The sequence below is a fragment of the Lysinibacillus sp. fkY74-1 genome (genome assembly GCF_053165895.1).
This window is the reverse complement of record NZ_CP170173.1, coordinates 4,265,539-4,496,224: the sequence shown is the minus strand read 5'-3', so window position 1 is coordinate 4,496,224 and position 230,686 is coordinate 4,265,539. Positions and strand designations below refer to the sequence as shown.

The 230,686-nt window shown below is 37.7% G+C and carries 237 protein-coding genes, 6 tRNA genes, 3 rRNA genes, 6 pseudogenes, 1 riboswitch and 2 other annotated features (1 of these 255 cut by a window edge); of the genes and pseudogenes, 196 read left to right on the top strand and 56 right to left on the bottom strand.

All coding sequences use genetic code 11. The features are described 5' to 3' along the window. Positions 1 to 188 precede the first annotated feature (188 nt). Entirely contained in the window at positions 189 to 413 is a 225-nt protein-coding gene (locus tag ACE1MS_RS22335) for a hypothetical protein (RefSeq protein WP_008177853.1), read from the top strand. Between the two features lie 57 nt (positions 414 to 470). Here ACE1MS_RS22335 and ACE1MS_RS22330 read toward each other — a convergent pair whose 3' ends face one another. Both ACE1MS_RS22330 and guaC read right to left on the bottom strand, forming a co-directional pair. Beyond that, positions 471 to 2,204 carry a cache domain-containing protein gene (locus ACE1MS_RS22330; RefSeq protein ID WP_447402624.1) on the bottom strand — a complete coding sequence of 578 codons (1,734 nt, stop codon included), beginning with the start codon at positions 2,202 to 2,204 and terminating at the stop codon, positions 471 to 473. A 192-nt stretch (positions 2,205 to 2,396) separates the two neighbouring features. Then, a complete protein-coding gene (gene guaC, locus ACE1MS_RS22325; protein ID WP_012296139.1) occupies positions 2,397 to 3,380 on the bottom strand; it encodes a GMP reductase in 984 nt (327 codons plus the stop codon). Between the two features lie 236 nt (positions 3,381 to 3,616). Between guaC and ACE1MS_RS22320 the strand changes: the two genes are divergently transcribed. Continuing rightward, the gene (locus ACE1MS_RS22320; protein WP_031416763.1) at positions 3,617 to 4,036 is read left to right on the top strand and encodes a VOC family protein; all 420 of its coding nucleotides are present in this window, start codon (positions 3,617 to 3,619) and stop codon (positions 4,034 to 4,036) included. A gap of 44 nt (positions 4,037 to 4,080) precedes the next feature. Here the strand turns inward: ACE1MS_RS22320 and ACE1MS_RS22315 are convergent, their stop codons facing one another. After that, positions 4,081 to 6,030: a methyl-accepting chemotaxis protein gene (locus tag ACE1MS_RS22315; RefSeq protein WP_447402623.1), complete on the bottom strand. Its 1,950-nt coding sequence runs from the start codon at positions 6,028 to 6,030 to the stop codon at positions 4,081 to 4,083. Positions 6,031 to 6,285: 255 nt separating this feature from the next. Then, on the bottom strand, positions 6,286 to 8,235 hold the full coding sequence (locus ACE1MS_RS22310; RefSeq protein ID WP_036165103.1) for a methyl-accepting chemotaxis protein: 1,950 nt from the start codon (positions 8,233 to 8,235) through the stop codon (positions 6,286 to 6,288). Positions 8,236 to 8,439: 204 nt separating this feature from the next. Between ACE1MS_RS22310 and ACE1MS_RS22305 the strand changes: the two genes are divergently transcribed. Then, positions 8,440 to 8,814, top strand: coding sequence for a VOC family protein (locus ACE1MS_RS22305; protein ID WP_012296135.1), 375 nt, complete (start codon positions 8,440 to 8,442; stop codon positions 8,812 to 8,814). 96 nt (positions 8,815 to 8,910) lie between these two features. Here the strand turns inward: ACE1MS_RS22305 and ACE1MS_RS22300 are convergent, their stop codons facing one another. After that, the gene (locus tag ACE1MS_RS22300; RefSeq protein ID WP_099805444.1) at positions 8,911 to 9,657 is read right to left on the bottom strand and encodes a hypothetical protein; all 747 of its coding nucleotides are present in this window, start codon (positions 9,655 to 9,657) and stop codon (positions 8,911 to 8,913) included. A 269-nt stretch (positions 9,658 to 9,926) separates the two neighbouring features. Between ACE1MS_RS22300 and ACE1MS_RS22295 the strand changes: the two genes are divergently transcribed. From ACE1MS_RS22295 to ACE1MS_RS22275, 5 genes are all read left to right on the top strand, one after another. Further along, positions 9,927 to 11,093, top strand: coding sequence for an acyl-CoA dehydrogenase family protein (locus tag ACE1MS_RS22295; RefSeq protein ID WP_197223665.1), 1,167 nt, complete (start codon positions 9,927 to 9,929; stop codon positions 11,091 to 11,093). Between the two features lie 31 nt (positions 11,094 to 11,124). After that, a complete protein-coding gene (locus ACE1MS_RS22290; protein WP_012296132.1) occupies positions 11,125 to 11,988 on the top strand; it encodes a transporter substrate-binding domain-containing protein in 864 nt (287 codons plus the stop codon). Between the two features lie 84 nt (positions 11,989 to 12,072). Further along, positions 12,073 to 12,780, top strand: a complete 708-nt coding sequence (locus ACE1MS_RS22285) for an amino acid ABC transporter permease (RefSeq protein ID WP_036165095.1) — start codon at positions 12,073 to 12,075, stop codon at positions 12,778 to 12,780. A gap of 12 nt (positions 12,781 to 12,792) precedes the next feature. Next, the gene (locus tag ACE1MS_RS22280) at positions 12,793 to 13,494 is read left to right on the top strand and encodes an amino acid ABC transporter permease (RefSeq protein WP_012296130.1); all 702 of its coding nucleotides are present in this window, start codon (positions 12,793 to 12,795) and stop codon (positions 13,492 to 13,494) included. 13 nt (positions 13,495 to 13,507) lie between these two features. Then, a complete protein-coding gene (locus ACE1MS_RS22275; RefSeq protein WP_012296129.1) occupies positions 13,508 to 14,263 on the top strand; it encodes an amino acid ABC transporter ATP-binding protein in 756 nt (251 codons plus the stop codon). Between the two features lie 118 nt (positions 14,264 to 14,381). Here ACE1MS_RS22275 and helD read toward each other — a convergent pair whose 3' ends face one another. Next, the gene (gene helD / locus ACE1MS_RS22270) at positions 14,382 to 16,688 is read right to left on the bottom strand and encodes an RNA polymerase recycling motor HelD (protein WP_200990766.1); all 2,307 of its coding nucleotides are present in this window, start codon (positions 16,686 to 16,688) and stop codon (positions 14,382 to 14,384) included. Between the two features lie 579 nt (positions 16,689 to 17,267). Between helD and ACE1MS_RS22265 the strand changes: the two genes are divergently transcribed. From ACE1MS_RS22265 to ACE1MS_RS22250, 4 genes are all read left to right on the top strand, one after another. Further along, positions 17,268 to 18,680 carry a YfcC family protein gene (locus ACE1MS_RS22265; protein WP_012296126.1) on the top strand — a complete coding sequence of 471 codons (1,413 nt, stop codon included), beginning with the start codon at positions 17,268 to 17,270 and terminating at the stop codon, positions 18,678 to 18,680. 31 nt (positions 18,681 to 18,711) lie between these two features. Beyond that, on the top strand, positions 18,712 to 19,881 hold the full coding sequence (locus ACE1MS_RS22260) for a M20 metallopeptidase family protein (protein ID WP_332292052.1): 1,170 nt from the start codon (positions 18,712 to 18,714) through the stop codon (positions 19,879 to 19,881). Positions 19,882 to 20,037: 156 nt separating this feature from the next. After that, entirely contained in the window at positions 20,038 to 20,994 is a 957-nt protein-coding gene (locus tag ACE1MS_RS22255; RefSeq protein ID WP_197223666.1) for an AAA family ATPase, read from the top strand. A gap of 23 nt (positions 20,995 to 21,017) precedes the next feature. Further along, on the top strand, positions 21,018 to 21,653 hold the full coding sequence (locus ACE1MS_RS22250; protein WP_332292049.1) for an RNA ligase family protein: 636 nt from the start codon (positions 21,018 to 21,020) through the stop codon (positions 21,651 to 21,653). Between the two features lie 187 nt (positions 21,654 to 21,840). On the opposite strand, the gene ACE1MS_RS22245 is transcribed toward ACE1MS_RS22250, so the two are convergent. Then, entirely contained in the window at positions 21,841 to 23,031 is a 1,191-nt protein-coding gene (locus ACE1MS_RS22245) for a coenzyme F420-0:L-glutamate ligase (protein WP_012296122.1), read from the bottom strand. Positions 23,032 to 23,144: 113 nt separating this feature from the next. Between ACE1MS_RS22245 and ACE1MS_RS22240 the strand changes: the two genes are divergently transcribed. Next, positions 23,145 to 24,062, top strand: a complete 918-nt coding sequence (locus tag ACE1MS_RS22240) for a LysR family transcriptional regulator (RefSeq protein ID WP_332292047.1) — start codon at positions 23,145 to 23,147, stop codon at positions 24,060 to 24,062. Between the two features lie 15 nt (positions 24,063 to 24,077). Here ACE1MS_RS22240 and ACE1MS_RS22235 read toward each other — a convergent pair whose 3' ends face one another. After that, complete coding sequence (locus ACE1MS_RS22235; protein ID WP_031416752.1) at positions 24,078 to 24,959, bottom strand: LysR family transcriptional regulator; 882 nt, start codon at positions 24,957 to 24,959, stop codon at positions 24,078 to 24,080. Positions 24,960 to 25,072: 113 nt separating this feature from the next. Between ACE1MS_RS22235 and ACE1MS_RS22230 the strand changes: the two genes are divergently transcribed. Then, positions 25,073 to 26,092 carry a YeiH family protein gene (locus tag ACE1MS_RS22230; protein WP_289450043.1) on the top strand — a complete coding sequence of 340 codons (1,020 nt, stop codon included), beginning with the start codon at positions 25,073 to 25,075 and terminating at the stop codon, positions 26,090 to 26,092. Positions 26,093 to 26,240: 148 nt separating this feature from the next. Here ACE1MS_RS22230 and ACE1MS_RS22225 read toward each other — a convergent pair whose 3' ends face one another. After that, positions 26,241 to 26,576 (bottom strand): heme oxygenase, encoded by a 336-nt coding sequence (locus ACE1MS_RS22225; protein WP_012296118.1) that lies wholly within the window; start codon positions 26,574 to 26,576, stop codon positions 26,241 to 26,243. 215 nt (positions 26,577 to 26,791) lie between these two features. On the opposite strand from ACE1MS_RS22225, the gene ACE1MS_RS22220 reads away from it, so the two are divergent. The 12 genes from ACE1MS_RS22220 to ACE1MS_RS22165 all read left to right on the top strand — a co-directional run bounded on the left by ACE1MS_RS22220 (position 26,792) and on the right by ACE1MS_RS22165 (position 38,677). Beyond that, a complete protein-coding gene (locus ACE1MS_RS22220; RefSeq protein WP_036165088.1) occupies positions 26,792 to 27,478 on the top strand; it encodes a response regulator transcription factor in 687 nt (228 codons plus the stop codon). Beyond that, complete coding sequence (locus ACE1MS_RS22215; RefSeq protein WP_036217770.1) at positions 27,462 to 28,880, top strand: sensor histidine kinase; 1,419 nt, start codon at positions 27,462 to 27,464, stop codon at positions 28,878 to 28,880. Before ACE1MS_RS22220 ends, ACE1MS_RS22215 begins: the two co-directional genes overlap by 17 nt. A gap of 213 nt (positions 28,881 to 29,093) precedes the next feature. After that, entirely contained in the window at positions 29,094 to 29,795 is a 702-nt protein-coding gene (locus ACE1MS_RS22210) for a polyphosphate polymerase domain-containing protein (protein WP_031416747.1), read from the top strand. A gap of 17 nt (positions 29,796 to 29,812) precedes the next feature. Beyond that, on the top strand, positions 29,813 to 30,496 hold the full coding sequence (locus ACE1MS_RS22205; protein WP_447402622.1) for a DUF4956 domain-containing protein: 684 nt from the start codon (positions 29,813 to 29,815) through the stop codon (positions 30,494 to 30,496). Positions 30,497 to 30,538: 42 nt separating this feature from the next. Continuing rightward, positions 30,539 to 32,320 (top strand): CotH kinase family protein, encoded by a 1,782-nt coding sequence (locus ACE1MS_RS22200; protein ID WP_447402621.1) that lies wholly within the window; start codon positions 30,539 to 30,541, stop codon positions 32,318 to 32,320. Positions 32,321 to 32,407: 87 nt separating this feature from the next. After that, positions 32,408 to 33,010 carry an SAM-dependent methyltransferase gene (locus ACE1MS_RS22195; protein WP_031416744.1) on the top strand — a complete coding sequence of 201 codons (603 nt, stop codon included), beginning with the start codon at positions 32,408 to 32,410 and terminating at the stop codon, positions 33,008 to 33,010. A gap of 374 nt (positions 33,011 to 33,384) precedes the next feature. Continuing rightward, complete coding sequence (locus ACE1MS_RS22190; protein ID WP_012296115.1) at positions 33,385 to 34,605, top strand: ABC transporter substrate-binding protein; 1,221 nt, start codon at positions 33,385 to 33,387, stop codon at positions 34,603 to 34,605. 150 nt (positions 34,606 to 34,755) lie between these two features. Further along, positions 34,756 to 35,631 carry a branched-chain amino acid ABC transporter permease gene (locus tag ACE1MS_RS22185; protein ID WP_012296114.1) on the top strand — a complete coding sequence of 292 codons (876 nt, stop codon included), beginning with the start codon at positions 34,756 to 34,758 and terminating at the stop codon, positions 35,629 to 35,631. A 12-nt stretch (positions 35,632 to 35,643) separates the two neighbouring features. Next, complete coding sequence (locus ACE1MS_RS22180) at positions 35,644 to 36,579, top strand: branched-chain amino acid ABC transporter permease (protein WP_031416743.1); 936 nt, start codon at positions 35,644 to 35,646, stop codon at positions 36,577 to 36,579. Continuing rightward, positions 36,579 to 37,358: an ABC transporter ATP-binding protein gene (locus tag ACE1MS_RS22175; protein WP_012296112.1), complete on the top strand. Its 780-nt coding sequence runs from the start codon at positions 36,579 to 36,581 to the stop codon at positions 37,356 to 37,358. Before ACE1MS_RS22180 ends, ACE1MS_RS22175 begins: the two co-directional genes overlap by 1 nt. Continuing rightward, on the top strand, positions 37,358 to 38,065 hold the full coding sequence (locus ACE1MS_RS22170) for an ABC transporter ATP-binding protein (RefSeq protein WP_012296111.1): 708 nt from the start codon (positions 37,358 to 37,360) through the stop codon (positions 38,063 to 38,065). Before ACE1MS_RS22175 ends, ACE1MS_RS22170 begins: the two co-directional genes overlap by 1 nt. Positions 38,066 to 38,179: 114 nt before the next feature. Then, complete coding sequence (locus ACE1MS_RS22165; RefSeq protein ID WP_036165074.1) at positions 38,180 to 38,677, top strand: cupin domain-containing protein; 498 nt, start codon at positions 38,180 to 38,182, stop codon at positions 38,675 to 38,677. 43 nt (positions 38,678 to 38,720) lie between these two features. On the opposite strand, the gene ACE1MS_RS22160 is transcribed toward ACE1MS_RS22165, so the two are convergent. Next, positions 38,721 to 39,440 carry a DUF6904 family protein gene (locus tag ACE1MS_RS22160; RefSeq protein ID WP_012296109.1) on the bottom strand — a complete coding sequence of 240 codons (720 nt, stop codon included), beginning with the start codon at positions 39,438 to 39,440 and terminating at the stop codon, positions 38,721 to 38,723. Positions 39,441 to 39,462: 22 nt separating this feature from the next. After that, positions 39,463 to 40,164, bottom strand: a complete 702-nt coding sequence (gene rluF / locus ACE1MS_RS22155) for a 23S rRNA pseudouridine(2604) synthase RluF (protein ID WP_012296108.1) — start codon at positions 40,162 to 40,164, stop codon at positions 39,463 to 39,465. 239 nt (positions 40,165 to 40,403) lie between these two features. Between rluF and adh the strand changes: the two genes are divergently transcribed. From adh to ACE1MS_RS22130, 5 genes are all read left to right on the top strand, one after another. Then, positions 40,404 to 41,924 carry an aldehyde dehydrogenase gene (gene adh / locus ACE1MS_RS22150; protein ID WP_426388855.1) on the top strand — a complete coding sequence of 507 codons (1,521 nt, stop codon included), beginning with the start codon at positions 40,404 to 40,406 and terminating at the stop codon, positions 41,922 to 41,924. 21 nt (positions 41,925 to 41,945) lie between these two features. Beyond that, positions 41,946 to 42,305, top strand: a complete 360-nt coding sequence (locus tag ACE1MS_RS22145) for a DUF779 domain-containing protein (RefSeq protein ID WP_031416741.1) — start codon at positions 41,946 to 41,948, stop codon at positions 42,303 to 42,305. 332 nt (positions 42,306 to 42,637) lie between these two features. Further along, entirely contained in the window at positions 42,638 to 43,606 is a 969-nt protein-coding gene (locus tag ACE1MS_RS22140; protein ID WP_447402620.1) for a DUF4003 family protein, read from the top strand. Between the two features lie 41 nt (positions 43,607 to 43,647). After that, on the top strand, positions 43,648 to 45,075 hold the full coding sequence (locus ACE1MS_RS22135; RefSeq protein WP_012296104.1) for an aldehyde dehydrogenase family protein: 1,428 nt from the start codon (positions 43,648 to 43,650) through the stop codon (positions 45,073 to 45,075). Positions 45,076 to 45,143: 68 nt separating this feature from the next. Beyond that, positions 45,144 to 45,623 carry an acyl-CoA thioesterase gene (locus ACE1MS_RS22130; protein WP_025116473.1) on the top strand — a complete coding sequence of 160 codons (480 nt, stop codon included), beginning with the start codon at positions 45,144 to 45,146 and terminating at the stop codon, positions 45,621 to 45,623. 46 nt (positions 45,624 to 45,669) lie between these two features. On the opposite strand, the gene ACE1MS_RS22125 is transcribed toward ACE1MS_RS22130, so the two are convergent. Together ACE1MS_RS22125 and ACE1MS_RS22120 are read right to left on the bottom strand one after the other, a co-directional pair. After that, positions 45,670 to 46,158, bottom strand: coding sequence for a methyl-accepting chemotaxis protein (locus ACE1MS_RS22125; protein ID WP_373561627.1), 489 nt, complete (start codon positions 46,156 to 46,158; stop codon positions 45,670 to 45,672). Between the two features lie 276 nt (positions 46,159 to 46,434). Then, positions 46,435 to 46,980 (bottom strand): annotated as a pseudogene (locus tag ACE1MS_RS22120) (protoglobin domain-containing protein); the annotation flags it as partial. A 280-nt stretch (positions 46,981 to 47,260) separates the two neighbouring features. Between ACE1MS_RS22120 and ACE1MS_RS22115 the strand changes: the two are divergent. After that, entirely contained in the window at positions 47,261 to 47,470 is a 210-nt protein-coding gene (locus ACE1MS_RS22115) for a hypothetical protein (RefSeq protein WP_031416738.1), read from the top strand. A 54-nt stretch (positions 47,471 to 47,524) separates the two neighbouring features. Here ACE1MS_RS22115 and corA read toward each other — a convergent pair whose 3' ends face one another. Then, positions 47,525 to 48,487 (bottom strand): magnesium/cobalt transporter CorA, encoded by a 963-nt coding sequence (corA, locus tag ACE1MS_RS22110; RefSeq protein WP_031416737.1) that lies wholly within the window; start codon positions 48,485 to 48,487, stop codon positions 47,525 to 47,527. Positions 48,488 to 48,524: 37 nt separating this feature from the next. Next, entirely contained in the window at positions 48,525 to 49,211 is a 687-nt protein-coding gene (locus tag ACE1MS_RS22105; protein WP_281486816.1) for a class I SAM-dependent methyltransferase, read from the bottom strand. A gap of 126 nt (positions 49,212 to 49,337) precedes the next feature. On the opposite strand from ACE1MS_RS22105, the gene ACE1MS_RS22100 reads away from it, so the two are divergent. The 72 genes and pseudogenes from ACE1MS_RS22100 to rpsI all read left to right on the top strand — a co-directional run bounded on the left by ACE1MS_RS22100 (position 49,338) and on the right by rpsI (position 108,111). After that, the gene (locus ACE1MS_RS22100; protein WP_031416735.1) at positions 49,338 to 49,643 is read left to right on the top strand and encodes a DUF4870 domain-containing protein; all 306 of its coding nucleotides are present in this window, start codon (positions 49,338 to 49,340) and stop codon (positions 49,641 to 49,643) included. A 267-nt stretch (positions 49,644 to 49,910) separates the two neighbouring features. After that, a complete protein-coding gene (locus tag ACE1MS_RS22095; RefSeq protein ID WP_031416734.1) occupies positions 49,911 to 50,381 on the top strand; it encodes a CtsR family transcriptional regulator in 471 nt (156 codons plus the stop codon). Positions 50,382 to 50,394: 13 nt separating this feature from the next. Continuing rightward, positions 50,395 to 50,937: a UvrB/UvrC motif-containing protein gene (locus tag ACE1MS_RS22090; protein ID WP_031416733.1), complete on the top strand. Its 543-nt coding sequence runs from the start codon at positions 50,395 to 50,397 to the stop codon at positions 50,935 to 50,937. Next, positions 50,934 to 52,043, top strand: coding sequence for a protein arginine kinase (locus ACE1MS_RS22085; RefSeq protein WP_012296095.1), 1,110 nt, complete (start codon positions 50,934 to 50,936; stop codon positions 52,041 to 52,043). The genes ACE1MS_RS22090 and ACE1MS_RS22085 overlap by 4 nt, the downstream gene beginning before the upstream one ends. Beyond that, positions 52,033 to 54,477 (top strand): ATP-dependent Clp protease ATP-binding subunit, encoded by a 2,445-nt coding sequence (locus ACE1MS_RS22080; protein ID WP_031416732.1) that lies wholly within the window; start codon positions 52,033 to 52,035, stop codon positions 54,475 to 54,477. The genes ACE1MS_RS22085 and ACE1MS_RS22080 overlap by 11 nt, the downstream gene beginning before the upstream one ends. Positions 54,478 to 54,568: 91 nt before the next feature. Continuing rightward, complete coding sequence (gene radA, locus ACE1MS_RS22075; RefSeq protein ID WP_012296093.1) at positions 54,569 to 55,945, top strand: DNA repair protein RadA; 1,377 nt, start codon at positions 54,569 to 54,571, stop codon at positions 55,943 to 55,945. 216 nt (positions 55,946 to 56,161) lie between these two features. Next, positions 56,162 to 57,247 (top strand): PIN/TRAM domain-containing protein, encoded by a 1,086-nt coding sequence (locus tag ACE1MS_RS22070; RefSeq protein ID WP_012296092.1) that lies wholly within the window; start codon positions 56,162 to 56,164, stop codon positions 57,245 to 57,247. Positions 57,248 to 57,258: 11 nt separating this feature from the next. Then, entirely contained in the window at positions 57,259 to 57,954 is a 696-nt protein-coding gene (ispD, locus tag ACE1MS_RS22065; RefSeq protein ID WP_289449943.1) for a 2-C-methyl-D-erythritol 4-phosphate cytidylyltransferase, read from the top strand. A 342-nt stretch (positions 57,955 to 58,296) separates the two neighbouring features. Further along, the gene (gene ispF / locus ACE1MS_RS22060; RefSeq protein ID WP_008180601.1) at positions 58,297 to 58,773 is read left to right on the top strand and encodes a 2-C-methyl-D-erythritol 2,4-cyclodiphosphate synthase; all 477 of its coding nucleotides are present in this window, start codon (positions 58,297 to 58,299) and stop codon (positions 58,771 to 58,773) included. Positions 58,774 to 58,862: 89 nt separating this feature from the next. Then, complete coding sequence (gene gltX, locus ACE1MS_RS22055) at positions 58,863 to 60,323, top strand: glutamate--tRNA ligase (protein WP_012296090.1); 1,461 nt, start codon at positions 58,863 to 58,865, stop codon at positions 60,321 to 60,323. A 50-nt stretch (positions 60,324 to 60,373) separates the two neighbouring features. Further along, positions 60,374 to 60,593, top strand: a binding site (T-box leader). A 189-nt stretch (positions 60,594 to 60,782) separates the two neighbouring features. Next, complete coding sequence (epsC, locus tag ACE1MS_RS22050; protein WP_036162451.1) at positions 60,783 to 61,433, top strand: serine O-acetyltransferase EpsC; 651 nt, start codon at positions 60,783 to 60,785, stop codon at positions 61,431 to 61,433. Next, a complete protein-coding gene (gene cysS, locus ACE1MS_RS22045; RefSeq protein WP_031416730.1) occupies positions 61,430 to 62,830 on the top strand; it encodes a cysteine--tRNA ligase in 1,401 nt (466 codons plus the stop codon). The genes epsC and cysS overlap by 4 nt, the downstream gene beginning before the upstream one ends. 5 nt (positions 62,831 to 62,835) lie before the next feature. Continuing rightward, positions 62,836 to 63,249 carry a Mini-ribonuclease 3 gene (locus ACE1MS_RS22040; protein ID WP_012296087.1) on the top strand — a complete coding sequence of 138 codons (414 nt, stop codon included), beginning with the start codon at positions 62,836 to 62,838 and terminating at the stop codon, positions 63,247 to 63,249. A 5-nt stretch (positions 63,250 to 63,254) separates the two neighbouring features. Then, positions 63,255 to 64,007 carry a 23S rRNA (guanosine(2251)-2'-O)-methyltransferase RlmB gene (rlmB, locus tag ACE1MS_RS22035; RefSeq protein ID WP_012296086.1) on the top strand — a complete coding sequence of 251 codons (753 nt, stop codon included), beginning with the start codon at positions 63,255 to 63,257 and terminating at the stop codon, positions 64,005 to 64,007. A 2-nt stretch (positions 64,008 to 64,009) separates the two neighbouring features. Next, complete coding sequence (locus ACE1MS_RS22030) at positions 64,010 to 64,522, top strand: NYN domain-containing protein (RefSeq protein ID WP_012296085.1); 513 nt, start codon at positions 64,010 to 64,012, stop codon at positions 64,520 to 64,522. Between the two features lie 68 nt (positions 64,523 to 64,590). Next, entirely contained in the window at positions 64,591 to 65,238 is a 648-nt protein-coding gene (gene sigH, locus ACE1MS_RS22025; protein ID WP_031416729.1) for an RNA polymerase sporulation sigma factor SigH, read from the top strand. Positions 65,239 to 65,314: 76 nt separating this feature from the next. After that, positions 65,315 to 65,461, top strand: a complete 147-nt coding sequence (rpmG, locus tag ACE1MS_RS22020) for a 50S ribosomal protein L33 (RefSeq protein WP_075807303.1) — start codon at positions 65,315 to 65,317, stop codon at positions 65,459 to 65,461. 49 nt (positions 65,462 to 65,510) lie between these two features. Continuing rightward, complete coding sequence (gene secE, locus ACE1MS_RS22015) at positions 65,511 to 65,696, top strand: preprotein translocase subunit SecE (RefSeq protein ID WP_025116455.1); 186 nt, start codon at positions 65,511 to 65,513, stop codon at positions 65,694 to 65,696. Positions 65,697 to 66,031: 335 nt separating this feature from the next. Continuing rightward, a complete protein-coding gene (gene nusG / locus ACE1MS_RS22010) occupies positions 66,032 to 66,565 on the top strand; it encodes a transcription termination/antitermination protein NusG (RefSeq protein ID WP_031416728.1) in 534 nt (177 codons plus the stop codon). A 230-nt stretch (positions 66,566 to 66,795) separates the two neighbouring features. Then, complete coding sequence (gene rplK, locus ACE1MS_RS22005) at positions 66,796 to 67,221, top strand: 50S ribosomal protein L11 (RefSeq protein WP_004233593.1); 426 nt, start codon at positions 66,796 to 66,798, stop codon at positions 67,219 to 67,221. Between the two features lie 116 nt (positions 67,222 to 67,337). Beyond that, positions 67,338 to 68,036 (top strand): 50S ribosomal protein L1, encoded by a 699-nt coding sequence (gene rplA / locus ACE1MS_RS22000; protein ID WP_031416727.1) that lies wholly within the window; start codon positions 67,338 to 67,340, stop codon positions 68,034 to 68,036. 54 nt (positions 68,037 to 68,090) lie between these two features. Then, positions 68,091 to 68,236 (top strand) — a sequence feature (ribosomal protein L10 leader region). Between the two features lie 32 nt (positions 68,237 to 68,268). Next, positions 68,269 to 68,769, top strand: coding sequence for a 50S ribosomal protein L10 (gene rplJ, locus ACE1MS_RS21995; RefSeq protein WP_012296080.1), 501 nt, complete (start codon positions 68,269 to 68,271; stop codon positions 68,767 to 68,769). 73 nt (positions 68,770 to 68,842) lie between these two features. Next, positions 68,843 to 69,202, top strand: a complete 360-nt coding sequence (gene rplL, locus ACE1MS_RS21990) for a 50S ribosomal protein L7/L12 (protein ID WP_012296079.1) — start codon at positions 68,843 to 68,845, stop codon at positions 69,200 to 69,202. 76 nt (positions 69,203 to 69,278) lie between these two features. Beyond that, entirely contained in the window at positions 69,279 to 69,881 is a 603-nt protein-coding gene (locus ACE1MS_RS21985; protein WP_031416726.1) for a class I SAM-dependent methyltransferase, read from the top strand. Positions 69,882 to 70,123: 242 nt separating this feature from the next. Then, positions 70,124 to 73,699 (top strand): DNA-directed RNA polymerase subunit beta, encoded by a 3,576-nt coding sequence (gene rpoB, locus ACE1MS_RS21980; RefSeq protein WP_012296077.1) that lies wholly within the window; start codon positions 70,124 to 70,126, stop codon positions 73,697 to 73,699. Positions 73,700 to 73,901: 202 nt separating this feature from the next. Then, entirely contained in the window at positions 73,902 to 77,585 is a 3,684-nt protein-coding gene (gene rpoC, locus ACE1MS_RS21975; protein WP_031416724.1) for a DNA-directed RNA polymerase subunit beta', read from the top strand. Positions 77,586 to 77,723: 138 nt separating this feature from the next. Next, positions 77,724 to 77,972: a ribosomal L7Ae/L30e/S12e/Gadd45 family protein gene (locus ACE1MS_RS21970; RefSeq protein WP_036165052.1), complete on the top strand. Its 249-nt coding sequence runs from the start codon at positions 77,724 to 77,726 to the stop codon at positions 77,970 to 77,972. Positions 77,973 to 78,070: 98 nt separating this feature from the next. Next, the gene (gene rpsL / locus ACE1MS_RS21965) at positions 78,071 to 78,490 is read left to right on the top strand and encodes a 30S ribosomal protein S12 (protein WP_010860613.1); all 420 of its coding nucleotides are present in this window, start codon (positions 78,071 to 78,073) and stop codon (positions 78,488 to 78,490) included. A 147-nt stretch (positions 78,491 to 78,637) separates the two neighbouring features. Continuing rightward, the gene (rpsG, locus tag ACE1MS_RS21960) at positions 78,638 to 79,108 is read left to right on the top strand and encodes a 30S ribosomal protein S7 (protein ID WP_025116448.1); all 471 of its coding nucleotides are present in this window, start codon (positions 78,638 to 78,640) and stop codon (positions 79,106 to 79,108) included. Positions 79,109 to 79,188: 80 nt separating this feature from the next. Continuing rightward, positions 79,189 to 81,267: an elongation factor G gene (gene fusA, locus ACE1MS_RS21955; RefSeq protein WP_012296073.1), complete on the top strand. Its 2,079-nt coding sequence runs from the start codon at positions 79,189 to 79,191 to the stop codon at positions 81,265 to 81,267. A gap of 136 nt (positions 81,268 to 81,403) precedes the next feature. Further along, positions 81,404 to 82,591 carry an elongation factor Tu gene (gene tuf / locus ACE1MS_RS21950; RefSeq protein ID WP_004233614.1) on the top strand — a complete coding sequence of 396 codons (1,188 nt, stop codon included), beginning with the start codon at positions 81,404 to 81,406 and terminating at the stop codon, positions 82,589 to 82,591. 158 nt (positions 82,592 to 82,749) lie between these two features. Continuing rightward, entirely contained in the window at positions 82,750 to 83,439 is a 690-nt protein-coding gene (locus tag ACE1MS_RS21945; RefSeq protein ID WP_031416722.1) for a response regulator transcription factor, read from the top strand. Positions 83,440 to 83,499: 60 nt separating this feature from the next. Then, positions 83,500 to 84,462, top strand: a complete 963-nt coding sequence (locus ACE1MS_RS21940) for a sensor histidine kinase (RefSeq protein WP_447402619.1) — start codon at positions 83,500 to 83,502, stop codon at positions 84,460 to 84,462. Between the two features lie 96 nt (positions 84,463 to 84,558). Then, entirely contained in the window at positions 84,559 to 85,323 is a 765-nt protein-coding gene (locus ACE1MS_RS21935; protein WP_012296070.1) for an ABC transporter ATP-binding protein, read from the top strand. Beyond that, entirely contained in the window at positions 85,310 to 87,289 is a 1,980-nt protein-coding gene (locus ACE1MS_RS21930) for an FtsX-like permease family protein (RefSeq protein ID WP_031416719.1), read from the top strand. The genes ACE1MS_RS21935 and ACE1MS_RS21930 overlap by 14 nt, the downstream gene beginning before the upstream one ends. A 153-nt stretch (positions 87,290 to 87,442) precedes the next feature. Next, on the top strand, positions 87,443 to 88,753 hold the full coding sequence (locus ACE1MS_RS21925) for a Na+/H+ antiporter family protein (RefSeq protein WP_207889537.1): 1,311 nt from the start codon (positions 87,443 to 87,445) through the stop codon (positions 88,751 to 88,753). Between the two features lie 342 nt (positions 88,754 to 89,095). Continuing rightward, complete coding sequence (rpsJ, locus tag ACE1MS_RS21920; RefSeq protein ID WP_004233624.1) at positions 89,096 to 89,404, top strand: 30S ribosomal protein S10; 309 nt, start codon at positions 89,096 to 89,098, stop codon at positions 89,402 to 89,404. A gap of 46 nt (positions 89,405 to 89,450) precedes the next feature. Next, positions 89,451 to 90,080: a 50S ribosomal protein L3 gene (rplC, locus tag ACE1MS_RS21915; protein WP_031416717.1), complete on the top strand. Its 630-nt coding sequence runs from the start codon at positions 89,451 to 89,453 to the stop codon at positions 90,078 to 90,080. 26 nt (positions 90,081 to 90,106) lie between these two features. Then, on the top strand, positions 90,107 to 90,730 hold the full coding sequence (gene rplD, locus ACE1MS_RS21910) for a 50S ribosomal protein L4 (protein ID WP_012296062.1): 624 nt from the start codon (positions 90,107 to 90,109) through the stop codon (positions 90,728 to 90,730). Continuing rightward, positions 90,730 to 91,014: a 50S ribosomal protein L23 gene (gene rplW, locus ACE1MS_RS21905; RefSeq protein WP_004233628.1), complete on the top strand. Its 285-nt coding sequence runs from the start codon at positions 90,730 to 90,732 to the stop codon at positions 91,012 to 91,014. Before rplD ends, rplW begins: the two co-directional genes overlap by 1 nt. 47 nt (positions 91,015 to 91,061) lie before the next feature. After that, positions 91,062 to 91,892 carry a 50S ribosomal protein L2 gene (gene rplB / locus ACE1MS_RS21900; RefSeq protein WP_008181913.1) on the top strand — a complete coding sequence of 277 codons (831 nt, stop codon included), beginning with the start codon at positions 91,062 to 91,064 and terminating at the stop codon, positions 91,890 to 91,892. Between the two features lie 60 nt (positions 91,893 to 91,952). Next, positions 91,953 to 92,231 (top strand): 30S ribosomal protein S19, encoded by a 279-nt coding sequence (gene rpsS / locus ACE1MS_RS21895; RefSeq protein ID WP_008181911.1) that lies wholly within the window; start codon positions 91,953 to 91,955, stop codon positions 92,229 to 92,231. A gap of 22 nt (positions 92,232 to 92,253) precedes the next feature. Next, entirely contained in the window at positions 92,254 to 92,598 is a 345-nt protein-coding gene (gene rplV / locus ACE1MS_RS21890) for a 50S ribosomal protein L22 (protein ID WP_004233639.1), read from the top strand. A 3-nt stretch (positions 92,599 to 92,601) separates the two neighbouring features. Further along, positions 92,602 to 93,255 (top strand): 30S ribosomal protein S3, encoded by a 654-nt coding sequence (gene rpsC, locus ACE1MS_RS21885; protein WP_025116438.1) that lies wholly within the window; start codon positions 92,602 to 92,604, stop codon positions 93,253 to 93,255. Position 93,256: 1 nt separating this feature from the next. Further along, complete coding sequence (gene rplP, locus ACE1MS_RS21880) at positions 93,257 to 93,691, top strand: 50S ribosomal protein L16 (protein ID WP_012296060.1); 435 nt, start codon at positions 93,257 to 93,259, stop codon at positions 93,689 to 93,691. Beyond that, the gene (gene rpmC, locus ACE1MS_RS21875) at positions 93,681 to 93,881 is read left to right on the top strand and encodes a 50S ribosomal protein L29 (protein ID WP_004233646.1); all 201 of its coding nucleotides are present in this window, start codon (positions 93,681 to 93,683) and stop codon (positions 93,879 to 93,881) included. Before rplP ends, rpmC begins: the two co-directional genes overlap by 11 nt. Positions 93,882 to 93,899: 18 nt before the next feature. After that, positions 93,900 to 94,163 (top strand): 30S ribosomal protein S17, encoded by a 264-nt coding sequence (gene rpsQ / locus ACE1MS_RS21870; protein ID WP_008181723.1) that lies wholly within the window; start codon positions 93,900 to 93,902, stop codon positions 94,161 to 94,163. A gap of 42 nt (positions 94,164 to 94,205) precedes the next feature. Beyond that, positions 94,206 to 94,574 carry a 50S ribosomal protein L14 gene (gene rplN / locus ACE1MS_RS21865; RefSeq protein WP_004233650.1) on the top strand — a complete coding sequence of 123 codons (369 nt, stop codon included), beginning with the start codon at positions 94,206 to 94,208 and terminating at the stop codon, positions 94,572 to 94,574. A 35-nt stretch (positions 94,575 to 94,609) separates the two neighbouring features. After that, positions 94,610 to 94,918 carry a 50S ribosomal protein L24 gene (gene rplX, locus ACE1MS_RS21860; RefSeq protein WP_004233652.1) on the top strand — a complete coding sequence of 103 codons (309 nt, stop codon included), beginning with the start codon at positions 94,610 to 94,612 and terminating at the stop codon, positions 94,916 to 94,918. A gap of 29 nt (positions 94,919 to 94,947) precedes the next feature. Beyond that, positions 94,948 to 95,487: a 50S ribosomal protein L5 gene (rplE, locus tag ACE1MS_RS21855; protein WP_004233654.1), complete on the top strand. Its 540-nt coding sequence runs from the start codon at positions 94,948 to 94,950 to the stop codon at positions 95,485 to 95,487. Between the two features lie 21 nt (positions 95,488 to 95,508). Beyond that, the gene (locus ACE1MS_RS21850) at positions 95,509 to 95,694 is read left to right on the top strand and encodes a type Z 30S ribosomal protein S14 (RefSeq protein ID WP_004233656.1); all 186 of its coding nucleotides are present in this window, start codon (positions 95,509 to 95,511) and stop codon (positions 95,692 to 95,694) included. A 29-nt stretch (positions 95,695 to 95,723) separates the two neighbouring features. Further along, a complete protein-coding gene (rpsH, locus tag ACE1MS_RS21845; protein ID WP_008181717.1) occupies positions 95,724 to 96,122 on the top strand; it encodes a 30S ribosomal protein S8 in 399 nt (132 codons plus the stop codon). Between the two features lie 30 nt (positions 96,123 to 96,152). Continuing rightward, a complete protein-coding gene (gene rplF / locus ACE1MS_RS21840) occupies positions 96,153 to 96,692 on the top strand; it encodes a 50S ribosomal protein L6 (RefSeq protein WP_031416716.1) in 540 nt (179 codons plus the stop codon). A 32-nt stretch (positions 96,693 to 96,724) separates the two neighbouring features. Beyond that, a complete protein-coding gene (gene rplR / locus ACE1MS_RS21835; RefSeq protein WP_012296055.1) occupies positions 96,725 to 97,084 on the top strand; it encodes a 50S ribosomal protein L18 in 360 nt (119 codons plus the stop codon). 21 nt (positions 97,085 to 97,105) lie between these two features. Further along, on the top strand, positions 97,106 to 97,609 hold the full coding sequence (gene rpsE, locus ACE1MS_RS21830) for a 30S ribosomal protein S5 (RefSeq protein WP_008181711.1): 504 nt from the start codon (positions 97,106 to 97,108) through the stop codon (positions 97,607 to 97,609). A 15-nt stretch (positions 97,610 to 97,624) separates the two neighbouring features. Further along, a complete protein-coding gene (rpmD, locus tag ACE1MS_RS21825; protein ID WP_004233668.1) occupies positions 97,625 to 97,807 on the top strand; it encodes a 50S ribosomal protein L30 in 183 nt (60 codons plus the stop codon). Between the two features lie 34 nt (positions 97,808 to 97,841). Further along, on the top strand, positions 97,842 to 98,282 hold the full coding sequence (rplO, locus tag ACE1MS_RS21820; protein WP_008181708.1) for a 50S ribosomal protein L15: 441 nt from the start codon (positions 97,842 to 97,844) through the stop codon (positions 98,280 to 98,282). After that, positions 98,282 to 99,577 carry a preprotein translocase subunit SecY gene (secY, locus tag ACE1MS_RS21815; protein ID WP_031416715.1) on the top strand — a complete coding sequence of 432 codons (1,296 nt, stop codon included), beginning with the start codon at positions 98,282 to 98,284 and terminating at the stop codon, positions 99,575 to 99,577. The genes rplO and secY overlap by 1 nt, the downstream gene beginning before the upstream one ends. 70 nt (positions 99,578 to 99,647) lie before the next feature. Further along, positions 99,648 to 100,301 (top strand): adenylate kinase, encoded by a 654-nt coding sequence (locus tag ACE1MS_RS21810; RefSeq protein WP_012296052.1) that lies wholly within the window; start codon positions 99,648 to 99,650, stop codon positions 100,299 to 100,301. A gap of 249 nt (positions 100,302 to 100,550) precedes the next feature. Then, a pseudogene (locus tag ACE1MS_RS21805) lies at positions 100,551 to 100,628 on the top strand (type I methionyl aminopeptidase); the annotation flags it as partial. A gap of 86 nt (positions 100,629 to 100,714) precedes the next feature. Beyond that, positions 100,715 to 100,933 (top strand): translation initiation factor IF-1, encoded by a 219-nt coding sequence (infA, locus tag ACE1MS_RS21800; protein ID WP_004233690.1) that lies wholly within the window; start codon positions 100,715 to 100,717, stop codon positions 100,931 to 100,933. A 37-nt stretch (positions 100,934 to 100,970) separates the two neighbouring features. Beyond that, the gene (rpmJ, locus tag ACE1MS_RS21795; protein WP_000868344.1) at positions 100,971 to 101,084 is read left to right on the top strand and encodes a 50S ribosomal protein L36; all 114 of its coding nucleotides are present in this window, start codon (positions 100,971 to 100,973) and stop codon (positions 101,082 to 101,084) included. 24 nt (positions 101,085 to 101,108) lie between these two features. Continuing rightward, positions 101,109 to 101,474, top strand: a complete 366-nt coding sequence (gene rpsM, locus ACE1MS_RS21790) for a 30S ribosomal protein S13 (protein WP_004233729.1) — start codon at positions 101,109 to 101,111, stop codon at positions 101,472 to 101,474. A gap of 25 nt (positions 101,475 to 101,499) precedes the next feature. Then, positions 101,500 to 101,889 carry a 30S ribosomal protein S11 gene (gene rpsK / locus ACE1MS_RS21785; RefSeq protein ID WP_004233731.1) on the top strand — a complete coding sequence of 130 codons (390 nt, stop codon included), beginning with the start codon at positions 101,500 to 101,502 and terminating at the stop codon, positions 101,887 to 101,889. Positions 101,890 to 102,028: 139 nt separating this feature from the next. Next, complete coding sequence (locus ACE1MS_RS21780) at positions 102,029 to 102,973, top strand: DNA-directed RNA polymerase subunit alpha (RefSeq protein ID WP_004233733.1); 945 nt, start codon at positions 102,029 to 102,031, stop codon at positions 102,971 to 102,973. A gap of 56 nt (positions 102,974 to 103,029) precedes the next feature. Next, positions 103,030 to 103,410, top strand: a complete 381-nt coding sequence (rplQ, locus tag ACE1MS_RS21775) for a 50S ribosomal protein L17 (RefSeq protein ID WP_012296051.1) — start codon at positions 103,030 to 103,032, stop codon at positions 103,408 to 103,410. A gap of 424 nt (positions 103,411 to 103,834) precedes the next feature. Further along, a complete protein-coding gene (locus tag ACE1MS_RS21770) occupies positions 103,835 to 104,680 on the top strand; it encodes an energy-coupling factor ABC transporter ATP-binding protein (protein WP_012296050.1) in 846 nt (281 codons plus the stop codon). Next, on the top strand, positions 104,656 to 105,528 hold the full coding sequence (locus tag ACE1MS_RS21765) for an energy-coupling factor ABC transporter ATP-binding protein (protein WP_012296049.1): 873 nt from the start codon (positions 104,656 to 104,658) through the stop codon (positions 105,526 to 105,528). The genes ACE1MS_RS21770 and ACE1MS_RS21765 overlap by 25 nt, the downstream gene beginning before the upstream one ends. Further along, positions 105,525 to 106,322, top strand: coding sequence for an energy-coupling factor transporter transmembrane component T family protein (locus ACE1MS_RS21760; RefSeq protein ID WP_012296048.1), 798 nt, complete (start codon positions 105,525 to 105,527; stop codon positions 106,320 to 106,322). Before ACE1MS_RS21765 ends, ACE1MS_RS21760 begins: the two co-directional genes overlap by 4 nt. 13 nt (positions 106,323 to 106,335) lie before the next feature. Beyond that, a complete protein-coding gene (truA, locus tag ACE1MS_RS21755; RefSeq protein ID WP_012296047.1) occupies positions 106,336 to 107,076 on the top strand; it encodes a tRNA pseudouridine(38-40) synthase TruA in 741 nt (246 codons plus the stop codon). Positions 107,077 to 107,255: 179 nt separating this feature from the next. Next, positions 107,256 to 107,693 (top strand): 50S ribosomal protein L13, encoded by a 438-nt coding sequence (gene rplM / locus ACE1MS_RS21750; RefSeq protein ID WP_004233742.1) that lies wholly within the window; start codon positions 107,256 to 107,258, stop codon positions 107,691 to 107,693. A 25-nt stretch (positions 107,694 to 107,718) separates the two neighbouring features. Further along, a complete protein-coding gene (rpsI, locus tag ACE1MS_RS21745; protein ID WP_004233744.1) occupies positions 107,719 to 108,111 on the top strand; it encodes a 30S ribosomal protein S9 in 393 nt (130 codons plus the stop codon). A 201-nt stretch (positions 108,112 to 108,312) separates the two neighbouring features. Here rpsI and ACE1MS_RS21740 read toward each other — a convergent pair. Next, positions 108,313 to 108,596, bottom strand: a pseudogene (locus tag ACE1MS_RS21740) (nucleoside deaminase); the annotation flags it as partial. A gap of 446 nt (positions 108,597 to 109,042) precedes the next feature. Here ACE1MS_RS21740 and ACE1MS_RS21735 point away from each other — a divergent pair. The 3 genes from ACE1MS_RS21735 to ACE1MS_RS21725 all read left to right on the top strand — a co-directional run bounded on the left by ACE1MS_RS21735 (position 109,043) and on the right by ACE1MS_RS21725 (position 111,963). Further along, the gene (locus ACE1MS_RS21735) at positions 109,043 to 109,990 is read left to right on the top strand and encodes a DUF4822 domain-containing protein (RefSeq protein ID WP_051800309.1); all 948 of its coding nucleotides are present in this window, start codon (positions 109,043 to 109,045) and stop codon (positions 109,988 to 109,990) included. A 131-nt stretch (positions 109,991 to 110,121) separates the two neighbouring features. Beyond that, positions 110,122 to 110,835, top strand: coding sequence for an N-acetylmuramoyl-L-alanine amidase (locus ACE1MS_RS21730; protein WP_012296043.1), 714 nt, complete (start codon positions 110,122 to 110,124; stop codon positions 110,833 to 110,835). Between the two features lie 72 nt (positions 110,836 to 110,907). Then, positions 110,908 to 111,963 carry a P-loop NTPase gene (locus ACE1MS_RS21725; protein ID WP_447402618.1) on the top strand — a complete coding sequence of 352 codons (1,056 nt, stop codon included), beginning with the start codon at positions 110,908 to 110,910 and terminating at the stop codon, positions 111,961 to 111,963. Positions 111,964 to 112,018: 55 nt separating this feature from the next. On the opposite strand, the gene gerD is transcribed toward ACE1MS_RS21725, so the two are convergent. Next, positions 112,019 to 112,633, bottom strand: a complete 615-nt coding sequence (gerD, locus tag ACE1MS_RS21720; protein ID WP_031416707.1) for a spore germination lipoprotein GerD — start codon at positions 112,631 to 112,633, stop codon at positions 112,019 to 112,021. A 151-nt stretch (positions 112,634 to 112,784) separates the two neighbouring features. Between gerD and ACE1MS_RS21715 the strand changes: the two genes are divergently transcribed. Further along, positions 112,785 to 113,459, top strand: a complete 675-nt coding sequence (locus ACE1MS_RS21715; protein ID WP_012296040.1) for a KinB-signaling pathway activation protein — start codon at positions 112,785 to 112,787, stop codon at positions 113,457 to 113,459. Between the two features lie 39 nt (positions 113,460 to 113,498). Here ACE1MS_RS21715 and ACE1MS_RS21710 read toward each other — a convergent pair whose 3' ends face one another. Then, positions 113,499 to 114,155, bottom strand: a complete 657-nt coding sequence (locus tag ACE1MS_RS21710) for a hypothetical protein (protein WP_036217758.1) — start codon at positions 114,153 to 114,155, stop codon at positions 113,499 to 113,501. Positions 114,156 to 114,422: 267 nt separating this feature from the next. Between ACE1MS_RS21710 and ACE1MS_RS21705 the strand changes: the two genes are divergently transcribed. The 3 genes from ACE1MS_RS21705 (at position 114,423) to rrf (ending at position 119,512) form a co-directional block, all read left to right on the top strand. Next, positions 114,423 to 115,974 (top strand): 16S ribosomal RNA (locus ACE1MS_RS21705). Between the two features lie 308 nt (positions 115,975 to 116,282). After that, positions 116,283 to 119,210 (top strand): 23S ribosomal RNA (locus tag ACE1MS_RS21700). Positions 119,211 to 119,396: 186 nt separating this feature from the next. Continuing rightward, positions 119,397 to 119,512: ribosomal RNA gene (gene rrf / locus ACE1MS_RS21695) — 5S ribosomal RNA — on the top strand. The 16S, 23S and 5S rRNA genes sit together here, the layout of an rRNA operon. 104 nt (positions 119,513 to 119,616) lie before the next feature. Here the strand turns inward: rrf and mbcS are convergent. Further along, positions 119,617 to 121,194, bottom strand: coding sequence for an acyl-CoA synthetase MbcS (gene mbcS, locus ACE1MS_RS21690; protein WP_012296038.1), 1,578 nt, complete (start codon positions 121,192 to 121,194; stop codon positions 119,617 to 119,619). Between the two features lie 263 nt (positions 121,195 to 121,457). On the opposite strand from mbcS, the gene ACE1MS_RS21685 reads away from it, so the two are divergent. From ACE1MS_RS21685 to glmS, 14 genes are all read left to right on the top strand, one after another. Further along, a tRNA-Asn gene (locus ACE1MS_RS21685) sits at positions 121,458 to 121,534 on the top strand. A gap of 112 nt (positions 121,535 to 121,646) precedes the next feature. Next, a tRNA-Glu gene (locus ACE1MS_RS21680) sits at positions 121,647 to 121,721 on the top strand. A 70-nt stretch (positions 121,722 to 121,791) separates the two neighbouring features. Further along, positions 121,792 to 121,867, top strand: a tRNA-Val gene (locus tag ACE1MS_RS21675). 18 nt (positions 121,868 to 121,885) lie between these two features. Beyond that, positions 121,886 to 121,969: transfer RNA gene (locus ACE1MS_RS21670), tRNA-Tyr, on the top strand. 14 nt (positions 121,970 to 121,983) lie between these two features. Further along, positions 121,984 to 122,058: transfer RNA gene (locus ACE1MS_RS21665), tRNA-Gln, on the top strand. 12 nt (positions 122,059 to 122,070) lie between these two features. Then, positions 122,071 to 122,143, top strand: a tRNA-Lys gene (locus tag ACE1MS_RS21660). 185 nt (positions 122,144 to 122,328) lie between these two features. Continuing rightward, positions 122,329 to 123,234: an arginase gene (gene rocF / locus ACE1MS_RS21655; RefSeq protein ID WP_012296037.1), complete on the top strand. Its 906-nt coding sequence runs from the start codon at positions 122,329 to 122,331 to the stop codon at positions 123,232 to 123,234. A 133-nt stretch (positions 123,235 to 123,367) separates the two neighbouring features. Beyond that, positions 123,368 to 123,931: an RNA polymerase sigma factor SigW gene (sigW, locus tag ACE1MS_RS21650; RefSeq protein WP_004225410.1), complete on the top strand. Its 564-nt coding sequence runs from the start codon at positions 123,368 to 123,370 to the stop codon at positions 123,929 to 123,931. A 13-nt stretch (positions 123,932 to 123,944) separates the two neighbouring features. Further along, the gene (locus ACE1MS_RS21645; RefSeq protein WP_012296036.1) at positions 123,945 to 124,571 is read left to right on the top strand and encodes an anti-sigma factor family protein; all 627 of its coding nucleotides are present in this window, start codon (positions 123,945 to 123,947) and stop codon (positions 124,569 to 124,571) included. Positions 124,572 to 124,720: 149 nt separating this feature from the next. Beyond that, complete coding sequence (gene cdaA / locus ACE1MS_RS21640) at positions 124,721 to 125,557, top strand: diadenylate cyclase CdaA (RefSeq protein WP_012296035.1); 837 nt, start codon at positions 124,721 to 124,723, stop codon at positions 125,555 to 125,557. Next, the gene (locus ACE1MS_RS21635; RefSeq protein WP_012296034.1) at positions 125,550 to 126,626 is read left to right on the top strand and encodes a CdaR family protein; all 1,077 of its coding nucleotides are present in this window, start codon (positions 125,550 to 125,552) and stop codon (positions 126,624 to 126,626) included. The genes cdaA and ACE1MS_RS21635 overlap by 8 nt, the downstream gene beginning before the upstream one ends. Before the next feature lie 217 nt (positions 126,627 to 126,843). Then, complete coding sequence (glmM, locus tag ACE1MS_RS21630) at positions 126,844 to 128,196, top strand: phosphoglucosamine mutase (RefSeq protein WP_031416705.1); 1,353 nt, start codon at positions 126,844 to 126,846, stop codon at positions 128,194 to 128,196. A gap of 129 nt (positions 128,197 to 128,325) precedes the next feature. Further along, positions 128,326 to 128,841 (top strand): type 1 glutamine amidotransferase domain-containing protein, encoded by a 516-nt coding sequence (locus ACE1MS_RS21625; RefSeq protein WP_197150636.1) that lies wholly within the window; start codon positions 128,326 to 128,328, stop codon positions 128,839 to 128,841. A gap of 822 nt (positions 128,842 to 129,663) precedes the next feature. Continuing rightward, positions 129,664 to 131,466: a glutamine--fructose-6-phosphate transaminase (isomerizing) gene (gene glmS, locus ACE1MS_RS21620; RefSeq protein ID WP_012296030.1), complete on the top strand. Its 1,803-nt coding sequence runs from the start codon at positions 129,664 to 129,666 to the stop codon at positions 131,464 to 131,466. A gap of 373 nt (positions 131,467 to 131,839) precedes the next feature. On the opposite strand, the gene ACE1MS_RS21615 is transcribed toward glmS, so the two are convergent. Then, positions 131,840 to 132,148 carry a hypothetical protein gene (locus ACE1MS_RS21615; protein ID WP_447402617.1) on the bottom strand — a complete coding sequence of 103 codons (309 nt, stop codon included), beginning with the start codon at positions 132,146 to 132,148 and terminating at the stop codon, positions 131,840 to 131,842. A gap of 608 nt (positions 132,149 to 132,756) precedes the next feature. Here ACE1MS_RS21615 and ACE1MS_RS21610 point away from each other — a divergent pair. Then, a complete protein-coding gene (locus ACE1MS_RS21610) occupies positions 132,757 to 133,521 on the top strand; it encodes an SDR family oxidoreductase (RefSeq protein ID WP_197224203.1) in 765 nt (254 codons plus the stop codon). A 68-nt stretch (positions 133,522 to 133,589) separates the two neighbouring features. Here ACE1MS_RS21610 and ACE1MS_RS21605 read toward each other — a convergent pair whose 3' ends face one another. Next, entirely contained in the window at positions 133,590 to 133,712 is a 123-nt protein-coding gene (locus tag ACE1MS_RS21605; protein WP_197150551.1) for an IS3 family transposase, read from the bottom strand. Between the two features lie 598 nt (positions 133,713 to 134,310). On the opposite strand from ACE1MS_RS21605, the gene ACE1MS_RS21600 reads away from it, so the two are divergent. From ACE1MS_RS21600 to ACE1MS_RS21585, 4 genes are read left to right on the top strand one after another with little or no spacing between them, the layout of a single operon-like run. After that, positions 134,311 to 134,964 carry a copper amine oxidase N-terminal domain-containing protein gene (locus ACE1MS_RS21600; protein ID WP_080717382.1) on the top strand — a complete coding sequence of 218 codons (654 nt, stop codon included), beginning with the start codon at positions 134,311 to 134,313 and terminating at the stop codon, positions 134,962 to 134,964. Between the two features lie 16 nt (positions 134,965 to 134,980). Beyond that, the gene (locus ACE1MS_RS21595) at positions 134,981 to 135,235 is read left to right on the top strand and encodes a hypothetical protein (protein ID WP_012296022.1); all 255 of its coding nucleotides are present in this window, start codon (positions 134,981 to 134,983) and stop codon (positions 135,233 to 135,235) included. A 14-nt stretch (positions 135,236 to 135,249) separates the two neighbouring features. Further along, on the top strand, positions 135,250 to 136,158 hold the full coding sequence (locus tag ACE1MS_RS21590; protein WP_036164735.1) for an FAD:protein FMN transferase: 909 nt from the start codon (positions 135,250 to 135,252) through the stop codon (positions 136,156 to 136,158). Further along, the gene (locus ACE1MS_RS21585; RefSeq protein ID WP_012296020.1) at positions 136,148 to 136,708 is read left to right on the top strand and encodes a ferric reductase-like transmembrane domain-containing protein; all 561 of its coding nucleotides are present in this window, start codon (positions 136,148 to 136,150) and stop codon (positions 136,706 to 136,708) included. The genes ACE1MS_RS21590 and ACE1MS_RS21585 overlap by 11 nt, the downstream gene beginning before the upstream one ends. A gap of 56 nt (positions 136,709 to 136,764) precedes the next feature. Here ACE1MS_RS21585 and ACE1MS_RS21580 read toward each other — a convergent pair whose 3' ends face one another. Beyond that, positions 136,765 to 138,000: a sensor histidine kinase gene (locus tag ACE1MS_RS21580; protein ID WP_012296019.1), complete on the bottom strand. Its 1,236-nt coding sequence runs from the start codon at positions 137,998 to 138,000 to the stop codon at positions 136,765 to 136,767. After that, positions 137,993 to 138,670, bottom strand: a complete 678-nt coding sequence (locus ACE1MS_RS21575; RefSeq protein WP_012296018.1) for a response regulator transcription factor — start codon at positions 138,668 to 138,670, stop codon at positions 137,993 to 137,995. The genes ACE1MS_RS21580 and ACE1MS_RS21575 overlap by 8 nt, the downstream gene beginning before the upstream one ends. A gap of 1,770 nt (positions 138,671 to 140,440) precedes the next feature. Here ACE1MS_RS21575 and ACE1MS_RS21570 point away from each other — a divergent pair. From ACE1MS_RS21570 to ACE1MS_RS21555, 4 genes are read left to right on the top strand one after another with little or no spacing between them, the layout of a single operon-like run. Continuing rightward, the gene (locus ACE1MS_RS21570) at positions 140,441 to 141,340 is read left to right on the top strand and encodes a polyprenyl synthetase family protein (protein ID WP_416277812.1); all 900 of its coding nucleotides are present in this window, start codon (positions 140,441 to 140,443) and stop codon (positions 141,338 to 141,340) included. A gap of 10 nt (positions 141,341 to 141,350) precedes the next feature. Then, the gene (gene comX / locus ACE1MS_RS21565) at positions 141,351 to 141,533 is read left to right on the top strand and encodes a competence pheromone ComX (protein WP_036164729.1); all 183 of its coding nucleotides are present in this window, start codon (positions 141,351 to 141,353) and stop codon (positions 141,531 to 141,533) included. Continuing rightward, on the top strand, positions 141,517 to 143,787 hold the full coding sequence (locus ACE1MS_RS21560; RefSeq protein WP_416277813.1) for a sensor histidine kinase: 2,271 nt from the start codon (positions 141,517 to 141,519) through the stop codon (positions 143,785 to 143,787). The genes comX and ACE1MS_RS21560 overlap by 17 nt, the downstream gene beginning before the upstream one ends. Further along, positions 143,780 to 144,403 (top strand): response regulator transcription factor, encoded by a 624-nt coding sequence (locus ACE1MS_RS21555; protein WP_036162429.1) that lies wholly within the window; start codon positions 143,780 to 143,782, stop codon positions 144,401 to 144,403. The genes ACE1MS_RS21560 and ACE1MS_RS21555 overlap by 8 nt, the downstream gene beginning before the upstream one ends. A 468-nt stretch (positions 144,404 to 144,871) precedes the next feature. Here ACE1MS_RS21555 and ACE1MS_RS21550 read toward each other — a convergent pair whose 3' ends face one another. Beyond that, positions 144,872 to 145,210, bottom strand: a complete 339-nt coding sequence (locus tag ACE1MS_RS21550) for a winged helix-turn-helix transcriptional regulator (protein ID WP_012296009.1) — start codon at positions 145,208 to 145,210, stop codon at positions 144,872 to 144,874. Positions 145,211 to 145,464: 254 nt separating this feature from the next. Here ACE1MS_RS21550 and ACE1MS_RS21545 point away from each other — a divergent pair, with 254 nt between their 5' ends. From ACE1MS_RS21545 to ACE1MS_RS21500, 10 genes are all read left to right on the top strand, one after another. Next, positions 145,465 to 146,178 carry an SDR family oxidoreductase gene (locus tag ACE1MS_RS21545; protein WP_031416686.1) on the top strand — a complete coding sequence of 238 codons (714 nt, stop codon included), beginning with the start codon at positions 145,465 to 145,467 and terminating at the stop codon, positions 146,176 to 146,178. A 285-nt stretch (positions 146,179 to 146,463) separates the two neighbouring features. Beyond that, positions 146,464 to 147,156 carry a stalk domain-containing protein gene (locus ACE1MS_RS21540; protein WP_012296007.1) on the top strand — a complete coding sequence of 231 codons (693 nt, stop codon included), beginning with the start codon at positions 146,464 to 146,466 and terminating at the stop codon, positions 147,154 to 147,156. Between the two features lie 215 nt (positions 147,157 to 147,371). After that, complete coding sequence (locus ACE1MS_RS21535) at positions 147,372 to 148,733, top strand: TraB/GumN family protein (protein ID WP_012296006.1); 1,362 nt, start codon at positions 147,372 to 147,374, stop codon at positions 148,731 to 148,733. Positions 148,734 to 148,991: 258 nt separating this feature from the next. Beyond that, a complete protein-coding gene (locus ACE1MS_RS21530; protein ID WP_031416685.1) occupies positions 148,992 to 149,525 on the top strand; it encodes an RNA polymerase sigma factor in 534 nt (177 codons plus the stop codon). Then, positions 149,512 to 151,149 (top strand): DUF4179 domain-containing protein, encoded by a 1,638-nt coding sequence (locus ACE1MS_RS21525; RefSeq protein WP_447402616.1) that lies wholly within the window; start codon positions 149,512 to 149,514, stop codon positions 151,147 to 151,149. Before ACE1MS_RS21530 ends, ACE1MS_RS21525 begins: the two co-directional genes overlap by 14 nt. A 149-nt stretch (positions 151,150 to 151,298) precedes the next feature. Further along, positions 151,299 to 151,577, top strand: coding sequence for a transporter suffix domain-containing protein (locus tag ACE1MS_RS21520; protein WP_012296003.1), 279 nt, complete (start codon positions 151,299 to 151,301; stop codon positions 151,575 to 151,577). After that, positions 151,567 to 151,992: a MarR family winged helix-turn-helix transcriptional regulator gene (locus ACE1MS_RS21515; RefSeq protein ID WP_332291129.1), complete on the top strand. Its 426-nt coding sequence runs from the start codon at positions 151,567 to 151,569 to the stop codon at positions 151,990 to 151,992. The genes ACE1MS_RS21520 and ACE1MS_RS21515 overlap by 11 nt, the downstream gene beginning before the upstream one ends. Before the next feature lie 538 nt (positions 151,993 to 152,530). Continuing rightward, positions 152,531 to 152,908 (top strand): GntR family transcriptional regulator, encoded by a 378-nt coding sequence (locus ACE1MS_RS21510; RefSeq protein ID WP_031416681.1) that lies wholly within the window; start codon positions 152,531 to 152,533, stop codon positions 152,906 to 152,908. Then, entirely contained in the window at positions 152,909 to 153,766 is an 858-nt protein-coding gene (locus ACE1MS_RS21505) for an ABC transporter ATP-binding protein (protein WP_012296000.1), read from the top strand. 4 nt (positions 153,767 to 153,770) lie between these two features. After that, positions 153,771 to 154,385, top strand: coding sequence for an ABC-2 transporter permease (locus ACE1MS_RS21500; protein WP_031416679.1), 615 nt, complete (start codon positions 153,771 to 153,773; stop codon positions 154,383 to 154,385). A 46-nt stretch (positions 154,386 to 154,431) separates the two neighbouring features. Here the strand turns inward: ACE1MS_RS21500 and ACE1MS_RS21495 are convergent, their stop codons facing one another. Together ACE1MS_RS21495 and ACE1MS_RS21490 are read right to left on the bottom strand one after the other, a co-directional pair. Continuing rightward, on the bottom strand, positions 154,432 to 156,045 hold the full coding sequence (locus ACE1MS_RS21495; RefSeq protein WP_447402615.1) for a hypothetical protein: 1,614 nt from the start codon (positions 156,043 to 156,045) through the stop codon (positions 154,432 to 154,434). Further along, positions 156,042 to 156,824: an ABC transporter ATP-binding protein gene (locus ACE1MS_RS21490; RefSeq protein ID WP_036164988.1), complete on the bottom strand. Its 783-nt coding sequence runs from the start codon at positions 156,822 to 156,824 to the stop codon at positions 156,042 to 156,044. Before ACE1MS_RS21490 ends, ACE1MS_RS21495 begins: the two co-directional genes overlap by 4 nt. A gap of 309 nt (positions 156,825 to 157,133) precedes the next feature. Here ACE1MS_RS21490 and pdxR point away from each other — a divergent pair, with 309 nt between their 5' ends. Continuing rightward, positions 157,134 to 158,603 carry a MocR-like pyridoxine biosynthesis transcription factor PdxR gene (gene pdxR, locus ACE1MS_RS21485; RefSeq protein ID WP_012295996.1) on the top strand — a complete coding sequence of 490 codons (1,470 nt, stop codon included), beginning with the start codon at positions 157,134 to 157,136 and terminating at the stop codon, positions 158,601 to 158,603. Positions 158,604 to 158,607: 4 nt separating this feature from the next. Next, positions 158,608 to 159,513 carry a D-alanine--D-alanine ligase gene (locus ACE1MS_RS21480; protein ID WP_036162422.1) on the top strand — a complete coding sequence of 302 codons (906 nt, stop codon included), beginning with the start codon at positions 158,608 to 158,610 and terminating at the stop codon, positions 159,511 to 159,513. A gap of 50 nt (positions 159,514 to 159,563) precedes the next feature. Here the strand turns inward: ACE1MS_RS21480 and ACE1MS_RS21475 are convergent, their stop codons facing one another. Further along, on the bottom strand, positions 159,564 to 160,403 hold the full coding sequence (locus tag ACE1MS_RS21475) for a YitT family protein (protein ID WP_012295994.1): 840 nt from the start codon (positions 160,401 to 160,403) through the stop codon (positions 159,564 to 159,566). Between the two features lie 542 nt (positions 160,404 to 160,945). On the opposite strand from ACE1MS_RS21475, the gene ACE1MS_RS21470 reads away from it, so the two are divergent. The 7 genes from ACE1MS_RS21470 to ACE1MS_RS21440 all read left to right on the top strand — a co-directional run bounded on the left by ACE1MS_RS21470 (position 160,946) and on the right by ACE1MS_RS21440 (position 166,910). Continuing rightward, positions 160,946 to 162,394, top strand: coding sequence for an Msr family ABC-F type ribosomal protection protein (locus ACE1MS_RS21470; protein WP_447402614.1), 1,449 nt, complete (start codon positions 160,946 to 160,948; stop codon positions 162,392 to 162,394). 124 nt (positions 162,395 to 162,518) lie between these two features. Next, a complete protein-coding gene (locus ACE1MS_RS21465; RefSeq protein WP_025113581.1) occupies positions 162,519 to 162,962 on the top strand; it encodes an SRPBCC family protein in 444 nt (147 codons plus the stop codon). Positions 162,963 to 163,248: 286 nt separating this feature from the next. Beyond that, positions 163,249 to 163,425: a hypothetical protein gene (locus ACE1MS_RS21460; protein ID WP_012295988.1), complete on the top strand. Its 177-nt coding sequence runs from the start codon at positions 163,249 to 163,251 to the stop codon at positions 163,423 to 163,425. A 68-nt stretch (positions 163,426 to 163,493) separates the two neighbouring features. Next, positions 163,494 to 163,715 (top strand): hypothetical protein, encoded by a 222-nt coding sequence (locus ACE1MS_RS21455; RefSeq protein ID WP_036162419.1) that lies wholly within the window; start codon positions 163,494 to 163,496, stop codon positions 163,713 to 163,715. An 800-nt stretch (positions 163,716 to 164,515) separates the two neighbouring features. After that, positions 164,516 to 165,634, top strand: coding sequence for a serine hydrolase (locus tag ACE1MS_RS21450; protein WP_036164976.1), 1,119 nt, complete (start codon positions 164,516 to 164,518; stop codon positions 165,632 to 165,634). A 228-nt stretch (positions 165,635 to 165,862) separates the two neighbouring features. Then, a complete protein-coding gene (locus ACE1MS_RS21445) occupies positions 165,863 to 166,387 on the top strand; it encodes a cupin domain-containing protein (RefSeq protein WP_031416663.1) in 525 nt (174 codons plus the stop codon). Between the two features lie 106 nt (positions 166,388 to 166,493). Further along, positions 166,494 to 166,910 carry an Rrf2 family transcriptional regulator gene (locus tag ACE1MS_RS21440; protein ID WP_012295985.1) on the top strand — a complete coding sequence of 139 codons (417 nt, stop codon included), beginning with the start codon at positions 166,494 to 166,496 and terminating at the stop codon, positions 166,908 to 166,910. A 60-nt stretch (positions 166,911 to 166,970) separates the two neighbouring features. Here ACE1MS_RS21440 and ACE1MS_RS21435 read toward each other — a convergent pair whose 3' ends face one another. Next, entirely contained in the window at positions 166,971 to 167,375 is a 405-nt protein-coding gene (locus ACE1MS_RS21435) for an alkylhydroperoxidase (protein ID WP_012295984.1), read from the bottom strand. Positions 167,376 to 167,482: 107 nt separating this feature from the next. Here ACE1MS_RS21435 and ACE1MS_RS21430 point away from each other — a divergent pair, with 107 nt between their 5' ends. The 5 genes from ACE1MS_RS21430 to ACE1MS_RS21410 all read left to right on the top strand — a co-directional run bounded on the left by ACE1MS_RS21430 (position 167,483) and on the right by ACE1MS_RS21410 (position 170,544). Next, the gene (locus ACE1MS_RS21430; protein ID WP_099805390.1) at positions 167,483 to 167,902 is read left to right on the top strand and encodes an Lrp/AsnC family transcriptional regulator; all 420 of its coding nucleotides are present in this window, start codon (positions 167,483 to 167,485) and stop codon (positions 167,900 to 167,902) included. 80 nt (positions 167,903 to 167,982) lie between these two features. Next, positions 167,983 to 168,441, top strand: a complete 459-nt coding sequence (locus ACE1MS_RS21425; RefSeq protein WP_012295982.1) for a GNAT family N-acetyltransferase — start codon at positions 167,983 to 167,985, stop codon at positions 168,439 to 168,441. 10 nt (positions 168,442 to 168,451) lie between these two features. Next, the gene (locus ACE1MS_RS21420; protein WP_012295981.1) at positions 168,452 to 168,796 is read left to right on the top strand and encodes a YunG family protein; all 345 of its coding nucleotides are present in this window, start codon (positions 168,452 to 168,454) and stop codon (positions 168,794 to 168,796) included. A gap of 140 nt (positions 168,797 to 168,936) precedes the next feature. After that, positions 168,937 to 169,530, top strand: coding sequence for an NADPH-dependent FMN reductase (locus ACE1MS_RS21415; protein ID WP_012295980.1), 594 nt, complete (start codon positions 168,937 to 168,939; stop codon positions 169,528 to 169,530). Positions 169,531 to 169,605: 75 nt separating this feature from the next. Then, positions 169,606 to 170,544 (top strand): ring-cleaving dioxygenase, encoded by a 939-nt coding sequence (locus ACE1MS_RS21410; protein WP_031416660.1) that lies wholly within the window; start codon positions 169,606 to 169,608, stop codon positions 170,542 to 170,544. Positions 170,545 to 170,620: 76 nt separating this feature from the next. Here ACE1MS_RS21410 and ACE1MS_RS21405 read toward each other — a convergent pair. From ACE1MS_RS21405 to ACE1MS_RS21395, 3 genes and pseudogenes are all read right to left on the bottom strand, one after another. Then, positions 170,621 to 171,369, bottom strand: a pseudogene (locus ACE1MS_RS21405) (alpha/beta hydrolase fold domain-containing protein). 29 nt (positions 171,370 to 171,398) lie between these two features. Beyond that, the gene (locus ACE1MS_RS21400; RefSeq protein ID WP_031416658.1) at positions 171,399 to 172,472 is read right to left on the bottom strand and encodes an LLM class flavin-dependent oxidoreductase; all 1,074 of its coding nucleotides are present in this window, start codon (positions 172,470 to 172,472) and stop codon (positions 171,399 to 171,401) included. 20 nt (positions 172,473 to 172,492) lie between these two features. Then, positions 172,493 to 173,707 (bottom strand): MFS transporter, encoded by a 1,215-nt coding sequence (locus ACE1MS_RS21395; protein WP_198696153.1) that lies wholly within the window; start codon positions 173,705 to 173,707, stop codon positions 172,493 to 172,495. Positions 173,708 to 173,958: 251 nt separating this feature from the next. On the opposite strand from ACE1MS_RS21395, the gene ACE1MS_RS21390 reads away from it, so the two are divergent. Further along, entirely contained in the window at positions 173,959 to 174,540 is a 582-nt protein-coding gene (locus ACE1MS_RS21390) for a TetR/AcrR family transcriptional regulator (RefSeq protein WP_031416655.1), read from the top strand. A 319-nt stretch (positions 174,541 to 174,859) separates the two neighbouring features. On the opposite strand, the gene ACE1MS_RS21385 is transcribed toward ACE1MS_RS21390, so the two are convergent. Next, complete coding sequence (locus ACE1MS_RS21385; protein ID WP_012295979.1) at positions 174,860 to 175,249, bottom strand: RidA family protein; 390 nt, start codon at positions 175,247 to 175,249, stop codon at positions 174,860 to 174,862. Positions 175,250 to 175,685: 436 nt separating this feature from the next. Between ACE1MS_RS21385 and ACE1MS_RS21380 the strand changes: the two genes are divergently transcribed. From ACE1MS_RS21380 to ACE1MS_RS21370, 3 genes are all read left to right on the top strand, one after another. Continuing rightward, the gene (locus tag ACE1MS_RS21380) at positions 175,686 to 176,738 is read left to right on the top strand and encodes an AI-2E family transporter (RefSeq protein WP_012295978.1); all 1,053 of its coding nucleotides are present in this window, start codon (positions 175,686 to 175,688) and stop codon (positions 176,736 to 176,738) included. Positions 176,739 to 176,829: 91 nt separating this feature from the next. Next, complete coding sequence (locus ACE1MS_RS21375; protein WP_196243928.1) at positions 176,830 to 177,366, top strand: GNAT family N-acetyltransferase; 537 nt, start codon at positions 176,830 to 176,832, stop codon at positions 177,364 to 177,366. A 219-nt stretch (positions 177,367 to 177,585) separates the two neighbouring features. Continuing rightward, positions 177,586 to 178,041: a GNAT family N-acetyltransferase gene (locus tag ACE1MS_RS21370; protein ID WP_012295975.1), complete on the top strand. Its 456-nt coding sequence runs from the start codon at positions 177,586 to 177,588 to the stop codon at positions 178,039 to 178,041. A gap of 44 nt (positions 178,042 to 178,085) precedes the next feature. On the opposite strand, the gene ACE1MS_RS21365 is transcribed toward ACE1MS_RS21370, so the two are convergent. After that, positions 178,086 to 179,429 (bottom strand): MATE family efflux transporter, encoded by a 1,344-nt coding sequence (locus ACE1MS_RS21365; protein ID WP_036162418.1) that lies wholly within the window; start codon positions 179,427 to 179,429, stop codon positions 178,086 to 178,088. Beyond that, entirely contained in the window at positions 179,416 to 179,883 is a 468-nt protein-coding gene (locus tag ACE1MS_RS21360; protein ID WP_447402613.1) for a GNAT family N-acetyltransferase, read from the bottom strand. Before ACE1MS_RS21360 ends, ACE1MS_RS21365 begins: the two co-directional genes overlap by 14 nt. Positions 179,884 to 179,969: 86 nt before the next feature. On the opposite strand from ACE1MS_RS21360, the gene ACE1MS_RS21355 reads away from it, so the two are divergent. Beyond that, complete coding sequence (locus ACE1MS_RS21355) at positions 179,970 to 180,800, top strand: MerR family transcriptional regulator (protein ID WP_012295972.1); 831 nt, start codon at positions 179,970 to 179,972, stop codon at positions 180,798 to 180,800. 33 nt (positions 180,801 to 180,833) lie between these two features. Here the strand turns inward: ACE1MS_RS21355 and ACE1MS_RS21350 are convergent, their stop codons facing one another. Together ACE1MS_RS21350 and ACE1MS_RS21345 are read right to left on the bottom strand one after the other, a co-directional pair. Then, entirely contained in the window at positions 180,834 to 182,243 is a 1,410-nt protein-coding gene (locus ACE1MS_RS21350; RefSeq protein ID WP_447402612.1) for an alpha/beta hydrolase family protein, read from the bottom strand. 117 nt (positions 182,244 to 182,360) lie between these two features. Further along, positions 182,361 to 183,002, bottom strand: coding sequence for a TetR/AcrR family transcriptional regulator (locus ACE1MS_RS21345; protein WP_447402611.1), 642 nt, complete (start codon positions 183,000 to 183,002; stop codon positions 182,361 to 182,363). A 285-nt stretch (positions 183,003 to 183,287) separates the two neighbouring features. On the opposite strand from ACE1MS_RS21345, the gene ACE1MS_RS21340 reads away from it, so the two are divergent. Next, on the top strand, positions 183,288 to 184,565 hold the full coding sequence (locus ACE1MS_RS21340) for an SMI1/KNR4 family protein (RefSeq protein ID WP_447402610.1): 1,278 nt from the start codon (positions 183,288 to 183,290) through the stop codon (positions 184,563 to 184,565). Between the two features lie 29 nt (positions 184,566 to 184,594). Beyond that, positions 184,595 to 185,770, top strand: coding sequence for a DUF4272 domain-containing protein (locus ACE1MS_RS21335; protein WP_447402609.1), 1,176 nt, complete (start codon positions 184,595 to 184,597; stop codon positions 185,768 to 185,770). A 44-nt stretch (positions 185,771 to 185,814) separates the two neighbouring features. Here the strand turns inward: ACE1MS_RS21335 and ACE1MS_RS21330 are convergent, their stop codons facing one another. The 3 genes from ACE1MS_RS21330 to ACE1MS_RS21320 all read right to left on the bottom strand — a co-directional run bounded on the left by ACE1MS_RS21330 (position 185,815) and on the right by ACE1MS_RS21320 (position 188,445). Then, the gene (locus ACE1MS_RS21330) at positions 185,815 to 187,224 is read right to left on the bottom strand and encodes an erythromycin esterase family protein (protein WP_447402608.1); all 1,410 of its coding nucleotides are present in this window, start codon (positions 187,222 to 187,224) and stop codon (positions 185,815 to 185,817) included. Positions 187,225 to 187,385: 161 nt separating this feature from the next. Next, positions 187,386 to 187,739, bottom strand: a complete 354-nt coding sequence (locus ACE1MS_RS21325) for a hypothetical protein (protein ID WP_012295965.1) — start codon at positions 187,737 to 187,739, stop codon at positions 187,386 to 187,388. 22 nt (positions 187,740 to 187,761) lie between these two features. Further along, positions 187,762 to 188,445: a DUF2225 domain-containing protein gene (locus ACE1MS_RS21320; RefSeq protein WP_012295964.1), complete on the bottom strand. Its 684-nt coding sequence runs from the start codon at positions 188,443 to 188,445 to the stop codon at positions 187,762 to 187,764. A 324-nt stretch (positions 188,446 to 188,769) separates the two neighbouring features. Between ACE1MS_RS21320 and ACE1MS_RS21315 the strand changes: the two genes are divergently transcribed. Next, positions 188,770 to 189,543, top strand: coding sequence for a Cof-type HAD-IIB family hydrolase (locus tag ACE1MS_RS21315; protein WP_031416644.1), 774 nt, complete (start codon positions 188,770 to 188,772; stop codon positions 189,541 to 189,543). Positions 189,544 to 189,634: 91 nt separating this feature from the next. Next, on the top strand, positions 189,635 to 190,231 hold the full coding sequence (locus tag ACE1MS_RS21310) for a DedA family protein (protein ID WP_031416642.1): 597 nt from the start codon (positions 189,635 to 189,637) through the stop codon (positions 190,229 to 190,231). A gap of 29 nt (positions 190,232 to 190,260) precedes the next feature. Here the strand turns inward: ACE1MS_RS21310 and ACE1MS_RS21305 are convergent, their stop codons facing one another. The 5 genes from ACE1MS_RS21305 to ACE1MS_RS21285 form a co-directional block, all read right to left on the bottom strand. Beyond that, complete coding sequence (locus ACE1MS_RS21305; RefSeq protein WP_031416641.1) at positions 190,261 to 190,998, bottom strand: cyclase family protein; 738 nt, start codon at positions 190,996 to 190,998, stop codon at positions 190,261 to 190,263. 88 nt (positions 190,999 to 191,086) lie between these two features. Continuing rightward, a riboswitch (SAM riboswitch) is annotated at positions 191,087 to 191,193 on the bottom strand. Between the two features lie 100 nt (positions 191,194 to 191,293). Next, the gene (locus ACE1MS_RS21300) at positions 191,294 to 191,695 is read right to left on the bottom strand and encodes a hypothetical protein (RefSeq protein WP_031416640.1); all 402 of its coding nucleotides are present in this window, start codon (positions 191,693 to 191,695) and stop codon (positions 191,294 to 191,296) included. A 162-nt stretch (positions 191,696 to 191,857) separates the two neighbouring features. Next, positions 191,858 to 193,429 carry an AraC family transcriptional regulator gene (locus tag ACE1MS_RS21295; protein WP_447402607.1) on the bottom strand — a complete coding sequence of 524 codons (1,572 nt, stop codon included), beginning with the start codon at positions 193,427 to 193,429 and terminating at the stop codon, positions 191,858 to 191,860. A 78-nt stretch (positions 193,430 to 193,507) separates the two neighbouring features. Further along, entirely contained in the window at positions 193,508 to 194,458 is a 951-nt protein-coding gene (locus tag ACE1MS_RS21290; protein WP_447402606.1) for an ABC transporter substrate-binding protein, read from the bottom strand. Positions 194,459 to 194,620: 162 nt separating this feature from the next. Continuing rightward, a complete protein-coding gene (locus ACE1MS_RS21285) occupies positions 194,621 to 195,805 on the bottom strand; it encodes an MFS transporter (protein WP_447402605.1) in 1,185 nt (394 codons plus the stop codon). 110 nt (positions 195,806 to 195,915) lie between these two features. Here ACE1MS_RS21285 and ACE1MS_RS21280 point away from each other — a divergent pair, with 110 nt between their 5' ends. Next, a complete protein-coding gene (locus tag ACE1MS_RS21280) occupies positions 195,916 to 196,299 on the top strand; it encodes a winged helix-turn-helix transcriptional regulator (RefSeq protein WP_012295955.1) in 384 nt (127 codons plus the stop codon). Positions 196,300 to 196,352: 53 nt separating this feature from the next. On the opposite strand, the gene ACE1MS_RS21275 is transcribed toward ACE1MS_RS21280, so the two are convergent. Beyond that, positions 196,353 to 197,198 (bottom strand): aldo/keto reductase, encoded by an 846-nt coding sequence (locus tag ACE1MS_RS21275; RefSeq protein WP_036164948.1) that lies wholly within the window; start codon positions 197,196 to 197,198, stop codon positions 196,353 to 196,355. A gap of 349 nt (positions 197,199 to 197,547) precedes the next feature. Here ACE1MS_RS21275 and ACE1MS_RS21270 point away from each other — a divergent pair, with 349 nt between their 5' ends. After that, on the top strand, positions 197,548 to 197,988 hold the full coding sequence (locus ACE1MS_RS21270) for a VOC family protein (RefSeq protein ID WP_012295953.1): 441 nt from the start codon (positions 197,548 to 197,550) through the stop codon (positions 197,986 to 197,988). A 283-nt stretch (positions 197,989 to 198,271) separates the two neighbouring features. Here the strand turns inward: ACE1MS_RS21270 and ACE1MS_RS21265 are convergent. Then, a pseudogene (locus ACE1MS_RS21265) lies at positions 198,272 to 198,516 on the bottom strand (transposase); the annotation flags it as partial. 420 nt (positions 198,517 to 198,936) lie between these two features. On the opposite strand from ACE1MS_RS21265, the gene ACE1MS_RS21260 reads away from it, so the two are divergent. From ACE1MS_RS21260 to ACE1MS_RS21225, 8 genes are all read left to right on the top strand, one after another. Further along, a complete protein-coding gene (locus ACE1MS_RS21260; RefSeq protein WP_036164918.1) occupies positions 198,937 to 199,605 on the top strand; it encodes a response regulator transcription factor in 669 nt (222 codons plus the stop codon). Continuing rightward, positions 199,602 to 200,984, top strand: a complete 1,383-nt coding sequence (locus ACE1MS_RS21255) for a histidine kinase dimerization/phospho-acceptor domain-containing protein (protein ID WP_447402604.1) — start codon at positions 199,602 to 199,604, stop codon at positions 200,982 to 200,984. Before ACE1MS_RS21260 ends, ACE1MS_RS21255 begins: the two co-directional genes overlap by 4 nt. Positions 200,985 to 201,084: 100 nt before the next feature. Further along, entirely contained in the window at positions 201,085 to 201,996 is a 912-nt protein-coding gene (locus ACE1MS_RS21250) for an ABC transporter ATP-binding protein (RefSeq protein WP_031416626.1), read from the top strand. Next, the gene (locus tag ACE1MS_RS21245; RefSeq protein WP_031416625.1) at positions 201,993 to 202,703 is read left to right on the top strand and encodes an ABC transporter permease; all 711 of its coding nucleotides are present in this window, start codon (positions 201,993 to 201,995) and stop codon (positions 202,701 to 202,703) included. The genes ACE1MS_RS21250 and ACE1MS_RS21245 overlap by 4 nt, the downstream gene beginning before the upstream one ends. Further along, positions 202,703 to 203,440: an ABC transporter permease gene (locus ACE1MS_RS21240; RefSeq protein ID WP_031416624.1), complete on the top strand. Its 738-nt coding sequence runs from the start codon at positions 202,703 to 202,705 to the stop codon at positions 203,438 to 203,440. The genes ACE1MS_RS21245 and ACE1MS_RS21240 overlap by 1 nt, the downstream gene beginning before the upstream one ends. Positions 203,441 to 203,459: 19 nt before the next feature. Beyond that, a complete protein-coding gene (locus tag ACE1MS_RS21235; protein WP_031416623.1) occupies positions 203,460 to 204,719 on the top strand; it encodes an erythromycin esterase family protein in 1,260 nt (419 codons plus the stop codon). 68 nt (positions 204,720 to 204,787) lie between these two features. Beyond that, positions 204,788 to 205,672, top strand: coding sequence for a helix-turn-helix domain-containing protein (locus ACE1MS_RS21230; protein WP_012295945.1), 885 nt, complete (start codon positions 204,788 to 204,790; stop codon positions 205,670 to 205,672). 103 nt (positions 205,673 to 205,775) lie between these two features. Beyond that, on the top strand, positions 205,776 to 205,934 hold the full coding sequence (locus tag ACE1MS_RS21225) for a DUF1540 domain-containing protein (RefSeq protein ID WP_004231699.1): 159 nt from the start codon (positions 205,776 to 205,778) through the stop codon (positions 205,932 to 205,934). 49 nt (positions 205,935 to 205,983) lie between these two features. Here ACE1MS_RS21225 and ACE1MS_RS21220 read toward each other — a convergent pair whose 3' ends face one another. Beyond that, entirely contained in the window at positions 205,984 to 206,226 is a 243-nt protein-coding gene (locus ACE1MS_RS21220) for a hypothetical protein (RefSeq protein ID WP_031416620.1), read from the bottom strand. A gap of 74 nt (positions 206,227 to 206,300) precedes the next feature. Continuing rightward, positions 206,301 to 207,638, bottom strand: a complete 1,338-nt coding sequence (locus tag ACE1MS_RS21215; RefSeq protein WP_447402603.1) for an aminotransferase-like domain-containing protein — start codon at positions 207,636 to 207,638, stop codon at positions 206,301 to 206,303. A gap of 118 nt (positions 207,639 to 207,756) precedes the next feature. Between ACE1MS_RS21215 and ACE1MS_RS21210 the strand changes: the two genes are divergently transcribed. The 3 genes and pseudogenes from ACE1MS_RS21210 to ACE1MS_RS21200 all read left to right on the top strand — a co-directional run bounded on the left by ACE1MS_RS21210 (position 207,757) and on the right by ACE1MS_RS21200 (position 210,059). Next, positions 207,757 to 208,680, top strand: a complete 924-nt coding sequence (locus tag ACE1MS_RS21210) for a DMT family transporter (RefSeq protein WP_036162410.1) — start codon at positions 207,757 to 207,759, stop codon at positions 208,678 to 208,680. Continuing rightward, positions 208,667 to 209,545, top strand: a complete 879-nt coding sequence (locus ACE1MS_RS21205; protein WP_200990718.1) for a DMT family transporter — start codon at positions 208,667 to 208,669, stop codon at positions 209,543 to 209,545. Before ACE1MS_RS21210 ends, ACE1MS_RS21205 begins: the two co-directional genes overlap by 14 nt. After that, positions 209,545 to 210,059: pseudogene (locus ACE1MS_RS21200) on the top strand (histidine phosphatase family protein). The gene ACE1MS_RS21205 and the pseudogene ACE1MS_RS21200 overlap by 1 nt, the downstream one beginning before the upstream one ends. Positions 210,060 to 210,173: 114 nt before the next feature. Here ACE1MS_RS21200 and ACE1MS_RS21195 read toward each other — a convergent pair. From ACE1MS_RS21195 to ACE1MS_RS21180, 4 genes are all read right to left on the bottom strand, one after another. Next, on the bottom strand, positions 210,174 to 210,818 hold the full coding sequence (locus tag ACE1MS_RS21195) for an SIMPL domain-containing protein (protein ID WP_012295939.1): 645 nt from the start codon (positions 210,816 to 210,818) through the stop codon (positions 210,174 to 210,176). 54 nt (positions 210,819 to 210,872) lie between these two features. Next, positions 210,873 to 211,496 carry a DUF2238 domain-containing protein gene (locus tag ACE1MS_RS21190; RefSeq protein ID WP_036162408.1) on the bottom strand — a complete coding sequence of 208 codons (624 nt, stop codon included), beginning with the start codon at positions 211,494 to 211,496 and terminating at the stop codon, positions 210,873 to 210,875. Between the two features lie 121 nt (positions 211,497 to 211,617). Next, complete coding sequence (locus tag ACE1MS_RS21185) at positions 211,618 to 211,920, bottom strand: YunC family protein (RefSeq protein ID WP_008175342.1); 303 nt, start codon at positions 211,918 to 211,920, stop codon at positions 211,618 to 211,620. Positions 211,921 to 212,068: 148 nt separating this feature from the next. Next, positions 212,069 to 212,191: a hypothetical protein gene (locus ACE1MS_RS21180; RefSeq protein WP_012295936.1), complete on the bottom strand. Its 123-nt coding sequence runs from the start codon at positions 212,189 to 212,191 to the stop codon at positions 212,069 to 212,071. A gap of 258 nt (positions 212,192 to 212,449) precedes the next feature. On the opposite strand from ACE1MS_RS21180, the gene ACE1MS_RS21175 reads away from it, so the two are divergent. Next, the gene (locus ACE1MS_RS21175; protein ID WP_031416614.1) at positions 212,450 to 213,187 is read left to right on the top strand and encodes a polysaccharide deacetylase family protein; all 738 of its coding nucleotides are present in this window, start codon (positions 212,450 to 212,452) and stop codon (positions 213,185 to 213,187) included. A 66-nt stretch (positions 213,188 to 213,253) separates the two neighbouring features. Here the strand turns inward: ACE1MS_RS21175 and ACE1MS_RS21170 are convergent, their stop codons facing one another. Beyond that, positions 213,254 to 213,505 (bottom strand): hypothetical protein, encoded by a 252-nt coding sequence (locus ACE1MS_RS21170; RefSeq protein WP_012295934.1) that lies wholly within the window; start codon positions 213,503 to 213,505, stop codon positions 213,254 to 213,256. Between the two features lie 105 nt (positions 213,506 to 213,610). On the opposite strand from ACE1MS_RS21170, the gene ACE1MS_RS21165 reads away from it, so the two are divergent. The 5 genes from ACE1MS_RS21165 (at position 213,611) to ACE1MS_RS21145 (ending at position 219,276) form a co-directional block, all read left to right on the top strand. Beyond that, positions 213,611 to 214,405, top strand: a complete 795-nt coding sequence (locus ACE1MS_RS21165) for a DUF2268 domain-containing protein (protein ID WP_012295933.1) — start codon at positions 213,611 to 213,613, stop codon at positions 214,403 to 214,405. Between the two features lie 18 nt (positions 214,406 to 214,423). Beyond that, entirely contained in the window at positions 214,424 to 214,936 is a 513-nt protein-coding gene (locus ACE1MS_RS21160; RefSeq protein ID WP_281486844.1) for a DNA-deoxyinosine glycosylase, read from the top strand. 1,155 nt (positions 214,937 to 216,091) lie between these two features. Continuing rightward, positions 216,092 to 216,454 (top strand): hypothetical protein, encoded by a 363-nt coding sequence (locus tag ACE1MS_RS21155; RefSeq protein WP_036162402.1) that lies wholly within the window; start codon positions 216,092 to 216,094, stop codon positions 216,452 to 216,454. 360 nt (positions 216,455 to 216,814) lie between these two features. Beyond that, positions 216,815 to 218,443: a ribosomal protection-like ABC-F family protein gene (gene abc-f / locus ACE1MS_RS21150; protein WP_447402602.1), complete on the top strand. Its 1,629-nt coding sequence runs from the start codon at positions 216,815 to 216,817 to the stop codon at positions 218,441 to 218,443. A 71-nt stretch (positions 218,444 to 218,514) separates the two neighbouring features. Next, the gene (locus ACE1MS_RS21145) at positions 218,515 to 219,276 is read left to right on the top strand and encodes a hypothetical protein (RefSeq protein WP_036164885.1); all 762 of its coding nucleotides are present in this window, start codon (positions 218,515 to 218,517) and stop codon (positions 219,274 to 219,276) included. 44 nt (positions 219,277 to 219,320) lie between these two features. On the opposite strand, the gene ACE1MS_RS21140 is transcribed toward ACE1MS_RS21145, so the two are convergent. Continuing rightward, on the bottom strand, positions 219,321 to 219,806 hold the full coding sequence (locus ACE1MS_RS21140; protein WP_447402601.1) for an SRPBCC family protein: 486 nt from the start codon (positions 219,804 to 219,806) through the stop codon (positions 219,321 to 219,323). Between the two features lie 137 nt (positions 219,807 to 219,943). On the opposite strand from ACE1MS_RS21140, the gene ACE1MS_RS21135 reads away from it, so the two are divergent. Then, on the top strand, positions 219,944 to 220,312 hold the full coding sequence (locus tag ACE1MS_RS21135; protein ID WP_012295925.1) for a YybH family protein: 369 nt from the start codon (positions 219,944 to 219,946) through the stop codon (positions 220,310 to 220,312). Here ACE1MS_RS21135 and ACE1MS_RS21130 read toward each other — a convergent pair. After that, the gene (locus ACE1MS_RS21130; protein WP_447402600.1) at positions 220,305 to 221,096 is read right to left on the bottom strand and encodes a sulfite exporter TauE/SafE family protein; all 792 of its coding nucleotides are present in this window, start codon (positions 221,094 to 221,096) and stop codon (positions 220,305 to 220,307) included. The two genes, ACE1MS_RS21135 and ACE1MS_RS21130, sit on opposite strands and share 8 nt — an antisense overlap. 149 nt (positions 221,097 to 221,245) lie before the next feature. Between ACE1MS_RS21130 and ACE1MS_RS21125 the strand changes: the two genes are divergently transcribed. From ACE1MS_RS21125 to ACE1MS_RS21085, 9 genes are all read left to right on the top strand, one after another. Further along, complete coding sequence (locus tag ACE1MS_RS21125; protein WP_031416603.1) at positions 221,246 to 221,710, top strand: DinB family protein; 465 nt, start codon at positions 221,246 to 221,248, stop codon at positions 221,708 to 221,710. A gap of 10 nt (positions 221,711 to 221,720) precedes the next feature. Then, positions 221,721 to 222,551, top strand: coding sequence for a helix-turn-helix domain-containing protein (locus ACE1MS_RS21120; RefSeq protein WP_012295922.1), 831 nt, complete (start codon positions 221,721 to 221,723; stop codon positions 222,549 to 222,551). A 204-nt stretch (positions 222,552 to 222,755) separates the two neighbouring features. Then, a complete protein-coding gene (locus ACE1MS_RS21115; RefSeq protein ID WP_031416602.1) occupies positions 222,756 to 223,736 on the top strand; it encodes an ABC transporter substrate-binding protein in 981 nt (326 codons plus the stop codon). A 104-nt stretch (positions 223,737 to 223,840) separates the two neighbouring features. After that, complete coding sequence (locus tag ACE1MS_RS21110; RefSeq protein WP_036162397.1) at positions 223,841 to 224,848, top strand: FecCD family ABC transporter permease; 1,008 nt, start codon at positions 223,841 to 223,843, stop codon at positions 224,846 to 224,848. Positions 224,849 to 224,876: 28 nt separating this feature from the next. Beyond that, positions 224,877 to 225,872: a FecCD family ABC transporter permease gene (locus ACE1MS_RS21105; protein ID WP_012295919.1), complete on the top strand. Its 996-nt coding sequence runs from the start codon at positions 224,877 to 224,879 to the stop codon at positions 225,870 to 225,872. Between the two features lie 29 nt (positions 225,873 to 225,901). Continuing rightward, the gene (locus ACE1MS_RS21100; protein WP_012295918.1) at positions 225,902 to 226,684 is read left to right on the top strand and encodes an ABC transporter ATP-binding protein; all 783 of its coding nucleotides are present in this window, start codon (positions 225,902 to 225,904) and stop codon (positions 226,682 to 226,684) included. Next, positions 226,681 to 227,451 carry an alpha/beta hydrolase gene (locus tag ACE1MS_RS21095; RefSeq protein ID WP_036164871.1) on the top strand — a complete coding sequence of 257 codons (771 nt, stop codon included), beginning with the start codon at positions 226,681 to 226,683 and terminating at the stop codon, positions 227,449 to 227,451. Before ACE1MS_RS21100 ends, ACE1MS_RS21095 begins: the two co-directional genes overlap by 4 nt. Positions 227,452 to 227,579: 128 nt before the next feature. After that, on the top strand, positions 227,580 to 229,148 hold the full coding sequence (locus tag ACE1MS_RS21090) for a BCCT family transporter (protein ID WP_447402599.1): 1,569 nt from the start codon (positions 227,580 to 227,582) through the stop codon (positions 229,146 to 229,148). Between the two features lie 645 nt (positions 229,149 to 229,793). After that, positions 229,794 to 230,321, top strand: coding sequence for a YfiT family bacillithiol transferase (locus ACE1MS_RS21085; protein WP_012295914.1), 528 nt, complete (start codon positions 229,794 to 229,796; stop codon positions 230,319 to 230,321). Between the two features lie 98 nt (positions 230,322 to 230,419). Here the strand turns inward: ACE1MS_RS21085 and ACE1MS_RS21080 are convergent, their stop codons facing one another. Next, positions 230,420 to 230,686, bottom strand: partial view of an exosporium glycoprotein BclB-related protein gene (locus ACE1MS_RS21080; protein WP_031416594.1) — the end only. It continues 348 nt past the right edge of the window; the window shows 267 of its 615 coding nt (coding positions 349-615); its start codon lies off the right edge, out of view — the gene reads right to left on this strand; the stop codon is at positions 230,420 to 230,422.

The window sequence follows — 230,686 nt, the reverse complement described above, 5'->3', positions numbered from 1 at the left end:
GCATAAACACATTTATCATATGGCAAAATACGAAAGTATTATGATATGAATATAACAATATGTCGTAAATCTTTCTTTTAGTATTTGTAAAGTTTTGGTATATTTTTGCGAAAGAAAGTTTTCAAAATAATTTAGTGGTATGCTAAAATAGATGTGCATGAATATAAAATTAAAAAGGGGTTTTGAAGATGGCAAAATCTGCAAAAACGGATGCTAAAATTACACCAGAGCGTTTAGAAGAAGCGTTAGTTGTTCGTGATCGTCTTATTATCGAACTACTTGTACAAGTTCTTGATGAGAAGCTAGTAATTGAGCGCCCAGTATTACGTGAGCGTGTAGGAAACCTTGTTGATCTTTCTAGCTATGATGCAGAACTAAAGGAAACAATCCACGCAGTTATTAACAAACTATAAGGAAAAGAAGAATGCTATGACCTATTCGTAGCATTCTTTTTTATAGGCTGTTACATGTCACGTAAAGCGTTCTACTAATTCATACATGCGCTCTGCCTCTGTATGGAGCTCCTGTGAGGAGTGCATGATAGACGTAACGGCTGACTTTTGCTCATCAATGGATGCATTAATTTGTTCGGTTGCTGCAGCAGATTCTGTGGCTACGCTTGCTATTTCGTTGATAGCATGAATAACGACTACCCGGTTTTGTGCCATTTCGTTCATACCCTCATTAAGAGAAACAAGGTGCTCTGTTATGTCCTGAATGGAGTCGGCTAGGAAAGTAAAAGCTCCTTTTACTTCTGTAATCGACTGTGCCTGACTTTGTGAAAGCTGAAGGGTGTTTATCATTTTTGTATCTGAATTGACCGTATCGATCTCGATGCGCTGTAATAGATTTCTGACACGATTAGTCGCTTCATTTGTATCCTCTGATAAATTTCGTACTTCTTCGGCAACTACAGCAAACCCTTTACCTTGATCACCTGCACGAGCTGCTTCAATACTTGCATTTAGCGCTAATAAATTAGTTTGCTCTGAAATGGAAGTAATCGTTTGTACTACTTGATGAATTTCTTTCATCTGGCTTGTTAAACTTGAAAAATTAGTTCTTAACTCTTCGATTACTTGCGTGAATTCATGAGAATTTTGCAGTAATAATTCAACTTTTTGTCTACCATTTTCTTGTGATTGATTAATAGTATTCATATTTTCGGTAATTTCACTGTATTGACTTGTAGCATTAGAAATCAGTGTTGATAATGTTTCCACTTTACTAATGGCCAATTCAGCCTCCTCTGCCTGCACAACAGCTCCTTTAGAAATGTCATTGATAGCTTGGTGGATTTCATCAGCAGAGGCGGTAGTTTCCTCCGTAATCGCACTTAGCATTTCTGAAGAAACTCTCATTTGGGATGCACTATTCTTTGTATTGTTGACCATCTCATGTAAGCTTCTTTTCATATTATTGACATTATTCGCTAGTGTGCCAAGCTCATCCTTTGTCGTAACGGGGATGTCCTCCCCTGTTAGCTGACCTTTAGCAATATCTGATGTAATCACCATAATTTTTCGTATGTAGGCAGTCATCTGTCCAGTGAAGAACCAAAAAAGCATGACACCGATGATAGTAGCTAGGATGGTTGTACCAAGTGTGTAATATAAAACATTTTTAGTACCAGCATTAAAATCCATTTCATATGTACCAGCCGCGATAATCCACCCCCAATGCTTGTCCATTTCCACATAAGTAATTTTAGGAGCAACTATATCAGGATTGGAGGGTAGTGCCCAGTCATACCGCACATATCCGCCACCTGCTTGTGCAGTTTCAATCATTTCCCTCACAAAATAACGACCATCACTTGTTTGTAAGTCGGAGATATCTTGACCTTCGAGAGAGGGATGAGTTTCAACCAACCCATTGTCCTTAAAGGCATAGAAATAAAAATTATCACCGTATTTTACAGGGTTATCGATAGATCGCTTATGATCTTCAATTTTATTACCAACAATCTGTGTTCTAGCACTTTCTTGTGCTTCTTCTATCGTTAATTTCCCATTTCGAACTTGTTCATCCAATTGTGCAATTAATTCAAGTATGCCAAGTGTACCATTCTTAAGACTTTGTCTACCTACCTGATCCATCTCGCTTTTTGCTACAAAATAATTAACTGTTCCAACGAGTGCTGTAGATATGAGAATAACAATAATGGCTAGAGCGACTAACTTATTACGTACTGATTTAATCATAGAAAAGACCTCCGTTCCCTCAAAGTAATGCAGTATAATGATAGTATAATACAAAATTTTCTAATAAAATAGAAAATTCTGATAATAAAGGAGGTATTTTATATTGCAGGCTGGGTGTCTGTAGAGGAATTGGGTGATGGAAAAATAGAAAACTCCCACTCCAGAATGTTCAGAAGTGGGAGTTGTAACTTATTAGTACACTTTATCTCCATTGAAGATAGAGTTTTTCACGATAACATAATCAACATTTCGAATAGCATCCAGCTTTGTGCCACCAGCATAAGAAATAGATGATTGTAAGTCTTGTTGCATTTCAATTAATGTATCTTTTATACTTCCTTTATGCTCAACAAACATTTTCTTTCCTTCGACGTTTTTACGTTCGCCTTTTTGGAATTCTGAAGCAGAGCCGAAGTATTCTTTTACCTTTTTACCCTCGACTTCGATTGTTTGACCAGGTGACTCTTCATGACCCGCGAATAAAGAACCGATCATCACCATTGAAGCGCCAAAACGTACAGACTTAGCGATATCGCCGTGTGTACGAATACCACCATCAGCAATGATTGGCTTTGTAGCAGCTTTTGCACACCAGCGAAGTGCAGCTAACTGCCAGCCACCTGTACCAAATCCTGTTTTAATTTTAGTAATACATACTTTACCTGGACCAATTCCAACCTTTGTCGCATCAGCCCCAGCGTTTTCAAGCTCACGAACAGCCTCTGGTGTTCCTACATTACCAGCAATAACAAAGCTATTTGGTAAGTGTTTTTTAATATGCTGAATCATACGAATAACAGCATTAGAATGGCCATGTGCAATATCGATTGTAATGAATTCAGGTACTAAATTTGTCGCTGCTAATTCTTCAATAAACGCGTATTCTTCTTCTTTTACACCAACGCTAATTGAAGCAATTAAACCACTGCCATGCATATCTTGGATGAAATTTACGCGTGCTTCTGGTTGGAAGCGGTGCATGATATAAAAGTAACCGTTTTCAGCAAGTTTCTTAGCAAGAGTTTCATCAATAATTGTTTGCATATTAGCAGGTACTACAGGAAGTTTAAAAGTATGCCCTCCTAAAGTAACGGAAGTATCACATTCTGAACGGCTTTCTACGATACATTTTGCGGGAATTAGTTGAATATCTTCATAGTCAAATACGTTATCCATTATATACACTCCTAAAATACGAATATTTTTAAAGATTTATTTTAAATTGTTCGCCATTTGGTAATTTACATGATTTTTAAGAAAAAGTCAAAGCTTTTGCTAAAATAAATGAAAAAATGGAAAACAAGGCTACAATTCTTATGTGATAGATGAAATCTTTATCATTTAGTTTGTGTTATGATTTATAATCCATGTACAATATAATTGTTTCAAAAAATGTTAAGGGAGTGTTGGAAATGGCGGTAGAGGTATATTTAATTTTTAACGGAAATTGTCGAGAAGCAGTAGCGTTTTACGAAGATGCTTTTAGTACGGACAAGGCTGAAATTATGACATTTGGGGATTCACCACAGAACCCTGATTATCCATTACCAGAGGAAGCAAAAGATCTTGTTATGCATACACGACTTTCCGTATTCGGTAGTAGAATTATGTTCTCAGATACATTTCCAGGCTCACCATTTACGGTTGGAAACAATGTTACATTAGCTGTTGTTTCTGATGATGAAGAGCAGATGCGAAAAGCATTTGATAAGCTTAAAGATGGTGGGAAAGTTGTTATGGAGCTTCAAGAAACTTTTTGGAGTAAATGTTACGGCTCCCTTACAGATAAATTTGGTGTAGAGTGGCAGTTTAGCCATGAGGTAATTGAATAATTAATACAATTAAAAGCACGGTGATAGATCACCGTGCTTTATATTTAGTAATGGAAACGATTGACATAGCCCTGTAATTCATCCGCCATATCGAGTAATGCTTTTGATGATGATGCGATTTCCTGCATGGATGATAATGTTTGTTCGGTTGAAGCAGCTACTTCTTCAGATGCTGCTGCATTGAGTTTAGCATGATCTGACAGTTCAATGGCTGTTGCCGAAACTTCTTCTACGACAGCAGACATTTCCTGAGCAGAAGCCGATATATCCTCCATTTTAGGAGCGATGTTACGTAAACTCTCAATAATACTTATAAACTTCTTTTTTGTGTCCTCAGACAGCTGCAAGCCTTGTTGGACATCTGCAGAAGCCTGCATCATTGTTTGAACAGATTTAGCTGTATCTTGTTGAATGCCTGTAATTAGTGAGGCAATTTGCTTCGCTGATTGATGAGATTGTTCTGCCAATTTACGTACTTCATCTGCCACAACTGCAAAGCCTTTGCCATTTTCGCCAGCTCGTGCTGCTTCAATAGCTGCATTCAAAGCAAGAAGATTTGTCTGATCTGAAATGTTACTAATAATTTCGATGATGGAGCCTATTTCTTTTGTACGATCGAATAGTGATTTAATCGTGCTATCAGACTGTGCTACAGATTCATGGATGGATACCATTTGATTCACCGCTTGCTCGACAGATTGCCCACCCTCCACTGCTAAATGGATAGCCTGGCTGGATAAATCAGATACTTGTAGTGCACTATCTGCTACCTCTACAACCCCTTTCGCAATTTCCTCAATGGAGATTGCATTTTGATCGATGCCCGTTGTTTGTTTTTCCGTACTCATAGCTACTTGCTGCATAGCCTCTGTCACTTGTTCAGAGGTAGCGATATTCTGCTCAGCATTTGCTGAAAGACCTTGTGCAGCAGTTTGAACATGCTGAGAGCTTTGATCAACATTGCGAATTAGCTTTTTTAAGTTTACTTTCATGGAGACAAATGCCTCACCAAGCTGTCCAATTTCATCCTTCGTATGAATATCAATATATTCCGTCAAATCTCCCTCACTAATTTTTAATGCGCTCTGCTGTAATCGTTTAATAGGGTTAACAATGGATTTAATCATAGCAAGCATAAAGATAATGCCAACAATAATGGAAGCTGCAATGATTAGTAAGGTGATAGTAAATGTTGCAGAGGCAGCATCTGTAGCCTCTACGGTAAACATTGTTCCGATAACCTTCCATCCTGTCAGTTCATTTGTCTCAAAGCGTAAATGACGGTTTTTTTCAATAATGATTCCTTCCTGTTGTTCATAAACCTTTGATATATATTTTTCTGTAGCTTCGGTTCCGCTTTCCTTATCCCTTTGTGCTACATATAGTTGACTACTATCCAGTATGGCCGCAAAGCCAGTTTCCCCAATACGTGTTTCATCTGTTAGTGCACTTAAAACAGAGATATTTAAATCTAAGGCAATGACACCTGAATCATCGGGAAGAGCTTGCATAACCGTCACTACAATGTTATTTGTAGATTTTGATAGATAAGGAGAAGTGATCGATGCATGTCCCTTGTTTTCCATAGCCTTCGTATACCAAGGTCGAACACGCGGATCATAATCACTAGCATACTCATGGACAGGTGCATCAAACATACTTCCATCTGCAGTACCTATATAAAGCAATTCTACCTCTGGATGTGTATGGATGTATTCTTGAAAAAGATTATTCAATTCATCACGATTCTCTGGCTGTAAATAAGATAGATTTAACTTTTTTGCAAAATATTCAATATCGTGTATTTTAGGTGCAATCAAATTTGTAATATTGGTATTAAGCATTCTGACACTTTCCGTAGCACTTGCTTCTTGCTCCTTTAAAATTTGACTTTTAGTACTTTTAAAGGAGGTATAGCCGATTAAAAGTGCAGGAATGAGAAGGATGACTAAAAAGGCAAAGATGAGTTTCTTTCTTAAACTAAGTTGTTTCATAGGTTATTCCCCCTTAAATATCATGATAAGTTTGTAGATAATGGACGAAGTCTAATAATCATTAATTAGTCTTTCCTGTTGTAATATGATTCTAAGAGGAAAAGGGAGAATAATCAACATAATTTTCTGAAAAATCTGGAAAATAAAGTTATGTTTTGGTGATATTTAAAGAAAAATGTCCTATTTTGTAGTTCTTTACAAAAGAAAAATCTGAGTTCCATGAAGTTCTGAACTCAGATTTTAAAATGAAGCACCTTAATAGTGAAAACGATTTACATGACCCTGTAGTTCATCCGCCATATCAAGTAACGTTTTAGCAGCGGAAGCTATGTCCTGCATGGAAGATAGGGTTTGTTCAGTTGAAGCCGCAACTTCCTCTGTAGAAGCTGCATTTAATTTAGCATGGTCTGATAGTTCAATGGCTGTTGCAGAAACTTCTTCCACGACTGCTGACATTTCTTGAGAGGAGGCTGAGATATCCTCCATCTTGGGTGCAATGTTTCGAAGACTTGCAATAATACTCGCAAACTTTTTATTCGTTTCCTCCGTTAGTTGTAAGCCATCTTGGACATCTGCAGAAGCTTTTACCATTGTTTGTACAGATTTAGCTGTATCTTGCTGAATAGTTGTAATGAGTGCAGAAATTTGTTCTGCTGAGTGATGTGATTGCTCTGCTAATTTTCGAACTTCATCAGCCACTACGGCAAAACCTTTTCCATGTTCTCCTGCTCTTGCTGCCTCTATAGCGGCGTTCAGGGCAAGTAAATTTGTTTGGTCTGAAATCGCACTAATCATTTCCAAAATGGAGCCAATTTCTTTTGTGCGATCATAAAGAGTTTTAATCATTGTATCGGATTGTGTAACAGACTCATGAATCGAGTTCATCTGCTTAACAGTTTGTTCTACCGCCTGACCGCCTTCCTCTGCCAATTGGATAGCGTGGCTAGAAAGATCAGATACCTGCATAGAGCTATCTGCAACTTCCACAACTCCTTTAGCAATTTCCTCCACTGACATAGCATTTTGGTCAATAGCAGTAGTCTGCTTCTCTGTACTGATAGCCATCTGCTGTACAGCGTCAGCAACCTGCTCAGAGGCAGCAATATTTTGCTCAGCATTAGCAGATAAATCTTGAGCTGATGTTTGGACATGCTGCGAGCTTTGGTCAACGTTGCGAATCAGTTTTTTTAAGCTCACCTTCATAGAGATAAAGGCTTCTCCAAGTTGTCCAATTTCATCCTTAGAATGAATGTCTATAAACTCAGTTAAATCACCTTCGCTAATTTTTAACGCGCTATGTTTCAGCTTATTTATTGGATTGACAACAGATTTAATCATCAAGAGCATGAAGATTACACCAACTAAAATGGAGACAACAATGATCATTAAGTTGATATTTAATGTGGAGGCAGCCGCCTTTGCGGCTTCTGCGGTAAACATTGTACCAATAACCTTCCAACCTGTAAGTTCATTAGTGACAAACTGTAAATGACGATCTCTTTCAATAATCGTCCCGCTTGGTTGTTCATAAACTTTTGCGATATAGTTTTCTGTTGCCTCAGTCCCACTTTCCTTCTCAGGCTGAGCAATATAGATTTTATTGTTATCTAAAAGAGAGGCGTAGCCCGTTTCACCGATGCGTATTTCATTGGTAATGTCACTTATTGTAGAAATATTTAAATCTATTCCTATTACCCCTGAACCATCCGGTAAAGCTTGAGTGATGGTAATGACAATGTCATCTGTAGATTTTGTAACATAAGGTGCCGTTATTGAGACTTGGCCATTATTTTCTAAAGCCTGCTTATACCAGGGTCTTGTACGAGGGTCAAAGTCTTCAGCATACACTTGAGCAGGCTCATCCAGTAGTCTGCCATCTGCAGTTCCCAAATAAATAAGCTCTACTTCAGGATGCATATTAACGTATTCCTGTAGCAGTGATTTAAGCTCAGGAATTTTATTTTCCTGCAAATAAGATTCATTGAACTTTTTTGAGAAATATTGTACATCTTTTAATTTTGGTTCAATCGTGTTCGTAATATTAGTATTAAGTATGCGTACGCTTTCAGTTGCACTAGCCTGCTGTTCTTCAGAAATTTGCTTTTCAGCGCTTTGGTACGACACTATTCCAATTAAGAGTGTTGGAATGAGAAGCATTGCTAAAAACGAAAATATAAGCTTTTTTCTTACACTTAGTTGTTTCACTTGTATTATCCTCACATAATATTTTTTATTCTATACTTTTCCCTATAAGGTAAATAATTCTCATTCTAACAGAAATAAAGTAAAAGGTAAGCCCTAATAGATATTATTATCAATTTTTAGAAATTTCGCTAAACAATTCGTTAGAAGCTATATAATGCCTTGTTTTGTTGTATACTAATGCATAAATGAGGAGGGAGTAAAGTCATGATTCATCAAATTGGACAAGTCATGTTATATGTTAACGACCAAGATGCTGCAGTTAAATTTTGGACAGAAAAAGTAGGATTTATTATTATAAATGAGCAGGAGGAGGCTGGAATGCGTTGGATTGAAATTGCACCAGCGAGGGAAGCTCAAACATCCTTTGTGCTACACAATAAAGAAATTATTGCTAAAATGCAGCCAGAATTAAATTTGGGAACACCCTCTATTATGTTTTACGCTGACCAAATTGAAGAGATGTACCAGGATTTTCAGGCAAAGGGCATTAAGGTGGGCGATTTAGTCATGATGCCGATGGGTAGAGTCTTTAATTTTGCGGATCCAGAAAACAATTACTTTGCATTAGTTGAAAAATAATAATAAATGAGGAAATCTGCTTATTTTTGTTGTGAATTAATTAAAAATAAGCAGATTCTTGTTTGGTTTCTTCTTATATAAATGTTAGTTAGTCCTCTATGCTAAATCTTCTCCGAAAATACTAACTGTTTGTCGATCTACTACAAATTCATGGCCATCCCATTTTAAAATATTTTCCACATACCCTAAGCCATCTGCATGGTACCTACCTGCAATCTCTTGATAAGCTAAAATTTCATATGTCCCATCCCGATCATAATCAACAGGATATAATCCGCTAATGGGGTCAACCCAACCCTCAATCGGTTGCTTTAATGTTCCATCCGGATGATAGATTTCTGCTAAATATTCAGGCCCTTTATAGTGTAGATCAATTATATATTTTTTTGCAGGTGTCTTACTTTGAACAATTGCCTTATAGTTGTTGGCATAATTGACAGTATAGTGGAGCTTATTATTAAATGATTCTGTGTCAAAAATGGAGTGTACTTGATTATTGGTAGAGGAGAATATTTCCCCGTTAATAATTCCTCCGCTACCTCCTGTATCAGAAATAACCAAAATATCTTCTATATGATTACCAGTAAAATCTCCTAGAAAAATGGTTGGGTTATAACCCACATTTTCTTTTAGCGGGATTTGTTCAATTCGCCCTGTTTGCCCATAAAAAATGGTTAAGGTTAGGTTTTCCCATAAAGGGCTACCAGTCTTTTGAGTCCCCATTAAAAAAATCGTTTCAAAGAAGCCATCCCCATTAATATCTCCAAATTTAGTTTGAATAACCTGTGGTGCTAAATGGGATGCGTAGCCTGCCCCTTGCGCAGAATTTATGTTATTAGTCATATATACACCTCTTTCATAGTCTTAGCATATGTTGTAAAAAAAGCTTGGTGCATAAAAATTCGAAGAGGTCTAAATCATATTAAACAGACAAAAAAACTTAAATTTAACCCATTGACATTTTTAAAGGTGAAAAGTAATATAAATGTCAACGTATCAGAAAATTCAGTACCAGATGCTATCTCACTACAAATTTGTAGCGCGGGATTTTTTTTATTATTAATTCTTAGTAAATATATAAGATTTATATATATTGGGAAGAAGGAGATTTTTTGAAGAATTTATTTGTTAAAACGGAGCAACAACGATTTTGGTTAGATAAGTTAGAAGCCATCTCAAATCCTATTAAGGCTGAGGCAGCTGAGGTAGATGAACAATCTCGTTTCCCGTTCGAAGCGCATCGACTACTCAAGGAAATTGGTTATCCGCAGCTTACTTTACCGAAACAATATGGAGGAGAGGGCCTATCAGTCTATGACATGGTACTTGTACAAGAAACATTAGCAAGCTATGACGAGAATGCCTCGCTCTCCCTCGGATGGACATTAGGTGTTGTTGGCGAGATATATGATACTAAATTATGGAAAAAGGATGCATTAACGGCATTCGCGGAGGAAATAAAGAAAGGCGCCATGATTAATAGGGCTGTAAGTGAAGCAGCAACTGGGAGCCCAACACGTGGGGGAAAACCAGGAACAAATGCTGTTTCTATAAAAGACGGATGGCGCATAAATGGACGCAAAATTTTTACAACAGCTTCTCCAGTGTTAGATTATTTCCTCACTTCTGCTTGGATTGAAGAAAAGCAACAAATTGGTTTCTTCCTCATCCATAAAGATTCAATAGGATTAACGATTGAAGAGAATTGGGAAATGTCTGCAATGCGAGGCACTAGCAGCCATGATCTTGTATTAAAAGATGTCGTTGTGGCTAAAGAGCATTTAGTCGAATTACCAAGTCATCCTAGTGGCGGTAAGATAAATGGCTGGATATTACATATACCAGCCACATACCTAGGCATTGCACAAGCTGCCCGTGACTATGCTGTACATTTTGCCAATCATCATCAACCTAATAGCTTGAATGCTCCAATTAGTACATTACCGAATGTACAACAGCTTTTAGGGGACATAGAGTTGAAGCTTCATCAAGCACGCTTTGTTTTATATGGGGTAGCTGAGGCATACGATGATCCAGCAAGACGCGTCATTTTAACAAATGAAATGGCTGTTGCTAAACATACCGTAACGAATATCGCAATTGACATTGTTGATAAGGCGATGCGTGTAGTCGGGGCGAAAAGCTTACAATTGTCAAACCCGCTACAGCGCTATTATCGAAATGTACGTGCAGGGCTTCATAATCCGCCAATGGATGATATGACCATAATTAAATTAGCAACGGCTGCTATTGAACAGCAGAAATTAAATGACCATTAATAATAATGTGGATAATAAGGAGAAATGTTATATGAAGAAGAATAAGATATTACAATTTGCCATGATTGGATTAGCTTCTATCGCACTTTTAGCGGGCTGTAATTCTGGAGAATCAGCTGATAAGAATGCAGATGATGGTGGCAAAGTTCGTACAGTCAAAGTTGCCTACGATCAGGCCTCAAAGCCTATTAGTTATATAGATGATAATGGAAATCCAACAGGTTATGACGTAGAGGTAATGAAATTAGTAGATGAATTATTACCTGACTATAAATTTGAATATGTAGGAACGACAAGTGATGATTTATTAATTGGTGTAGAGCAAGGAAAATATCAAGTTGGGGTGAAAAACGCATTCTTTACACAGGAACGCACAGAGAAATTTATTTTCCCAAAGGAATTTTTGGGATTAAGTAGTGCAGGACTAGTATTACGTAAAGAAGATGAAGGGATAAAGACGTTAGCTGATTTTGCGAAAAAGGGCTATTCGTTGGCACCTATTGCAGCTAATAACGCGCAATACACAATTATTGATGAGTATAATACTGCCAACCCTGACAATAAAGTAAAACTTCAAGCTGGTGACGCATTTACGGTTGACGTTGTGCAGTGGGTAAATGAAGGGCGCGTCGATGGTGGCGTGATGATTGAGGGGCCTTTTAAACAGCAAGTACTTGCAGAAGATGGACCATATAATAACTTGAAAGATGAAGTAGTCTATAATGAGTTTTCTGTTATTAAAACGTGGCCTCTTTTCAATAAAAAAGAACAAGAATTTGCTGATGCCTACGATAAAGCCATCGCTCAAATTAAAGAACAGAAGAAAACAAACGAATTGAGCACGAAATTCTATGGCCGTGATTTATTTGAAGTGTTGGAATCTGTTAATCGTTAATTTAATGCATATTGACCATTATTAAGGCTGTTGAGGCTGGCACGCTCAGCAGTCTTTATTCATAAAACAAAAGTTGGTGAGGAAATGGATAAATACTTTGACGCGACCTATATTTGGAGCGCGATCCCCGTCTTATTACCGTTTTTAAAAATCACGTTTTTAGTTGCAGGGTCCTCTATTGTCTTAGGCACAATATTTGGCTTATTACTAGCAGCCGCTAAGCTCTCTTCTGTTAAGCTATTACGAAAATTAGCGAACCTGTATACAACAATTATGCGATGTACACCATCCATTGTTTTATTATTCCTTGTTTATTATGGTGTACCAGCATTAGCTGAAAACTTTGGTCTCAATCTCCATTCCATTGAAACGGCTATTTTCGTGGTAGTAACATTCACATTACAATTTGCAGCAATTATGTCAGAGGTGATGCGATCGGCTTATTTAGCCATTCCAAAAGGGCAGTTTGAAGCAGCTGTTAGTGTAGGGTTAACACCTATACAAGCTTACCGAAGAATCATTTTCCCACAGGCGCTTGTCGTTGCATTACCGAACTTTGGAAATGGCATGATTGCTTTATTACAGGAAGGTGCCTTGGCCTATACAATCGGATTAATTGATATTGTGGGGAAGGCCAATTTAATTATAGCTAGTAATATTAATGCTCATGCCTTAGAGATTTATATTGCCTTGGCTATTATTTATTGGGTACTATCTATTATTATTGAAAAAATATTTTCTATATTAGAAAAGTTATTTGGTAGGGGTAAAAAGACCTTAGAAACAACGTAAGGAGGCGTAACCATGAATTATCAATTTTTATTTGAAACATTTTTTGTTGCATTATCAGGTGTTCCCATCGCACTCCTTGTCACAGTTGTAGCTTTGCTCATTGCTCTGCCACTAGGATTTTTGCTGGCGTTAACAAGGATAAATAAAATTCCAGTTATACATCATATAGCAAAAATTTATGTATCTTTTGTGAGAGGAACACCTATTATTATACAAATTTTTATTATTTATAGTAGTATTCCGCTTATGCTAAAAGTTATTTTTGAAAAATATCATATTACGTATGATATATATAAAATCAATCCAATCTGGTATGCATTTATCGTGTTCGCATTTAGTTCAACAGCCATATTAATAGAAGTATTTCGTTCTGCGTTAAGTACCATTGAAAAGGGACAACTGGAGGCAGCATATTCAATAGGTTTGACAACATTCCAAGCGTATACCCGAATCATTATTCCTCAAGCATTAGTTGTTGCGCTACCGAATATATGTACAGCGACAGTCAATTTGATTAAAGCAACTTCCTTAGGGTACGCAATGTCTTTACCTGAAATCACACTGAAGGCAAAGGTTGCTGCAAATGTCGGCTACAATTACGTGGAAGCCTATCTTGATATCTTTATTGTGTATTTAATTTTATGTAGCACCGTCGAATACTTGTTCAAGCGATATGAAAAATATTTAAGCAAATATAAAGCGGCAAATGCCTAAGGGGTGAATGAGGATGTTAGAAATTAAAAATATTCATAAATCATTTGGTGAAAATGAAATTCTAAAGGGTGTAGATTTAGCTATTGATCAAGGTGATGTAGTCGTTATTCTAGGTCCTAGTGGCTCAGGAAAAACAACATTATTACGTTGTATCAATTTTTTAGAGAAAGCAGATCAAGGACATGCGACATTTGGAGACATTGAAGTGGATTTTCAACATGTAAAGAAAAAAGACGTACATGCAATTCGCCAGCGTGTAGCATTTGTTTTCCAAAATTATAATCTTTTCACGAATAAAACAGCATTAGAAAATGTCACAGAGGGACTAATTATTGGACGGAAAGTTCCTAAGGCAGAGGCAGTAGAAATTGGCAAAAAGGCTCTTGATAAAGTAGGCTTATCTGAAAAATATGACGCATATCCAAGTCAGTTATCCGGAGGTCAGCAACAACGGGTAGGGATTGCGCGGGCGGTAGCGTTGAATCCGGATATTATTTTATTCGATGAACCAACGTCTGCACTTGACCCTGAATTAGTCGGTGAGGTCCTACAGGTCATGAAAAATATTGCAGCTGAGGGGACAACAATGCTTGTGGTGACACATGAAATGGGTTTTGCAAAAGATGTAGCAAATCGTGTGATTTTCATGGACGGAGGCGTTGTCGTAGAGGAAGGTAGCCCTCATGATATTTTTGTTAGCCCGAAAGAGGAACGGACGAAGAGATTTTTAAAACGTGTCATTCCAGAAGACTATACGTTCTATATATAACGAGGATAATTTCCATTCAGACTCAGCTCCAATGTATGCTCAAAGAGATGGTTGAGAGCGGGAGATATAGACCTGAATGGAAATCCCTTCGTTTATTCAGCAATAATGAAACACCTTTCTATGATTGAAGGAAGTACGTTAATTTGTTAATAGAATAAATGTGCAGCTCATGCATAGCTCTTGTGCAGGCTGTATAGAAATAATTACGCTCTGTTTCACGTGAATAGTTGGCGGCGGATGCATTATAGATAAGAACTGCATCAAATTCAATCCCCTTTGCCATATAGGCAGGGAGTAATAATATCCCTTTTTTAAATTGCTTAGTATTGTGAGTAATGAGTTGAATATCAACGTGATTGCTTAATTGTTCAAAAACCGCAGAACATTCCGCTGCGGTTTTACAAATAACAGCAATTGTTTCAAATTTATGAGCTAGCGTGTTAATGCTCTGGATAATCTGTTGGTTTAACTCCAATTCATTTGGCAAAATTGTAATCGTAGGTTCTAGCCCATTTCGGTTAAAGGCCTCTACTTCACTACCATCATTTAAAATTTTAGCCGTGAGCCGAATGATTTGCTTTGTCGAACGATAGCTTTTTGTTAAAATCATCTTTTCTGCATGCTCACCATATAATTGAGGGTCGAGCAGAGAAGGATTATCAAAAGTATGCGGATGAATGGTTTGATGTCCATCGCCTAAAATGGTCATACGAGCTTTAGGGAATAACTGCTGTAAGACAGTTAGTTGGAATGGTGAATAATCTTGGGCTTCATCAATTAATACATGGCGAATGGTCGTATTTGTCTGCTGTCCTTCAATTTTATCCTGTAAATATAAAAATGGAGCTGCATCTTCATAAGAAATCCATCGTTTTGCTAAATTAGGAAGAGTGTTTTGGCAGATGTCCTCCCAATTGTCTGGCACAAGCCGCTGAAATTCTTGATAGAGAGTATTAGACATATCAAAGAGTTGACGATAGGTACCTAATATATGGACGAATCTTAATTGATTGACAGAGTTTCGTAATGGTTTAAAATGCTTTTTTACAATTTGTCTCGCTAATTTTTTGCGTTCATGATCAAAATCATCAAATGAGTTTTCTGTATAGCGTCCCTCATATAAGAGCTCACTGTAAGACTTGGAGTAGTCTTCCTTTTCTAATAGCTCAGTAGCTTCTTCTACCCAATCCTTCATACGTTCAGTTCTTTCAATTTTGGTTAATTGCTGTAATAACCATTCCTTCACTAATTGTAGGCGATTTGGTATCGACATGGAGGATGGGAAAGAATAAAAGTATTCCGTAATTTCCTGTGCAGTAATAATTCGTTCCCCACGAAAAACAATATTTTTAAATAATAAGCCTTTGTTTGACAAATAGCTTACATATTGGTCGATCAATTGTTTGTAAGTCAGGCTGGCTTTAAAAGATATACTATTTAATTTTGTTAAATATTGTGCCTCATCTTTTTCTGTTAAAAGATCTTCCAGTTGCTCATAAGGATATTCTAATTGGAATTGACGACCTAAACGCTTTTCAGCATACTCAATAAATGTTAGTTGTTGCATATTATCTTCACCTAAATCAGGTAACACAGTGTGAACATATTGATTAAAAAGCTGATTAGGTGTAATCAGTAGAATTTGATCTGCCGTCATTTCATTACGATATCGGTATAATAAATAAGCAACCCGTTGGAGAGCAACGGCCGTTTTACCACTTCCTGCAACACCCTCTACTATGAGGTAACGTGAGTGGATATGGCGAATAATTTTATTTTGTTCGGCTTGAATAGTTGCAACGATACTGCGAATATGCTCGTTTGCATTTTGTGCAAGGATATCAAGCAATAAGTCATCACCAATGGTAAGACCTGTATTAAACATCGATTGTAGCTGTCCGTTTTTAATAATAAATTGCCGTTTAAGTAGCATCTCTCCGTGAATGTTTTCCGTCGTAGTTTCGTAGGAAGCCTCACCAGGTGTGCAATCATAATACATACTAGAAATGGGTGCACGCCAGTCATAAATGATGATGTTTTCATCTAGCTCATCCAAAAGTGTGGCAACACCTATATAAATTTTTAGAGGTTCAGAATGCTCGCTTTGTAAAAAATCAATTCGTGCAAAATAGGGTGACTGCTGTAAACGTTCATAAACCTTCGCATTTCGAATCGCCCTTTGCTGTGCAAGTTCTGAATCTGAAAGAAGCTCTACTTGTTGCTTAATGGCAAAAAAGGTTTCATCAACATCCTCAGCAGTATCTAAATTGACTCTGACATCGTTCCAGAAAGTTTTTTTGATGGAGACAGCATTTTCTTTAAACCCTTTTTCTTTAAGCAGTAATTCCTTCATTTTGTCATCAATGATAGTTAAACAATGCTCAAGGTGCTGCTTTTCTTCAATCCATTCATTTTGATTTTCCAACGTTTACTCACATTCCTTTCCATAGTTTTTATTTTCGTTCGGCATGAACCCTTACCTATATAGATGGTGGGATGTAGGTAATTGTGATTCCTTTTCAATGGTTGAACACTGATTCTTTGAATAAATAGAAAATTCTTCCAATGTAATTATCTCAAGGAGATTTGGTATGGTGATTGAATCAGGAAATTTATCATACATCTACTTCAGTAAGAAGTATAGTCTAGTAATTTTTGTAAATTTGTGATACAATAATGGTATAAGTTGATAAAATATTGATATGCATAGACTGCTCTACGAAAAGGTGGAGCAGTCTTTTTTATATGTAGAAAAGTCCCCAATTATTCCTCCTTTTAAAGAAATGATTATTAATTATGTTTCCTATTCATCAAAATATATTTATTTGAATTATCAAAATATATTGACATTTTGTATTCTATTTTTTATTCTTGTGTATAAAGTTTCCGTTATTCGGAACGTGTTTCCGTTAAACGGAAAATGATGGGTGTATAAACCCTTGCTTAATTGCTACGTTGTCTATGTCTCGGTTCAAAGAATAATAAATAGTAGGGGGAGACAGTTATGGTAAACCTGCATCAAGAAAAAAAAGAAGATGAACCACGTATAAAGGGAATTAATGCATTTGTATTAATGTTTATTATTATTTTGGTTATGTCGTTATTGACCTATATTTTACCGGCAGGACAGTATGAAAGAGTTGAGAGTAATGGGAGAATGGTTGTTGATCCTGAGTCCTTTCAATATATAAGCTCAAATCCCGTTGGTTTTCTAGAAATATTTAATAGTGTGCATTTGGGGATGCTTGAAGGGGCTCCTATTATTTTGTTCGTCTTTTTATTTGGTGGAGCTTTAGGGATCATGCAAAAAACTGGTGCTATTGATTCGTTTATTAAAGTAATGGCTTCTAAGTTTGGGAAGAAAGAGTACGTATTAATCCCTATTCTCGTATTAATATTTGCAAGTTTAGGAACATTAATTGGCTCTGCGGAGGATACGCTTGTATATATAGCCATTATTATCCCTTTAACGATGGCGCTAGGGATGGATGCGATGACAGGTTTTGCGATTGTCATGCTCGGTACACTAGCAACAGGCTTTACATCGGGCATTACAAACCCTTTTAACATTGGTGTTGCTCAAACGATTGCCGAGCTTCCGATGTATTCAGGGATGTCCTATCGAATAGTCGTGTTTGTTGTATTTTATATGTTGACAGTCCTTTTTATATATAAACATGCAAAAAAAGTAAAAGTTGATCCATCCCAAGGGATTTATGGCAAGTTTAATCCGGAGGAAAGTATAAAAATAGATTTGGACTTTAAGATAAGTACACGACATTTACTAGCATTATTCGTACTACTAGGTAATTTTGTTGCACTAATTGTAGGGGTAATAAAATTCCAATGGTATATAAGTGAAATTGGCGGAATTTTTCTACTAAGCAGTATTATTATGTCTATTATATGTAAGATTGGACCGAATAAAATGGCTGAAGGATTTATTACTGGCGCCCGAGATATGGTAGAAGGGGCTTTAATCATCGGATTTGCCCAAACCATTTTAGTGATTACGACGAATGGAGGGTTAATTGATACTATTCTGCATTTTGTTTCTAATGCAGTAAGTGTTCTACCAGCTTCTATAAATGCAGTAGGGATGTTTTTACTTCAGCTCTGCTTGAATTTCTTAGTGCCTTCTGGAAGTGGACAAGCGGCGTTAACAATGCCAATCATGACACCTTTAGCAGACTTAATTGGTGTAACTAGGCAGACAGCTGTACTGGCTTTCCAATTTGGTGATGGTATTTCCAATATGGTTATTCCAACGAGTGGGGTTTTATTAGCAGGATTAGCAATAGCGGGTATCCCATTTTCAAAATGGGTCAGATGGGTATTTCCTTATTTCCTTATACAGACAAGCTTAGCAATTATCTTATTAGTTATTGCACATCTCATAAACTATGGACCATTTTAATCATATAAATTATATAGTAGGAGTGATTAGATTGATAGAAGCAGTGGATTTAAAACAACAAGTAATTAAATGGCGTCGTCATTTGCATATGTATCCAGAATTATCACATCAGGAGCATGGGACAGCCCAATATATTTATAATCAACTAGTAACGTTTCCACATTTAGAGGTGAAGCGTTTAACAGAGACGAGTGTCTGTGCATTTTTAAAGGGTACGAAAAAGGATAATAAGGGGCATACCATTTTACTACGAGCTGATATTGATGCATTGCCGATTGAAGAAGAAACGGATTTATTTTTTAAATCAACCAATCCGGGAGTCATGCATGCGTGTGGCCATGATGCCCATCCAGCGATGCTCCTTGGTGCAGCAAAAGCATTGGCTGAGCGTGGGACTGATTTTTGTGGAGAAATTCGTTTTGTTTTTCAGCATGCTGAAGAGGTGACGCCTGGAGGAGCTGCTCAACTAGTAGCCCTAGGAATTGTAGAACATGTCGATTATGCCTTTGCACTACATGTGAGCCCTGATTATGAGGTAGGACAATTTGCTATGAAAGACGGTAAATTTACTGCAGCAGCAGATGATTTTGAAATTAAAATCTACGGTAGGGGTGGCCATGCTTCTACACCTGAGGTCGCTATAGATCCTTTACTTATTGGTTCTGAAATAGTTGTAGCTCTGCAAACCATTGTGTCACGTAAAGTACCGAGTACACATGCGCCTGTTTTAACGGTGGCAAAATTTCATTGTGGAACGGCATTAAATATTATTGCAGATACAGCAGAGCTAGGTGGAACGATTCGTTCACTAGATCCTACGATTCGTGTAGATGCGCGAAAACATTTAGAAAAGATCGCTACAAGTATCGCTTCTATGCATGGTGCAAAGGTTGAAATTACATGGGAGCTAGGGTGTCCCTCTGTAACAAATGATACAGAATTAACAGCATTATCCCGCCGTATAGCTGGAGAAATAGTTGGAGATACAGGTGTGAAGGAATTATCTGGACCAATGTTTGGAACAGAGGATTTCGCCGATTTTTCAGAAGTTGTTCCTTCATCGATGCAATTTATAGGGGTACATAACGTAGAGTTTGGAGATGCGTACCCATTACACCATCCTCGTTTTAAAATTGATGAAGAAGCTCTTATGTATGGTGTTCGTTACTTTGAAAATATTGCACGAACACTATGTCCATAAAGGGAAAAGTAAGCTAAAAATAATTTGTTTAAAAGGCATGAGTGCGGTATAGTACATGACTCATGCCTTTTAAAATGCTTATAAGGATGTATTGAAAAGCACTAAAGGATTGTTTATCTTATACGATATAGAAACTTGAAGGGAGGTGAAAAAGAGATGAAGGTAATTTTCACAGTTGGATTACCTGGAAGTGGAAAAAGCACATTTGTGAAGCAGCTAGCAAAAAAAGAAAATGCCGTTGTCCTTTCGAGTGATGCTATACGTCAGGAGCTATTTGGTGACGCAACAAAACAGAAATCACGTCAGGTTTTTCGTACACTATATGAGCGTCTTAATGACCTTGTGGCAAAGGGTTATACGGTCATTGTAGATGCTACCAATATTGAACGGGAACGGAGGATATTTGCACTACGTAAATTGCCAACCTCGGTTAGGAAGGAATGCTATTATTTTGACACCCCCTACTCCATATGTGTAGCTAGAAACCAACAACGAAAGAGAAATGTACCGTTAGTGGTGATGGAGAAAATAAGCAAGCATTTAGAATTTCCGACGGTGGGAGAAGGATTTGATGAAGTGCATATCGTACATGAATCAAGCCCCTATGCAATTTCCCGACAACAATTTATTTCGCTTATTCAACGTGAGCCCAATTATGAGGAGCTTTTTCAAACACTTCGAGTAATTCCACTTTTTAAAGAGATTTATCAATTCAATCAAGAAAATCCACATCACCAATTTCTATTATGTCAGCATACTTATTTTGTCTTTTCCTATATCAATGAATACTATTCGGAAAGTGATAAGCTGGCATTACAAATAGCAGCATTATTCCATGATGTTGGTAAACCATTTTGTAAAAAATATAAGCCGCTGCAACAACGATATGGCTATTATGGTCATGAAAACGTATCAGCACAAATCGTTTGTCATTTTTTATTAGAATTGGGCTTTGAAGTGGATTTTGTATTAAAGGTCGTCTATTTAGTTCAATTTCATATGCTAATCCAGTATGGTGGCGATAGAGGGGGAAGTGAAATATATCATTTATTAGATGGGGATTTATTAACAAGGCTTTACTTTTTCCGTGAGGCTGACCAGTTTGCGAAATAAACAATAGAGAAAGGAGTGTAAATATGACGAAATTAATGAAATACCCAAGAAGCTTTCATTTACCATGGAGCAGAGGCTATACCCATGATGACAAGGTTGCTAAAAATGTGAATCATTTTATTGGGAAAGAGGTTGTTGTCACTGAAAAGCTAGATGGAGAAGGAACAACGCTGTACAAGGACTATATGCATGCTAGAAGCATCCATTCAGCTAACCATCCTTCTAGACATTGGGTTAAAACATTCCATGCTAGTTTTTCTTATCAGATCCCAGATAGTTGGCGACTATGTGGAGAAAATATGTATGCTAAGCATTCTATATATTATCAGGCACTAACAAGTTATTTTTATTTATTTAGTATTTGGAATGAAGATAATATTTGTTTAAGTTGGGATGAGACGGTTGCCTTTGCGGAAAAATTAGGTGTTGAAACGGTGCCTGTTTTATACAGAGGGATTTTCGACGAGAATAAAATAAAACGATTGTTTACTGGGAAATCAATGTTTGATGGTGAACAAGAGGGTTATGTCATTCGAAATGCCGAATCCTTTCATTATGATGATTTTCAGTATAATTTGGGCAAATTTGTGAGACCTCACCATGTTCAAACAAGTGAACACTGGCTACAAGAAAAAGTAATACCTAACCGTTTAAAATAAAAGTAATTTCATTCATTTATGAAAAGGACTGAGAAAAATGTAATACTTCATAGAATCAATCAACCATAGTATTTTATGAGGAAGTTGCTAGGCTGCATATCCCTTTCATCTAGGGATTACAGGTTCGATCCCTGTCATCCTCCATCCAAAAAAGAACTCTCGTCACTAGTACGAGAGTTCTTTTGTATTATTTAGTGTAATTATCGAAATAGCCTTGAATGTAAATCATAGGCGTTCCTTTGTCTCCTGAACCTGATGTTAAATCAGATAGGGAGCCGATAAGGTCAGTTAAGCGGCGAGGTGTTGTTCCTTGTGCAGCCATTTGACCTGTTAAATCTTCATCTTTATTTTGAATATATTCAGAAATAGCAGCTTTTAACTCTTCTCCTCGAAGATCAGCAAAGTCATTGTCTGCTAAATATTTTAATTTAACCTCGTTAGGAGTTCCGTTTAATCCGGCTGTGAAGGCTGGAGAAACAACAGGATCTGCTAACTCCCAAATCTTACCCACAGGATCTTTGAATGCACCATCTCCGTAAATCATAACTTCTACAGTTTTTCCTGTAGCTTCTTTGATTTTAGCTTGGATACCGTCAACAATCGGCTGGCAAGTATGTGGGAACAACTTAATACTATCTTCTGTAGCCTTGTTAGAGCCAAGTAGACCATATTCAGCATTGAAACCAGAACCATTGATGGATTCAGCTAAAATATTATCAAGGCTATAAACTTTTTCAGCACCGTTTGCTGTTAAAATGCGCTTTGTGCGGAAACGTGAGTGAATATCACATGTTAGGACACTCTTTGTATAGTCTAAAATGGTTTTTGGATTATTGGAGAAGATGACCTCACATGTAGCCCCTTCTGCTTCAATTAACTCTTTATAGTATTCAATATAATCTACACCAGTAAATGTGTGCTTTTTAAAGCCGAAATGCTCACGGAATTCCACTTCATTTAATGTATCTGTCCAAGGATTAATGCCTTTTACATCTAACTCATCGATATCGACAAGATGATTGCCAACTTCATCAGATGGGTAGCTTAGCATTAAGACAACCTTTTTAACGCCTTTAGCAATACCTCGTAAGCAGTTAGCAAAACGATTTCGACTTAAAATAGGGAAAATAACTCCTACAGTATCATTGCCGAATTTCGCTGCTACGTCCACAGCGATATCATCAATTGTTGCGTAGTTCCCTTGTGCACGTGCTACTACTGACTCAGTTACGGTCACAATATCTCGATCTTCAATAGTGTAACCCTCTATTTTCGCAGCATTTAACACCGTATCTACAACAATTTGTTCAATATGATCGCCTTCGTTAATAATAGGACCACGAAGACCTCTTACAACTGTACCGATTACACGTTCCAACTTAATCTCTCCTCATTTAACTTTGATGTAAAATCCATATGATTTTACTATACGCCTCACTCATGATATAAGTAAAATTAATAGTTCATATACTAGCTATAAGGGGTGCTTATATGATAGGGAAATTAGATTTATACCGTGTTTTTAGTGTTGTAGCTAAAAATAATAGCTTTTCAAGAGCAGCCAAGGTTTTATATATGACTCAGCCTGCTGTTAGCCAAGCTATGATGCAACTGGAAAAAGAGCTGGGTACACGTCTTTTTAATCGAACGCCTAAGGGTGTAACTTTGACAACAGAGGGCAGTCTGCTATTTGAATATACGAATTCGGCTTTAGGACTTTTAGATGCGGGTGAAGAAAAGTTATTAGAATTTAAAAATTTAACAACCGGGCAACTAAAGATTGGCGTAGGAGATACGATTTCACGTTTTTTCCTTATGCCTTATTTAGAAGCATTCCATACGATGTACCCGAATATTAAGTTGGAAATGTTAAATGGTACTACCACTGAAATTTGCAATTTTATTAAATCGGGTGAGGTGGACATTGGTTTTTGTAATTTTCCCATAGAGGACTCGACATTACAGTTAACGGTATGTACGGATATTCAAGATATTTTTGTCTGTGGCGAGAAATATAAGACACTGGCTTCTAAAAGTTTAAACTATGAGGATCTGTTAAAATTCCCGCTTATTTTCCTAGAGAAAAAATCGAATTCACGAAAATATGTAGAGGATTTTTTATTATCACGAGGGGTCCATATTGAACCTGAGTTTGAGTTAGGTTCACATGATCTTGTATTAGAATTTGCCCGTAGTAATTTAGGAATCGCATGTGTTACAAAGGAGTTTTCGAAGGATTATCTACACAGAGGACTTCTATACGAATTATCTTTAAATGGAAATATTCCACCCAGGAGTATAGGGATGTGCTTTTTAAAGACAGTACCCCTTTCTAGAGCGGCGACCAAATTTGTCGAAATCATTGAACATAAACGTTTTAATACTAGAAGAAGCATCAAAAAAGCTTAGCGACGGGAAGCGTCACTAAGCTTTTTTTGATAATACCTCAATTAATATATCAACATTCCGCTTATTTTTCATAGTTGGCGAACAAAGATAAGAAAATGTCCGCATAAAATGCTGTTCTTCAAGGGTCAGAATCGCCATATCGCCATTTTTTAACTCACGCTCAATGACACACGCAGACAGTAAGGAAAGCCCAAGTCCTTGCATAACGCTTTCTTTAACTCCCTGATTACTACTAATAGTTAACAATGATTGAATCTGTAAACCATTGGCTCTAAATAAATGATCTAAATAATAACGCGTGCCAGAGCCTTCCTCACGCGCAACCCAGCTTTGCTGTTGAAGATTGTCTGCAGTAATGGGCTGTTGCTTTGTTAGAGGATGATTGCTAGCACTGACAATAAATAACTCATCCTGCATAAATGGCTTTATTAAAAGTTCATTGTCATGAGCCTGTCCTTCTATCAGGCCAATATCAACTTGCAATAATTTTGTATATTGAATGATTTCTTTCGTATTACCAATAATAATTTGAAGCTCAAGTTGTGGGAAGCGTTGTTGCAAGCTAGCGATAATAGGAGGCAGTATGTATTCTCCTATAGTAAAACTGGCACCTATGACAAGTGTCCCTTGTACTTCTTGATGATAGGCTGCAATGTCTTCCTTAGCAGCCTCAGTTATCGCCATAATCTGCTTAGCCCGTTTATAGAGAATTTCACCAGTTGGTGTAATTTGTACAGATTTTGGCGATCGAATAAATAAAGTAGTTTGTAATTCCTGTTCAAGGTTTTTAATGTGTAAGCTGACACTTGGCTGTGAAATATGAAGTATTTCTGATGCTTTTGTAAAATTATTGACCTCTACCAGTGTGATGAACGTTTTTAAAGCCTCATATTGCATATTTACACCTCTATAATTAGAAATTTTAATAGTAACAATTATATATATGTATTTTACTAATAGTGTACTTTTTAATAAAGTAGTACTCAACAAAGGAGAAAGAAGTGAACATCATGGTTAATGGACAGAACAAAGGGAAATACGCACTTCAATCAAACTTTCTGAAGGGAATATTACTAACACTCCTTCTTGCCTTAGTTGCTAAATATATTGCTACTTTTCCTTTCTTTTCAATATTAGGACAATTGGTCATTGCTATTATATTAGGGATGGCTTGGCGAGCAGCATTTAAAGTACAGGATTCCTGGCAAGTTGGAATTGCATTTTCCAGTAAGAAGCTATTACGATTCGGCATTATTTTATTGGGGATGCGTTTAAATTTAGCTGATATTTATCACGCTGGAGCAAATGTTTTTTTCATTGCAGTCATTAATTTATTATTTGCATTAATCGTAGTGTATGGTCTAACAAAAATATTTCACGTAGATCAAAAGCTAGGGATACTAACGGCTTGCGGCACTGCCATTTGTGGAGCTGCAGCTGTCGTGGCAATCGCACCTCAAATTAAAGCAAATGAAAAAGAAACTGCTGTGGGGGCAGCCATTGTTGCGCTATTGGGAACCGTATTTACACTTGTTTATACAGTACTTTATTCTGTTATGAACTTAACGCCAACAGAGTATGGCATTTTCGCGGGTGGTACCTTACATGAAATAGCTCATGTTATTGCTGCGGCATCTGCTGGTGGAAATGAAGCTATTGATATAGCGGTCATTGTAAAGTTAACTCGTGTCGCACTGCTAGTTCCAGTTGCCATTATAATCGGCATTTTCTATCGAAGAAAGGCTAAAGGAGAAGAGAAAAAAACATTTTCATTGTCAATCATACCTTGGTTTATATTAGGATTCTTAGCAATGAGTGCAATTAATTCATTAGGTATTATACCAGCTAATGTGGCGCAAGCCCTTGTAAATATTGCCTATATCTTAATTGCTATGGCGATGGCTGGTCTTGGATTAAATGTTGAGATTAAAACCTTTAAGGAGCTTGGAGTAAAGGCATTTGTTGCTGGTTTAATTGGCTCAGTTTGTCTATCTATATTAGGCTATATACTTGTTATTTTCTTATTATGATGTTGAAAAATATTGCACTGCCATATAACTAATCCATTTTTAAAGGATGTTGTACAAACTATCTTCATGAAAAAGACCCTGCATCGTATGTCAGCATGCAGGGCTTTTTAGATAGAATCAGAAGATCATGTATAAATATTTAGTGTGATTATGAACGTAAAGCTTCAATGGAAGATGCTAATTCAGCAACTACTATTTTGCTGCCGATAATCGGGCTATCCGTTTTTTCCCCTTCAGAGCCTGAACTTGGACGGTGATGGGCTGCAGCAAAGGCATCGCTATTGCGCCATGCCTGGAAATGCTCCTTGGATTCCCAATACATATTAACACTCATTTCGTCATAAGTAGGATCATCCGTTGAAATTAATACCTCTACTTTATGGAAGCCTTCAAATTGTTGTAAAGGACCTGGTTTTGTAAAGTTTGGAGCCATTCTTGCTGCAAAACCTGGTTTCACTTGAATGCGATTTGTAACAATAATCATGCTTTTCCCCCCTTATTTTCATTTACTAGGTTTTTGAATGAATTATCACTGATTATCATTCGCAATCAATGATAAGTGGCTTAGGAAGACATTGTCAATAGAAGTCCTCTTTATATTTTCATCGTAAGTAAACTTCTTCATAGATGCTGACATTTAACTGACATAATCCGGTGCTATAATCATTATAAGAGCTAGTAGTATCGAGGTGAACAAAAATGGCGCATATATTAGTAATAGAAGACGAATATGCAATTAGCCAGGTGTTAAACGTTTATTTAAAAAAGGTCGGCTATGGTGTAACACAGTGCTTTAGTGGTGGTGAGGCTTTAGATAAATTTATTGAGACTCAACCAGATTTAGTGTTACTAGATATTATGCTGCCTGAGAAAAATGGTTGGATTATTTTAAAGGAAATTAGAGAATTCAGTGCTTGTCCCATTATAATGTTAACCGCTTTAGGCGAGGTTAATTACCGTTTAGAAGGATTTGACCAAGGGGCAGACGATTATATTCCAAAGCCCTTTATTGCAGATGAAGTTGTTGCGAGAGTGAAGGCCGTTTTAAGACGGGCTGAAGGAAGCACCGATTCATCCTCTTTAAAGCGTTACGGTTCTCTCGAAATTGATAGGAAGGCACATAGAGTGTTTCTAAGAGGGAAGGAAATACTATTAACGCCTAGAGATTTATCGGTGCTTTTATTTTTAGCTGACCATCCGAACCAAACATTTACGCGTGATCAGCTCATTGATCATGTTTGGGGCTGGGAGTATGACGGAAGTGATCGAGCGGTAGACTTAGCAGTGAAACGGATTCGTAAAGCGTTGATGGAATGGGATGAAGCAGAGGGCGAAATAAAGACACTACGTGGATTGGGGTATCAGCTGAGTGTTCAAAAGAAATAAAAGAATATCTTTACTTCAATATTGGACAAGCCGTTACTTACTTACACTATTTATAGGTTTAGCTATAATTTCCTTGATTTCGGCAGCTTGGATTCGCCATACGACGTTTGAAAATCGACTAGAGATGATGGAGTTTTTAGCGGACGAGACGGTCTATCGTTTAACCGATAATTCGGGGCTCAATAATTGGCCGTTTAACGGTATTCCTGGTTTCATTGGGGATCGGGAACGTTTTACTATGAGAGAAATCGATCCTATCCTGTATGTAGTCGATACAAAGGGCAGTATCATAACAAGTAACCGCCCTGTACCACCAGGCAGTGCTAAAAATGTAGAGAGTATGTTAGATGGTGAAGAAGGTACAAAGGAATTAACGATAGGATTAGAGCCTGTTCAATATGTGGTCAAAAGAAAAATAGAAAATAGTCAGGAGCTAATTGGCTGGGTGCTAGTAGTGGAGAAGAAAGAAAATTTAACAAGAGTGAATCAAGCCTATGGTCAGCTTGCTATTCTGATTGGGACTTTGGCTTTGTTAGGCTGGGTTGCTATCTATTTTTTGTCCAAACGTTTAGCACGTCCCATAAAACAAGTAGCAGCAGCAGCAAAACAAGTGCAGGAGGGTAGCTATTCAGTCGATTTACCTCAGGATTGTAAGGAAAAAGAGGTATATGAGCTTGTAACTTCCTTTGAAGATATGGCTCAAAAACTTGAACAACTGGAGAAAACCAGAACAGAATTGTTGGCAGGCGTCACCCATGAACTGAAAACACCCGTCACTTCTATAAGTGGGCTATTACAAGCTGTAAAGGATGGCGTTGTAACAGGACAAGATGCAATGGAATTTATAAATATGGCTGTGATCGAAACAACAAAAATGAAAACAATGGTCGGTGATTTACTTGCTTTTAACCACTTTGCAGTAGATGCGATTCCGGTGAAGCTTGAGCCTGTAGATGTCAATCAACTTCTGCGGGAGGTGGTCGCACAGTGGGAAGTAATGCAGGAAGATGACAGTGTTCATGTAAGCTTGCACCTAGTTGATCCTGCCATCCATGTACAGGTAGATATTGTCCGTATTCAGCAAATTATGACAAACTTATTAACCAATGCGAAACAGTCGATGGATATAGGATTTGTAACGCTAACACTTAAAGAGCAAGGGGATACGGTCTCAATTATTGTAAAGGATACAGGGCGAGGTATTCCTGTAGAGGATCAGGCATTTATATTTGAGCGTTTTTATAGAGGAGAGAATAAAAAATATGCGATTCGAGGGTTAGGTCTTGGATTACCTCTTAGTAAAATGATGGCACAATCTATTGGTGGTGACTTAAAACTAATCGAAAGTCATGCCACAGGAACTTCCTTTGAATTACTATTGCAAAAAGCTACTACGTCGTAAAGGCGTGGTAGCTTTTTTATGGGCTTCATGGAAACAAAAGGCCAGAAATGATTTGTAAAATATCAGTGAAGAAAATGTAAAGTTGACATCTGCCTGACACAAACGCTCTTTATAGTAGACAGTGTAGACGAGAAACGAGCAAAAAGGTTCTTTTGCTATCGTTGGGATTCAGCCGCTATATGACAATGATATTTAGTAGGGAGTGAGATGTATATGCCTATAGTAACCTCATTTAATCCAAATGGTCGTCAAGAAATTAAACAAGCGATTTCCTATCCAGACTATGCGTTATTAAAAGCCAAGCTACAGTATATTATGCAGCTGGACAAGCATGCGGGTGCGGATGGGAAATATGTAATTCGAAGTACGTACTTCGATAATTTTGCGAATAAAGTGCTCAATGAGAAAAAGGAAGGCTATATTAATCGAGATAAATACCGCGTACGAATATACGGTCAATCTAGTGCCATTATCAATCTTGAGCGCAAGAGTAAACGGAATAATTTAACCTTTAAAACGAAGTGTGCAATATCTCAAGCTGAATATGAAAAAATGCGCCTTGGAGATATTTCATGGATGGAGGAGGATGAGCGAGGACTGCTTAGGGACTTATATCAAGAGATGAGTTACAGGCAACTTAGACCAACAACAGTAGTAGATTATGTGCGAGAGGCGTATATTTACCCATTTGGTAATGTACGAGTAACTTTTGATAGTAAGGTGCAATCCAGCTTACGCAATACAGATATGTTTAATCCAAACTTACCCATGGTGGATGTACTAGAGCAAAACCTAGTGATTTTAGAGGTGAAATATGATGACTATTTACCGGACATCATCAAATATTTACTTCAGTCTGTAGATACACGTGCCGAGGCTTATTCAAAATATCAACTTAGTCGTATGTATGGCTAATAAAAGGAGAACGAACGATGGATACAATTAAATTTAGTGATATTTTTAAATCTAATTTTTTAGAAAAAACAACATCTTTTTCATTAATCGATTCAATTATTGGTTTGGTCGTAGCATTTTTCATTGGGCTTTTCATTTACGCAGTTTATAAGAAAACCTTTAACGGAGTGATTTACTCTCATTCATTCAATATTGCATTGCTCATTATGACAATGGCGACAGCACTCGTGATTATGGGGATCAGTTCGAATGTTCTTCTATCTCTTGGTATGGTTGGTGCATTATCCATTGTGCGTTTCCGAACGCCTATTAAGGATCCTATGGATTTAGTTTATATTTTCTGGGCAATTGTTTCAGGTATTTTATGTGGGGTAGGTTTTATTCCTTTAGTCATTATTGGTTCCGTGTTAATTGGTCTTGTGCTGTTAGTATTTGTCAATAAAATTACAGTGGAAAATCCTTATTTATTAATTGTAAAGTTTGAGGAAGAGCTAGCATCTCAAGAGGTGGAGCGAATTATAGCTGCACAAACAAAAAAATTCGCCCTCAAATCGAAGTCGATTATGAACAATGAGGAAATGGAAACAACGTATGAAATTCGCGTCAAACAAAACGATGCTAAACTAATGGATCTACTAACAAAAGTGCCGGGTGTAAAATCTGCCATTATGCTAAGCTATGACGGGAACTTTACAGCATAATGACTACGTTCACAAAAAGGATTCCAAAGCGAGGTGTCAGTGATGATTAAAACCCGAATTGTCTACCTGTGCATGGCAATTCTTCTCCTTCTCTTTGTTGTGATATATGCTGTGCTTCCGAATGTAGGCATTGAAACAAAGAATACCAAGTTCTCTTATGAGAATATAGTTTTTAATAAAAACAAAGTCACTACAGTCGATATCGAGATAGCAGAGGAAGATTGGGCTGACATGCTGGAAAATGCGGCAGATGAAGAGTTAAAACAGGCGGATATTACAGTAAACGGCAAGAAAATTGAGAATGTGGCTATTCGCACGAAAGGAAATTTAACGTTACGCTCCGTCATCAACAGTGACTCAGATCGTTATAGTTTAAAAATTGATTTTGATTATTATGATGACACACAAAGTTTATTTGGCTTGAAAAAGTTAAATTTAAATAATAATTATAGTGACTCTACATTAATGCGAGAGTATATATCCTATGAATTGATGGAGCAAATGGGCTTACCAACGCCAGCACATTCCTATATGTATGTCACAGTAAATGGTGAGGAACGTGGTTTGTTTTTAGGCGTAGAAGCAGTGGATGAAACGTTCCTAGCTAATAACTATGGCTCCAATAATGGCTTCTTATTTAAGCCAGATGGGATAGGCAGTGATTTAAAATATATTAGTGAGGATATTCTGGATTATACAGGTATTGGATTAAAAACAAATGAAGATAATATCGAGCAATCCAAATTTGTAGAAATGCTGGATGCTATTAATAATGGTGGAGACATTGAAAAATATTTGGATGTTGATGAAATGCTATGTTATTTTGCTGTCAATACAGCACTTGTAAATTTAGACAGTTATCAAGGGAATATGAAGCATAACTATTATTTATACGAACAGAATGGCAAGTTTTCAATTATCCCTTGGGATTACAATATGTCCTTTGGCGGCTTTGGAGCAGGTGGCGGTGGAATGGGAATGGGTAGAGAAAATCGTCAAAAGCCAGTTGATGCTTCTAATTCAGGTTCACCAATGGAGAACAATGGACAAACGGATCAAAAGGGTGTGGATAGGCAACAACAAAATGGCCAGTTTAACATGGATATGGGTATGTCAGGAAACCTAATGGCCGAGAGTGCTATTAATTTTAGTGTGACTACTCCTGTCTCTGGTACAACTTTGGAGGAGCGGCCACTACTGAATGCCTTACTTACTAATGAGAAATATCGCACTCAATATGAAGGTTATTTAGAAGAGTTAACGACGAATTATTTAACAGAGGATTATCTACAATCAATGACAAAAAAATTAGCGGTGCTTTTAACAACCTATGTCGAAGCGGATCCAACTAAATTTTCTACGACGGAACAGTTTTTAGAGGCAGTTGAAGGTGAGAATAGTTTACCTGAGTTTGCAAAGCAGCGCTCCGAATCTATTTTAAAACAGCTCTCTGGGGAGCTTGTTGTGGAAGCATTGACAACTTCTCAAAATAATACGATGCCAGTTCCAAATGAAGATGGAGAAATGAAAGCTATGCCTGATAATTTTGATCCGAGTCAGCTACCAGAGGATTTTGATCCATCTCAAGGTCCTCCGTTTAACAAAGAAGGCAATGGACTAAGGGGGGGAGAAGGTCAAAATGGTGGGCCTATGCAGCGCCCAGAAGAAAACGGAGCGCCAATGGGAATGCCTGGTGCCAATAAGGAAATCGCCGATCCAGCCACCACTATTGATAAGACTACAGTGATTACAATCATTGCATCCTTAGTGTTATTACTCCTTTCACTTCTCTTTGTTTATAGATTTAAGCGGAGAGGCCGTTAAAAAAATGACCATATCCAAACTTTTGGGTATGGGTTTTGCTTTTTCTCGTGCTAAAATAAAGCATTCTGTTCTTAGGAGTCCTTTCATATGAATGAACAACAGTTTGATAAATATTTGCATATTAAGACCGTGGGAGAACAATATGGTTTCCCAAAGCTTGCCCACTATCATCGTTATGAACCAACACCTTACAATGGGCTTGAACAATTATTTGCTATATACGAAATGCCTGACAACCCAGTGTTTATTGATATGGGCTGTGGAAAAGGAAGGGTACCCATTTATGTTCATCATCAATTCCATATTCCAACGATCGGAATAGAGATGGATGCTGGATTTTATGCAGAGGCAGAAGATAATAAACGAAGCTATCTTCAAAAAAATCGTTCACATGCACCCATTACATTTCTTCATACGATAGCAGAGGCGTATGAAATAAAGCCGCGTGATAATGTATTTTTCTTTTTTAATCCCTTTTCTATTCACATTTTCCGCACAGTTATTCAGAACATTTGGCAATCCTACGAGCAACGAATGCGAGATATTCATATCATTTTATACTATCCACCCTATGATTATTTACAGTTTTTACATCAGGGAACACCATTTGAATTGCTTCATGAAGTGCATTTAGAAAATGAAACAAATATTAATGAACGTCTTTGTGTGTTCGAATTAAAGAAAGCATAGAGTGATGGGCAACCGTCTCTATGCTTTTTCCTGTTTTTACAGACTTATTTTCAGGGAAATAATTTATCAAAAACTAAAAATAACAAATATGTTCGGATTAATTCTTATCTTAAAAAAATGATAGCATATGATAGTTTTGTACTACACGATGGCTTGAATTAAAAGATAATTCGCAAATAACTAATTATACTGAAAAATCACTCTAGACTAAATATAAAGAATGTTTTACAATGTAAAAGTCATAAATGAATAATATTGTTCTGTCATTTTAGCTAGTTATAAATAATTATTTTTGCTATTGAGGAAATGAATGTATTTGTTTATAATTATCAGAAATATCTAATATTTTAGAAATTTTCAGGGGGAATTTAATTATGAAAGAGAGTAAAAAGCTTAAGAAGTTCGGTTCACTTTTAGTAGCATCTTCATTACTTGCTGGTGTACTTGCTGGTTGTGGTAACGGAGACGACTCAAGTTCAGGTGGTGGCTCATCATCAGGCGGTGGCTCATCTGATGGCGATACAATTAAAATTGGTGCAAACTTAGAGCTTTCAGGAAATGTAGCATCTTACGGTTCTTCAATCGGTCTGGGCGCAGAATTGGCTGTAAAAGAAATTAATGATGCGGGTGGTATTGATGGTAAGAAGATAGAACTGATTAAAGTAGATAATAAATCAGAAAACTCTGAGGCCACAGCCGCAGCTATTAAACTAGCAACGCAAGATAAAGTAGTAGCAATGCTAGCACCTGCAACTTCTGGGAATACAGTAGCAACGGTTCAAATTGCTAATCAAAATAAAATCCCGATTGTTACGGGCTCTGGAACTGCCCCAAATATTACAGTAAACGAGGATGGCAGCGTTAACGAATATGCATTCCGTACATGCTTTATTGACCCCTTCCAAGGGATTGTGGCAGCTAACTTTGCTTCAGGTGAGCTAAGTGCGAAAAATGTAGCTATTTTTGCAGACAACGCATCTGATTATGCAAAGGGTTTAGCAAAGTCCTTTAAAGAAACGATGACTAAGAGTGGTGGAAAAATTGTGAAGGAAGAAGCTTATGTAGCGAAGGATACAGACTTCCGTACACAATTAACAAATATTAAAGCAGCGAATCCAGACTTTATCTTTATCCCTGGATACTATGAAGAGGTTGGTTTGATTGTTAAACAAGCCCGTGAAATGGGTATTGATGTACCTTTAATGGGTGCTGATGGTTGGGATTCACCAACTTTAGTGGATCTAGCTGGGAAAGATGCATTAAATAATACGTACATTACTAACCACTATTCTGCGGAAGATCCAGATAAAAAAATTCAAGACTTTGTAAAGGCATTTAAAGCGGCAAATGGTGATAAGGCACCTGATGCGTTCAACGCACTTGGGTATGACTCTATTTACTATATTGCTGATGCAATTAAGCGTGCAGGCTCTACGGATGGGGAAGCTATTAAAAATGAATTAGCTGCAACAAAGGATCTTTCTTTAGTAACAGGTACTTTCTCAGTTGACGAAAACCATAACCCAATTAAAACAGCAACAGTTCTTGAATTTAAAGACGGTAAACAAGTGTTCAACTCTAAAGTTAATCCTTAATGTTTTGTAAGCAGCAAGGGGGAGGCGGGTAAACACGCCTTCCTTTTTTCTTTTTTATATAACTACAATAGCCGTATAAAACATAACTTTTTAGTATCGATGCATGTACAGATTTCTCATTTTTCAGAAAATTCAAAGGAGTGAAAGCGTATGGAATGGATACAGCAACTTGTGAATGGTATTTCACTAGGAAGTATCTACGCGTTAATAGCGCTAGGGTATACGATGGTATACGGTATTATCAAGCTGATTAACTTTGCTCATGGTGACGTTTTCATGATTGGTTCATTTATTGGCTTTTACGCAATTGCTAAATGGGAGCTTGGCTTTTTCCCAGCATTATTATTGGCGATGCTCATTTGTGCAATCTTTGGTGTTTTAATTGAACGGATTGCCTATAAACGTTTACGAAATGCAACACGTATCGCGGCATTAATTACAGCGATTGGCGTATCTTTATTAATTGAATATACAACAATTTTCTTCAGAGGCGCTCAGCCAGCAGCATATCCTGAAGTTTTCAAAAATAAATCTTTTGACATTTTGGGCGTGCAAATTAGTAGTACATCCATTTTAATTTTATCAGTTGCTGTTGTACTGATGATTCTTTTACAATTCATCGTACATAAAACAAAAATCGGGAAAGCAATGCGTGCCGTTTCTCATGATGCGGATGCAGCACGCTTAATGGGGATTAACGTTGATAATACAATCTCGGCAACATTTGCCATCGGTTCCGCTTTAGCTGGCGCAGCCGGTGTTATCTTCGGTGTTTATTATACGAAGATTGACCCGTTAATGGGTGTTATACCAGGGGTTAAAGCATTTATTGCGGCTGTTCTTGGCGGGATTGGTATCATTCCTGGCGCTATGGTTGGTGGTATGTTATTAGGCGTTGTGGAATCCTTGGTAAGTGCTCTTGGCTTCTCTTTATGGAGAGATGCAGCAGCATTCGTTATTTTAATTTTGATCTTAATATTCAGACCATCGGGTATCTTTGGTAAAAATGCCCGTGAGAAAGTGTAGGTGAGCGGTTATATGAAAAAGTCTAAAGTTTTCTGGGGCTATGCCGTATTAGCGCTAGTCATCTATGCAGTTGTGCAATTATTGATTATGACCGAAGTCATTGATATGTACTATAAAAATATGCTGATTACGATGTGTATTAATATTATGCTGGCTGTCAGTTTGCATATTGTTATTGGTGTTACTGGTCAATTCTCGATTGGGCATGCTGGGTTCCTAGCTGTTGGTGCGTATGTATCAGCCATTATTACGACAAAGCTCATGTTGCCATTCCCATTGGCGATCTTATTAGGGGCAGTTGCAGCAGCTGTTGCAGGTCTTATTGTAGGTATTCCAACACTTCGTTTAAAAGGGGATTATCTAGCAATTGCAACATTAGGATTTGCGGAGATTATTCGTATTATTTTCTTAAATACGGATTATGTTGGCGGTGCAGCAGGGATGCAAGTTAAATATTTATCTAACTGGACGTATGCATTCTTTGGCGTAGTATTAACCATTCTTGTAATCTCAAACTTTACAAATTCACGTCATGGTCGTGCATGTATTTCTATTCGCGAAGATGAGATTGCAGCAGATGCTATGGGAATCAATACAACTTACTATAAGGTTGTTGCGTTCGCAATTGGATCTTTCTTTGCAGGGCTAGCAGGTGCAATTTTTGCCCATAACTTTTACATTATTCAACCGACGACTTTCGGTTTCTTAAAATCATTTGATATATTAATTTACGTTGTACTTGGGGGCTTAGGAAGTCTTTCAGGTTCTGTAATTGCTGCGGTATTCTTAACAATCGTATCGACGTATCTAGCAAACTTCCCTGAAACTCGTATGATTATTTACAGTTTAGTATTAATTATCGTGATGCTTTACCGTCCAACCGGATTAATGGGGACAAAAGAAATTACGGATTTATTTAAGTTTGGGAAAAAAGGAGGTACAAAATAATGGCTGAAAACCTTCTTATTAATGTGGAAAATATGGGGATTCAATTCGGTGGTTTAAAGGCCGTACAAGGTGTTAATATGTACCTCAATCAAGGTGAACTAGTGGGATTAATCGGTCCTAATGGTGCTGGGAAAACGACTAGCTTTAATATGTTGACAGGGGTATATACACCAACAGAGGGGACCATTACATTTGGCGGACAGAAATTAAACGGGCTTGCACCTTACCAAGTAACGCAAAAGGGAATAAGCCGTACATTCCAAAATATTCGTCTCTTTAAAGAACTATCTGTTCTAGACAATGTTAAAGTAGCCAATCATTCGCTTGCTAAGCATTCGATGTGGTCATCAATTTTTCGCTTACCAACGCATTTTAAGGGCGAAGCAGAAATGGAGCTTCAATCCATAGAGTTTTTAAAAATCTTTGGTTTAGATGTCTATATGAATGAGTTGGCTAAAAATTTACCATATGGAATGCAGAGGAGATTAGAGATTGCCCGAGCATTAGCGGCAAATCCAAAGCTCTTATTATTGGATGAACCAGCTGCCGGGATGAATCCGCAGGAAACGCATGATCTTATGGAATTAATTGCGTTTATTCGTAAGGAGTTTGGCTTAACCATATTACTGATTGAGCACGATATGAGCTTAGTAATGGGTATATGTGAGCGCATTTATGTACTTGATCATGGACAATTAATTGCTGACGGGACACCAGAAGAAATTCGCAACAATCCAAAGGTAATAGAAGCATACCTTGGTGAGGAGGTTATCGGCTAATGCTAAAAGTACAAAATATAGATGTTTATTATGGCAACATTCAAGCATTAAAGGGCCTCTCTTTAGAAGTAAACGAGGGTGAAATTGTAACACTAATCGGTGCAAATGGTGCTGGGAAAAGTACATTGTTAAAAACATTGTCAGGTTTATTAAAGCCAAAAGGTGGCATCATTGAATACGAAGGCTTCTCTATTGCAGGGAAAGCAGCCCAAACCATTGTTAAATCGGGGATTTCCCACGTTCCAGAAGGACGTCGTGTTTTTGCCAATATGTCCGTAGAAGAAAACTTAGAGCTTGGTGCCTATTTGCGTAATGACAAAGCAGGAATAAAAAAAGATATGGACCATGTTTTCGAATTATTCCCTAGACTAATGGAGCGTCGCAAACAGCTATCAGGAACATTATCTGGTGGGGAGCAGCAGATGCTTGCAATGGGTCGTGCTTTAATGGCAAAGCCCAAATTGCTATTAATGGATGAGCCTTCAATGGGGCTCGCACCGCTAATGGTAAAGAATATTTTCAATATTATTGAACAGGTGAATAAAGAGGGGACAACAGTATTGCTTGTTGAGCAGAATGCCAATATGGCACTGTCTGTCGCTAACCGTGCGTATGTGCTCGAAACAGGACGCATTGTTTTATCTGGTTCAGCCAAAGAGCTTCAAGAAAGTGAACAAGTAAAGGCTGCTTATTTGGGTGGTTTATAATGGGGAGGGCGTCTCAACAATGAGGGGCCCTTTTCAATGTTCTCCCTATTAAATAATCGAAGGTAGCATTTTACTATTCATTTTTGGTAAGGTGGAAAAAAGGAGTGATGCTTTTTGAAATATTCAGCACCATATTTTATTAAACAATTAAATTTAGCCGAACATCCTGAAGGGGGCTATTATATTTCTTCATTTCGGGCTGAGGAGAATATTGCAGTAAGAGATGTTCAGAGACCTATTTATACGAGTATTTATTTCTTACTTCGCTCACAAGACATTTCACATCTACATCGCTTGCAGTCAGATGAGCTATGGTATTACCATGCCGGTAGTCCACTCACAGTCCATATGATTTTTCCAGATGGAACATATGAAGCGAAGAAGCTTGGCTTGAACGTAGAAGCAGGAGAGATCCCACAAATTGCGGTGCCTAAAAATACAATTTTTGGATCATCTGTGGAGGAAGTAGATACGTTTAGTTTAGTAGGATGTATGGTTGCCCCAGGCTTTGACTTTGAGGATTTCGAATTGTTTACACAGGAAGAGCTATTAGCAGATTACCCTCAGCACGAGGCAGTAATTCGAAAAATGGCTTATCCAACCATTAAATAGAAAATAAGCCGTCTCATTCATTGTGAGACGGCTTTGTGTATATTTACCATAAGATTTCTTCCGGATAGCTGAGCTGCATTTGTATGGCGTGTAAAGGTTGTTTAGTGGCAATGGCTGCTTGCATTAGATGTGATTTGAGTGCTACATATTCATGATCCTCTACAAGTAGGCGTAATGCAAATGCAGCAAGCTGAGCTTTACGTTCCTCTTTATTTAATTGGATGTATTTTAGATTCAGAACATCTACATACTGTGTGGCGAAAAGGAAGGTTAATGGGCCTTTTGCCTGCAGCATAGTTAAAAATACTACATAGTCCTCTTCTTTAACTTCCTGTTCTAAACAATCTGCAATAGCTGCTTGAAATTTACGAATTGTCGCTATCTCATGATTCCAAATAGATGCTTTGTTTAATTTCAAGTGTAGATGAATGAAATCGTTTAAAGCGATGGCACTAAAAATAATTTCGGGCCAAAGAATGTCTGTGGCAAAATAGATGTTTTTAGTCGGGAAAATCAGTTCATGTTGTATAAGGGTGTTCTTGTTAAGGCCGTTACTTACAAACTCTATCTGGTGTTCCCCAAGTATGGCATGTCTCAGTTTATAGCAAACGCTTAAAATACGGAGTCGAGGACCTTGATAATCATAGTATTTATTGGCATCACCAGTTACTTTGTAAATAGCTTTAGTAAGCTCATCTAAATCCCAGAAGTCTCCACAAATTTGTACTCCTGTTAACTGCTCTGTGCTTTGAATGGAAATCATAGTCCTCGCCCTCCTCTAATATTTATTTTGGTGTGTAATTCAGTAGCTTGAAGAGCTCCGTCTGTTCTTTATCCGTTAAATCACGCCATTGGCCTACTTTTAAATTTCCAAGCTTAATATTCATAATACGAATACGCTGTAGACGCTTTACAGAGTAGCCAAGAGCTGAACACATTCGGCGTATTTGACGATTTAAGCCTTGCTCCAAAATGATTTTAAAAACTTTGTCTGATATCTTTTCAACATAACAAGGTAATGTGGTTGTATCTAGAATATCTACGCCCGCGCTCATCTTGTTAATAAATTGCTCAGTTATAGGTTTATCAACTTGAACAATATATTCTTTTTCATGGTGGTTTTCAGCGCGTAGAATTTTATTGACGATGTCGCCATCATTGGTTAATAACAATAGTCCCTCTGATTCCTTATCAAGACGTCCAATATGAAAAATACGTAAAGGATGATTTACAAAATCAACGACATTCCCTTTTATATGACGTTCGGTTGTACTTGTAATGCCGACCGGCTTATTTAGAGCTATATAGACTAGCTGTTGTTCTTTTTTTACCTCTTTTCCGTCAATGCAAACAATGTCACCATCCTGCACCTGACTTCCAACTGTCGCAGGTTCTCCATTAATTGTTACTTTTCCTTCGGCTATCCACTTATCAGCGCCGCGACGAGATATAATGCCTGTTTCACTTAAATATTTATTAATACGCATATTGTTCTCCTAAATCTAATATTATTTTTAAGTATACCTTAACGTTATACAAATCGTGAATTCTATATACTTTTCTAGTAAAAATAAATTACCTTGAATTTTTTTGGAAAAGTTGAAATTATTATTCGTTTCTGACAATATATTAAGTGAGAGGATTTCTATGAAAATATTGTTATTTCGCTATAAAATGATGTTTTTTGTAGATAGTCTCATTAAATTGTGTAAAGGGGAGAAGTAAAATGGTTTATGCATTTCCAAACACTGAAGGATCGGTAGTTCAATTCAAGCAGAAATATGATAATTATATTGGTGGCGAATGGACACCCCCAGTGAAGGGTCAATACTTTGATAATGTCACTCCTGTTACTGGACAAGTTTTTACACAAATAGCGCGTTCCACAGCTGAGGATATTGAACTGGCACTTGATGCAGCACATGCTGCTAAAGATGCGTGGGGGAAAACTTCACCAACAGAACGTGCAAACATTTTACTTAAAATTGCGGACCGTATCGAGCAAAATTTAGAAAAGCTAGCCGTTGCCGAAACATGGGATAACGGTAAGGCGGTACGTGAAACTTTAAATGCAGATATCCCTCTTGCCATTGATCATTTCCGTTATTTTGCTGGAGCTTTACGTGCTCAAGAAGGCTCTGTAAGCCAAATCGATAACGATACCGTTGCTTATCATTTTCATGAGCCAATTGGGGTAGTGGGTCAAATCATACCTTGGAACTTCCCGTTATTAATGGCTGTATGGAAGCTTGCACCAGCACTAGCTGCTGGAAACTGTGTCGTATTAAAACCTGCAGAACAAACACCAGCATCCATTATGGTGCTTGTGGAATTAATAGAAGATTTATTACCACCAGGTGTCATTAATATTGTGAATGGTTTTGGTTTAGAGGCGGGGAAACCGCTAGCATCTAACCCACGTATCGGTAAGATTGCCTTCACTGGTGAGACGACAACGGGCCGTTTGATTATGCAATACGCGTCTCAAAACCTAATCCCAGTTACATTAGAGCTAGGTGGTAAGTCACCTAATATCTTCTTTGAGGATATTATGGATAAAGACGATGCATTTTTAGATAAAGCAGTCGAAGGCTTCGTATTATTTGCTCTGAACCAAGGGGAAGTATGTACATGTCCTTCACGTGCAATTATACAGGAATCTATTTATGATGAATTTATGGAACGTGTACTACAACGAGTAGAAGCTATTAAAGTTGGTAATCCACTGGATCCAAACACAATGATGGGTGCTCAGGCTTCAAGCGAGCAAATGGAAAAAATCCTTTCTTATTTAGATATCGGTAAACAAGAAGGTGCAGAGTGTCTAATCGGTGGGGAGAAAAATAATGTAGGAGAAGGCTTTGAAAATGGCTACTATGTTAAACCAACTGTCTTTAAAGGACATAATAAAATGCGTATTTTCCAAGAAGAAATTTTTGGTCCTGTTGTAGCTGTTACTACGTTCAAAACGAAAGAAGAGGCATTAGAAATTGCGAATGACACACTATATGGTCTAGGTTCAGGTGTTTGGACAAGAGATATTAATACAGCATATCGCTTTGGTCGTGAAATAGAAGCAGGTCGTGTTTGGACAAACTGCTACCATGCTTATCCTGCACATGCAGCCTTCGGTGGCTACAAAATGTCAGGCGTTGGTCGTGAAAATCATAAAATGATGCTATCTCATTACCAACAAACGAAAAATTTATTAGTGAGCTATAGCGAAAATAAACTTGGTTTCTTCTAAACCATAGGGAGGTGCATGGGCGTGATCGAACGTGTATTAGCCACGGCGGAAGCGCTGGCACTCATCGAGCTATTAAAAGAGAAACATGGGCCTGTTATGTTTCATCAATCAGGCGGATGCTGTGATGGTTCTTCACCTATGTGTTATCCAGAGGGGGACTTGCTATTAGGTGATCAGGATATATGTCTGGGCGAGATAGGTGGAGCTCCATTCTATATGCATAAAAATCAATATGATTATTGGAAGCATACTCAAATCATCCTGGATGTAGTTGAAGGTAGAGGTGGGATGTTCTCATTAGAGGGTGTTGAAGGAAAGCGTTTCTTAACAAGATCGAGAGCCTTCACACCAGAGGAATTACAGATGCTTGGATTAATTTGACGAGTCATTGTACAGCGGCAAAAAATTTTGCCGCTGTTTTTTCGTATTAATTTTTAGAAAAAAGGGTATGTAAAGCTATATTATTAGATGAATTTCGTAAAAATAAAAATAGCTGTAAACGTTCTTTTAAGGTTACTGTAAATATTAATTTCCGAGTGGTTTTTGCTATCAACAGTTTTTCCTCCTTTCTTATATGTTTAATATTTCCTATTAAAACAAAAAAATAGAGTAACATATATTAAATTAAGTTTACTTTTTATGTTAATTGTTACAAGCGGGATGAATCTTTCTCGCATCATGTACCGTAAAATGGGTAAAGGAGCGTGCTAAATATGGATTATGTGATGATAGAAAATAAATTTACAAATACGGTAGAGGATGTATCGAAGGCTGCGGGGTGGACAGTGGATCGTAAGATTGTTTTAGCAATAGCTAGTACATTCGTGGCCTCGGGAAAAACTTTTGATGCTGTCCAGTACAAGAATATTTTACAGGAAATGAAGAAGCAATCTTCCTGGATGTCTCCTTTAAGAACTACGGTAGGCTATAGCATAGCTGTTAATTTAATGAAGCAGGAGGATCCTGAAAACGCAGTAAAAAATCTATTAACGAATGTGAATGCACTAAAGGAAGCGAAATTTAGAAGTGGTAACTTTAGTTATATTGCGGCTCAGTTTTTGACAGAGAATGAAAAGGATAAAATCGCGCATGCACATGCAGCTAGAGCTTTATTTGAAGCCATTCGTAAACATCACCCATTTTTAACATCCTATGAAGATATTCCATACGCTGTGTTACTAAGTAATCCATCTGATGATGTAGAAATACGTGCAGAAACAATGAATCGCTATTATAAAGAATTACGAACATATAATTTTCATGCAGGAAATGAGCTTCAATGGCTGTCGCAAGTATTAACCTTCCTATCTCCACAATTTGATCGTCAACTAGTGCCCAATGTCGTGACCATTCGAGATGCACTAAAAAAACAAGATGTCAAAGTACAGGCCATGCATTATCCTTTACTTGGGTTTTTAGCCTTGCTAGATCTTACTCATCATCAATTGCAAGAAGTTATACATTTATATCATGAATTAAAGGATTTAAAATTATTAAAATGGCATCGTGAATTTGTTCTCTTTATGGCTGTGCAAATCATTATTTATCATATGGCGAAAGTACAAAAATCACTGTCTATGACGATTATGTCATCTATTGAATTATTAATTCAAGCTCAGCATGCTGCAATGATAGCAGCAGTTAGTGCAGCCGCCATTGCATCTAGTTCAAGCTCTTCGTGATAGAATGGGGGAGAACAATTATTTGGAGGTGCATTTGAAGGATGAAGGAAACAAAACTGTGGATTAACGGCCAATGGCAAGATGCAAAGGAAAGCTATGAGCTAAAATCACCATATAGTGGTGAGGCGATTGCCCGAGTGGCAAAAGCATCTATACAAGATGTGGAGAGAGCAATCGATGGTGCACAGCAAGCATTCCATTCGTTTAAAAAGACGACAGCCTACGAGCGTGCCGAAATTTTATATAAAGTCGTCGATTTAATGCGACAACGAAAAGAAGAGTTTGCAGAGATTTTAGCATTAGAGGCAGGAAAGCCTTTGACAGCAGGGTTAGCGGAGATTGATCGTACAATTGCCACCTATCAATTTGCAGCAGAGGGTGCCAAACAGCCTAAAGGTGAAACGGTACCGATGGATGCGGCACCTGGAGCAGGAGATCGTATAGGTTGGACAAAAAGGGAACCGTTGGGGGTAATTTCCGCTATTACGCCGTTTAATTTCCCGTTTAATTTAGTGGCCCATAAATTAGGCCCAGCATTTGCAGTAGGTAATACAGTTGTTTTAAAACCAGCAACCCAAACACCATTAAGTTCCCTTGTTATGGCAGAGATTTTCCGTGAAGCGGGTTTGCCAGATGGTGCGTTGCAAATTGTGACAGGAAGTGGTGGTGAGCTTAGCGATACTTTGGTTACACATCCTCACGTCAAAAAGGTGACGTTTACGGGTAGTGGAAAAGTTGGATTAGGTATTAAAGAAAAGATTGGCTTACGTAAAGTAACGTTAGAGCTTGGTTCTAATGCAGCAGTTATCGTCGAACCATCGACACCTTTTAATAAAATTATAAGTCGCTGTGTGAGCGGTGCTTTTAACTTTGCTGGACAAGTATGTATTTCGTTACAACGCATTTATGTACATTCTTCTATTATTGATGAATTCACAGAGGCATTTGTTGCGGAAACTGAGAAGCTAGTAGTAGGAGATCCTTTAGATAAAAATACAGATGTAGGTGCTATGATCAATCCGAATGAGGTTGGACGAATTAAAGAGTGGATTGAAGAAGCACAGGCACAAGGAGCAGTCATTGCAACTGGAGGAGTATTTACAGAACGAACGTTAACGCCCACTGTTATGACCAATGTGACAGCTGATATGAAAATCGTTTGTCAGGAAACATTCGCGCCAATCGTCTCAATTGTTTCATATGAAACATTAGATGACGCAATTCGACTTGTAAATGAGTCGGACCTTGGCTTAAATGCAGGTATTTACACGAATGTATTGCCAGATGCCTTATATGCAGCCGACGAATTACAGGCGGGTGCTGTCATTATTAATGATGTTCCGACATTCCGAGTAGATAATATGCCATATGGCGGTGTGAAGATGAGTGGGTATGGAAGAGAAGGAATTAAATGGGCCATTGAGGAAATGACAGATATGAAATTTATTACGATGAAAAAATCGTTCTAGATTTGCATAAGCTCTTTTTCTACGATACGATGACGAAAGAACATACATGAAGGGAAGTTACAAGGAATATGACAAACAATGCTGTACCCATGAGCCAATCACGTACGGTTCAATCGCGTCTCGTATTACCTCCAGACACAAACAATCACAATTCTATTTTCGGTGGAAGAGTGTTAGCTTATATTGATGAAATTGCTGCTATTACAGCGATGAAACATGCGAAGGGACTTGTAGTCACAGCTTCAATAGACTCAGTTGATTTTTTATCGGCTGCCCATGTAGGAGATATTCTTGAAATTGAAAGTATAGTTTCCTCTACAGGACGTTCTTCAATGGAGGTTTATGTTCGTGTTGTTTCTCGCAATATTGAAACTGGTGAGGAAAAATTAACGACAGAATCATTTGTAACAATGGTGGCGGTAAATGAAGAAGGAAAACCAGTACCCGTACCTGCAATTTATCCTGAAACAGATGAGGAAAAACGTTTATTTGAAACAGGGCCCGCAAGACGTGAGCATCGTAAACAAAAACGTGCATTGCCACATTAAGGAAAAAGGGAGCTTCACCTAAAGCGGTGGGGCTCCCTTTGTTATATTACCTATTTAGTTCATTGACTACATTAATGAGTGAGTCAGAAGAAGAGGAAACAAGTGTAGCCCCTTGTGATAATTCAGTAATTAAATTAGAAATGGCTGAAATATCTCTAGATGTATGAACATACTGCTGTTGAATGCCAGATACGGCATCAGCAATATCATTAAATGATTTAGATAAGTTTTCTTGCGTATTGACGCTATGTTGAATTTTTTGGTCAACATTAATAACTGAATTTGCCATCGTTGAAATATTACTTTCAGTTTCTTTAATGAGATGCGACACATTTTGGACAGCATTTTTTGTTTCTTCAGCAAGCTTTCGCACTTCCTCTGCCACTACCGCGAAGCCTTTCCCGTGTTCCCCAGCTCGAGCTGCCTCAATAGACGCATTTAAAGCTAATAAATTTGTTTGGTCAGCTATGCCCGTGACAAGTCCTACAATCTCGGAAATTTTTTGAGAGGAGGTACGTAATTGATTCATAGTCACCTCAAGGCTGTTGACACTTTGTAAAATAACTTGGATTAAATCATTTTGCTCTTGCAGTTGATGTTGCCCACGTCTTGATTTTTCCTGCGTATCTGCAACGAAGCTTAATCCCTGCTTTGTTGCCTCTGCGATATCATCCGTTTGTGAGGAAATTACTAACAACGATGCAGCTGTCTCTTCACTAATTGCGTTAAGTTCCTCTGCTGTACTTTGAATTGTCGTAACAAGAGCGTTTTTCGTTTGGTCAGAGGCTGTTCGGATACGGTCTTCCTCTTTTTCGTAAGCCTCGATCACAAGCTGTTGCTCAAAATTAATGATTTTGCAAAATGCATTAATGGCTCGAATGGCATCATTTTTTGAAATGTCCACTTCATTCACAAAATTTGTGAACGTTGAGGTAAGTGATTGAAAGGATGCTATATACCATTTTGATTGTAAGCCAATTCGTACATGGGCTTCAGCAATTGCTTTTCTTTCAGCGATATAGGCGTCATTAATATGACTTTCAAAAATATCGCTTAAATGCTTATGTAACGTAATTTTTAAACGATCTATATGCGAGGTTCTATTAATAATATCTATTAAATCTTGGCTCAAACTAATGGCTGCATAAAATTGCTCCACCATTGCAGGTATTAAATCCTTAGCTAACGGTTGTAGTTGCTTAATTATGGCTAAATCCTCAATTGTTAAATTTAAAAGCTGTAATTGCTTTTGAAGATTTGGATGATTTAAAACATCTAATTGTACATGGCCCTTAAAATTTTCAGGTGTTAATGTAATTGAGTAGCTAGAACTGCTGTTTTTTGAAAACCAACTCATTATTGTTTGCTCCATTCTTAATATCCATAATAATTGTGAGTAAAATGAACTTCTGAATTTGTTAGGTCTGTAAATTTGATAAACAATTGGTATTAAATCTATTTTACTATTATTTGCTGAATATTTGGTTAAAAATTTGGTTATTTCTTTATTTTTTTACTTTCTTGGCAGTTCTGTTAGTGCAGCAGAGTAAATTTGAATTTAAAGTGGGAAACCTGTAAAATACGAACTGTTTAAGGAGAATAAAACTGAACGTGAAAGATAAATAGGAGGTACTAATATGGAGAAAAAACGCTTTAAATTCGTTATTCCAGTCATGGTCATTGTTGCAATAGGTTCCGTTTATATGCTACGAAACTATTATGCGGAAGTACCAGCTGTTGAACAGCTGTTAATTACAATTTGCGCTGCTTTAGGATCAGGGGTTTTAGCATACTTTTTATTCCCACAGCAGGGTGAAAATAAAATTGACGACCGCGGTCCTTATTAATAGTAATAACTGAAGCTGCTCGTTTTGATTGTTAAACGAGCAGCTTTTTGTGGATTAGGGCTTAAATAATTTAAACCAGCCTTTATGTTTAAAGATGGTAAGCATAGCGATGACAACAATAATCATAATACCGAGGACAATAAAATAGCTGTATTGTCCATGTAGCTCAGGCATATTATCAAAGTTCATCCCATAAACTCCAGCAATAAAGGTCAGTGGAATGAAGATGGTTGAGACGATTGTTAAAGTCATCATAATGCCATTCATTCGGCTTGAGCTCATAGCCATATAACTATCTCGCATATCTGCCGTCAGCTCTCGATTTGATTCAACCATTTCAGTTAGTTTTAGAAGATGGTCGTAAATATCTCCAAAATAAGCTCTTTCAGATTTGTTCAATGAAAAACGGTAAGAATTAAGTACTCGATATAAAAGGTCTCTCATCGGTAAAATGGCACGCCTTAAATCGAGCAAATCACTACGAAACTCGAAGACAATCTTCATGGCATTTACGTTGCTTTGGTATGTAAGTTCGCCTTCAAGTGCATTTAAATGATCTTCAATTTTATAAACAAGTGGGAAATAGCTATCAACAATTTTATCAATGGTTTGGTAGGTTAAGTAAACCGTGCCACGTTCCCAGTTTTTTGGCTGGCTTTCTAACAACTTTTGTACCTTTTCTATTTCAGGAACTGGGTTCTTATGAAATGTCACTATATACTTATTAGAGGTAAAAATATTTACCTCCTCTGCAGCTAATGACAGCTCGTTTAATCGATGAATGACGAAAAAATGAAAATCGTCATAAAAATCGAGTTTTGGACGTTGTAATCGCATCAAGCAATCTTCAATAGCTAGCGGGTGGAAATGAAAAAATGAATCTAGCAAAGATTCTTCCTCAGCAGTTGGACAATTAAAATCAATCCAGTACCACTCGAACTCTTGTTGATGTATGGATTCCAAAGGGAAATCCTTTAGTAATTGTTGTTTTTTTGTAATGCCAATGGTGCTTATCACAGCTTTCACCTCAAAGTATTTACTACAATATATATATTTAATGTTCTTCCTTTTTAAAGCATACCCATCCACCAAACAAAGTAGTGGCAAAAAATCTAGAAGGTTTTATAAAACCTGCTTCTTGTAATAATGTTAATATTTCTTTCTCGGGCATAAATGACAGAGCACGGATGGAATTTTCCATTACTGCAACATCGGATATAGAAAGTTTTGTATGTTGAAGCCAGTAGGAACGCCATAAATCGAATTGTAGTTCCGTTTCAATCGTACCAGGTTGACCGTATTTTGAAACAAGAGTAAAAGGTGCCCCTGGCTTTAAATGGTTGTAAATTTCTTTCAAAGTTGACAGCTTTTCTTCATAACCTTGAATAAAATGAAGGACGAGTACACAACTAGCTGCATCGAATGTGGTGGCTGGTAGCTGTGTATCCAGCAATGTCCCACGGTAGAATGACAGATCATTGGGTAACGATTGGAGACGCTCCCTTGCTATATCGAGCATAGATTCTGACGGATCAATACCCGTAAATGACCAATGTGGTCTTCCATCTGCTAGCTGTAATATTTCATTGCCACTGCCTGCACCAACAATCAACATATCAGCTTGCTCCTGTAATGTAGAACGATAAAAAGTTTGTATTAAACGAAGCATTGCATCATAGCTTGGTAGAGTACGGCGAATCCCCTTTTCATATTCATTTGCTAATGTGTGGTTAAATTCCATTTCTCATCACGACCTTTCAAAAAAAATTTTAAAAAACTCACTTTAAATTGAAACTATTACGGGTATAGTTCCGTAAATAGTAGTACATAAAACGATAGACAACGCATAAAGAAAGGGTTGATATATATGGAGAGTAAATGGTCTAAAGTAATCATACACGCAAGTTCGTTTTTTGCGCCATGGTTAGTTCCCATAATCTTCTTTTTAATTAGTACGGATGAGGAAGTGAAGGCAATTTCTATCCAAGCAATACTTTTCCAACTTGTCATGGCGGTTTTACTTGCTGTCTCTGGAGTCTTAAGCTTTTTCATCATTGGCATTCCATTTTTAATCGTTTTCGGTATTATGCTATTTGTAGTACCAATTATCGGTATCGTCAAAGCATTAACTGATGAGCCTTGGCGTTATCCAATTGTAGGTCGTTGGGTATAATTTTTATAGACGCAAGTATATGCTAGTTGCATATGCTTGCGTTTTTTCTATGGATAAAAAGGGTACATTAGGTGTAGGAAGCAAATAAGTGTGCTCGATAGCCATTAATTAATAAGTGCTATTTTCTACGCTTGAATATACTTTTTAAGGCATTTCATTTTTCTCTGGGCGAAATCATTGCAATTATTTTCAAGCGTTTTGTATAATATACTCAAAGAAAGTCAAAGATAGTCAAAGTCAGTGAAGCAAGCGAGGTGTATTCCTAAAATGCGTAATATATCAGACATCATAGAAGGTTACTTAAAGCAAGTACTTGAATTAGGTGGGGAAGGGCATATTGAAATAAAACGTAGTGAAATTGCAGATAAATTTCAATGTGTTCCGTCACAAATAAATTATGTCATTAATACAAGATTTACTGCCGAGCGAGGTTACCTTGTAGAGAGCAAGCGTGGTGGTGGTGGATACATTCGAATTTTACGTGTCCGCGCGAATTCACAGATTGATTTAATTGACGATGTTCTCCGGCATATTGAAGGTGGAGCATCGCAAACGATGGCAGAAGATTTAGTGTATCGACTCATCGACGAGCAGGTAATTTCAAAGCGAGAAGCGAAGTTAATGTTAGCAGCAATTGATCGCTCAACAATCGACTTACATCTTCCTTTAAGAGATATAATTCGAGCAAAAATATTGCGGGCGATGCTGACAACTATAAAATACGAGCAGCAGAAATAGTGAGGTGATGGAAATGATATGTGAACATTGTAAACAACGTAATGCGACAGTTACTGTAACACAAGTTCAAAATGGGCAAAAGGTGGAGCACCATTATTGTGACGTCTGCGCCTCACAGTTCCATCCATTTCATGCAGAGTTTAAACAAGAGCCAGTTTCTATACAACAGTTATTATCTAACTGGTTTGGCTCACCTACATGGCAAAAGGTGGGGGAAAAACAACAAACACAGCCACAACAGCAAACGTGTCCACAATGTGAATTTACGTATAAGCAATTTTTGAAAGAAGGTAAGTTTGGTTGCCCAAGCTGTTATGACACTTTTAGCGAACATTTACCTAAGCTCTTTAATCGGATACAGGCTGGTCCCCAACATATTGGTAAAATGCCAGGTGCCCATAGCAATGTGTATGTCATTAAAAAGCAAATTGAGGAAATCCGTAAACGCATGAAGTTCGCTGTAGATGAAGAACAATTCGAAGAGGCAGCAAAGCTTCGTGATGAAGTCAAAGAGCTTGAGAAGCAGCTACAATTTGAAGGTGGTGATGTGTCATGATGATTGAATCGTTTTTAGAGCGTGCTACACCTACTTGGATGCGTATTGAAGACGATTATTCTGACATTGTCATTAGTACACGTATTCGCCTTGCTCGAAATTTAGATGGATATCGTTTTCCATTATCGTTTTCAGAGAACGAGGCTTTACAGGTGGAACAGGCAGTTACACATGCAGTAAGCGATAGTCCAACGCTTCAAAATGATTATGCTTATTTTTCTATCAATGATTTAACACCTTTACAACGTCAAATTCTTGTAGAAAAGCATTTGATTAGTCCGCAGCTTGCAAAAAAAGAGCAGGTGGGCTCTGTGCTTCTGTCACAAGATGAATCGGTGAGTATTATGGTGAATGAAGAGGATCACTTGCGCATTCAATGTATGACCGCGAGTTTTCAGCTTCAAAATGCCTATGAACAAGCGAATAAGATTGACCGTATTCTAGAGAAGGTCTTACCTTATGCATTTCGAGATACCTTTGGCTATTTAACAAGCTGTCCTACGAATATTGGTACTGGGCTTCGGGCATCTGTGATGATGCATCTACCTGCTCTTACGTTAACCGGACAGATGAATCAAATTATAAATGCGATGACACGCTTAGGCATGACGGTAAGAGGTATATATGGTGAAGGAAGCGAAAATTTAGGGAACGTTTATCAAGTGTCTAACCAAATTACACTTGGAAAGACAGAAGAAGATATTTTAGCAGATATACAAAGTGTTGCTGAAAAAATTATACAAAAGGAACGGCATGCGAGAGGTAGGCTGATGGAAAAAGCTGAGCTTGCTTTAGAAGATCGAGTTTATCGAGCTTTAGGTACCCTTACTTATGCAAGAATTTTAACAAGTGAGGAAGCGGCTACCTGTCTTTCGAATGTTCGTTTAGGAGTCGACCTACAGTTGATTGACGGTATACTCGCAACAACTTTAAATGAGTGCGTCGTCAGTATGCAACCAGGTTTTTTACAGCATTATGCAGGTGAGGCATTACCGCCTGCTGAACGTGATCGTGTACGAGCAGAAATGCTTCGTGAGGCATTAATTCAAACACACACGAATAAGCCTAATAATGGGGAAAAAGGAGAGGATTTATATGATGTTTAATCGTTTTACACAACGCGCGCAAAAAGTATTACAGCTTGCTCAGGAAGAGGCTATTCGTTGGAAGCACGAATCCATTGGCACAGAGCACATTTTATTAGGGCTTATACGTGAAGGCGGCGGTATTGCTGCAAAAGCGTTAGAAGCTATTGATATTAGTCCTCAAATGATTGAAGCTGGTATCGAAGAATTAGTTGGTAAAGGTAAAGAAGATGTTGGTCCAATCGTTCACTATACGCCACGAGCGAAAAAAGTAATTGAACTATCGGTTGATGAATCTCGTAAATTAGGCCATTCGTATATCGGTACAGAGCATTTGCTGTTAGCCCTTATACGTGAAGGTGAAGGTGTAGCAGCTCGCGTCTTAAACAATGCAGGTGTGGGCTTAAATAAAGCACGTCAGCAAGTATTATTGTTATTAGGGAATAATGATAATGCGCAATCAGGTCAACAAGCGGCACAAGCTGCGAATACCCCTACATTAGATAGTTTAGCCCGTGATTTAACTCAAATTGCCCGTGAAGGCACGTTAGATCCTGTGATTGGTAGAAGCAAGGAAATTACACGTGTTATCGAAGTGTTATCGCGTCGTACAAAAAATAACCCTGTTTTAATTGGTGAGCCAGGTGTTGGTAAAACAGCAATTGCTGAAGGGTTAGCACAGCAAATTATTAATAATGAAGTACCAGAAATTCTTCGAGACAAACGTGTGATGACACTAGATATGGGAACTGTCGTTGCAGGCACAAAATATCGTGGGGAATTTGAGGACCGTTTGAAAAAAGTAATGGATGAAATCCGCCAAGCCGGAAATATCATTTTATTTATTGATGAATTACACACTTTAATCGGTGCAGGTGGTGCAGAAGGTGCAATTGACGCATCAAATATTTTAAAACCATCCTTAGCGCGTGGTGAGCTGCAATGTATCGGTGCGACAACGCTTGATGAATATCGTAAATATATTGAAAAAGATGCAGCATTAGAGCGTCGTTTCCAACCGATCCAAGTGGATGAACCAACGGTGGAAGAAGCAATTCTCATTATTCAAGGCTTACGAGATCGCTATGAAGCACATCACCGAGTGAAAATTACAGATGAAGCAATTGAAGCAGCGGCAAAAATGGGTGATCGATATATTTCTGACCGCTTCTTACCAGATAAAGCAATTGACCTGATTGATGAAGCAGGATCAAAGGTTCGCTTACGTTCATTCGCAGTGCCACCAAACTTAAAGGCACTTGAAGATAAGCTTGAAAATGTTCGCTCTGAAAAGAATGCTGCTGTATCAGGTCAAGAGTTTGAAAAGGCTGCTGCGTTAAGAGATACGGAGCAAAAGCTTAAAGATGAGATTGAAGCTACAAGAAAAAATTGGAAAGAAGAGCAAGGTAAAGCCGAGTCCAAAGTAACAGTAGATGATGTTGCAGCAGTTGTATCAATGTGGACAGGAATTCCTGTAGCTAAAATTGCTTCTGAAGAATCTTCAAAATTATTACAACTTGAAGAAGAGCTACACAAACGTGTGGTTGGGCAAGGGGAAGCAGTAGAAGCCATTTCCCGTGCGATCCGTCGTGCAAGAGCGGGCCTCAAAGATCCAAAACGACCAATCGGTTCATTTATTTTCTTAGGTCCTACTGGTGTTGGTAAAACGGAGCTTGCAAGAGCACTTGCTGAAGTGATGTTTGGTGACGAAGATGCTATGATTCGTGTCGATATGTCTGAGTACATGGAGAAACATTCAACTTCTCGTTTAGTAGGTTCACCTCCAGGCTACGTAGGCTTTGATGATGGTGGTCAATTGACTGAAAAGGTTCGTCGTAAACCATATTCTGTTGTATTACTAGATGAAATTGAAAAAGCACACCCTGATGTTTTCAATATTCTCCTGCAAGTTCTTGAAGATGGTCGATTAACGGACTCTAAGGGGCGTGTAGTAGACTTCCGCAACACAGTAGTGATAATGACTTCTAACGTCGGCGCGGATGCTCTTAAATATCAAAAAAGCCTTGGTTTTAACGTAGGTGGTGCAGATTCTAAACATAAAGATATGAAGAGTACGATGCTCGAAGAATTGAAAAAAGCATTCCGTCCAGAATTCTTAAACCGTATTGATGAAATGATTGTGTTCCATTCATTAGAAAAAGAGCATTTAAAAGAAATCATTGCGATGATGGGGAACGCTCTAACAAAGCGGTTGAAAGAACAGGATATTTCATTAGAATTAACAGATGCAGCGCTTGAAAAAATTGCTCAGGAGGGCTACGACCCTCAATACGGTGCACGTCCACTACGTCGAGCATTACAAAAACAAGTGGAAGACCGATTATCAGAAGAATTATTAAAGGGTAATGTGGAGAAGGGTAATCATGTTATCATTGATTATGTAAATGACGAGTTTATTGTGAAGAAAAAAGAGGGAGTTTCTATCTCTAAATAATTTCAAACTAAAGACAGTAAGGCATTAAGTGCCAAGCTGTCTTTTTTTTTGTACAATTAATATAAGAACAAATATTCGAGGTGAAAGAAAGTTGGCAAAGAAAAAAACGAAATTTGTATGTTCAGGCTGTGGCTATGAATCGGCAAAATGGATGGGAAGATGTCCAGGCTGTGGAGAATGGAATAAAATGGTGGAGGAAGTAGAAGTTATAGCGAAAGGACCAAGAGGGGCATTCCAGCATTCTGCTACAGTTACTCAAAAGGCAATCCCCATTATTCAGGTCGAAGCTAGTGAAGAGTCTCGAGTGGCGACAGAAATGGGCGAGCTGAATCGTGTATTAGGCGGTGGTATTGTGCCTGGCTCTCTAGTATTAATAGGTGGCGATCCTGGGATTGGGAAATCAACATTATTACTACAAGTTTCAGCTTTGCTCTCAAATAAAGGCCATCGCGTGCTGTATATTTCAGGTGAGGAGTCTATTCGTCAAACGAAGCTACGAGCAGAGCGTTTAGGGGTAATCTCTCAAGAGCTGTACATTTATTCCGAAACGAATCTTGAGTTTTTGAATCAAACGATTGAGGAAGTACAGCCGAAATTTGTCATTGTCGATTCCATACAAACGGTCTTTCATCCAGAGGTAACAAGTGCGCCAGGTAGTGTATCTCAGGTACGTGAGTGTACAGCTGAGCTTATGCGAATAGCTAAAACAAAAGGGATTGCTATATTCTTAGTTGGGCATGTTACGAAAGAGGGGCAAATCGCAGGGCCTCGAATTTTAGAACATATGGTGGATACAGTCCTATATTTTGAAGGCGAAAGACATCATAATCATCGTATTTTACGAAGTCAAAAAAACCGCTTTGGCTCTACCAATGAAATTGCTATATTTGAAATGCTACAGGGTGGTTTAAAAGAGGTGCTGAACCCATCTGAGCTATTTTTGCAGGAGCGTTCACAAGGGGCTGCGGGTTCCACGATTGTTGCCTCGATGGAGGGAACAAGGCCAATACTCGTTGAAATTCAGTCGCTAGTGACGCCTACAAGCTTTAATTACCCTAAACGGATGGCAACCGGGGTAGATCAAAATAGAGTGCAATTGCTGATGGCTGTGCTTGAAAAGCGTATGGGTCTCATGCTACAAGCACAGGATGCATATATTAAAGTTGCTGGTGGTGTGAAATTGGACGAACCTGCTATAGATTTAGCTGTTCTGACAAGCATCGTGTCTAGCTTTAAGGATCAGGCTGTAAGGGCAACCGATTGCTTTATTGGTGAAGTGGGTCTGACAGGAGAGGTACGTCGAGTATCCCGTATCGAGCAGCGTGTCATTGAAGCGGCGAAGCTTGGTTTTAAAAAAGTCTTCATTCCTGCATCAAATATAGGTGGTTGGGATTTTCCGCAAGGGATTGAAATTGTCGGTGTAGAAACAATAAAGGATGCATTAAATGCCTGTTTTAGAGAGTTATAGGAAAACCATGCATGTTAGATACTATTCTGACATGCATTTCCTTCATTTTGACGTAAAAAGTGGGAAACTCAAGTAAAGGAATAGGCGTCCTAGTTAATGCAGGGTGAAAGTGTGGTTGGAAAGAGAGAGTTAAATAATGATAATCTGATGGGCTGAAGAAGGATTTTCTATAATAAACTATGTATAATCTTAACTAACAATAGGAGGTGACAGCTTGTGAAAAAATTTGTTCAGATAGCTTTTTTACTGATTGGAGGAGCATTGGGCCTTGTTTTCTTACCGCCATTATACGAATTGCTTCATTTATCATCTAATCCTTGGCTTGATAATCCTTACGTATCAGTAGCATTAGGAGCGCTTTTACTGTTTACATTGTCATTCGCGTTTTCCGATTATTTTGTGAAGCTCATTAGCTGGATGGAAGAGGTCCTGTTTAAGGTTCCGGTCGGAGATTTGTTATTTGGTACGCTTGGCCTAATAATAGGGCTAATTGTAGCGTATTTTTTAGGCTTTGCTATTAATAGTGTGAAGTTCCCTGTTATTACAGAGGTAGTCCCTATTATCCTGTCATTCGTATTAGGATATCTAGGCTTCCGTTTAGGTTTTAGAAAAAGGGATGAATTAATCCAGCTTTTTACCTTACGTAGTAATCAGACAAAGAAAAAAGTTGCTGAGGGTAATGAAATTCAAGAGGTGCGAGGAAGTTACAAATTGTTAGATACAAGTGTCATTATTGATGGCCGCATCGCAGATATTTCTGAAACAGGATTCATTGAAGGAATCTTAATTGTGCCTCAATTTGTCCTAACAGAGCTTCAGCATATTGCTGATTCCTCAGATACATTAAAGCGCACAAGAGGTCGTCGAGGCTTAGATATTTTAAGAAAATTACAGGATGAACGTAATACGAACGTAGAGATTACAGATGAGGATTTTGAGGATGTGCAAGAGGTAGATTTAAAACTTGTACGACTGGCAAAAAAAATGGGGACTGATACACAAATTGTCACAAATGATTTTAACCTTAATAAAGTATGCGAGCTACATCATGTAAAAGTATTAAATATAAATGATTTAGCGAATGCCGTAAAGCCTGTCGTTATTCCAGGTGAAGATATGCAGGTGGTAGTCATTAAAGATGGCAAAGAGCATAATCAAGGAGTAGCCTATTTAGACGATGGTACAATGATTGTTGTGGAAGGCGGTCGTAGCTATATAGGACAGGCAATAACGGTAACAGTAACGAGTGTGCTGCAGACGTCAGCAGGTCGTATGATATTTGCAAAGCCGAAGGACGATTAGGAAGTGAAAACATGCAGTATGAAGTAGTTTTACCTGCCGCAGGAAGTGGAAAACGTATGGGGGCAGGACAAAATAAATTGTTTTTAAAACTTTTAAAGAAGCCTATCCTGATACACACGTTAGAGGTCTTTCAACAGGACCCTTTTTGCACAGGTATTTGGCTAGCAGTAAAACCAGAGGAGCGTATTTATATACAAGAATTGCTCGATGAATATCGTATTACGAAAGTCAAAGGTTTACCTAATGGTGGTGCTGAACGACAGCATTCTGTACATTCATGTATGAAGGAAATGGAACAGGTAGACATCGTGCTTGTTCATGATGCAGCAAGACCTTTTATTACACATGCTATTATCGCCAATCTTGTGCAAAGTGCCCACGACTTTGGTGCAGCCATTGCAGGTGTCCGAGCAAAGGACACAATGAAAAAAGTTCGTAATGGTGTCATTGAGGAAACAGTAGATCGCGACAGCTTATGGATGATTCAAACGCCTCAAGCCTTCCGTTATGACTTAATTGTTGAGGCAGAGGATGTTGCTGAAAAAGTAGGTTTTCTTGGTACCGATGAAGCAATGCTAGTTGAGCGTCTTGGTCACACAGTGCATATTGTGGAAAGCAGCTACGAGAATGTAAAAATGACGACACAAGAGGATTTGCTATTTGGAGAAGCTATTTTACGAAAACGAGCATTGCAATTAAATGAATAGTGACTAGTTTAAAAATCTCATTAGTGATAGTTGCTAATGGGATTTTATATTGATGCCTAAGAATGGGACATGTTTATTTTTCAGTGGTCGTCCTAACGCCTGTTGTAATAATGATTGGTTAGCTTGGAAAAACTATAAGCCAGTACACCAAGGAGTAATGGATCTGTTGGTATAAGAAAATGCTGACTATTTGCTATCAGCTCAATTTCCTAGGAAATATGTTAAAATGTGAGGGTATAATAGTGACTAAATAGATAAAAGTGAAGGAAGGTGAATGAGACTGCATTTTAGGCAAACTAGGAGAATTATCCATATGTATGGCTAACGTAGTCTCTCTATCATATGTTTCGAATTGGACAAGGTTTTGATGTACATGCATTTGAAGAAGGGCGTCCGTTAATTATCGGTGGTATTACTATTCCACATGAAAAAGGGTTAGTTGGACACTCAGATGCAGATGTATTATTACACACAGTTACAGATGCAGCGCTAGGAGCAATTGGAGAAGGAGATATTGGACGTCATTTTCCAGACACAGATCCAGCTTTTAAAGACGCAGATTCAGCAAAATTATTAGAATACATTTGGAAAATTGTTGAGGATAAAGGATATATTCTAGGTAATGTCGATTGTACAATTATGGCTCAACGACCAAAAATGGCACCATATATTGAGCAAATGCAAAATCGTATTGCAGAATTGTTACATGCTGAGCCGTCACAGGTAAATGTCAAAGCGACAACAACTGAACGTCTAGGTTTTACTGGACGTGAAGAAGGTATAGCAGCGATGGCAACAATTCTTTTGATGAAGAAATAAATGTGAGTGAACTCTGCTTTTATTTCCAGTTACAGAGTGGTAAAATGAACAAAGTCAATTTTTGATCGAAAATTTAGGAGGCTTTTAATATGACGAAAGAAGTTCGCGTTCGTTACGCGCCATCTCCAACAGGTTTTTTACATATCGGTGGGGCGCGTACAGCATTATTCAATTATTTATATGCAAAACATCATAACGGTAAATTCATTGTACGTATTGAAGATACGGATATTGAACGTAATGTAGAGGGTGGAGAAGCATCTCAGTTAGATAACCTAAAATGGTTAGGTATTGAATATGATGAGTCCATTGATATTGGTGGACCTTATGCGCCTTATCGTCAAATGGAGCGTCTTGATATTTATAAAGAGCACGCTGAAAAACTATTAGCGCAAGGTGCAGCCTACAAATGCTTCTGTTCTTCAGAAAAACTGGAAGCATCTCGTGAGGAACAAAAAGCAAGAGGTGTAGCAGCTCCTACTTATGATGGTACATGCCGTCATCTCTCAGCTGAGGAAGTTGCAGCTAAAGAAGCAGCGGGTGAGCCATACACAATTCGTATGCGTGTACCAGAAAATGTAACATATGATTTTGAAGATTTAGTTCGTGGACAAGTTACATTTGAATCTAAAGACATTGGCGACTGGGTAATTGTAAAAGCAAACGGTATTCCAACGTATAACTATGCTGTAGTTCTAGATGATCACTTCATGGAGATTTCTCACGTTTTCCGTGGTGAAGAGCATTTATCTAATACGCCAAAACAAATGATGATCTTTGATGCATTTGGTTGGGAGTATCCGCGCTTCGGTCATATGACGTTAATTATTAATGAGAACCGTAAAAAGCTATCAAAACGTGATGAGTCCATTATTCAATTTGTCACTCAATATAAGGATTTAGGGTATCTTCCTGAAGCAATGTTCAACTTCTTTGCTTTACTTGGCTGGTCTCCAGAAGGGGAAGAGGAAATTTTCTCTAAAGAAGAATTTATCAAGATCTTTGATGAAAAACGTCTTTCTAAATCACCATCTATGTTCGATAAACAAAAGTTGACATGGATGAATAATCAATATATTAAAAAACTATCTTTAGAAGAAGTAGTAGCTTTATCATTACCACATTTACAAAAAGCTGGACTTTTACCAGATGAACTTTCAGCAGTGCAACATGCATGGGCAACAGATTTAATTGGGCTTTACCATGACCAAATGAGCTTTGGTGCAGAGATTGTTGAATTATCTAGCCTATTCTTTAAAGACCATATTGAATATGATGAAGAAGCCAAAGCTGTTTTAGCAGGAGAGCAAGTACCAGAGGTAATGGCTGCATTCAAAGCACAGCTCGAAGAATTAGAAGAATTTACGCCAGATGCGGTAAAAGCAGCTATTAAAGCTGTGCAAAAGGCAACAGGTCATAAAGGTAAAAATTTATTTATGCCAATCCGTGTTGTCACAACGGGTGAAACACATGGACCGGAGCTTCCCAATGCTATCTGCTTAATTGGCAAAGAGAAAGCAATTGATCGTGTAGAAAAATTTGCGCAATAAATAGAAATCCATTGACAATTGATTCTTGCGTTGTAAAATGTATTTACATTGAAAAAGCGTTGATAAGGAGAAGTAAGTGGCGCACGCTCTAAAGAGAGGACCATCACCGGCTGAAAGTGGTCTGAGTCTAGGCAAAACTGAAATGCACCTTTGAGCATAAAGCTGAACTATAGTAGGCTTTATCGATTCGTTCTCGTTAAAGAACGACCAGAGTGGGAGGCTTTTTGCCTTCAATCAGAGTGGAACCACGCAAATTTAAGCGTCTCTGTCATTCCTTTTTGGGATGATAGGGGCGTTTTTTATTTTATCTTCATTCTTTGATGAAGAGGGAGGCATTCAAACAAACACACCACATCATCTTAGGCAGAGAATTCTAAAGAAAGTTGACGACAGTGTCGGTTCTGTGTAAAGGGTTTCTAGGAATTTGAGCAAGAACAACATAAAAAGGGGGAGTTTTTTGTGTTTAAAAGGATGAAAGAAGATGTGGAAACAATTTTTGAGAATGATCCAGCTGCGCGAAGTGTATTGGAAGTGGTATTAACATATTCCGGTTTGCATGCCACATGGGCTCATCGAGTGGCTCATTGGTTCTTTAAAAAACGCTTTTATTTTATGGCTCGTGCCATTTCACAAATAAGCCGCTTTTTTACTGGTATTGAAATTCATCCTGGTGCGAAAATCGGCCGCCGCTTTTTTATAGACCATGGTATGGGTGTTGTGATTGGTGAAACATGTGAAATCGGTGATAATGTGACTTTGTACCAGGGGGTAACTCTAGGTGGTACAGGGAAAGAAAAAGGAAAACGACACCCTACATTAGAGGATAATGTCCTTGTAGCAACAGGCGCTAAAGTTTTAGGTTCTATTACAATTGGCGAGAATAGTAAAATTGGTGCGGGGTCAGTTGTTTTAAAAGAGGTGCCTCCAAATGCCACTGTGGTCGGTATACCTGGTAAAATAGTAATTAAAGATGGAGTTCGTCTAGAGAAAAAACTAGATCATCAAAATATTCCTGATCCTGTAGAAGAACGTTGTCAAGCTTTTGAGAAGCAAATTGTTATATTAAGACAGGAAATTGAACGCTTACAAAAGGAGAGAGAGACACAATGAGTATTCAAATTTTCAACTCATTATCAAGACAAAAAGAAACCTTTGTTCCGCTAGAAGAAGGCAAAGTAAAAATGTATGTCTGCGGGCCTACCGTTTATAACTATATCCATATCGGGAATTCACGTCCTGTTATAGTTTACGACACAGTCCGTCGCTATTTCCAATATAAAGGCTATGATGTAAAGTTTGTTTCCAATTTTACGGATGTAGACGATAAAATTATTAAGGCTGCCAATGAGCTTGGTGAAGAAGTTCATGAGTTAACAGAGCGCTTTATAGCTGCGTACTTTGAAGATGTTACTGCATTAGGGTGCAAAAAAGCCGATGTTCATCCACGTGTAACAGAGCATATGGCTGATATTATTCAATTTATCCAAGTTTTAATTGAAAAAGGCTATGCTTATGAGTCAGCAGGTGATGTGTATTACCGCACGCGCAAGTTTAATGGCTATGGTAAATTATCACATCAATCCGTAGATGATTTAAAAATTGGTGCACGTATAGAAGCTGGTGAGAAAAAAGATGATGCATTAGATTTTGCTTTATGGAAAGCAGCGAAGCCAGGTGAAATTTTCTGGGAAAGTCCTTGGGGCAATGGTCGTCCTGGTTGGCATATTGAATGTTCAGTAATGGCTCGTGAGCATTTAGGAGATACTATTGATATTCACGCTGGTGGGCAGGATTTAACTTTCCCACACCACGAAAATGAAATTGCACAGTCAGAAGCTCACAATGATAAAACATTTGCACGTTATTGGATGCATAATGGTTATATTAATATTGATAATGAAAAGATGTCTAAATCTCTTGGGAATTTTATTTTGGTGAATGATATTCGTAAACAAATTGATCCACAGGTGCTTCGCTTCTTTATGCTATCTGTTCATTATCGTCATCCAATTAATTTTGCGAAGGATTTAGTAGAGGCAGCTTCAGCTGGCTTAGAGCGCATTCGTACAGCCTACAACAATGTGAAGCATCGTCTTACGACTACTGTAAGCTTAGGCGATCACTCAAATGAGTGGCTGAATAAAATTACTGAGCAAAAGGCACAGTTTGAAGAGGCCATGGATGATGATTTTAATACAGCTAACGGGATTTCGGTATTATTTGAGTTAGCTCGTATTGCTAATATTTATTTAAATGAAACGAATACTTGCAAAAAAGTGTTAGAAACATTTATTGAAACTTTTGAAGTACTAGGTGACGTCTTAGGTATCGAATTTGCAAAAGAAGAAGAATTATTAGACGAAGAAATTGAAGCACTACTACAAGAGCGTGTAGAGGCACGTAAGAATCGTGATTTTGCTCGTTCTGATGAGATTCGTGACCATTTGCAAGCCCAAGGTATCATTTTAGAAGATACGCGACAAGGAACTAGATGGAAACGAGGGTAATTAAGTTGGATAAACTTCGCAATGAAGATGTTAAGCAATTAAATGCGTTGGCGTTAGCCTATATGGGTGACGCCGTATTGGAGCAAAAGATACGAGAACACTTGCTTCGTTCAGGTCGAGTTAAACCGAATACACTTCATCGAGAGGCAACGCGTTACGTTTCGGCAAAGGCACAATCTATGATTGTTCATCGTATGATGGATGAGAATTATTTAACAGAGGAGGAGTTGGCAGTGTTCCGTCGTGGACGTAATGCCAAGTCCGGCTCTGTACCAAAGAATACAGATGTCCAAACTTATCGAAATAGCTCTGGCTTTGAGGCGGTACTTGGTAGTTTATATTTATTAAATGAACTTGAACGCGTGTATGAAATCATTGCATATGCTATTCAAATAATCGAGGAATCGAAAGGAGTGTAGAAAGAATGACAGAACAAAATGGAGAAATTATTGCCGGTAAAAACCCAGTGTTAGAAGCACTTCGTTCAGGACGCGATATGAATAAAGTATGGATTGCAGAGGGGGTAAAAAAATCGGGTGTCAATGAACTGCTAGATCTAGCTCGAGAACGTGGAGTGATCGTTCAGTTTGTTCCGAAAAAGAAGGTCGACCAATTATCAAGTGCAAATCATCAAGGTATTGTTGCTTCTGTTGCAGCATATAAGTATGCTGAACTGGAGGATTTATTTGCTGCAGCCGCAAAAAAACAAGAAGATCCCTTTTTCTTAATCTTAGACGAGCTTGAAGATCCACATAACCTAGGTTCTATTATGAGAACAGCTGATGCAATAGGAGCGCATGGTATTATTATTCCAAAGCGCCGTTCAGTAAGTTTAACAGCTGTCGTGGCGAAGTCTTCAACAGGCGCTATTGAACATGTCCCTGTAGTACGTGTAAACAATCTGGCTCAAACAGTGGATGAACTAAAAGAACGAGGTATATGGATTGCTGGTACAGACGCGAAGGGCTCTGTAGACTATCGGAAAATGGATGCAACATTACCATTGGCTATCATTATCGGTAGTGAGGGTAAGGGAATGGGTCGCTTATTAAAAGAGAAATGTGACTTCTTGTATCATTTACCGATGGTAGGGCATGTGACATCACTGAATGCTTCAGTGGCAGCAGCATTATTAATGTACGAAGTGTATCGTAAGCGTCAAGAAGCGAATGAGTAACAATGAAAAACATTTTGCTAGTTGATGGCTATAATATGATTGGGTCCTGGAAAGAGCTTCGACCATTGCGGGATACAAATTTTGAAGATGCTCGCAAAAGGTTGATAGAACTTATGGCTGAATATAAAGCAGCTATGGGGTGGCGCGTAATTATTGTTTTTGACGCACATCTAGTACCAGGCGTAGAGCAATCTTATTTAGAAAGTGATGTTGAAGTCATTTATACTCGGAAAAATGAAACAGCAGATGAACGTATTGAAAAAATGACGCATGAACTTAAGGCTAGAAATGTACAAATACACGTAGCAACTTCCGATATGGCAGAGCAAAGTGTGATCTTTGGTAATGGGGCTTTGAGAAAATCAGCGAGAGAACTAGAAATAGATACAAGCATTATCCAGCATAAAATATCACATGCTGTAAAAAGGAAACATGAAAGTAGACCACCTTCACGTATAGAATTAAAGCCGGATGTGGCGATAGCATTCGAAAAATGGAGACGTGGATTGAAATGATTGATTGACGCATATTTTCCATTTCCGTTATACTGTTCCTAATTATCTGTTGTGGCTGAGGTGATACCATGTTTAAAAATAGCATTGTACAAGTGACACAAGATTTTGAACGATTCAATGATGAAGAGCTTATTGAAATGGTGCATCAAGGTAATACAGATGCGTTGGATTATTTAATTACGAAATACCGTTTGTTAGTTAGGGCGAAGGCAAGATCCTATTTCTTAATTGGTGCTGATAAGGAAGATATTGTGCAAGAGGGCATGATTGGTTTGTATAAAGCGATTCGTGATTTTAAAGGGGATAAGCTTGCTTCTTTCCGGGCATTTGCTGAGCTATGTATTACAAGGCAAATTATTACCGCTATTAAAACGGCTACTAGGCAAAAGCATATACCTCTCAACTCGTATGTTTCTTTGGACAAGCCCATTTTTGATGAAGAATCAGACCGAACGCTAATGGATGTTTTAACAGGCGCTATCATGGATGATCCAGAAGAATTAATAATTCATAGAGAAGAATTTGGATATTTAGAAGAAAAGATGAGTGAGATTTTAAGTGAACTAGAGTTACAGGTTTTAGCTCTATATCTAGATGGCCGATCATATCATGAAATTTCTGCAAAATTAAATCGTCATGTGAAATCCATTGATAATGCTTTGCAGCGGGTGAAGCGCAAATTAGAGCGACATTTAGTCCTTGAGGAAATGTCTTAGAGGTCATAGGCTTTATTGACATTGACAAATATAGGTGTTAGTCTTAAAAAGATAAAGTGCCGAAAAAGGTGAGTGTATGGCAAAAAAAGTCGTGCTAAATTGCGAGAAATGTGGATCGAGAAATTACACGTTCCCGGCTAAAGAAGGCTCCACTGTACGCCTCGAATTAAAGAAATTTTGCTCGCATTGCAATGAACATACAGTGCATAAACAAACGTTATAAAATGATATGTAAATAGACAGATTTTGATTGATTCGGAGGTTAAGCTAGAATGGGCAAGATCAAAGGCTTTTTCAGTGATGTAATGTCAGAAATGCGCAAAACAAGCTGGCCGAAAAGTAAAGAGCTGACTAAATATACAGTCGTTGTAATTTCAACTGTTGTCGTTATGGCTTTATTTTTTGTGTTAGTTGACTTAGGTATTTCATCATTATTCCGCTGGTACTTAGATTTATAATTTAGTAAATAGCATGTTAATACTTATGAAATAGCCCGTCCATTGCAATAACGGGTTTTTTCGTTTGTTTTATCTTCATTCAGCAGGTAATTCTATCTTTATGTGCAAGTGATATGGATGAAGTGAATGGCAGTAAGTTAATCTCATTATGATAAGTATGATAGTAGCGATAGATGACTATGCTAGTTTCGATACATATCTTCAGGCTTTCTTTATAGGAAAAGGCTATGTTTATATGAGATGTTTGTGAAAAGGGTAAGGATTGCATCTAGCATATCGCGATTCATTTTCACTTTTATTTGTAAGGGAGGGACGGACGAGGAGTCCTAGTAGTTATGGAGAAAAATTGGTATGTTGTTCATACGTATTCAGGGTATGAGAACCGAGTAAAAGCAAACCTAGAAAAACGTGTAGAAACAATGGGAATGCAAGATAAAATCTTCCGAGTGATTGTTCCTGAGCATGAGGAAACAGAAATGAAGGATGGGAAAAAGCGTACGATGATGCGTAAAGTTTTCCCAGGTTATGTATTAGTAGAGCTTATTATGACAGATGATTCTTGGTATGTAGTGCGTAATACGCCGGGTGTAACAGGCTTTATCGGGTCCTCTGGTGGAGGAGCAAAACCAACACCTTTACTACCTGAAGAAGCGGATCGTCTATTACAACAAATGGGTATGACTGATAAGATTGTTGAAGTGGACATCTCTATTGGTGAGGCAGTTGAAGTATTAGAAGGGCCGTTCGCTCATTTCCAAGGACGTGTTGAAGAAATTGACACAGAAAAAGGAAAAATAAAAGTGTCAGTTGATATGTTTGGTCGCGAAACAATTATGGAGCTAGACTTCGAACAAATTCAAAAATTATAGTACAATTTCTAGAACTGTGACATGCCAATTGGTAGACGTTTCGCAGATTTTGTTAATTACTACTTGCTTAAAAAAATTAAAAGTGGTATCATTTCATAGGTCAGACTGTCATACTTTTGTTTGACGTCTGTAATGATAATTTTAATGTTATCGGCACTTAGCTGACAGACAGATATTGAGTGGGAGGGGCAACCCAATTACCACATCACGGACTTAAGGAGGTGTGTCTCGTGGCTAAAAAAGTTATTAAAGTTGTAAAACTTCAAATCCCTGCTGGTAAAGCTAATCCAGCTCCACCGGTTGGTCCTGCATTAGGTCAAGCAGGTGTGAACATCATGGGATTCTGTAAAGAATTCAACGCGCGTACTGCTGATCAAGCTGGTCTTATTATTCCAGTTGAAATTTCAGTATTCGAGGATCGTTCTTTCACTTTCATTACAAAAACTCCACCTGCAGCAGTTCTACTTAAAGTAGCAGCTGGTATCCAATCTGGATCTGGTGAACCAAATCGTAAAAAAGTGGCAACGGTTAAACGTGATAAAGTTCGCGAAATCGCTGAAACTAAAATGCCAGACCTTAACGCTGCTTCAGTAGAAGCTGCTATGTTAATGGTAGAAGGTACTGCACGAAGCATGGGTATTGTTATCGAAGACTAATCCCAGTTACTTGATGTTTTGTTTTTTGGAAGGTTGCGAAGTTTCTTTGTGAACACGCAACCTTTATTCGTGGGAGGTAAAATCCGTTATAACCACAATCAAGGAGGAAATATATAATGGCTAAAAAAGGTAAAAAACTGCAAGATGCAGCTAAATTAATTGATCGTAACTCACTATACAGTGCACAAGAAGCAATCGAACTTGCTCAAAAAACTAGCACAGTAAACTTCGACGCTACTGTAGAAGTTGCTTTCCGCTTAGGTATTGATACTCGTAAAAACGACCAACAAATCCGTGGTGCAGTAGTACTACCAAACGGTACTGGTAAAACTCAACGCGTATTAGTATTCGCGAAAGGTGAAAAACTTAAAGAAGCAGAAGCAGCTGGTGCTGATTATGTAGGTGATGCAGAGTACATCCAAAAAATCCAACAAGGTTGGTTTGATTTCGATGTAATCGTAGCAACTCCTGACATGATGGGTGAAGTTGGTAAACTTGGTCGTGTATTAGGACCTAAAGGCTTAATGCCAAACCCTAAAACTGGTACAGTTACTTTCGATGTAACAAAAGCTATCGAAGAAATCAAAGCTGGTAAAGTAGAATACCGTGCTGACAAAGCTGGTATCATCCACGCTCCTATCGGTAAAGTTTCTTTCTCTGCAGAAAAATTAGTAGAAAACTTCTTAGCTGTATTTGATGTAGTTCAAAAAGCAAAACCTGCTGCAGCTAAAGGTACTTACATGAAGTCTGTAAATATTACAACTACAATGGGTCCAGCTGTTAAAATTGACGCTGCTAACGTAGTAGTAAAATAATTTAAATATATATATTGACAACAGCAATGATTACATGATATAATCATTGCTGTTGTGAATTATCCATTTGTACCGTAGACAGTAGGAGTGACATGTCACTTAATGTTCCTACCGAGGACATCGGAATTCAGATTCTTATTTAAAGATGATGACTTTCAGCCTCTGTGTCTATTTGACGTAGGGGCTTTTCTTTTGTCGGTATAAATGACCCATTCTAATAGGAGGTGTCATCATGAGCAAAGCAATCGAAAACAAACAAGTACAAGTTCAAGAGATTACCGAGAAATTCCAAAACGCTTCTTCTGTAGTAGTAGTGGATTACCGTGGTCTTAATGTTGCACAAGTAACAGAGCTTCGTAAACAACTTCGTGAAGCTGGCGTTGAGTTCAAAGTATACAAAAACACTTTAACTCGTCGTGCTGCTGAAGCTGCTGGTCTTGAAGGAATCAACGACGTATTAGTTGGTCCTAACGCAATTGCGTTCTCAAATGAAGATGTTGTAGCGCCTGCTAAAATCATCAACGAGTTCGCTAAGAAAAACGAAGCTTTAGAAATTAAAGCAGGTATTATCGAAGGTACAATCTCTTCTGTTGAAGATGTTAAAGCACTTGCAGAACTTCCATCACGCGAAGGTCTACTTTCTATGCTTTTATCTGTACTTCAAGCTCCAGTGCGTAACTTCGCACTTGCAACAAAAGCTGTTGCAGATCAAAAAGAAGAACAAGGCGCGTAATTTAATACGTCCAAAAACTTCCGCGGCCTGACCGCAAAAAAATAAAACATTATCCAATTAGGAGGAAATTATAATGAACAAAGAGCAAATCTTAGAAGCTATCAAAGCTATGACAGTTCTTGAATTAAACGATTTAGTAAAAGCTATCGAAGAAGAATTCGGTGTAACAGCTGCTGCTCCTGTAGCAGTAGTTGCTGGTGGTGCTGCTGCAGCTGAAGAGAAAACAGAATTCGACGTAGTATTAGCATCTGCTGGTGCAGAAAAAATTAAAGTAATCAAAGTGGTTCGCGAAATCACTGGTTTAGGTCTTAAAGAAGCTAAAGAAGTAGTAGATAACGCTCCTAAAGCTCTTAAAGAAGGCGTTTCTAAAGATGAAGCTGAAGAAATCAAAACTAAACTTGAAGAAGTTGGCGCATCTGTAGAAGTTAAGTAATCTCGCGTTACTTTTAAACAAAAGGAAAGCTCGTCATATTGGCGAGCTTTTTTCTTCATTCTGAGGAGGCGTGAAAATGTCAGATCACTATTATACAAGTAATCCTCAAACTGAGAGTAAACCTCGTCATTGGACATTTCAATTACTAGGGCATTCGTTTTCATTTGAAACGGATGCAGGTGTATTTAGTAAAAGCGAAGTAGATTTTGGATCCCGTGTTTTAATAGACGCTTTTCAAATGCCTAATATTGATGGTGCAATTTTTGATATAGGGTGTGGATATGGGCCGATAGGATTATCCATCGCCAAAGCGAATCCAGACCGTACCGTTTGTATGATGGATATAAATGAACGTGCAGTTGCGCTTTCGCAAAAAAATGCGCAAGTGAACGGTGTTCAAAATGTACGAATATTTGTGAGTGACGGCCTATCGATGGTTGATAAAGATATAGAAGCAGCAGCTATCTTAACGAATCCGCCAATTCGTGCAGGGAAGGAAACGATTTTCCGCTTTTACGATGGAGCTTATGATAGACTAGTGTCATCTGGAGAGCTTTGGGTAGTAATTCAGAAGAAACAAGGAGCGCCATCGACAGTAAGTTACCTAGAGGGTAAATTTTCCGAAGTCGATGTTGTCGAGAAGAAAAAAGGATACTGGATAATACGAGCAAAAAAATAAATGAAATATGTATAATTTATTGACTTGACAAATCGGCTATGATAATATGATACAATGCAAAAATATTATTTTGAGGTCGTATGCCCTTTTTGTATAGAATTGTTTTAATATGGGTATACTTGCCAAGATAAGTTTAGTTAACCGAAAATGAGATCTTTTTGAAGACTCGTTTTCTTTTTGTCTTTCGAAATCATACACTATTTGTATGATTTTGCAAAGACCTAATATCGCTTTATTGAGGGGTGAATGAGTTGACAGGTCAACTAGTTCAGTACGGACAACACCGCCAGCGTAGAAGCTTTGCGCGTATTAAAGAGGTGCTTGAGCTTCCAAATCTGATTGAGATTCAAACGGCGTCTTACGAGTGGTTCCTTGAAGAAGGTTTACGTGAAATGTTCCGTGACATTTCGCCGATCGAGGACTTTACAGGCAATCTTTCATTAGAATTCATCGATTATTCATTAGGTGATCCTAAATATGATGTTGATGAGTGTAAAGAGCGAGATGTTACTTACGCAGCTCCATTACGTGTGAAAGTACGTCTTTACAACAAAGAAACAGACGAAGTGAAAGAACAGGATGTCTTCATGGGTGATTTCCCATTAATGACAGAAACGGGTACATTCATTATCAATGGTGCTGAACGTGTTATCGTTTCACAATTAGTTCGTTCACCAAGTGTGTATTTCCATGATAAAACGGATAAGAACGGTAAAAAAGGTTTTGGAGCTACAGTGATTCCAAACCGTGGTGCTTGGTTAGAGTATGAAACGGATGCAAAAGATGTGGTATATGTACGTATCGATCGTACTCGTAAACTACCAGTAACCGTATTACTTCGTGCATTAGGTTTTGGCTCAGACCAAGAAATTATCGATATTATCGGTGATAACGAGTATTTACGTAATACGTTAGAAAAAGATAACTCTGAAAGCACTGAAAAAGCACTTTTAGAAATCTACGAGCGTTTACGTCCAGGTGAACCACCAACAGTTGAAAGTGCGAAAAGTTTATTATACTCTCGTTTCTTCGACGCAAAACGCTATGATTTAGCGAATGTTGGACGCTACAAAATGAATAAAAAGCTTCATATTAAAAATCGTTTATTCAACCAAACGATTGCTGAAACGCTTGTAGACCCAGAAACAGGCGAAATTTTAGTAGAGAAAGGTACAGTGCTTGATCGCCGTACTTTAGATAAAATCCTACCTTACCTAGAAGATTCTTCGAAGGGTATTGGTTTCCGTACTTTATCACAAGTTGGTGGAGTACTTGAGGACGATGTAACAATCCAATCTATTAAAATTTATGCACCGAAAGATGAAGCCCAAAAAGAAATTAATATCATTAGTAATGCCTATATTGATGAAGAAGTAAAAAATATCACTCCTGCTGACGTATTGTCTTCAGTAAGCTATTTCTTCAACTTGCTTTATCAAGTAGGTGCAACAGATGATATTGACCATTTAGGTAACCGTCGTCTACGTTCTGTAGGTGAGTTACTACAAAACCAGTTCCGTATTGGATTATCTCGTATGGAACGTGTAGTACGTGAACGTATGTCTATTAACGACACAGCGGCTATCGTACCACAACAATTAATTAATATTCGTCCAGTCATTGCGTCAATTAAAGAGTTCTTCGGAAGCTCTCAATTATCACAATTCATGGACCAAACAAACCCGTTAGCAGAGTTAACGCATAAACGCCGATTATCTGCATTAGGGCCTGGTGGTTTAACACGTGAGCGTGCTGGTTTCGAAGTACGTGACGTTCACTACTCTCACTATGGTCGTATGTGTCCAATCGAGACACCAGAGGGGCCAAACATTGGTTTAATCAACTCATTATCTTCTTTCGCTAAAGTAAATAAATTTGGTTTCATCGAAACGCCTTACCGTCGTATTGACCATGAAACAGGTCAAGTAACGGATCAAATTGATTATCTAACAGCTGATGAAGAAGATAACTACTACGTAGCACAAGCAAACTCACCATTAAATCCAGATGGTAGCTTTGCAAATGACGAAGTAGTAGGTCGTTTCCGCGGAGATAACACAGTATTTAATAAAGCTCAAATGGACTACATGGACGTATCTCCTAAACAAGTAGTTTCTGCAGCGACTGCGTGTATCCCATTCTTAGAAAACGATGACTCTAACCGTGCACTTATGGGTGCAAACATGCAACGTCAAGCAGTTCCACTTCTTAACCCAGAGGCACCATTCGTTGGTACGGGTATGGAACACGTGGATGCACGTGATTCAGGTGCAGCTGTAGTAGCGAAGTATGATGGTATTGTTGAGCATGTTGAAGCTCGCTCTATCCATGTTCGCCGCATTGAAGTTGTTGACGGCAAAGAGGTTAAAGGCGATTTAACAAAATATAAATTACAAAAATTCATTCGTTCAAACCAAGGTACTTCATATAACCAACGTCCGCTTGTAAAAGTAGGTGAACGTGTGAAGCCTCGCGATATTTTAGCAGATGGTCCATCAATGGAAAAAGGCGAATTAGCTCTTGGACGTAACGTACTTGTTGCATTCATGACTTGGAACGGCTTTAACTATGAGGATGCTGTTATTATGAGTGAGCGCCTTGTAAAAGACGATGTTTATACATCTGTTCATATTGAAGAATATGAATCAGAGTCTCGTGATACAAAACTTGGACCTGAAGAAATCACTCGTGATATTCCGAATGTCGGGGAAGATGCACTTCGTAACCTAGACGAACGTGGTATTATCCGTATTGGTGCGGAAGTACGTGACGGTGATATTCTTGTAGGGAAAGTAACGCCTAAAGGAGTTACAGAATTAACTGCTGAAGAGCGTTTATTACATGCTATTTTCGGTGAAAAAGCTCGTGAGGTTCGTGATACATCATTACGTGTCCCTCATGGTGCTGGCGGTATCATTCTGGATGTTAAAGTATTTAACCGTGAAGATGGCGATGAATTACCACCAGGTGTTAACCAATTAGTTCGTGCTTACATTGTTCAAAAACGTAAAATTCGCGTTGGGGACAAAATGGCCGGACGTCATGGTAACAAAGGGGTTATCTCTCGTATCTTGCCAGAAGAAGATATGCCGTTCATGCCAGATGGCACGCCTGTTGATATCATGTTAAATCCACTTGGTGTACCTTCTCGTATGAATATCGGACAAGTTTTAGAATTACACTTAGGTATGGCTTCTCGCTACCTAGGCGTCCACATGGCAACACCAGTATTTGATGGTGCGAATGAAGAAGACGTTTGGGAAACAATGGAAGAAGCAGGGATGAACCGTGACGGTAAAACTATCCTGTATGATGGCCGTTCTGGTGAACCATTTGATAACCGTGTATCTGTTGGTATCATGTATATGATCAAACTTGCTCACATGGTTGACGATAAACTTCACGCGCGTTCAACGGGTCCTTACTCACTTGTTACGCAGCAACCACTTGGTGGTAAAGCGCAATTTGGTGGACAACGTTTTGGTGAGATGGAAGTATGGGCACTTGAAGCATATGGTGCCGCTTATACACTTCAAGAAATCTTAACAGTTAAATCCGATGACGTTGTTGGTCGTGTGAAAACGTATGAAGCCATCGTTAAGGGTGAAAGTGTACCAGAGCCAGGGGTTCCTGAATCATTCAAAGTATTGATTAAAGAACTTCAATCTCTTGGTATGGACGTTAAGATGTTAACAGTTAATGATGAAGAAGTAGAGCTTCGTGATTTAGACGAAGAAGAAGATCTTCAACCAGCTGATGCACTTAACATCGCACCACAGCCAGATACTGAAGAAGAGCCAGTAGAGTCTTTTGAATAATGGAAACCAAAATTCACAATGGTGAAGAAGGTCAAACTTATTTTCAAATTAGCCGGGCAGGATTTAACGCCCTGCCTGGCTTTTTCTTTTAATAAATCATTCTATTTCTAATCCTTTGTCAAAGAGGAAATTCTTTGCAAACGATTATCGAGCTGCGTAAAAGAGTCTTTATAAAGACCTATACTAGAGGGAGGTAGGCTCCTTGATAGACGTTAATGAATTTGAATATATGAAAATCGGTTTAGCATCCCCTGACAAGATTCGCTCTTGGTCATATGGTGAGGTTAAAAAACCTGAAACAATTAACTACCGTACGTTAAAACCAGAAAAAGATGGTTTATTCTGTGAACGTATTTTTGGGCCAACTAAGGATTGGGAATGTCATTGTGGTAAGTATAAACGTGTCCGCTATAAAGGCGTAGTTTGTGACCGCTGTGGTGTTGAAGTAACGCGTGCTAAAGTTCGTCGTGAACGTATGGGTCATATCGAATTAGCTGCACCAGTTTCTCATATCTGGTACTTCAAAGGTATTCCTAGCCGTATGGGTCTAATTTTAGATATGTCACCGCGTGCACTTGAAGAAGTGATTTATTTCGCTTCCTACGTTGTGATTGATGCTGGTGCTACAAATTTAGAAAGCAAACAATTACTTTCTGAAAAAGAGTACCGCGCATACCGTGAAAAGTTCGGAAATACATTCGAAGCTTCAATGGGTGCAGAAGCAATTAAAAAATTATTAGGCAAAATTGACCTAGAAGATGAAACTCATTCTTTAAAAGAGGAGTTAAAATCTGCACAAGGTCAAAGACGTACGCGTGCTATCAAACGTTTAGAAGTTGTTGAATCATTCCGTAACTCAGGTAACTCACCTGAATGGATGATTTTAGATGTACTACCTGTAATTCCACCCGAGCTTCGCCCAATGGTGCAATTAGATGGTGGACGTTTTGCAACTTCAGATTTAAACGATCTATACCGTCGTGTTATCAACCGTAATAACCGATTAAAACGTTTATTAGATTTAGGTGCTCCAAGCATCATCGTACAAAACGAAAAACGTATGTTACAAGAAGCTGTTGACGCATTAATTGATAATGGTCGTCGCGGACGCCCTGTAACAGGTCCTGGTAACCGTCCACTAAAATCACTTTCACATATGTTGAAAGGTAAACAAGGTCGTTTCCGTCAAAATCTACTTGGTAAACGTGTTGACTATTCCGGTCGTTCCGTTATCGTAGTAGGTCCAAACTTAAAAATGTACCAATGTGGTCTACCTAAAGAAATGGCTATTGAGTTATTCAAGCCTTTCGTTATGAAGGAATTAGTAGAACGTGGCCTAGCTCATAATATTAAATCTGCTAAGCGTAAAATCGAACGTTTAAACAACGACGTTTGGGACGTACTAGAAGATGTTATTCGTGAGCATCCAGTATTACTAAACCGTGCACCAACGCTACACCGTCTTGGTATTCAAGCATTTGAACCAACACTAGTAGAAGGTCGTGCTATTCGTCTTCACCCATTAGTATGTACAGCATATAACGCTGACTTCGATGGTGACCAAATGGCCGTTCACGTACCATTGTCTGCAGAAGCTCAAGCTGAGGCTCGTCTTCTAATGCTTGCTGCGCAAAACATTCTGAACCCTAAAGACGGTAAACCTGTTGTAACACCTTCACAAGATATGGTATTAGGAAACTACTACTTAACGCTTGAACGTGAAAGTGCACGTGGAGAAGGTACTATTTTCTACGGTCCAAACGAAGTATTAATCGCATATGATACAGGTCATGTGCATTTGCATACACGTATTGCTATTAAAGCTGGTTCGTTAAATAATCCAACCTTCACAGAGGAACAAAATAACATGTTCCTATTAACGACTGTTGGTAAAGTGATCTTTAACGAAATCTTGCCTGAATCATTCCCTTATATCAATGAGCCGACTGATTTTAACTTAGAGCAAGTAACACCAGAAAAATACTTTGTGAATTTAACAATTGACGAAGAAACACTAAAAGAGCTTGAATCAGATAGTGCTTATAATAGCCTTGATGAAAAAGGGAAAATTGATGCACAACGTACAGCTGTATTGCGCAAGCATTTTGAATCTGTACCAGTTGTAAATCCATTCCGTAAAAAGTTCTTAGGAAATATCATTGCTGAAGTATTTAAACGTTTCCACATTACTGAAACATCTAAAATGCTTGACCGCATGAAAAACCTAGGATTCAAATATTCAACTCGTGCCGGTATTACTGTTGGTGTATCTGATATCGTGGTATTACCTGACAAAGGTGAAATTTTAGCAGTAGCTCAAGAAAAGGTTGATAAAGTTCAAGCGCAATTCCGCCGTGGTTTCATCACAGAGGATGAACGTTATGACCGTGTTATCTCAAGCTGGAGTGCTGCGAAAGATGAAATCCAAGCCAAGCTGATGAAGTCTCTTGAGAAAACAAACCCAATCTTCATGATGTCTGACTCAGGTGCCCGTGGTAACGCATCTAACTTTACACAGTTAGCAGGTATGCGTGGTCTGATGGCCAACCCGGCTGGTCGTATCATCGAACTACCAATTAAATCTTCATTCCGTGAAGGTTTAACAGTATTAGAGTACTTCATCTCAACTCACGGTGCTCGTAAAGGTCTTGCCGATACAGCCCTAAAAACTGCCGATTCAGGTTACTTAACTCGTCGTCTTGTTGACGTTGCACAGGATGTTATTGTGCGCGAAGATGACTGTGGTACTGACCGTGGTTTAACAATTGGTGCATTAATGGAAGGCACAGAGCTAATCGAGGCTCTAGATGAGCGTATTGTTGGTCGTCATACGAAGAAAACAATCGTACATCCTGAAACTGGTGAAGTGATTCTAAATAAAGACGGTTTAATCGATCAAGATGTGGCTCGTGCAATTATCGAAGCTGGTATCGAAGAAGTGACTATCCGTTCAGCATTTACATGTAATACAAAACATGGCGTATGTAAAAAATGTTACGGCATGAACTTAGCAACAGGTGAAAAGGTTGAGGTTGGAGAGGCAGTTGGTATTATTGCCGCTCAATCAATCGGTGAACCAGGTACACAGTTAACAATGCGTACATTCCATACAGGTGGGGTTGCCGGGGACGATATTACACAAGGTCTTCCACGTATCCAGGAGATCTTTGAAGCACGTAATCCAAAAGGTCAATCTGTTATTTCAGAGATCGCAGGTACTGTTTCAGATATCACAGAAATCCGTGAAGGCTTAAAAGAAATTACGATTCAAGGTGACGTAGAAACTCGTAAGTACCAAGCGCCTTATAATGCACGTCTTAAAGTTATCGAAGGTGATAATGTGGAGCGTGGTCAAGTTTTAACAGAGGGTTCTATCGATCCAAAACAATTATTAAAAGTCAAAGACGTTTCAACTGTTCAAGAATATTTATTAAAAGAAGTTCAAAAAGTATACCGTATGCAAGGGGTAGAAATTGGAGATAAACATATCGAGGTAATGGTTCGCCAAATGCTTCGTAAAGTACGTGTAATTGAAGCTGGAGATACAGATTTATTACCAGGTTCATTACTAGATATCCACCAGTTCGCAGAGGCAAACGCAGATGCTGTTATGGATGGCAAAAACCCTGCAACTTGTCGTCCTGTAATCCTAGGTATTACAAAAGCTTCTCTTGAAACAGAATCATTCTTATCAGCAGCATCATTCCAAGAAACAACACGTGTGTTAACAGATGCAGCAATTAAGGGTAAACGTGACGAGCTTCTTGGATTAAAAGAGAACGTAATTATCGGTAAACTTGTTCCTGCAGGTACTGGTATGCAACGTTACCGTCAAATCCGCATTGAAAAAGATGAGCTTGACACAGAAGTCGTTTCTGCTGAATAGATAGTAAAAATAGCGCCGAAGAGATGGAATTCCACCGTCTCTTCGGACTTTTTAAAGATATTAGTTGACAGTATAAAATGGTAATGATAATATATTGAAGGTTGATAGTTAACTGTCTGTACTTCGGAGGATATGAAAATGTCTTATGATAAAGTAAGGGCTAGTCAAACAATCATAGGTACAAAGCAAGCAGTAAAAGCAATGCGAGCCGGTTCAGTGAAAGAACTCCTTGTGGCACTTGATGCAGACAATTGGGTAACCGATTTGGCCATATCTTTCGCGAGAGAAATCGGTATACCAGTTATTCTTGTTGAGTCCAAAAAGGAACTGGGCAAGGCCTGTGGAATCCATGTTGGAGCTGCGGTAGTTGCGATTACTGTAGAGTAGTTTTTGTGTGTTAAGCACAAAGACTTTGTTTTTACCCAAAAAATGAACCACCTGGATGTGTGGTATTAACAAGGAATAAATGAAGGGAGGAAATACCGATGCCTACAATTAACCAATTAGTACGTAAGCCTCGTCAATCTAAAATCACGAAATCAAAATCACCAGCGTTAAACAAAGGATATAACTCATTTAAAAAATCTTTAACTGATGTTAAGTCTCCTCAAAAACGCGGTGTTTGTACTCGTGTTGGTACAATGACACCTCGTAAACCAAACTCAGCGTTACGTAAATACGCTCGTGTACGTTTAACTAACCAAATTGAGGTTACAGCTTATATCCCAGGTGAAGGCCACAACTTACAAGAGCACAGCGTTGTTCTTATCCGTGGCGGACGCGTAAAAGACTTAGCGGGTGTTCGTTACCATATCGTACGTGGTGCTCTTGATACAGCTGGTGTAAACGGTCGTTTACAATCACGTTCTAAATACGGAACAAAACGCCCTAAAGAAAAAAAATAATTTAACGTTCAATAACGTTATTTAAAACTGAGCCTTATACTAAATGTCACAAATATCGAATCTTGCTAGCAGATTTGATATTTGATGGACGAATATAAAAGGCCAACTTATAAAATAATCGATATTTATTCGAAAGGAGGAAAACACATGCCTCGTAAAGGTCCTGTTTCCAAACGTGACGTGTTACCAGATCCAATTTATAGTTCAAAACTAGTAACTCGTTTAATCAATAAAATGATGGTTGATGGTAAAAGAGGTACTTCTCAAAAGATTTTATACGGTGCGTTCGAAATTGTTAAAGAACGTTCTGGTGAAAATCCAATTGAAGTATTCGAAGCTGCTCTAAATAACGTAATGCCAGTTCTTGAAGTACGCGCTCGCCGTGTTGGTGGTTCTAACTACCAAGTACCGGTTGAAGTACGTCCAGAACGTCGTACAACTTTAGGTCTTCGTTACCTAGTTAACTATGCTCGTCTTCGTGGTGAAAAAACTATGGAAGAACGTTTAGCTAACGAAATTCTTGATGCTTCTAACAATACTGGTGCATCAGTTAAGAAACGTGAAGATATGCACAAAATGGCAGAAGCGAACAAAGCATTCGCTCACTACCGCTGGTAATTTAACCTATGTGTTAGCAAATTGGCTAGCACAAGGTCTCTTATACAGTCTTTACCCCAATATGGAAGGAGAAATTTCCTATGAAACGCGAATTCTCACTTGAGAATACTCGTAATATTGGGATCATGGCTCACATTGATGCTGGTAAAACAACAACAACTGAGCGTATCCTTTATTACACTGGTAAGATTCACAAAATCGGTGAAACTCATGAAGGCGCTTCTCAAATGGACTGGATGGAGCAAGAGCAAGAACGTGGTATTACAATCACTTCTGCAGCAACAACAGCCCAATGGGCAGGCCATCGTGTAAACATCATCGATACTCCTGGACACGTAGACTTCACTGTAGAAGTAGAACGTTCATTACGCGTACTTGACGGTGCTGTAACAGTACTAGATGCTCAATCTGGTGTTGAGCCTCAAACTGAAACTGTATGGCGTCAAGCTACAACTTATGGTGTTCCACGTATTGTATTCATTAATAAAATGGATAAAACAGGAGCAGACTTCTTATATTCTGTAGGAACTCTACATGATCGTTTACAAGCAAACGCTCACCCTATTCAATTACCAATCGGAGCTGAAGATCAGTTCTCAGCAATCATTGACTTGGTTGAAATGAAAGCTACTTTCTATGGTGACGAAAAAGGTACAGCAGTAACTGAGGGAGAAATTCCTGAAGAATACCGCGCACAAGCTGAAGAGTACCGTGAAAAATTAATCGATGCTGTTGCAAGTGTTGATGAAGATATCATGGAAAAATATTTAGAAGGCGAAGAAATTACTGTTGCGGAACTTAAAGCGGCAATCCGTCGTGCTACAATCGCAGTAGAATTCTACCCAGTAATCTGTGGTACAGCGTTCAAACACAAAGGTGTACGCCCAATGTTAAATGCTGTTATCGATTACTTACCATCTCCAGTAGATGTACCAGCAATCAAAGGTACTTCTGTTGATGGTGACGAAGAGTTAGAACGTAAATCTTCTGATGATGAGCCATTCTCAGCTCTTGCATTCAAAGTTATGACTGACCCGTTCGTAGGTAAATTAACGTTCTTCCGTGTGTACTCTGGAACATTAGATTCAGGTTCATACGTACAAAACTCTTCTAAAGGTAAACGTGAGCGTGTAGGTCGTATCCTACAAATGCACGCTAACTCTCGTGAAGAGATTTCTAAAGTATTCGCTGGGGACATCGCAGCAGCAGTAGGTCTTAAAGATACTACTACTGGTGATACTCTTTGTGACGAGAAAAACCTAGTTATTCTTGAATCAATGGAATTCCCTGAGCCAGTAATTTCTCTTTCTGTAGAACCAAAATCAAAAGCTGACCAAGATAAAATGGGTCAAGCTTTACAAAAACTTCAAGAAGAGGATCCAACTTTCCGTGCTCATACTGACACAGAAACTGGACAAACAATCATCTCAGGTATGGGTGAACTTCACCTTGATATCTTAGTTGACCGTATGCGCCGTGAATTTAAAGTAGAAGCTAACGTAGGTGCTCCAATGGTATCTTACCGTGAAACATTCCGTAGCTCTGCAAAAGTTCAAGGTAAATTCACTCGCCAATCTGGTGGTCGTGGACAATATGGTGACGTAACGATTGAGTTCTCTCCAAATGAAGAAGGTAAAGGCTTTGAATTCGAAAACGCTATCGTTGGTGGTGTAATTCCTCGTGAATACATTCCTGCAGTTGAAGCAGGTCTTCGTGACTCTCTTGACCGCGGTGTAGTAGCTGGTTACCCTCTAATCGATATTAAAGCGAAATTAGTATTCGGTTCTTACCATGACGTTGACTCGAATGAGATGGCGTTCAAAATCGCTGCATCTATGGCTCTTAAAGAAGCATCTAAACAATGTGATGCTGTTATCTTAGAACCAATGATGAAAGTAGAAGTTGTAATTCCAGAAGAATACCTTGGTGATATCATGGGTAACATTACTTCTCGTCGCGGACGCGTTGAGGGTATGGATGCTCGCGGTAACTCACAAGTTGTTCGTGCTATGGTTCCTTTAGCAGAAATGTTTGGTTATGCAACGACTCTTCGTTCTGCAACGCAAGGTCGTGGTGTATTCTCAATGACATTTGATCATTATGAAGAAGTACCAAAATCAATTGCTGCTGAAATCATCAAAAAAAATAAAGGTGAATAATTGAATTTTCATCTTGCATAAAGTATAACTAATTTGTAAGCTATGATTGCAGGATAGGGGATGGGCCCGTTCTCTATCAGCATTCATTCTATAAATTTCAAAAATAAAACATATAATTTTGAGGAGGCAATCTCTAATGGCTAAAGAAAAATTTGACCGTTCTAAAACGCATGCTAACATTGGTACAATCGGACACGTTGACCATGGTAAAACTACTTTAACTGCTGCTATCGCTACAGTTCTTTCTAAAAAAATGGGTGGTACAGCTAAATCATACGCTGACATCGATAACGCTCCTGAAGAAAAAGAGCGTGGTATCACAATCAATACTTCTCACGTAGAATATGAAACAGAAACTCGTCACTATGCACACGTTGACTGCCCAGGACACGCTGACTATGTTAAAAACATGATCACTGGTGCTGCACAAATGGACGGCGGTATCTTAGTAGTATCTGCTGCTGATGGCCCAATGCCACAAACTCGTGAACACATCCTTTTATCTCGTCAAGTAGGTGTTCCATACTTAGTAGTATTCATGAACAAATGTGATATGGTTGATGACGAAGAATTATTAGAATTAGTAGAAATGGAAATCCGTGACCTACTATCTGAATATGACTTCCCAGGTGACGATATTCCTGTAATCAAAGGTTCTGCTCTTAAAGCTCTTGAAGGTGAACCAGAATGGGAAGAAAAAATCGTTGAATTAATGGACGCTGTAGATTCTTACATTCCAACTCCAGAACGTCAAACTGACAAACCATTCATGATGCCAGTAGAGGACGTATTCTCTATCACTGGTCGTGGTACAGTTGCAACTGGCCGTGTTGAACGTGGTCAAGTTAAAGTTGGTGACGTAGTTGAAATCATCGGTATCGCTGAAGAAGCTAAATCTACTACTGTAACTGGTGTAGAAATGTTCCGTAAATTATTAGACTATGCTGAAGCTGGTGACAACATCGGTGCATTACTTCGTGGTGTAGCTCGTGAAGAAATCCAACGTGGTCAAGTATTAGCTAAACCAGGTTCAATTACTCCACACACTAACTTCAAAGCTGAAGTTTATGTTTTATCAAAAGAAGAGGGTGGCCGTCATACTCCATTCTTCTCTAACTACCGTCCTCAGTTCTACTTCCGTACAACTGACGTAACAGGTATCTGTAACTTACCAGAAGGCGTTGAAATGGTAATGCCTGGTGATAACATCGAAATGACAGTTGAACTTATCGCTCCAATCGCTCTTGAAGAAGGTACTAAATTCTCTATCCGTGAGGGTGGCCGTACTGTAGGCGCTGGCGTAGTTGCTTCTATCCAAAAATAATTTTAGCTTTTGCTAATGTTCAAACCAATCTGTAGGGACGCTTACAGATTGGTTTTTTATGTTAAAATATAAGTAATTTAAAGTTTTAATTAGTGTATGAATACATATCAGCCAGCATGTCATCTAGGTAAACTATTTAAGTGGAAAGGGATTTGAATATGGAGATGAAAATTTTACTGATTGAAGATGATCCATCGATATATAGTATGATTGAAGAACGTTTTGCACAATGGTCATTACAAGTTGTAGGACCCAAAAATTTTCAAAAGGTGATGGATGACTTTATAGAAGTAAAGCCACATCTTGTACTAATCGATATTCAATTGCCAGCCTATGATGGCTTTCATTGGTGTCGAGAAATTCGTCATCTATCCAATGTGCCAATCCTTTTTCTATCTTCTCGAGATCATCCAATGGATATGGTGATGGCAATGCAAATGGGGGCAGATGATTTTATACAGAAACCCTTTCATATGGAAGTATTGCTCGCTAAAGCACAGGCTATTTTACGAAGAACCTATGACTATGTTGAAGCGAAAATGGATGTTACACGATTTAATGATGCTGTTATTGATTATGCAAGGAGTGAAATTATTTGTGATGGAGCTATAGCTTCTTTAACAAAAAATGAACTCTTTATTTTGCGCATTTTAGTGGAACAGGCTAATCATATCGTTTCAAGAGATGAACTAATGAGAAAACTGTGGGATGATGAGCGTTTTGTAAACGATAATACGTTATCGGTGAATGTTAACAGGTTACGTGCAAAGCTAGAGGATATTGGCTTACATGAAGTGATTCTAACAAAAAAGGGACTTGGATATATAGCAGTAACTCAAGGGACGTGAATTATATTGTTACTATTGTTTATAAGAGAGCGCTTTGCATGGATAGGGTTTTTTACATTTATGATGATACTGTTAAACGTGCTATTTTCTTTAGATGTTGGTTTAAATAGTGTTTCTATTTGGTATGTAAATGTAAGTATGCTTGTTAGTTTCATACTCTTCTTCTTATGGCGTTTCTTCCTCGAAGTTGGGAAATTAAATGATTTCCTGGGAAATATGGATAGCCACCTTGATGAAGCCCATAGAAGTAGCTTATCTTTGTCACCTTTTCAAGAAGTTAGCTTTCGAAAAATGGAGGATGTCTTTCATGAAAAGAATATGGAATTAAATCAGGCCAAAGTACAGCTGCAAGAGTATTCAGATGAGTTGCTGGCATGGGTTCATGAAGTAAAAGGGCCTTTAACAACCATTAATTTAATGTTAGACCATGTGGAGGATTTATCAATACGTCGAAAATTAGAAAAAGAATGGTTGAGACTCCATCTGTTAGTCGATCAACAGCTACACCAAACACGACTTACTTCTATAGAAAAGGACAATTATTTAACTGAGATTGAGCTAAAACCAGTTGTTAATAAAGAGATTCGAGCTATGCAAGCCTGGTGTATAGAAAAGGGAATCGGTTTTGAAGTAGATGAACTGACTGAAAAGGTTATGACAGATGGAAAATGGCTATCGTTTATTGTACGACAAATTCTCTCTAACGCCATAAAATATAGTTCAGCCAATTCAGAGGTAGCGATTTTTACTGAACTTGACCCAACAGGTGCTACATTATTACATATTAAAGATGTGGGCATTGGGATACCTTCGGAGGATTTACCTAGGATTTTTCAAAAATCGTATACAGGAAACGTGGGGCGGGAGTCAAGTCAATCTACAGGTATGGGTCTTTATCTAGCATATAATGTAGCAAAAAAAATAGGTATCCGTATAAATGTACAATCGACTGTAGGAGAGGGTTCATTATTTACGCTACGGTTCCCATTACAAAATGAATATGTCAAACTAACAGGTAGATGACGAAATTGTCACCTACCTTTTTATATTGTCATCTAAAACGCACGAATGAATAGATGCGACAGGGTACACTGGGAATATAGAAAGGGGCGTTTATAAGTGACAGTGTTAATTGGTCGTAAAATAAAAAAAGTTTATGGAAAGAAATCTACGGCTCAGGAAGTATTAAAGGGCATTGATTTGGAAGTGAGTAAGGGTGAATTCGTAGGTATTATGGGACCTTCTGGATCAGGTAAAACAACACTTTTAAATGTCTTATGTTCAATCGATTTTGCAACAGAAGGAGTAATAGAAATAAATGGTCATAATTTACGGGGAATGAAGGAAAAGGCTTTGGCCAATTTCCGTAGAGAGCAGTTAGGTTTCATATTCCAGGATTATAATTTACTAGATACATTAACCGTAAAGGAAAATATTCTTCTCCCCTTAGCGATCAGTAATCTACCCAAGACAGTTGCTGAAAGTCGTGTAAAGGAGCTAACATCCTTACTAGGCATATCAGAAATTTTAAATAAATATCCCAATGAAATATCCGGGGGACAAAAACAACGTACATCTGCTGCGCGTGCACTGATTACAAATCCATCATTAGTATTTGCAGATGAGCCTACAGGTGCATTAGATTCTAAATCAGCTACAGCTTTGCTCCAAAATCTCCAAAATATTAATGAGACAAAAGAAGCGACAATAATGATGGTTACGCATGATGCAGTAGCTGCAAGTTTCTGCACACGTGTTTTATTTCTAAAGGATGGACTTATTTATAGTGAGCTTTATAAAGGGGATAAAACAAGACAGGCTTTTTTCCAGGAAATCATGCATACGCAAAGTGTGCTAGGCGGTGATGGTTATGAGTCTAAGTAAGTTAGTATTAAGAAGCATGAAGAAAAATATGAAGCACTACTATTTATACTTCTTCGCCCTTATTTTTAGCGTTACTTTATATTTTTCCTTTGTAACATTACAAAATAACTCTGCAGTATGGGATGCTGTTCAGATGAGTGGAACGGCTACTGCTGGATTTAAAGCAGCCACTTATATTTTATATTTTATCGTTTTGTTCTTCGTCTTGTACGCCAATCATTTATTTATGAAGCGTCGTAGTAAAGAGATAGGCTTGTACCAATTGATTGGTATGACCAAGGGATTAATTGTACGCTTATTAGCGATCGAAAGCATTCTATTATTTGTTGGAGCTGTTATTTTAGGTATGCTGGCCGGTTTCTTTAGTTCACGTGTATTTGCAATGATACTATTGCGTGTACTTGAGAAAGAAGCTCTTGTAACCATGACATTTAGTACGCAGGCATTACAGCAATCCATAATTGTATTTACTATACTTTTGATGATTGTCCTTGTACAAATGGCCTGGATGATCCATCGTGTTTCTTTACTATCACTATTTACCGCTGCTAAACAAGCAGATGAACGTGTAAGACGTTTTAGTGCCTTACAAATGGTGATTGGCTTTATGGGGTTAGTTTTAATTGTTTATGGTTACTATGCTTCAACAAAGCTATTTGATATTGAATCAGCCGGAAACTTATTTATTAATATGATCATTATTCTAGTTACTACAATTGGTGGAACATTTCTTGTCTTTCGTTTTTCTGTAGCATTTATTATGAATACGATTCGCTTAAAGAAAAAAGGACATCTTTCCATCCATGATGTTTTAGCATTAACACCTATCATGCATCGGATGAAGAGCAACGCTAAGTCATTAACGCTCATAACCGTATTAACGGGTGTTTCTCTAGGTGTGACGACTTTATCTTATATCTCCTACTATTCTTCAGAAGCATCTGCATATAGCCAAGTACCGGGTGATTTTATCTTGCTAGAAGAGCAGGGAATGTCTTTCTTAAATGAATTAGAGAAAAATAACATAGCGTATGAAAGGGTAGATTATCGTTTGCAAGGAGTAACAGCCTCTGTAGGACAACTCATGTCTAAAAAACAGCAGGATAATCCTCTATATAGTATGGAAGGAACCATCTATACAATTCCACTTTCTGATTATAAGCAGAGTGTGCCTGAAGCCTCGATATCAGGAAATGATGTGATTTTAACAAACTATGGTGGGTATATGGCTGAGATGTTCCCATTAGAGAAAGATCGTGATGTAGTAGTATCTGCAGGAGAACTCGAAGAGACTTTTCATGTTGTGGATGTACACGATAAAAGTATTATAAGTGGTATCGTTACAGCTGGAGGTGGTGGGCCCATCTTTGTTGTAACAGATGATATGTTTAAAAGTCTAGCTACACAATCAGAGCATTACCCTTGGCATCGACAGTCTTCTATTACTATAAATTCAAAAGAAAACTTAGTGGTGGCAGAGAAATTATATTTACAGACAAATGCTGGGGTCATTACAACTAAAGATCATGAGGGTAAAACAGAGCAGTATAATCAATCCTCTTATGAAGAGAAGCGTAAAGATAATATTGAATCATTGGGTCTTACTATATTTACAACTGCATTTTTAGGATTAGCTTTCTTAATGACAACTGGTAGCATTCTGTACTTCAAACAAATGTCTGAGGCAGAGGAAGAGCGTGGCTCCTATACAATCCTCAGAAAGATTGGCTTTGCAGAAAGAGATATTATGAGAGGCATTTATATGAAACAAGCCTTTAATTTTGGAGTTCCATTAATTATTGGATTATTGCATAGCTACTTTGCTGTTAAATCAGGATGGTTTTTATTTGGAACAGAGTTAACAGCACCCTTGTGGATTGCGATGTGCTGTTATATAGCATTGTATACAATTTTTGCTCTACTATCGGTAGGCTACTATAAAAAAGTCGTTCGAGAATCATTGTAACAATTAAATAAGTAGGAACCCAAAAGCAGTGTGATGAGTAATAGATCATACTGTTTTTTTATTGCCTTAACTGATGAAAACCCTTGACTTTCAATTGTCAGAATAATAATGTTTAACATGTTAGTAATTTAGTGTATGAAAGTGAGTGTAACGATGAATGCAGTAATAGTGGCGGTAGCCGTTATGTTAATATTAAGCTTACTCCGCATCAATGTCGTCCTATCTTTAGTGTTAGGGGCGTTTGTAGGTGGCCTTACAAGCGGTATGAGCATTGAAGCAACAGTAGAATCATTTACAGAAGGGTTAGGGGCAGGTGCAACGATTGCATTAAGTTATGGCCTACTTGGCGGCTTTGCCATCGCCATTGCCAAAACCGGGATACCTGAATTGATGATTACAGGGATGTTAAACATATTAAATAGTGAAAGTAATCGCAAAGGTTTAGTGAAGGTTTTAATTTTTTTCCTTATTTTTTTGATGTCAATTTTATCACAGAATGTCATACCTATTCATATCGCTTTTATTCCACTATTGATTCCTCCTGTTTTAAAAATTTTAAATTTATTAGAGGTCGATCGACGTCAAGTGGCAACCTTAATAGCAGTGGGCTTAATAGGTACTTATAGCTTTGTACCAGCTGGCTTTGGGGCGATCTTTCAAGATATCGTTGCTACACAAGTATCAGAGGCTGGGATGGTAGTATCTTCACATGATGTACCTGTAGCAATGGCGATTCCAGTGCTAGGTATGCTGATAGGATTAATTACAGCCTTTATTGTATATCGCAAGCCAAGACATTATAAAAATAATGAAATAGAGGCTGATTCTCTCCATGTTAATGTCAGCAAAGTTGTGATGTTTTCCACAGCTCTTGCACTAATCGTATCGTTATGTGCTCAAGTGTTTACAGATTCGATGATAGTAGGTTCTTTTGCAGGTATTATGATCATGTATTTTACAGGTGCATTGAAATGGAAAGAAGCTGATGACATTCTTTCTGAAGGAATGAAGATGATGGCCTTTATAGGCTTTGTCATGATTGCCGCTAATGGCTTTGCTGCGGTCATTAATGCTACTGGACATGTGGATAGCTTAATTACAAGCTCTATATCTATTTTAAAAGGAAACAGAAGTTTAGCGGTATTTATTATGTTAGTCATAGGGTTAGTTGTGACAATGGGAATCGGTTCTTCCTTTGCAACAGTGCCGATAATCGCGACGTTATTTGTTCCTCTCGCACAGGGGTTAGGAATGAGTCCTTTAGCAATCCTTTGTCTAATAGGAACGGCAGGTGCATTAGGTGATGCAGGATCTCCAGCTTCAGATTCTACGCTAGGACCGACAGCAGGTTTGAATGTAGACGGACAACATCACCATATTTGGGACACCTGTGTGCCGACTTTTATTTTTATTAACATTCCATTAATTCTATTTGGTTGGATTGCATGTGTGTTCTTTCTATAAAGAAGAAAGGAAGCTACTATTTAAAAAGACTTCAAAGTTATTTGAAATGTTCGATATTGTTGTATGGAAACCTTAGGTGTTGCAATATGTATGGAAATTTTATATACTAATAAACGGCTTAATAAAGCGAAGTAATAGTAGTACTAAGAATATCTGCAACATTTAAAAGAATTTAGCGAAAAGACTTGCTTATTCTTTTTTTATTGTATATAATGTTGAATGTTGGTCTTTGACTGCGATGAAGCGAGAGGTTGCCGACACACCCGGCCGCTTTGCCATGGCGGTGTGTGGGAAAATTTTCGTGGAGAATGTCTAGAAAATAGGCGAGAAGGAGGGAAAATAATGGCAAAACAAAAGATTCGTATTCGTTTAAAAGCGTATGATCACCGTATTTTAGATCAATCTGCTGAGAAAATTGTGGAAACTGCAAAACGTTCAGGTGCAAGTGTATCAGGTCCGATTCCACTTCCAACTGAGAAGTCTGTGTACACAATTCTTCGTGCGGTTCACAAGTACAAAGATTCTCGTGAACAATTCGAAATGCGTACGCATAAACGTCTGATCGATATCGTTAACCCGACACCACAAACTGTTGATGCGTTAATGAAACTTGATTTACCATCTGGCGTTGATATCGAAATCAAACTTTAATGGTAAAAACAATATAACTTTTTAAAACTTACAGGAGGTGTGACAAATGGCTAAAGGAATCTTAGGTAGAAAAATTGGTATGACACAAGTTTTCGCTGAAAACGGCGATCTAATCCCGGTAACAGTTATCGAAGCTACTCCAAACGTAGTACTTCAAAAGAAAACTGTTGAAACAGATGGCTACGAAGCAATCCAAGTTGGTTTCGAAGATAAGCGCGTTAAGCTTTCTAACAAACCACAACAAGGTCACGTAGCAAAAGCGAACACTGCTCCTAAGCGCTTCATTCGTGAATTCCGCAACGTGAACGTGGAAGAGTACGAAGTTGGTCAAGAAGTCAAAGTAGAAATTTTCGCAGAAGGCGATGTAATCGATGTAACAGGTGTTACTAAGGGTAAAGGTTTCCAAGGTGTAATTAAACGCCACGGACAATCTCGTGGTCCTATGGCCCACGGTTCTCGTTACCACCGTCGTCCTGGTTCAATGGGTCCAGTTGCTCCGAACCGCGTATTCAAACAAAAGAAATTACCTGGTCAAATGGGTGGCAATGTAGTTACAATCCAAAACTTAGAAATCGTGAAAGTTGATACAGATCGTAACTTACTACTTGTTAAAGGTAATGTTCCTGGTTCTAAAAAAGCTCTAGTTACAGTAAAAACTGCAATTAAAGCTAAGTAATCACTTAAGGAAAGGAGGAAACAGGAATGACAAAAGTATCTGTACTTAGTCAAACAGGTGCTTCAGTTGGTGAAATCGAATTAAACGATGCGATCTTCGGAATCGAGCCAAATGAAGCAGTATTATTCGACGCAGTAGTAGCTCAACGTGCTTCTCTACGTCAAGGTAATCACAAGGTTAAAAACCGTTCTGAAGTTGCTGGTGGTGGTCGTAAGCCATGGCGTCAAAAAGGAACTGGTCGTGCTCGTCAAGGTTCTATCCGTTCTCCACAATGGCGCGGCGGTGGTATCGTATTCGGTCCTACTCCACGTAGCTATTCTTATAAATTACCTAAAAAAGTTCGTCGTTTAGCTCTTAAATCTGCTTTATCAGCTAAAGTAGTAGAACAAAACTTCTTAGTTCTTGATGCTCTAACTCTAGCAGCACCAAAAACAAAAGAATTCACAAAAATCCTTAAAGATCTTTCTTTAGAGAAAAAATCTTTATTCGTAACTGCTGACCTAGATGAAAACGTAGCATTATCTGCTCGTAACATCCCTGGTGTAACAGTTTTAACTGCAAATGGAATCAACGTTCTTGATCTTTTAGGTCATGAAAAAGTTGTATTCACTAAATCTGCAGTAGAAAAAGTTGAGGAGGTGCTTGGATAATGGAAGCACGTGATATTTTAAAACGTCCGGTCATTACTGAGCGTTCTTCAGAACTTATGGCAGAGAAAAAGTATACTTTCGAAGTAGACACTCGCGCTAACAAAACTCAAGTAAAAGACGCTGTAGAAGAAATCTTTGGTGTAAAAGTTGAGAAAGTAAACGTTCTTAACTACAAAGGTAAATTCAAGCGTGTTGGCCGTTACGGTGGTTACACTAACAAACGTCGTAAAGCGATTGTTAAATTAACTGCTGATAGCAAAGAAATTGAATTATTCGAAATGTAATCCCTAGTGGATTTATGATTTGAACACTCAAGAAGGAGGGAAACACAATGGCGATTAAAAAGTATAAACCTACCTCTAATGGTCGTCGTAACATGACGTCATTAGACTTTGCGGAAATTACAACTAACAAGCCTGAGAAATCATTGCTTGAACCAACTAAACGCAAAGCTGGTCGTAACAACCAAGGTAAAATCACTGTTCGTCATCATGGTGGTGGTCATAAGAAGCAATACCGTGTTATCGATTTCAAACGTGTTAAAGATAGCATTCCGGCAAAAGTTGCTACTATTGAATATGATCCAAACCGTTCTGCGAATATCGCATTAATCAATTACGCTGATGGAGCAAAAGCTTACATCCTAGCACCTAAAGGTCTAGAGGTTGGTCAAACAATCGTTTCTGGTCCAGATGCTGACATTAAAGTGGGTAACGCTTTACCATTAGCAAACATTCCAATGGGTACTACAATCCATAACATCGAGTTAAAACCTGGTAAAGGTGGACAATTAGTACGTTCTGCTGGTACTTCTGCTCAAGTACTTGGTCGTGAAGGAAAGTACGTAATCGTTCGTCTTCAGTCTGGTGAAGTACGTTTAGTGTTAGCTACTTGTCGCGCTACAATCGGTCAAGTTGGTAATGAACAACACGAACTTGTACACATCGGTAAAGCGGGTCGTAGCCGTTGGTTAGGTAAACGCCCAGAAGTTCGTGGTTCTGTAATGAACCCTAACGATCACCCACACGGTGGTGGTGAAGGACGTTCTCCAATCGGACGTAAATCACCAATGACTCCTTGGGGTAAACCAGCACTTGGTTACAAAACTCGCAAGAAGAAAAACAAATCGGATAAATTTATCATCCGTGGTCGTAAAAAATAAAGTGGTTAAACTACGGTTCTATGTGAGAGCCGTGGTGGAATCACGGAGGGAGGTTCCTACATGGGTCGCAGCTTGAAAAAAGGACCTTTTGTCGATGACCACTTAATGAAAAAAGTGGAAGTACAAGAGGCTTCTGAGAAAAAACAAGTTATCAAAACTTGGTCACGCCGTTCTACAATCTTCCCGAACTTTATCGGTTTAACGATTGCTGTATATGATGGACGTAAACATGTTCCTGTATACGTAACAGAAGATATGGTAGGCCATAAACTTGGTGAGTTCGCACCGACACGTACTTACAAAGGTCACGGTGCAGACGACAAGAAAACAAGACGCTAATTTTGAGAGGAGGTAAATCCTAATGACACAAGCTAAAGCTATCGCTCGTACAGTACGCATTGCTCCTCGCAAAGTACGTCTAGTTGTAGACTTAATCCGAGGTAAGCAAGTTGGTGAAGCAGTTGCAATTTTACGTCATACTCCAAAAGCGGCGTCTCCAGTCGTTGAGAAAGTATTAAAATCTGCAGTTGCTAATGCTGAGCACAACTACGATCTTGACATCAACTCTTTAGTAGTTTCTGAAGTGTTCGTTGATGAAGGTCCAACTTTAAAACGTTTCCGTCCACGTGCGCAAGGACGTGCAAGCGCAATTAACAAACGCACAAGCCACATTACTCTAGTGGTATCTGAGAAGAAGGAGGGTTAATCCGTGGGTCAAAAAGTACATCCAATAGGACTACGCGTTGGTATTATTCGTGACTGGGAGTCAAAATGGTACGCTGAAAAAGACTATGCAACTCTACTTCACGAAGACATCAAAGTGCGTAAATATATTGAAACGGCTCTTAAAGACGCTTCTGTTTCTAAAGTAGAAATCGAACGTGCTGCAAACCGTGTAAACATTACAATTCACACTGCGAAACCAGGTATGGTAATCGGTAAAGGTGGTACTGAAGTTGAAAATCTTCGTAAATACCTTAGCGAGTTAACTGGTAAACGCGTACACATCAACATCATTGAAATTAAACGTGCAGATCTTGACGCTCGTCTTGTAGCTGAAAACATCGCTCGTCAATTAGAAAACCGTGTATCATTCCGTCGTGCGCAAAAGCAAGCGATCCAACGCACAATCCGTGCTGGTGCAAAAGGAATTAAAACACAAGTATCTGGTCGTTTAGGTGGCGCTGATATCGCGCGTGCTGAACACTATAGTGAAGGAACTGTTCCACTTCATACTCTACGTGCTGACATTGATTATGCACACGCAGAAGCTGACACTACTTACGGTAAATTAGGCGTTAAAGTATGGATCTACCGTGGTGAAGTTCTTCCTACGAAGAAATCTGTGGAAGGAGGCAAATAATATGTTATTGCCTAAACGCGTAAAATACCGTCGTGAACACCGCGGAAACATGCGTGGCGAAGCGAAAGGCGGTAAAGAAGTATCTTTCGGCGAATGGGGCCTACAAGCTCAAACAGCTAGCTGGATTACTAACCGTCAAATCGAATCTGCTCGTATCGCGATGACTCGTTACATGAAACGTGGCGGTAAAGTTTGGATTAAAATCTTCCCACACAAACCTTACACTAAAAAACCTCTAGAAGTCCGCATGGGTTCTGGTAAAGGTTCTCCTGAAGGTTGGGTAGCAGTAGTAAAACCAGGAAAAATTATGTTCGAAATTGCTGGTGTATCTGAAGAGGTTGCACGTGAAGCACTTCGTTTAGCATCACATAAGCTTCCTGTTAAATGTAAGATCGTAAAACGTCAAGAAACTGGTGGTGAATCTAATGAAAGCTAATGAAATCCGTGACCTTGCCACTTCTGAAATTGAATTAAAAGTGAAATCACTGAAAGAAGAGCTTTTCAACCTTCGCTTCCAATTGGCGACTGGTCAATTAGAAAACACAGCTCGTATTCGTGAAGTGCGTAAAGCAATCGCGCGTATGAAAACTGTTATTCGTGAAAGAGAAATCAGTGCAAATAACTGATAAAGGAGGTTTTCAAGTATGACTGAGCGTAACCAACGCAAAGTTTACACGGGCCGCGTTGTTTCAGATAAAATGGACAAAACTGTTACTGTTTTAGTTGAAACTCACAAAAAGCACAAGCTTTACGGTAAGCGTGTAAAATACTCTAAAAAGTTTAAAGCTCATGATGAGCAAAACCAAGCGAAAATCGGTGATATCGTACGTATCATGGAGACTCGCCCGCTATCAGCTACTAAACGTTTCCGTCTAGTTGAAGTTGTAGAAAAAGCGGTTATTATTTAATAACTATTTCGGAACAACCATTTCCGAAGGGAGGTAACCTAAGTGATCCAACAAGAAAGTCGTATGAAAGTTGCTGACAACTCAGGTGCACGTGAAGTTCTTACAATTAAAGTGCTTGGTGGCTCTGGCCGTAAAACTGCTAACATCGGTGATATCGTTGTTTGTACAGTTAAGAAAGCAACACCAGGTGGCGTTGTCAAGAAGGGTGACGTTGTTAAAGCTGTTATCGTTCGTACTAAATCAGGCGTTCGTCGTAAAGACGGTACGTACATCAAATTTGATGAAAATGCTTGTGTAATTATTCGTGATGATAAATCACCACGCGGAACTCGTATTTTCGGACCTGTTGCACGTGAATTACGTGACAGCAACTTCATGAAAATCGTTTCTCTAGCTCCAGAAGTTCTTTAATTTCATGATAGTGCCAATCAAGGAGGTGCGACAGCATGCATGTAAAAAAAGGTGACAAGGTTAAGGTTATCACTGGTAAGGACAAAGGCAAAGAAGGAGTAATCCTAGCTGCTTTCCCTAAACAAGATCGCGTTCTTGTTGAAGGTGTTAATATCGTGAAAAAACACGTTAAACCTAACCAATTGAATCCACAAGGTGGGATTGTAAGCCAAGAGGCTGCAATTCACGTTTCGAACGTAATGCTAATCGATCCTAAATCTGGCGAGCCGACTCGTGTAGGTTATAAAATCGAAAACGGTAAAAAAGTTCGTGTTGCAAAAAAATCAGGTGCAGTAATCGACTAATTAGTAAATAAAAGAAGGGAGGTACACACATGAGCCGCCTAAAAGAAAAATATTTAAATGAAGTTTCTCCTGCTCTTATGAGCAAATTTGGATATAAATCAGTTATGCAATTGCCGAAAGTTGAAAAAATCGTTATCAACATGGGTGTTGGTGATGCTGTTCAAAACTCTAAAGCATTAGATGCAGCTGTAGAAGAATTAACAATTATCACTGGTCAAAAACCAGTTGTAACTAAAGCGAAAAAATCGATCGCAGGTTTCCGTTTACGTGAAGGTATGCCTATCGGTGCTAAAGTTACATTACGCGGTGAGCGTATGTATGAATTCTTGGATAAATTAATCTCAATTTCACTTCCTCGTGTACGTGACTTCCGTGGTGTTTCTAAAAAAGCATTCGATGGTCGCGGTAACTACACTCTAGGTGTTAAAGAGCAATTAATTTTCCCAGAAATCGATTACGATAAAGTTTCAAAAGTACGCGGTATGGACATCGTGATCGTAACGACAGCGAACTCTGACGAAGAAGCTCGCGAGTTATTGACACAATTCGGTATGCCGTTCCAAAAGTAATCAAACAAGGAGGGCGAAAACGTGGCTAAAAAATCTATGATCGTTAAACAACAACGTAAGCAAAAGTTTAAAGTGCAAGAATATACACGTTGTGAACGCTGTGGTCGTCCACACTCTGTATATCGCAAATTCAAACTTTGCCGTATTTGTTTCCGAGAACTTGCATATAAGGGACAAATTCCTGGCGTGAAAAAAGCCAGCTGGTAATCCCCTAATTTGGGAAGGAGGTAAATGTAATGACAATGACTGATCCGATTGCAGATATGCTTACTCGCATTCGTAATGCGAACATGGTTCGTCACGAGAAGTTAGAAGTACCAGCTTCCAACGTGAAAAAAGAAATCGCTGAAATTTTAAAGCGTGAAGGTTTCGTACGTGACGTAGAATACGTGGAAGACAACAAGCAAGGTATTATCCGTATCTTCTTAAAATACGGTAAAGATAACGAGCGTGTTATCACTGGCTTAAAACGTATTTCTAAACCTGGTCTACGTGTATACGCAAAAACAAATGAAGTTCCTAAAGTACTGAACGGTCTTGGTATCGCTTTAGTGTCAACTTCACAAGGTTTATTAACAGATAAAGAAGCTCGCGCTAAACAAGTTGGCGGCGAAGTTCTAGCATACGTTTGGTAATTAGCAATAAATGAATGGAGGTGCAACTAAATGTCTCGTGTAGGTAAAAAAATTATCGAGGTACCAGCTAACGTAACTGTTACTGTTGCAGCTGACAACACTGTTACTGTTAAAGGTCCTAAAGGCGAACTTGTTCGTTCTTTCCACCAAGATATGAAAATTGAGCAAGAAGGTAACGTAATCTCAGTATCACGTCCTTCTGATTCAAAAGAACACCGCACAAACCACGGTACTACTCGTGCGCTTCTAGCGAACATGGTTACTGGTGTTTCTGCAGGTTTCGAAAAAGCTTTAGAACTTATCGGTGTTGGTTACCGTGCGCAGTTACAAGGCAAAAAACTTGTACTTAACGTAGGTTACTCTCATCCAGTAGAGTTCACACCTGAAGATGGTCTAGAAATTGAAGTTCCTTCTAACACTAAAATCATCATTAAAGGTATCAGCAAAGAGCGCGTTGGTGCTCTAGCATCTAACATCCGTGACGTTCGTCCACCAGAGCCATATAAAGGTAAAGGTATCCGTTACGAAGGCGAATACGTTCGTCGTAAAGAAGGTAAAACAGGTAAATAATGCTGCTTAAGCATTAGAAAGGAGTGACCCTTGTGATTACGAAACAGGATAAAAATCAAGTTCGTAAAAAACGTCATGCACGAGTACGTTCTAAAATTTCGGGTACTGCTGAGCGTCCACGCTTAAATGTATTCCGTTCTAACAAGAACATCTACGCTCAACTTATCGATGACGTAGCAGGCGTAACAATTGTTAGCGCATCTTCTCAAGAAAATGGTTTTGAAGGTGCTGGTAGCAATGTTGAAGCTGCATCAAAAATCGGTGAAACAATCGCGAAACGCGCTGCGGAAAAAAATATTACTGCTGTAGTTTTTGACCGTGGTGGTTACTTATATCATGGACGCGTGAAAGCTTTAGCTGAAGCTGCACGTGAGAATGGTTTAGAATTTTAATAAGAAGGAGGGACACATTTCATGAGTCGAATTGACGCAAACAAACTTGGAGAACTTGAAGAACGCGTAGTTACTATTAACCGTGTTGCTAAAGTTGTTAAAGGTGGACGTCGCTTCCGCTTCACAGCACTAGTTGTTGTTGGCGATAGAAACGGTCATGTAGGTTTCGGTACTGGTAAAGCTCAAGAGGTTCCAGATGCTATCCGTAAAGCTGTTGAAGATGCGAAGAAAAACTTAGTAGAAGTGCCACGTGTTGGTGGAACAACTCCACACTTAGTGCTTGGTCGCTTCGGTGCAGGAGAAATCCTAATTAAACCTGCTGCTCCTGGTACAGGGGTTATCGCTGGTGGTCCAGTACGTGCAGTACTAGAACTTGCTGGTATTACTGATATTCTTTCAAAATCTCTTGGATCTAACACACCAATCAACATGGTGCGTGCAACTGTTCAAGGTTTAACTGAATTAAAACGCGTAGAGGACGTAGCAAAATTACGTGGTAAATCAGTGGAAGAAATATTAGGATAAGGGGGGAAAGATAATATGGCTAACAAATTAGAAATCACCCTTACTAAATCTGTGATTGGTACTAAACCTGCACAACGCAAAACTGTTGAAGCTTTAGGTTTACGTAAATTACACCAAACTGTAGAGAAAGCTGATAACGCAGCTACTCGCGGTATGCTTGATAAAGTAGCTCACTTAGTTACTGTAAAAGAAATTTAATTTCCAATTAATGAACAAGGAGGTGCCACCCACTATGAAACTGCATGAGTTAAAACCAGCAGAAGGTTCTCGTAAGCAACGCAACCGCGTTGGTCGTGGTATCGGTTCTGGTAACGGTAAAACAGCAGGTAAAGGTCATAAAGGTCAAAACGCTCGTTCTGGTGGCGGTGTACGCCCAGGCTTTGAAGGCGGTCAAAACCCATTATTCCGTCGTTTACCAAAACGTGGCTTTACGAACATTAACCGTAAAGAATACGCGATCGTTAACCTTGACGCTTTAAACCGTTTCGAAGACGGTGCAGAGGTTACAACTGCATTATTACTTGAAACTGGTCTTGTGAGTAATGAAAAAGCTGGAATTAAAGTTCTTGGCAACGGAACTCTTAACAAAAAGCTTACAGTTAAAGCTCATAAATTCTCAGCTTCAGCTAAAGAAGCAATCGAGAATGCCGGCGGAACTACTGAGGTGATTTAATGTTTCAGACAATCTCTAACTTTATGCGTGTTCGAGATATAAGAAATAAAATCATTTTCACTCTTTTAATGTTAATCGTTTTCCGTATTGGAACATTCATTCCAGTACCTAACGTTGACGCAAATGTATTAAAGGCAACTGATGAGTTTAACCTCGTTGGTTTCCTGAATACTTTTGGCGGTGGTGCTTTAAAGAACTTCTCTATCTTTGCGATGGGGATTATGCCTTACATCACAGCCTCAATTATTGTTCAGTTATTGCAAATGGACGTAGTACCGAAGTTTGCTGAATGGGCAAAGCAAGGTGAAGTCGGAAGACGTAAACTTGCACAATTTACTCGCTACTTTACTATTATTCTTGCTTTCATCCAATCATTCGCAATGTCATTTGGTTTTAATAGAATGTATGGCGGATCATTGATTAAAGAAGAAGGTATTCTAACATATGTTACAATCGCCATTGTATTGACAGCGGGGACAGCTTTCCTTGTATGGCTTGCAGAGCAAATTACTTCACACGGTGTTGGGAATGGTATTTCTGTTGTAATCTTCGCAGGTATCGTTGCAGCATTGCCTACAGGAATCAACCAAATCTTTGCACAGCAAATCGAGGGTGCTGGGGATAAATTATTTATCAACATCATAATCCTTGCATTGCTTGTATTGGTTTTACTCGCAGTTGTAGTTGGAGTTATTTATGTGCAACAAGCACTTCGTAAAATTCCAATTCAATATGCAAAACGAGTTACTGGACGTAATCAACAAGCTGGTGGTCAACAAACTCATTTACCTTTAAAAGTAAATGCTGCAGGGGTTATTCCGGTAATCTTTTCAGTAGCGTTTATTGTTACACCACGTACGTTAGCTACGTTCTTTGGTCAAAATGACGTAACTACTTTCATTGAAAACACGTTTGATTATACGAAACCTGTTGGAATGATTATTTACGTTGCATTGATCGTCGCGTTCACATATTTCTATGCATTCGTACAAGTGAATCCTGAAAATGTGGCAGACAACTTGAAAAAACAAGGTGCTTATATTCCGGGTATTCGTCCTGGTGAAAACACTCAAGCGTATTTAACAAGCGTGTTATATCGTCTAACATTTGTTGGTGCGATATTCTTAACTGTTATTGCTGTAATGCCGATTTTATTCATTAACTTTATGAATTTACCTGCCTCAGTGCAAATCGGTGGTACTAGTATTATTATCGTAGTCGGCGTAGCGCTCGAAACGATGAAACAGCTAGAATCTCAACTTGTTAAACGTCACTACAAAGGCTTTATGAAATAATGTTGGTTTTTAGGGAACGTTCTATCGTTTCCTTAAATCAGCAAACCTTTGGTGGGAGGAATATTTCCTAATGAATATCGTTTTAATGGGTCTGCCAGGTGCTGGTAAAGGTACTCAGGCAGATAAAATTGTTGAGAAGTACGCGATTCCTCATATTTCTACAGGCGATATGTTCCGTGCTGCTATTAAAGAAGGTACAGAACTTGGCTTACAAGCTAAGTCGTTTATGGATCAAGGTGCTCTTGTACCAGATGAAGTAACGATTGGTATTGTTCGTGAGCGACTGGCTAAACCTGATTGTGAAAAGGGCTTCCTATTAGATGGTTTCCCACGTACTGTTCCTCAAGCTGAAGCTTTAGATAGCATTCTTGCTGATCTTGGCAAAGCAATTGAACATACTCTAAACATTCAAGTTGAAAAGGATGAGTTAATTGCTCGTCTTTCAGGTCGACGCATTTGTAAAACTTGTGGAGCATCCTATCATTTAATTTTCAATCCTCCAGCTGAGGAAGGAAAATGTGATAAAGATGGTGGCGAGCTTTACACACGTGCCGATGATAATCCTGATACGGTTGCGAACCGTCTGGAAGTTAATATGAAACAAGCGCAACCTTTACTTGATTTCTATCAAGCAAAAGGTGTGTTAACTAATATAGATGGACAGCAAGATATAAACAAAGTGTTTGCTGATCTTGATGCTCTATTACAGAGCAGCCGCAGCTGATACCCGGCTCCGGGCGCAGAGTACTGCTTCCGCGGGAGGCATGCGGGAGCAACAACGAAACATAATTTTTTTGAGAGTTGCAAAAGCATATTGTGCCCGGTATATATTTCTTCTAAAAAGTGCAACATAGCTTTTGGAGGAGTATAATGGGTTTCGTGGAAGCATCTGTGTAACGGGTATGAATATCTCATCCAAGACATTCCGGTATTCGTGTAAACATGGGAGTTTCAGTGCCCTTATTGGTTCTGGATATTCCGTGGATTGTGTGAAGCGAAACCAGACGAGCGTCTTTCAAACATCTCTCATACAATCCAAACATATGTTGAAACGAGGTTGCTTCTATAGTTGCAGCAGATATCCGTTTGATGTAACGATGAGAACTTTAATTTGCATATAGAGAGGAGACAGAGTAGATGGCGAAAGATGATGTAATTGAAGTCGAAGGGACAGTTGTTGAGACTTTGCCAAACGCGATGTTTAAGGTAGAATTAGAAAATGGACATGTGATTCTAGCACACGTATCTGGTAAGATTCGTATGCACTTTATCCGTATTCTACCTGGAGATAAGGTTACTATCGAGTTATCTCCTTATGATTTAACTCGCGGTCGTATCACATACCGTTTTAAATAATCTTTTGCGCTCCGGACTACTAAGGAGGTTAGGTTAGATGAAAGTGAGACCATCTGTGAAACCGATCTGCGAAAAATGTAAAGTAATTCGCCGACGCGGTAAAGTAATGGTAATCTGTGAAAATCCTAAACATAAACAAAAACAAGGTTAATTCTAAAGGAGGTGCACAACGTACATGGCACGTATTGCTGGTGTTGATATTCCTCGCGACAAACGCGTGGTAATTTCATTAACGTACATTTTCGGTATTGGTAAAACTACAGCTCAGAAAGTACTAGCTGACGCAGGTATTTCAGAAGATACACGCGTACGCGACTTAACTGAAGATGAGTTAAACAAAATCCGTGAACAATTAGATTCTTACAAACTTGAAGGTGACTTACGTCGCGAAACTTCATTAAATATTAAACGTCTGATGGAAATCGGTTCATTCCGTGGTATCCGTCACCGTCGTGGTTTACCTGTTCGTGGCCAAAATACGAAGAACAATGCGCGTACGCGTAAAGGTCCTCGTAAAACTGTAGCGAACAAGAAAAAATAATTGGTAAAGGAGGTTCCTTCTTAACATGGCTCGTAAACAACAAACTCGTAAACGTCGTGTGAAAAAGAATATCGAATCTGGTATCGCACACATTCGTTCTACATTTAACAATACAATCGTAACGATTACAGATATGCAAGGTAACGCTGTATCTTGGTCAAGTGCTGGTGCTCTTGGTTTCCGTGGTTCACGTAAATCTACACCATTCGCTGCTCAAATGGCTGCAGAAACTGCTGCTAAAACATCCCTTGAACATGGTCTGAAAACGTTGGAAGTAACTGTTAAAGGTCCTGGTGCTGGTCGTGAAGCTGCAATTCGTGCGCTTCAAGCTGCTGGTTTAGAAGTAACTGCTATTAAAGACGTTACTCCAGTTCCTCATAATGGTTGCCGTCCGCCAAAACGTCGTCGCGTGTAATGGGTGCGTCTCATATTGTATGAGAACATCATTTTTTGTACAGACTGTCTTGTGCAGATAATAAACGATACGTCATTGACGATCGAATCTATGATGGAAAGAACCTATACATTCGATGTTTTGAAGGAGGGTAAATGAAATGATCGAAATTGAAAAACCAAAGATTGAAACGGTGGAGATCAGCGAAGATTCCAAGTATGGAAAGTTTGTTGTAGAACCGCTTGAACGCGGATATGGAAACACTTTGGGTAATTCTTTACGTCGTATCCTTCTGTCTTCATTACCAGGAGCTGCTGTCACGTCCATTCAAATTGATGGCGTTCTTCACGAATTCTCAACTGTAGAAGGCGTAGTAGAAGATGTAGCTTCAATCATTTTGAACGTGAAAAAACTAGCTCTTAAAATCTACTCTGACGAAGAAAAAGTTATTGAGATTGATGTAAAAGGCGATGGTACAGTTACGGCTGCTGACATTACACATGACAGTGATGTAGAAATTTTAAACCCAGATCTATATATTGCAACAATCGCTAAAAACGGTCATTTACGTATGCGTATGTACGCACAACGCGGCCGTGGTTACACTCCTGCTGATCAAAACAAACGTGAGGATCTTCCTATCGGCGTGATCCCGATCGACTCTATTTACACTCCAGTATCACGCGTTAATTTCCAAGTGGAAAATACTCGTGTAGGTCAGTCTTCTGACTACGATAAACTTTCTCTTGATGTGTGGACAGATGGCAGCATCGGTCCGAAAGAGGCGATTTCGCTCGGAGCAAAAATTTTAACCGAGCATCTTAACATCTTCGTTGGCATGACAGATGAGGCACAAACTGCTGAAATCATGGTCGAAAAAGAAGAAGATCAAAAAGAAAAAGTTTTAGAGATGACTATCGAAGAACTTGATCTTTCTGTTCGTTCTTACAACTGCTTAAAACGCGCTGGTATTAACACAGTACTAGAACTTGCGAATAAGTCAGAAGACGACATGATGAAAGTTCGTAACCTTGGACGTAAGTCACTAGAAGAAGTAAAAGCGAAGTTAGAAGAGCTTGGTTTAGGATTACGCAAAGAAGACTAAGCGATTTAAACAAAACTAACAAGGTCAGATTTTTTCTATAAAGGAGGGAAACATCCATGGGTTACAGAAAACTTGGTCGTACAAGTTCTCAACGTAAAGCGATGTTACGTGACTTAGCTACTGATTTAATCATCAACGAGCGTATCGAAACTACTGAGGCTCGCGCTAAAGAAGTACGTAAAGCTGTTGAAAAAATGATTACTTTAGGTAAGCGCGGAGATTTACATGCACGCCGTCAAGCTGCTGCATTCATCCGTCGTGAACTAGTAACAACGACTGATGCAGAAGGTAACGAAACAACATCATTTGCACTTCAAAAGTTATTTGATGATGTTGCACCACGTTATGCAGAGCGTCAAGGTGGTTACACTCGTATTCTTAAAGTAGGTCCTCGTCGTGGTGACGGTGCACCTGTAGTTGTGATTGAACTAGTTTAATCATAATAGAAAACTTGTGGTGAAGAGGGTGGGAATCACCACCCTCTTTCTTTATAAATGATTTATACGACAAATAATTAAGCTGAGCGTTATGATGAGCGGACACTAAGGTGTGGCGTCTCGTTTAGCTCTCCGCACCTCATTCAGGAGAAATAAGGGCTTGAGCACCCTTATTTCTTGAAAATGTAACGACTAGCGCATTTCTATTGAATGAGGTGCGCGCTTTTTTATTACTAAGGATAGCGCCAATTTGTGGTGCTTTTTTTAATATATGGGTTTAATATTTTCGTGAATCACACCCGTACTAGAACATTTAATTATTTTAATGTTTTACTTTTATAGACATAGGGATTGTAGTAGAATTCATACATAAAAAAGTGTAAGTTAGTTAGTAGAGCTGAGCATGGAGAGAGGAGTTCTAGAAATGCCTGAAATTTTATCTTTAAATAATGTGACTTTTTCATATACACCAGAAGAACCAAATAATCGTAATGCTGTCGAAAATGTTAGCTTCGCCGTTGAAGAGGGAGAATGGATTGCCATCGTAGGACACAATGGTTCTGGAAAGTCAACCATTGCAAAGTTGATGAATGGTTTGCTATTCCCTCAAGAGGGAGATGTACGCATACTGCGGGAACCATTAAATGAAGAAAACCTTTGGGAGTCTCGTTCTCTCATGGGAATGGTTTTTCAAAACCCCGACAATCAATTTGTAGGTGCAACCGTACAGGATGATGTTGCGTTTGCATTAGAAAACAATGGCGTGCCTTTTGAAGAAATGGTACATCGTGTTCATGCGGCACTAGAACAAGTAAAAATGAGCCACTTTTTAGATCATGAGCCACACCATTTATCAGGAGGTCAAAAGCAGCGTGTCGCTATTGCAGGAGCGCTTGCATTAAAGCCTAAGCTTCTTATATTAGATGAGGCTACTTCGATGCTAGATCCACAGGGACGTGGAGAGGTATTACAAACTGTTCAAACTTTACGAGCTGAAACAGGACTTACTGTCCTATCCATAACCCATGATTTAGAGGAAGCGATGCTAGCAGATCGTATACTTTTTATGAATGATGGGAAGAAGTTTGCAGAAGGTACCCCTGCTGAAATATTTGCTCTTGGGGACAAGCTAGTGGAATTTGGACTAGACTTGCCATTTGCGCTAAAGTTATCAAAGCTATTGCAAAAGGAAGGTGTTCCATTAATGGGACAACATATGACAGAAGAAGAGTTGGTGAATGATTTATGGACATCAAACTTCAACAAGTAAGCTATGCTTATGCAAAAGGTACGCCTTTTGAAAAACGGGCATTATTCGATGTAGAATTCAATATCCCATCACACACGTATCAAGCCATTATTGGTCATACTGGTTCTGGTAAATCAACTATTCTCCAACATTTTAATGCACTTCTAAGACCTACTTCAGGAGAAGTACATATCGGGGATCGTGTAGTGGTAGCTGGTAAAAAAGCAAAGGATTTAAAAGCTGTACGACAAAAGGTTGGTATTGTCTTTCAATTCCCTGAGCATCAGTTATTTGAAGAAACAGTGTTAAAGGATATTATGTTTGGTCCCATGAACTTTGGCGTAGCAGAAAAGGAAGCCGAAAATCGTGCAAGGGAACTTGTCAGCTTAGTAGGGTTACCAGAAGATGTCCTAGAAAAATCTCCGTTTGATTTGTCGGGAGGTCAAATGCGTCGAGTAGCAATAGCAGGTGTTTTAGCGATGGACCCTGAAGTAATTGTGCTGGATGAACCTACCGCGGGCTTAGATCCACGTGGTCAGAAAGAAATTATGGATATGTTTTATCAGCTTCATCAGGAACGTCACCTGACAACCATTCTTGTGACGCATAGCATGGAAGACGCTGCCCGATATGCTGATAATATTGTAATTATGCATGAAGGAAAAAATGTTTTAAGTGGAACACCGCGAAATATATTTAAGGATGTTGATACATTAAAGAGCTTTCGCTTAGAACCGCCACGTATTGTACGCTTTCAGCAAAAGATGGAGCAAATGCTAGGGAAATCCTTATCAAAAGTTTGTTTAACCGAAGAAGAACTTGCAGCTGAAATTGCTCAAGTACTAAGAGAGGAGCGTGCGGAATCATGATGGAAAAAATGATTTTTGGACGCTTCTTGCCAGGAGACTCTCCCGTTCATAAACTGGATCCACGCTCTAAGCTAATCTTCGTATTTGCCTTTATTATTATAGTATTTTTGGCTAATAATACAGTAACATATGCCATGCTTTTGGCCTTCACACTGCTTGTTGTATTAATATCACGAATTCGCTTGTATTTTTTGATAAACGGTCTTAAACCAGTTCTCTTTTTGATGGCCTTCACCTTCTTGCTTCATATTTTTATGACGAAGGAAGGTGTTCCCGTTTTTGACTCGAAGTATATTACCATATACGATGAGGGGATTAGACGTGGGGTTTATATTTCAATACGTTTTCTAGTATTAGTATTTATAACATCTATCTTAACTTTAACGACGTCACCGATTTCCATTACAGACGGTATTGAAGTCCTTTTAAATCCTTTGAAGACGTTGAAAGTACCTGTCCATGAATTAGCTTTAATGATGTCGATTTCTTTACGCTTCATTCCAACTTTAATGGATGAAACGGATAAGATTATGAAAGCACAAATGGCACGAGGCTCTGATCTATCCTCGGGTCCAATAAAAGACCGTATTAAAGCTGTAGTCCCATTACTAGTACCTCTTTTTGTGAGCGCATTTAAGAGGGCCGAAGATTTAGCCACAGCGATGGAAGTAAGAGGCTACCGCGGAGGGGAAGGGCGTACTAGATATCGTAAGCTAAAATGGGATATGGGCGATACATTTGCGCTTGTATTATTAGTAGCAATAGGTGTATTGCTATTCTTCTATAGAAGTTAAAGGAGTATGCTTTATGCGACGATTAAAAATAATTATTAGCTATGACGGTACACATTTCTCAGGCTATCAAGTACAGCCTGGGGAACGCACCGTACAGGCAGAAATAGAACGTGTATTAGCCATTATGCATAAAGAGGAAAAGGTGAAGGTGACCGCAAGTGGACGTACAGATGCTAGGGTTCATGCTACAGGGCAAACGTTGCATTTTGATACACCACTAGCCATTCCAACTGACAAGTATCGTAAAGCTTTGAATGTACAGCTACCTAGAGATATTCGCGTATTGTCTGTAGAAGAAGTAGCACATGACTTTCATGCACGTTATAGTGTAACTGGGAAGCGATACCGTTATATTTGGTCCTGTGAGCCTATTCAAAATCCATTTCGGAGACATTATACAGTTGATACAAACGGGGTCAAACCGGATGTGGTTGCAATGCAGAAGGCTGCTCAAGCTATCATAGGGACACATGACTTTTCATGCTTCTGCGCAGCCAATACAAGCGTGCAGGATAAAGTAAGAACAGTAACTTCACTACAATTTGAATGGCATGGGGAAGAGCTTCATATGGTTATTGAAGGCAATGGCTTCTTATATAATATGGTTCGAATTATTGCAGGTACACTTTGGGAAGTAGGTATAGATCGCCGGACGATTGAAAATATAGCACTGGTAGTCGCTTCAGAAGATCGGGATAAAGCTGGGAAAACCGCGCCACCACAAGGTTTGTACTTAGAAAAAGTATTCTATTAGTGTCACTTTCAACCTCGAAACAACTTTACCAGGTGTTTAATGAAATTGCTTGACTTTAAAAGTCATTCATTATATGATAACAGATGGTATTTTCATTACCACCACAAATAAGCCCCGAAAACTTATAGTGTAGTTTAATGAAAAATAACGGTAATCGAATCGATTAGGAGGATATATACATGCGTACAACATTCATGGCTAAAGGTCACGAAGTAGACCGTAAATGGTTAGTAGTTGATGCAGAAGGCCAAACTCTTGGACGTTTAGCTTCTGAAGTAGCTGCAATCTTACGTGGTAAACATAAACCAACATTCACACCAAACGTTGACACAGGTGATCACGTAATCATCATCAACGCTGACAAAATCCATTTAACTGGTAACAAATTAGAAGGTAAACTTTACCGTCACCACACTCAATTCGCAGGTGGTTTAAAAACTCGTACTGCTGGTGAAATGCTAGACAAGTACCCAACAAGAATGATCGAACTAGCAGTTAAAGGAATGCTTCCTAAAAACTCTTTAGGTCGTAAAATGTTCACTAAACTTAATGTTTACACTGGAACAGAGCATCCACATGCTGCACAAAAACCAGAAGCATACGAGCTTCGCGGATAATATAAATTAAGAGGAGGATATTACTTTGGCACAAGTTCAATACATCGGCACTGGTCGCCGTAAAAGCTCTGTAGCTCGCGTACGTTTAGTACCAGGTACAGGTAAAATTGTTATCAACAAACGTGAAATCGAAGAATACGTACCATTCGCTGCATTACGTGAAGTAATTAAACAACCATTAGTAGCTACTGAAACTACAGGAAGCTATGACATCCACGTAAACGTTAACGGTGGTGGATACACTGGTCAAGCTGGTGCTGTTCGTCACGGTATCGCTCGTGCTCTACTTCAAGTAGACCCAGATTTCCGTGCTGCATTAAAATCAGCTGGATTACTTACTCGTGATTCACGCATGAAAGAACGTAAAAAACCAGGTCTACGCGGCGCTCGTCGTGCACCTCAGTTCTCAAAACGTTAATTTCAAATTTTTCTATCAAAGACTCTTTCTACTTTTGTGGAAAGGGTCTTTTTGTATGAATAGAATAATTATAAAAAGCAATCGTTATAGTTGCCCGAATATGGCTTAATATGATTTCTGATGAAATTGTCGATGAAGCTGGTGTACCTGTTGTTGAATAACTCAATGACGAACACTTAGTTAGTAGCGATGTCTATTTCATTGTGTAAGCAGTTTGGACGAGCTAGCATAAAGATTCTCCCTAAACCAACCCAATCGTGGGCTGCTGCACATAGGGCAATGTTCACCGAAAGTATAAACGGCTGCTATTCTTCTTTCCTCAACGACCCTACTTTCAGCTGCTCAACGTGCTAATGCGAATTCAGGATGTGCTGTGTATTGTCACAGTTATACATATGATTTCAATCTTCGGCTAACCCCTCACCATTTTCCAGCTACAAAAAGGACTCATCACCTGCTTTCAATGCATCTTTGACAAGCTCAATACATTTTTCTCAATATATTAAATCTACTGAATAAGAGCCCTTACTGTTTGATTGGTGGCATTGATATCAGCCGCCCCCTTCTTGTAGAAGTGTTAGGACTTGAACCGTTTCTCTATTCCCGGCAGCAATAATTAAATGATCGCTCATTTTTATCACCTTCACCGTCCAGTAGAACGCGTCTTTTAGTATATTTATCAAACTTTAAATAGTTTTCTTAGCATAATTATTGTTATTTCTGCACAAATTTAAAAATATTAAAAATATTTTCGGATAAGTTTATGCTTTTTTAAGAAATTATTTAGAGGGAGTTTAACAATGCATTTTATTATGAATTATGAAAGCTACAACATGCCTTTCAAGAGTGGGTTTGGTGTAACTAAAAAATATAAAGCAAAAAATGGAGGTAAGTAGGTATGAAGAAATTATTGATGGTATCTGTTGCAGCAATGGCACTACTTGCAGCATGTCAAGATAAGGAGCCTGTGAAAGGCAATACGACGAATAGTGAGGGAACAAAAACAGAAAGCGTTGCTACAGAAAATACAACGAAAGATCAAGCACAAGAGCAACTCACAAAGGGTCAAGCCATGGCAACTATTCTAAGTGCTACAAACTGGCAGGGTACAAAAGTATATGATAAAGATAACAACGATTTAACTGCGGAAAACTCAAACTTTATTGGCTTGGCTAAATATGATATGAAGACAGGTCATTATGAATTCTTTGATGCTACTACTGGCGAAAGTCGTGATGATAAAGGAACATTCTTCATTACAAATGATGGGAAACAAAGGATTCTAATTTCTGAATCCAAAAATTATCAAGCACTAGTAGAGATCACAGAATTAAATAGCGATATCTTCACTTATAAACGAATGGGGAAAGATGCTACTGGTAACGATGTAGAAGTCTTTGTGGAGCATATCCCTTATCAAGAAAAAGAGCTTACATTTACAGATCCAGATAAAACTCTTAATGCGACTACAGGAGATATCGTAACAGATGTAGACGGCGATGAAATTTTAGCTAATACATTATGGCAGGGCACAGTTGCTTTAGATGAAAATGGTAATGATGTAACCGAATTTAATTCAAATTTCATTAGTATTGCAAAATACGATGCAGAAACGAATAAATATGAATTCTTTAACCCTGAAACAGGCAAAAGCCGCGGTGATTATGGCTACTTTGACGTCATTCATGACAATAAAATCAGAGCTCACGTTTCACTTGGTGATAATAAATATGGTGTGGCTCTTGAAATTACTGAAATGAATGATAAGAAGTTTACGTATAAAAGAACAGGTAAAGATAAAAATGGAAATGAGATAACTGTGTTTGTTGAGCATGAACCCTATGAAGGGGAATTTAAACCAGAATTTACACTGCAATAAAATTGTTCTTCCTCCCTTACTATAGAAGAAGTTAAAAACTCTCAAGTTGAATACTTGTGAGTTTTTTTTTCTTTCTGGCATAGTTTCTCCACTAACTTCGTACACTAAATGTAAAAGGGTGGTGGATATGGGTGAAGCGCTGGCTGGCACTAGGAGTAATTATGCTTATGAGTATAGTGGTCGTGGCATATGAAACAAATGCTTCGGACCGTAACTTCTTTTTACCAGACCCACTTGGTGGCATAAAAATTGTCATTGATGCAGGGCATGGTGGGGAGGATGGAGGGGCTTCAAAGGGCGAAGTCATTGAAAAGGATATTACACTTGCAATTTCTCAGCACGTGGAGAAGAAATTGAAGAAGAAAGGCGCAACAGTCATCATGACAAGAACAAAAAATGGTGATGTTATTGATGAACACGCGCCATCAGAAAAGTACGGAACGTTAAGAGAGCGTAAAAAACAGGATATCTTTTTACGAAAGGATATTGTAGAAAAAGAAAAACCAGATGTGTTTATTACCATACACGCCAATGCTATTCCAGAAACAAAATGGCGTGGTGCACAGGTGTTTTATCATAAGGAGGGACATGCTGACGGTGAGATACTTGCAAAAAGTATTCAAGAGTCCATTCGTACTAATTTAAAAAATACAGACCGAGAAGCATTGTCTATTAAGCAGATTTATTTACTGAAAAAAGCAGAAGTGCCTGCGGCATTAGTAGAGACTGGGTTTATTAGTAATGATGAAGAACGGGCTTTACTTACCGATAAGAATTACCAAGAAAAAATGGCAGATGCTATTGTTGAAGGTATAGAAGAGTATCTATTAGCGAAAGTTGAGTAGAGCAACATCACAACGTAAATTAAATCATTTATGATATACTAACATTGAGACAATATAAGGGGAGTGTTCGTCGTGATTACTGAACAACAAGTACGAGAAATACTAGGACAACTACAAGATCCATTTTTACATAAATCGCTTGCAGAAACAGATGGTATTACAAACGTAGCAATAAAAGAAGAAAAAAATCATGTCAGTGTAAAAGTTGCGATTGCTAAATTGAATACACCTGAACAATTACAACTACAAATGAAAATTGTTGAGATGTTAAAAGAAGCGGGTGTAAACACAGTTGGTATTCGTTTTGAAGAGCTATCAGTTGAAAAGCTTCAAAGCTTCCGTGGCACAGCAACAGAATCTGAAGCACAGGATATTTTATCGCCACTTAGTACAGTTCAAGTTATTTCAATTGCTTCGGGTAAAGGTGGAGTAGGTAAATCAACAGTTTCGGTTAACTTAGCGGTTGCCCTAGCTCGTCTAGGCAAAAAAGTGGGCTTAATCGATGCAGATATTTATGGTTTTAGTGTGCCCGATATGATGGGTGTAACGGATATGCCTAAAGTAGTCGATAATCGTATTTTCCCAGTTGATCGTTTTGGTGTAAAAATGATTTCAATGGGCTTCTTTGTAGAAAATAATGCACCAATTGTATGGCGTGGCCCAATGTTAGGTAAAGTATTAGATCAATTCTTCCGTGATGTAGAATGGGGAGAGCTTGACTACTTACTATTAGATTTACCACCAGGCACAGGTGATGTTGCATTAGATATTCATCAAATGTTACCATCATCAAAAGAGATTGTAGTCACAACACCTCACCCAACAGCAGCATTCGTTGCAGCTCGTGCAGGTGCCATGGCTCTGCAAACAGACCATGAAATTTTAGGTGTAATTGAAAACATGGCTTGGTTCGAATCGAAATCAGGTGAGAAAGAGTTTGTCTTTGGGCAAGGCGGAGGTCCTAAACTAGCAGAGGAGCTTCGTACGGAGCTACTTGGACAAATCCCACTTGGGCAACCAGATTGGACAGATGCGGATTTCGCACCATCAGTATATGCTGAAAAACATACTACTGGACAAATTTATTTAGACGTCGCGACGAAAATTATTGATAAATTAAATAAATAATAAAAAACGGATTTCCATCCTTTTTGGAGGAAATCCGTTTTTTAATAATCCACGATTATTCTGTGCCTTTTTGCTCCTTATCAGTGCCACCACTGCCACCACTTTGCCCACTTGCTTCTTTCTTATCGCCACTTCCAGATGAAGGTGTTTCACCGCTCTTTTTAATTAGCTCTTGCCATTTAGATTGCATTAAAGGGCTTTCGATTGTTTCCTTTACTACTTCCTCCATTTGCTTTCGCATATTGGAGGATTTAAGGATAGTCTCTAGCTGTTTCTGCATATCAGGCTGTCCAAAAAAGGCTTCCATATCCTTTTGGAAAGTTGGATCTTTTATTAAGTCCTTCATAATATCCTGTTGCTGTTTTTGCATACTTTTCGCAACTGTTTCCTTAAACTTTGGATCTTCAAAGGTTTTCTTCCAAAAGTCTTCTGCTTCCTTGGAAAGTAATGTTTCCTCAGTAGCTTTTTTCACTTCATCATGCTCTAAAATCAACAGCTCACGGAAACTGGGCTCTTCTAAAAGCTGTCGCAATGCCTTTTTACCGTCCTCTGTTTGTAAAGAGTCAATCATAATTTTTTTTATTTCATCATAGGACATAGTAGAGGTTTTATCTTGTGAACAGGCAGAAAGAAATAGCATTAGAATCAGTAATATGGTGAATTTTCGCATCGACAATCAGTCCTTTCTATAGATAGACTCTTTCAATTATTGTTCACATTTCTGATGACTTTATGTATTGGGAAAGATGAGAAATAGCTTTTTTAACAATGCATTGATAAAATAAGGACAGATATATTGAGAAATTGGGGGACTTTTAGTTGTGACGATACGAAATTGGGCAAAGTTTTTCTTCTTTGCAATGCTCGTTGGTGGGGTAGTCAACGGAGCTTTTAGTTTATTTATTCGCTGGGATTTCTTCCAACCATACATAGCAAACGGTCATTGGGGAGAATTTTTCGCTGGACTATTATGGATGGTCTTCTTAGGATTTACAATGAGTGTTATTGCACAAGCTGGTTTTTTCGCTTATTTAACACTCCATCAAGTAGGTGTAAATATCTTTAGAACACTTACATTATGGAATTGGGTACAGCTTTTACTCATTGCAATTACAATTTTTGATATTATTTTCTTCCGTTTTGTACCTGGTGTAAAGGATGGGCAAAGCTGGTTATTCTATGTTGGATTATTAATTGTTCTCATTTTTGGAGCCATAGCTACAGCTGTTCAAAAAGTAAAATTAACAGGGAAAAAACATGTATTCATTTCTGCTCTTTTCTTCATGATTGTCATTACAACTTTGGAATGGACAATTGCGTTAATGGGTCGTGATGAAAATATTAATGAATATGTCGCATTGTTATTATTCCCGTTATTAGCGGTTAATGCATATCAATTATTAGTATTGCCTAAATATAATGCAAAATCCGATGAAGATCGTCAAAAATTAGAAGCACGTCGTAAAGCGCGCCAAGAACAAGCAAAAAATGCTTAAATGAAAAAAATTGCCTCCTACAAAATAGAGGCAATTTTTTTATGGAGATTTTTTAGTTTGTACTTTATAGCCAAATATATTTTCCTCAATTGACATAAACTTATTTTGTCGTATTAAAGTATTAAGTTCTTTCAAAGTAAAAGAGCTATCTTGGTGTAGTGGAACAAATACAAAGTCCCCTTTTTGGAGTTTAGGTGTTTTCTCACCCTGCCAAATAAGAGAAGGAGATAGCAAATTCATTTGTTGCTGAAACAAAGATTTTTGCAAGTCTTGTGAATACTGATGATTCTGAGTAGCAAACCAGAGTGGCTTTTCCTTCAAATATTGTTCATAAATATCAATATCCTTTTGTACAAGCTTAATGTTAACAGGCTCTTCTACTGAATCCTTTGGTCCAAGTAGTCCTGTAGGTAATTTTCGCTCTTGAATAATTTTTATATGGTCAGGTGAACGCTTGATCCATTCGGTATCTAGAAGAAGAAGCGGATAAGGTTCTTTCACTGTTTTAAGCCATTCCATTAGAGACTCATCAGAGAATGAAATCTCTACAACCAGAGATGTGCCGTAATGACCTTTTGTAACGACAACTGGTGCGTTAGCAATATTAAATACAGAAATCATCGTGGAATTTATAGGCTTTAGAAAAACAAAGAGAATGCCGATTAGGAGCAGTGAAATCAACGTTTTTCGGATCATAATAACAACCTCGTTTCTATAATTTTAAATAAAAAATAAGTCTCTTTAAAAAAACTTATGATTTAGTGTTGACTTTCATGAATAATCGATGTTATTATGTATAAGTCGCCAAGAGGTGACAGTGAAATAAACAACATGAACCTTGAAAACTGAACAAGCAAAACGTAATCAATAAAGTTTTAAGTAGCTAGATTTACTAGTGAACGAAACAAAATTTTGGACATCAAAATGATGCCAGCAAAACAATTTGAGCTAATCAAATTTCTTTTTATGGAGAGTTTGATCCTGGCTCAGGACGAACGCTGGCGGCGTGCCTAATACATGCAAGTCGAGCGAACAGAGAAGGAGCTTGCTCCTTTGACGTTAGCGGCGGACGGGTGAGTAACACGTGGGCAACCTACCTTATAGTTTGGGATAACTCCGGGAAACCGGGGCTAATACCGAATAATCTATTTCACCTCATGGTGAAATATTGAAAGACGGTTTCGGCTGTCGCTATAGGATGGGCCCGCGGCGCATTAGCTAGTTGGTGAGGTAACGGCTCACCAAGGCGACGATGCGTAGCCGACCTGAGAGGGTGATCGGCCACACTGGGACTGAGACACGGCCCAGACTCCTACGGGAGGCAGCAGTAGGGAATCTTCCACAATGGGCGAAAGCCTGATGGAGCAACGCCGCGTGAGTGAAGAAGGATTTCGGTTCGTAAAACTCTGTTGTAAGGGAAGAACAAGTACAGTAGTAACTGGCTGTACCTTGACGGTACCTTATTAGAAAGCCACGGCTAACTACGTGCCAGCAGCCGCGGTAATACGTAGGTGGCAAGCGTTGTCCGGAATTATTGGGCGTAAAGCGCGCGCAGGTGGTTTCTTAAGTCTGATGTGAAAGCCCACGGCTCAACCGTGGAGGGTCATTGGAAACTGGGAGACTTGAGTGCAGAAGAGGATAGTGGAATTCCAAGTGTAGCGGTGAAATGCGTAGAGATCTGGAGGAACACCAGTGGCGAAGGCGACTATCTGGTCTGTAACTGACACTGAGGCGCGAAAGCGTGGGGAGCAAACAGGATTAGATACCCTGGTAGTCCACGCCGTAAACGATGAGTGCTAAGTGTTAGGGGGTTTCCGCCCCTTAGTGCTGCAGCTAACGCATTAAGCACTCCGCCTGGGGAGTACGGCCGCAAGGTTAAAACTCAAATGAATTGACGGGGGCCCGCACAAGCGGTGGAGCATGTGGTTTAATTCGATGCAACGCGAAGAACCTTACCTACTCTTGACATCCCGTTGACCACTGTAGAGATATGGTTTCCCCTTCGGGGGCAACGGTGACAGGTGCTGCATGGCTGTCGTCAGCTCGTGTTGTGAAATGTTGGGTTAAGTCCCGCAACGAGCGCAACCCTTATCCTTTGTTGCCAGCGTTTAGTTGGGCACTCTAAGGTGACTGCCGGTGACAAACCGGAGGAAGGTGGGGATGACGTCAAATCATCATGCCCCTTATGACCTGGGCTACACACGTGCTACAATGGACGATACAAACGGTTGCCAACTCGCGAGAGGGAGCTAATCCGATAAAGTCGTTCTCAGTTCGGATTGTAGGCTGCAACTCGCCTACATGAAGCCGGAATCGCTAGTAATCGCGGATCAGCATGCCGCGGTGAATACGTTCCCGGGCCTTGTACACACCGCCCGTCACACCACGAGAGTTTGTAACACCCGAAGTCGGTGAGGTAACCTTTTGGAGCCAGCCGCCGAAGGTGGGATAGATGATTGGGGTGAAGTCGTAACAAGGTAGCCGTATCGGAAGGTGCGGCTGGATCACCTCCTTTCTAAGGATATTTTCGGAATACAAACCTTGGGTTTGTAAGATTACGTTTTGCGTTCAGTTTTGAAGGTTCATTCTTTCTGAATGAAATACTTCAAAACTTGTTCTTTGAAAACTGGATAAAACGACATTGAAATTGTAACAAACACATTTATTTTTTTAAGTTTTTTTATAGGCTTAATAACATGATAAGGTTTTCAGACACGAGCAGTTCTAGGCAGCAATCGAGTAAATGAAGGTGCGTACTTCAGTACGTGACTGATTGAACGAGTGAGGCTGACAACGAAATGTGAAGTGTATGGAAAGCTGATAGGTTAAGTTATTAAGGGCGCACGGCGAATGCCTTGGCACTAGGAGCCGAAGAAGGACGGCACTAACACCGATATGCTTCGGGGAGCTGTAAGTGAGCTTTGATCCGGAGATTTCCGAATGGGGGAACCCACTACGTTTAATCGCGTAGTATCTTGACGTGAATACATAGCGTCTTGAAGGCAGACCCAGGGAACTGAAACATCTAAGTACCTGGAGGAAGAGAAAGAAAAATCGATTCCCTGAGTAGCGGCGAGCGAAACGGGAAGAGCCCAAACCAAGAGGCTTGCCTCTTGGGGTTGTAGGACACTCAATACGGAGTTACAAAAGAGCGAGTTAGATGAAGCGACTTGGAAAGGTCCGCCAGAGCAGGTAAAAGCCCTGTAGTCGAAAGTTCGTTCTCTCCTGAGTGGATCCTGAGTACGGCGGAACACGTGAAATTCCGTCGGAATCCGGGAGGACCATCTCCCAAGGCTAAATACTACCTAGTGACCGATAGTGAACCAGTACCGTGAGGGAAAGGTGAAAAGCACCCCGGAAGGGGAGTGAAAGAGATCCTGAAACCGTGTGCCTACAAGTAGTTAGAGCCCGTTAATGGGTGATAGCGTGCCTTTTGTAGAATGAACCGGCGAGTTACGATTACGTGCGAGGTTAAGCTTTAGAAGGCGGAGCCGCAGCGAAAGCGAGTCTGAATAGGGCGAAATAGTACGTGGTCGTAGACCCGAAACCAGGTGATCTACCCATGTCCAGGGTGAAGGTAAGGTAACACTTACTGGAGGCCCGAACCCACGCACGTTGAAAAGTGCGGGGATGAGGTGTGGGTAGCGGAGAAATTCCAATCGAACTTGGAGATAGCTGGTTCTCTCCGAAATAGCTTTAGGGCTAGCCTCGTGATGAGAATACTGGAGGTAGAGCACTGTTTGGACTAGGGGGCCATCCCGGTTTACCGAATTCAGACAAACTCCGAATGCCAGATATTTATACACGGGAGTCAGACTGCGAGTGATAAGATCCGTAGTCAAAAGGGAAACAGCCCAGACCACCAGCTAAGGTCCCAAAGTAATCGTTAAGTGGAAAAGGATGTGGCGTTGCACAGACAACCAGGATGTTGGCTTAGAAGCAGCCATCATTTAAAGAGTGCGTAATAGCTCACTGGTCGAGTGACGCTGCGCCGAAAATGTATCGGGGCTAAACGATTCACCGAAGCTGTGGATTGACATCTACGATGTCAGTGGTAGGAGAGCGTTCTAAGTGCGTTGAAGTCAGACCGGAAGGACTGGTGGAGCGCTTAGAAGTGAGAATGCCGGTATGAGTAGCGAAAGACGGGTGAGAATCCCGTCCACCGTATGACTAAGGTTTCCTGAGGAAGGCTCGTCCGCTCAGGGTTAGTCGGGACCTAAGCCGAGGCCGATAGGCGTAGGCGATGGACAACAGGTTGATATTCCTGTACCACCTCCTCACCGTTTGAGAAATGGGGGGACGCAGTAGGATAGGGTAAGCGCGCTGTTGGTTATGCGCGTCCAAGCAGTAAGGCGTGTGTGTAGGCAAATCCGCACACTGTAACGTTGAGCTGTGATGGCGAGTCCGTATGGACGAAGTTCCTGATTTCACACTGCCAAGAAAAGCCTCTATCGAGGTGAGAGGTGCCCGTACCGCAAACCGACACAGGTAGTCGAGGAGAGAATCCTAAGGTGTGCGAGAGAACTCTCGTTAAGGAACTCGGCAAAATGACCCCGTAACTTCGGGAGAAGGGGTGCTCTTGAGCGTGCAAGCGCATGAGAGCCGCAGTGAATAGGCCCAGGCGACTGTTTAGCAAAAACACAGGTCTCTGCAAAACCGTAAGGTGACGTATAGGGGCTGACGCCTGCCCGGTGCTGGAAGGTTAAGAGGAGTGGTTAGCGCAAGCGAAGCTGCGAATTGAAGCCCCAGTAAACGGCGGCCGTAACTATAACGGTCCTAAGGTAGCGAAATTCCTTGTCGGGTAAGTTCCGACCCGCACGAAAGGCGTAACGATCTGGGCACTGTCTCAACGAGAGACTCGGTGAAATTATAGTACCTGTGAAGATGCAGGTTACCCGCGACAGGACGGAAAGACCCCGTGGAGCTTTACTGTAGCCTGATATTGAATTTTGGTACAACTTGTACAGGATAGGTAGGAGCCAGAGATCTCGGAGCGCCAGCTTCGAAGGAGGCGTCGGTGGGATACTACCCTGGTTGTATTGAAATTCTAACCCATGCCCCTTAGCGGGGCAGGAGACAGTGTCAGGCGGACAGTTTGACTGGGGCGGTCGCCTCCTAAAAGGTAACGGAGGCGCCCAAAGGTTCCCTCAGAATGGTTGGAAATCATTCGTAGAGTGTAAAGGCACAAGGGAGCTTGACTGCGAGACCTACAAGTCGAGCAGGGTCGAAAGACGGGCTTAGTGATCCGGTGGTTCCGCATGGAAGGGCCATCGCTCAACGGATAAAAGCTACCCCGGGGATAACAGGCTTATCTCCCCCAAGAGTCCACATCGACGGGGAGGTTTGGCACCTCGATGTCGGCTCATCGCATCCTGGGGCTGTAGTCGGTCCCAAGGGTTGGGCTGTTCGCCCATTAAAGCGGTACGCGAGCTGGGTTCAGAACGTCGTGAGACAGTTCGGTCCCTATCCGTCGTGGGCGTAGGAAATTTGAGAGGAGCTGTCCTTAGTACGAGAGGACCGGGATGGACACACCGCTGGTGTACCAGTTGTCTTGCCAAAGGCATCGCTGGGTAGCTATGTGTGGACGGGATAAGTGCTGAAAGCATCTAAGCATGAAGCCCCCCTCAAGATGAGATTTCCCATTACGCAAGTAAGTAAGATCCCTCAAAGACGATGAGGTAGATAGGTTCGAGGTGGAAGTGTGGTGACACATGGAGCTGACGAATACTAATCGATCGAGGACTTAACCAAAAAGTTTGAAGCATTCAATGAACCGTTTATCCAGTTTTGAAAGAATAATTTCTTTTATAAAGGGTTTCAAGATACGAGTAGTTCGAGGAAGCAATGGAGAGAGGGAAGGAGCGTACTCAAGTACGTGACTGACTGAACGACAGAAGCTGACGAAGAAATGCGATGTATATTGAAAGCCGAACATAGTCTAGTGATGATGGCAAAGAGGTCACACCCGTTCCCATACCGAACACGGAAGTTAAGCTCTTTAGCGCCGATGGTAGTTGGGGGCTTCCCCCTGTGAGAGTAGGACGTCGCTAGGCGCAAAAAGTCGCTACTGATACACTCAGTAGTGGCTTTTTTTTGTTTAAAATTCTAAAAAGTAAAAGGAGGCATTTCATTCAAAGAAAATGCCTCCTTACTATATTTAGACAGTTGCTGCTCGTAGTTCGATACGACGAATTTTCCCAGATGTTGTTTTTGGTAACTCATCGATAAAGACAATACTACGAGGATATTTATAAGGCGCAGTCAGTGCTTTTACATGCTCCTGTAGCTCCTTAATTAATTCTTCTTCATTGTGTTCCTTATAGCCATCTCGTAAGATTACATAGGCTTTGACAATATGCCCTCTAATTTCATCTGGAGCAGCCACAACTGCGCACTCTTGTACAGCATCATGCTTGTTTAAGGCATCTTCTACTTCAAAAGGACCAATAGTGTAACCAGATGAGATAATTATATCGTCGCCTCGACCTTCAAACCAAAAATAACCATCTTCATCACATTTCGCTTGATCACCAGTAATGTACCATTCACCACGGAATGCCGCTTGTGTGCGTTCAGGCTCCCGATAATACTCTTTAAACAACGCTGGCGATGATTTGTGTATGGCAATATCTCCAACCTCGCCAACAGGTGCCTCATTTCCTTCATTGTCGATAATACGTACAATATTACCTGGAGTTGGGACACCCATGGAACCAGGACGTAACTCTGTGTTTTCCAGAGTACCAATGAGTAATGTATTTTCTGTTTGACCATAACCATCGCGGACTTTTAGATCAAAGTGATTCTTAAATGTTTCAATGACTGGTCGATTTAATGGTTCACCAGCAGAGACAGCACTACGCAGAGAGGATAGATTATAGTCTTTTAAATTCTCAAGCTTCGCCATGATACGATATTCAGTTGGAGTGCAGCAGAGAACATTAATTTTTTCATCCTGCAACAGGCGAAGATATGTTTTTGCATCAAACCCACCATGATAAACAAAGGCTGTAGCCCCCAACATAATGGTGGATAGGAAAGGACTCCAAATCCATTTTTGCCAACCTGGAGCAGCAGTAGCCCATACTAAGTCTCCTTCACGTACACAAAGCCACTGTGCAGCCGCTGTTCGAATATGCGCGTAGCCCCAACCATGAGAATGAACGACACCCTTAGGCTTACCTGTTGTTCCAGAAGTATAAGAAAGGAACGCCATGTCATCGCGTTTAGTAGCAACAGCAGTAAATGTATTTGGTTGCGAGCTAGCCAATTCATCTAAAGAAGACCAATCTCCTGTAGCTGTGCCAATGACCATTTTGTTTTTTAAAGTATTGACAGAAGAAGAGATTTTATCTACTTCACTAGTAAATGCTTCATAGGCGATCACAGCACTAGCAGAAGAATGCTCCATACGATACTCTAAATCACTTGCGCGCAACATTTCTGAGCATGAAATAGGAACAATACCCGCTTTTAAACAGCCTAGGAAAACAAAATAGGCCTCTGGTAGGCGAGGAATAATAACTAATACACGATCTCCTTTTTGAAGCCCCTTCTTCGTAAAGGCATTAGCGTATTGATTCATTTTTTGAACAAGCTCTACGTAAGTAACTGTTTGCCTCTCTTGTTGTGTATTTAACCAACGTATAGCTTGGCGTTCACTATCTTGCGAAAATTTTTCTAATTCCTCTGTAATGTTATAAACATCCGGTGCAATTAAATCCTTTATTACCATTTGAACATTCCTCCCCCTGAAATGATAGAAAATTCGTAAAACTATTTTTATTTTAACAATTGAAATAATATACAGCAAGAATATTTAATACACAAAATAGAAATATTAGATTTAATAGAGAACTATTTTGCTTTCTAAGTTATATTTAAGAAGGCCTCGACAAAAAATATAAAATTTTTCACAAATGTGTTGCATTATTTAGAATGCTTGCTATAATAATAAATGTACTTAAGAGGTTGTCTAAGACATACGAATAGTATTGTTCCGAAGTAGCTCAGTTGGTAGTAGCACCTGACTGTTAATCAGGTTGTCGCAGGTTCGAGTCCTGCCTTCGGAGCCATTTTTTTGCTCATTTTTAAGATGGTTTTATACATAAAAAAATTGTAGAAAAGTGTTGCAAGAATGTAGAAATAATGTTATTATAATTATTGTCTTGTTTGAGACGTACATATGGCCCCTTGGTCAAGTGGTTAAGACACCGCCCTTTCACGGCGGTAACACGGGTTCGAATCCCGTAGGGGTCACCATTTAAAATGCATCGTCATGATGTACAGGCTTTAAAAAGAAAATAAACTGTGATATAACACCTGTTTCTATGGAGGATTAGCTCAGCTGGGAGAGCATCTGCCTTACAAGCAGAGGGTCGGCGGTTCGAGCCCGTCATCCTCCACCATTATTATTGTGTTATTTCGGAGGGGTAGCGAAGTGGCTAAACGCGGCGGACTGTAAATCCGCTCCTTAGGGTTCGGCGGTTCGAATCCGTCCCCCTCCACCAGTTTTATAAATGATTGGGGTATAGCCAAGCGGTAAGGCAACGGATTTTGATTCCGTCATGCCTAGGTTCGAATCCTAGTACCCCAGCCATTTTTCTTTTATGAGCCATTAGCTCAGTTGGTAGAGCATCTGACTTTTAATCAGAGGGTCGAAGGTTCGAGTCCTTCATGGCTCACTTTTATAGAATAAAATATATTCAAAAGTGATATAATAAATACAGATAACTAATCTCTTGCTGAAAACAGTAGGAGATTTTTTTATGTTGATTTATAATGAATAAATATGCGTTTTTTTGTTGGGTTGAGCCAATTGGTAAGTAGGCTTTACAATAGTCTTATAACTTTTAGGGGGTATAAAAACATGAATAAACTTAATATTTCTATTATTGGAGTACCAACAGATTACGGACAAACACGTCGAGGCGTAGATATGGGACCAAGTGCTATTCGTTATGCAGGCGTTGTTGAACGTTTAACAAGTATTGGACACGAGGTACAAGATCAAGGGGATATTCGTGTAAGTCAAAAGCAAGCAAATGCAGCAGTAGACGAAAAGTTATTAAATTTAGAGGAAGTTGTCGAAGTTAGTACAGCTTTGGCTAATAGTGTACATGAAGTAGTCGAACAAAAAAAATTCCCACTTGTATTTGGTGGAGACCATAGTATTGCTATTGGTACACTTGCAGGATTAGGAGAACATTATAAAAATCTAGGTGTTATTTGGTATGATGCACATGCAGATTTAAATACACCTGAAACTACACCTTCTGGCAATATACATGGAATGCCTTTAGCAGTTAGTATTGGACTTGGGCATGAACGTTTAGTTCAAATTCGTAATAGTGTGCCGAAAATTAAGCCAGAAAACGTTATTATCATCGGAGCTCGTTCTGTAGATCCTGGTGAGCGTGACTTGATTCGTGAACAAGGAATTAAAGTGTACACAATGCATGAAATTGATCGACTTGGCATGACGCGTGTTATGGAAGATGCACTTGCCTATTTAAAAGAGCGTAATGTTGATGGATTGCACCTATCGCTTGATTTAGATGGACTTGACCCTCTTTATACACCAGGGGTTGGAACACCAGTGCCAGGTGGAATTACGTATCGTGAAAGTCATTTAGCAATGGAAATGCTACAAGAGTCTGGAATGTTAACCTCTGCGGAGTTTGTAGAAGTGAATCCGATATTAGATGAGAAAAATACAACGGCAAATGTAGCTGTTGCTTTAATGGGCTCTTTATTTGGAGAAACGTTAGTTTAAACAAAAATATTCAAAAAATTGCCTGTCGCCACATTGCATAAAAATCTTTTGCTATAATTGAAATAAAACGAAACTTTTCTTATCGATGGGTCGTATAGTATAAGACAGTTGTAAAGGTGGAGAAGTCAACACAATGGATGCGTTAGTAAATAAGAGAATAAAACAAGTGCTTAAAGGCGATCAAAACGCATTTGCCGATATTGTGAGTCTCTATCAGCACAAACTGTACCAAGTATGCTATCGAATGTTAGGTAACAAACAAGAATCTGAAGATATTGCTCAGGAAGCTTTTGTTCGGGCATATATGAATTTGCATACTTTTGATCAGAAAAGAAAGTTTTCGACGTGGCTTTATCGCATTGCGACAAACCTCTGTATAGATCGTATTCGGAAAAAGAAACCGGATTATTATTTAGATGCAGAAGTAGCTGGTACAGAAGGGCTTGATATGTATTCACAAATCGCAGCAGATGACCAGCTACCAGAGGAGCAGTTAGAGCAAATGGAGCTGCAAGATCGCATTCAATACGAAATTGGACGTTTGCCGGATAAATACCGTTCGGTTATAGTATTGAAATATATAGAAGAGTTATCGTTGCAAGAGATTAGCGAGATTTTAGATATGCCACTTGGAACGGTGAAAACGAGAATTCACCGCGGACGTGAGGCATTACGTAAGCAGTTAAACAATCTGTAGGAGGGGGAGCGTCATGAATACTTGTCCAGAGCATATTATTGATTATATGCATGATTATTTAGACGGTGACATTAGTCGTGAGCATGAGCAAGAGTTAAAGCAACACTTGCATACATGTAATGATTGTAAACAGTTGATGCATGAATTGAGTGAAACAATCGCCTTTGTGAAGAGTGCTTCCCATATTACAGCGCCTCCGGATTTTGAAGCAGCAGTAATGGCTCGTTTACCAAAACCGAAAAGTCGAGTAGGTATACAAAAATGGATACGCCGACATCCATTTTTTGTGGCAGCAGCAGTATTTTGTTTATTTATGAGTGCTACCTTGCTAGGAAGCTTTATGGATGACCAGCATTTCTCTGTGACCAAGCAGCCCAATTTAGTTGTAGATGGTCAAACGGTTATCGTACCCGCAGGGGAAGTTGTAAAGGGCGATATTGTGGTGAAAAATGGCGATTTGGTTGTTGAAGGAGAAGTTGATGGTAACGTCACAGTCATAAACGGGCAATACATGGCATCTTCAGCGGTAGTTTCAGGGAGAATTGAAGAAATTGACGAAGTATTTGAATGGTTATGGTATACGATTAAAAACTCTGTAAAAACAGCCATGACATTTGATGAAAAAGAAGAAACTAAATAACACTCTATACGTCCTAAAAAATAGTGCACGTGAGAGGCTGAAAGGTCTACTCTTCTGAGTAGACTTTTTATTTGAAAAAAGTTACATTTGATAAGAATGTGCTATACTTGAATGTGTATGGATTCGTAATGAAAAGTGGGGGATGCCACGTGCAAATTATTGAACATTTCACAGATTTAACGCCTGTGAATATTGTTATTAACTTCATCGATGTACTGCTCGTTTGGTACGTTGTTTATAAGGTCTTAACCCTCATTAAAGGTACGAAGGCTGTCCAATTACTTAAGGGAATTTTCGTCATTATTATTGCACGAATTGCAACAGACCTTTTAGGGTTACAAACGTTAGGCTGGATGCTACAGCAGGTCATTGAATTTGGTTTCTTGGCGATTATTATTATTTTCCAACCTGAAATCAGACGAGGCTTAGAACAAATTGGTAGAGGGAAGCTTTTCCAACGTTCATCTAGTCAAGAAGACGAGGAGCAAACAAGGCTTATAGAGGCTATGAAAAAATCTGTAAGTTATATGGCTAAACGTCGAATAGGTGCGTTAATTTCAATTGAAAAAGAAACAGGTCTTAACGAATATATTGAAACAGGCATAGGTCTAAATGCTGAAATTTCTTCAGAATTGCTCATTAATATCTTTATACCGAATACGCCATTACATGATGGGGCGGTAATTATGCAAAGAGATAAAGTTACAGCAGCAGCTTGCTATTTACCTCTATCTGAAAGTCCATTTATTTCAAAAGAGTTAGGGACACGCCACCGTGCTGCACTTGGCTTAAGTGAAGTGACGGATGCGATAACTATCGTTGTCTCAGAAGAAACAGGAGCCATTAGTATTACGTTGAATGGCAATCTCCATCGTAATCTTTCTCTAGAGGAGTTCGAGACACTATTACGAAAAATGTGGTTCGGATCAGCACAGGAGTCAAATGCAGCCTCTAAGTTAACTTGGAGGGGGAAAAAGAATGGATAAAATGATGGATAGTCCTTGGGTACTAAGAATCATCGCGCTATTTTTAGCATTTTTGCTTTTTTTCTCAGTTCGTACCGAGCTATCGCCAATCAATACAACAACTACCACTGAACAGACTGATATTATTCGTGATGTACCAGTAGATGTTTATTATGATAATGAGAATCTGATTGTAACAGGATTACCTGAAACAGTAGATGTGAAGATAAAAGGACCAATGCCTGTTGTTATAAAAACAAGGGCAACAAAGGATTTCTCAGTATTCGTTGATTTAAGTAATCTATTGATTGGCGAGCATGATGTTAAGCTACAATACGAAAATATTTCTGATAAGTTAAAGGTTACATTAGACCCTGCAACTATTCATGTAAATATTGAGGAAAAGGTCACGAAGGAGTTCCGAGTAGACCCAGAAATGAATACTCGACTAATCGAAGAAGGGTATATTTTAAAGGATATGGTAGCCGATCCACCGACTGTTTACGTGACAGGGGCAAAAAGTGCTATTGAAAGCATCAGCTATGTAAAAGCCACTGTTGCTGGAGAGCCAGGCTTGAAGCAATCATTCTCTCAGGACGCGGCAGTAAAAGTATTAGATCGAGATTTAAATAAGCTTGATGTAACAATTGAACCTGATACCGTTAATGTTCAAGTAGATATTGGGGAGTATAGCCGAGAACTCCCAGTTGTTATTAGAGAAACAGGGCAAGCCTCGGATGATATTACAATCAATTCTTTAACATTTACGCAAAAAATGATTAAAGTATATGGCAGAAAATCGATTATTGATGGTTTAACAGAAATTCCAATTGTAGTGGATTTGTCAAAAATTACTGAATCAAAAACTTATGAGTTTGATGTAAAATTACCAGATGGTGTGACAAAAATATCTGATAAGAAAATAAAAGTGAAGGCAGATATTACAAAAGTAGAGAAAGAAGAAGAGCAGAAAACACCGGCTTCTACAGAGGAAACGCCACCCCCTACTGAGGAAACTGATGTGAAGGATGATAGTACTACGACTGATAAAAATACGCCAACTGAAGAAACGGAAGATATTGATTCTTAAACAATATCTGACTATAATTTTATTTTGATTCTAAATCAAAAATTTAACTGGAGTTTGGTTTGGTGGGTAGATCGCAATATATTCACCAAACAAACTAACTGAGTGGATTACGAAAAATTACCAATGAATGAACAAAAGCAGACTTTTCCAAAAGTAAGCGGACAAGTGTCTATGATGAATGTGACACAGTCTTGCATTGAAGGAGAGAATAAGTAGAATGGGTAAATATTTTGGAACAGATGGCGTCCGTGGCGTCGCCAATAGTGAACTAACACCGGAATTTGCATTTAAACTTGGCCGTATAGGTGGCTATGTTTTAACGAAAGATGCAACTGACCGTCCTAAGGTTTTAATTGGTCGTGACACACGTATTTCAGGCGAGATGCTGGAAGGTGCACTTGTTGCTGGTCTTTTATCAATTGGGGTAGAGGTAATGCGCCTTGGAATTATTTCAACACCAGGTGTTGCATACCTTACTCGTATTATGAGCGCAGATGCAGGCGTCATGATTTCAGCTTCGCATAACCCAGTAGCTGACAACGGCATTAAATTCTTCGGCCCAGATGGCTTTAAGCTAACAGATGCACAAGAAGAGGAAATAGAAGTTTTACTTGATGCTCAAGAGGATACATTACCACGTCCAATTGGGGCAGATTTAGGATCTGTAAGTGACTATTTCGAAGGCGGACAAAAGTACATTCAATACTTAAAACAAACAGTGGATGAAGAATTTGATGGTATCCATGTAGCATTAGACTGTGCACATGGTGCTACCTCATCATTAGCGACGCATCTTTTTGCGGACCTAGAGGCTGACATTTCTACAATGGGTTCTTCTCCAAATGGTTTAAATATTAATGATGGTGTAGGTTCAACTCACCCAGAGGGACTAGCTAAATTTGTATTAGAAAAGGATGCAGATGTGGGTCTAGCGTTTGATGGAGACGGTGACCGTTTAATTGCTGTAGATGAAAACGGTAAAATTGTTGACGGCGATCAAATTATGTTTATTATTGGCAAGTATTTAAATGCAGTTGGTCGTTTAAAGAAGCAAACTATTGTGTCAACCGTTATGAGCAATATGGGCTTCTATAAGGCAGTTGAAGATAACGGTATGCAAAGCATACAAACTGCAGTAGGGGATCGTTATGTCGTAGAGGAAATGCGTGCTAATGATTACAATTTAGGTGGCGAGCAATCAGGGCATATTGTTTTCTTAGATTTTAATACAACGGGCGATGGTCTACTAACAGGTATTCAGCTTGTCAACATTATGAAAGCGACAGGTAAGAAGCTGTCAGAGCTTGCTGCCGAGATGAAAATCTATCCTCAGCGTCTTGTCAATGTTCGTGTAACAGACAAGCATGCGGTGACTGAAAATACGAAAGTGGCCGCTGTGATTGCAGAGGTAGAAGCTGAAATGGCAGGGAATGGTCGTGTTTTAGTACGTCCTTCAGGTACTGAGCCGCTTGTTCGTGTAATGGTGGAAGCTGCTACTGAAACAGCTTGTGAGCGTTTTGTTGAGCGTATTGCAGATGTTGTGCGTGCAGAAATGGGCTTAACAGACTAGTAAATATAAACTTAACTCGATTTCCGTTTTTAGGAGGTCGAGTTTTTCTTGTTTGAAAAAGGATGTTTTAAATAGCAAAGATGGGGAACAGTAAAAAGGAGTCACAATAACAAGGAGTGTTTGATGGATATGGCTAAAATTGCTACAGTTATTACCGATATGTTCGAGGATAGTGAATTTACAAGTCCTAAAGAAGCCTTAGAAGCGGCTGGACATCAGCTAGTAACAATTGATACAGAGGCAGGAAAAGAGGTAAAAGGGAAACATGGGGAAACAGTAAAAATTGATAAAGGCATTGAGGATGTAAAAGCGACTGATTTTGATGCACTGTTTATACCTGGTGGTTTTTCTCCAGATATCTTACGCGCCGATGATCGTGTAGTGGCGTTTGTAAAATCCTTTATGGATGATATGAAACCAACCTTTGCCATTTGTCATGGACCGCAGCTGCTAATTACGGCAAAAACACTAAATGGTCGTGACGCTACAGGTTATAAATCCATTCAAGTAGATTTAGAAAACGCAGGGGCAAAATTCCACGATGAGGAAGTATTCGTCTGCCAAAAGCAACTCGTGACAAGTAGAACACCAGATGACCTACCTGCCTTTAATAGAGAAATAGTAAATTTATTAGCTAGTAAATAACAAAAAGGCACAAGCAGCTTTTGCTTGTGCCTTTTGTTTCTTTTGTATAATGCGCTGAGCACATTTGTTATTTGACCAAGATCAATGTGCATTCTGCGATACCCTTAAAGCCCGTACTCGTAAGTTGCGTGACAACTTCATATCCATAAATTTCGTCACGACTAATGATTTCTAATACGATTCCTGCCTTTAAGCATTTTCTTCAGATTCTCCACCAAATCATCCCCACTAACAAAACAATCCGTACTAAGTAATGCTAAGTAGTGTGTTTTTCAAGGTTTTTCTAGCACTAGCAATTGTTTGTCTACATATTTGTCACGAAAAAGCAAGGGTACTAGGTATTTTTTATAACGAAAGTTTGACGGATAGCATATGATTGAGTATGATGGAGAAGTTGAAGACGAGGTCCGACCTTGTTCTTGAACGAACGCAAAAGGAGGAAAGAGAGCGTAAAATCGGAAAACAATTATAGCGCCTGAGCTGAAGAAATTGGACGAAAAGAATCTTCAGCAGACGAGGTGGAGGTTTATCGAAAATTCGGCGGATACCTCCCGATCGACATACCCGATTGTCATTTTTCATTTCGAAAGCATTTGAGTGATTGAATGTACAGGAAATGGAGAAGGTATCGTAAAGCAATAGATGAATAGAAGAAAACTTCACATATCGAATGCTCCATTCAGATGGCTGAATGAGTTCATTGCATGTACGAAAGTGCTTTATTTTATTTAAAATAAAGTTTGCTTGTCCATTCAAAAAATTCGGTAGATGAGGTCTACTTTGTCATTGCGTTAAATTGACAATATCGGAGGACGAGAATTTATGTGTGGAATTGTAGGATATATTGGTGAATCAGATGCAAAGGAAATTTTATTAAAAGGTTTAGAAAAGCTAGAATATCGTGGTTATGATTCAGCGGGCATTGCAGTCCGTAATGAAGAAGGCGTAACGGTTTTTAAAGAAAAAGGACGTATCGCAGACTTACGAGAAGCGGTAGATGAAGATGTTGCTGCGAAAATTGGTATTGGTCATACACGTTGGGCTACACATGGAGTACCAAATCGTTTAAATGCTCATCCGCATCAAAGTGCATCAGGGCGTTTTACGCTTGTGCATAATGGGGTAATTGAAAACTATCATCTATTACAAAAAACATACTTAAAAGGTATTCCAATGAAATCTGATACAGATACAGAGGTTATCGTGCAATTAGTAGAGTTGTTTGTAAAAGAAGGTTTAAGCACAGCAGATGCCTTCCGTAAAACGTTATCTTTACTACATGGTTCATATGCGCTTGCACTATTAGATGCAGAAGCCGCTGATACAATCTTTGTAGCGAAAAATAAATCTCCACTTTTAGTTGGAATTGGTGAAGACTTCAATGTTGTTGCTTCGGATGCAATGGCTATGCTGCAAGTGACAGACCAATATGTAGAGCTACACGACAAAGAGGTTGTAATTGTACACAAGGCTAGCGTTGAAATTACAAAACTAGATGGTTCTGTAGTGGAACGTGCACCATATACAGCAGAGCTTGATATGAGCGACATTGAAAAGGGAACATATCCTCATTATATGTTAAAAGAAATGGATGAGCAGCCTACAGTCATACGCAAAATTATTCAAGCGTATGAGGGTGATAATGGCGATCTAACAATTGATACCGAAATTTTAGAAGCATTGCGAGCTGCAGATCGTTTATATATTATTGCGGCGGGCACAAGCTATCATGCAGGGCTCATTGGTAAACAATATTTTGAAAAAATGGCCGGTATCCCAGTAGAAGTTCATATTTCTAGTGAATTCGGCTATAATATGCCATTACTTTCAAAAAGACCTTTATTTATCTTTATTACACAATCAGGTGAAACAGCAGACAGCCGTCAGGTTCTAGTAAAAATTAAAGAGCTTGGCTACCCAACATTAACAATTACAAATGTACCTGGCTCAACACTATCACGTGAAGCTGATCACACGTTGTTATTACATGCGGGTCCAGAAATAGCTGTAGCTTCTACAAAAGCATATGTGGCGCAAGTAGCAGTCCTTGCTCTAGCAGCCTATGTAACAGCAAAAGCAAATGGCACAGGCTTAGAATTTGATTTAAAACAAGAGCTTGCGATTGCCGCAAACGGTATCCAAACAATTATTGACTCAAAAGATGTATTAGAAGACATCGCAGAAGACTACTTAAAAATCGCGCGTAATGCATTCTTTATTGGTCGTAATATGGACTTCTACGTGAGCCTTGAAGGGGCCTTAAAACTAAAGGAAATCTCTTATATCCAAGCAGAAGGCTTTGCTGGCGGTGAGCTTAAACACGGAACAATTGCTTTAATTGAAGAAGGAACACCAGTGTTTGCACTTGTTACACAAGCATCAGTTGGGCTAAACATCCGTGGTAATGTGAAAGAAGTTGCTGCGCGTGGTGCATATCCATGTATTATCGCGATGGCTGGTATTGATGAGGATGGCGACCGATTAGTCATTCCGCATGTTCACGAATACCTAACGCCACTTGTATCGGTAGTGCCATTACAGTTAATCAGCTACTATGCAGCACTCCACCGTCGTTGTGATGTGGATAAACCACGTAACTTAGCTAAATCGGTGACAGTTGAGTAATTGAGTTTTATTTTAGAAGTGTGTGTTGTAGTTTTATAAAAAAGTTTGATTAAAAATCCTTTGCTGAAATATAGGCTTTTTTCTTACAATCAGGTCATTTAGTGGCAGAAGGTTTTTAAATAACTATAATGAAATAACATGCACATGGTTTAAAAGATAATATTGTTCCTCAACAAAATAAAAGAGTAGCACATGCTACTCTTTTTGCAATAAAAATATTCATTTCAAGCTTCTTCATAAGCATTTTTCATTTCGTGATATAAATTATTATCTTTAAAATAATCTTTATTAATGTGAAGTTGTACACTAATTTCATACAAAAAATAAAGCCATTCTGTATCATTTTCCTCAACAGCCTTAGCACAAGCATTTTCTATATATATATACTATTCACATGACGTTCTAGACCCTTTATATAATCTAAGGCTTTTGATGCTCCTGGCCAATTCAAATCCTTAAATAATTCATATAAATTAGGCAAAGCCACTTTGTTATTTGGATAGCCGATAGATATGACGACATCGACTGCGTTCTCCCAACATTCTTTTGAATATTTTTTAAATATAAGTGGCAATTTTTCATTGGGTATTTGACAAAGAAATGCTTTTGCTTCGTTTTGAATTGCCTCTGGCAAATTCCAATTCAAATTATAGGAATAATAAATCACTAAATTATCTTCCATAAAAATTCATACCTTTCAAAGGAACATTGCTTATTTAACCCTCACAGAAATTCCCTGTAATTTCCTAGTGTATTTATGTGGTTTGCAATTATGGAACAGTATAGCAAGAATATAACAACCTTTTTTATAAAAATCAATTTTAGTATTACAATATAAGACTCCATTTTGATTAAGTTTTTTTCAAAATGGATCTTTTTCTTTATAGAAAAATGCTGGTTTGTGAGATGTTTTTAATCAAACTTTATTTCAAAGCAACAGTGTGTTGAGTTACAATAAAGTTGTATACAGAACACTTAAACAGAATACATGAGTGATGATAACTATAAAATACAAACCTTGGTACAGTGTATTGCTGTATCAGGGGTTTTTGTTTATGGTTTTTATTATGGCACACAAAATGCATTTCTTTAGTAAAGAATGTGACTTTCCTTCATCTAAGTAGCCATATGGTTGAATAACATTTTTATATGAAAGTCACGCTCTAGAAATGAAATAAAACTGTGATGAAACACCCCTTTGAAACCGAATAGGAGAGCAACATTTCAAATAATGTTCCTTGATATAATTCTCTATGTAATATAACTTTGTTTGAACAAGGAGATGGAAGCATGAGTAAGTTAACAGGCAAAATCGCTTTAGTTACAGGGTCAAGTCGAGGAATTGGCCGCAGTATTGCATTGCGTCTGGCTCAAGAGGGAGCCTTTGTCATCGTTCATTACGGGAAAAGGCGTAATGAGGCAGAAGCAGTTGTTCACCAGATAGAACAAAGCGGAGGAAATGCTTGCGCAATTGGTGCTGACCTCAGTACTCTAGATGGTATTCAAGATTTATTCACTACTTTGGATGATACTATTCGGGGATATATGGGCGGTGTCGGATTCGATATTCTTGTCAACAATGCTGGAATAGGTCAAATTATGAGTTTAGAAGAGACGACGGAAGAATCATTTGAGGAGGTAATGAAGATTAATGTTAAAGCACCACTTTTTGTTACTCAGCAAGCTTTGCCACGTTTAAAAGATGGAGGACGTATTATTAATATTTCTTCTTTTGTGACACGTGCAGCTTCGCCAAGTGTCTTCACATACAGTATGTCCAAAGGTGCTATCGACACGTTTACGCGTCTTCTAGCCAAGCAACTAGGGAGCCGTGATATTACGGTAAACGCCATCCAGCCTGGAATTATTAATACGGAGATGAATGCTGAGACTTTGGAAAACCTTGATGGGCAAAAATATGCGGCTGGTCTTTCAATCTTCAATAGATGGGGAGAACCCGAGGATGTGGCAGATATTGCCACTTTTCTTGCTTCCTCAGACAGCCGTTGGGTAACTGGTCAATTACTCGATGCAAGTGGAGGATCTCATCTATAGAACCTGTAAGATAACGAATTTATACGGAACTTCAAATGAAGACACCCGAAAAAGTTAGACACATATTTTTAAGCAGTTACTGAGGAATGAACTCTGTATTGGACAGGGCTCATTCCTTTTAATTTTTCTTTCATTCGTTGGTTATTGTAAATAGTAAATGTACCTCTCCAATTCGAAATGAAATGTGCCATACTTTCAAATTTTTAGTTCAGATGTTAATCGTCCTTCATTATGGAAGTATGTTGAACGATTGGCCCCATTTACAGAGGGAAATCCAGTTCCAGATTACGAGAAACAGAGTGGATTTATCGATGCCTAGCAATCGGGCTCAATTGTTGAACAGCATAGTTAGAAAATGATCCGATTTATTTAATAAAATCGAAACCGAAATATGCAAGAAAAGAATCTATTATGATCATACCTTCTATTAATATGGATTCTTTTATTTGCCGTAAAATATGGGTTTCTGAGGTACTTTAATTGCATGTCATCAAAAGCAAATGATTAAAATGTGGCACGAAGTTAAATGTAGGTTATTCCATTAAAGGGCGCGTCTTTTTCAATGCATCACTATTGCTTAGCAATGGCTTTTAAGAAGCAGCTCTAGAAATTATCTAATTTATATAATAAACCACAAATAAAAAAGCAATTGTAAAAGTAAAAGATATATCCAGAGTTAGGTGAAACTAACTTGGAGATAGTTTGATTTTTTATGTAAAAAAAAATTAAATTTCAGATTCCTATCATTTTTCTTAGCTACAATGTAGTCAAATGAAGGGGGTAGTATCCATGAAAAAAAAGAGAATCAGTTTGATATTGGCTTTTTTAGTAACTTGTACATTCACTTTTGGATTAAGTGTTCGAGCTGATGATGACCATGAACACGAGTATAAGAAACATGAGAAGTACGACGATGATGATCGTTACGAATATGACCATGATGATGATGACGATGATGATCGTTACGAATATGATGATGAAGATGAATCCTATAATACGAATGGTGAAGTATACGAAAAAGGTACTTGGAATATTTGGACAAGAGAATTAGTTATGGAGAAAGAGGTTCTGCCTTTCAGCATGTCAAAATTAGTCAATTTGAAAGTAGTAGGTATGAATAAAGAATTAAATTTTTATGTTATCCCAAAAGACGGGGAGTTTTTTGTACCAGGGAAAACAGTGGCACAGCTTTTAGGAGCAAAAGCTACCTTTTACAAAACAAGCAAAATTTTAGATATACAATATCAAGAGAATGAACTAGTTTTTCGCTCAGGTACTAATGTTGTCTATGATAACAATGTTAAAACACCGTTACCTGCATCTTCATTCTATTTAAATGAGGAACTCTATGTACCAATCAGTGTCATTACAAATGGCTTAGGCTATGTGGTCGAATGGCAAGAAGACAATCAAATGTTTTTATGTCAACTTTTAATCAAATAGGAAGGAATGGTGAACAATGAAAGATCCGAAAAAAGCGAAATGGATATTAGGCGCATCAGGGGTGATGTTATCTGCCGTACTATTAACGCAAATAAACACTTCAATACAAGCAAAAACAAACCATTCAAATGATCTTCAAATTACAGCGCAACAAGAAAAAGACATGACGGAGAAAGAGAAAGAGCTTGTCCAATTAGATTGGACAAATTTTGAAGTTCAAGCTGCCAATCAAATTTCAAAAAAGAGTGATCGCAAAACCAAAAGAACATAGTGGAGATGATGAAGATGGACACACTTTCCCTACAATTAATGAATACCGATTTTTTTATAGCTATTCCAAAAGGTAAAAATAAAAATTGGAAAGAGCGGGCTGAAAAATGGTTGCAGTACGTAGCAAAAGAATGGTCAAGGTTTCTACCTAATAATGAGTTGTCACTATTAAATGAATTAAAGATTGGCGAGACATTGCAACTAAGCTCGTCACTTTATGATTGTTTACAACGAGCAAATCAATATTATCTTCAATCCAATGGATTATTCTCACCCTATTTGAAGTTGCAGCTGGAGCAGCAGGGCTACAATCAGTCGTTCCCATTTAAAGAGGCTAAGCATCAATCCTCAAATGTAAAGTCCATCTCAGGAAAGCCATTTCAGTTTTTAAGCAATCAGCAGGTAATGAAACTTGCGAACCAGGAAATTGATTTAGGTGGATTTGCTAAAGGGTATGCCATAGAAACGCTGGCTAATTGGCTTGAAAATGAGGTTGCCCCTGATTACGGCATTATAGATGGTGGTGGTGATATGAAACTATGGTCTACAGGGGAGAAGATATGGAAGATTGGTGTGGCTGACCCTAAAATAATTGATAAAGAAATTAGCTATATCAATATTAGCACGGGAGCGATTGCCACTTCTAATCGAATTTTTAGAAGTTGGACACAAAATAATATTACGAAGAATCATCTATTGAATGGACGAACAGGTGAGGTTGCCAAAACAGATGTGTTGCAAGCGACGGTCGTAACATCTTCATTGTGTGATGCCGAAGTATGGGCAAAGCTTTGTTTCCTAATAGATGAAAGTGAGCAACAACAGTGGTTTGAAACAAATTGTCAACGAAATGCTCGGTTTATTGTCAAAGAAGGACAAGAAGGTTATTGGATGATGGCAAGGGGGAGAGAAGTTGTTAACTAGTACATGGGAATGGATTAGACTATTTGGATTTTTAGCCTATTTTTATTTTACAATCTCCATTATTTTTGGGCTTTTAAGAAAATCACCATATGTAAAATCACATAAAAACTTAATTTATCAAATACATCAAAATGCAGGTTGGATGGGGTTGTTCACATTAATAGCCCATATGCTTGTATTAATGATTGACAGCTATAAGCCTTATAATGTAGTGGAAGTTTTGATTCCTTTTGCCGCTGACTATAAGTCAGTAGCCTCTAGTCTTGGCACAATTGCTTTTTATTGTTTTTTGATCGTGTTAATGACTTCAGATTTATGGATTAAAACAATGAGTCGATCTATATGGAAGAATATTCATATGCTTGTGTTACCTGCGTGGTTACTTTCACTTTGCCATGGCATCATCATTGGTACTGATACTGAAAATTTATTTGTACTAATTTTTTATGCGTTAACAGCCGGTTTCACTTTAGTTATATTGGTTTTGCGAAGAGTGAGCCAAGAGAGTTTGAAAAAGGACATTTCCCCGAAAAATAATACGTCTATCTAAGTGATAAAAGCATCAACTCTTCCTAGAAAAAGGGAAGGATTGATGCTTCTATTATTTCAAATTTTAAATACAATATGAAATGTTGTGCCTGTTCCTACTTTACTTGTAGCAAAAATTTTCCCATTGTGCTGTTCAACAATCGCTTTTGCTATTGACAGACCTAAACCAGTTCCGTTTCTTTGGCGTGCAGCATCGCTACGATAAAATCGTTCAAAGATTAAGGATAATTCATGCTCTGGTATACCAATTCCTTGATCGGTTAAAGCAATTTCAATAGAATCTCTTTCTTTTAAAAGGGTGAGTGTTATTTTCCCTTTTTTAGAGTACGAAATAGCATTTTCCAATAATATATAGAGTAGTTCTTGTATCTTTGCTGCATCTCCAAGTAGCTCTATATTTTCTTCAATTTGTGTTTCAAATTGTATTTCAGGAGGCATTAATTTGTGGAATTTTGCACTAACTTTTTCTAGCATTTTGGAGAGTGGTATAACACCTATATGCTGATTCCATTGTTGCTGATCATGGCGAGCTAAAAATAACAATTTCTCCAACAATTCTTTCATTAGTTGAGCTTCTTCTTTCATTTCATGAATTAATTCTTTGCCAAAAGGGCTTATATTTTTAGCTTCTTCTAGATCTAATATATCGAGCGAGCTATAAAAAATACTGAGTGGTGTGCGCAATTCATGAGAGGCATCTGAAACAAACTTTTTCTGTTTATCATATGACCATTGAATAGGGACCATTGCTTTACCTGCCATATAGTAACTAAGGAGTCCGATTAAGACTGTAGAAATACAAGTTAACAGAATAAGTAACTGAATGGTTTTTTTGAAAAAGTGTTGTTGTGAAGTAATGGATTTCCCTAAAATGATATATCCAACAACCTCATTACGTTCGTAAATAGGTTTTTTCAGAAGAAGGAAATGCTCATTTTGCCATTCGAAATGAAGCACTGTTTTTTCATTTGTCTTGCTTTTTGTAAAGACTTCCTCTAATTGTGTTTTCAGACCTTTATAGGACTCATCACCGTGAACAAATATATGGTTGTTTGTATAAATGTAATAGAAAAAATTACGGTTTGGATCATAGCTCAAATTTTCCTTGTCATGATCCTTGTATTCATAAAAATCATGTTTTTGTTTTGTATAGATGGATTCTAGTTCTTCTAACTGTTGAGTATCCATCAAATTTACGAGTGAAAAATAAAGAATGATGATGAAGAGAGAAAAAAACGAAAAGAAAATGGTGGCATATAATAATGATAATTTTTTTCTTGTTTTATTAAACACAGTAATCCCTCAGTTTATAGCCAATCCCTCTTACATTTTGAATATGCGATTTTTCATGGCTAGTATCAATTTTTTTTCGGACGAGTTTCACAAGTGCATCCAAGGAGTTATTTGAAACGTCAAAATCATAGCCCCATATGTAAATACATATTTGTTCTCTTGTAAGCACATGTCCCTTATTGATGAATAGGAATTCTAAGAGTGCAAACTCATTTTTAGTTAATTCAATTTCAGTATTATCGCGAAGGAAAACGCGAGAATCTATATTAAGTTGTAAATTTTCTACTTGGATGACTTGTTCGATTACTTTTTCTTTTCTTCGCAGTACTGCTCGAATTCTTGCTAAAAGTTCCTCCATCTTAAAAGGTTTTACTAAGTAATCATCTGCTCCACTATCTAAACCTTGAATAATATCAGAGGTATCATCTTTTGCAGTCAGCATCAAAATACCACCACTAAAACCTGTATCTCGAAGTTGTTTGCAAACCTCAAGACCACTCAGCTGAGGCATCATCCAATCTAAAATTAACAAATCAAAACTTTCGGAAAAGGTATGGTCGAGCGCGTCTAGTCCGTTATCCACTTCGATTACGTGGTGAAATTCCTTTCTAAGAATATATACGATATTTTTTCTTAAACGAGCATCATCTTCTGCAAGTAATATTTTCAAAGTTGTTTTCCCCCTGTAAATTATATTCAATATACTATACAACCCTAAAATGAATTTAAACTGAAAATTGTAGCTTTGAAAAAAAGATGCGATGCTTTTTTTAAAGTAGTGGAGGTTTGACCATCGGTAATCAATATGAGAGCCGCACGATCAAGATGTATCGTCGATTTTTGAAATTATGATTTGGGTAAATCTTTTATTTCTGTGCAATGTGCCAGCCAATAGGTTTTGATTCGGGCATTGATCTACTCCCTTAGTTGGTTGTGATAAAAGTATACTACGAATATCACAGCAAGCGGCATAAAACGGAAAGAGCAAAATGAATCACATAAAAATTATGACTGAACCTTGAAATAAATGAAAACACCTCTCTGATTAAGGAGGTGTTTTTATGAGAGGTATAGAGGGGTATTAATGGTTTTGGTTAATACTTTTAAATAATAATAATATTTTTCAATTTTTTCCTTTTGTACATCATTGTAAAGCCTCAATAGAATATGCATCATGTGATTTTAAACACCATTAGCATAAATTTCCGTTTGTGTATAAGGTATTTCTTCATATGTATGAGATAGAGATCAAGCGTGTAAAAAAACTTATTTTTGTTCTAACGTCTAAATACTTTTTCGTTAATTGGCACTCATTTCTGAGTCTGAACAAAAATGCAGAAGTTTGTTTTTATTTTAAACACGAACTAGTAAACAGTATATATGTACATAAGCTGAGTGGAGCTATTTTTATACTAAGTGTCTATACTGTTTAACCAATCAAATGTAAAATAAGTGATTCTTATGTATGAAATATGTAGATTTATCGAAAAAGGGACTTAAATAAACTAAACAGCTTGTATTCCTGTCAACATTATCGTTCTTTTTTTCTTCTGGTTAGAAGTAATTGATATAGAAAAATAATGGCCAAAAAAATTACTCCAAATAAATAAAACCAAAATATGGTTGTTTTTTCTCCCCAGTGAATACTTACTTGGCGTAAAAGAGCAATAAATAAGATTAGTAACGGGATAAGTATAGCTTTCCTATTAATCAAAATTGTTCACCACCTCTAATTTTCAATTTATGTTTCTGCATGCCTATCCAACTTTGAAACATTTTTTCAAATCTTAGCTAAAGTAAATGGAATCCCCTAAAAGCAAAGTGTTTCGCCATTTTAAACAAATGTCTATAACACCGATTACTAAAAGGGGATGATACAAATAAAAATTTAAATTCAATTACTTAGAACTATGTAATTAAATTATAATCAAAAAGTCAAAACTAAGTTTATTTTAGTTAGTCGTTACCTAACCATACTCCAACTACCCCACCTACTACGGCACCAGCAGCAATTCCCCAAGGTCCACCAAGTCTACCCACTTGAGCCCCTTTTTTTGCTCCTTGTACTAAAGCAACACCTGTCGCGCCAAGACCCTTCAGATAATTCGTTCATCCCTAACTACCTCAACCTTTCTAGTAATTGGAATAAAACTAACAGTTATATTTAAATATATAGTACTTTTTTGATGTGGTTTACAACTGTGTAATTCCGCAAAGTACCAATTGCGTAATCACACAGTTGATTACAGATAGTAGCTCTTTTTAGGGGGAAATTAACACAAATTCATTAGCATTCTTTATGTAATTTTTACCTGAATTTTGATTACCTATTTTAGAAATATAGCAAAATATTAAAAAAACAACAAAATTTTACTATTCCATTTTATTGTTAGATGTTTATAATGAAATGTAAATATTTTAAATTAAAAGTGGGCGATGGATGGATTTGTTGTATCAAAACAATATACTTAAGGAAATGAAAGAATTAGTCGTATCGGAAGATTTCCATGAGTCTTTCAGAACTAACATTTTAAATTATATTGATGAAAAAAAAGATTCACATATGATTTTTGGCCATCTCTGTATGATTCACTATCAAGAGTTTGCCCAAGATGATAACTTGGAAATTATAAAGATAGCTGCCGCTATTGAACTAATAATTTTAAGTTTTGATATAATAGATGATTTACAAGACAATGATTCAGATTATATCTGGTGCAATGAACCTGCTTTTGCTATGAATGCAACTTTAGCCATGATTTTTTTAGCTATAAAGCTGATAAGTGAAAGTTCCTTTACTCATAAACAAATAGCTATAGGTGTTTTAAACGATTTTGTCTTAAGAAGTATTAACGGACAACACTTAGATTTATTAAATAATTGTAGAGTTGAAGAAAGCTATATAGAAATGATTACTTTAAAATCTGGATCATTGACTGCCTTAAGTAGTCAATTAGGCACGGTTCTAGCGTTAGGTAAATATGAACCCTGTGTAGAAGAGTATTCAAGCTATATAGGTGTTATTCAACAAATAAAAAATGATATTGAGGATTTAAACATGTGGAATAAGAAAAATGATTTGCTAAATAAAAAATTTTCCATACCTATTATTTTTTTATTTGAACAAAGTGAGGAGTATTCGAAAATTTTAACAGATTATTATTCAGGTACTACAGCATACTTAGATAATCAAATTTTTGAAGATGCTTTGATGAATAACGGAGCTATCCATTATACCGTTGCATTAAAAAATACGTTTAAATTTAAAGCACTAGATTTATTAAAGATAATGCCATTTAGCAAAAAAAGTAGGCTATATTTAGAGAAATTAATGGAATGAGGGCTGTAATTTGAGAAAATTAATTCAGTATTTATTAGAAAATCCTAGTTTAATTGTTTCCTTAAAAGAAAACAAATTGTCATTAGTAGGTGTTACAACACGAGAGCAACAGGCTATTTTAGAAGCATTTAAAGAGCCTATCTATTTTAGAGGGCTTGGATGGCGCGGGGCAGTGGATGAAAATAAAATATAGTGCGTTTTTATTTACGATTATTAGCTATACATTAGCGATCGTATATATGTTGTCTATCAGTTTCAGATTTCCATTGATCGGCATTGAAGTCGAAAGAGTACATAATGATTGGGTCATAAAGAATTTTACCTATCCTGAGTGGGCAAACCTCAATGATGCAGAAAAAGGGGATACTATTTTAGAGGTAGATAATAAAGAAATAGAAACAGGAAAAGACACAAAAGAATATATGATAAGAAGTGCAAATAGTATCTTGTTAGAAGATTCACAGGGTAATTTAAAGACTATACAAATTAAGTATTCAGAGTTGCCATATCAATTTCTGCATGCTTTCATTATTCCATTAGTTTATTTCTTTATCAATTTAACGTTAAGTATTTATTTATATATATATAAAAGAAAAACCTTTCAATCCTTGGGCATCTTTATTTTATTTATACTGACAGTTTCATTGACTTATAGCAGTGTGGGAGCTTCTACTCGATTAGATAGTTTAGGCATATTTATAATAAGCAATGGTTTAATATTAAGCTTAATTTTATTAATTCATTTTTTATGTAATTATCTTAAATCTTTAAGTATTCATTTCACTTTTATAGTGAATAAAATGATCTTATATGGATTTACTTGTATTGTTGGTTTATTGACGCTATGTGAGATGGTTGATCCTTTGATAAGACCATTCAATACAATTCTAATTTTAGTTATATTTTGTGTTCTAATACTTTATGCTATTTTTATAATGGGTATGTCTTACATAAGATATCGTAAGCAACAATTTTTGCTATTATTTTTATGTTTGATAGTACCATTCCTCCCGTTTGTGCTACTCTACGTTCTACCGATTCTTTTATTTAAACAATTTATCATATCATCTTCGGTTAGCGCTTTGTTTTTATTAGTTATCCCTATTTCTTTACTATTGGTGCAATTTCCTGAGCGGTTGTTTGATTTAGATTATCAAATTTCCAAGATCCGTAATTATAGTATGTTTTCATTAACGTTAGCTGCTTTAATATGTACAGGGATTTATCTTACTATTCATATTTATTTAATGGATTTACTGTATATCTTTTTATTTGTGTTTATATTATTGGTAGTTGCACTCTATATTAAAGAAAAGATAGATTATGCTAATCGGAAGCTACTATATTCCCCTAAAGGAGATTATATTCACGTTGTCCATAAAACTATCGAACGCATTATAAAAGTGACAACAGTTGAAGAATTATTAGAGCGCTTTACAGAGGAACTATCACAACAATTAGCTGTTAGTAATATTACTATTTATATCTACTCTACAGTTGATGGAACAGTTATTAAGAATGATTTACCGTCTGTTCCCGTCTTTAATTTTGATACTATTGAAAAATTAAGCTTAGGTGAGATAAAGAAAATAGGGGACCTTTATATAGGTTGTTTACATGAAACCTTAGATCAAAAATACATTCTTACGATTGGGGATAAAGATAAAGTTTATTTAAAAAGAGAAGAGTTATTATGCCTTGAACTGTTGATTATGTACATAAGTAACTTTATTGAAAATACGCAATTGGTTGAAGACTTAATCTACCAATTGAATACTTCTCAAAAACCAGGTAAGCCATATCCTCCATGGCTAAGGAAATTCGTTTGGATAAAGCTCGAAAACGAAAAATATCAGCTAGCTCAAGAGCTCCATGATACGATTCTTCAAGAACAAATCCATCTAATTAGAGAGATAGATAAATTTCAAGACAAGCAAGTACAAAAAGAAATACAACAACTCATTCAGCAGCATCGCGAAAATCTGGTTGAGCTTAATCACCAATTACGCTATTATTGTGGAAAATTGAAGCCACCACTACTAGAAAAGCAAGGTTTAAAGGCAGCATTAAATAAATTATTTGCAGAGACAGATCAGCGTGCGGATTTCGCTATCATTCTTGAAATTGAAGATGTAGAGTTAGCGAATGCTGATTATCCTTTACTCATTTATCGAACAGTACAAGAATTATTAAATAACGCAATAAAGCATTCACAAGCTACCTATGTGAAGATACAACTTATCTCTACATTATATGGCTTTGAGCTGGTGTATTTGGATAATGGTGTAGGCTGCGATTTGTCCGAAAGTGAACGGAAAAATTCTATGGGACTCCAAGGAATAATAGAGCGTATTTATGCTTATAACGGTTTTATCCAAATTGAGTCTGCTCCTGACGAAGGGATGCGCGTCCATATAAAAATAGAGGAAGGAGTTACTTATGATTAAACTACTTATAGTAGACGACCATCCTATGATTTTGGATGGCAGTAAAAAGCTTTTTAACGCCGTATCAGACATTTCAATTGATACATTAAATGATATAGAGTCATTTGCAGATGTTATTGAGAAAAAAGTGTATGATGTTTTTTTAATTGATGTTAATCTCGGTGCTTGCAGTGGTCTAACATTTGCTGAATTAGTGAAGGAAAAATATCCATCCTCAATTGTAATTTTATATACGGGTGATGATATTAAAGATTACTATTCCTTAATTATTGAAAAGAAAATTAATAATGTGATTTCGAAAACAGCAACAAAAGATCGGATATTAAAAACCATTTACGCAGCCATGAACAATGATCTGTTACTTCCTGAAAACTTTATTGATTATGTTAATGATCGGTATTCAGGGAACTCTCTCAAAAAAATATTGCGCTTCAATAACAGAGAAAAAAGAATACTCGAGCTCGTAATGGAAGGATATACGAATCAGGCTATTGCGCTTGAACTGGGTGTAAAGCAACGGACAATTGAAAATAATTTAACACAAATCTATGCACTGTTAAATGTGGGGACACGTGCTGAAGCGGTAATAAAAGCGAAGGAGATGGGGTTGATTTGAAAATTAGGGAGAGTAGTATAACGCTTATACTGCTCTTTTTATCCATAACCTTTCGAACTTAAATACTAAAAATCCTCATTAGAAGTCTTATGTAATTATTAACGTTATTGTAGGTTACTTTCAACTAGTATATAAAAATTTGATTAAACTCGTATAAAGGTAAATCATTTACCTTTATACGAGTTTTAACTTGGTGTAGCATTTTCTTTTTATTGGAATTACCTATCAGTCTCTTTCTCGGAAAATGCCTGAAGCATTTTTTTAATATCTTAATGCCGTAGCAGTCATAATATCTCGAATAGAAGTTTGGTTGTAACCTTGTTTATTAAATAAACTTAGTGAAGTTTGGATAATAAGATCACGTATTTGATCTTCTTTATTCATTGAATTTCGTCCATTTTGCACAATGATAGAAGCAATTAATGCTTAACTTTAAAGTATGCCTTACTTACAGTTTAAATATTATTTTTATAAATTTAATCCAAATCTTTTTAGTTCAATGAAAATCCCTTCCAAGCCTTTTCCCTTTTTTGTTAGCGTATATTCCACGCGAGGGGGAACCTCAGGGTATACCTTTCTTTCTAATATTCCTTGGTCCTCTAGCAACTTAAGTCGGAGGGAAAGTGTTTTCGGGCTAATTCCATCCATTGATTTCAATAGGTCACTAAAGCGCATCGTTCCTTCTATAAGCAGATCACGAATAATCAAAAATGTCCATTTAGTCCCAATCACATCCAGCGTTTTAGCAATGGGACAAGTCTCACCTGGAGTTCCTTTGGTCAACACGACTGGCTCAATCACATTCATCAGAAGCAGCCTCCTAAAATTTCTTTATCTAATTCACCCTATACTACCACAATAGTATCCTTTTAGAAACTTTATATAATAAATATCACTACTTCCATAAATGAAGTTACTGTATATATAATAGCGTTGTGGCTGGATTGAAGAGGTGATCTTAATGAGACTTCTGATACCCATTAAAAATTAATGCTTGATATATACATGCAAGAGAAATTAAATGTTTAATTTACCATTGGTAAATATAGGGGGGTAAAAACATGTTAAAAGATAAAAAGATTGTCATTATTGGTGGGAGCTCAGGAATTGGCTTGGAATCTGCGAAACAACTAATAGCCGAAGGTGCTGAAGTAATCATTGCAAGCCGATCTGAAGATAAATTACGGAATGCAAAAGAGCAATTGGGGGCGAAGGCTATAGCTTACATACTAGATACAACACAAGAACAGCAAGTTGTGTCTTTCTTTGAAAAAGTTGGTCCATTCGATCATCTCGTAGTAAGCGCAGCAGAAACATCCGGTGGCTCATTTCTCCAAACAAGTACAGCTCAAGCTCGACAGTTGTTTGAAAACAAATTTTGGGGGCAGTATTATGCAGCTAAATATGGCGCGTTAAACATTTTACCAAACGGTTCCATTACTTTGTTTTCTGGGGTTGTAGCCTATAAGTCTATGATTGGTTCAGCAAATCTAGGTGCAGTCAATGCAGCTGTTTCAAATCTGGGTCAAACTTTGGCATTAGAACTTGCTCCGATTCGAGTGAATATTATTTCACCAGGTATCATTGATACACCTTCTCGTAATAAAATGTCAGAAGAAGTACGTAATAATTTCTATGCTTCTGTTGAAAACAAACTTCCAGTGAAACGTATAGGGAGGGCTGAAGATGTTGCACAAAGCGTATTATACTTACTAAAAAATAGTTTCGTGACCGGAACCATTCTTCATGTAGAAGGAGGACACATTTTAGCTTAAGTCCGTAACTAAATGAAAAAATGCATACGGATTTAAGAAATGTTCAGATACTGATACTATTAAAAGGGAAAAGCTTCAATTTCATAAACAAAAGTCTGTGAGATTAAACAAATATAGCCTAGTAACCTTAGGCTTCATTTAAAAGGCAAATTTAATGATGTAGAATAAGAATTGCTTATGACCAAAGAAGTTATAAACAGGTTTTTTCTATTTTGAACAATATCTTGGAATATAGTATGTAATTTTTGGTATAATTACATATAAATATATTAAGGAGTGTACTATATGAAAAAACTACTTATCATAACAAGTTATTTAGGCTTTTTTATATTAGGAGGTTTAACCTTCACCTACCTTTCAACAACAGACGCAGCAAGCAGTTTGAAAAAAATAAATGTTTATCAAGATACGATTCATTACTATGTAGATAAGGTGGAAAAAAAGCCACAAGAGGGTCAATCTGGCTTTATTTATGAAGGAACTACCTATGTTCCGATGCGATTTATTGCTGAATCATTAGGAAAAAATGTGACATGGGATGGCAAATCAAAATCCGTTTATATTGGTGATGTTCCTAAATTCATCTCTTTAAAAGATGTAAAACCTATTGGGAGTGATGAAGATCACTTCTTCCATAACCCGAGCTCTATTGTTATTAGTACTGGAGAAAAGTTTGAACAATCCTATCAACTAGGAGGTTTCCACGGTGGAGGGGCTGTACAAGATCATACAGTTGAATACTTAGTTAATGGAAAGTATAAGACATTTGAAACATCTCTAACGCCTGTTAAAAAGCTAGCAGCGGGCTCATTCGGCATAGGCTATATGAAAATTTACGCGGATAATAAATTGATCTATGATAGTGGATCAATAAAAGAAAAGGTAAAGGTTAATGTTAATTTAGACGGTGCTTCAAAAGTGAAGTTTGAAATGGAAGGCAGTGGCCTTGGTATATTAGACCCTAAATTTACGCAATAAGCTTTAATTTAAAGGCGATGACAAGAATGTGTGTCATCGTCTTATTTAATGGGGTGAATATTGTTTAACATTGATCTTGAATAACTATAGCAACATAATTAAGTGTCCATACATTTTTGTAAATATTTTCACATTTACATATAAAATAGTTGGTATATTTATGGTATAATTTCAAACGTTGTAGTTAAGGAAGAAGAAAAGGGAGAGAAAATCTTATGATAAAAAAGATCATGAAACGTACAAGCGCTATTTTGCTTGGTGCTTCATTGATGCTAACAACGGTTGTACCTGTGATTCATGCGGAGGAGCAGTCACTGCCTCTAACACCGTCAATTAGTGAGTGGGCAATATCAACATTAAATGAGGGTGAAAAATACGGAATCTACCCAATGGAATGGTATTTTGATGGTTTCCTTCAAGAAATTCCGGTAGATAAAGTAAATGAACTACTAGCTTTAACAGAAAAGAAAATTGCATCTCTAGGCTTAGAAGAAAACAAACAATATAAACCAGTGAGTGTGAAGAACGATAACACACGTGGGGATATTGTAAAACGTTTATATAATATTGTAGCGCGCTATGATTTATCTGTGGGTAAAGATCCTATTCAATTTATGAAAGAGCATAATATTTTACAAGGCTCTTCAAACGGATTGCAACTGGAGAACAAGGCAACGACACAACAAGCTGTTATATTAGCTGTGCGTTTCATTCAGAGTACATATGCGCTTGCAGAGCAAGGTTCGAACGGAGTAGCTTGGGTTGTCGAGGATGAGGATACACTTGTATATTTACTAGGTTCTATTCATCTAGGAACACCAGACTTATATCCATTTAATAAAAAGCTAGTAAAGGCATTCAATGAATCGGATGCGCTATTAGTAGAGGCGAATATCTTGGATACGAAAGCACTCGAATACTATGCAGAAAAAGCAATGTATACAGATGGTAAAACACTAAAAGATACGGTTGCACCAGAAACATACGCGAAGCTTGAACAAGTCGCTAAGCTTTACAATCTTCCAATGGAGGAACTGACAGTGCAAAAGCCATGGATGCTTTCTAACGCATTATCAATGCTGGCAATGGACGATTCCTTTGGAATGACACCACAAGAAATGGCAATGCATGGGATTGATATATACTTTTTATTGAACGCACAGTTACAGCAAAAGCCAGTGATTGAATTAGAAGGTACAAGAGCACAGGTTGATATGTTTGAAGCATTATCCCCAGAGGCACAGGAGGAATCACTAGTTGCTGTGTTGGATAATATCATAAATCCATCTGAAGAAAATCAATCCGAAATGCTTCAAGAATGGTTTACAAGCTGGCAGCAAGGGAATGTTGAAGAATTCGCAAAAAGCTTCCAAGCAATGGAGGGTACATCATCTGAGTTCAATGAAATGCTTTTCGGTTTACGTGATGAGCAAATGGCCAAGAAGATCATGAATGTACTGGAAGAGAAAAAAGGGACGTACTTCGTTGTTGTGGGATCAGGACATTTCCTAGTAGATAAAAATATTCGTTATCATTTGGAGAAAAACGGATACAAGGTAAAGCCGTTTTATCAATAAAATTTGAAAAGGCTACCCAAAGCTATGAATTTAGCTAGGGTTGCCTTTTTTTTAGTTGCACCCATAATATCCTAACCCAATGATATAATCTAAAGCTAAAAAACAGAGGGTTTTAGATATCCTATCATAAACACTATTGCTACCTGTTTTTATTGTGAGGTTAATTGAATTACATAACAAGAAAGTTCTAAAAAAGATGAACCATTTCTAATAGTCATTTGTTTATAAAGTAGAACAGTCAGAAAGGAGTGACTCAGATTGACAGAACGAGAATTATTTGATTCATACAATAAGGATGTATACCGTACCTGTTACTACATGCTAAGAAATGCACAAGATGCAGAGGATCTCTGCCATGATGTATTTGTCACCGTGTTCCGTCAGGATTGGAAAAGCATTGAGCATACACGTGCTTGGATTATGCGCATTGCGATGAACCAATGCTTAAACTTGTTAAAAAGAAAGCAGGCTCAATTGAAAAAACAAGGTCAGGTTCAACTTCTCCATGAGCAGAATACGGCATTGGTCAAGTCCGTAGACACTATTGTCATGGAGAAGGTAGCTGGGGAGGAATGGGAGGAATTGCTCAAGCAGCTGCCAGAAAAGCTCATGGCCGTTGTCACCCTTCGTTTTATCGGTGAGTTGTCGTTAGTAGAAATCGCAGAAGCGTTAAAAATTCCTGTAGGTACAGTGAAGTCGAGGCTGCATAAAGCATTAAAAATAATGCGCAAAAAACTGGAACAAAACCAAAATCTATGGTTGAAGGGAGAGAATCAATTTGGAACGCACTGAACAGAAGCTGAAAAAATTGATGAAGGCAGATCATAATATGGTCTACCCTGACTTTGAACAAATGTGGAGCTCTATTGAACAAGATGAGTTAAAGATGGCTGAAGGTGAAACGATTGAACAACGCCCCCGCAGAAGAAAGAAATTCGCTTTGGTGGCTGGACTAGCTGTCGCGCTCATGGCCACGCCAGTTTATGCAGCTCTGAATTATGATTGGTCAAACATTCTTTCATATAGAGCTGGTATTCAATCGGCATTAGCACAAGGCTTAGGTCAGACGATTGAGCAATCCATTACGAAGGACGGATTTACGTTAACGGTACACACGGCGTTTATAGATGATAATAGAACTTCTTTACTGTATAGCCTGAAACCTAACACCTCTTGGGATGGAAATGATGTAAGATTTGATCAGATTGGATTAAAAGATTCAGAGGGGAACTTTATTGAGGGAGTGTATTTACAGGATTGGAACGAAGAACTTGGTATGTTCCAAGGTATATTTGAGACAGAATGGGTGGCAAAAGACCAGACGACTAATATTGATTTTACGATAGAAGGAATTCAAATCATCGATGTTGGAAAGCAGTCTATCAACTATGATCCTAACAACTTTAATACTCAAGTCTTACCTATTCACAAGGATGGCATTGATAGTGTAACCTTACATTCCTTTGAACATTCAAAAGGGAAAGTACTACTTCAATCAACGGTTACATTTACAGATCCTGATATGCAGGATAAAGGGGTTTTTATAGAGGCTATGAATGTAAAAGATAATTCCATCCAAAAATCTGAAACTTTTAGTTTCCACCCTCCAGGGGAAGTTACAGAGAGATACTTGAGTCAGCAAATATTTAAATCGGATGTGTTACAGGCTGAAGGCACAAAATTCCAGCTTACTTATGATTACATCACAGAGACCAAAGAGAGTACCTGGAATATTAATATGGACCTATCAAAAAAACACTTGGAAAATGGGTCATTTAAACAAGTACTAAATATTCCATTGGACAATGAAATTGCTGTTGGGGCTAAAATCCATGAAATAAAAGTGACCCCGACTCAAGTACGATTGATTTTTACATCCAAAGATAAAGAGACATACATCCGTGTGCCTTACAATGACTATTACCTTGATGTAGGTGGAACACTATTAAAAGGAAGATTAAATTTAGAAGCAAACAGAACGGAACTTCATTTTGAAATGGTAGGTCTGAATGCTACTGCCTTAGCCAATCAACCTGTAACGCTTGTTGCGAAGGAACGAGTTAATGAGTTCGAAGGGGATAGTCAACCAGTTCGACTGACTAATATATCGGACAAACCTCAAACTAAAACGTCTAGTATTGGTGGATATCCTATCACATGGACATATTATAAGAAAGACAATTACTTCTATGTGGAGTCTTCTAGTACAAATCCATCGTTCGGTGGAGTTGGGCAAACATATTACTTGGATAATAATGAAAGAGTCGGTGGAATACCGCGCATACGCTTGGATCATAATAAAATAATAGACGAGTATGATAATTTCAATAAAAAAGACATTGATATTTATATTTGGAAGTACGCAACTCTCCAACCTGATGAAGAACTCCGTATACCTCTAAGAATAGGAGAATAAGGATGAAAATCCCCCCCATCTATTTGGACAATCAAAACTCAAATAGATGGGGTTTTTTACTCATTATGTCCATAATTGCTTTACTTACAATAATATTTAATATATAGTTAAGTTAACTTAACTAAATTATTAAATAGGAGAATCATTGTATGCCCTCTATTGAAAAACAAAAGTCCATTGCCTATAAATTGGGTATCGGGATTATTATTTTTTCACTTTCGTTGTGGTTAATTCCAATTATTACACCATTCACACCTATTCCTACGAAAGTAAAAGCAGGTATTATTCCAGGCAGCATCATTGTAGCTGAAATCTTATTTTGGTTGGGCGCTTTACTTGTCGGGAAAGAAGTAGCTAACAAATTTAAAGGCTATCTTAATCCTAAAAAATGGCGTGAAAAAGGTGATACTCAAAAAAATGAAGACTAACAATGTAGCAGAGCAAATTAATCATACAATTGAAGATATTTGGATTGTTCTTGAGAAAATGGAAAGAGACTATACTAAGTTCAATTTAAATAATCAGCAAGCGGTCCTTTTGGCATTAGTGATTCGTCATCCTTCCATTTCACCATCAGAAATAGCCGAGAAAATGACGATTACCAAAAGTGCCGTGAGCCAGCAGATAGCAAAGCTTGAAAAGGATGGCTATATTATAAAAAAGCAGCATGCCAAGGATAAACGTGGCTTTTCAATTGAATTAGGTGAAAAAGGGTTGCTGTATAAACAGGAAAGTGAAGCTTTTAATCAAGTAATCACTGAGAAATATCAAGCGCAGCTATCGGATGAGGATTTGGCGAATGTGCTAGAGGCACTAGAAAAGTTAAAAAAAGCGCTACTGTGAAATTATGTAAATAATTAGATATTTAACTTATTTAAATGCCTATAGTATCCCTAAACATAAAAGGGGGAATACATATGACAATCTACTTTGTCCAATCGTACACAACCAAACATCATCATAGTCAGTAGTCTTGCTATCTTTATTATTTAATTAATATTGAATAGGAAGACTTTTTCTCATGTAATCGTATAAATAAAGCTGATGGAGAGCTTTATCGAATACGGTTTTTTTATTTGTCAAAAAATGAGGAGGCAAAAGTGATGAAAAAAATGGATTACCAAAATGTACGTGGTACACAAGATTATTTACCTGAGCATGAGGTTACTCGGCGCACTTTAAAAGACACGCTTATGGCTGTAAGCAGATTGAGACACCTATACTTGATTTTCAATTTAAACGTAAAAGCATGTAGTCATTCATTGGGCTATATGCTTTTATTTTTATTTCACAAAAAGGAAAATTTTACTTGCATATTTGTATCGATGTGTATATATTGTATATAAAGTATATATACAATATTTCAAGAAGAGGGATTTGCATGCAAATTATTATTTCGAACAGTTCTAAAGAGCCTATTTATGAGCAGATCTATGCACAGATTAAAAAGCTTATTCTAACAGGGCAATTACAAGAAGGTCAGCCATTACCTTCTATGCGCCAACTTGCAAAAGATTTAGAGATTAGTGTCATTACGACGAAGCGGGCATATGAGGAGCTTGAAAAAAATGGCTATATTTACTCTATTGTTGGGAAAGGCTCATTCATCTCTGAACAAAATTCAGAAATGATGAAGGAAAGAAAAATGAAGGCCATTGAGGAAAAACTGTTGGTGGCGATTCAAAATGCGAAGGAAATGGATATTAGTTTGGCGGAGTTAAAGGCTATGCTTACTTTATTGTATACGGAGGATGAATAAATGGAAAATGTTATTGAATTACAGCATATACAAAAGTCCTTTAATGGTTTTCAAATAAAGGATTTTTCAATCCACGTTAAAAAAGGGTTTGTTACAGGGTTTATTGGAGGAAATGGTGCAGGGAAATCAACGACCATTAAAATGATTATGAATTTATTGCAGCAGGATAGTGGGACTATTTCTATTTTTGGTAAAAATTATGATAAACACGAAAAGGAAATAAAGGAACGTATCGGTTTTGTTTATGATGAGAATATATTTTATGAAAATATCACACTCAAGGATATGAAAAGGATTATTAAACCTGCCTATAAAAGATGGGATGATGAGGCATTTCAGCATTATGTGGAACAGTTTGAGTTGCCCTTGAACAAAAATATGAAGACCTTTTCGAAAGGGATGAAAATGAAAGCATCATTAGCCATCGCGTTAGCACATCACGCTGAGTTAATCATAATGGATGAACCAACATCTGGCCTTGACCCTATTTTTCGCAGAGAATTACTCAATATTTTACATGAGTTAATGCAAGATGAGGACAAAACTATATTTTTCTCCACACATATTACTACAGATTTAGATCGTATCGCAGATTATATAACGTTTATTCATAATGGCGAGCATATTTTTACAAAGGAGTTTTACAAAATTCAAGAGGAATACGCTATTGTTAAAGGAACCTTGGATTTATTAGATCGTGAAACGGAGCAGGAATTCGTCTCCCTTCGTAAAACAAACAGGGGTTTTGAAGCATTAACAACCAATAAACATCGGGTAGCTACTATATTTGGCGATACAGTTGTGATTGAAAAGCCTACGCTTGAAGACATTATGTATTATACAAAGAAAGGATGGTAAGGATATGTTGAATCTTATTCTAAAAGATATATTAATTCAAAAAAACATTCTAGTCATTTACATAGCAACGATTATTCTTTATTTAATGGTCAATGTTCCATCAGTATATATAGTATTTATATATAGTATCGTATTTGTTTTAAGTGCTTTTTCGAATGATGAAAAAGATAATGCTAATATTTTACTCAATTCATTACCTTATACAAGGAGAGAAATTGTTAGTTCAAAATATATTGGAGCTTTAATTTTTACAGGGCTTTTTATGTGTTATACGTATTTGTTCGACTTTCTTTTAAATGGGAAACAGGTAGCTGTATTGTGGAAAGAAATATTGCTAATTATGGGCCTCGTTATGATTGTCATTTCTTTTATTCTGCCGATTTCCTATAAATTTAAAACAAAGTATTTAACTATTGCTATTATGGGGTTATTGGGTGTTTATATGGTGATCATCAATTATTTTGTCCCTAACTTAAATAAACAAATAACAACTGTTGTGCAAAATTTCATGACTGTACAGGAAATACAACTATACCTTATTGTCTCATTACTAATCGTTCTAATATATATAGGCTCATGGATGCTCTCGGTAAGGATATATAAGCGCAAGGCATTTTAAAAGAAAACGGCCGGTCCCATATAAGGTGGGACTCGAGCCGTTTTTGTCATTTGAAAGCTAACTTCCATACTAGCATGTTGATGAAAAAAAGCACTATGAAATAAATAGTAGGTCCGAATGCCGCTTGACTAACAATTAAATAGTGGAGACCTGCCAGCATAGCTAAAGGGATAAACAATAAAACAGTTTTCCAGCCTTGAGCATCTCCAACCTCATCATATGGTTTGGTAAAAGGTATTTTATTGCTCATCATCAAGAAACAAAATAGTGTATATAACCAGCTTGTCACTAAAACTACTAGTAGATCTGGGATAATTCGAATACCGTAAATATAGCTAAAGACCAAACTTAGTACTAAAAATAGTGGGACATACAATTTGATTAAAAAAGCCTTTAAACTGCCTTTTTGTAAATTCGTATAATCTTTTAATGGAAGTATCTTATAAATCCACGCAGCTTTATATTTAGCCGAATGACCAAGTAAAAGTACTGCAGCTGGAATAATCATCATACTAAAATAAATATTTAAGTAGCTCATACTAGTAGCGTAATCAATCTTTTCGGATCTGCTAAAGGTAAATATAAAAATAAATGGGATAATAAATGAAAAACCTAATGAAGGGTAAACTTTGAGCTTAAACTCTCGTTCTTGTTTCATCATAAGAGAGGCGAAACGAAAGAATGCTCTTTCTTCATGTGTTCTACATAGCATTGCTAATGAATACGTCTTCAGTCGATTGTGCTTCTCTTTTTTTGATTTACTTGTACTTAATAATTTTTGAAGGTTACGTTCAAAGGTTGGAATGAGTTTAATATATAAGCCAATCGAAAGTATCGGTATGATTACGGCAAAGATGCTGTATAGTATTGTTAATAAAGAAGTATCACCATTTAGTAATAAGTCAAAGGGCGCTGCGAACCACATGGGTATTAGGAAGAGACTCCACCAATGAAATGACACTGTCATATCCAAATCAACGAATTCAAAGGATCGAATGAGAACCTGATAGCCGATCATGAGCATTAACGACAAGGCAATTTGTACATAGTTAATCATATCCTTCAGCTTTTCACCATCAAAGAAGCGTAAAATGGCAATATATAAAATGGCAGTGATCGCTACAATAAACAAATTAATTAATATAATCTCTAGAACGGTTAAAAGGAAAAATACAATTCCTTGCGTAAAAAGGCTGACAAGTAAAGGGATACCTGTTAAGGCAATCGTTAAATAGAATAAGTAAATGAAAATATGCATAAATTTTGCAGCGTTAATGGTTCTAGCAGAAATCGGCTTAGTTGATAGTATACTTTTATCTCGTACATCTAATAGTACTGAGGAAAAGTCAGAAATCAATGAAGTCATAATTAAAAAAATGATCATGGCAAACGCAATGCTCATTTGAAATAGAAAATTTTGACCAAACCCCATGAGTGGAATAAGAATAAGGCCGAATAAAACATAAATCCATAGCGATTTAATATAGCCATATTTTTGATTGTCCTTCTTTTTGTTCTGGTTAAATAGTGTGGGTACTTTACGTTCATCCATCGTTAATTTGATATGAAGAATTTTTCTCATTATGTCATAATCAATGCCCATTTTTACAAAGAGCCAGCGGAATAAATCAAGCAATTGGAGTGTTTTAAAATCGGTCATGATTGTACTCCTCGAACGATGGATACAAATTTCTCACCAATCTCCTGATGCTCATGAAATCCTGTTAATTGATTAAAGATCCTTTCTAGCGTTCCCTCAGTGTTACCGGCTTGTAATTGCGCAAATGTACCGTCCGCTGCTATGTTGCCATCATATAGCAGGATGATGCGACTACTGATCTTTTCCACGACATCCATAATATGAGATGAGTAAAATATTGTTTTTCCATTGGCTGCAAGCTGTGTTAAAATCTCTTTAAAAATCATTACACTGTTTGCATCTAAACCATTGATCGGTTCATCTAAAAATAGTAAGTCTGGATTATGTATAAGACTAGCAATGATTAATAGTTTTTGTCGCATGCCCTTCGAATACGAGGAAATTCTAGAATGGTATGCCTCACCCACTCCAAACAATTCCATGAGCGATTTCGATTTGTTAGCTGCTTCCTCTAGCTCTAGCCCATATAACTGACCGATAAAGGTTAAATATTCATAGCCTGTCAAATTGTCATATACATCCGCAATTTCTGGAACGTAACCAATTCTCCGCTTATAGTCTATTTGATCTTGCCCAATACTTTTGCCAAAGAGCTTAATTTCACCGCCATAATCACCTTCAAGTCCCAAAATAATTTTAACAGTCGTGCTTTTGCCAGCACCATTAGGACCAATATATCCGATAATTTCTCCTCTAGCTGCATGAAGGTTTACACCTTTTAATATTTCCTTATTTCCATAACTTTTCGTTAAATTTGTAATCGTTAAAATGTCTTCCAATTTCGTGCACCTCCATATTATAGAAAAAATATCCATTAATACACTATAACATATAAAAAGAAAATATATTCCTATTGGGAATGGTCCATTGTTGACCTAATGGACCATGAAGGAAGGTTAATGTCTTTTCGTCTAGGCGAATCATTTTTAAATCAATCACTATGTCCCTTATCATGTTAACAGTGTAAAAGATCGTTATCACGTTTGATACGGTTGACATTTTTGAAATAAGATAGAAAGAAGAACAACCACTATAATAGGAAATTACATGATGAGTGGACCTTTTGAGTTCGCTCTCGTTGTGCAAGAATGAAGCAAGGGGGTCAGGGATTGTTTAATGATTTTAAGATGGTGGATGATCGTCCTGTTTATGTGCAATTGAAGGATTATGTTCAAGACATGATTGTCAAAGGGCATCTGTTAGAACATCAAAAGCTTCCATCTACCCGTGAACTTAGTAAGCTATTAGCAGTTAGCAGAAATACAGTGTTAAATGCATATGCCGAGCTAGAGCAGGATGGCATCATTTATGCAGTGAAGGGAAAAGGCAACTTTGTAGGTAAGGTTACTACTTTGAAAACGTCCACTATCGAACTTGATTGGAAGAATAGGCTTAATACTGCAACTTTATTAGCTGATGAAATCGATTTAGTACGACAAGATATAAAGTGGCAAAAAGGAATGATCTCCTTTACCAGCATTGCTCCAGAAGAAAAGCTTTTTGATGTGGAAAATTTTAAAAGGGCTTTTCTTACACGGATGTCTCTTGAAGGCGATATTGTGCTGAATTATGGCTATGCAAAAGGGTATAAGCCTTTAATCGATTATCTCCTTCATTATATGGAAATGAAGGGCGTAGATATTTCTAATAAAGATATTTTAATTACTAACGGCTTTACGGAGGGATTAGATATTTTATTATCCTCAATAGCCAAAAAATCTGGGCGTGTACTATGTGAAAATCCTACACACCACGCAGCATTGAAGCTTTTTCGTTTACATGGGCTAGATATACATGGCATTGATATGAGAGATGATGGGATTGACATGGGGCAGGTGGAAAAAACGTTAGCCAAAATGGATTATGATTTTGCCTATCTTATTCCGTCCTATCATAATCCAACAGGAATTGTCACTTCTTCTGAGAAGAGGAATGCTATCTTTCAGCTATTTTCCAACTTTGAAATACCTATTGTAGAAGATGGCTTTAATGAGGAATTAAGGTATTCAAGCTCTCATTTGGCGCCACTCATCGCTTTTAGTGGGTCAGGTAATAACATTGTCTACATTGGCAGCTTTTCTAAAATTCTTTTCCCAGGTTTACGTGTTGGCTGGATTTTAGCAGATAAGGCGTTAATTGCCAGCCTAGAAAGCATGAAAAGAGCGCGAACAATTCATACATCGACATTGGATCAGGCAGTGTTATATCAATATTTACAGGATGGTTATTTTGAAAAATATTTAAAGAAAGCAAGATCCGTTTACAAGAAAAAATATGAGCTTGCTCGTCAAGCCTCTATGCAATATATCCCTTTTTGCAAAATCAGAGGGGATGGAGGACTTCATCTCTTTATTGAACTAGAAGAGGGCATTGATGCTCGCGAATTATTAGAAAAATGTTATGACAAAGGCGTGGTGTTTTATCCAGGAGATGTATTTTACACAAATGGACTTGGTAGAAACACATTTCGCCTAGGGTTTTCACGGTTATCAGAAGAAGATATTGTTCGGGGTATTCAAATTATCGGTGATACATTAAGAAATGATAGAAGGGGTTGAAAAAATGCGAGTTGGCGTAATCATGGGTGGCACCTCCTCTGAAAAGCAGGTCTCGATGATGACAGGGAAGGAAATGGTTGCTCATTTAAATAAACAAAAATACGATGTTGTTGAAATCTTATTGGAAGACCATCAAGAGGTAATAGAAAAAGTGCAAGGTATCGATGTAGCTTTATTAGCATTACACGGTAAGTTTGGGGAGGATGGCACGATTCAAGGTGTGTTAGAAACATTGGGTATCCCTTATACAGGAAGCGGTCTTCTAGCAAGTAGTTTGTGCATGGATAAAAATATGGCCAAAAAAATACTGCGCTATGAAGGGATCGCAACACCAGATTGGATGCATCTCATAAGGGGAGAGGTGCTACCATTACAGGACATAGAGCTGATAGGTTATCCGCTTGTTGTTAAACCAAATGCTGGTGGCTCTAGTGTAGGTGTTCAAATTGTCCATGATCGAAATGCCTTATTGGCAGCTGTTTCAGAGGTATTTAAGTGGGATAACGAAATCATTATTGAGCAGTACATGATTGGTGACGAAATTACATGCCCAATCCTCAATGATAAGCTATTACCAGTCCTCTCAATCAAACATACGGCAGTATTTTTTGATTACCAGGCGAAATATGATGATGCTTCAACAATAGAGGAGCCTGTGGAACTCCCACTTGCTATTCATGACCGTGTGGCAAAGGCTGCGATGACCAGCTATAAGTCTTTAAAATGTAGTGTGTATGCTAGAGTAGATATGTTAATTAAAGAGGGCGTTCCCTATGTGTTGGAGGTTAATACATTACCTGGCATGACCCAAAATAGCCTGCTACCCAAAAGCGCCCTTGCCGCTGGAATAAGCTATTCTGCCCTATTAGATAGCATAATTGATAGCTCCTTACAAATTGATAATAGATAAATAGAAAAAACACCTTTTTGTTGTCACATCCAAAAGGTGTTTTGACTATCTTATGATTTTGCTAATTCAATAAAGCCTTCTCCAAAAACATCCCTTACATCATGAATGGCAATAAAGGCATCCTTGTCGACTTCTTTAACTATTTTTTTGAGCTTTACAACTTCTTGCTTACTAATGACGATATATAAAATTTCTTTTTGTTCCTTTGTATAATAGCCATGACCAGAAAGTACCGTAACGCCACGGTTCATGTAAGCAGTTACCTGTCCAGCAATGTCTTCAGGTTTTTTAGAGATGATTGTAATTGCTTTTTTAGGATTAACTCCTTCGATAACGAACTCCATCACCTTTGTACCAACATAAAGCATGATTATCGTTAACATTAATGCCTCTGCACCGATGATAAAATAAGATGAAAAAGCAACGATTAAATCAAAGAATAAAAGTCCATAGCTAATACTCCAACCAAGGTATTTGTTGGTGATTCTAGCTAAAATCGTAGAACCAGCAGTTGTACCTCCAACTCGAATAATTAAACCAATACCGACCCCAGCAAATACTCCACCAAAAATCGTATTAACGATAATTTCATTTGAGGAAATCGACCAAGATTCCGTTAAATGTAAGAATAAAGAATGGAATGAGACGGCAATAATCGTATAAATTGTTGTTTGTCTATTTAGAAATTTATAGCCAACTATTAGTAAAGCTGCATTCATAATAAAGCTGACAATACTCGGAGACCATCCGAAAAGATAATAGGCTATAATCGTTAAACCCGTTACGCCACCTTCACCCAAATCATTCGGAATAACAAATAAGTTAACTGCCAGGGCAAAGAGCAGTGATCCAAGCATAATCATTAAAATATCCATTACGTATTTTTTCATTCACATAACACCACCATATCAAATTAGATTTTTTCTTAAATCCATACTATATCAGGTTTTCACCAAATGATATACTTTTTTTGTAATGTTCATTTAGGATATATCGTCCTTTTTTTACATGTCTTTAGTCTGGAAGACCTTGACTAATTAGAAAAAATATTTATAATAGTCATAACACTTTTTGGGAGGGTTATTAAAAAATGACATATTCGATGAGGCGACGTTGCCCTGATTTAAGCCAATAACTGAATAGGGTCAAAACGGTTTGTGAAGCCAGAGTATACGAGATAGTCTGTCCTTTTTTAATCATCTTCTATCATACAAGAAATAGAATAGCTCACGCCTTTATGTAGAGACATATTCTCTAAATATATTCTAGTTACTTGGATTACAGGCAAATTGTCTGTGATTGGTTGCTTTATCCAATAAGGAGGAATAGATCATGCATATGCTATTATTCTTTTGATACGAGCTTGAACTAAAAGCTCGTATCGGTACCATAGCTATCGATACGAAATGATTCAATTTCGGGAGGTAGTCGTATGGAAAAAGTTTGCTTTGAATTAGATCGCCTAATTGTAAGTTATTTAGATAAAGAGATTTTAAACATTGAAAAATTGGCCATTCACCAATTTGATCGTATCGGTATCGTTGGGAAAAATGGCGCTGGGAAAAGTACATTAATGAAGATACTGGCTAGCAAGATTCAGCCCACAAGTGGGATAGTAAAAAGTCATGTACATTTCGGTTATTTTGAACAAATGGAAGCACCAATGCTCGTAGAGGCGGAGGGACAGTTATTAGGGAAATTAGCTATTCCATCAAATTCTGAGGGACTAAGTGGTGGAGAGCAAACGAGATTAAAGTTAGCACAATTATTCTCCTATTATAAGGAGGCACTGCTCATTGATGAGCCAACGACACATTTAGATCAAGAGGGTATTTCATTTCTAGTGGATGAATTGCGTTATTACTATGGTGCGCTCGTACTAATTAGCCATGATCGAGCGGTTCTGGATGAATTGGTCACAACAATTTGGGAGATTGATGGGGGCACAGTAAACATTTATTCGGGCAATTATAGTAATTATGCTTGGCAAAAGCAGCTGGAGCGAGATCAACAACGTCATGCGCATGACTTGTACTTGAAAGAAAGAAGTCGTCTTGAAAAAGCTGCTGAAGATAAAATGAAAAAGGCTGAAAAAATTACCCAAGCAGGTAACATGTCAAAAAGAGAAGCTCATGCAAAACCGAACCTTACGTTTATGACAAAGTCCAAAGGTACAAGTCAAAAAAACGTACAACGGGCAGCCAAGGCAATAGAACAGCGAATAGAGAAGCTTCAGAAAGTAGATGCGGTGCAGGTAGACAGAAAAATAGTTTTTCGACAATCGAAAGCTTTAGAACTGCACAATAAATTTCCGATTATAGCAGATCAATTCACGTTACACGTTCCGGAAAAAGCACTATTGGAAGAAGTAAACTTCCAAATACCATTGGGTAAAAAAATTGCGCTTACAGGTAGTAATGGTTGCGGAAAGAGTACATTATTACGATATATTGCAACTAATGGGGAGGGATTGACCATTTCTCCTAAGGCTAAAGTCGGCTATTTTAATCAAATGAGCTATCAATTTAAAAGTGAGGAAACAGTTCTCCAATTTTTAAAAAATCGCGCTGATTACGATGAAGGCTTTTTAAGAAATATTTTAAGTTCCATGCAATTTGTAGGAACTGATATACAAAAGAGTGTGAACTCATTAAGCGGTGGGGAAGCAATACGCCTCCAGCTATGTTATCTGTTTTTGGGAAACTATAATATACTGTTATTGGATGAGCCAACCAACTTCTTAGATATTCAAGCATTAGAAGCGCTAGAGCAATTTATAACGGCTTATGAGGGGACCGTAATCTTCGTGACCCATGATAAAAATTTTATCGAAAATGTAGCAGACATACATCTCACAATAAAAAATAATAAGATATTTTAAATGTAAGGGTGCGATTCTACCATGAGGGGAATCGCATTTTTTTATTAAATTTTTAATAAAAGAGAGGGAAGAGGGATAATTTGGCGAATGTGATAGATAGACACTATAAAAAGGAAGATGATCGATGATGAATACGAATGTGACGACTAAATTAAAAATCAAGCAGCCAGCTCATAAAGTTTTTGAAGCCATTATTTCCCCTACTGAAATAGGACATTATTGGTTTTCTAGTAGCTCTGAAAGATGGGCAGAGGGGAAGAGGATTACATTGAGATACGAGGAGTATAGTGCAGAAGGAATTATCTCTGTACTTGAAATAGAGACTAACAAAAAAATTGTATTTTCTTGGGGGGAGGAGCATGGTGAAGTGACGATTGTTACTATGACTCTTGAGGAATATCAAGGTGAGACAATCATTGAGGTAGTGGAATCAGGACTGAACGCACATGATCCGGAAATTGTGACGAAAATGATGGGCCAAAAAGAAGGCTGGATTTATACATTAACCTGTCTCAAAGGATACTTAGAAAATGGCATAAATACTTTAAGAGCTTCATTAATTCATTAGAGTATTTAGCTTATAATGTAATGACCTTAAATATTGATGCCACTATGAGGGACAAGTCTTTTTTTAAAAGTCAGGATTTAAAACGTGTCAGGTAAACTATGCTTAATATTTAAAATAGACATAATCATTTAAATCTAATTTTATTAAAGATTAAAATGATTATGTTTTTTTTATTAAAAATTGAAAAGGTCTAAGATAACATAAATGAATGTTTTAATATTTTCCATATATGTTACCATATTAATTAGTTGTAAAATATTTTCCAAAATTAAATAGGATTGAAGTAATGAGATACTTATTGTTAACATTTTTAGGATTATTGTTATTTTTAGGGTTTTCAATTACACCAAGTTCTGCAGCAGAATTAAATAATGAGGAAATAGTAGTCGATAGAGCAAATTACAATTCTGAATTAGATTTCGAAAATGCTGTCAATAGTTATATGAAGATGAAAATATTTTAACTGTAACAGTTATTGATAGTAATAGAACAATTGAAGAAAATGTCGAAGAAAATTTACGTGTCCAACCAATGAGCGCATTCGTACCGTATGCAGACAATGTATTTCTTGCCGGTAGAACTCAAGGTACACAATTGCTTAATACGTTATGGGGAGAACCAGGAATAGAGATGAGCTTAACTAATACTTTTTCAGCTTCAGCTACTCTTGATGGTACAATAAGCGGTTTTAATAAAAATGCTGTTTCCATTGCAGTTGGGTTTAGTGTTTCAAGTACACATGCGGTAAGCTAAACTGGTAAATATACAGCTTCAGCTAACCACAATGGAAAAAAGTAAGACGAGTAGAATTAAGCGCTTATCCTGTACTTGATCAGTATCATTTTGATTATTGGGTTCCTGAAAGACAAATTATTTCTACTAAATATGTTCGTGCTGGGAGTGGGGTTGCAGGAAAACCAGTGGGAGTATCCTATACAAAAACTTATAGATATGTATAAACAGAATTGATAGGTGATTTTTTGGATAAAAAAATTTTTTCAACTTGTATAATTTTTATTGCTGTTATTTCGTTATTTAGTCCGACAATTATTTCTACTTTAATGCTACAACAAAGTTCAATACTTAATACTCATTATTACATTCAATACATTGCTAATTTATTAAGTTTCCATCTAAGTTTATTCTTTTTGGCTTCATTAGCATTAGTTTTATTTATCAAGAAGAGGGGCGATGACTAAATTAACACATTCAAAACCCACCTAAATCTCACGTAAATGGAGATTATAGATGGGTTTTTGTTTCTTACTATCAAATTAAATAAAGCTTTGGTATTAAAGCAAGACTTCTTCAGCTTTTGAAAAATAAAAAAGTGCTAACCGTCGTGTTTATTTACTGAACAATGATACAGTAACATTGGTTGCGCTAGATCAATGTTACTGCTAGTTATATGTTTAGGTCCGTCGAAAAAACGCTTAACCAGCAGTAATGTCATAAAGATGAAGTAAACACAGAAGTAGCGTTGCGATTAAACCAGTTGTCTACAGCATTACAGCAATGGTTGGTGGAAGTAGCAGAGTGATGGAGGGATTAAAGTGAAAAAAATATACTGGATGATGGGTGGCCTTTTAATTTGTGCAGGGTTTGTCATAGGTATAGTATTTTGGAAATTTCAAAAAGAGATGCAGAAGGATGACCCAGAATATATTGTTCAATTTATAAAGGAACATAGAGCTGATAAAAATGTTTCCGTAGCCATTCAACACAATCAGCAGTATTGGGTGGAACTAAACACCATGGAACAGCTACCATTAGCCAGTACAGTTAAAATCATCGTAGCTATCGCATATGCTCAACAAGCCGCAGATGGACATATTAATCCTCAGCAACAAGTTCGCTTAAGGGAATTAGAGACATTTTATATCCCTAAAACAGATGGAGGCGCCCATGAAGCGTGGCTAGCGCAGTTAAACCTCAATGGCAAGGAAAGTGTACCGCTGAGCGAGGTTGCGAATGGAATGATTACTTATAGTTCTAATGCCAATACAGATTATTTAATGCATATACTAGGGCTTCAAAATATCAATAAGGTTCTCACTCAACTGGGTGTAAAAGGTCATGAACCCCTCTATCCAATCACAAGTGCTCTCTATATCCCTATCCAACTACGAGATGAAAAGAGCCTAACGGAAAAAGAAACACTAACTGCCTTAAAAGATATGGGGATGGCTGAATATCGAGAAAGGGCATGGGCTATTCACAAAAATTGGCTAGAAGAACCTTTAACAAAAGAGCAGAAAGCTCAGGCCATAAAAATGCTCAATATGGATGTTCAAAGGGTATGGTCTGATCGTTTAATAAGGGCTTCAACAAGTGATTACATATCTATTTTAGAAAAATTGAACAGTAAAAATTACTTTACTGAAGATGTACATAAATATTTAGATCCTGTAATGGAACAGTTGATGCAAAATCCGAAAAATCAAGAATGGCTTACACACGCAGGTCAAAAAGGAGGGTCAACAGCCTTCGTATTGACACTAGCTGCCTATGCGAAGGATAAGGAAGGGAATCAGACGGAGATAGCCTTTTTTGCTAACGATTTAAATACAATGGAACAAATTAAACTATCTACTAGTATGAATAGTTTTCAATTGAAATTTCTTACAGATGAAAAATTTAGGATGCGTCTTCAAAGTGAATTATCTGAGTGATGCATTGCCTCTAAAATCATCTATGTTCATCAAGCAACCTTTCAAGACAATCTGAGAATGTAGGATCATGTCATTCAAATAAGCCATAACACAGGATGGGAAGCTCCCCATCCCTTTTTTTATAATGATATCCAAAGAGCGTCCGTATAGCCGAGGTAGCTAGAATTCGTACATTCCTTCAACCGTCTGCATACTATACATTAATAATATGTGAGAGGATTGAGATGGATGCATTACCCTTATTATCATAATTACCCCGTTTATAATTACGGCTATCACCCTGTTTATTGGGCTTATCCAGCACAGCAACAAGGGAACAGAAGTAATATGCGGACAGATTATGGACCAGAGCCATTCGTTGTAGACATTGAGGAGGTAGCGAAGCATAATAAAAATTTCCGTACTGCGTTGTGGACAGGGTCCAACTTACAAGTAACTGTGATGAGCATCGATGTAGGAGATGATATTGGCTTAGAGGTGCATCCTCATGTTGATCAGTTCATTTGTATTGAAGAGGGTAAAGGAGTTGCCCAAATGGGACCGACGAAGGATTATTTAAACTTTCAAAGAAATGTTTCTGAAGATACAGCCATCATGGTACCCGCAGGGACATGGCATAATATTATAAATATAGGAAATGAACCATTAAAGCTTTACACGATTTATGCGCCACCCAACCATCCATTTGGGACTATTCATGTGACGAAGGCAGATGCAGTGGCTAAAGAAGCGGGCTATGGTCAAAATAACTAAAAGATAAAAAGCGTGTTTTATTAAACATGCTTTTTTTTCGATATATGGTAGAATGTTTTTTAATTGCAGATAATAAAGGTCCTTATTTAATGAAAGAAGGTAATGAATGATGAAATATTCAAAAGCAACAAACTATGCGTTACATACAATGGTGTTTTTGACGAATATGCCTAAAGGTAAATCAATGAATGTCGAGACGCTAGCAGACATGCAGAAACTATCCCCAACCTACCTTTCGAAAATTTTAACAAAGCTTGTAAAGGCTGGTTTAATTGAATCGAATCCAGGTGTTAATGGAGGGTATCGTATTTCTAAGCGACCTCAAGAAATTTCCTTTTTAGATGTGATTTACGCTATCGAAGGACAAACCACATTATTTAGTTGTTCCTCTGATCATGAGGATTCCTTTCATAACGAAGGTTGTCTCATTGAACAAGTAATGGTGGATGCTGAGAATAATATGAAAGAAGAGCTAAGTAAGAAATTTATTATTGATATAGCCCATGAAATCGATAAAAAATGAGGTAGGCGGATAGAAGGTTGAGACTGGCGGATAGGAACTAGGGGGACCCTAGTTCTGTTATTATTTCAATTGCATAAGGGCCCCGAAGTATTGCTGTGCGGTGGTGAAGCAAATAAATGCCAGTAGTTCACTGATTTCTGCCTCTGTTAAATAGTCCTTTAAGAGAGCAGTGATATAGGGTGCAGTATGCCCCTTAGTGACTAAGAATGCTTCAGCAAAACCTGTGCAAACAGTTGTTTTCTCATCGTAATGCTGAGGGTCTGGTAGACCTTTTGCCTGACAGTACTGACAACCATTTTTTTGTGCCAATGTTTTTCGGACCTCTTCTTTCAAATGTGCAGATAAATGACCGTCCTTTTCGACTGCTTTCCCAAGTTGTAACCAGTGCGACTGTATGTCCTCGTTATAGCCTAATAGTTGTTGAAATGGTGTTAATCCCTTGTTATATAAATGAATTAGTGTCATTAGTCTTCCCTCCTTTTAATTAGTGTAAAATATGAATAACGTAGTTAACATGCGAAATAGAAGGGAAATGTTTTCTTTCTCTTTTAAAATGAAGGGAATTTTCTATAATGGATTTCATTAACGAAAGAATACTAGAAGAATTGAAAAAAGACAGTCGAATTTCTATGAGTGAATTAGGCAGAAGAGTACACTTATCGGCACCTGCAGTTCGTGAAAGAGTACGGCATTTAGAGGAGCAGCAAATTATAAGGAACTATACGTTGGACATTAATACAAAGGCGCTAGGCTTTCCTATTGAAGCTTTAATTGAGGCAACAATTAAAAATAATCGCTATAGAGATTTTAAAGAGCATATCCAGACATTTACAAACGTAGATTTTTGCTATCGAATATCGGGAGAGACTTGTTTCTTATTAAAGGCTCATTTTCAATCTTTTCCTGATGTAGAGCAGTTTATTGATGATTTACAGCGATATGCACATACAAAAAGCAATTTTATTTTTTCTGATATATGTGAGGACAAATAAAAAAGGAGATTTTTATGGAAATCAAATTATTTACGGGTGAAGTAGATGCATGAGTCCATTTACTAACTCAAAATATTTGGATGTACCACACAAATCAGCACATAAAAGAAGAGACAGTTCGGGCAGCATTTGTAGAGGGCTATTATGGGAATGATCGTGAAACCCATTGGATACTGGAAAATGGAAAAAGGATAGGGATTATCTTTATTCATGATATCAGTGATACCATCCCACTGTTTGATATCCGTCTAGATGAAAATTGTAGGGGAAAAGGATATGGCGTAAGGGCACTTCGATGGTTACAAGAGTATCTATTTGAGGTAAAGGGTAAAATTCGTATTGAGGGCTATACAAGGGTTGATAATATAGGGATGCGGAGATGTTTTAGCAAAGCCGGTTTTGTGAAGGAAGGCTATTTACGAAATGCTTGGGAAAATGAAGATGGTACAGTGACTGATAGTATTGTCTATGGCGCAATTAAAGAAGATTGGATTTTAGGAAATCTAACGCCTATAAGCATAGATGACGTTCCATTTTAAGGAGACTAGTATGAAGATAAATGTACTAAATGCTTTAAGGCAAGCTTGGTCAGCTCAATCAAGTTCTAAATGGCGTATTGGGAACCCTGCAAAAGGACAATGTGGTGTTACTTCTCTAGTGGTACAAGATATTCTCGGCGGGGAAATTAGGAAAACACGTTTGGATGAAGGCTGGCACTTTTATAATGTAATCAATGGAGAGAGAATGGATTTTACGGAGGAGCAGTTTTCATCAAAAATTGATTATCAAGATATTGATTCAAATAGAGCGGAGGCTTATCTAGATACGAATCGTGCTCAATATAGCTATTTAAAATCACAAGTTAATAGACATTTAGAAAGGGCAGAGGGATAGATTCCTCTGCCTTTTCTAAATTTTATAAACAAAGGTGTTGACGTTTAGGAAAGAGGCGTGTTATTATTATCTCGAATTCAAGATAAATAAATTCAAGATAAATGAATTCGAACCTTTAGCTTTCGTAAGGAGGTACAATAATGGGTTTTTGGAATAAATTATTTTCTTCAAAAAAAGAGGAGGAACAAACAATGGCAGAATTAAATATCGGTATTATTATTGGATCAACACGTGAGGGACGTGTAAGTCCTCAGGTGGCACAATGGGTAAAGGAAATCGCAGATCAGCGAGGCGATGCAAACTATACAGTAATTGATATTGCGGATTATAAATTGCCATTATTAGGAGAGCCAGGGCAAGATGCTTCAGGTGCACAGGCTTGGTCAGAAATTATCGCTAAACAAGACGGATTTGTGTTCATCGTACAAGAATACAATCACTCTATTACAGGTGCTCTAAAAAATGCGCTAGATTATTTACGTGTTGAGTGGAATAACAAAGCAGCAGGAATCGTTTCTTATGGTTCTGTAGGTGGAGCTCGTGCGGCAGAGCATTTACGTGGCATTATGGGTGAGCTTTTAATTGCAGATGTACGTGTTCATCCTGCCTTATCCTTATTCACAGATTTTGAAAATGGTTCAGACTTTAAACCAAAAGCTGTACAAGCGGACTCAGTCAATCAAATGTTAGATCAAGTAATCCCATGGTCAAAAGCTTTATACACAATTCGTTAAGCTTGCCTGTTTGAAATAGGACGATATTGGATAAAGTGTGGGAGAGAAAAATTAGACAGGAAAGGGCATGTTAACATGAAAAAACATACAGCAGGTATTCACCATATCACAGCTATTGTAGGCCACCCACAAGAGAATATTGATTTTTATGCAGGTGTGTTAGGCTTGCGTTTAGTGAAACAAACTGTAAACTTCGATGATCCTGGCACATATCATTTATATTTCGGTGATGAAGGTGGGAAACCTGGAACAATTATTACCTTCTTCCCTTGGGCCAATGCATATCAAGGGCGTATTGGTGATGGTCAGGTTGGTGTCACAACGTATGTTGTACCAGAAGGGGCACTACCATTTTGGATTAATCGCTTAGCAAAATTCTCGATTCCTTTCCAAAAAGCTGAACGCTTTGGTGAGCAAGTCATTCAGTTCGATGATCCACATGGTCTGCATATTGAACTCGTTGCCCGTGCTGCAGGTGAATTAAATAACAGGACATTTGGAGAAGTAACGCCAGAGGTTGCCATTAAAGGATTTGGTGGAGCTACATTATATTCTAGCCACCCTGAAGAAACTGCAAAAGTTTTAACAGAGGTAATGGGTCTTGAACGAGTAGCGACAGAAGGTGACTATACTCGTTTTAAATCCAATGCAGAGATTGGCAATACAGTTGATTTAAAAATGGTTGTAGGCCAACGTGGGCAAATGGGTGTAGGGACGGTTCACCATATTGCGTGGAGAGCACAAGATAATACGGATCATTTAGAATGGCAAGAGTATGTTATGAATCATGGACAACATGTAACGGAAGTCAAAGATCGTAATTATTTTAATGCGATTTATTTCCGAGAACCCGGTGAAATTTTATTCGAAATTGCTACAGATCCTCCAGGATTTGCTCATGACGAAACAATAGAGACGATGGGAAGTCAATTAATGTTACCATCTCAATATGAACAACATCGAGAGCAATTAGAAAGAACACTAATTCCGATTAAAGTACGTGAGCTTGACTAAGATATAGAATCTACTTAAATGAATGCGAAATGTTGAGAACTCAACATTTTCGCATTTTTTTGATCCGGCGAAATCCTCATCTGCCGTTGAGCGCACGGGCCATGGCATATAAATAATTTTGACTAGCGCGCAGACTAATTTCAGCATCCGGTACAAAGACTTCAAAGCAATGAAAGCTACCAGGATAGAGATTCATCTCAACATCAACTCCTGCTTGAGCAAGTCGTGTTACATAATCGAGTGTTTCATCTCTGAATAAATCAAGTTGACCTATACACGTGTAGGTAGGCGGTAGTCCTGCTAAGTTATCTGCTCTTGAAGGAACCGCATACGGAGAAAGTTCGTTGGTGTCCTTTTCTTCTCCTAAGTACATACGCCAAGCGGTCAAATTATTTGATCTACTCCATGTTGCATGAGCACCGGTAATCTCATAGCTAGATGGTGTTTCATTTCGGTTATTAAGCATTGGATATAATGGCATTTGGAATATAATTGAGGGCCCTCCCTTATCGCGAGCCATTAATGCTAGTGCTGCTGTTAGCCCTCCGCCACCACTTGTCCCATCACGAAACCACCACCATGAATCCAAAGCATAGCTGGAAGTTTATCGTTGCTCCGTTTAACGGGTTCATATATTTTAACTAGCATTTCACCTCCATCACCTCTAGGAATTGTACGATTAGTTGTAAATACAAGTTCTGACTCCTCTAATGGTGATTGGGCTAAGAGACGACGACTCCACTCTAAATCTTCGTCTAGGCGAAAGCCTGGAAATTGCGAGTAAGCCTGCCTTAATTCGGGTAAGGTTCGGTCATTGATTGTCATATAAATTCTCCCTGTAAAGTAATGAATTTTTAAATAAATGGATGTCCTTCTACTGCCATTTCCGCCTCCCATTTGGCAACTTCTTCGCGCACACGAGGAGCCACTTCGTTTCCTAGAAGTTCTATAGCTTGCATGACTTGATCATGTGGCATTGTACTTAAAGGTACGTATAACATAAATCGTGTGATCCCTACATGTTTACGAAGATGAATAATTTTCTGAGCAACTGTCTCTGAATCACCGACATATAATGCCCCTTCAAAACTACGTGCAGCATCATAGCTAGAACGATCATAATACGACCAACCCCGTTCTTTGCCCAGTTTATTCATGCCCGCCTGTGTAGATGGGAAAAATGTATCTGCTGCCCACTCGTTATTCGGGCCAACGAAACCTATCGAATGGGAGCCTACCCGAAGCTTAGATAAATCATGACCTGCATGAGCAGCAGCTTTTTTATAAAGTTGTACGATTGGAGCAAACTGCATAGGACTGCCACCAATGATTGCTAGCATAAGGGGTAATCCTAAAATTCCTGCCCGAATGGCTGATTGTTGATTTCCTCCACTACCAACCCAAATGGGTAAAGACTTTTGAACAGGTCTTGGATACACACCTAAATTATTAATCGCTGGTCGATGCTTCCCTGCCCATATTACTTTTTCTTCCTCACCAATTTTAAGTAATAAATCTAAATGCTCTTCAAATAGTTCATCATAGTCATTTAAATCGTAGCCGAATAAAGGGAAAGATTCGATGAATGACCCACGGCCTGCCATAATTTCCGCACGCCCATTTGAAAGTCCGTCCAAAGTAGAAAAATCTTGATAGACGCGTACCGGGTCAGCTGAAGAAAGGACAGTCACCGCACTTGTAAGTCGAATTTTTTTCGTTTGTGAAGCAGCAGCGGCTAGCACCATTGCTGGAGAAGATGCAGCATAGTCTTCTCGATGATGCTCGCCAACCCCAAATACATCCAGTCCTACTTGATCGGCAAGAATGATTTCTTCAACCACTTCACGTAAGCGTTGGGCATGACTTATGACTTCCCCATTATGAACATCTGGTTTTGTTTCTACAAAAGAGGTAATTCCTATTTCCATTTGTCATTCTCCTTGTCAATTTAATGTTTTGTAAAGCGTAAAGTCGTTGCCCAAAAAAGAATTGCTATAGCACTAATTGATGCTCCGAGGAAAGAGACCCCTTCCCAGCCAAAGTGTGCATATATTTGCGTAGAAGCAATGGAGCCACTTGCACTGCCTATGGAATAAAAAATCATATATCCAGCAGTAAGTCGGCTTCGTGCCTCTGTACGTAATGGAAGAATTAGCGCCTGATTCGTAACATGTACGGCCTGTACAGCTAAATCTAGCATTACGATCCCTACAATTAACGCAAATAACGATTGTTCTAGATAGCTAATAAACAACCAAGAAATTAGTAATAGCGCTAATGCTATACCTGTTGTTCTTTGTGCGTATCCTCGATCAGCCAATTTCCCTGCCCGTGCCGCAGCCAACGCGCCGGCCACTCCAACAAGACCAAAAGCACCAATTACGCTATGTGAAAGGGCCAACGGTGGTGCACTAAGTGGAAGAACAAGTGATGTCCACAAAATACTGAAATCAGCAAAAATTAGCATGGCTAGAACTGCACGGATACGTAGTGTTCGTTCTTGTTTTAATAAAGTGAACACAGATCTAATGAGTTGATGGTAGGGCAGTGATTTTACTTCGCGCTCTACTGTAGGTAACACTTTTAGAAACAAACAAACCATTATGAACATTACGGCGGCAGAGACTAGATAGACAGTACGCCATCCAGCAAGGTCAGTTAATAGTCCTGCGAAGGTACGAGCGAGCAGTATGCCAATGACGATTCCACTCGTGACAATCCCAACGACGCGACCACGCTCTGTTGGGGAAGCGATGGTTGCTGCAAATGCTACAAGCGTTTGTGTCACAACGGCAAGTAAACCTACTAAAGCCATGCCTGTGAAAAGAACTATGCTATAAGAAGCGGTACCGACTATAACTAGAGCCATTGTGGATAATAGCATCTGTCCGATAATCAAACGTCGCTGGTTAAGTAAGTCCCCAAGTGGCACCAGAAGTAATAGGCCTAACCCGTAAAAGATTTGCGTGATTGTAATGACAACACCAATAATCGAGTGATTAATATTAAACGTAATAGACAGTTGATCAAGCAACGGCTGTGCGAAATAAATATTGGCGACTGACATTCCACAGGCTATTGCGAATAAAAGTGTGACAGCACGAGGCATGGAAGGCTGTAGATTCATCGCAGGTGTATGTTCCTGCTTAAGACCTTCGTCCATCATATATCCTCCATTTCTTTTAGAATTACATTATAACATACCGTTCGGTACAATATAATTATTGGTAAATATATCTTAAAGGTATCGAATGTGTCAAGTATTCATTTGGTTTTTTTATGTGCTTACTATATTTAGTGTGAAATTGACAGTGGAGACAGCTGGTTATACAATGATTACATACTATTTGGTATTTTAATTTTTGGGATAATAATTTCAAATGGCGAACTCTTATTCAATGGAGGTGGATTTTTATGGCAAGAACTAGAGAGTTTGATGAGGAAAAAGTTTTAGAGGCTGCGATGCAGTTATTTTGGGAGAAGGGATATGAAGCTACTTCTCTAAGTGATCTTACTGCGAGAATGGGTATACAACGACCAAGTATTTATTCAACCTTTGGTGACAAAAAGGAATTATTCGAAGCCGCTCTGCGTAGATATACGACATCCAGAGCAGCTGATATACGAGCTAGACTTCAAAGTCATGTTTCTGTAAAGCAGGCATTTACTTCTTTTTTTGAAGAAGTGATTCAGGCTGAGTATACGAAAGATCTTAGTAACGGCTGTTTTTGTATTAATACAATGGTTGAACTCGCTCCTCATGACGAGAGATTTGAGATTTTAACGAGGGAGCACCAACTTTATTTAGCAGTTATTTTTCAGGAGACCATTGAACGGGGTATCCAAGCAGGTGAACTTGAAGCTGACACGGATTCAAAATCACTAGCGCAGGCATTAATTTTATCGTTAATTGGATTAACCGTTATGATGAAATCACAGCCACAGCGTTCATTTATAGACAATGCAATAGCAACGACTCTGACATTACTTAAATGAAATTTAAACTAGTAAAAGAATAAAAAGTAAACGTCCATGTAACTCTTTAATAATTTGTGGGGTGAAGTGAATAAGAATTGATTAACTTTTTTATAGAAGAACAAATTATTTTGGGGAAAATGAATTAGATAAAAAGTTATAGATTACTATAAGTTTAGAAATGTACTAATCTTTTTTTAAAAATGTAAAAAATTAAAAAATTGCCCCTACCTATGAAAAATAATAATGAATGATTACTTCCCCCTTTAGAGCTCTAAAGGGGGGATCTTCTATGATTAAAGACAAATCACATATTTATAAAGCTCAACATAAAATGAATCTATAATTCTTTACAAGCCCAAGCATCGATTTCAACTTTTATGGCCGGAGCAGCCAGTGCCACTACATACAGCAAGGTTGTACATGGAAGATGCTCTTGCAAAAAATCATTAATTATTTCTTTTCGTTGATGAGCCTCCATATCGCCTACCAAATAAAACACGAGCTTTGTAATGTCTTGAATCCCCATATTAGCATGATCCAGATTTTTCCGAATATTCTCTAGCGCTATCTTCAATTGGGCGACAGGATCTTCAGGTATAGACCCATCAATATTCATGCCAATTTGTCCAGATAATGTTAACCATCTGCTTGGTTCTGTTATTTCAATTTGATGTACATAAGGGGCTACAGGTGGATGAATGTTTTCAGGATTTCTACTAATTTTCATGGAATCAGTCCTTTGCTATTATTCATTATTATCTCTCCATAAAAATAGCATAAAGTATTCATGGGTAAAAGTTATACAAATACCATTATAAATGAACTTTCAAATTGGATATGTGGTTTCAAAGGGTTATAATAGATTCATAAAATAAAGGCTTATACGCTGATAAAGCATTCAAAATAGATAAAAGTATTAACTTTTTAATTTGACTAGACATACAATTCACTTCACGCCCTTAGGTTTGATACAGATACTTCTAAAGAAACATGAATTTCGTCTTATTTTGAAGGTGGATGGTTATACTCATTAAATGAGAGGGAAATTTTTACATAAGAATGATGCGTATTGATGTAAATTAATGTTTACTACTGATGTTTAGTTACTAGTGCAACCTTAGGTAGCAGAGGCAGCGAGGCCGTTTTGTAGAAGGAGTGAATAAATGAGTAAATTCTTTCAGAGTAATGGATTTAAACGTTTTATTATTCTAGTTGGAATTGCTATTGCATTATATTTAATGCGAAGTATGATCAACTTAATTTTGCTTACGTTTATTATTACCTATTTGATGAATCAGCTTACTACGAAGACAACAAAAAGCATAAGAAAATACACACCTATGAATGAAAAAGCTGTTACTGTAACATTATATTTGTTACTGGTCGCTGGTATTGTCGCTGTGATCTATAAATACTTGCCAATTGTCACACAGCAAGTTACACAGCTTTTTGATCTTATTGCCAGTTTTAACCTTGATCCAGATGACAATGAGATTGCGAGATATTTAGCTCCAACTTTTGAGAAGATTGAGCTTGGCAAGTATTTAGAACAGGGTGTGGATATAACTCTCAAAAATATTACGAATATTGGTAAAATCATTATGCAAATTTTGATTTCCCTAATATTGAGTTTGTTCATATTGTTGGAAAAGAAGCGAATCATTGAATTTACGGCAAAGTTTAAGGATAGCAAAATTGGACCTCTTTACGATGAACTGAATTATTTTTCAAGAATATTCATCCGTTCATTCGGTAAAGTGATTGAGGCACAGTTTATTATTGCTGCTGTTAACTGTGTATTATCAGTGATTGCCCTTTCGATTATGGGCTTCCCACATCTAATTGCTCTTGGGATTATGCTCTTTATCCTTGGCTTAGTGCCAGTTGCAGGTGTTATTATTTCATTAATCCCACTCAGTATTATCGCCTATAGTATTGGTGGCTTAATGTACATTGTCTACATTTTAGTAATTGTTATGGTCTTACATGCAATTGAAGCTTATTTCTTAAATCCAAAGCTTATGTCAGCTAAAACAGATTTACCGATTTTCTACACATTCATGGTCATTCTTTTCTCAGAGCATTTCCTTGGTGTTTGGGGATTAATCATTGGTATCCCACTGTTCATGTTCTTGCTTGATATTCTAGGTGTTACTTCCTCGGAAGAAACTAAACAGAAAATGGACGCCGTAGAGAACAAAAAATTGATGGAATAGCTTTACAAAAGGATTCATCTCGTACGTAGAGATGATCCTTTTTTACTTTCTGGCTTAGCTCATTTAAAATAAGTAGGGGGTGTTTTTTACAATGATGGTAAAGGGACAGAAGGTATATTTAAGGGAAATCTCTGTTAATGATAGTGAAAGCATTGAAAGATGCTTTCAAAATGAGGAAATCATGTATATGACAGGGACTCGTAACTTGCTAACAAAAGAACAGATTAAAGAGGCTATCTACCGCTTTAAAGAAGATTCTACACGCTATGATTTTGCTATTTGTTTAGTAGATAATGATCAAGTAATTGGTGATTTAGCTATTATGGAAGTTGATCGAGATAATAAAAAGGCAATGTTTCGTATAGCCCTGCATGAGTTAGAGGATTGTGGCAGAGGATTTGGATCAGAAGCAGTTCAACTTGCTCAAAAATTCACATTTGAGGAGCTATGTCTGAATCGTTTGGAATTACAAGTGTACTCTCATAATATAAGAGGGATTAAATCCTATGAAAAGGTCGGCTTCAAAAAAGAAGGAGTGTTGAGGCAGGCATTATTGATGAACAATACCTATTCAGACGAAATCATTATGAGTATTCTTCTGGAAGAGTATATGAACATATCAAAATAGACATGGAGCCAGCATAAAAATTCTTTGTGCTGGTTTTAATTTTGCTAAAAGAAAAAAATGTTAATCGTGTATAAAAAAGTATGTTATTATAGGTGTGAATCTTTGTTGAAGGGGGCGGTCATTATGACAAATACATTTATTTTTATCGTTCAATACTGGGGGACAACGCCTTATTAACAGAGTGTTTAGTGTTTCCCTAAATTCGGAAGGGGACCATATATGTCTAGCAATACTGTAAGAATCGAAGAAGTAAATAATAATAATTGGTATGATTGCTGCCTATTAGAAATATCAGAAGAGCAAAGGGATTATGTTGAATCCAATGCTATTTCTATTGCGCAATCAAAGTTCGAACCGACTTTAAAGCCGTACGCCATTTACTATAAAGACCAAATTGTTGGGTTTTTAATGTTCAATGCTGTAAAGGAAGAGCTTGGCGGGTACTGGATCTATCGCATAATGATTGATCGGCACTTTCAAGGCAAAGGTATTGGCAAAGAAGCCACAAAGCAAATAATAAATGAAATAGCTAAGTTACCTGATGCTACAAAGGTTATAGTAGGCTATCATCCAGAAAATAAAGCCGCGCATCATCTGTATGCAAGTTTAGGGTTTGTCGATAACGGTGATCGTTTCGGTAAAGAAATGGCTGTTATTCAATATTTAACTGAGTAAATAGTAGGGAAAGGGACCTGTTTAATGACAAGGTCCCTTTTCATTTAAGCATCGCCAGGAGAGGCAATTATTCGTGGATTTTTTTTGATATACCCGTAAATAAGCAAGGCTGTAATCCCTTCTGCCACTGGGAAAGTCCACCAAATAGCTTGAGAGCCAAACACTTTAGGTAGAAGAATAAGCGTTGGAATAAATAAAATAATACTCCGAAGTAACATAATAGTCGTGGCAATACGAATTTTTTCGATAGATTGAAAGAATTCGGCGAGCACCATATTGATACCTAAAAATACATAGCCTATAGCAAAATGAACAAAGCCTTGAGTTGCCATATGACGAATTTCGAATGAACTATCTCCGAATAACGCCATGAGCTGTGAAGGAAAAAGCATGGCTATAAGTGCTGTTGTTAATCCTAAAATAAAAGCCGTAGCTAATCCGATTTTTAGTAATGCTGTTAACCTCTCCAATAATCTTGCCCCATGATGATAGCTAACTAATGGCTGTAGGGCCATGCCAATACCTAGAAAAATTGTTAACAGGACTGTATGAATATAATTGACCATTGCATAGGCTGTCACCCCACTTGCCCCTAGATAGTGTAAAAAGGTAACGTTATATAAAATGATAATAACTGCTACAGAGGCCTCGACAATAAAACTAGGTAAGCCTATAGCAAAAATTTTTCTTAAATCTGTTTTATTGAAGAATGAAGAGACAAACTTTAATTCAGATTGTGGACGGAAAAAATGAAGACATAGTACAGCTGTACCTATGATAGTAGCTATTGCTGTTGCTAATGCACAGCCTGTTACACCATAATCTAGAACGAAGATAAAAATATAATTTAAGATAATATTCAATACGGATGTTGTAATTAAACCTAGCATAGCTAGCTTTGGATTACCATCATTGCGAATAAAAATACTTAAAAGATTTTCAATTGTATAAAACACCCCAAATAACAAAATAACGTGTAAATACTCTTGCACATATGGATACGTATCATCACTCGCACCGAATATATAAGAAATATCTTTTAAATTAAACGCAAGGAACCCGATAATTGTTAACACGACCACAAGCATTGTAGTAAACGCCAACGTAAAGAGCTGATGGGCTCGTTGCTTATTGCCCTCCCCAAGAGAAATGGAATAGAGTGTAGCTCCACCCATCCCAATCCAAAGAGAAATAGACAGCAGAATAGAGAAAATCGGAACAGCAATATTAACGCCTGCTAACGCTGTAGGACCCACGCCGTGACTGACGAAAATGCCATCCACTAAAATATTCACGGACATTAGGAGCATGCCAATCATTGCTGGAAATAAATAGGATAAAAACAGTGGTTTGAGCGGCCTTGTTTCTATTGGATTAATGGTTGTCATGTCCATGCACCTCTAAGACCATTACTTTTTCCCCTTTATCATCTAGTTCACCATTAAATATAAAGCCAAACTGTTTATATAGCTGAATAGCTACTACATTATTGTCATAAACACTTAAATATATTTTGTGACAGTTGAATTTTTCTGTTAAGTAATGTATAAGCTGCTGTAAAAAATGTTTACCTAAACCTTGTCGCTGATAGCGCTCATCAATTAAATAACGATCAAGCCATACTCGTTGACTATGATCCTCATGAGGAAATACGCCATACATAGCGAAGCCTATCACGGTGCTATCCTTATACAAGCCTAAAGGTGTAAAGCGCCGATCCATTTCCGCCTCTGCTAAGCATTGGTCTGTACTTTCGATAAAATTTTGCTGATTGTCAGCAATGCGTAATGTTAATATTTCTTGTTTGTTAAAAGCTGTAATGTCACGAATCTCCGTGAACATAATGTCAAAACCTTTCTATTTTTATTGTGAATAGGTACAATTTAAAGTATATAGTTACTATATAGTCAAGAGAGGATACTCAAAAAATGCTTAATAAAAATGTAAAATATTTTACAACTGGTGAATTTGCTAAAATATGCAAAGTTAATAAACAAACTTTAATTTATTACGATCAAATTGGCTTGCTATCTCCTGTTATGAAAGATAGTAAAGATTATCGATATTATTCACTCGCTCAGTATGATTTTTTTGGTGTCATTGAGTTATTAAAGGCTGTTGGCATGTCTTTGAAAGATATTCAGCAGTATATGGCTGAGAAATCACCTGAAAATTTTTTAGAATTGATGCATCTACAAAAGGAAATTGTTGCGAAAAAGCGGCAAGAACTGGAGATGATTGAAGGTATTATTGATGTCAAAATTGATTTAACCAAGGAGTCCCTACAACTTGATTTTGATAGCATTACAATTGAACATTTTCCAGAGGCAACCTTGTATTTAAGTCAAAATATTGAGGATTCAACGGAAGAACAATTTGTGAAGGCGGTCTCTGATTTTATTGATGAATTGGATCGCTCTCGCTTAGACACAGGTTATCCCATTGGCGGAATTACCAAAAGGGAGCAGGTATTAGCGGGCAACTATGATAATTATAGGTATTTATATATTGAACAGCCACATCCACAGGAAGGTCATCCTTATTTTAAAGCGATTGAAGGAAAGTTTATTGTTGGATACCATGTTGGAACATCTACGACACTAGGTGAAACTTACAAGCGATTATTTCAGGTCATGAGAGAACAGGGGTATGAACTGGGGCAATATGTTTATGAGGAATATATTTATGATGCGGTTATTAAAAACCGTGAAGAAGAATATGTAACAAAAATTATGGTGGAAATAAAAGAAGGCTGTTGATGCATCTCTGCCTATCAACAACCCCAAATGTACTTAATGCAATGTTAAGTTTATTTCCGGATGTGCCTTTTGTATTTTATTTAATTTATTGTCTTGGATTCCTTTTAAATTTTTATCGAAAAAGCCAAGTGATAATTCATTAATCAATTTATAAATTGCATTTACGTCTGCCCCAGATTCATTAATAATCGGCGAAACGGCTGCTAAATCTGTAAAACTTCCGTGATTTGTTTTTGGAATAATAGCTGTGTAGACACCAGGCTTTTCAATTGTTTTATTTCGTAGATAAGCTTCTGCAAACAATTCATCACGATTACCAGGCTGCTGGTTATACGCATCTTTCATAAAGTTAATGGATGCCTCAGCATTCATCAGCATAAAAGGCTTTTTAGGACCATTTTTTGGCATTGGATCGCCATATAACCCACCATCCATATCAATGGCTGCTTTAATACGATTATCCTTTACTAGCATTTGAGCTGAAGTAGCACCGCCAAAAGAATGACCTAGCATACCAATGCTATCGTAGTCAATTAGTGAGGCTATTGCACGAAAGTTCTTATCAAAATCGCCTTTAATGACTTCATCTAAAACAAATGATGCATCCTGCTCCCAAAGATGGATTCGATTATTCAAGAATGTAATGGTGTTTTCAATTGGTGTAAAATCAACCCGATCACCATCGGGGAATATTGTTGTTGCCGCATCACCTGTAAAGTTAAGAGCAACGACAATATAGCCATGACTCACTAATTCTTCTAGTTGGAAGGTATTTTGGCGACTATATAAACTCATACCATGTGCAAATAATAAAAGTGGAAATTTTTCTTTAGACTTTATAGCTGTCGCATCTTGATAAGAATGGGTTTTCGTCAGTCCTAAATGCGTTGTCGCGATATTGGGAAAACCCTGTGTCGTTGCTAACTGTTGTGTTAACGCATCTATATCTTTAAAGTAGGGTGACGGTTGTCCTGTCTCTTTTTCAGCAGGATAATAAACTTGAATCATCAGTTCGCGATTTACCTGATGATTAGGTACGACAAATTCTTTGCGATTCTTATCGGTCAGGTGAAATGTCTGTGTTCCTACTGTGTATTTTCCTGTTGGCTCAGGAAAAGAAATGATTGGAAATAACGTTGGTAATGTGAACATTGTAATAGTGGCCACAACAATACCTGAAGTTTTAATTATTTTCATCCTTAATTTTTTTGAAACAATTGTACTTTTTGGCTTCACAAAAACTTGTAATGTTAATAACATCAAAACAAAATAAGCAGGGATCATGCGCCAGTTAGCACCAATTGTCATAATTGTTCCAATTAACAAAACATAATTGGTAGCTATCATAATAAGATTTATTGTAGTTACTCCACGTTGTCTAAAAGTTAGTGAGATACTCGATAGTATTAAAATAAGTGTAAATAGTACTTCTAAGGTTTTCATCATTTATCTCCTTTTTCATACATACAAATGTATGAAATTAATTAAAAATATTTTTAAGTATATATACATACGAATGTATGTATAAGATTAAAATAATAAACTACATATAGTAGTTTATTATTCCTGCACTTTATCAAATAATGCTAAAAAAACATCTTTCAATTCATCATTCATAAGTGGTATGCCAATTCCTTTGAACATCAAACTTATATGTTCAATTTTATGAATAAATTCAGCTCGGCTTACACGAAATATTTCAGGATTCATCCAAATGTCGAAAAGCATTGTAAAAGTTTCAGCTGCTTGCTTCGGGAAAGCAACTTGCAGTGAGCCGTCTTGATTGCCCTCATCAATAATTTTTTGAATTCCTGGTGCAACAACCTGAATTCCTTCTGTGATGCGGCTATAAACAAACTCGGCAGAATTCATTTTCAAATGAATCGAGGATAAGTTTTCTTCCTTTCCGCTTTGAGAAATTGAGAAAGAAATGCCTTGTCTTAAACGCTCTAAAGCATTTAAGTTTTCCAAATCTGAGATGTCATTAAAATAATTATTTGCTGTTAGAATTTCCTTTGTGATGGCATCAATAACATCAGCACGCGTTTTAAAATGATGATAAAATGCTCCTCTAGTAATATCCCCTACATCATCGACAATTTCTTGAATCGTTACATTATCCCAACCGTTTAAAGTAAATAATTTAACAGCTGATTCAATGATTCTTTTTCTCGTAACTTCTGGATATTTATTTCTGGCCATAAAATATCTCCTTATAGATACATTCGAATGTATTTATAATAATAGGCGCATCCTTCCAAATTGTCAACATGATACGATTTATGAGAATTGCTGAAGAAAACTAGAAAGAACTAGTAAAGGTAAGTAATTTAGCATATATTTTGAATTTAAATAGAAGTAAAATCCGAGTGTTTTTAGGCAAAGTAAAACCAAACTCTAATACATAAATGACTTTCTGACGATACATTAGTAGAGAAAAAAGTAGAGCATTATCCGAAATATTTTTCTAAGCATGGAGGAATAGATATGCAAATATGGGTTGATCGATGGACGCAATTATTAAAACAGCTTGAACAGCAGGGTGCTTGGATTCATCCACTGGAGATAAAGCCTATGGCTACTGTGCATGAACTATCAATGGTAGAGATGCGGCTCGGCGTCCCGATTCCTTCTGAGTTCCGTGATGTATTACTTCATTGTTCTCGACAAGTGGGGGTGTATTGGTCTTTACCTGACGAGGCACTACTTCCTATTGAGCTGGAAGACACACCTTTAGGTGATTTTGGCTGGAGCTTGGAAGAACTCGAATTCCCTGATTTTGGTGGAGACAGTGATAATGCAAAAGAACAACTATACCTACAATTTCATACGGCTGGCAATGGTGATGCGCTTCTTATTAAGATTGAGGATGGTTCCGTTTGGTATTGGAGTCATGAGGGGGGTGAGTATGACCTTCTTGCCTTGAATTTTAAAGATTATGTAGAGAGAGCTACAACTTTAGGATGCATAGGGGCAGATTGTGGACAGTATCTACAGTTTTGTAGTGAAGGTGGACTAGATTTAAGTCTGACCACTTCTCAAATCTGGCTGAAGTGGTTTGAACAATTTTTAACTTCAACGTGGGAGAACGTTATGTATCAACTGGATACTTTACTCCTATATGTGTCGATGCATGGTATGAAGGATACTAGGGTTCGTGAAGCATTTACACGGTTAAATACTGGGGAAGCGTTTGCCGCACTTCAAAATCAAATTGAACAATCACGGCGTTTATCAGATAAAGAAGTATGGTGCAAAGTGCTAGTAGAGGTTTGTGCAACAGAGGCAAGTCAATGGGTGATGACACTTTGGGAAGACCAAAATGATTTGCCTACTAGTATTAGAGATTATTTAACCGCCTACTGTCTACCAGAAGAAGTGGGGTTATCACTTGTTCTTCAAGATATTGAAAAAAGGAGAATTGAATCTTATACAGCTTTACATCGACTACGTCATTTTCATAACCCAAGAACAATAGCATGGATGAAACGTTATGTTTCTTTTCCGATAGAGGGGTGGGATACGCTTTTAGTAGAATCACAGCCGAGTGCAGAAACTTTATTTGAGTGGTTGAATGGTAGGGAAGTAGAGCGTCAAATAGCAATACGAGCCGTATGCCAAATGTTGCAGCAGGGAATTAAACCGACAACTCCAGTGGATATGGAGAAATGGCTGTCATTGCTTATGTTTTGGAAGGACAATGAAGTACTACGAAAACATAAACAATTTTTTAGCCAAGCTCTAGAGGGCATTGAACTTTGGTGAAATCTAATAATTGTAAGGGGGAGAAATAATTGAACAATTTCACTATATTCGCTTCTATGAATAATACAAAAGAAATCGAATGTAAGATTTTCGATGTTTTTAGTAAAGGTTTTGCTATTGAAAAAAATGAAGATAACTATCTTATAAAATCCAAAGCATTTTTTAACAAATATAAATTGATGGTTAGGGTGATGTCTGAAGATAAAAACTCAGAATACTTTGTCAATAATATCCCTGGAATGATGAGCTATTACAACAGTATTCCATTTGAAGATAACCATTTAAAAGAATTAGTTTTAACGCAAATTTCTGTGTTAAATACAGTAATTGCGATCGAATGTGAAAAAGAAATAAAGGATGAACAAATGCAGTTATGTTTGAGCCTGCTATTAACCATTGGAGGAATTGGATTTTTACCAAATGGTACCTTGTTAGACAAAGAAGGTGCAGTCATTGTTTATCCTGATGGGCAATCAGGGCCATCTAACTTTAGGCCTTATGCTTGTACACTGAAGGTGAGGGGACAAGAGGTGACATCGGAAGAAGGTCATCAAAGAAAGAATAAAACGATAGCGTATTTAAAAGAAAACGGTATTCCATACACAGATTCACTCCCGCAACTTCCGCCAATTGGAGCTTGTCAGCTTAAAGCCAAAGAGGATATTGCTAGAAGAGCTGTAGCTTTACTAATTGTTATTCAATTTGCTTGTGATGTGGCACAAGGAGAAAATGTTGAAGAATCAAGAGATTTCTTCATCAATATGTTGCATAAATATGAAGTGGAGGCAAATCTAACGGACAATGAAAGGGCCTTTTTATATGATCAACAACCAAATGCACAAGACGCCATTAATATTTCATGGCAATATGAAGCTTATTGGATACTGATTTGGGTACTGGGATTTGTTAAAGAGCTTGATTTCCCTGATGAAGTATGTGATTGTGAGTACGCTATTCAAGTTATTTCTAACTGCGAAACGTTTGAGCAATTTTATCTTCAAATTATGATGCGTAGTCAGAAAGAAATAATGGATGAAGCCGACAAGATATTCAGATTACACTGGGCGTGCGTAAATAGTCGTATACAAGAACGACCGGCTCCTGTTGGAATGAATGAAAGTATTGTTATGGAAAGACGTAGAGCCTTATTCTGGTTGATCGGTCATCAAAATGAAGAGTGGGAAACGATATCAATGGATACTTAGAAAGTAATAGCAAACTAGGATACTAGTTTGCTATATTATAAAGGTTATTTTACATATGTGGGTTTATTCACCTTATCAATTAAAAGAATACCATCGTATTGATCTCGTGGAACAAGACTTTCTTGGATAACTCCCCAGCTATAGGATAAGCGAGGTTCAAACATCCATGAGTTACCACGTTCATTTTGACGATTACGTAAATCAATGAATGTGTAAGGTTCGTTGACTGACGATACAATATCTTCTATGGATCCTTTTATAGGTGGTAAAACGGCCATCGTCTCGCCCATATTATTGGCAGTCTCTCCGCTTGTCATATATAGACCTATTACATAGCTGTATTTTTTGTAGATATCCGGTAAACGTTCACCCATTAATTTAACTGGATATGGGGAGCCCATTACGTCTGATTGTGCCTTGCGAATATGGTCATTATGCGCCCAAACGATAAACTTTTCGGTTGGACAAACTTCCTCAGCTAGCCAAAGTAAGTTCTCCATCATTGCCTGATCACGCCACTCCATTGTTTTTAAAAATGAATCATATTTATTTTGCTCCATCTCGATGTTGGACTGAATTGTTAGCTCTACATATTCGTCTGCCAAACGGATACGGTCTGCTAAAGTGCGCTCCATCAATTTTACTATTTGAAGTTCATTCGGATAAACCTTTTGAAGCTCTTTTTCTTTCTGTTGAACTTGAGATTTTACTTGTTTATATACGTTGATAATAGCTGTTTTTTCTTTCTGGTAGCCTTTTAGATCTTTGCTAGAGCTCCACTCCGCGAGTTGCTTCTCCGCATCCCTAAACTGCTTAGCCAATTGTGGGGTTTGCAACCAATCCCCATTTGTAAATGCCCCTTGCTGTTGAATATCAAAGCCTGCTAGAACAAGAGGCTTCTCTGTAGCTTGAGTTGTTTTTGCATATTCAAAAAGAGGTAAAGTTTCTTTTGTCCACCATACTCCAAAAATAGCATCCTTCATTGTTTGTTGAGCAGCTTGTTTGTCAATTTTTCCTTGGGCATTCATGACATCGCCAAGACCACTTTCAAAGGCTAAAACATTGTAACCCATTTCTTGATGTAAAAATTGTATTAAACGTGTTTTAACGAGATTAAACTGTGCCACTCCATGAGAGCTTTCTCCTAAAAAAACAATGCGTTTATCGTGTAATATCGGCTTGAGCATCTCTAAATCCTCGAATTTATTAGAAGGGATTTTTTGCGAACTAGCTGGCTCTGGCTCAATGGAAGTCAAGCTGTAAGCATGATCATTCATCCATTTTTTCCAATCCTCTAATGTTTCAGTAGTAGTTCTAGCCTGTTGAACCACTCCGTATTTTTCCTGCTCCTTTAACGCAGGGGTAGCCGCTGAAGCACTTGCTATACCACTAAATACGATTAAGCCTGTCAGTGCTGTGTTTAATAAAGCTTTCCATTTTCTATAACTTTTCATTAAGAATCAGCCCTTTTCTTTATGTTAATCTCCTAAGTATAAGGGGCTAAGTTTAAAGCATAGGAGAAGTTTGTTTAAATTTTGTTTAAATTTGGACTGATTATAAAAAAGAAAGCATCTCCATTTGTAAGGCAAGAAATACAAATGGGGATGCTCAATAGCTATTTATAATGATACGTACTAGCTCTAACATGGTTACGTTGAATTTGGTTAAACCATGCCCGATCCTTTTCCTCTTGATTTAGGGTGCCAATAATAGAGGAGGAGCAGCTCACGCAAATTTTCGCTTGAGTAATTTGTCCACATCTTTCACAAGGTGCTCCTAAATTTGGGAAAATGGAATTTTTTAATTTTCCGGCTTTGACCCATTTGTACAGTAGCTCAGATGATACACCTGTCAAAGTCACGACCTCTTCGTTTGTTAAATAACGATTATTTTTTCTTAATAAAAAGTGATGTAGCTCTGAAAAGATATCCTCTTCTCTCACATCTATCTTTTTTTGAAATAGCAACATAACTAGTCATCTCCTCGATACATCAATGAATGCTTTCATTAACTGTTATAGGTTGTTCATCATATTTATAATTTTCCCAACGATTACGTGCTAGCTTTCGATATTTTGGCGAGACGTTCCTATCAGCAATTAACCTTGAAAATCCTTTTTTAGCTTCTGTCATATCACCAAGTCGGAGGCTTAGCTCGGCATGTAAAAATTGAATTCGCTCTCCACCTTCCTGATTAGAAGCAAATGATTTACTGTAAAAATCTCTAGCGGCAAAAAGGTAGCGTTTTTCTGATTCTTCATCGTTTTTTATACGATATAACCAGGCAATTTTTAAGGCGAAATTAGCCATCAAAAGCGATTCTTCCATTGATGCGCGAGATACTAAGTAAGCAAGCTTAAAGCTTATAATGGCATCATCGATTGTACGCTCTTGACAGATACTCATAGGTTTCTGTAGCTCTTTAATGTATAGTTCATCTATAAGCTGCATGAAAGGTCCGTATGTACGTGTCATGGATTTATGGAAGGCAAAGCCACAATGTGGGCACACGGCAACTTCATACAGCAAAGGGTTAAGACCATCATAGACGGGCATGAAATCTGTTTGTTCCTCGATAATTTTATATCGATTTGGGCGTACTTTATACGTTGTAAAATGCTTTTTGCAAAATTTACAATCTACGCTACTTTCATAGTAGTAGATGTTAAATGCCATAAGAATCAACTCCTTTGCATGCTCAATAATATTATTTCTTTTGTTCTATTTATACATAATCAATAATCGTTCAATGTATTTAATTCATTATCTTCCATTTTAACAATTCTGTGTTCTTTGGTATACTCCTTTGGAATTATAAAATTAAAAATAATACTCGTTTTTTTAGTTAAATATCATTAGAAATGTGCTTGTAATAGTATTTATCGGTGTAGTTAAAGTAAGTTATATAGTTACCGAAAAGTTTGTCGAATTATGTACAATTTATTTAATGGACGGTTCGAATTGTATAGTTCAAAAGTTTACTATGAGAGGGTGGAGCAGATGACGTATAAAATAGTATTTTTTGATGTGGATGGTACACTAATCAATTATGAGAATGGTGCTGTGGAGGAAAGTACGAGGCAGGCTATTCGACTATTACAGGAAAAGGGAATCTATCTTGTGGCTGCGACAGGAAGACCGTTGTCCATGTGTGAAGAGCTGAAAAATTTAGGGATTGAAACCTTTATTACGGCGAATGGGGCATATGTGAAACACAAGGATGTTGTGATACATAAAATTCCGATTGAGAAGGGCATTGTTCAAAATGTTCAAGCTTTTGCACAGCAACATCAGCATTCCTTAACATTTTTTACAGAACAACTTACGATGAATGATATACAAAATCCATTAGCCTTAAGCGCGATGCAAGAGACATTGTCTTTATGTGATTTTCCAGTTAGAAAAGAAAGCATTATGGATGAAGAGGTTTTTCTTATGTGCCTTTATGCTGATGAACAGGCTGAAAAAAGATTAGCTCGTCAATTTTCGAATATATTACGGCAACGATGGCATCCTTATATTGTGAATGTTTTACAGCAAGATGTGTCCAAGTCGATAGCCGTAAAGGCTGTACTGGATTATTTTGAGATTAATGCTAAGGATGCCATAGCTTTTGGAGATGGAGAGAATGATATAGATATGCTAGAGCTGGTTGGCCTTGGGGTAGCTATGGGGAATGGGAGCCAAGCTCTAAAAAATGTTGCAGATTTTGTTACAAAGAAATCCATTGAAGGCGGCATAGATTTTGCTTTACGAAAGCTGCACATTATTTAACGATATGGAAAGGAAGTAAAGTGGAGGCTTGAGAGACTCTTTTGGTATACAGTTATGAGTATATAGAACAATGTATTAGGTGGGATGAAAAATGGCGCAGCATGTGCAATCTCTAATTGAACATTACGGGTATTTTGGCATCATCGTGATCCTAATTGGAGGCATTGTTGGGTTGCCACTTCCCGATGAAGTATTTTTAACTTATGTAGGCTATAGTGTTTATCGAGAAAGCCTTGGACATATCCCAGCTTTAGTAAGTGCTCTGATTGGCGCAATGGGGGGGATTACTTTAAGCTACTATATCGGCCGTCGATTTGGCTTACCGCTCTTGCAGAAATATGGGCCAAAGATTCATATAACTGAGCAAAAAATTGAATTTACTAAAAAAATGTTTATGAAAGTGGGGCCTTTTTTATTAATTGCTGGCTATTTTATTCCTGGTGTACGCCATCTAACAGCCTATATCGCCGCTATCAATAATTATCCATATAGGAAATTCGCTTTCTTTGCTTATACAGGGGCATTTATATGGACTTTTACATTTATAACCTTAGGAAAAGTGCTAGGAGAGAAATGGCGATTCGTCGGTTACTATTTATCTCATTACAGTATGTACGTCATCTTGCTGTTTGTCCTAGTCATGTTAATTATTTATTATTTATTTAAAAAAAGAAACGTACAAAAGTAAAAGTCAGTAGGATTCCTACCGACTTTTTGTTATGGCAATATGGCAAATGAACGTACAGGGAATCCAGATGCTTTTTCAGGCTTGGGTACTATATTAAAAATAATAGCACCTTTAGGAGGTAGCTTGTCTAAATTAGTCATGAGCTCAATTTGATAAGTGTCTTGATTGAGGACAAAATATTCACCAACCAATTGGCCACTTTGACGAAAATCAGTGGCAGAATCAGTATCAAAAGTTTCATGACCTATTGCACTTACTTTACGTTCCTTGAATAGAAATTGTAAGGCCTCCAAGCCCCAACCTGGAAGATGATTATCTCCATTGACATCTTTATTACTAAATGCCTCTTTATCTGGCCAACGCTTACTCCAATCTGTTCGCAGTGCCACAAATGTACCTTCTTCAATCTGTCCATAGTGTGTCTCGAATTCTAGAATATCTTGTACACTGAGTGTAAAGTCATGATTACTAGCAGCCTCCTGTGATTTATCAATGACGATAAGCGGAAGAACAAGCTCCTTTAGTGCTAATTCATCTAGAAATCGAGTATCTCTTACAAAGTGAATGGGTGGGTCAATATGTGTTCCATATTGTCCAGGAAAAGAAAACTGCTGTGCAAAAAATCCATCATCATGCGAGAATAATGTTTCAAATTTAGCATCTTCAAACATGAAAAAATGAGGTGAGTCTGGGCCGAAGGTATGTGTCAAATCGACCCACTGTTTTGATTTTAGTAAGTGCAATGCTTGTAAAAGTTCGTTAGACATTAAATTCCCTGCTTTCTAAAAGTAGTAGTCAATAAAAAAGAGTCCTCAATCGAAGAGGACTCCCGGAATCAAACATAGGTAGTGCGTCTTCTCATCTTTCAGGCTTAAATTTTGCCAATAGGAATTAGCACCATACTGCTTGAGCTGGTTGCTGAGACTTCATCGGGCCGATCCCTCCGTCTCTCTAGATAAGAAATAGGATATAAGAATTTTCAGAAATAATAGTATAAATACTTTAACATATATTTTTATAGTTTACAACTTTGATAGGATTACAGGGTTAAAATTAATTTACTTACCAATTCAAAATTAACGTTACTCGACAGCAGGCACTATCCATAAGCTGTATTCTAAAATTATCTGGTGTATAGTTGGTTTCAAATTTTGTAGTAATGCCTGTGGATGTAATTAATTTTTCGACCTCTGTTTTATTTGAAAGCTGTGCAGCATTCTTTAAGTCATGTGCAAATTGTTGAGAACTATCAATTTTATCTGTAAGTAATTGTGCCTGCTGCATAATCGTCTTTATCCGCGTAGCTGAAGATATTAATTTTTGTGTATCAACAGGGGGAAAGGGACTATTACTAGTCGGCATTGCTAAATGTTGTGAAAAGGTTCTAGCTGCAAGTTGATGGTCTGTCGATGGTATCGGGTAATGGTAGGGGTGAATAAAATAAGGATAAGGATTATAATACAAATCAATTCCTCCTAGCCAGAAGCTGATATCTTATCTTATGTATCATGATCTTTTTAGGTGTTTGAATAACGCCATTCCTGTACTGAAGTGTTAATATACTATGCTGAATGGTATGCCACACAAACTAAAAAAGGAAGCGATGGAGCGCTTCCCTTTTGTTCTTTAGCCAAGAACGTTTAATACATCATCTATTTTTTTGCTATGTGACAGGATTCCATAATTCATCCACGTTAAAAAATCCACCTCATAGACACAGTTTCTTTTAACAGCCCTTAGGTTTTTCCACATAGAGGATGTTAAAATAGTACGCTCTTCATTCTCATAAATGGAGTGTTGCTTGTCGAAGGTGATAAACAAATGATCAGCGTCTAGTTGTTGCAGCTGATTTGAAGTCAGATGAGCTTTACGCTGATTAAGCGGTATTTTCCACACCAATGGATCAGGCGTTAAGCCTAAGTCACGGTATAGAATTGGCCCTGTATAACCGCAATCAGGGCCAGCATACAGTGTAATGCCAATGGCTGAAATGCGAAGAAATGCCACACTTTGTCCGTAAACGGATCTACCTAGAATTTTTCGAGCCCTCTGTACCTTGTCCTCATATTCCGTAATAATATCTTGCATCATAGCGGTTTTCCCTGTTAAATCTGCAATTTTAAATAGAGTCGATTGCCAGTCCTCTCCAGGGTTGTTTAGGTGACAGATTGGGGCCAACTTATTTAAATGAAGACAGGTTTCCCAACGCTCTATACCAGCATCTAACATAATTAATGTTGGTTTATAGTGAAAGAGGTGTTCCATTTTTCCATACTGTACATCGATATCAGGCACATCCTGTAGACCTAAATAGTCTTGTTTTCCCCACTTGGAATGACTGAATTGCGCAATGGGCGTAATACCTAAAGCTACAAAGAAGTCCTCTAAGAATGGTGCGAATACGCGTACATTATTGCTCTGACTTCGTCGGAATTGCCCTGGGGAAATACCTACATGCTCTTTAAAACGACGATTGAAATAGTATTCATTATTAAAGCCAATAGACTGACTTATTTCAAATAAACGATCATTCGTTGTCATTAATAACTGTTTGGCTTTTTCAATACGTATACTATTTAAATAATACAGAGGTATTTGTCCCGTAATATCTTTAAAAATGCGTGAGTAACTCCATTTTGGTACACCTGCCAGTTCTGCTAGCTGTTCGACAGTCCAATCCTTTCCAAAGTGGTTGTGCAAATATTGGATAGATTGCTCTACAGATTGACGATCACTTTGTTGTAGAGGCTTCGTTCGGTTTTGCTCAAAAATAAATAATATCAATTCTTGGAAACGAACATGCTGCTCAAAAACAGTGTGCTCATCTTTTGTTTGACGACACCGATAAATAGCTTCTAATAGTCTATTGCATTGAGAGAAGGGAAGAAGACGTAGTTCTCTAACACTTGTAAAGAGACTAGTAGGAGAATGAGCTTCACTAAGATAGATCGTATTAAATGTCAATTGGTAAAAGCAGAGTGTCTCATCGGCAATGTGAATTTCGACAGGGCTATTAGGTGGAATAATCACACATTTTCCTTTCATAAGGTGGATAGTTTCATGGTTTGTCTTAAGTGTTCCGTTACCACTAATAAGGATGAAAAGAGAATAGTATGTATTGCTATATGACTGCATACCTGCTGAAAGAATAGTATATGAAATAGTTTGTAAATGATAGATTTGTATTAAATTACCCATTGTCCACGCACTCCTAAGTAAAGTTTAAATTTGGAAAACAACACAAAGAAAGCCCCCTAAAGAGCTTTCTATTGTAAATTATTTCACGAACCATTTCTCAAGATCATCATATTTTAGTAGGTTTGCAGTAATGGCACCAGACTGCCAATAAGTTCGATCAGCAATATAAACTTGTCCATTTTTTACAGCAGGAACTGTTTTCCAAAGCGTACTATCTAACCATTTAATCGCCTCTTGATTTTCTTCAGTTTCCCAAGTGCCATTTGAAGGGAAGAGTATAATATGATCAGCATCTAATTCTGGAATAGCTTCTTCAGACAAGACCTCGTGGAACTCTGTCATATCCCGAGCTAATGGATGTGGATTTAAACCAGCTTCCGTATAAATGTAGCCCGTGTAGCGATTCTTTATACCGAATAATGCCAACGTTTTATCTGCCACATTTAGGCGGACAACGGCAACAGTTTCGTCACCAACGGATTCTTCTAACTTAGCTTTTAAATTCGTAACACGTTCCTCATATTTATCAACGATTTCATTCGCTTTCTCAGGGATATTTAAAACATCAGCTATCGTTTTCACAATTTCACGTGGATCTTGTAGTATGTCTTCTTTTAAGCGATAAGTAGGTGCAATCTTTGAATATTCTTCATACTTTGCCTTATCTGCTGCACCATCTACAATGATTAAATCAGGCTTAGCTTGAAGTAATGTTTCTAGACTACCTGTAACGTCAAACTCAGGTACGTCTAAGCCTAAATAATCTTGTTTACCCCAGGAAGGGTGATACCATTGCACAATAGGCTTGACATCTAAGGCAGTTAAATAATCTTCCATATAGATGGCTGCTACTCGCTGTGGATTTGTTGGAATTGTTACTTCTCCAAACTCATCCTCTACAACTCGCGTATCTTCTTTTGTTGGATTCACACTCTCTGAACTTGTTTGTGTTTCATTTGAACCACAGGCACTTAAAACGAACAGCAGTACAAGAATAAGTACAAATGTAAAATATCGACTGATACGCATGGCTATTCACTCCTATAAATTTACTAAAAACTGATAAATGTTTATCTTAATTTAGAATGATAATCATTCTCGTTTGATTCAAATAAATTATAGGATACCATATAAAAACAAACAATACATATTCTCTACATCTTTTTTATACAAAATGAAGAGTTTAGAGTCCTATTGATTCTTTTTATCAAAAAGTAGCCATAGGAGTGTAACGACCGCTGCCAGCATAACCATAAGGAATCCATATACAGGCGTTTGTGCTAATGATTGATGACGAATAATAAAACCACCAATATAGGAACCTAAAAATATACCAATATTGAAAGCAGAAATATTTAATGCAGAGGCCATTGAAATAGCTGATGGTATATATTTTTCAGACAGTATAACTGCATATAGTTGCAAGCCTGGGACATTCATGAACATAAATAAGCCCATTAGTAGGACCATGAATAACCCAATAATTGGCGATTCAAGAGTAAAGCCAATACCAAGTAAAGCTAATGCAAGTCCTACAAAAATAATAAAGATGGAACGAAGCGGATTTTGATTTGCAAAATGGCCTCCTAGTGTATTACCAATAGCAACGCAAATACCATAGACAACTAATATAATAACTACCGCGTGTGGTGAGTAACCCATATATTGCTCTAATATAGGTGAAACATACGTGTAGACCACAAAGGCACCACCATAGCCAATTGCTGTAATGAAAAGGATTAATAACATTCGAATATTGCCTAATACTTTACCGATATCACGAAGAGAGATTGGGTTACCTTTTGATAATTGGCTTGGTACTAACAAAGCATTACTTATTAAACCAATTATCCCTATAGTAACAATAAATATGAATGACATACGCCAGTCTGTTACTTGTCCAATGAATGTACCTAATGGGACACCCGTCACAGTAGCCAATGTAAGTCCAGTAAACATAAAGGCAATTGCACTTGCGCGTTTATTTGGTTCAACTACATCTGCCGCTATGACAGAAGCGATGGACATAAACACACCGTGTGCTAATGCTGAAATAATACGCCCTATTAATAAAATCGAGAAATTTGGTGCCATAGCTGCAGTTAAGTTCCCAATTATAAAGATTGTCATGACTAGCAATAAAACAGTTTTTCGACTAAGGCGAGATGTTAGGGCTGTTAATAATGGAGCTCCAACAGTAACGCCTAATGCGTATATTGAAACAGTTAAGCCGGCTGTGCTTAAAGATATACCGAAGTCATCTGTCATTAACGGTAAAAGCCCAACACTGATAAATTCAGTGGACCCTATTCCAAAAGCACTGATTGCCAGTGCTAGCAAAGTTAATTTAGCACTTGGCTTTTTTGAATGTGACATACTACTAATATCTCCTTTGATTTTTTTTATCATGTATAGTAATATTCATACATACCTAAAAGATATGTAGAGTACTTTTGGTTACTTTTGAATATTACGGGGGGTTTACAATGCAAAAAATTTATAATATTGGTGTAGAAGCTACACTTGAAGTCATTGGTGGTAAATGGAAACCAGTCATTCTTTGTCATTTAAACCACCATGGTAAAATTCGCACAAATGAGTTTCGACGATTAATTCCAGGAATCTCGCAAAAAATGCTCACTAGTCAATTAAGAGAGTTAGAGCAAGCTGGATTGATCCTTCGAAAGGTCTTCAATCAAGTTCCGCCGAAAGTTGAATATTCCTTAACGCCTTATGGACAAGGAATGGAGCCTATTTTAAACATGCTTTGTACTTGGGGCGAGAAGCATGTTGAAGTATTACAGGATAAAGGCGAAGATGTACTATTAAAACAACGTGACGAAGATATAGCTATGCAGCAAACATCGTAATGAGGGAAAAAGAGACTGTCAAACACGCGGCAGTCTCTTTTCCTTTTTAATGCTTATAGAGCAAAGTCATATTCATCAGGATTAGGTCCAACACGTTGTTCAAGGTTCATCGCATTGATGATAGCCATCTCTGCTTCTGTTAAAGTAAAGTCAAAGATATCGGCGTTTTGTATCATGCGTTCTCTACGCACAGATTTAGGAATAGTAATCACGCCATTTTGTACATCCCAACGCAAAATAACTTGAGAGTTTGATTTTCCGTATTTTGCTGCTATTTTAGAAATTGTTTCATCTTCAAGAAGCCCACCTTGCATTAAAGGTGCCCATGCTTCAAGTTGAATTTGGTGCTCTTTACAGAATGAACGAAGCTCCGCTTGCTGTAAGCGTGGGTGGAATTCCACCTGATTCACAACAGGTTTAATACGAGCAAATGATAATAAGTTTTCCAAGTGTGCCACAGTGAAATTACATACGCCAATGGCTTTGATCTTACCTTGTTTATATAGGTCTTCAAGAGCTTTCCAAGATTCAGCAAACTTATCTTTACCTGGCCAATGAATCAGGTAAAGATCTAAATAATCTAACCCTAACTTTTGTAGGCTCTCTTCATAGGCAGCCTTCGTTTCATCAGAGCTTAATCCATCATTCCACACTTTTGATGTTATAAACAGATCTTCACGATTTAAGCCAGTCGATGCTAGCGCCTGTTTAATGCCATCCCCGACACCTACTTCATTGCCATAAATAGCGGCAGTATCGAGGCTGCGATAGCCAACTTCTATAGCGTTTTTAACCATTTCAGCAGTAGCATCATTTGCTACTTGAAAAACACCTAATCCCATACCAGGCATTTGAAGACCGTTATTTAATGTAATTGTATCTTGTAAATGATTAATCATTGCGATTCCTCCAATTGTTTGGATTGCTTATTGCTTTTTCATTATGCTGCTAACATACCTTCAAAAAAAGTACGCACTTTTTTGTGTCATAGAAACGTAGAGGTAACTTTTGTGAGCTAACAATGGCTAGAGGGATAAAAATATTCATCAGCCTCTTATTCAATATCAGATAAATGAAGTTGTCCAATAAAATAGTAAGCACCTTTATTGGCTATATCTACTAGTCGTTGTGGCAAGATAATTGTCTACAAAATGAACAGACGGAAATCTTGGCTTTATTTAAGTAGTAAAAGGAAATGTTTGTTCGATGGAGAATATATGTAGTAATACTGTAAAAGGGGTTTTGAAGATGAATCGTTTAAATTTAATTACATTAGGTGTTAAAGATATGGTGAAGTCTCTCGCTTTTTACCGAGAAGGTCTAGGTTTTGAGGTTGTAGTTTACGGAGAGGAAACAAATCCTGATGTTATATTCTTTAATAATGGTGGGACAAAAATATCACTATTTCCAATTGAAAGATTGGCAAAAGATATTAATGAAGCTAACCCACCTGAAATTGACCATGGCTTTGGCGGAATCACTCTTGCTTATAATGGTAAATCAAAAGAAGAGGTGGACAGTATTTTTGCATTAGCTAAAAAGGCTGGTGCAAAAATTATTAAAGAGCCTGAAACTGTATTTTGGGGTGGTTATAGTGGCTACTTCCAAGATCCGAATGGCTTCTATTGGGAAATTGCTTACGGCGATATGTGGCAGTTCGATGAGAACGATATGCTGATTATTCAATAATTGATATAGATAATTTAGATAAGAAGAGCGTCTATTTTTTATTTTATAACATAAAACGCAACTTTTTTAATTAATAAAAAGTTGCGTCAGACTGTCGACAAAAGGAATTGAGAAGTTCACACTCGATTCCTTTTGTCACTTTTTTTCTTTCATTATGTTTAAAAATGGTAATTTTATATCCCATAAAACAGACTCTTCAAGTATAAGAACTCTTTTAAACCGCCAGCCACGTCCAAGTAGCTAGTTTCTTTAAATTCATGGCAGCAAGAGTAAGCATCGCCTACATGGACAATTTTTTCAGACCTCTAGGCTGTCCATCGCATACCCTGCTTTTCCTTTGCATCGGCAAAGACACGCTCAATCGTTTCTTTACGCTTGCATAAATTTGTTTGATGTCATAGGAATGGCGTAAATGTTCAGCTTCCTCCGCATACAGTTCCCCAATATGGCGTTGAATGAATTTTTTGTGATTCTTACTTTCTGTACATTGGGAAAGGCTTGACACTTCGCACCATTCAAAGGTTTCGATGTATTATCACCCCAAAAATTTACCTATGTAGATGGGGTACTTTATGTAGAAGTTGATGTGAAAGAAGGGCGGTGACTCCAGCGGGAAAAGCGGGAGAAGCGGGAAAGTCGAGATCCTGGACTGAGTGAAGCGAGGGAAGCAGTTCGACCCCGCCCGCGGAAAGCGTCCGCCCGTAGTGGAAATCAACGGCTTTACTTTATTTCATTGAGTTTGTCTACAGTCTGATGCAACTTTTTTAAATTAGTAAAAAGTTGCGTTTTTTTCACTTTCACGTTAAAAAATAGGAAGAAAATAAGTAGGGGATTACCATATAATAACCAAGTATGGAATTTATCTTGTACTTCAATTTAAGATAAATGTATAATGCAAAATATGGTATTTTGGGATAGCTTTCGAATAGATATAAGGAGGGTGAAACAATGATTCGTATATTATACATAGAGGATGAAAAGGAAATAGGATATTGGGTTAGTAAAGAGTTAACTGAGAGGGGCTATGAAGTAACATGGTTAGAGTCTGGGGACGGTATGGAGCAACATATTTCCTCAAAGGATATTGCCATACTGGATGTGATGTTACCTGGTTTAGACGGCTTTTCTATCGGTAAAAGAATTAAAAGGGAAAATAAAGAACTGCCGATTTTAATGCTATCTGCTAGAACGGCAGTCGAAGATAAAATAGAAGGTTTGAACTTCGCAGATGATTACTTAACAAAGCCTTTCCATCCAGATGAATTAGTAGCAAGGCTAGAAGTATTACTAAGAAGATATCAAAAAAATGATGATGTGTTGGAACTACAGCATCTTAAAATGTATACAAAAGATATGAGGATAATGAATACATTGACTGAAGAAGAAATTCTCTTGACGGGTAAACAGTTTTATCTTTTACAGTATTTCATTCGCCATCTCAATCAAATTTTAACGAAAGAGCAACTTTATGAGGGGGTTTGGGGTGAGAGCTATATCGAAGGTGATAAAACATTGATGGTACATATTCGATATTTAAGAGAAAAGATAGAAATAAATCCCGCAAAGCCAACGATTATTGAAACGATTCGAGGGATTGGTTATAGGGTGAAACTATGAAATTCTTCCAATCATTACAAGCTAAATATATGTTGATCATCATATTAGCCTTATCAATTGTTCAAATTTCTTATATGGTAACAGCCATGTTTGTATTAGGAATTACAAAGACTGGGGTGGGCGAGTTTTCTAGTGAGGTACTTTTGGAAAGTGAAATCGAGAAACAATGGCATGCACAATCTAAAAATATAAGCAATGTATCAAATGATGCCATTACCCAGCTTTTTCAAAAGTGGCAAGAGCAATTACCTTCGGCTTCTATGTTCTGGGTAAGTGAGGATGGGACATTATTGACTACAGTAAATGTTCAGGAGGAGCTTCCAGCAAAGTGGACACCCGCATTTACTACTAAATTCATAAAACAGCGGTATGGGGAAGACCCATTTACAGTTATTTCCTTCTTGGGCGATGATGTATCCAATGGCTTTATTGTTTTAGAAGTTCCAAGGAACGTATTTAATCCGCCACTTATCAATATTTATGAAAACTATGGTAACTTCTTATTTCTTGGCGTTATAGCCATTATTCTATTTTTCATAGTCGTATCTTGGTTATTTTTCAAAGGAATCCGAAAGAGACTTTTACATCTTCAAGATGCCATGGAAATACGGGATGTAGATGGTTTACCTATTGAAATCCATGTGAAAAAGAAAGACGAAATTGGGCAACTGGAGCATAGTTTTAATAGGATGGTTTGTGAGCTGAGAGAAAGCAAACAGCGTCAGCAAAAAGAAGAGCAACTAAGACGGGAGCTGATTGCGAATCTCTCACATGATTTGCGAACACCTTTAACAAAGGTAAGAGCTCAATCCTACTCAATTAGTAAAGAAGCATTGTCAGAGGAAGGTACGCATGCATTACGAGCGATGGAAACATCTATAGTGAATATTGATGCTTTAATCGAAAATTTAATGTCCTACACATTGCTCATGTCAAGTAAATATAAATTTGAACCGAAAGAAATCAATGTTATTCGTTTTGTACGAGAGCACCTGACGACCTGGTATCCCGTTTTTGAACGAGAAGGCTTTGCCATTGATATTGAGCTACAAGCATTTGAGCATCATGAATGGTATATAGACCCCATTTGGTTAGGCCGTATACTGGATAACCTCTTCCAAAATGTACTACGACACGCCAATAGCGGGAAATACATAGGTGTGAAAACAGAGTCGACAGCGAGTTATACGGCATTTATTATTGAGGATCATGGAAATGGTATGAAAAATGAATCAAATGCAAAGGGTGCAGGAATAGGTTTATCAATTGTAGATGTTATGGTAAAGGGCATGCATTTAGATTGGGATATTTGTTCGGATCCATCGGGTACAAAAATTATAATAAAACATGTAAATCCATCTGCGAAGCTTGGTCTGTAAAGGCTCGCAGATTTTTTTAGTCTTTTTTAAACAAAATTTAAACTTAGCCCTTACCTGTTTTTAAACTTCTATTCTTATGATAGTTAAAGAGGTGAGGAGATTGGAATATATCGTACAAACACAAAACTTATCAAAAAACTTTGGAAAAGAACAAGCTGTATCAAATATAAATTTGCAAATACGCAAAGGTGAAATTTATGGGTTTTTAGGGCCTAATGGAGCGGGGAAAACAACAACGATTCGTATGCTTCTTGGTCTAATGAAGCCATCCTCAGGAACAATAAAAATTTTTCAAAAGGACATAGTGAAGGATCGTATTCAAATATTAGCGAATGTAGGTTCATTAGTTGAAAATCCATCTTACTACCCACATTTGACGGCCTATGAGAACTTGGAGGCACTACGAAAAATACTAGGTGTTCCAAAAACCAGAATCGATGAAGTTCTGCAAACTGTTCGTTTGAAGGAAGCTGCAAATAAGAAAGTAAAGGGCTTTTCACTAGGAATGAAACAACGCCTTGGTATTGCTGCTGCTTTACTGCACAACCCGGAGCTACTCATTTTAGACGAACCAACGAATGGTCTCGACCCTTCAGGTATTATTGAAATTCGCAATTTAATTAAAAGACTACCAAAGGAATACGGGATGACCATTATTATTTCCAGTCATTTATTATCAGAAATCGATCAAATGGCTACACAGGTAGGTATTGTTTCTAAGGGGACATTGATTTTTCAAGATTCCATTGAGGGAATGCGTAAATTTGCACAACCAAAGGTTACTTTTAAAGTGAGCAATGGTGAAAAAGGATGGCGTTCCCTTTTAGCAAATGGCATTAAGGCAAACTATCAGGATGACGTCATTTTCTTAGAGGAATGTTCTGACGAGAAAGTAGCACATATTGTTCAGGTCCTGGTTCAGGAAGGGATTTCAGTATTTCGAGTAGAGGAAGAAAAACGCTCATTGGAGGATATATTCCTGCAAATGACGGCGGGAGAGCTAAAGTTATGATGAGTAAACTATTAATTGCTGAATTTTTAAAGATCAAACGGAAAGGTATATGGTTTTTAACGCTTTTAGGTCCCGTTGGCGTAGTTGCTCTGCAAATGGTCAATTACGGTGTGAGGAAAGACTATCTTTTACAGCAGAGCGAGAATGATTGGGGTTATTTTTTACTGAACATTCATTCCTTTACACCGTTGGCAGTTGTATTAGGTATTGCTATCCTAACGTCATTCATGGCGAGTATAGAAAACGAGACAAATGCGTGGAAACAGCTCATCGCTTTACCTGTTTCAAAGCTATCCGTGTATTTATCTAAATTTACAGTATTAACGATTCTGTTATTTTTGTCTTCAACACTATTAATGATTTTTACACTGAGTTACGGACTAATTTTAAGCTTAGGTGAAACGGTCCCTTACTTAGAGCTCGCCAAGTATAGTTACTTCCCAGCTCTTGCAGCATTACCAATACTAGCTCTTCAGCTGTGGATTGCTAGTGTTTGTCATAACCAAGGTATCTCGATTACTGTAGGAATTTTCGGAGTGATTTTTTCCTATTCTTCCTATGTTTTACCGGATTGGATGATATGGAAGTGGCCATCATTGATGAATCAATGGGATGAGCCGATCATCAATGTCATGTTAGGAGTGGGGATTGGTATCTTACTCTATATTGCTGGCATGATTGATTTTGCAAGAAGGGACGTGAAATAATGACGGCTATACTGCGAGCTGAATGGTTTAAATTACGAAAATCAAAAATGGTACCAATTATCTTAGCAGGACCCATTATTGGGCTATTTATCGGATTATCAGCCAATTTAGAGGATAATATGTCAGGGGTATCAATCAATGAATGGTATATTGCGTTGTTCTCCATGAATTTAACATATGCTTTATTATTCTTACCACTTATTACGGGGGTTTTGGCTAGCCTCATTTGTAGGTACGAACATCATTCTGGTGGCTGGAAGCAGCTATTAGCATTGCCTGTAACGAGGGGGAAAGTATTTGTAGCTAAATATGTGTTAATCGTACTGCTTGTTATGGCGATGCAGCTACTGTATCTATGTTCAGTTTTTGCTGTAGGGATGATAAAGGGGTATACGGATCCTTTTCCAATGGAGATTGTATGGAAAAGCATTGTGGGAGGATGGGTAGCGACATTGCCTTTAGTAGCCCTTCAATTATGGATGTCGATAATGTTTAAAAGTTTTGCTGCTCCTTTTGCAGTCAATGTGGTATTTACCTTACCCTCTATTTTTGCTATTAATTCTGAACGTATTGGACCTTACTATCCATGGGCACAGCCCTTTTCGATGATGTATATTGGTGGAAGTACAGACGATGTATTTTTTGTGCCATGGGAGCAATTGTTAACAGTTGTCGGTGGTGGCTTCATCCTATTTTTTCTTGGTGGGTATTTCTACTTCCAACGAAAAGCCATTTAACCTAAAGGGGAGAATTGACATGAAAATGAAACGAAGTTTGAGAATATTAACTACATGTATACTACTAGCAGTTTTAGCTGGCTGTGGACAGGGGGCGGCTGTCAAAGATGCCTCTCAATATAGTAGTGAAATAAAAGATATTACTATACCTGATGATGTAAAAGTTATTGGCTTTGGAGAGGCAACACACGGAAATGTGGAATTCCAAGCCTTAAAAAAGGATCTATTTGAAGCAATGATGAAGAATGAAAATGTTCGTGTCTTTGTTTTAGAGGGGGATTTTGGAGGAGCCCAACAAATAAATCAATTTATTGTCAATAGTGTTGGCACGGCGCAAGATGCTATTAAAGCACTGGATTACGGCATTTATCAAACTGAACAAATGGTGGACTTTGTGCAATGGATGCATGACTATAACCTAACAGTCAAGGAAGAAGATAAAATTTATTTTTATGGTAATGATATGCAGCGCTATGATGATAGCAAAAAGGGCTTACTTGATTATTATGGGGATGTCGATGCTGAAACAGCTAAGCAATATACGGCTCAGCTTGAACATGTGTCCAACAAAACAATGAGAGATTTATCGAATAGCCAGTTAGTAGAGCTAGATAAAACAATTGATGCCATCATCAAAGATTTACAATCAAACAAGGAAGCCTATGAGAAAAAGTCATCAAAGGATGCCTTCTCTTTTGCGGCGCAATATGCACAAATTTTAAAGCAACGTACGCAATTGTTTTTAAACGATGGTAATTACATGAATTTACGTGATGAATACTTAGCTCAAAATTTACAATGGATTGTTGATTTCGAGACGACGAAGGGCCATGATAAAGTATTGATGTCTGGTCATAATGGCCATATAGATAAAACGTCTGCTACAATGGCAGGTTATAAGTCGATGGGACAATATTTAAATGAGTACTATAAAGATCAGTACTTTGCCATTGGTACGGATTTTGTGACAAATACATTCCAAGCACCGAATGGGTCTGGTGAACGTAAGGAGTATACGATAGAACATCATAACGCTCTAGTGGATGCCTTTAGTGATATCCATGACAACATCTTTTATGTGGATTTTGAAAATGCTAGTCAATCAGAAGAGCTATCAAATATCCTTACAAAGGAGCAAAGAATGGGCAATATAGGCGATGATTTTCGTCCTTGGTATAAGCTTACAAAAATGCTCTATACCATTAAAATGACACCAGCAGACGCATATGATGGTCTAATAATTGTGCAGGAAGCGACACCAACCAAAGTAACCGATTAGTTAAATATAGCAATCTCCATCAAAAAATCTTTGTTCTTCTCCATTATGATAAAAGTGAGGTGAGAAATATGGAGTATAGTCAGGCAACACAAAGGATTATTACTTATATCGAGGAGCAATTGATGGAAGAAATAGAACTTGAGTTTATGCCGAGTATTACGGGCTATTCGAAGTTCCATCTAAGTCGAATCTTTAAACAAGAAACAGGGCTTACGATTGGTGAATATATTCGGATGCGGCGATTAGCTGTGGCTGCCAGTTGTTTAATATACTCCAATGCATCAATCATAACGATTGCCTTTAAATTTCAGTTTCAATCTCAAGAGGCTTTTACAAGAGCTTTTAAAGAAGTGTATGCTTTACCACCAGGAAAGTACCGAAAATTGATGCAATCATTAGCTATGATGGAGGAGGAAAAGTTGATGGAATTAAATGAACAGGTTAAGGGATGGATGCTGAGCGGCGCAAATCCAGAATTATATCAATTTCATACGGATGATAAGGTATTTCATTCAGGAAAGCGCAGTGGTGTATTATTTTCCACCAATGCATCAGCAAATAATGGGCAATTTGCTACGATGATGCAAGGATTTCAGGCAGCTGACTATAAAGGCAAGAGGCTGAAAATGTCATGTTACTTAAAAACGGCTGAAGCTACAAAATGTGGGGCGTGGATGCGTATAGATAATGGTACGGGTGATACGATTCAATTTGATAATATGGATCAGCGCTCTGTGACAGGAACTACTGAATGGAATCATTATTCTATTGTTCTAGATGTACCCGAGGAAGGTGATTCCATTTATTTTGGTGTGTTGTTAATCGGCTCAGGAAAAGTGTGGGCAGATGGTTTCCGCTTTGAAGAAGTCAACAATTGGGTACCCACAACCAATATGCTTTCGCAGGAACGTTTACCGAAACAACCAGCTAATTTAGACTTTAGCATGGAGTGAATTGGATACGCTACACTCACGTGTGAACCGAGAATGGACTTTGTTGAACAACGTATTGTTTATCTCTAATTTGTTAAAGCTAACAAAGAGGAGGTGTGAAACGATGGCACAAGAAATTCTTTGTGAAGTCAATAACTGCACATTTTGGGATTCTGGAAACAAATGCACAGCAGAAAAAATTTATGTTGTCAGCCAGAAGGGACAACATGCTTCCAACAGTGAGGAAACTGACTGTAAAACTTTTGAACCTGAAACGCATTAATGCAAAAAAGGGTAGCCACTTATATGGTTACCCTTTTTCCCTGTCTTTATTAATAAGCATCGACCTTTTCTTTATTAAATAAAAGTTCATGTGCATTGTTTACTTTTTCCTCTACGTAATCCAAGGAGTACTTACCCACCGAATCTGTTAAATCACCAATTGCCCGCGACAAGTTATCAATGATCGAGATTAATTTATGCATTTCCGTGTGGTCTTTTTCTTGGTGCATCTCATCCATAATTTCATATGCAAGACGCTGAATTTTCCTTAGTCGCAATTTCTCAGAGTGCATTGAATCCTCCTTATTGAACCAATTTATGATGTCTAAATATATGAAAAATAAGTAGGTTTCATGAATGACTTTTTTTAAAAGTAATTGTTAGGATCATTAAGGGACAATGAAATTTCCTTTATACCAACATCAATTTTTGACTCTTCCACATTGGAAACATTTAATTTCAACATTCGCTCATGAAAAAATCCCTCTAAATAATTACGGTTAATCGAATCTAAAAGTATATTGCTTTGTTTCAAGTGCTGGATAAGCTTATCGATATTGACCTGTCTTGGTAGAATAATATGGCTATGCATACAGATTTCCTTAGAAGCTTTAAATTTTGCTAAATGGGCTGTTATAGATTGTTGAAGTCTGTTAGCACGTATGGCATAAGACTCGCTGACCTTCTTTTGATAACGTTCAAACATACCACTTTTTAAGTAAAGCTCTAAGGCTGCCTGGGAGATCATTGAGCTATCAATATCAGTTGTATTTTTAAATTGCCTAAATGTTTGAATGAAGACCTCTGGTAAAACGGCTAGCCCTATACGTAAACCCGGAAACATGATTTTAGAGAAACTTTTTAAATAAATGACATGTTGCTGTGTATCATCTGTATAAATAGGATCTATTTTCGAATTTTGCTCGAAATCCGCTAAATAATCATCCTCAACAATGTATACATGATATTGATAAGCAAGTTGACGAATCATATCTTTCTCCTGTTTGCTATAAGAAGTCCCTAGAGGGTTGTGCAAGCGAGGCATAGTGTAAAAAAACTTAATGTCATAACTATTAAAAATGCGCTCTAACTCATATAAATTAATGCCATCTGTTGTTCTTTTTATGCCGATGGCAGGAATTCCATAGGTTTTCAAATAATCCATATACAAATGATAATTAGGTTGCTCCACTAAAATTGTTGAGCGACCATTTGGAAATGGCATAATACTCAGCAAAGACAGGGATTGTTGTACGCCCGAAGTGATAAAAATGTTTTCTTCTTTAGTGAACACTTGATAGTTTGTTAATAGTTTTTTTGCCTCTTTTATTAAGGAGGGTAAGCCTTGTGATGTCCCATATCTAAATAGGTCTGCTTGGTATGTATCGATTGCCTTGTTGAGGCAATGTTGAAAGTCTTGGTACGGAAAAGCATGCCAGCTAGGTGAGGAGGTAGCAAAATCTATATGGTCTTGAACCTGTGGCTGAAGGGGTAATTGATGGTCAACAACATAGTGGCCGCTTTTCGGTAATGCATAGATAAGATGCTGATCCTCAAGTTTTTTTAAAGAAGTTAAAATAGTACTTTTACTGCAGGAATATTGTAGTGATAACTGGCGTATTGAAGGGAGCTTTGCCCCTGATTGAAGAGTACCTGTTTGTATTTGAGTCAAAAGCTGTGAATAAATCCATTCATATTTAAGCATATATAACCTCCAGCACACCTGTATCGGTACAGATGCGTTTTTTTCATATCGTCAATGTGTGTTCTTTTTTATACGATAACATTACCGGCCAGAAATGATGGAGAAGGAGCGTTATCGTATGTTAGAAAAAAGAAAAGCCTATATAGCAGCAATTTCGTATGCATTTGTTATTGGACTTTCATTCCTATGTGTGAAACTTACTTTGTCGGTGGCGAGCCCTATTGATACATTAGCTCACCGCTTTACAGTTGCTTTCATCGGCATTGTTATTTTACTAGTATTTACGAAAAATAAGCTAACAATAAAAAAACAGGATTTATTAAAAATTTTACCTTTAGCCCTATTGTATCCTATAGTTTTTTTCACGTTTCAAGTGCTTGGGCTTGCTAGAATTTCATCCTCAGAAGCTGGAATTATTCAAGCAACAATCCCTATTTTTACATTAGCACTAGCAAGTTTATTGTTAAAGGAAAAAGCTACATGGGGACAGTATGTTGCTATCTCGATTTCTGTACTTGGTGTGATTTATATGCTAATGATGAATGGGGCAAATGCTACTACTGGAAATATTTTTGGCAGCGGATTTATTTTGCTTTCAGCTTTTGCAGCATCAATTTATAACGTCTTTGCAAGAAGGCTTACAAAGCAATATTCTTTACTGACATTAACCTATGTCATGACGTTATGTGGATTTGTTATTTTTAATGGGATAGCTATAGGAGATCATGTGATGAAGGGCACCATCCATGATTTTTATAAGCCATTTCTACATGTTGACTTTATCATTGCCATTTTATATTTAGGCCTATTATCCTCGCTAGGCACGTCTTATTTATCAAATTATGCTCTATCTATATTAGAGGCCTCTAAAATGAGTGTTTTTAGTAATTTGGCTACGCTTATTACTATATTTGCGGGTGTTTTATTTTTACATGAAACCTTCCAGAAGTACCATTTAATCGGGGGAGTCATGATTGTTATGGGGGTTATAGGAACAAATTATTTCGGCATGAAGAGGGTAGCGAAAAATGAGCAAATATAGCCTCTTATTATTAATAAGCTGTATATGGGGGTCTCAATTTTTCTTTGTAGCGCTAGTGACAAATGATGTTGGTGCAATAACCTTATCGTTGTTGAAAGCGCTAATAGGTGCCATTTGTTTAAGCGTCATTAGCATATTTTTGAAAAAGGACAGCAATCATGTGAATAATAAATACTATTGGGCAATCGCCATTTTTGAAGTAGTAATTCCATTTGTCCTGATTGCACAAGGTCAAAAATATGTTAGCAGTAGTAATGCATCTATTGTAATAGCTATGGTTCCCATAATCACGTTAATTTTTGTCGTTTTTTTCTTTAAGAAAAAGGTTAGTAAGTTCCAACTCATTAGCATTTTATTAGGTCTCGTGGGAATCAGTATTCTTTCATGGCCAACACAAGAGATGGACGGTTCAAGTACAGTATTTGGCAATGCATTACTGCTCTTGGCCGCAATGAGCTTTGCACGATCATTAATATTAATGGAAAAGCTGGGGGCTGGCTCACCTATCGTACATATGCGAAATGTTTTAGGAATAGCCACGGTCATTTTATTACCAATGGCGATGATCTTTGAACAGCCATTCCAACTAAATATGAGTGGCATACAGATTGTTGCCGTAACCATTTTGGGGATTTTCCATTCGGGGATTGTTTACATGCTTTATAATTTATTGATAAAAAAAGAGGGTGCCTTATTTGCATCTCTTAGTAATTATGTAGTTCCTGTAGTAGGTGTACTATTGGGTTATTTTATACTAAAAGAGACATTGGAAATCAGACAATTCGTAGGCATATGTATTATCCTTTGTGCCCTGTTATTATCTAAAGAGCGGGTTGTTCATAAAAAGACAAATGATGAAAATTAATGATTTGGGATTATTTAATGACGTACAATTCTAATAAAACTACTTTTTCAAGACGGGAGGCATTTATGAGTAATATCTATGTCATTAGACATTGTCTTGCACAAGGGCAATCACCTGACGCCCCTTTAACACAGACAGGCATAAGGCAAGCAGAAAGCTTAGCTGATTTTTTCAAAGATACTACCATTCATCGAATTTTCTCAAGCCCCTTTTACGCGCAGTCCAATCCATTGAAGCTATCAGTAAAGAAAAAGGTATTCAAATTGAAATAGATCATCGATTGTCTGAACGACTTTTAAGTACAAAAGATTTGCCAGATTGGTACGAAAAATTACAGGCAACATTTATGGATATGGACTTATCATTTGATGGGGGAGAATCCAGCAAAGAAGCAATGGACCGCATTGTGAATGTTGTAGAGGAGGCTATTGCTCGAAATGTTGAAAATACCTTACTAGTGAGTCATGGAAACATTATAATAAAGATATTGATTTTCAATGTTGGAAAGATTTAAGTAATCCAGATGTTTTTGTATTACAGGTAAAGCACAATAACATCGTAATAGAACGGGTATGGAATCCACAGTAGGAAAGCCTTCTGCCGTTGCTTCGCTGAAGGCTCAAATCGTTCAATATTGAAAGTTCACACGGACAGAGGCATTTATGTCGATTTGCCCTTGTTCAATAGGTGTCATATCGGAGGAAATTGCCATTGAGCGATATAGAATAGGCGTATTAACTTGTTCTTCCACAATTTCAGTGGGGAGTAGCTGCAAAGGTAAATGCATCGTTTCAGCAATGGTTTTCGCCTTTGCCTGAGCATTATGCAGCGCTAAACTCAATGCTTGCTGATAATAGGCATCTACATGGTCAACTTTGAATTGAATGTTTGTGATACGATTTGCCCCATTATCTACTGCTGTATCAATGATTAAGCCAATACGTTCAGGATTTGATACATGGACGGTAATGGCATTAGTTACTTCATAACCATTAAAGATTTGTTGGCCGTCTTCAAAATGATAAAGTGGGGTAATTGTATAGGCAGCTGTTTGAATTTGTTCGCTTGGAATGCCAAGGGCTGTAGTGGATTGAATAACTCGATTCATAGTTGCCGCATTCTCCTGCTGTGGCTCTTGTACATTTTGGCCTCGCGTTTGAACTTCTATTTGAAGTTGAATGGAGCTTGGCTTAGCCTTTACCTGCCCATCGCCCCTTACAGTTATAACACGTGGGGGAATGGATGCCTGATGATGGAGCTGAGCATAGTACATACAATACCACCTTTCATAAGATTTTTTATTCATCATAGTATGCAAAAAATGATTTTATTTGTTTAATCTCTTTAAATATTTATCATGGAGCTTTGTCAATAAAAGCAAGGTAATAATAGAACCTAGCAACGCTAAAGACATGTCCCATTGAGCGTCCCAACGATCTCCCTGCATCCCTAAAAAGTCTTTGGCCCCTTTACTGCCCTTGGAGATTCGGGTGCTTAACCATTCAATGATTTCATAAAATGCAGCAATCGCAAGTAAAATACTAATGGAAATGAACGATAGCCAAGCGCCTTTTGTAAGAGGCGTTTTTCGAATTAAAATTTCCCTTATAACAATCGCCAGCAAGCCTTTTAAAAAATGTCCGAAGCGATCGTAATTATTACGGTGCAAATTAAATTCTTCTTTTATCCAATTAAATAGTGGCACCTCCGAATACGTATAATGCCCACCAATAAATGTTAGAATCGATAATAAGGCAATGATTGAGTAAGAAATGGTTGTGAATCGAAATTTAGGATAGATACAAACTACAATAATAATCGCAACTATTCCTGGGCTAACTTCAGCCAGCCAATCTAAGTAGGAAGATGGTTTAATAACAGACCAGATCAAAACAATTAAAGTGATGGCAAGAAAAGTTACATGTATTTTAAAATGCTTATTACTATTCATGACAACACGCTCCTTTGTCCCACAGTATGGGGAAGTAGGAGTTTGCTTATTCAACCGATGCTGCGTTAAAAAAAGGAAAAGCGTCTAGTTATTCGTTCTAAAACTGACGCTTTTGTACACATTAAATCATTTTTAAAAGTGCTTCGACACCACTCATACCTTCTGTAATGCCAAGTTGCTCGGCTTCATAAGTCACGGATTCTAACGGGGCTGTTAATAACTCATCAATCGTTTTTACACCAACTGCCCGACCAGCAATGATTTTTCGATCCACTAAGCGACTATTTAAAAGACCTACATCTAATGCGCCGCACATAATGTAGCCTGTATTATTGGAAATGGTTAATAGTGTTGTTTTAGGTAATTGAACAACTACTGCAGTAAAGAAATGCCCCTTAATCATGATAGGTTCAATTGTCACCATTGAAATCACTCCTTTTCTCTATATACATATGGCGATAACTAGCAAGGTGTTCGACATTTCTAATAAAAAATCTTTTAATAGTAAAGAAAAGAAGTCCAATATCAAAATAAAAGGAATCTACTCTTGGCGAATAGATTCCTTTTAGCATTTACTTGGTATAAGACAATAAAGCTGTTTGTTTAAATGTATTTAATGCAATGGTTGCTTCACTTTTAGAAGTATATTCAAACATACGATACGTGTTTTCTTCAAATACGGTAATGATCCACATTTATATTATCCCCTTTTGTGTTGCATAACATTTATTGAATTTAATTAATTGTTATATATCAGTGATGATTTTATTTTACATGAATAAAGAAAAAAATAAAGGAATATTAATGATGTTTCACATTTCGTTCAAATTTATAAAATTTTTTTAAAATAATTAAAACAGGAAAACAGACAATCCTTCACAAGTATAATTCACTGTAAATCGCAAATAGTAAGTTGACGGAGTTCTGTGAATATGGACTTGGGAGGTGATGCTATGACACGTAAATATGTAAGGGTTTTAACGGTTTTCGTTTTAATCATCTCGGGATTTTTTGTAGGATACAAAGCCCAGGCTAATAAAGGACGTCCGTATTATGAGGAAACAGGAAAAGTTGTGTGGGATATTAACACAGAGGATAAAATAGTGGCACTTACCTTTGATGATGGACCACATCCCAAATACACAGCGGCGGTGCTTGATTTATTAGCCAAATATGATGCCAAAGCTACCTTTTTTATTATTGGAAAAAATGCTGACAAATATCCAGAGCTTGTTTTACGTACTTATACAGAAGGGCATGAATTAGCGAATCATACGTATACACATCCGTTTAAAGTTTCCATCAATAAATTGCAAGAAGAGCTTCGACAGACGAATAACACGATATATGGTATTACTGGATTTTCCCCAGTTTTATTCCGTCCTGTTGGTGGAAATTACACAGATGCTATGATAAATGCCGCTGTTAAGGATGGCTACAAGGTCGTGATGTGGTCTTGGCATCAGGATACTCAAGATTGGAAAGAGCCCGGTGTAAAGAAAATTGTACAAAAGGTTATGAAAGGCACAAAGCCTGGCGATGTCATATTATTTCATGATGGTGGCGGTAACCGTACACAAACCATTAAAGCATTAGAGGAGATAATACCGGCATTAAAGAAGCAGGGCTACACATTTGTTACAATATCCGAGTTGATTGAAAGTAAACAGCAGCAAGAACAAGTTCAATAATGAAAAATGAGCCATCTCAACAATGTTTGAAATGGCTCGTTTTTCACATATATAAAATCGCTTAGGCTAGAAGAAAATAATTGGAGCTAGTGCAATACCTAGAACAGTCCCTAGTGCAATACCAACGCCAAAGCCGCCTCCACTAAATCCCCAAAAGCCTAAACCATAACCACCATATCTTCTATCAGGTAGAATCCATACCTGTCTTCTGTCGACCCTCGTGATTTCCCCAACATGTACTCTACCAGATGTATCCGAAATTCTAACTCGTTTACCGTGATATTTACAACAAAGATTGTAAGCATCAGTTGGATTCACAATAATCCCTCCTTTCTACTTCATTACAAGTTAATATATGCTAATTAATGCATTTATCTTTAGCCGATTGTCTATCCATCACATATACTATCAAGAGGTGATGACATGGCAGTTATGCCTACAGATAAGTGGCTTGAGGAGTATGAATTTTCCAGAAAATCTAAGAGCAGTGATGAGCTATATAGCTTACAATGCTCGGTGCTATGTGATCGTTTGATCAAACTATTTCAAGAGGGATATACAGAGGAAATACACTTTGAATTACAGCAGCAAGGTCTTTTCCTACCAGAGGAAGAGATTAATTTAAAGAGACTAAAACAGATGAATGTGTGGGGCTGCGTGGAGCAGGAGTTTATGTATCTACAGCAGAAGTGGAATGGTCCAGCTATACCTATTTATATCTTTCCAATTACAAGGCAGCAGAATATCACTAATAAAAATGGTGTGGCTTATCCTCATTCGCTTTTTTTATTTGTGGGAGAAGTAGAAAAACAGGAGCTTCAAGCATTACTCGCCCATGAATACAACCATGTTTGCCGTTTACATTATCTTAAAAAATCCTTAGATGAAATGACTTTATTGGATTCTCTTATATTAGAGGGTTTAGCAGAATGTGCTGTGAAAGATCTTTACGGAGATAGATGGCTAGCACCATGGTTAACTAACTATACATTTGAGAAGCTTATCAAACTATGGAAATCTCAGTTTTTGCCAAACCTACAACTGCAGGGATTGGAAAAGCATCGACCATTCTTATACGGTGGGGAGCTTCCGCTGTGGATAGGCTATTGTATAGGCTATCAAATTGTTCGGTCATATATGAAGAATCTTTCATCACAGCTTCCTTTATTAATAACAAGCCAAGATATACTTGCTGGCTCAGAGTTTCCGCTACAATAGAGTAAAGGAGTGATTGCTGTGTCTAGTGAAATAAAAAATGTATTATTACCAATTGTAGATTCATCCACAAAGGTGCTAATTGTTGGATCCATGCCAGGAAAACAGTCATTAGTAAAACAGCAGTATTATGGTAATCCACGCAATCACTTTTGGCCTATCATTGGCCAGCTATTACAGGTCGAGGTTCCTGAAGATTATTGTGAGAGAATAGCTTTATTAAAAAAGCGTGAAATCGGTCTTTGGGACACAATTGAAGCCTGTGAGAGAGAAGGGAGCTTGGATGCAGCGATTCGTAATGAAAAGCCAAATGATTTTCAAACCCTTTTTGAAACCTACCCGAACATCAAGTTAGTACTCTTTAATGGGGCGAAGGCAATCGATGTTTTTAAAAAGCATATTGGATTAGAGCTTTTAGCAGGACGAGCCTATAAAAAAATGCCATCAACGAGTCCGATACCCGGGAAAAATATTAAATCCTTTGACGAAAAAGTTGAGGAATGGCGAATTATATTGTCATATTTATCACAATAGTTTGCGGGTCATTCAAGCATTGCTTTGTACATAAAAATTTACATAGTTAAGGGTGATGATATGGCGAGAAAGAATGATAAAAAATCGTTAAAGAACTCGTTTTCGCTTCCTGCATAAAAAGATGTATGAAGAATGTTCATAAGAAAAGTCACGAAAACGTTGATATCTCAACATTCGTGGCTTTTTGATGTGTTTTCAAACTTTTATTTGGGAACGTTTTTTTGTTTGAAATTTATATTATATTTACTAAAAAAGCGATAGTCTATCAGCCTTCTATAGTTGGCTAGAAGAAAGGGAATAAAAAAAAGAGTAAGAGTAGCAACTTCTAATCCATTTTAATTTTCTTATACTTTGTGAAATACATTATAGAAAAAAATATAATCCAAAAAATAATTATTAAATACACAAGAGCAGTGAGAGGTTCGGTAAACGGATTAACATTATTTTGATAATCTTTAATAATTAGAATAGCTAACACCAAAATTGAACTCCAAAACATAATCATCAAATATAATTTCATAAGATTCTAGACTCCTTTCTATTAACATTTTTTTATTTATAATGTAAATTATGGATATATCGTTAAAAGGGATGGAGGAAAAGTATACGACTGTTAAAACTAGTAACAATTTAAAATTTTTAACTTCTTTCGTTACCATCTTTTTATTAAGTGTAATTTATTTTTCGGAAAATTCCAACGTTGAAGAAAATATTACTCATACAGTAATTGAAGTGCATAAACGTGAAGAAAGTAAGAGCATGGAGCGTTAGAAAGAGATGTATATTTTTAAAACAGAGTTTTTTTCGGAGCAAATAATAAATATATATTTATTATTAAAATGATTAATTACTTTATTTATATTTTGGATAGGCTATAAACCTTAGAGCTGCAAATGTTTCAGGTTTTAAATGTGTATTTAAAATCGTTCCTAAAGACGCAACTTATCCGTTAGTTTGTTGTTGAAAATAAAAAGACATATCAAAAAATACTTTTCCTATGCGATAAAGTTGGAAATCATAAATATACTTTATTAGAAATGCCAAAGGTTATAGGATGAGGAAAATTGGCCTGTTATTATCTTCGCTTAGGTGGGCAATGGCTCAACGGTTAAATGCCCTATTACATATATTGAATTATGTAAAAGGAGGGCTTGTGTGTACAATAATCCATTTAGAGAAGATAATTTTAGAAGACCTGGCTGGGGTGGCAATGATAATTTTGAAACACCGCCATTTGGTCCACCTAATTTTGGTCCGGCTCCAGCTGGACAAATGCCAATGAGTGCACCACCAGGCTTTTCACCGCCAGTGCCCGCACGGCGAGAAGGATCAAGTGGTATTCACTCCTGCTTATTTAGAAACACCTTTATTTGGTTGAATACAGGTAGGAGCTTTTGGTTTTTCCCCACAGTTATAGGAAGAGATTTCATTGCGGGTTTTCGTTGGAGTAATCGGTATGGCTGGTATTTCCGTACCATAACAAGAAATCAAATTCGTTCATTTGAATGTTTTAGATAAAGCTCACACAAAGAAAGTTTCATTTTCAAAAAAATGGTGTTACAATGACGGTAATAAAAGATGAAGGGACGATGGGTGGCTAATGAATAACTAATCTTATTTTTTAAAGATGAAATTAAAATTTCACCAGCAATAAAAATAGGATTAGTCTGCCCATTTTCCATAAATAACACTTGTATTGGTCTTAATCTGCCAATATAAAGCGATTCCGCAAGCTTATTTTACTATGTCTAAAATAAGTAATGGAGTAACAAATATAGCTGTTGCAACAGTTTATTTGTGTATATGTAGCGATGACTAATCCTTCCAAAATACTTGGAGGGATTTTTTTGATTCCTCCTACTGGAGAGGATGAATGTTATGAAGGAGCTTTTAAAATTACAGGATATTAGTTATGAAATAAAGGATACATTCCTATTTGAACATGTGACTGCTACCGTAAAGCAAGGTGAGGTAATCGGCATTATTGGTAGAAATGGTGCTGGAAAATCCACATTGCTTCAATTGATTCGAGGTATGTTAGTGCCCACAACAGGAGAAATCAAGGGGCTACAAACTGTAAAAACGGCATTTGTAGAGCAGGAATTAGCTCATTTTAATAGGATGGAAATAACAACTAAAGAGGCAGATTTGCTATCTAAATGGAAAGTGCCGAATGTGCCATTTGCAGCATTAAGTGGTGGGGAAAAACTCAAAATGCGCCTGACGGAAGGTTTCTCGCAGGGAGTTCAACTTCTAATGCTGGATGAACCAACCAATCATTTAGATGAACAGAGCACCAATTTTTTGATTAAACAAGTACAAAACTATAGGGGAACGGTTATTGTTGTCTCGCATGATCGATACTTTTTAGATAGCGTAGCGACCAAAATTTGGTCGATTGAGGACAATAGACTTATAGAACATAACGGCAATTATTCAAACTATATGGCTGAAAGAGAGCATCGAAGATTAACACAACAACGTGCATACGACAAGCAGCAAAAAAATATTGAGCGCATTGAGGCACAAATGCAGGAATTGACAGCATGGTCTCAAAAGGGCCATGCTCAGTCTACAAAGCTAGAAGGTTTTAAGGAATACCATCGTGTGAAAGCAAAGCGTCTTGATTCCCAGGTGAAATCCAAGAAAAAGCGATTAGAAGCAGAGCTTGAGAAGGCAAGGGTGGAAGCTGTAAAGCCTGAGGCAGAAATACGCTTTTCTTTAGGCACCCATCAACGTGTCGGTAAACGCTTTTTAGAGACCAAAAATGTATTCTTACACTTCAATGACAGAGTGTTGTTTAAGGATGTGAACGTCACTGCGCAGTTTGGAGATAAAATTGCCATCACAGGAATAAATGGTAGTGGAAAAACAAGTTTTTTAAAAGTCATCTTAGGTCAATTAAAGGCAGAGGGCAGAGTATGGCTATCTCCGGCTGCTAACATTGGTTATTTATCACAAGAAGTCTTTGATCTACCTCTTGAACAGACACCGGAGCAGTATTTTTATCAAGAAACGTTTGAAGAGCGAGGGAAAGTCCGCAATCTCATGAAAAATCTAGGATTTACTTCTACTCACTGGACATCTGTTATAGGGGAGATGAGCATGGGTGAGCGGGTAAAATGTAAACTGATGGCTTATATATTAGCAGACAAGAACGTTCTTATTTTAGATGAGCCAACGAATCATCTTGACCTGCCTTCCCGTGAGCAATTAGAGCAAACGCTTGCCCAATATAATGGGACATTACTTGTTGTCTCACACGATCGCTACTTTCTAGAAAAGGTAACGAATAGTGTATGGGAGATTCATGCTCAACAGATAGAGAAAAAATGGAGAAAAGAGGTTAAGCAAGACGAGGGTGTAGTGACACTTCGCTTAAAGCTAGAAACCGAGCGGCAGGAAATATTAGGTAAACTTAGCTTTCTCACAGCTAAAGATAAGGACTATGTAATGCTTGATGAAAAATTTAATGAACTGACGAAGCGAATTAACGACCTAAAATAGGTAACGTTTAAGATGGTTTTCACTAGGGAAAAATACCGAGAGAGGGAAATTAATAGATGGAGGTACACGCAATGAAAAGAATGCTAGTTCTCCTTTTTTTGAGTATTTGCTTTATAGGTGCTTGTGCTAATCGGGAAGAAAATCAACAAGCACATGAAAGTGAGACCCAAATACCTGTCGAACAAGCTAATCAACATGATAATGGAACAGCTATGGAACAAACAGAGGTCCTGCAACAAATCAAGGATCAAATACAAGCTGATTTCACCATAAAAATGCCAACAACTTTACCTATTACACAGGATTCTTTTTTATCAGCTACTACAAGGACAGAAGGGAATCAGGTGGAAATTGTCTTTTATGAAAGTAAAGAGAGTATGCCGATTAATGATATTCGATTAAAGAAATCAGCAAACGTTATAGCACGATTGCTCGTTAAGCAATACAATAATGCAGAAGGGGCAAGCACCCAAATAGCGTTTGATAATTTTAATCAAAATGGTGGACAAAAAGTGGATCTTGGTGACAATATTAAAGGTTATCAAGACGCGGGGGCAGGCTCCTTATGGACTGGATGGAATGAAGGACGCTGGGCAATTGCCACACATACCCGAACAGAAAATCCTGAGGCTGGTGTCAAGCTTGCAAAGCAAGTAGTAGAATATTTAAAAAGTCATATGCTCCCTATTCCAAAGCAATATGGCATGGCTCAATTGGACGTTTATCAAACAGGCAATTTAATCGTTTGGCAGGATGAAAAGCTTGTGTATACACTCGATTCCATAAAAGACCCTCTAAAGGCCATAGAAATAGCTACAGCGTTTGACCAATAATTAAAACCCTAGAGTCTTGTGGCTCTAGGATTTTTTTAGTTGTTTTACTTTATAGAATCAATAAGGCCACTGTAGTCGTGGAATCGCTGTTGCCAACTCTCCATTGGGAAATTTAGTTGTTCCTTTCTATCTAGCAAATCAGCCAGCAAGTTTAGACATATATGCCACCCCGCTAAATCCTTTGGCGTATGCTCTGTCAATTCTTGAAGTGTCTCTACTAATAGGAGGAATGTGCCCTCGTCATTAGAAGAAAGTTCGAATCGTACCGTATCCGTACCCCAATCAAATTCGAGAGTTTCATTTTCTGCATAATCGGTAATGGCTATTGTTTCATAGGCATCTATTCCATCGTTCATATTAAAATGCATCTTCCCATTCTTACGAAGATCAATGATTTCTAAATTGCTCATCCACTTTTGCAGCTTGTCATTTTCAGTGATTGCTGCCCAAACAACATCTATTGAATGAGGGAGCTGGCGTTTGAATGTTGCAACATGATGATTGGATTGTTCTTCAATAGTAGCTAGCATAGTATCCTCCGTCTTTTATGTGATTTTGTCCTTATTATAGGTGTTCTTTATGAACTGTTCAAAGGAGAACATCCCATAAATATATTATTTATAAGAAGTGAGATTTGGGATACTATTGTTAAAAAGGGGGCGTGAACATGACATATGAACAAGCATTAGAACGTTATATCCAAGCAACAAATACTCATGATTTTAATAAGGTAAAGGTTATTTTGCATCCACAGGCTGTCTATTGGTTTTCGGATAAAACATGTACGACTACAGAAGAAATTGGTGCTTACTTCAATCACGCATGGAATGTAATTCAAGAAGAGGTCTATTCAGCAACTGATATAACTTGGCTAACCGTTGATGAAAAAACAGCCACCTGTATTTATACATATCACTATGAAGGCTATCATAATGGGAAATCTGTATCAGGTAGCGGTAGGGCGACAAATATTTTTACATGGATGAATGGTGAATGGAAGTTAATTCATGAACATTTGAGTGGATATATTAAATAATTTCCCATACCATCTGAATAATCAACATCGAGATAATCACAGTTAGTAGTCGTTTGGCTACTTTTATTGGAATGTGTGGTAGCACTAGGAGGCCTAATTGAGAGCCTATAATGGAGCCTAAGGCCATGGCAATTGCATAATGCCATTGAATAAAGCCTGTTTGATAAAAAACAATAAAAGCTCCAGTACAACTTCCAAAAAGCAGTGCACGCGTGAGTTGTACGGCCTTTATGTAAGTGTGTTGGCAACGCCAATAATATAAAATACTAAAAGTTGAAGAACCAGGACCAAACCCACCATCATACATAGCGATAAAAAATGGCTGCCAAAGGGAGGACGTTGTATGCTCTGTAGGATTCACAGTGTCAGTCCAAGCCTTGTTTTTTAAAGTGACAACTAATGCAAAAATCAGTAGGATACAGGCTGTAACATTCATATTTTGTTCGGATTGTGACACGGCTAGAAGTGCACCACCAGCTCCTCCTATAACAGCAATAGCTATGTATTTTAAAATAACTTTGAAATGTAGCTCCTTATGATACAGTAAATAAAAAATGCTAGATAAAGCCGATATACCGGTCGAAAATTTATTTGTAGCAATACTAGTTTGAATGGGAATACCGACCAGCATCATAGCGGGTAGCGTCATAAGACCTCCACCTCCCACAAGTGTACCGATAAAGGCAGCTATTATACCAATGCATACGAGGGTTAAAGAGATTTTTGTATAATGTGCCATGAAACTAAGGAGTACAAGGAACAATATCCATAAAATTTTTTTCATAGGCTACTCTCCTCACTTGGATAGCTTTAGGGTAAAGGTATTTAATTTATAAATCTAATATATTATTTTTGAGTACATATAAATATTATTTATCTTTTGGAAGACTAAGGGAGATTGCTGCATACAAAGGAAGAAAGAGGCGAAATCCAATGCTGCGAGACAAAAAGTCGATTATTAAACACTATGAACATTCTCTTCATTGGGTAAAGAATTTGAGGAATTTAACTGAGGAGCAATGGCGTATGCCAATTGAATCTGGAAAATGGTCAGTTGCAGAGGTGATAGGGCATCTTACACCCTGGGATAAATTTGTGTTAGAACAACGAATACCATATTTATTTACTAATACATCGTTACCTAAAGGACCAGATGTCACGAATATGAACACGAGGGCAGCTGAGAAAAGTCGTGAACAGCAGTTAGAAAAAACGATTATTGAATTTGTTTTGACAAGACGTCAATTGCTTCAAACCATTCAGCAATTTACAGATGAGCAATGGCAGCAGTCGTTCAATATTGGACAGTCTAACATAACGATGGCTGATTATTTTGGCGGATTAATTGACCATGATTTACATCATTTTTCACAAATTCAGAGTGTTTTACATGTATAGGAGCTAGCACATGGATATCAAGTATTTAATAGATTACTTTGCACAGGCATCTGTAAAGTTTACCGATGTCTTTACCAAAAGAATGGAGCCAGGAGAGGTTGATTTAGGGAGAACTACAGCACCAGAAAAATGTGGAATTATTGTGCCGCTTGCAGGAAGTGCTATCTTTAGCTTGAATGGAACGCCATATGTGATGGAGCCAGGAGTAATAGTGCATGCTGGTCCTCAAATGCCAATTGAAGTGAACGTAACAAGTCAGAAGGTTTGGGAATATGCTGTAGTTCACTATAATCTACCTATGGAGGAGACGGCATTATATCCACTGGTGGAACAACATTTTCTCATTAAAACAGGACATAATACGCAAATTATTACCCAGGTACAGCAGCTAGTAGAAAGCTATTCCTTTCCAGGTAATATGGCCGTATTTAAGTCCAAGACATTATTCATGAACTTGCTGGAACACATTCTTATAGCGGCAAAAGTGAAGGTTCTGGATAATGCCAATGAATTAATGGAGCAGGCTTTACAGTATATACATGAGCACTATGCGGAGCAGATTTCGGTATCAAATATTTCTAGTGAATTTGACATTGAACGGCGTCGTTTTGCCTATTTATTTGAGCAGCATACAGGTATGAATCCAAGCAAATATATAACAGAATACCGTATACGACGTGCGAAAGACTTACTAGAATATGGTGGAATCCCTGTAGCTGAAATTGCAGAATGTGTTGGATATGTAGATTGTTTTTATTTTAGTAGAGTATTTAAAAAGTGTACGGGTTTATCTCCCTCAGCCTATCGCAAGTTAAAAATAGAGGAAGCCAAATATGTATGAATGACTGTTTCTTATAAAAAAGGAGCAGTTTTTTTATGGCATAAATCGGCAAAAGTCCATGTCATTTTCGAAATCGTCCATTCACAATCTATTTTCACTTTGTTAGGATAGTATCCGTAAATGATAATGAGTATCAATTATATGTTGACATACATATGTAAATGATTATCATTATCAATATGAGCTTGTTAGGAGAGAATATCTATGAATAAATATTTTAAAATGTGTGCACCAGCACTTTTAGCACTATCATTAGCTGCATGTGGAACAGATAAGGCAGAGGAGTCTACTTCAACAAATAATACAACGGAGACAAGTGTAACAGAATCACAGACAGAACTAGCTAAGACACAGACAATTACGTACTTGGGTGAGAAATATGAGCTTCCAGTAGAAGTGAAAAATATTGTCGCTGCAAGTCTTGAATCTATGGAAGACGCTGCAATGCTTGGAATTAAGCCCGTAGGTGTACTTGAAGTAGGTGGCAAAGTGCCAGCATATCTAGCATCTGATTTTGAAGGTGCTACACTGGTAGGAAATAAAATGGAGCCAAATGCAGAGGCCATTCTTAATTTGGATCCAGATGTCATTGTAGGTACTTCAAAATTCCCTAAAGAAACGGCTGAAAAGTTGAACAAAATTCAAACAATGATACCTTACTCACATATTTCAACAAACTGGAAGGAAAATTTGACAGTGCTTGCACAGCTAGCTGGTAAAGAAGATGATGCTAAAAAAATCATTTCTGACTATGAGGCAAAAGTTGCTGATGCACAGGTTAAATCGAAGGAGCAATTAGCTGATAAACAAGTATTAATCATCCGTGTTCGCGGTGGTGTAATGTACATTTATCCAGCTGGTGTTTATTTAAATCCTGTTTTGTATGAGGATTTAGGTGCTCCAGTTCCAGAGGTAGTGACGACAGCTAAAGCGCAGGCAGAATTATCGCTAGAAACATTAGCTCAAGTAAATCCAGATGCAATTTTCCTTCAATTTGAGGAATCCGAAAATAAGGATACTCCTAAGGCGTTAGAGGAGCTACAAAAAAATCCAATTTTCACTAGCTTAAAGGCATCACAAAATAATGAAATTTATGTCAATACAATTGACCCGTTAGCACAAGGTGGTACGGCTTGGTCTAAGGTTAAATTCTTAGATGCAGCAGCTGAAAAATTACTTAAATAGTATACACAGGCTGGTAGTAGGTTTGGTGATATCACCAGGCTATTACCGGCCTTTTGTTCAGTAGAAGTTTGGATACTAAAATGGTATAGAAAAAGGTGTGAAAGTTGAAAAAAACAAACGTAGTGTCATTTTCAATATTAGCAGTATCTCCTCTCCTTATTGCCCTTGTGGCGCTTGTTTCTGTTATGTATGGAACAAAGGATATTAGTGTAATCACTGTGTGGCAAGCAATATCAGCATTCGATCCTTCTAATGTTGATCATCAAATTATACGGACAGGACGTATTCCTAGAATAGGCGCAGTCTTGTTAGTAGGAGCCTTTTTGGCAGTTGCGGGTGCAGTTATGCAGGGAATTACACGAAATTATTTAGCATCTCCTTCATTGATGGGTGTCAACGATGGCTCTGCATTTGTTATAACATTAGCCATTGTCTTTTTCCCAGGACTGCCTAATTATCAAATGATTTTATTGTCAATGCTAGGTTCTGCACTGGGTGCGGGCATTGTTTTTGGCTTTGGCTCGTTAATTCGGAATGGTTTATCACCAGTAAGGCTAGCCATTATTGGAACCGTTATTGGGACATTTTTAAGTAGTATAGCTACAGCGATTGCGATGTATTTTCAAGTATCACAAACAGTCAGTGCTTGGTATAACACTAAGGTACATATGGTAGATATGGATATGTTGATGCTCTCTATTCCATTTGGATTAGTTGGTTTATTATTGGCCTTACTATCCGCGAGGGCCATTACGATTACCTCGCTAGGTGAGGATATTGCAATGGGACTAGGTCAAAAAACAAAGGCAGTACGGATTATTAGTATGCTAGCTGTCGTATGCTTGACAGGGACAGCAGTTGCTCTCGTTGGGAAAATAGCCTTTGTAGGGTTAGTTATTCCGCATATTACTCGTTTTCTTGTTGGAGTAGATTATCGCTATATTATCCCTTGTGCGGCGGTTATTGGTGCCTTTTTCTTGGCGCTTTGTGATGTCCTTAGCCGCTTTGTTAATTATCCATTTGAAACGCCAATAGGAGTCTTAACAGCTTTAGTTGGTGTGCCATTCTTCTTATATTTAGTTCGAAAACACGGAGGTGAAAAACGTGCGTAAACATACCTCAAGTGTATTCTTAATGACTATGTCGACGCTTTTACTTTTGATTTTAGTTGCAAGTTATCTACATATTACAAATGGTGTTTTTGATATGTCTGTGATGGATGTCATAAAAACATTATTGCGTATTGAACCTAATCCAAAATTTGATCTTGTTATTTTTGAATTCCGCTTACCACGAATTGTCATAGCTGGGCTCGTTGGTATTGGATTAGGAATGGCGGGGGTTGTATTACAGGGTATTACGCGCAATGGGCTCGCAGATCCAGGGATATTAGGAATTAATGCTGGAGCTGGTGCCGCGGTCGTAATTTTTATGTTTTTCTTTCAATTAAAATTAGTGAGTGCAGATATGAACAGCTGGCTATCAATTTTAATGATGCCATTGTTCGGTTTTATCGGTGGAACAATTGCGGCTATATTAATTTTTACGTTTGCTTTGAAAAATGGTCATCTCGATATGCAGCGATTAATATTAACTGGGATTGCCATTAACAGTGGATTTGGCGCTTTATCATTGTTTCTATCTCTAAAAATGAGTGCGCAGGATTTTGAATCTGCAGCTATTTGGATGGCAGGTTCCATTTACAATGCGAATTGGATTTTTGCTCTTACTATGTTACCTTGGCTTGTAATTTTAGGAATTTATGTGCATAAAAAATCGTATTTACTTGATTATTTTCAGCTGGAAGAGGATAACATCACAAGTTTAGGAATTGCTGTTGAAAAAGAGAAAATGAAGCTGTTATTAGCCAGTGTAGGACTAGTTAGCGCATGCGTATCTGTATCAGGAAGTATTGGCTTTATTGGGTTAATGGCACCACATATCGCCAAGCAGCTTGTTGGTATTCAGCACCGCTATGTCATGCCAGTAAGTGCATTAATTGGTGCAGGCTTGCTAATTCTAGCTGACTTTATCGGCAAAACGGTATTCGCACCGTCTGAGCTGGCTGTTGGAATAGTAGTATCGATTATAGGAATTCCATATTTCTTGTATTTACTAGTGAAATCTAAGGCATAGGAGGAAATGGTGTGCAAACAGCGTTTAGAATGGAAAATTTGGCTTCAGGCTATGAGCAGGTTAGAGTGTTTGAAGGGTTAAATTTAACGATTGAAGAGGGCAAGGTCACAACGATTATCGGACCGAATGGCTGTGGTAAATCAACGCTTCTCAAAACAATAGGAAGAATTTTGAAAAAGCAACAGGGCACGGTATACTTGCAGGAGCAAAATATGCAAAATCTGTCGACAAAGGATATTGCACAGAAGCTAGCAATATTATCACAAACACCCGTTGCACCGGGACAATTAAAAGTCGAGGAACTTATTGCTTATGGCAGATATCCGCACCGCAACAATGTCAATCGATTAACAAATAAGGATGAAGAAATGATTGAGTGGGCGTTAACGGTCACAAACACGGTGGAATATCGAAATCGGGAGCTAGCACAGCTTTCTGGGGGTCAGCGTCAACGTGTATGGCTCGCTATGGCATTGGCACAGGAAACAAATATTTTGTTGCTCGATGAGCCGACTACGTATTTAGATATGGCCCACCAATTGGAAGTACTTGATATCGTGAAACATTTAAATGAACAGCATCAATGTACAATCGTCATGGTTCTTCATGATATTAACCATGCTGCTAGGTATTCAGATCATCTGATCGCCATGCGAAATGGTGTTATCATGCAAACAGGAACACCACAGGAAATCTTAAGCGCAGAGGTGATGCGTCAAGTCTTTAACATTGATGCACGTATTATGGAAGATCCAGCAACCAATACACCTGTATGCTATGGCTATGACATATTGAAGGAGGAAAACAAATGAATCCAACAGAAATAGATTACTCAACACAGCAAATGACTTCAAAATTGGCAGACTATACGTATGGGATTAACGTTTATGTACCAAATGAGGAAGCGCCAACGGAAGGCTTTCCGGTCATCTATGTATTGGATGGTTCTTCTTATTTTTCTCTTGTTAAGGAAGCAGTTCGATTGCAAAGTCGTAATGCGCCAAAAACGGGTATTTTACCATCCATTGTTGTTGGTATCGGGCATGGTGAAGATATGCGTGAACGACGTTTTTATGATTTTACGGCACCAGCAGAGACGTATATTTATCCCGCAAGATTTAAAGGTAAAGGGCATGAAAAGCTTGGTGGGGCAGTAAACTTTAGTCGATTCCTAGAAGAAGAACTAAAGCCAATGATTGAAGCCAACTATCCAGTAAATAAAGCACAGCAATCGATATTTGGTCACTCATTAGCTGGTTATTTTACGCTTTGGCAATTATTTCACCATCCAACAAGCTTTCAACATTACCTGGCTATCAGTCCTTCCATCTGGTGGAATGAGCATGAATTAGTCCCATGTGCCTCAGTATTTTTAAATGAGCATCAGGCTATGAAGGAAACATTGTTTATTAGTGCTGGTGAACTGGAAACCTTTATGGTGGATGATGCACGACAAATGGCAACAATACTTGAAAAAGTAATGAAGGTTGATTTTTATGAAGCTTTAAACGAAAATCATGCATCTGTTGTGCCTACAGTTATGAGTAGAGCCATACGTTTTGCTTTTACAAATGAATAAACAATAGCCGCATTATCTATTGGTAGTGCGGTTTTTTATTTTCAAGAAGTTTTGATTTATAAAATACTTGAAGGAAACTCATAATAAAGGAAATTTGGTAAAACGTCTGGGATTAATGGAGGCGCTGTATGCAAAAAATTAAAAATTTAATCAACCCAGTATTTATTATTTCTAGTGGAGCCATTTTATTTTTAGTAATGATTGGGGCAATAATACCGGAACAGTTTAAGAATGGTGCGAACAGCGTCTTTCATATGACGACGGATTTTTTTGGTTGGTTTTACTTAATGGCGGTCTTTATAATCGTGGTTTTTCTATTTGGCTTGGCGATTAGTAAATATGGCACTATTCGGTTAGGAGCAGAAGATGGTCGACCAGAATTTAGCTTTCTCACATGGATTTCTATGCTCTTTTCTGCAGGTCTAGGGGTTGGATTAGTCTTTTGGGGAGTAGCTGAACCAATGAGTCATTACTTTTCACCGCCCTTTAGTGACACAACACCTCTAACGACAGATGCAGCGCGACTGGCAATGGGTTATTCTTTCTTTCATTGGGGAATCAGCCAATGGTCTGTTTATGCTATATTGGGGCTTGTCATGGCTTATGTGCAATTTAACAAAAAAAGAAATATGCTCATCTCTACCGCTTTAGAGCCTGTAACGGGGACAAATCGAGTCGTGAAGGGCACAATTGATATTTTAGCGGTTATTGCTACAGTTATGGGGGTAGCTACTTCTATTGGCTTGGGCGTGCTCCAAACAAACGGAGGTTTAAGCTTTGTCTTTGGTTTACCTAATACATTTCTCATACAGGTAGCCATTATTCTTATCATGTTTATTGGCTATATGTTCTCTGCCACTACGGGCATTCAAAGGGGAATGAAAATCCTAAGTAATGTCAATATGATGCTAGCGATTGTTTTACTGCTATTTGTCTTTATAACTGGCCCAACAGTTTTTATTATGGAAACCTTTACACTAGCAATAGGGGATTATATTTCAAACTTCATTCAATACAGCTTAAGGATGCAACCGTATATCGGGGGGACTTGGGTGAAGGATTGGACGATCTTTTATTGGGCGTGGGCGATAGCATGGTCGCCCTTTGTTGGTTCTTTTATTGCCCGTGTATCTAAAGGAAGAACGATTCGAGAATTCATTGTTGGCGTATTAATTATTCCTCCTCTTATTGCTTGTTTTTGGATTGCTGTTTTTGGAGGAACTGCCATGTGGTTCGACCTGCATAAAGAAGCTGAAATTGCGCAAACCGTTCATAACGACGTAACAGTGGCCTTGTTTCAAATGCTAGAGTATTTACCTCTTTCAATGATAGCTTCTTTTATTGGAATTTTGCTCATTTTCATTTTCTTAATTACATCAGCCGATTCAGCTACTTTCATTATGGCGAGTATGACGACAAGGGGGTCTTTAAACCCGACAGTACTATCCAAGTTAGTATGGGGTATATTGATGGCCTCTATATCAGGTGTTTTATTGTATACAGGTGGGCTGGATGCACTACAAACAGCCTCATTAATTGCCGCGTTACCGTTTACAGTCCTATTACTGTTGTTAATGATTTCTTATATTAAAATGATGAAGGAAGAGATTGTTCCTCTGAAGAAAAAAGACATTCAACGATTGAAGATAGCAAGGAAGCATCTTGAAAAAGAAGCAAAAGCCAAAGAAAAAAAATAAGGTGATAAGCTGTATTATTCTTTGATGAGTAATACAGTTTCTTTTTGTGTTATTGCTATTTGGTATTTTAATGAACGGAATTGTCTGTAATAATTGAGGGTAAAAAGAATTTTTTTAGGGGATGGGGGTTGTCGTGAGAAGATTTGTCCTTATATGTATGATGCTGTTAGTGGTAGTAGTTATACAAATATAGGTAAAATTGTAATAACAGAGAATGCCCCAGATTTTTTGCAAATAAGTGATTTTGCAGCTATTAATTGGAATGAAAAAGCAGTGAATTTGGTGATAGAGCCATTATAGGTAATGCCAATAAATCGGGTGTTATTGGTGCTAGTATGCAAAGTATGAGCCCACAAAATGGATGTGGCATCTTTGAAGAATTGAAGGAAATGGTAATACAGAGTTAACAGTTGTAGGATACTATAGAGATTCTAAAACTAACCAGTCTATTTTAGTTGGCGGATGGAGCACAGGTCTTAGCGGGCCAGCAAACGAAGCAGATGCTCATAGCCCTTTAAGCGTAAAAATTCCTAGTCCTGGAAAAGGGCTGTTTTACTGATACAAATGGAAAACACTTTGATACGTTGATTGTTGATATCCAGGAATAATAATGACCTAAACATTTTGGAAAAGTAAGAGGGAAAAATGGAGGAGAGCAATTTGATTGATTTACGATATCCCATTGGGGAGTTTCAATGTCCAAAAGAAGTGACATCACAGCAAGTAAAAGAATGGATGGGAGATATTTACCTATTACCAAAGCAGCTTAAAGAAGTATTAAGTGAAGCAAGTGAGCAGGCATTGGCAAAATCGTATCGTGAAAATGGTTGGACCGTTAGACAGCTAGTCCATCATATTGCTGATAGTCATATGAACAGCTATACCCGTTTTAAGCTAGCACTAACAGAGGATGTACCAACGATTAAGCCATACAATGAGGCTGAATGGGCAATGCTCCCAGATTCAGAAATGCCAATAGCAACTTCGCTGACATTAATTGAAAGTTTACATGAGCGTTGGGTTTATTTACTGACAAATTTAACGGATGAACAATTACAACGAGCTTATAATCATCCTGATTCGGGGTTAACAACATTGGAACAAGCAGTAGGTTTATATGCATGGCATGGCAAACATCATTTGGCACATATCCAGCATGCATTAGCATTTTAGCTACATAAAAAGTAGACGATTTAGTTAAAATCGCCTACTATAATTTAATTATTAGGTTTGAAAAGATACTTATAACTTTAAGAGTTAGCGTTATTTACTTATACAATAGTAATTCCTGCACTTGCGTTACCAGTAAGAGTAACCAGAACAGTAGCTCCTGAAGTAGTCATGGAGAACACCATTAATAAACGATCACCAGTAGTTACTGGCACTGATACGTTGGCACTACCGCTTGCAATTGCACCAGCTAATAATGCTGCTAATGGTAAAGCTGGAGTTAAATCAACAAATGCTGCAGTAGGGCTGAAAACATTGCTTCCTTGAACTGCACGGTAAATTTGTGCTCTCACTGTAGCTGTTCCTGT

Excerpts from the sequence above, each read along its gene's own strand:
- ACE1MS_RS22175 (WP_012296112.1), top strand. The coding sequence starts at position 36,579 with ATGGCTGAAAACCTTCTTATTAATGTGGAAAATATGGGGATTCAATTC.
- ACE1MS_RS21460 (WP_012295988.1), top strand. The coding sequence starts at position 163,249 with ATGAGATACTTATTGTTAACATTTTTAGGATTATTGTTATTTTTAGGG.
- ACE1MS_RS21240 (WP_031416624.1), top strand. The coding sequence starts at position 202,703 with ATGACGGCTATACTGCGAGCTGAATGGTTTAAATTACGAAAATCAAAA.
- ACE1MS_RS22225 (WP_012296118.1), bottom strand. The coding sequence starts at position 26,576 with ATGATTATTGTTACAAATCGCATTCAAGTGAAACCAGGTTTTGCAGCA.
- ACE1MS_RS22330 (WP_447402624.1), bottom strand. The coding sequence starts at position 2,204 with ATGATTAAATCAGTACGTAATAAGTTAGTCGCTCTAGCCATTATTGTT.
- ACE1MS_RS21305 (WP_031416641.1), bottom strand. The coding sequence starts at position 190,998 with ATGTCTAACGAACTTTTACAAGCATTGCACTTACTAAAATCAAAACAG.
- ACE1MS_RS22135 (WP_012296104.1), top strand. The coding sequence starts at position 43,648 with ATGAAGGAAACAAAACTGTGGATTAACGGCCAATGGCAAGATGCAAAG.
- ACE1MS_RS21945 (WP_031416722.1), top strand. The coding sequence starts at position 82,750 with ATGGAGATGAAAATTTTACTGATTGAAGATGATCCATCGATATATAGT.
- rpmC (WP_004233646.1), top strand. The coding sequence starts at position 93,681 with ATGAAAGCTAATGAAATCCGTGACCTTGCCACTTCTGAAATTGAATTA.
- ACE1MS_RS22190 (WP_012296115.1), top strand. The coding sequence starts at position 33,385 with ATGAAAGAGAGTAAAAAGCTTAAGAAGTTCGGTTCACTTTTAGTAGCA.
- rplP (WP_012296060.1), top strand. The coding sequence starts at position 93,257 with ATGTTATTGCCTAAACGCGTAAAATACCGTCGTGAACACCGCGGAAAC.
- rpmD (WP_004233668.1), top strand. The coding sequence starts at position 97,625 with ATGGCTAACAAATTAGAAATCACCCTTACTAAATCTGTGATTGGTACT.
- rpsG (WP_025116448.1), top strand. The coding sequence starts at position 78,638 with ATGCCTCGTAAAGGTCCTGTTTCCAAACGTGACGTGTTACCAGATCCA.
- ACE1MS_RS21595 (WP_012296022.1), top strand. The coding sequence starts at position 134,981 with ATGAAAGATCCGAAAAAAGCGAAATGGATATTAGGCGCATCAGGGGTG.
- ACE1MS_RS21735 (WP_051800309.1), top strand. The coding sequence starts at position 109,043 with ATGGCACTACTTGCAGCATGTCAAGATAAGGAGCCTGTGAAAGGCAAT.
- rpsS (WP_008181911.1), top strand. The coding sequence starts at position 91,953 with ATGGGTCGCAGCTTGAAAAAAGGACCTTTTGTCGATGACCACTTAATG.
- rpsE (WP_008181711.1), top strand. The coding sequence starts at position 97,106 with ATGAGTCGAATTGACGCAAACAAACTTGGAGAACTTGAAGAACGCGTA.
- ACE1MS_RS21570 (WP_416277812.1), top strand. The coding sequence starts at position 140,441 with ATGGATTTGTTGTATCAAAACAATATACTTAAGGAAATGAAAGAATTA.
- ACE1MS_RS21930 (WP_031416719.1), top strand. The coding sequence starts at position 85,310 with ATGAGTCTAAGTAAGTTAGTATTAAGAAGCATGAAGAAAAATATGAAG.
- ACE1MS_RS21985 (WP_031416726.1), top strand. The coding sequence starts at position 69,279 with ATGTCAGATCACTATTATACAAGTAATCCTCAAACTGAGAGTAAACCT.
- ACE1MS_RS22085 (WP_012296095.1), top strand. The coding sequence starts at position 50,934 with ATGATGATTGAATCGTTTTTAGAGCGTGCTACACCTACTTGGATGCGT.
- ACE1MS_RS22250 (WP_332292049.1), top strand. The coding sequence starts at position 21,018 with ATGACGAAATTAATGAAATACCCAAGAAGCTTTCATTTACCATGGAGC.
- ACE1MS_RS21400 (WP_031416658.1), bottom strand. The coding sequence starts at position 172,472 with ATGGAAATAGGAATTACCTCTTTTGTAGAAACAAAACCAGATGTTCAT.
- ACE1MS_RS21515 (WP_332291129.1), top strand. The coding sequence starts at position 151,567 with ATGAAGACTAACAATGTAGCAGAGCAAATTAATCATACAATTGAAGAT.
- ACE1MS_RS21275 (WP_036164948.1), bottom strand. The coding sequence starts at position 197,198 with ATGATTAATCATTTACAAGATACAATTACATTAAATAACGGTCTTCAA.
- infA (WP_004233690.1), top strand. The coding sequence starts at position 100,715 with ATGGCGAAAGATGATGTAATTGAAGTCGAAGGGACAGTTGTTGAGACT.
- ACE1MS_RS21315 (WP_031416644.1), top strand. The coding sequence starts at position 188,770 with ATGACGTATAAAATAGTATTTTTTGATGTGGATGGTACACTAATCAAT.
- ACE1MS_RS21425 (WP_012295982.1), top strand. The coding sequence starts at position 167,983 with ATGTACCACACAAATCAGCACATAAAAGAAGAGACAGTTCGGGCAGCA.
- ACE1MS_RS21610 (WP_197224203.1), top strand. The coding sequence starts at position 132,757 with ATGAGTAAGTTAACAGGCAAAATCGCTTTAGTTACAGGGTCAAGTCGA.
- ACE1MS_RS21195 (WP_012295939.1), bottom strand. The coding sequence starts at position 210,818 with ATGTACTATGCTCAGCTCCATCATCAGGCATCCATTCCCCCACGTGTT.
- rplJ (WP_012296080.1), top strand. The coding sequence starts at position 68,269 with ATGAGCAAAGCAATCGAAAACAAACAAGTACAAGTTCAAGAGATTACC.
- rplB (WP_008181913.1), top strand. The coding sequence starts at position 91,062 with ATGGCGATTAAAAAGTATAAACCTACCTCTAATGGTCGTCGTAACATG.
- ACE1MS_RS21420 (WP_012295981.1), top strand. The coding sequence starts at position 168,452 with ATGAAGATAAATGTACTAAATGCTTTAAGGCAAGCTTGGTCAGCTCAA.
- ACE1MS_RS21370 (WP_012295975.1), top strand. The coding sequence starts at position 177,586 with ATGTCTAGCAATACTGTAAGAATCGAAGAAGTAAATAATAATAATTGG.
- ACE1MS_RS21940 (WP_447402619.1), top strand. The coding sequence starts at position 83,500 with ATGATGATACTGTTAAACGTGCTATTTTCTTTAGATGTTGGTTTAAAT.
- fusA (WP_012296073.1), top strand. The coding sequence starts at position 79,189 with ATGAAACGCGAATTCTCACTTGAGAATACTCGTAATATTGGGATCATG.
- ACE1MS_RS21175 (WP_031416614.1), top strand. The coding sequence starts at position 212,450 with ATGACACGTAAATATGTAAGGGTTTTAACGGTTTTCGTTTTAATCATC.
- ACE1MS_RS21760 (WP_012296048.1), top strand. The coding sequence starts at position 105,525 with ATGATGGAAAAAATGATTTTTGGACGCTTCTTGCCAGGAGACTCTCCC.
- ACE1MS_RS22195 (WP_031416744.1), top strand. The coding sequence starts at position 32,408 with ATGAATGAACAACAGTTTGATAAATATTTGCATATTAAGACCGTGGGA.
- ACE1MS_RS21205 (WP_200990718.1), top strand. The coding sequence starts at position 208,667 with ATGAGCAAATATAGCCTCTTATTATTAATAAGCTGTATATGGGGGTCT.
- glmM (WP_031416705.1), top strand. The coding sequence starts at position 126,844 with ATGGGTAAATATTTTGGAACAGATGGCGTCCGTGGCGTCGCCAATAGT.
- ACE1MS_RS21645 (WP_012296036.1), top strand. The coding sequence starts at position 123,945 with ATGAATACTTGTCCAGAGCATATTATTGATTATATGCATGATTATTTA.
- ACE1MS_RS21225 (WP_004231699.1), top strand. The coding sequence starts at position 205,776 with ATGGCACAAGAAATTCTTTGTGAAGTCAATAACTGCACATTTTGGGAT.
- ACE1MS_RS22090 (WP_031416733.1), top strand. The coding sequence starts at position 50,395 with ATGATATGTGAACATTGTAAACAACGTAATGCGACAGTTACTGTAACA.
- ACE1MS_RS21130 (WP_447402600.1), bottom strand. The coding sequence starts at position 221,096 with ATGAAAAAAATTTTATGGATATTGTTCCTTGTACTCCTTAGTTTCATG.
- rpsL (WP_010860613.1), top strand. The coding sequence starts at position 78,071 with ATGCCTACAATTAACCAATTAGTACGTAAGCCTCGTCAATCTAAAATC.
- rplQ (WP_012296051.1), top strand. The coding sequence starts at position 103,030 with ATGGGTTACAGAAAACTTGGTCGTACAAGTTCTCAACGTAAAGCGATG.
- ACE1MS_RS21765 (WP_012296049.1), top strand. The coding sequence starts at position 104,656 with ATGGACATCAAACTTCAACAAGTAAGCTATGCTTATGCAAAAGGTACG.
- ACE1MS_RS21495 (WP_447402615.1), bottom strand. The coding sequence starts at position 156,045 with ATGACCGATTTTAAAACACTCCAATTGCTTGATTTATTCCGCTGGCTC.
- secY (WP_031416715.1), top strand. The coding sequence starts at position 98,282 with ATGTTTCAGACAATCTCTAACTTTATGCGTGTTCGAGATATAAGAAAT.
- ACE1MS_RS21105 (WP_012295919.1), top strand. The coding sequence starts at position 224,877 with ATGTCGACGCTTTTACTTTTGATTTTAGTTGCAAGTTATCTACATATT.
- ACE1MS_RS21095 (WP_036164871.1), top strand. The coding sequence starts at position 226,681 with ATGAATCCAACAGAAATAGATTACTCAACACAGCAAATGACTTCAAAA.
- ACE1MS_RS21625 (WP_197150636.1), top strand. The coding sequence starts at position 128,326 with ATGGCTAAAATTGCTACAGTTATTACCGATATGTTCGAGGATAGTGAA.
- rpmG (WP_075807303.1), top strand. The coding sequence starts at position 65,315 with ATGGCAAAAAAAGTCGTGCTAAATTGCGAGAAATGTGGATCGAGAAAT.
- ACE1MS_RS21710 (WP_036217758.1), bottom strand. The coding sequence starts at position 114,155 with ATGATCCGAAAAACGTTGATTTCACTGCTCCTAATCGGCATTCTCTTT.
- ACE1MS_RS21285 (WP_447402605.1), bottom strand. The coding sequence starts at position 195,805 with ATGTCACATTCAAAAAAGCCAAGTGCTAAATTAACTTTGCTAGCACTG.
- secE (WP_025116455.1), top strand. The coding sequence starts at position 65,511 with ATGGGCAAGATCAAAGGCTTTTTCAGTGATGTAATGTCAGAAATGCGC.
- ACE1MS_RS22200 (WP_447402621.1), top strand. The coding sequence starts at position 30,539 with ATGATTAAAACCCGAATTGTCTACCTGTGCATGGCAATTCTTCTCCTT.
- ACE1MS_RS21185 (WP_008175342.1), bottom strand. The coding sequence starts at position 211,920 with ATGGTGACAATTGAACCTATCATGATTAAGGGGCATTTCTTTACTGCA.
- rplM (WP_004233742.1), top strand. The coding sequence starts at position 107,256 with ATGCGTACAACATTCATGGCTAAAGGTCACGAAGTAGACCGTAAATGG.
- ACE1MS_RS21320 (WP_012295964.1), bottom strand. The coding sequence starts at position 188,445 with ATGGCATTTAACATCTACTACTATGAAAGTAGCGTAGATTGTAAATTT.
- ACE1MS_RS21375 (WP_196243928.1), top strand. The coding sequence starts at position 176,830 with ATGATGGTAAAGGGACAGAAGGTATATTTAAGGGAAATCTCTGTTAAT.
- ACE1MS_RS22240 (WP_332292047.1), top strand. The coding sequence starts at position 23,145 with ATGATAGGGAAATTAGATTTATACCGTGTTTTTAGTGTTGTAGCTAAA.
- ACE1MS_RS22170 (WP_012296111.1), top strand. The coding sequence starts at position 37,358 with ATGCTAAAAGTACAAAATATAGATGTTTATTATGGCAACATTCAAGCA.
- pdxR (WP_012295996.1), top strand. The coding sequence starts at position 157,134 with ATGAAGCAAGGGGGTCAGGGATTGTTTAATGATTTTAAGATGGTGGAT.
- ACE1MS_RS21090 (WP_447402599.1), top strand. The coding sequence starts at position 227,580 with ATGCAAAAAATTAAAAATTTAATCAACCCAGTATTTATTATTTCTAGT.
- gltX (WP_012296090.1), top strand. The coding sequence starts at position 58,863 with ATGACGAAAGAAGTTCGCGTTCGTTACGCGCCATCTCCAACAGGTTTT.
- rocF (WP_012296037.1), top strand. The coding sequence starts at position 122,329 with ATGAATAAACTTAATATTTCTATTATTGGAGTACCAACAGATTACGGA.
- ACE1MS_RS21295 (WP_447402607.1), bottom strand. The coding sequence starts at position 193,429 with ATGGGTAATTTAATACAAATCTATCATTTACAAACTATTTCATATACT.
- ACE1MS_RS21780 (WP_004233733.1), top strand. The coding sequence starts at position 102,029 with ATGATCGAAATTGAAAAACCAAAGATTGAAACGGTGGAGATCAGCGAA.
- ACE1MS_RS21180 (WP_012295936.1), bottom strand. The coding sequence starts at position 212,191 with ATGTGGATCATTACCGTATTTGAAGAAAACACGTATCGTATGTTTGAA.
- ACE1MS_RS21365 (WP_036162418.1), bottom strand. The coding sequence starts at position 179,429 with ATGACAACCATTAATCCAATAGAAACAAGGCCGCTCAAACCACTGTTT.
- guaC (WP_012296139.1), bottom strand. The coding sequence starts at position 3,380 with ATGGATAACGTATTTGACTATGAAGATATTCAACTAATTCCCGCAAAA.
- ACE1MS_RS22305 (WP_012296135.1), top strand. The coding sequence starts at position 8,440 with ATGATTCATCAAATTGGACAAGTCATGTTATATGTTAACGACCAAGAT.
- ACE1MS_RS21810 (WP_012296052.1), top strand. The coding sequence starts at position 99,648 with ATGAATATCGTTTTAATGGGTCTGCCAGGTGCTGGTAAAGGTACTCAG.
- ACE1MS_RS22280 (WP_012296130.1), top strand. The coding sequence starts at position 12,793 with ATGAATTATCAATTTTTATTTGAAACATTTTTTGTTGCATTATCAGGT.
- rlmB (WP_012296086.1), top strand. The coding sequence starts at position 63,255 with ATGACAGAACAAAATGGAGAAATTATTGCCGGTAAAAACCCAGTGTTA.
- ACE1MS_RS21590 (WP_036164735.1), top strand. The coding sequence starts at position 135,250 with ATGGACACACTTTCCCTACAATTAATGAATACCGATTTTTTTATAGCT.
- ACE1MS_RS21470 (WP_447402614.1), top strand. The coding sequence starts at position 160,946 with ATGGAAAAAGTTTGCTTTGAATTAGATCGCCTAATTGTAAGTTATTTA.
- ACE1MS_RS21260 (WP_036164918.1), top strand. The coding sequence starts at position 198,937 with ATGATTCGTATATTATACATAGAGGATGAAAAGGAAATAGGATATTGG.
- ACE1MS_RS21210 (WP_036162410.1), top strand. The coding sequence starts at position 207,757 with ATGTTAGAAAAAAGAAAAGCCTATATAGCAGCAATTTCGTATGCATTT.
- ACE1MS_RS21140 (WP_447402601.1), bottom strand. The coding sequence starts at position 219,806 with ATGCTAGCTACTATTGAAGAACAATCCAATCATCATGTTGCAACATTC.
- rpmJ (WP_000868344.1), top strand. The coding sequence starts at position 100,971 with ATGAAAGTGAGACCATCTGTGAAACCGATCTGCGAAAAATGTAAAGTA.
- ACE1MS_RS22180 (WP_031416743.1), top strand. The coding sequence starts at position 35,644 with ATGAAAAAGTCTAAAGTTTTCTGGGGCTATGCCGTATTAGCGCTAGTC.
- rplV (WP_004233639.1), top strand. The coding sequence starts at position 92,254 with ATGACACAAGCTAAAGCTATCGCTCGTACAGTACGCATTGCTCCTCGC.
- ACE1MS_RS21120 (WP_012295922.1), top strand. The coding sequence starts at position 221,721 with ATGGATATCAAGTATTTAATAGATTACTTTGCACAGGCATCTGTAAAG.
- ACE1MS_RS22160 (WP_012296109.1), bottom strand. The coding sequence starts at position 39,440 with ATGATTTCCATTCAAAGCACAGAGCAGTTAACAGGAGTACAAATTTGT.
- ACE1MS_RS21220 (WP_031416620.1), bottom strand. The coding sequence starts at position 206,226 with ATGCACTCTGAGAAATTGCGACTAAGGAAAATTCAGCGTCTTGCATAT.
- ACE1MS_RS21475 (WP_012295994.1), bottom strand. The coding sequence starts at position 160,403 with ATGAAAAAATACGTAATGGATATTTTAATGATTATGCTTGGATCACTG.
- ACE1MS_RS22265 (WP_012296126.1), top strand. The coding sequence starts at position 17,268 with ATGGTAAACCTGCATCAAGAAAAAAAAGAAGATGAACCACGTATAAAG.
- ACE1MS_RS21480 (WP_036162422.1), top strand. The coding sequence starts at position 158,608 with ATGCGAGTTGGCGTAATCATGGGTGGCACCTCCTCTGAAAAGCAGGTC.
- ACE1MS_RS22115 (WP_031416738.1), top strand. The coding sequence starts at position 47,261 with ATGGAGAAAAAACGCTTTAAATTCGTTATTCCAGTCATGGTCATTGTT.
- ACE1MS_RS21605 (WP_197150551.1), bottom strand. The coding sequence starts at position 133,712 with ATGGCACATTTCATTTCGAATTGGAGAGGTACATTTACTATTTACAAT.
- ACE1MS_RS22210 (WP_031416747.1), top strand. The coding sequence starts at position 29,094 with ATGCCTATAGTAACCTCATTTAATCCAAATGGTCGTCAAGAAATTAAA.
- ACE1MS_RS21510 (WP_031416681.1), top strand. The coding sequence starts at position 152,531 with ATGCAAATTATTATTTCGAACAGTTCTAAAGAGCCTATTTATGAGCAG.
- ACE1MS_RS21535 (WP_012296006.1), top strand. The coding sequence starts at position 147,372 with ATGATAAAAAAGATCATGAAACGTACAAGCGCTATTTTGCTTGGTGCT.
- rplF (WP_031416716.1), top strand. The coding sequence starts at position 96,153 with ATGTCTCGTGTAGGTAAAAAAATTATCGAGGTACCAGCTAACGTAACT.
- ACE1MS_RS21245 (WP_031416625.1), top strand. The coding sequence starts at position 201,993 with ATGATGAGTAAACTATTAATTGCTGAATTTTTAAAGATCAAACGGAAA.
- ACE1MS_RS21280 (WP_012295955.1), top strand. The coding sequence starts at position 195,916 with ATGCAAAAAATTTATAATATTGGTGTAGAAGCTACACTTGAAGTCATT.
- ACE1MS_RS21255 (WP_447402604.1), top strand. The coding sequence starts at position 199,602 with ATGAAATTCTTCCAATCATTACAAGCTAAATATATGTTGATCATCATA.
- ACE1MS_RS22300 (WP_099805444.1), bottom strand. The coding sequence starts at position 9,657 with ATGACTAATAACATAAATTCTGCGCAAGGGGCAGGCTACGCATCCCAT.
- ACE1MS_RS21135 (WP_012295925.1), top strand. The coding sequence starts at position 219,944 with ATGACATATGAACAAGCATTAGAACGTTATATCCAAGCAACAAATACT.
- ACE1MS_RS21380 (WP_012295978.1), top strand. The coding sequence starts at position 175,686 with ATGAGTAAATTCTTTCAGAGTAATGGATTTAAACGTTTTATTATTCTA.
- sigH (WP_031416729.1), top strand. The coding sequence starts at position 64,591 with ATGTTTAAAAATAGCATTGTACAAGTGACACAAGATTTTGAACGATTC.
- ACE1MS_RS21925 (WP_207889537.1), top strand. The coding sequence starts at position 87,443 with ATGAATGCAGTAATAGTGGCGGTAGCCGTTATGTTAATATTAAGCTTA.
- ACE1MS_RS21970 (WP_036165052.1), top strand. The coding sequence starts at position 77,724 with ATGTCTTATGATAAAGTAAGGGCTAGTCAAACAATCATAGGTACAAAG.
- ACE1MS_RS22100 (WP_031416735.1), top strand. The coding sequence starts at position 49,338 with ATGGAGAGTAAATGGTCTAAAGTAATCATACACGCAAGTTCGTTTTTT.
- rpsQ (WP_008181723.1), top strand. The coding sequence starts at position 93,900 with ATGACTGAGCGTAACCAACGCAAAGTTTACACGGGCCGCGTTGTTTCA.
- ACE1MS_RS21100 (WP_012295918.1), top strand. The coding sequence starts at position 225,902 with ATGGAAAATTTGGCTTCAGGCTATGAGCAGGTTAGAGTGTTTGAAGGG.
- ACE1MS_RS21415 (WP_012295980.1), top strand. The coding sequence starts at position 168,937 with ATGGGTTTTTGGAATAAATTATTTTCTTCAAAAAAAGAGGAGGAACAA.
- ACE1MS_RS21455 (WP_036162419.1), top strand. The coding sequence starts at position 163,494 with ATGAGCGCATTCGTACCGTATGCAGACAATGTATTTCTTGCCGGTAGA.
- ACE1MS_RS21165 (WP_012295933.1), top strand. The coding sequence starts at position 213,611 with ATGGCAGTTATGCCTACAGATAAGTGGCTTGAGGAGTATGAATTTTCC.
- ACE1MS_RS21770 (WP_012296050.1), top strand. The coding sequence starts at position 103,835 with ATGCCTGAAATTTTATCTTTAAATAATGTGACTTTTTCATATACACCA.
- ACE1MS_RS21550 (WP_012296009.1), bottom strand. The coding sequence starts at position 145,210 with ATGAATGTGATTGAGCCAGTCGTGTTGACCAAAGGAACTCCAGGTGAG.
- ACE1MS_RS21505 (WP_012296000.1), top strand. The coding sequence starts at position 152,909 with ATGGAAAATGTTATTGAATTACAGCATATACAAAAGTCCTTTAATGGT.
- sigW (WP_004225410.1), top strand. The coding sequence starts at position 123,368 with ATGGATGCGTTAGTAAATAAGAGAATAAAACAAGTGCTTAAAGGCGAT.
- glmS (WP_012296030.1), top strand. The coding sequence starts at position 129,664 with ATGTGTGGAATTGTAGGATATATTGGTGAATCAGATGCAAAGGAAATT.
- ACE1MS_RS21310 (WP_031416642.1), top strand. The coding sequence starts at position 189,635 with ATGGCGCAGCATGTGCAATCTCTAATTGAACATTACGGGTATTTTGGC.
- ACE1MS_RS21360 (WP_447402613.1), bottom strand. The coding sequence starts at position 179,883 with ATGTTCACGGAGATTCGTGACATTACAGCTTTTAACAAACAAGAAATA.
- ACE1MS_RS21290 (WP_447402606.1), bottom strand. The coding sequence starts at position 194,458 with ATGCGTATCAGTCGATATTTTACATTTGTACTTATTCTTGTACTGCTG.
- ACE1MS_RS21340 (WP_447402610.1), top strand. The coding sequence starts at position 183,288 with ATGCAAATATGGGTTGATCGATGGACGCAATTATTAAAACAGCTTGAA.
- ACE1MS_RS21390 (WP_031416655.1), top strand. The coding sequence starts at position 173,959 with ATGGCAAGAACTAGAGAGTTTGATGAGGAAAAAGTTTTAGAGGCTGCG.
- ACE1MS_RS22080 (WP_031416732.1), top strand. The coding sequence starts at position 52,033 with ATGATGTTTAATCGTTTTACACAACGCGCGCAAAAAGTATTACAGCTT.
- ACE1MS_RS21235 (WP_031416623.1), top strand. The coding sequence starts at position 203,460 with ATGAAAATGAAACGAAGTTTGAGAATATTAACTACATGTATACTACTA.
- ACE1MS_RS22275 (WP_012296129.1), top strand. The coding sequence starts at position 13,508 with ATGTTAGAAATTAAAAATATTCATAAATCATTTGGTGAAAATGAAATT.
- ACE1MS_RS21465 (WP_025113581.1), top strand. The coding sequence starts at position 162,519 with ATGATGAATACGAATGTGACGACTAAATTAAAAATCAAGCAGCCAGCT.
- nusG (WP_031416728.1), top strand. The coding sequence starts at position 66,032 with ATGGAGAAAAATTGGTATGTTGTTCATACGTATTCAGGGTATGAGAAC.
- truA (WP_012296047.1), top strand. The coding sequence starts at position 106,336 with ATGCGACGATTAAAAATAATTATTAGCTATGACGGTACACATTTCTCA.
- ACE1MS_RS22130 (WP_025116473.1), top strand. The coding sequence starts at position 45,144 with ATGACAAACAATGCTGTACCCATGAGCCAATCACGTACGGTTCAATCG.
- rplO (WP_008181708.1), top strand. The coding sequence starts at position 97,842 with ATGAAACTGCATGAGTTAAAACCAGCAGAAGGTTCTCGTAAGCAACGC.
- rplD (WP_012296062.1), top strand. The coding sequence starts at position 90,107 with ATGACAAAAGTATCTGTACTTAGTCAAACAGGTGCTTCAGTTGGTGAA.
- ACE1MS_RS22030 (WP_012296085.1), top strand. The coding sequence starts at position 64,010 with ATGAAAAACATTTTGCTAGTTGATGGCTATAATATGATTGGGTCCTGG.
- ACE1MS_RS21345 (WP_447402611.1), bottom strand. The coding sequence starts at position 183,002 with ATGGCCAGAAATAAATATCCAGAAGTTACGAGAAAAAGAATCATTGAA.
- adh (WP_426388855.1), top strand. The coding sequence starts at position 40,404 with ATGGTTTATGCATTTCCAAACACTGAAGGATCGGTAGTTCAATTCAAG.
- rplE (WP_004233654.1), top strand. The coding sequence starts at position 94,948 with ATGAGCCGCCTAAAAGAAAAATATTTAAATGAAGTTTCTCCTGCTCTT.
- ACE1MS_RS21145 (WP_036164885.1), top strand. The coding sequence starts at position 218,515 with ATGAAAAGAATGCTAGTTCTCCTTTTTTTGAGTATTTGCTTTATAGGT.
- ACE1MS_RS22220 (WP_036165088.1), top strand. The coding sequence starts at position 26,792 with ATGGCGCATATATTAGTAATAGAAGACGAATATGCAATTAGCCAGGTG.
- rpsM (WP_004233729.1), top strand. The coding sequence starts at position 101,109 with ATGGCACGTATTGCTGGTGTTGATATTCCTCGCGACAAACGCGTGGTA.
- ACE1MS_RS21230 (WP_012295945.1), top strand. The coding sequence starts at position 204,788 with ATGGAGTATAGTCAGGCAACACAAAGGATTATTACTTATATCGAGGAG.
- ACE1MS_RS21500 (WP_031416679.1), top strand. The coding sequence starts at position 153,771 with ATGTTGAATCTTATTCTAAAAGATATATTAATTCAAAAAAACATTCTA.
- ACE1MS_RS22335 (WP_008177853.1), top strand. The coding sequence starts at position 189 with ATGGCAAAATCTGCAAAAACGGATGCTAAAATTACACCAGAGCGTTTA.
- rplX (WP_004233652.1), top strand. The coding sequence starts at position 94,610 with ATGCATGTAAAAAAAGGTGACAAGGTTAAGGTTATCACTGGTAAGGAC.
- ACE1MS_RS22105 (WP_281486816.1), bottom strand. The coding sequence starts at position 49,211 with ATGGAATTTAACCACACATTAGCAAATGAATATGAAAAGGGGATTCGC.
- ACE1MS_RS21440 (WP_012295985.1), top strand. The coding sequence starts at position 166,494 with ATGATGAAATATTCAAAAGCAACAAACTATGCGTTACATACAATGGTG.
- ACE1MS_RS21385 (WP_012295979.1), bottom strand. The coding sequence starts at position 175,249 with ATGAAAATTAGTAGAAATCCTGAAAACATTCATCCACCTGTAGCCCCT.
- ACE1MS_RS21215 (WP_447402603.1), bottom strand. The coding sequence starts at position 207,638 with ATGCTTAAATATGAATGGATTTATTCACAGCTTTTGACTCAAATACAA.
- rplC (WP_031416717.1), top strand. The coding sequence starts at position 89,451 with ATGGCTAAAGGAATCTTAGGTAGAAAAATTGGTATGACACAAGTTTTC.
- ACE1MS_RS21115 (WP_031416602.1), top strand. The coding sequence starts at position 222,756 with ATGAATAAATATTTTAAAATGTGTGCACCAGCACTTTTAGCACTATCA.
- ACE1MS_RS21555 (WP_036162429.1), top strand. The coding sequence starts at position 143,780 with ATGATTAAACTACTTATAGTAGACGACCATCCTATGATTTTGGATGGC.
- rplW (WP_004233628.1), top strand. The coding sequence starts at position 90,730 with ATGGAAGCACGTGATATTTTAAAACGTCCGGTCATTACTGAGCGTTCT.
- tuf (WP_004233614.1), top strand. The coding sequence starts at position 81,404 with ATGGCTAAAGAAAAATTTGACCGTTCTAAAACGCATGCTAACATTGGT.
- ACE1MS_RS22290 (WP_012296132.1), top strand. The coding sequence starts at position 11,125 with ATGAAGAAGAATAAGATATTACAATTTGCCATGATTGGATTAGCTTCT.
- ACE1MS_RS22140 (WP_447402620.1), top strand. The coding sequence starts at position 42,638 with ATGGATTATGTGATGATAGAAAATAAATTTACAAATACGGTAGAGGAT.
- ACE1MS_RS22205 (WP_447402622.1), top strand. The coding sequence starts at position 29,813 with ATGGATACAATTAAATTTAGTGATATTTTTAAATCTAATTTTTTAGAA.
- ACE1MS_RS21190 (WP_036162408.1), bottom strand. The coding sequence starts at position 211,496 with ATGAATAGTAATAAGCATTTTAAAATACATGTAACTTTTCTTGCCATC.
- rplL (WP_012296079.1), top strand. The coding sequence starts at position 68,843 with ATGAACAAAGAGCAAATCTTAGAAGCTATCAAAGCTATGACAGTTCTT.
- ACE1MS_RS21410 (WP_031416660.1), top strand. The coding sequence starts at position 169,606 with ATGAAAAAACATACAGCAGGTATTCACCATATCACAGCTATTGTAGGC.
- rpsK (WP_004233731.1), top strand. The coding sequence starts at position 101,500 with ATGGCTCGTAAACAACAAACTCGTAAACGTCGTGTGAAAAAGAATATC.
- mbcS (WP_012296038.1), bottom strand. The coding sequence starts at position 121,194 with ATGGTAATAAAGGATTTAATTGCACCGGATGTTTATAACATTACAGAG.
- ACE1MS_RS21085 (WP_012295914.1), top strand. The coding sequence starts at position 229,794 with ATGGAGGAGAGCAATTTGATTGATTTACGATATCCCATTGGGGAGTTT.
- ACE1MS_RS21125 (WP_031416603.1), top strand. The coding sequence starts at position 221,246 with ATGCTGCGAGACAAAAAGTCGATTATTAAACACTATGAACATTCTCTT.
- ACE1MS_RS22185 (WP_012296114.1), top strand. The coding sequence starts at position 34,756 with ATGGAATGGATACAGCAACTTGTGAATGGTATTTCACTAGGAAGTATC.
- ACE1MS_RS21635 (WP_012296034.1), top strand. The coding sequence starts at position 125,550 with ATGGATAAAATGATGGATAGTCCTTGGGTACTAAGAATCATCGCGCTA.
- ACE1MS_RS21545 (WP_031416686.1), top strand. The coding sequence starts at position 145,465 with ATGTTAAAAGATAAAAAGATTGTCATTATTGGTGGGAGCTCAGGAATT.
- ACE1MS_RS21325 (WP_012295965.1), bottom strand. The coding sequence starts at position 187,739 with ATGTTGCTATTTCAAAAAAAGATAGATGTGAGAGAAGAGGATATCTTT.
- ispF (WP_008180601.1), top strand. The coding sequence starts at position 58,297 with ATGTTTCGAATTGGACAAGGTTTTGATGTACATGCATTTGAAGAAGGG.
- rpsJ (WP_004233624.1), top strand. The coding sequence starts at position 89,096 with ATGGCAAAACAAAAGATTCGTATTCGTTTAAAAGCGTATGATCACCGT.
- rpsH (WP_008181717.1), top strand. The coding sequence starts at position 95,724 with ATGACAATGACTGATCCGATTGCAGATATGCTTACTCGCATTCGTAAT.
- abc-f (WP_447402602.1), top strand. The coding sequence starts at position 216,815 with ATGAAGGAGCTTTTAAAATTACAGGATATTAGTTATGAAATAAAGGAT.
- ACE1MS_RS22255 (WP_197223666.1), top strand. The coding sequence starts at position 20,038 with ATGAAGGTAATTTTCACAGTTGGATTACCTGGAAGTGGAAAAAGCACA.
- ACE1MS_RS22095 (WP_031416734.1), top strand. The coding sequence starts at position 49,911 with ATGCGTAATATATCAGACATCATAGAAGGTTACTTAAAGCAAGTACTT.
- ACE1MS_RS21435 (WP_012295984.1), bottom strand. The coding sequence starts at position 167,375 with ATGACACTAATTCATTTATATAACAAGGGATTAACACCATTTCAACAA.
- ACE1MS_RS22315 (WP_447402623.1), bottom strand. The coding sequence starts at position 6,030 with ATGAAACAACTTAGTTTAAGAAAGAAACTCATCTTTGCCTTTTTAGTC.
- gerD (WP_031416707.1), bottom strand. The coding sequence starts at position 112,633 with ATGCGAAAATTCACCATATTACTGATTCTAATGCTATTTCTTTCTGCC.
- ACE1MS_RS21540 (WP_012296007.1), top strand. The coding sequence starts at position 146,464 with ATGAAAAAACTACTTATCATAACAAGTTATTTAGGCTTTTTTATATTA.
- ACE1MS_RS21600 (WP_080717382.1), top strand. The coding sequence starts at position 134,311 with ATGAAAAAAAAGAGAATCAGTTTGATATTGGCTTTTTTAGTAACTTGT.
- ACE1MS_RS21615 (WP_447402617.1), bottom strand. The coding sequence starts at position 132,148 with ATGGAAGATAATTTAGTGATTTATTATTCCTATAATTTGAATTGGAAT.
- cysS (WP_031416730.1), top strand. The coding sequence starts at position 61,430 with ATGAGTATTCAAATTTTCAACTCATTATCAAGACAAAAAGAAACCTTT.
- rplA (WP_031416727.1), top strand. The coding sequence starts at position 67,338 with ATGGCTAAAAAAGGTAAAAAACTGCAAGATGCAGCTAAATTAATTGAT.
- ACE1MS_RS21270 (WP_012295953.1), top strand. The coding sequence starts at position 197,548 with ATGAATCGTTTAAATTTAATTACATTAGGTGTTAAAGATATGGTGAAG.
- ACE1MS_RS21560 (WP_416277813.1), top strand. The coding sequence starts at position 141,517 with ATGAAAATAAAATATAGTGCGTTTTTATTTACGATTATTAGCTATACA.
- ACE1MS_RS22230 (WP_289450043.1), top strand. The coding sequence starts at position 25,073 with ATGGTTAATGGACAGAACAAAGGGAAATACGCACTTCAATCAAACTTT.
- ACE1MS_RS21350 (WP_447402612.1), bottom strand. The coding sequence starts at position 182,243 with ATGAAAACCTTAGAAGTACTATTTACACTTATTTTAATACTATCGAGT.
- rluF (WP_012296108.1), bottom strand. The coding sequence starts at position 40,164 with ATGCGTATTAATAAATATTTAAGTGAAACAGGCATTATATCTCGTCGC.
- ACE1MS_RS21355 (WP_012295972.1), top strand. The coding sequence starts at position 179,970 with ATGCTTAATAAAAATGTAAAATATTTTACAACTGGTGAATTTGCTAAA.
- ACE1MS_RS22285 (WP_036165095.1), top strand. The coding sequence starts at position 12,073 with ATGGATAAATACTTTGACGCGACCTATATTTGGAGCGCGATCCCCGTC.
- ACE1MS_RS21430 (WP_099805390.1), top strand. The coding sequence starts at position 167,483 with ATGGATTTCATTAACGAAAGAATACTAGAAGAATTGAAAAAAGACAGT.
- ACE1MS_RS21330 (WP_447402608.1), bottom strand. The coding sequence starts at position 187,224 with ATGAAAAGTTATAGAAAATGGAAAGCTTTATTAAACACAGCACTGACA.
- ACE1MS_RS22320 (WP_031416763.1), top strand. The coding sequence starts at position 3,617 with ATGGCGGTAGAGGTATATTTAATTTTTAACGGAAATTGTCGAGAAGCA.
- ACE1MS_RS22235 (WP_031416752.1), bottom strand. The coding sequence starts at position 24,959 with ATGCAATATGAGGCTTTAAAAACGTTCATCACACTGGTAGAGGTCAAT.
- ACE1MS_RS21520 (WP_012296003.1), top strand. The coding sequence starts at position 151,299 with ATGCCCTCTATTGAAAAACAAAAGTCCATTGCCTATAAATTGGGTATC.
- ispD (WP_289449943.1), top strand. The coding sequence starts at position 57,259 with ATGCAGTATGAAGTAGTTTTACCTGCCGCAGGAAGTGGAAAACGTATG.
- ACE1MS_RS21395 (WP_198696153.1), bottom strand. The coding sequence starts at position 173,707 with ATGGACGAAGGTCTTAAGCAGGAACATACACCTGCGATGAATCTACAG.
- ACE1MS_RS21445 (WP_031416663.1), top strand. The coding sequence starts at position 165,863 with ATGCATTACCCTTATTATCATAATTACCCCGTTTATAATTACGGCTAT.